General features: G+C 71.3%; 208 protein-coding genes, 3 tRNA genes and 3 pseudogenes (1 of these 214 only partly in view). 83 read left to right on the forward strand and 131 right to left on the reverse strand.

Translation table 11 applies throughout. The features are described 5' to 3' along the window. Positions 1–446: 446 nt before the first annotated feature. The 3 genes from FHS08_RS00005 to FHS08_RS00015 form a co-directional block, all read right to left on the reverse strand. Positions 447–521: transfer RNA gene (locus FHS08_RS00005), tRNA-Cys, on the reverse strand. Positions 522–577: 56 nt separating this feature from the next. Beyond that, complete coding sequence (locus tag FHS08_RS00010) at positions 578–1,471, reverse strand: RNA polymerase sigma-70 factor (RefSeq protein ID WP_341800268.1); 894 nt, start codon at positions 1,469–1,471, stop codon at positions 578–580. Between the two features lie 10 nt (positions 1,472–1,481). Beyond that, positions 1,482–2,072 (reverse strand): carboxymuconolactone decarboxylase family protein, encoded by a 591-nt coding sequence (locus FHS08_RS00015; protein WP_167034310.1) that lies wholly within the window; start codon positions 2,070–2,072, stop codon positions 1,482–1,484. A 231-nt stretch (positions 2,073–2,303) separates the two neighbouring features. Here FHS08_RS00015 and FHS08_RS00020 point away from each other — a divergent pair, with 231 nt between their 5' ends. After that, positions 2,304–3,332: an NADPH:quinone reductase gene (locus FHS08_RS00020; RefSeq protein WP_167034312.1), complete on the forward strand. Its 1,029-nt coding sequence runs from the start codon at positions 2,304–2,306 to the stop codon at positions 3,330–3,332. 51 nt (positions 3,333–3,383) lie between these two features. Here FHS08_RS00020 and FHS08_RS00025 read toward each other — a convergent pair whose 3' ends face one another. The 5 genes from FHS08_RS00025 to FHS08_RS00045 form a co-directional block, all read right to left on the reverse strand. Continuing rightward, a complete protein-coding gene (locus FHS08_RS00025; RefSeq protein WP_167034314.1) occupies positions 3,384–4,160 on the reverse strand; it encodes an alpha/beta fold hydrolase in 777 nt (258 codons plus the stop codon). Between the two features lie 94 nt (positions 4,161–4,254). Beyond that, positions 4,255–4,398: a hypothetical protein gene (locus tag FHS08_RS00030; RefSeq protein WP_167034316.1), complete on the reverse strand. Its 144-nt coding sequence runs from the start codon at positions 4,396–4,398 to the stop codon at positions 4,255–4,257. A 179-nt stretch (positions 4,399–4,577) separates the two neighbouring features. After that, entirely contained in the window at positions 4,578–5,111 is a 534-nt protein-coding gene (locus FHS08_RS00035; protein ID WP_167034318.1) for a GNAT family N-acetyltransferase, read from the reverse strand. A gap of 70 nt (positions 5,112–5,181) precedes the next feature. Further along, a complete protein-coding gene (locus FHS08_RS00040; protein WP_167034320.1) occupies positions 5,182–5,592 on the reverse strand; it encodes a PIN domain-containing protein in 411 nt (136 codons plus the stop codon). Continuing rightward, complete coding sequence (locus FHS08_RS00045) at positions 5,589–5,870, reverse strand: type II toxin-antitoxin system Phd/YefM family antitoxin (protein ID WP_167034322.1); 282 nt, start codon at positions 5,868–5,870, stop codon at positions 5,589–5,591. Before FHS08_RS00045 ends, FHS08_RS00040 begins: the two co-directional genes overlap by 4 nt. Before the next feature lie 154 nt (positions 5,871–6,024). On the opposite strand from FHS08_RS00045, the gene FHS08_RS00050 reads away from it, so the two are divergent. Continuing rightward, a complete protein-coding gene (locus FHS08_RS00050) occupies positions 6,025–6,414 on the forward strand; it encodes a VOC family protein (RefSeq protein ID WP_167034324.1) in 390 nt (129 codons plus the stop codon). 22 nt (positions 6,415–6,436) lie between these two features. Here FHS08_RS00050 and ychF read toward each other — a convergent pair whose 3' ends face one another. From ychF to FHS08_RS00065, 3 genes are all read right to left on the reverse strand, one after another. Further along, a complete protein-coding gene (gene ychF, locus FHS08_RS00055) occupies positions 6,437–7,510 on the reverse strand; it encodes a redox-regulated ATPase YchF (protein ID WP_167034326.1) in 1,074 nt (357 codons plus the stop codon). A gap of 64 nt (positions 7,511–7,574) precedes the next feature. Further along, a complete protein-coding gene (locus FHS08_RS00060; protein ID WP_167034328.1) occupies positions 7,575–8,198 on the reverse strand; it encodes a dihydrofolate reductase family protein in 624 nt (207 codons plus the stop codon). Further along, on the reverse strand, positions 8,198–8,950 hold the full coding sequence (locus FHS08_RS00065; protein WP_167034330.1) for a class I SAM-dependent methyltransferase: 753 nt from the start codon (positions 8,948–8,950) through the stop codon (positions 8,198–8,200). The genes FHS08_RS00060 and FHS08_RS00065 overlap by 1 nt, the downstream gene beginning before the upstream one ends. A 60-nt stretch (positions 8,951–9,010) precedes the next feature. Between FHS08_RS00065 and FHS08_RS00070 the strand changes: the two genes are divergently transcribed. Together FHS08_RS00070 and FHS08_RS00075 are read left to right on the forward strand one after the other, a co-directional pair. Further along, entirely contained in the window at positions 9,011–9,622 is a 612-nt protein-coding gene (locus tag FHS08_RS00070; RefSeq protein ID WP_167034332.1) for an exonuclease domain-containing protein, read from the forward strand. Positions 9,623–9,671: 49 nt separating this feature from the next. Next, positions 9,672–10,982: a DNA recombination protein RmuC gene (locus tag FHS08_RS00075; protein ID WP_167034334.1), complete on the forward strand. Its 1,311-nt coding sequence runs from the start codon at positions 9,672–9,674 to the stop codon at positions 10,980–10,982. Between the two features lie 86 nt (positions 10,983–11,068). On the opposite strand, the gene FHS08_RS00080 is transcribed toward FHS08_RS00075, so the two are convergent. After that, positions 11,069–11,275: a UDP-N-acetylmuramyl pentapeptide phosphotransferase gene (locus tag FHS08_RS00080; RefSeq protein ID WP_170283299.1), complete on the reverse strand. Its 207-nt coding sequence runs from the start codon at positions 11,273–11,275 to the stop codon at positions 11,069–11,071. A 137-nt stretch (positions 11,276–11,412) separates the two neighbouring features. Then, the gene (glpX, locus tag FHS08_RS00085) at positions 11,413–12,402 is read right to left on the reverse strand and encodes a class II fructose-bisphosphatase (protein WP_167034338.1); all 990 of its coding nucleotides are present in this window, start codon (positions 12,400–12,402) and stop codon (positions 11,413–11,415) included. A 184-nt stretch (positions 12,403–12,586) separates the two neighbouring features. On the opposite strand from glpX, the gene fbaA reads away from it, so the two are divergent. Then, complete coding sequence (gene fbaA, locus FHS08_RS00090) at positions 12,587–13,618, forward strand: class II fructose-bisphosphate aldolase (protein ID WP_167034340.1); 1,032 nt, start codon at positions 12,587–12,589, stop codon at positions 13,616–13,618. A 50-nt stretch (positions 13,619–13,668) separates the two neighbouring features. Here the strand turns inward: fbaA and FHS08_RS00095 are convergent, their stop codons facing one another. The 5 genes from FHS08_RS00095 to FHS08_RS00115 form a co-directional block, all read right to left on the reverse strand. After that, positions 13,669–14,220: an MOSC domain-containing protein gene (locus FHS08_RS00095; RefSeq protein WP_167034342.1), complete on the reverse strand. Its 552-nt coding sequence runs from the start codon at positions 14,218–14,220 to the stop codon at positions 13,669–13,671. A 34-nt stretch (positions 14,221–14,254) separates the two neighbouring features. After that, the gene (locus tag FHS08_RS00100; RefSeq protein WP_167034344.1) at positions 14,255–14,932 is read right to left on the reverse strand and encodes a zf-HC2 domain-containing protein; all 678 of its coding nucleotides are present in this window, start codon (positions 14,930–14,932) and stop codon (positions 14,255–14,257) included. Between the two features lie 11 nt (positions 14,933–14,943). Continuing rightward, positions 14,944–15,450 carry a sigma-70 family RNA polymerase sigma factor gene (locus tag FHS08_RS00105; RefSeq protein WP_167034346.1) on the reverse strand — a complete coding sequence of 169 codons (507 nt, stop codon included), beginning with the start codon at positions 15,448–15,450 and terminating at the stop codon, positions 14,944–14,946. A 130-nt stretch (positions 15,451–15,580) separates the two neighbouring features. Next, complete coding sequence (locus FHS08_RS00110) at positions 15,581–16,168, reverse strand: DUF6264 family protein (protein WP_167034348.1); 588 nt, start codon at positions 16,166–16,168, stop codon at positions 15,581–15,583. After that, positions 16,165–17,205, reverse strand: coding sequence for a 4-hydroxy-3-methylbut-2-enyl diphosphate reductase (locus FHS08_RS00115; RefSeq protein WP_167039437.1), 1,041 nt, complete (start codon positions 17,203–17,205; stop codon positions 16,165–16,167). Before FHS08_RS00115 ends, FHS08_RS00110 begins: the two co-directional genes overlap by 4 nt. 185 nt (positions 17,206–17,390) lie before the next feature. Here FHS08_RS00115 and xseA point away from each other — a divergent pair, with 185 nt between their 5' ends. From xseA to FHS08_RS00150, 7 genes are all read left to right on the forward strand, one after another. Beyond that, a complete protein-coding gene (gene xseA / locus FHS08_RS00120; protein ID WP_167034350.1) occupies positions 17,391–18,683 on the forward strand; it encodes an exodeoxyribonuclease VII large subunit in 1,293 nt (430 codons plus the stop codon). Between the two features lie 68 nt (positions 18,684–18,751). Then, positions 18,752–18,982: an exodeoxyribonuclease VII small subunit gene (locus FHS08_RS00125; protein ID WP_170283158.1), complete on the forward strand. Its 231-nt coding sequence runs from the start codon at positions 18,752–18,754 to the stop codon at positions 18,980–18,982. Next, the gene (locus FHS08_RS00130) at positions 18,979–19,626 is read left to right on the forward strand and encodes a DUF4245 family protein (protein WP_243847170.1); all 648 of its coding nucleotides are present in this window, start codon (positions 18,979–18,981) and stop codon (positions 19,624–19,626) included. Before FHS08_RS00125 ends, FHS08_RS00130 begins: the two co-directional genes overlap by 4 nt. A 38-nt stretch (positions 19,627–19,664) precedes the next feature. Then, positions 19,665–20,285, forward strand: a complete 621-nt coding sequence (locus FHS08_RS00135) for a carbonic anhydrase (RefSeq protein ID WP_167039443.1) — start codon at positions 19,665–19,667, stop codon at positions 20,283–20,285. Between the two features lie 49 nt (positions 20,286–20,334). After that, positions 20,335–21,729: an aspartate ammonia-lyase gene (locus FHS08_RS00140; RefSeq protein ID WP_167034352.1), complete on the forward strand. Its 1,395-nt coding sequence runs from the start codon at positions 20,335–20,337 to the stop codon at positions 21,727–21,729. Positions 21,730–21,777: 48 nt separating this feature from the next. Further along, on the forward strand, positions 21,778–23,292 hold the full coding sequence (locus tag FHS08_RS16570; RefSeq protein WP_170283157.1) for an ATP-binding protein: 1,515 nt from the start codon (positions 21,778–21,780) through the stop codon (positions 23,290–23,292). Beyond that, positions 23,289–23,945 (forward strand): response regulator, encoded by a 657-nt coding sequence (locus tag FHS08_RS00150; RefSeq protein WP_167034354.1) that lies wholly within the window; start codon positions 23,289–23,291, stop codon positions 23,943–23,945. Before FHS08_RS16570 ends, FHS08_RS00150 begins: the two co-directional genes overlap by 4 nt. 173 nt (positions 23,946–24,118) lie before the next feature. Here the strand turns inward: FHS08_RS00150 and FHS08_RS00155 are convergent, their stop codons facing one another. From FHS08_RS00155 to FHS08_RS00180, 4 genes are all read right to left on the reverse strand, one after another. Beyond that, positions 24,119–24,685 (reverse strand): hypothetical protein, encoded by a 567-nt coding sequence (locus FHS08_RS00155; protein ID WP_167034356.1) that lies wholly within the window; start codon positions 24,683–24,685, stop codon positions 24,119–24,121. Positions 24,686–24,856: 171 nt separating this feature from the next. Next, a complete protein-coding gene (locus FHS08_RS00160) occupies positions 24,857–26,212 on the reverse strand; it encodes an RNA 5'-3' helicase PhoH2 (RefSeq protein WP_167034358.1) in 1,356 nt (451 codons plus the stop codon). 184 nt (positions 26,213–26,396) lie between these two features. Further along, the gene (locus FHS08_RS00165) at positions 26,397–27,518 is read right to left on the reverse strand and encodes an aminotransferase class V-fold PLP-dependent enzyme (protein ID WP_167034360.1); all 1,122 of its coding nucleotides are present in this window, start codon (positions 27,516–27,518) and stop codon (positions 26,397–26,399) included. Positions 27,519–27,919: 401 nt separating this feature from the next. Continuing rightward, positions 27,920–28,699 (reverse strand): isoprenyl transferase, encoded by a 780-nt coding sequence (locus tag FHS08_RS00180; RefSeq protein WP_341800269.1) that lies wholly within the window; start codon positions 28,697–28,699, stop codon positions 27,920–27,922. 128 nt (positions 28,700–28,827) lie between these two features. Between FHS08_RS00180 and trhA the strand changes: the two genes are divergently transcribed. Next, entirely contained in the window at positions 28,828–29,532 is a 705-nt protein-coding gene (trhA, locus tag FHS08_RS00185) for a PAQR family membrane homeostasis protein TrhA (RefSeq protein WP_167039447.1), read from the forward strand. A 149-nt stretch (positions 29,533–29,681) separates the two neighbouring features. Here trhA and FHS08_RS00190 read toward each other — a convergent pair whose 3' ends face one another. Further along, positions 29,682–29,990 carry a hypothetical protein gene (locus FHS08_RS00190; RefSeq protein WP_167034364.1) on the reverse strand — a complete coding sequence of 103 codons (309 nt, stop codon included), beginning with the start codon at positions 29,988–29,990 and terminating at the stop codon, positions 29,682–29,684. A gap of 81 nt (positions 29,991–30,071) precedes the next feature. Here FHS08_RS00190 and FHS08_RS00195 point away from each other — a divergent pair, with 81 nt between their 5' ends. Together FHS08_RS00195 and greA are read left to right on the forward strand one after the other, a co-directional pair. Next, positions 30,072–30,467: a DUF4307 domain-containing protein gene (locus tag FHS08_RS00195; RefSeq protein ID WP_167034365.1), complete on the forward strand. Its 396-nt coding sequence runs from the start codon at positions 30,072–30,074 to the stop codon at positions 30,465–30,467. A 69-nt stretch (positions 30,468–30,536) separates the two neighbouring features. After that, positions 30,537–31,028 carry a transcription elongation factor GreA gene (greA, locus tag FHS08_RS00200; protein WP_167034367.1) on the forward strand — a complete coding sequence of 164 codons (492 nt, stop codon included), beginning with the start codon at positions 30,537–30,539 and terminating at the stop codon, positions 31,026–31,028. Positions 31,029–31,040: 12 nt separating this feature from the next. On the opposite strand, the gene ilvA is transcribed toward greA, so the two are convergent. Both ilvA and FHS08_RS00210 read right to left on the reverse strand, forming a co-directional pair. Beyond that, positions 31,041–32,267, reverse strand: a complete 1,227-nt coding sequence (gene ilvA / locus FHS08_RS00205) for a threonine ammonia-lyase (RefSeq protein ID WP_167034369.1) — start codon at positions 32,265–32,267, stop codon at positions 31,041–31,043. Continuing rightward, the gene (locus tag FHS08_RS00210) at positions 32,264–33,457 is read right to left on the reverse strand and encodes an AI-2E family transporter (protein WP_167034372.1); all 1,194 of its coding nucleotides are present in this window, start codon (positions 33,455–33,457) and stop codon (positions 32,264–32,266) included. Before FHS08_RS00210 ends, ilvA begins: the two co-directional genes overlap by 4 nt. Positions 33,458–33,538: 81 nt before the next feature. On the opposite strand from FHS08_RS00210, the gene FHS08_RS00215 reads away from it, so the two are divergent. The 3 genes from FHS08_RS00215 to FHS08_RS00225 all read left to right on the forward strand — a co-directional run bounded on the left by FHS08_RS00215 (position 33,539) and on the right by FHS08_RS00225 (position 36,293). Then, positions 33,539–34,870 (forward strand): winged helix-turn-helix domain-containing protein, encoded by a 1,332-nt coding sequence (locus tag FHS08_RS00215; RefSeq protein WP_341800270.1) that lies wholly within the window; start codon positions 33,539–33,541, stop codon positions 34,868–34,870. 346 nt (positions 34,871–35,216) lie between these two features. Beyond that, the gene (locus tag FHS08_RS00220) at positions 35,217–35,777 is read left to right on the forward strand and encodes a hypothetical protein (RefSeq protein ID WP_167034376.1); all 561 of its coding nucleotides are present in this window, start codon (positions 35,217–35,219) and stop codon (positions 35,775–35,777) included. Positions 35,778–35,810: 33 nt separating this feature from the next. Next, on the forward strand, positions 35,811–36,293 hold the full coding sequence (locus tag FHS08_RS00225) for a hypothetical protein (protein WP_167034378.1): 483 nt from the start codon (positions 35,811–35,813) through the stop codon (positions 36,291–36,293). A 12-nt stretch (positions 36,294–36,305) separates the two neighbouring features. Here FHS08_RS00225 and FHS08_RS00230 read toward each other — a convergent pair whose 3' ends face one another. The 12 genes and pseudogenes from FHS08_RS00230 to FHS08_RS00285 all read right to left on the reverse strand — a co-directional run bounded on the left by FHS08_RS00230 (position 36,306) and on the right by FHS08_RS00285 (position 48,022). Continuing rightward, positions 36,306–37,400, reverse strand: coding sequence for a DNA glycosylase AlkZ-like family protein (locus FHS08_RS00230; RefSeq protein WP_167034380.1), 1,095 nt, complete (start codon positions 37,398–37,400; stop codon positions 36,306–36,308). A gap of 4 nt (positions 37,401–37,404) precedes the next feature. Then, a complete protein-coding gene (locus FHS08_RS00235; protein ID WP_167034382.1) occupies positions 37,405–38,295 on the reverse strand; it encodes a M48 family metalloprotease in 891 nt (296 codons plus the stop codon). A 26-nt stretch (positions 38,296–38,321) separates the two neighbouring features. Continuing rightward, the gene (locus tag FHS08_RS00240) at positions 38,322–38,888 is read right to left on the reverse strand and encodes a LemA family protein (protein ID WP_167034384.1); all 567 of its coding nucleotides are present in this window, start codon (positions 38,886–38,888) and stop codon (positions 38,322–38,324) included. 60 nt (positions 38,889–38,948) lie between these two features. Then, positions 38,949–40,262 carry a D-arabinono-1,4-lactone oxidase gene (locus FHS08_RS00245; protein WP_167034386.1) on the reverse strand — a complete coding sequence of 438 codons (1,314 nt, stop codon included), beginning with the start codon at positions 40,260–40,262 and terminating at the stop codon, positions 38,949–38,951. Next, a complete protein-coding gene (locus FHS08_RS00250; protein ID WP_167034388.1) occupies positions 40,259–41,506 on the reverse strand; it encodes an alanine racemase in 1,248 nt (415 codons plus the stop codon). The genes FHS08_RS00245 and FHS08_RS00250 overlap by 4 nt, the downstream gene beginning before the upstream one ends. Positions 41,507–41,794: 288 nt before the next feature. Beyond that, positions 41,795–41,868 (reverse strand) — tRNA-Leu (locus FHS08_RS00255). Positions 41,869–41,892: 24 nt separating this feature from the next. Next, complete coding sequence (locus FHS08_RS00260) at positions 41,893–43,308, reverse strand: NAD(P)/FAD-dependent oxidoreductase (RefSeq protein WP_341800271.1); 1,416 nt, start codon at positions 43,306–43,308, stop codon at positions 41,893–41,895. 20 nt (positions 43,309–43,328) lie between these two features. Further along, entirely contained in the window at positions 43,329–44,663 is a 1,335-nt protein-coding gene (locus FHS08_RS00265; protein WP_167034390.1) for a S8 family serine peptidase, read from the reverse strand. A 128-nt stretch (positions 44,664–44,791) separates the two neighbouring features. Next, positions 44,792–45,304, reverse strand: a pseudogene (locus tag FHS08_RS00270) (DUF501 domain-containing protein); the annotation flags it as partial. Positions 45,305–45,353: 49 nt separating this feature from the next. Next, the gene (locus tag FHS08_RS00275; protein ID WP_341800272.1) at positions 45,354–45,896 is read right to left on the reverse strand and encodes an FtsB family cell division protein; all 543 of its coding nucleotides are present in this window, start codon (positions 45,894–45,896) and stop codon (positions 45,354–45,356) included. A 31-nt stretch (positions 45,897–45,927) separates the two neighbouring features. Beyond that, positions 45,928–47,208 carry a phosphopyruvate hydratase gene (eno, locus tag FHS08_RS00280; protein ID WP_167034396.1) on the reverse strand — a complete coding sequence of 427 codons (1,281 nt, stop codon included), beginning with the start codon at positions 47,206–47,208 and terminating at the stop codon, positions 45,928–45,930. A 94-nt stretch (positions 47,209–47,302) separates the two neighbouring features. Next, positions 47,303–48,022, reverse strand: a complete 720-nt coding sequence (locus FHS08_RS00285; RefSeq protein WP_208382172.1) for a TetR family transcriptional regulator — start codon at positions 48,020–48,022, stop codon at positions 47,303–47,305. Positions 48,023–48,101: 79 nt separating this feature from the next. Between FHS08_RS00285 and FHS08_RS00290 the strand changes: the two genes are divergently transcribed. After that, positions 48,102–49,046: an SDR family oxidoreductase gene (locus FHS08_RS00290; RefSeq protein ID WP_167034398.1), complete on the forward strand. Its 945-nt coding sequence runs from the start codon at positions 48,102–48,104 to the stop codon at positions 49,044–49,046. A gap of 33 nt (positions 49,047–49,079) precedes the next feature. Here FHS08_RS00290 and FHS08_RS00295 read toward each other — a convergent pair whose 3' ends face one another. Next, positions 49,080–49,772, reverse strand: a complete 693-nt coding sequence (locus FHS08_RS00295; protein ID WP_167034400.1) for an O-methyltransferase — start codon at positions 49,770–49,772, stop codon at positions 49,080–49,082. A 154-nt stretch (positions 49,773–49,926) separates the two neighbouring features. Between FHS08_RS00295 and FHS08_RS00300 the strand changes: the two genes are divergently transcribed. Then, positions 49,927–50,397, forward strand: a complete 471-nt coding sequence (locus tag FHS08_RS00300) for a DUF4442 domain-containing protein (protein WP_167034402.1) — start codon at positions 49,927–49,929, stop codon at positions 50,395–50,397. Between the two features lie 111 nt (positions 50,398–50,508). On the opposite strand, the gene FHS08_RS00305 is transcribed toward FHS08_RS00300, so the two are convergent. The 5 genes from FHS08_RS00305 to FHS08_RS17175 all read right to left on the reverse strand — a co-directional run bounded on the left by FHS08_RS00305 (position 50,509) and on the right by FHS08_RS17175 (position 56,991). Continuing rightward, a complete protein-coding gene (locus FHS08_RS00305; RefSeq protein ID WP_167034404.1) occupies positions 50,509–51,408 on the reverse strand; it encodes an SGNH/GDSL hydrolase family protein in 900 nt (299 codons plus the stop codon). Between the two features lie 58 nt (positions 51,409–51,466). Further along, positions 51,467–52,735 (reverse strand): histidine--tRNA ligase, encoded by a 1,269-nt coding sequence (hisS, locus tag FHS08_RS00310; protein ID WP_212754950.1) that lies wholly within the window; start codon positions 52,733–52,735, stop codon positions 51,467–51,469. Between the two features lie 91 nt (positions 52,736–52,826). Continuing rightward, a complete protein-coding gene (locus FHS08_RS00315; protein WP_167039453.1) occupies positions 52,827–53,507 on the reverse strand; it encodes a MazG nucleotide pyrophosphohydrolase domain-containing protein in 681 nt (226 codons plus the stop codon). A 29-nt stretch (positions 53,508–53,536) separates the two neighbouring features. Continuing rightward, the gene (locus FHS08_RS00320; RefSeq protein ID WP_167034408.1) at positions 53,537–54,691 is read right to left on the reverse strand and encodes a Na+/H+ antiporter NhaA; all 1,155 of its coding nucleotides are present in this window, start codon (positions 54,689–54,691) and stop codon (positions 53,537–53,539) included. After that, positions 54,688–56,991, reverse strand: coding sequence for a TIM-barrel domain-containing protein (locus tag FHS08_RS17175; protein WP_167034410.1), 2,304 nt, complete (start codon positions 56,989–56,991; stop codon positions 54,688–54,690). The genes FHS08_RS00320 and FHS08_RS17175 overlap by 4 nt, the downstream gene beginning before the upstream one ends. Before the next feature lie 61 nt (positions 56,992–57,052). On the opposite strand from FHS08_RS17175, the gene FHS08_RS00330 reads away from it, so the two are divergent. Together FHS08_RS00330 and FHS08_RS00335 are read left to right on the forward strand one after the other, a co-directional pair. After that, positions 57,053–59,728 (forward strand): phosphoenolpyruvate carboxylase, encoded by a 2,676-nt coding sequence (locus FHS08_RS00330; protein ID WP_167034412.1) that lies wholly within the window; start codon positions 57,053–57,055, stop codon positions 59,726–59,728. Between the two features lie 65 nt (positions 59,729–59,793). After that, on the forward strand, positions 59,794–59,982 hold the full coding sequence (locus FHS08_RS00335) for a hypothetical protein (protein WP_167034414.1): 189 nt from the start codon (positions 59,794–59,796) through the stop codon (positions 59,980–59,982). A 36-nt stretch (positions 59,983–60,018) separates the two neighbouring features. On the opposite strand, the gene FHS08_RS00340 is transcribed toward FHS08_RS00335, so the two are convergent. Genes FHS08_RS00340 through FHS08_RS00360 form a run of 5 tightly spaced genes read right to left on the reverse strand, consistent with a single transcriptional unit; the run spans position 60,019 to position 65,846 of the window. Continuing rightward, positions 60,019–60,618 carry a gamma carbonic anhydrase family protein gene (locus FHS08_RS00340; protein ID WP_167034416.1) on the reverse strand — a complete coding sequence of 200 codons (600 nt, stop codon included), beginning with the start codon at positions 60,616–60,618 and terminating at the stop codon, positions 60,019–60,021. A gap of 51 nt (positions 60,619–60,669) precedes the next feature. Next, positions 60,670–62,418 (reverse strand): ATP-binding cassette domain-containing protein, encoded by a 1,749-nt coding sequence (locus FHS08_RS00345; protein ID WP_208382173.1) that lies wholly within the window; start codon positions 62,416–62,418, stop codon positions 60,670–60,672. Next, a complete protein-coding gene (locus FHS08_RS00350) occupies positions 62,408–63,244 on the reverse strand; it encodes an ABC transporter permease subunit (RefSeq protein WP_167034420.1) in 837 nt (278 codons plus the stop codon). The genes FHS08_RS00345 and FHS08_RS00350 overlap by 11 nt, the downstream gene beginning before the upstream one ends. After that, positions 63,241–64,233 carry an ABC transporter permease gene (locus FHS08_RS00355; protein WP_167034422.1) on the reverse strand — a complete coding sequence of 331 codons (993 nt, stop codon included), beginning with the start codon at positions 64,231–64,233 and terminating at the stop codon, positions 63,241–63,243. Before FHS08_RS00355 ends, FHS08_RS00350 begins: the two co-directional genes overlap by 4 nt. Before the next feature lie 35 nt (positions 64,234–64,268). Further along, positions 64,269–65,846 (reverse strand): ABC transporter substrate-binding protein, encoded by a 1,578-nt coding sequence (locus FHS08_RS00360; RefSeq protein WP_167034424.1) that lies wholly within the window; start codon positions 65,844–65,846, stop codon positions 64,269–64,271. Between the two features lie 196 nt (positions 65,847–66,042). On the opposite strand from FHS08_RS00360, the gene FHS08_RS00365 reads away from it, so the two are divergent. From FHS08_RS00365 to FHS08_RS00380, 4 genes are read left to right on the forward strand one after another with little or no spacing between them, the layout of a single operon-like run. Next, on the forward strand, positions 66,043–67,692 hold the full coding sequence (locus FHS08_RS00365) for an amidohydrolase (protein ID WP_167034426.1): 1,650 nt from the start codon (positions 66,043–66,045) through the stop codon (positions 67,690–67,692). Position 67,693: 1 nt separating this feature from the next. After that, a complete protein-coding gene (locus FHS08_RS00370; protein WP_167034428.1) occupies positions 67,694–68,038 on the forward strand; it encodes a glutaredoxin domain-containing protein in 345 nt (114 codons plus the stop codon). Between the two features lie 60 nt (positions 68,039–68,098). Then, a complete protein-coding gene (locus FHS08_RS00375) occupies positions 68,099–68,329 on the forward strand; it encodes a hypothetical protein (RefSeq protein ID WP_167034430.1) in 231 nt (76 codons plus the stop codon). A 57-nt stretch (positions 68,330–68,386) separates the two neighbouring features. Continuing rightward, on the forward strand, positions 68,387–69,862 hold the full coding sequence (locus tag FHS08_RS00380; protein ID WP_424960780.1) for a basic amino acid/polyamine antiporter: 1,476 nt from the start codon (positions 68,387–68,389) through the stop codon (positions 69,860–69,862). On the opposite strand, the gene mfd is transcribed toward FHS08_RS00380, so the two are convergent. The 3 genes from mfd to FHS08_RS00395 form a co-directional block, all read right to left on the reverse strand. Next, positions 69,863–73,486 carry a transcription-repair coupling factor gene (mfd, locus tag FHS08_RS00385; RefSeq protein WP_167034432.1) on the reverse strand — a complete coding sequence of 1,208 codons (3,624 nt, stop codon included), beginning with the start codon at positions 73,484–73,486 and terminating at the stop codon, positions 69,863–69,865. Positions 73,487–73,598: 112 nt separating this feature from the next. After that, entirely contained in the window at positions 73,599–74,183 is a 585-nt protein-coding gene (pth, locus tag FHS08_RS00390; protein ID WP_167034434.1) for an aminoacyl-tRNA hydrolase, read from the reverse strand. A gap of 86 nt (positions 74,184–74,269) precedes the next feature. After that, a complete protein-coding gene (locus FHS08_RS00395; RefSeq protein WP_167034436.1) occupies positions 74,270–74,902 on the reverse strand; it encodes a 50S ribosomal protein L25/general stress protein Ctc in 633 nt (210 codons plus the stop codon). Between the two features lie 363 nt (positions 74,903–75,265). Here FHS08_RS00395 and FHS08_RS17030 point away from each other — a divergent pair, with 363 nt between their 5' ends. Both FHS08_RS17030 and gndA read left to right on the forward strand, forming a co-directional pair. Continuing rightward, a complete protein-coding gene (locus FHS08_RS17030) occupies positions 75,266–75,397 on the forward strand; it encodes a hypothetical protein (RefSeq protein WP_279587794.1) in 132 nt (43 codons plus the stop codon). 128 nt (positions 75,398–75,525) lie between these two features. Further along, positions 75,526–76,983: an NADP-dependent phosphogluconate dehydrogenase gene (gene gndA, locus FHS08_RS00400; protein WP_170283156.1), complete on the forward strand. Its 1,458-nt coding sequence runs from the start codon at positions 75,526–75,528 to the stop codon at positions 76,981–76,983. 27 nt (positions 76,984–77,010) lie between these two features. Here gndA and FHS08_RS00405 read toward each other — a convergent pair whose 3' ends face one another. Together FHS08_RS00405 and FHS08_RS00410 are read right to left on the reverse strand one after the other, a co-directional pair. Beyond that, complete coding sequence (locus tag FHS08_RS00405; protein ID WP_167034440.1) at positions 77,011–78,351, reverse strand: FAD-binding oxidoreductase; 1,341 nt, start codon at positions 78,349–78,351, stop codon at positions 77,011–77,013. A 34-nt stretch (positions 78,352–78,385) separates the two neighbouring features. Further along, positions 78,386–79,396 (reverse strand): magnesium and cobalt transport protein CorA, encoded by a 1,011-nt coding sequence (locus tag FHS08_RS00410; protein ID WP_167034442.1) that lies wholly within the window; start codon positions 79,394–79,396, stop codon positions 78,386–78,388. Here FHS08_RS00410 and FHS08_RS00415 point away from each other — a divergent pair. Then, positions 79,395–80,432 carry an SDR family oxidoreductase gene (locus FHS08_RS00415; protein ID WP_167034444.1) on the forward strand — a complete coding sequence of 346 codons (1,038 nt, stop codon included), beginning with the start codon at positions 79,395–79,397 and terminating at the stop codon, positions 80,430–80,432. The two genes, FHS08_RS00410 and FHS08_RS00415, sit on opposite strands and share 2 nt — an antisense overlap. A gap of 85 nt (positions 80,433–80,517) precedes the next feature. On the opposite strand, the gene FHS08_RS00420 is transcribed toward FHS08_RS00415, so the two are convergent. Both FHS08_RS00420 and FHS08_RS00425 read right to left on the reverse strand, forming a co-directional pair. After that, positions 80,518–81,249, reverse strand: a complete 732-nt coding sequence (locus FHS08_RS00420; RefSeq protein ID WP_170283168.1) for an ABC transporter ATP-binding protein — start codon at positions 81,247–81,249, stop codon at positions 80,518–80,520. Positions 81,250–81,301: 52 nt separating this feature from the next. After that, complete coding sequence (locus FHS08_RS00425) at positions 81,302–82,765, reverse strand: ABC transporter permease (RefSeq protein WP_167034446.1); 1,464 nt, start codon at positions 82,763–82,765, stop codon at positions 81,302–81,304. A gap of 181 nt (positions 82,766–82,946) precedes the next feature. On the opposite strand from FHS08_RS00425, the gene FHS08_RS00430 reads away from it, so the two are divergent. Continuing rightward, positions 82,947–83,681, forward strand: coding sequence for a response regulator transcription factor (locus tag FHS08_RS00430; protein WP_167034448.1), 735 nt, complete (start codon positions 82,947–82,949; stop codon positions 83,679–83,681). Further along, positions 83,678–85,210: a sensor histidine kinase gene (locus FHS08_RS00435; protein WP_341800273.1), complete on the forward strand. Its 1,533-nt coding sequence runs from the start codon at positions 83,678–83,680 to the stop codon at positions 85,208–85,210. The genes FHS08_RS00430 and FHS08_RS00435 overlap by 4 nt, the downstream gene beginning before the upstream one ends. Before the next feature lie 30 nt (positions 85,211–85,240). On the opposite strand, the gene FHS08_RS00440 is transcribed toward FHS08_RS00435, so the two are convergent. From FHS08_RS00440 to FHS08_RS00470, 7 genes are all read right to left on the reverse strand, one after another. Then, positions 85,241–86,812 carry a ferredoxin reductase domain-containing protein gene (locus FHS08_RS00440; protein ID WP_167034450.1) on the reverse strand — a complete coding sequence of 524 codons (1,572 nt, stop codon included), beginning with the start codon at positions 86,810–86,812 and terminating at the stop codon, positions 85,241–85,243. Positions 86,813–86,852: 40 nt separating this feature from the next. After that, entirely contained in the window at positions 86,853–87,758 is a 906-nt protein-coding gene (locus FHS08_RS00445) for an FAD:protein FMN transferase (protein ID WP_167034452.1), read from the reverse strand. Beyond that, complete coding sequence (locus FHS08_RS00450) at positions 87,755–88,171, reverse strand: FMN-binding protein (RefSeq protein WP_167034454.1); 417 nt, start codon at positions 88,169–88,171, stop codon at positions 87,755–87,757. The genes FHS08_RS00445 and FHS08_RS00450 overlap by 4 nt, the downstream gene beginning before the upstream one ends. Before the next feature lie 121 nt (positions 88,172–88,292). Then, the gene (locus tag FHS08_RS00455; RefSeq protein ID WP_167034456.1) at positions 88,293–90,971 is read right to left on the reverse strand and encodes an HAD-IC family P-type ATPase; all 2,679 of its coding nucleotides are present in this window, start codon (positions 90,969–90,971) and stop codon (positions 88,293–88,295) included. A 9-nt stretch (positions 90,972–90,980) separates the two neighbouring features. Then, the gene (locus FHS08_RS00460; RefSeq protein ID WP_167034458.1) at positions 90,981–92,015 is read right to left on the reverse strand and encodes a ribose-phosphate diphosphokinase; all 1,035 of its coding nucleotides are present in this window, start codon (positions 92,013–92,015) and stop codon (positions 90,981–90,983) included. Beyond that, entirely contained in the window at positions 91,990–93,453 is a 1,464-nt protein-coding gene (gene glmU / locus FHS08_RS00465; RefSeq protein WP_167034460.1) for a bifunctional UDP-N-acetylglucosamine diphosphorylase/glucosamine-1-phosphate N-acetyltransferase GlmU, read from the reverse strand. Before glmU ends, FHS08_RS00460 begins: the two co-directional genes overlap by 26 nt. A 1-nt stretch (position 93,454) precedes the next feature. After that, positions 93,455–93,526: transfer RNA gene (locus FHS08_RS00470), tRNA-Gln, on the reverse strand. A gap of 70 nt (positions 93,527–93,596) precedes the next feature. Here FHS08_RS00470 and FHS08_RS00475 point away from each other — a divergent pair. Then, positions 93,597–94,094 (forward strand): MarR family winged helix-turn-helix transcriptional regulator, encoded by a 498-nt coding sequence (locus FHS08_RS00475; RefSeq protein WP_167034462.1) that lies wholly within the window; start codon positions 93,597–93,599, stop codon positions 94,092–94,094. Between the two features lie 106 nt (positions 94,095–94,200). Here FHS08_RS00475 and FHS08_RS00480 read toward each other — a convergent pair whose 3' ends face one another. The 6 genes from FHS08_RS00480 to rsmA all read right to left on the reverse strand — a co-directional run bounded on the left by FHS08_RS00480 (position 94,201) and on the right by rsmA (position 100,832). Beyond that, a complete protein-coding gene (locus FHS08_RS00480) occupies positions 94,201–95,994 on the reverse strand; it encodes an ABC-F family ATP-binding cassette domain-containing protein (protein ID WP_167034464.1) in 1,794 nt (597 codons plus the stop codon). A gap of 151 nt (positions 95,995–96,145) precedes the next feature. Further along, positions 96,146–97,456 carry a GNAT family N-acetyltransferase gene (locus FHS08_RS00485; protein ID WP_167034466.1) on the reverse strand — a complete coding sequence of 437 codons (1,311 nt, stop codon included), beginning with the start codon at positions 97,454–97,456 and terminating at the stop codon, positions 96,146–96,148. Positions 97,457–97,558: 102 nt separating this feature from the next. Continuing rightward, positions 97,559–97,702 carry a hypothetical protein gene (locus FHS08_RS00490; RefSeq protein WP_167034468.1) on the reverse strand — a complete coding sequence of 48 codons (144 nt, stop codon included), beginning with the start codon at positions 97,700–97,702 and terminating at the stop codon, positions 97,559–97,561. A gap of 226 nt (positions 97,703–97,928) precedes the next feature. Then, on the reverse strand, positions 97,929–98,864 hold the full coding sequence (locus tag FHS08_RS00495) for a 4-(cytidine 5'-diphospho)-2-C-methyl-D-erythritol kinase (RefSeq protein WP_167034470.1): 936 nt from the start codon (positions 98,862–98,864) through the stop codon (positions 97,929–97,931). A gap of 13 nt (positions 98,865–98,877) precedes the next feature. After that, complete coding sequence (locus tag FHS08_RS00500) at positions 98,878–99,945, reverse strand: aldo/keto reductase (RefSeq protein ID WP_167034472.1); 1,068 nt, start codon at positions 99,943–99,945, stop codon at positions 98,878–98,880. Positions 99,946–99,977: 32 nt separating this feature from the next. Next, positions 99,978–100,832 (reverse strand): 16S rRNA (adenine(1518)-N(6)/adenine(1519)-N(6))-dimethyltransferase RsmA, encoded by an 855-nt coding sequence (rsmA, locus tag FHS08_RS00505; RefSeq protein WP_167034474.1) that lies wholly within the window; start codon positions 100,830–100,832, stop codon positions 99,978–99,980. A gap of 114 nt (positions 100,833–100,946) precedes the next feature. On the opposite strand from rsmA, the gene FHS08_RS00510 reads away from it, so the two are divergent. After that, positions 100,947–102,536 (forward strand): stealth family protein, encoded by a 1,590-nt coding sequence (locus tag FHS08_RS00510; RefSeq protein ID WP_167034476.1) that lies wholly within the window; start codon positions 100,947–100,949, stop codon positions 102,534–102,536. Here FHS08_RS00510 and FHS08_RS00515 read toward each other — a convergent pair. The 3 genes from FHS08_RS00515 to metG form a co-directional block, all read right to left on the reverse strand. Then, positions 102,481–103,416, reverse strand: a complete 936-nt coding sequence (locus FHS08_RS00515; protein WP_167034478.1) for a phosphodiesterase — start codon at positions 103,414–103,416, stop codon at positions 102,481–102,483. The two genes, FHS08_RS00510 and FHS08_RS00515, sit on opposite strands and share 56 nt — an antisense overlap. Positions 103,417–103,566: 150 nt before the next feature. Next, positions 103,567–104,448, reverse strand: coding sequence for a TatD family hydrolase (locus FHS08_RS00520; RefSeq protein WP_167034480.1), 882 nt, complete (start codon positions 104,446–104,448; stop codon positions 103,567–103,569). Between the two features lie 96 nt (positions 104,449–104,544). Further along, positions 104,545–106,122 (reverse strand): methionine--tRNA ligase, encoded by a 1,578-nt coding sequence (metG, locus tag FHS08_RS00525; protein WP_167034482.1) that lies wholly within the window; start codon positions 106,120–106,122, stop codon positions 104,545–104,547. 39 nt (positions 106,123–106,161) lie between these two features. Between metG and FHS08_RS00530 the strand changes: the two genes are divergently transcribed. Beyond that, positions 106,162–106,353: a hypothetical protein gene (locus FHS08_RS00530; RefSeq protein WP_167034484.1), complete on the forward strand. Its 192-nt coding sequence runs from the start codon at positions 106,162–106,164 to the stop codon at positions 106,351–106,353. Here the strand turns inward: FHS08_RS00530 and rsmI are convergent. After that, positions 106,326–107,144, reverse strand: coding sequence for a 16S rRNA (cytidine(1402)-2'-O)-methyltransferase (rsmI, locus tag FHS08_RS00535; RefSeq protein WP_167034486.1), 819 nt, complete (start codon positions 107,142–107,144; stop codon positions 106,326–106,328). The two genes, FHS08_RS00530 and rsmI, sit on opposite strands and share 28 nt — an antisense overlap. Before the next feature lie 174 nt (positions 107,145–107,318). Between rsmI and FHS08_RS00540 the strand changes: the two genes are divergently transcribed. Further along, positions 107,319–108,911 carry a dolichyl-phosphate-mannose--protein mannosyltransferase gene (locus FHS08_RS00540; RefSeq protein ID WP_341800274.1) on the forward strand — a complete coding sequence of 531 codons (1,593 nt, stop codon included), beginning with the start codon at positions 107,319–107,321 and terminating at the stop codon, positions 108,909–108,911. Here the strand turns inward: FHS08_RS00540 and FHS08_RS00545 are convergent. The 3 genes and pseudogenes from FHS08_RS00545 to FHS08_RS00555 form a co-directional block, all read right to left on the reverse strand. Continuing rightward, on the reverse strand, positions 108,908–110,737 hold the full coding sequence (locus tag FHS08_RS00545; protein ID WP_167034498.1) for a DUF255 domain-containing protein: 1,830 nt from the start codon (positions 110,735–110,737) through the stop codon (positions 108,908–108,910). The two genes, FHS08_RS00540 and FHS08_RS00545, sit on opposite strands and share 4 nt — an antisense overlap. A 70-nt stretch (positions 110,738–110,807) precedes the next feature. Then, a complete protein-coding gene (locus FHS08_RS00550) occupies positions 110,808–111,182 on the reverse strand; it encodes a VOC family protein (RefSeq protein WP_167034500.1) in 375 nt (124 codons plus the stop codon). Between the two features lie 18 nt (positions 111,183–111,200). Next, positions 111,201–112,036: pseudogene (locus FHS08_RS00555) on the reverse strand (aldo/keto reductase). A gap of 127 nt (positions 112,037–112,163) precedes the next feature. Between FHS08_RS00555 and hrpA the strand changes: the two are divergent. Beyond that, positions 112,164–116,060: an ATP-dependent RNA helicase HrpA gene (hrpA, locus tag FHS08_RS00560; protein ID WP_167034502.1), complete on the forward strand. Its 3,897-nt coding sequence runs from the start codon at positions 112,164–112,166 to the stop codon at positions 116,058–116,060. Positions 116,061–116,129: 69 nt separating this feature from the next. After that, on the forward strand, positions 116,130–117,071 hold the full coding sequence (locus tag FHS08_RS00565; protein ID WP_167034504.1) for a quinone oxidoreductase family protein: 942 nt from the start codon (positions 116,130–116,132) through the stop codon (positions 117,069–117,071). 36 nt (positions 117,072–117,107) lie between these two features. Here FHS08_RS00565 and FHS08_RS00570 read toward each other — a convergent pair whose 3' ends face one another. Continuing rightward, positions 117,108–117,962, reverse strand: coding sequence for a sulfurtransferase (locus FHS08_RS00570; RefSeq protein WP_167034506.1), 855 nt, complete (start codon positions 117,960–117,962; stop codon positions 117,108–117,110). 101 nt (positions 117,963–118,063) lie between these two features. Here FHS08_RS00570 and FHS08_RS00575 point away from each other — a divergent pair, with 101 nt between their 5' ends. Beyond that, entirely contained in the window at positions 118,064–119,428 is a 1,365-nt protein-coding gene (locus FHS08_RS00575) for an O-acetylhomoserine aminocarboxypropyltransferase/cysteine synthase family protein (RefSeq protein WP_167034508.1), read from the forward strand. Between the two features lie 83 nt (positions 119,429–119,511). Here FHS08_RS00575 and FHS08_RS00580 read toward each other — a convergent pair whose 3' ends face one another. The 10 genes from FHS08_RS00580 to FHS08_RS00625 form a co-directional block, all read right to left on the reverse strand. Further along, positions 119,512–120,498: an NAD-dependent epimerase/dehydratase family protein gene (locus tag FHS08_RS00580; protein WP_167034510.1), complete on the reverse strand. Its 987-nt coding sequence runs from the start codon at positions 120,496–120,498 to the stop codon at positions 119,512–119,514. Between the two features lie 268 nt (positions 120,499–120,766). After that, positions 120,767–121,834, reverse strand: a complete 1,068-nt coding sequence (locus tag FHS08_RS00585; RefSeq protein ID WP_167034512.1) for a Gfo/Idh/MocA family oxidoreductase — start codon at positions 121,832–121,834, stop codon at positions 120,767–120,769. A 40-nt stretch (positions 121,835–121,874) separates the two neighbouring features. Further along, positions 121,875–122,729 carry a carbohydrate ABC transporter permease gene (locus FHS08_RS00590; RefSeq protein WP_424960781.1) on the reverse strand — a complete coding sequence of 285 codons (855 nt, stop codon included), beginning with the start codon at positions 122,727–122,729 and terminating at the stop codon, positions 121,875–121,877. A 9-nt stretch (positions 122,730–122,738) separates the two neighbouring features. Beyond that, positions 122,739–123,620, reverse strand: a complete 882-nt coding sequence (locus tag FHS08_RS00595) for a carbohydrate ABC transporter permease (RefSeq protein WP_243847293.1) — start codon at positions 123,618–123,620, stop codon at positions 122,739–122,741. Between the two features lie 120 nt (positions 123,621–123,740). Further along, positions 123,741–124,958 carry a sugar ABC transporter substrate-binding protein gene (locus FHS08_RS00600; RefSeq protein WP_243847171.1) on the reverse strand — a complete coding sequence of 406 codons (1,218 nt, stop codon included), beginning with the start codon at positions 124,956–124,958 and terminating at the stop codon, positions 123,741–123,743. Between the two features lie 116 nt (positions 124,959–125,074). Beyond that, entirely contained in the window at positions 125,075–126,628 is a 1,554-nt protein-coding gene (locus tag FHS08_RS17180) for a GMC oxidoreductase (protein ID WP_167034516.1), read from the reverse strand. A 212-nt stretch (positions 126,629–126,840) separates the two neighbouring features. Continuing rightward, a complete protein-coding gene (locus FHS08_RS00610; RefSeq protein ID WP_167034518.1) occupies positions 126,841–127,677 on the reverse strand; it encodes a hydroxypyruvate isomerase family protein in 837 nt (278 codons plus the stop codon). Between the two features lie 44 nt (positions 127,678–127,721). Beyond that, positions 127,722–128,849, reverse strand: a complete 1,128-nt coding sequence (locus tag FHS08_RS00615; protein WP_167034519.1) for a lactonase family protein — start codon at positions 128,847–128,849, stop codon at positions 127,722–127,724. Further along, a complete protein-coding gene (locus FHS08_RS00620) occupies positions 128,846–129,787 on the reverse strand; it encodes a sugar phosphate isomerase/epimerase family protein (RefSeq protein WP_167034521.1) in 942 nt (313 codons plus the stop codon). The genes FHS08_RS00615 and FHS08_RS00620 overlap by 4 nt, the downstream gene beginning before the upstream one ends. Positions 129,788–129,973: 186 nt before the next feature. After that, on the reverse strand, positions 129,974–130,672 hold the full coding sequence (locus FHS08_RS00625; protein ID WP_341800275.1) for a FadR/GntR family transcriptional regulator: 699 nt from the start codon (positions 130,670–130,672) through the stop codon (positions 129,974–129,976). Between the two features lie 359 nt (positions 130,673–131,031). Between FHS08_RS00625 and FHS08_RS00630 the strand changes: the two genes are divergently transcribed. The 12 genes from FHS08_RS00630 to FHS08_RS00685 all read left to right on the forward strand — a co-directional run bounded on the left by FHS08_RS00630 (position 131,032) and on the right by FHS08_RS00685 (position 144,006). After that, entirely contained in the window at positions 131,032–131,997 is a 966-nt protein-coding gene (locus tag FHS08_RS00630; protein ID WP_167034525.1) for a sugar phosphate isomerase/epimerase family protein, read from the forward strand. A 13-nt stretch (positions 131,998–132,010) separates the two neighbouring features. Beyond that, positions 132,011–133,735, forward strand: a complete 1,725-nt coding sequence (locus FHS08_RS00635) for a dihydroxyacetone kinase family protein (protein WP_167034527.1) — start codon at positions 132,011–132,013, stop codon at positions 133,733–133,735. Beyond that, positions 133,732–134,202 (forward strand): ribose-5-phosphate isomerase, encoded by a 471-nt coding sequence (locus tag FHS08_RS00640; RefSeq protein WP_208382174.1) that lies wholly within the window; start codon positions 133,732–133,734, stop codon positions 134,200–134,202. Before FHS08_RS00635 ends, FHS08_RS00640 begins: the two co-directional genes overlap by 4 nt. 127 nt (positions 134,203–134,329) lie before the next feature. After that, on the forward strand, positions 134,330–135,313 hold the full coding sequence (locus FHS08_RS00645; protein WP_167034529.1) for a Gfo/Idh/MocA family protein: 984 nt from the start codon (positions 134,330–134,332) through the stop codon (positions 135,311–135,313). A gap of 1 nt (position 135,314) precedes the next feature. Then, entirely contained in the window at positions 135,315–136,187 is an 873-nt protein-coding gene (locus FHS08_RS00650) for an NYN domain-containing protein (RefSeq protein ID WP_167034531.1), read from the forward strand. A gap of 28 nt (positions 136,188–136,215) precedes the next feature. Beyond that, positions 136,216–137,403, forward strand: coding sequence for an ROK family protein (locus FHS08_RS00655; RefSeq protein ID WP_170283268.1), 1,188 nt, complete (start codon positions 136,216–136,218; stop codon positions 137,401–137,403). After that, positions 137,400–138,446: a substrate-binding domain-containing protein gene (locus tag FHS08_RS00660; protein ID WP_167034533.1), complete on the forward strand. Its 1,047-nt coding sequence runs from the start codon at positions 137,400–137,402 to the stop codon at positions 138,444–138,446. Before FHS08_RS00655 ends, FHS08_RS00660 begins: the two co-directional genes overlap by 4 nt. Positions 138,447–138,509: 63 nt before the next feature. Then, positions 138,510–139,343, forward strand: a complete 834-nt coding sequence (locus tag FHS08_RS00665) for an ATP-binding cassette domain-containing protein (protein ID WP_167039470.1) — start codon at positions 138,510–138,512, stop codon at positions 139,341–139,343. Then, positions 139,340–140,548: an ABC transporter permease subunit gene (locus tag FHS08_RS00670; RefSeq protein ID WP_167034535.1), complete on the forward strand. Its 1,209-nt coding sequence runs from the start codon at positions 139,340–139,342 to the stop codon at positions 140,546–140,548. Before FHS08_RS00665 ends, FHS08_RS00670 begins: the two co-directional genes overlap by 4 nt. Before the next feature lie 161 nt (positions 140,549–140,709). Continuing rightward, positions 140,710–141,783: a sugar ABC transporter substrate-binding protein gene (locus tag FHS08_RS00675; RefSeq protein ID WP_243847172.1), complete on the forward strand. Its 1,074-nt coding sequence runs from the start codon at positions 140,710–140,712 to the stop codon at positions 141,781–141,783. Between the two features lie 151 nt (positions 141,784–141,934). Continuing rightward, positions 141,935–142,741: an ATP-binding cassette domain-containing protein gene (locus FHS08_RS00680; protein WP_167034537.1), complete on the forward strand. Its 807-nt coding sequence runs from the start codon at positions 141,935–141,937 to the stop codon at positions 142,739–142,741. Further along, positions 142,738–144,006 (forward strand): sugar ABC transporter permease, encoded by a 1,269-nt coding sequence (locus tag FHS08_RS00685; protein ID WP_167034539.1) that lies wholly within the window; start codon positions 142,738–142,740, stop codon positions 144,004–144,006. The genes FHS08_RS00680 and FHS08_RS00685 overlap by 4 nt, the downstream gene beginning before the upstream one ends. A 33-nt stretch (positions 144,007–144,039) precedes the next feature. On the opposite strand, the gene FHS08_RS00690 is transcribed toward FHS08_RS00685, so the two are convergent. Next, entirely contained in the window at positions 144,040–144,753 is a 714-nt protein-coding gene (locus FHS08_RS00690) for an NAD-dependent deacylase (protein WP_167034548.1), read from the reverse strand. A 14-nt stretch (positions 144,754–144,767) separates the two neighbouring features. Here FHS08_RS00690 and FHS08_RS00695 point away from each other — a divergent pair, with 14 nt between their 5' ends. Beyond that, positions 144,768–146,060, forward strand: a complete 1,293-nt coding sequence (locus FHS08_RS00695) for a DUF4921 family protein (RefSeq protein ID WP_167034550.1) — start codon at positions 144,768–144,770, stop codon at positions 146,058–146,060. Here FHS08_RS00695 and FHS08_RS00700 read toward each other — a convergent pair. From FHS08_RS00700 to FHS08_RS00740, 9 genes are all read right to left on the reverse strand, one after another. Beyond that, positions 146,048–146,680, reverse strand: coding sequence for an alpha/beta fold hydrolase (locus FHS08_RS00700; RefSeq protein WP_167034552.1), 633 nt, complete (start codon positions 146,678–146,680; stop codon positions 146,048–146,050). The genes FHS08_RS00695 and FHS08_RS00700 overlap by 13 nt on opposite strands. Then, on the reverse strand, positions 146,677–148,203 hold the full coding sequence (locus tag FHS08_RS00705; RefSeq protein ID WP_167034553.1) for an ATP-dependent DNA ligase: 1,527 nt from the start codon (positions 148,201–148,203) through the stop codon (positions 146,677–146,679). Before FHS08_RS00705 ends, FHS08_RS00700 begins: the two co-directional genes overlap by 4 nt. 39 nt (positions 148,204–148,242) lie before the next feature. Further along, positions 148,243–149,220 carry an epimerase gene (locus tag FHS08_RS00710; protein WP_341800276.1) on the reverse strand — a complete coding sequence of 326 codons (978 nt, stop codon included), beginning with the start codon at positions 149,218–149,220 and terminating at the stop codon, positions 148,243–148,245. After that, positions 149,217–149,990 carry an LLM class flavin-dependent oxidoreductase gene (locus FHS08_RS00715; RefSeq protein WP_167034555.1) on the reverse strand — a complete coding sequence of 258 codons (774 nt, stop codon included), beginning with the start codon at positions 149,988–149,990 and terminating at the stop codon, positions 149,217–149,219. The genes FHS08_RS00710 and FHS08_RS00715 overlap by 4 nt, the downstream gene beginning before the upstream one ends. Before the next feature lie 263 nt (positions 149,991–150,253). Next, positions 150,254–151,135, reverse strand: a complete 882-nt coding sequence (locus FHS08_RS00720) for an LLM class flavin-dependent oxidoreductase (RefSeq protein ID WP_167034557.1) — start codon at positions 151,133–151,135, stop codon at positions 150,254–150,256. 76 nt (positions 151,136–151,211) lie between these two features. Next, complete coding sequence (locus tag FHS08_RS00725; RefSeq protein ID WP_167034559.1) at positions 151,212–153,767, reverse strand: ATP-dependent Clp protease ATP-binding subunit; 2,556 nt, start codon at positions 153,765–153,767, stop codon at positions 151,212–151,214. 136 nt (positions 153,768–153,903) lie between these two features. Continuing rightward, a complete protein-coding gene (locus FHS08_RS00730; RefSeq protein ID WP_167034561.1) occupies positions 153,904–154,776 on the reverse strand; it encodes a hypothetical protein in 873 nt (290 codons plus the stop codon). Further along, complete coding sequence (locus FHS08_RS00735) at positions 154,773–155,186, reverse strand: MarR family winged helix-turn-helix transcriptional regulator (RefSeq protein ID WP_167034563.1); 414 nt, start codon at positions 155,184–155,186, stop codon at positions 154,773–154,775. Before FHS08_RS00735 ends, FHS08_RS00730 begins: the two co-directional genes overlap by 4 nt. Before the next feature lie 64 nt (positions 155,187–155,250). After that, the gene (locus FHS08_RS00740) at positions 155,251–155,724 is read right to left on the reverse strand and encodes a MarR family winged helix-turn-helix transcriptional regulator (RefSeq protein ID WP_167034565.1); all 474 of its coding nucleotides are present in this window, start codon (positions 155,722–155,724) and stop codon (positions 155,251–155,253) included. Between the two features lie 83 nt (positions 155,725–155,807). Here FHS08_RS00740 and FHS08_RS00745 point away from each other — a divergent pair, with 83 nt between their 5' ends. Continuing rightward, positions 155,808–156,416 (forward strand): hypothetical protein, encoded by a 609-nt coding sequence (locus tag FHS08_RS00745; protein ID WP_167034567.1) that lies wholly within the window; start codon positions 155,808–155,810, stop codon positions 156,414–156,416. Here the strand turns inward: FHS08_RS00745 and FHS08_RS00750 are convergent. Together FHS08_RS00750 and FHS08_RS00755 are read right to left on the reverse strand one after the other, a co-directional pair. Further along, positions 156,406–158,475 (reverse strand): elongation factor G, encoded by a 2,070-nt coding sequence (locus FHS08_RS00750; RefSeq protein ID WP_167034569.1) that lies wholly within the window; start codon positions 158,473–158,475, stop codon positions 156,406–156,408. The genes FHS08_RS00745 and FHS08_RS00750 overlap by 11 nt on opposite strands. A gap of 110 nt (positions 158,476–158,585) precedes the next feature. Then, on the reverse strand, positions 158,586–158,723 hold the full coding sequence (locus FHS08_RS00755; RefSeq protein ID WP_167034571.1) for a hypothetical protein: 138 nt from the start codon (positions 158,721–158,723) through the stop codon (positions 158,586–158,588). 76 nt (positions 158,724–158,799) lie between these two features. Between FHS08_RS00755 and FHS08_RS00760 the strand changes: the two genes are divergently transcribed. Next, entirely contained in the window at positions 158,800–159,906 is a 1,107-nt protein-coding gene (locus FHS08_RS00760) for a class I SAM-dependent methyltransferase (RefSeq protein ID WP_424960782.1), read from the forward strand. Positions 159,907–159,933: 27 nt separating this feature from the next. Here the strand turns inward: FHS08_RS00760 and nrdF are convergent, their stop codons facing one another. From nrdF to nrdH, 4 genes are read right to left on the reverse strand one after another with little or no spacing between them, the layout of a single operon-like run. After that, a complete protein-coding gene (gene nrdF, locus FHS08_RS00765) occupies positions 159,934–160,908 on the reverse strand; it encodes a class 1b ribonucleoside-diphosphate reductase subunit beta (RefSeq protein ID WP_167034573.1) in 975 nt (324 codons plus the stop codon). 35 nt (positions 160,909–160,943) lie between these two features. Next, on the reverse strand, positions 160,944–163,043 hold the full coding sequence (gene nrdE / locus FHS08_RS00770; RefSeq protein WP_170283189.1) for a class 1b ribonucleoside-diphosphate reductase subunit alpha: 2,100 nt from the start codon (positions 163,041–163,043) through the stop codon (positions 160,944–160,946). 59 nt (positions 163,044–163,102) lie between these two features. Further along, positions 163,103–163,540 (reverse strand): class Ib ribonucleoside-diphosphate reductase assembly flavoprotein NrdI, encoded by a 438-nt coding sequence (gene nrdI / locus FHS08_RS00775; protein WP_167034577.1) that lies wholly within the window; start codon positions 163,538–163,540, stop codon positions 163,103–163,105. Positions 163,541–163,549: 9 nt separating this feature from the next. Further along, a complete protein-coding gene (nrdH, locus tag FHS08_RS00780; protein ID WP_167034579.1) occupies positions 163,550–163,783 on the reverse strand; it encodes a glutaredoxin-like protein NrdH in 234 nt (77 codons plus the stop codon). 369 nt (positions 163,784–164,152) lie between these two features. Here nrdH and FHS08_RS00785 point away from each other — a divergent pair, with 369 nt between their 5' ends. Beyond that, the gene (locus FHS08_RS00785; protein ID WP_167034581.1) at positions 164,153–165,358 is read left to right on the forward strand and encodes an MFS transporter; all 1,206 of its coding nucleotides are present in this window, start codon (positions 164,153–164,155) and stop codon (positions 165,356–165,358) included. Positions 165,359–165,463: 105 nt separating this feature from the next. Here the strand turns inward: FHS08_RS00785 and FHS08_RS00790 are convergent, their stop codons facing one another. Continuing rightward, on the reverse strand, positions 165,464–165,868 hold the full coding sequence (locus FHS08_RS00790) for a pilus assembly protein CpaE (RefSeq protein ID WP_167034583.1): 405 nt from the start codon (positions 165,866–165,868) through the stop codon (positions 165,464–165,466). Between the two features lie 11 nt (positions 165,869–165,879). Between FHS08_RS00790 and FHS08_RS00795 the strand changes: the two genes are divergently transcribed. The 7 genes from FHS08_RS00795 (at position 165,880) to FHS08_RS00825 (ending at position 171,393) form a co-directional block, all read left to right on the forward strand. Then, complete coding sequence (locus tag FHS08_RS00795; RefSeq protein ID WP_167034585.1) at positions 165,880–166,638, forward strand: alpha/beta fold hydrolase; 759 nt, start codon at positions 165,880–165,882, stop codon at positions 166,636–166,638. Further along, on the forward strand, positions 166,635–167,795 hold the full coding sequence (locus FHS08_RS00800) for an acyl-CoA dehydrogenase family protein (protein WP_167034587.1): 1,161 nt from the start codon (positions 166,635–166,637) through the stop codon (positions 167,793–167,795). The genes FHS08_RS00795 and FHS08_RS00800 overlap by 4 nt, the downstream gene beginning before the upstream one ends. Positions 167,796–167,855: 60 nt before the next feature. Further along, a complete protein-coding gene (locus FHS08_RS00805) occupies positions 167,856–168,293 on the forward strand; it encodes an iron chaperone (RefSeq protein WP_167034589.1) in 438 nt (145 codons plus the stop codon). A 104-nt stretch (positions 168,294–168,397) separates the two neighbouring features. Continuing rightward, complete coding sequence (locus tag FHS08_RS00810) at positions 168,398–169,669, forward strand: DUF445 domain-containing protein (protein ID WP_167034591.1); 1,272 nt, start codon at positions 168,398–168,400, stop codon at positions 169,667–169,669. 13 nt (positions 169,670–169,682) lie between these two features. Beyond that, positions 169,683–170,030 (forward strand): gamma-glutamylcyclotransferase family protein, encoded by a 348-nt coding sequence (locus tag FHS08_RS00815; RefSeq protein WP_167034593.1) that lies wholly within the window; start codon positions 169,683–169,685, stop codon positions 170,028–170,030. Next, the gene (locus FHS08_RS00820; protein ID WP_167034595.1) at positions 170,030–170,920 is read left to right on the forward strand and encodes an arginase family protein; all 891 of its coding nucleotides are present in this window, start codon (positions 170,030–170,032) and stop codon (positions 170,918–170,920) included. The genes FHS08_RS00815 and FHS08_RS00820 overlap by 1 nt, the downstream gene beginning before the upstream one ends. After that, positions 170,917–171,393 carry a SixA phosphatase family protein gene (locus tag FHS08_RS00825; protein WP_167034597.1) on the forward strand — a complete coding sequence of 159 codons (477 nt, stop codon included), beginning with the start codon at positions 170,917–170,919 and terminating at the stop codon, positions 171,391–171,393. Before FHS08_RS00820 ends, FHS08_RS00825 begins: the two co-directional genes overlap by 4 nt. A gap of 116 nt (positions 171,394–171,509) precedes the next feature. Here the strand turns inward: FHS08_RS00825 and hutI are convergent, their stop codons facing one another. Genes hutI through hutH form a run of 3 tightly spaced genes read right to left on the reverse strand, consistent with a single transcriptional unit; the run spans position 171,510 to position 176,034 of the window. Continuing rightward, positions 171,510–172,739, reverse strand: a complete 1,230-nt coding sequence (hutI, locus tag FHS08_RS00830; RefSeq protein ID WP_167034599.1) for an imidazolonepropionase — start codon at positions 172,737–172,739, stop codon at positions 171,510–171,512. Further along, positions 172,736–174,478: a urocanate hydratase gene (gene hutU, locus FHS08_RS00835; protein WP_167034601.1), complete on the reverse strand. Its 1,743-nt coding sequence runs from the start codon at positions 174,476–174,478 to the stop codon at positions 172,736–172,738. Before hutU ends, hutI begins: the two co-directional genes overlap by 4 nt. After that, positions 174,475–176,034 carry a histidine ammonia-lyase gene (gene hutH, locus FHS08_RS00840; protein WP_167034603.1) on the reverse strand — a complete coding sequence of 520 codons (1,560 nt, stop codon included), beginning with the start codon at positions 176,032–176,034 and terminating at the stop codon, positions 174,475–174,477. The genes hutU and hutH overlap by 4 nt, the downstream gene beginning before the upstream one ends. A gap of 52 nt (positions 176,035–176,086) precedes the next feature. Between hutH and FHS08_RS00845 the strand changes: the two genes are divergently transcribed. From FHS08_RS00845 to FHS08_RS00865, 5 genes are all read left to right on the forward strand, one after another. Then, positions 176,087–176,881, forward strand: coding sequence for an IclR family transcriptional regulator (locus FHS08_RS00845; RefSeq protein WP_341800277.1), 795 nt, complete (start codon positions 176,087–176,089; stop codon positions 176,879–176,881). A 144-nt stretch (positions 176,882–177,025) separates the two neighbouring features. Further along, the gene (locus FHS08_RS00850) at positions 177,026–178,282 is read left to right on the forward strand and encodes a sugar ABC transporter substrate-binding protein (protein ID WP_167034605.1); all 1,257 of its coding nucleotides are present in this window, start codon (positions 177,026–177,028) and stop codon (positions 178,280–178,282) included. A gap of 1 nt (position 178,283) precedes the next feature. Next, the gene (locus FHS08_RS00855) at positions 178,284–179,429 is read left to right on the forward strand and encodes a carbohydrate ABC transporter permease (protein ID WP_167034607.1); all 1,146 of its coding nucleotides are present in this window, start codon (positions 178,284–178,286) and stop codon (positions 179,427–179,429) included. Further along, entirely contained in the window at positions 179,426–180,328 is a 903-nt protein-coding gene (locus tag FHS08_RS00860; protein WP_167034609.1) for a carbohydrate ABC transporter permease, read from the forward strand. The genes FHS08_RS00855 and FHS08_RS00860 overlap by 4 nt, the downstream gene beginning before the upstream one ends. Next, entirely contained in the window at positions 180,325–182,232 is a 1,908-nt protein-coding gene (locus tag FHS08_RS00865) for a glycogen debranching N-terminal domain-containing protein (protein ID WP_167034611.1), read from the forward strand. The genes FHS08_RS00860 and FHS08_RS00865 overlap by 4 nt, the downstream gene beginning before the upstream one ends. Before the next feature lie 60 nt (positions 182,233–182,292). Here FHS08_RS00865 and FHS08_RS00870 read toward each other — a convergent pair whose 3' ends face one another. Continuing rightward, positions 182,293–182,769, reverse strand: coding sequence for a YbaK/EbsC family protein (locus tag FHS08_RS00870; RefSeq protein WP_167034613.1), 477 nt, complete (start codon positions 182,767–182,769; stop codon positions 182,293–182,295). A 34-nt stretch (positions 182,770–182,803) separates the two neighbouring features. Beyond that, a complete protein-coding gene (locus FHS08_RS00875; RefSeq protein ID WP_167034615.1) occupies positions 182,804–183,601 on the reverse strand; it encodes a methyltransferase domain-containing protein in 798 nt (265 codons plus the stop codon). A gap of 277 nt (positions 183,602–183,878) precedes the next feature. Here FHS08_RS00875 and FHS08_RS00880 point away from each other — a divergent pair, with 277 nt between their 5' ends. The 4 genes from FHS08_RS00880 to FHS08_RS00895 all read left to right on the forward strand — a co-directional run bounded on the left by FHS08_RS00880 (position 183,879) and on the right by FHS08_RS00895 (position 187,963). Further along, positions 183,879–184,952, forward strand: coding sequence for a Glu/Leu/Phe/Val dehydrogenase family protein (locus tag FHS08_RS00880; protein WP_167034617.1), 1,074 nt, complete (start codon positions 183,879–183,881; stop codon positions 184,950–184,952). Positions 184,953–185,093: 141 nt separating this feature from the next. Continuing rightward, positions 185,094–186,704: an AMP-binding protein gene (locus FHS08_RS00885; RefSeq protein ID WP_167034619.1), complete on the forward strand. Its 1,611-nt coding sequence runs from the start codon at positions 185,094–185,096 to the stop codon at positions 186,702–186,704. Between the two features lie 165 nt (positions 186,705–186,869). Next, the gene (locus FHS08_RS00890; protein WP_167034621.1) at positions 186,870–187,427 is read left to right on the forward strand and encodes a TetR family transcriptional regulator; all 558 of its coding nucleotides are present in this window, start codon (positions 186,870–186,872) and stop codon (positions 187,425–187,427) included. An 89-nt stretch (positions 187,428–187,516) separates the two neighbouring features. Continuing rightward, a complete protein-coding gene (locus FHS08_RS00895) occupies positions 187,517–187,963 on the forward strand; it encodes a hypothetical protein (protein WP_167034623.1) in 447 nt (148 codons plus the stop codon). A gap of 85 nt (positions 187,964–188,048) precedes the next feature. Here FHS08_RS00895 and FHS08_RS00900 read toward each other — a convergent pair whose 3' ends face one another. Then, positions 188,049–189,293 carry a glutamyl-tRNA reductase gene (locus tag FHS08_RS00900; RefSeq protein WP_167034625.1) on the reverse strand — a complete coding sequence of 415 codons (1,245 nt, stop codon included), beginning with the start codon at positions 189,291–189,293 and terminating at the stop codon, positions 188,049–188,051. Here FHS08_RS00900 and hemE point away from each other — a divergent pair. The 7 genes from hemE to hemL are packed head-to-tail and all read left to right on the forward strand — an operon-like array spanning position 189,267 to position 196,611. Then, positions 189,267–190,367, forward strand: a complete 1,101-nt coding sequence (gene hemE, locus FHS08_RS00905; RefSeq protein ID WP_170283187.1) for a uroporphyrinogen decarboxylase — start codon at positions 189,267–189,269, stop codon at positions 190,365–190,367. The two genes, FHS08_RS00900 and hemE, sit on opposite strands and share 27 nt — an antisense overlap. Further along, positions 190,360–191,592 (forward strand): protoporphyrinogen/coproporphyrinogen oxidase, encoded by a 1,233-nt coding sequence (locus FHS08_RS00910; protein ID WP_341800278.1) that lies wholly within the window; start codon positions 190,360–190,362, stop codon positions 191,590–191,592. Before hemE ends, FHS08_RS00910 begins: the two co-directional genes overlap by 8 nt. 40 nt (positions 191,593–191,632) lie before the next feature. Then, a complete protein-coding gene (gene hemQ, locus FHS08_RS00915) occupies positions 191,633–192,331 on the forward strand; it encodes a hydrogen peroxide-dependent heme synthase (RefSeq protein ID WP_167034629.1) in 699 nt (232 codons plus the stop codon). Next, complete coding sequence (locus FHS08_RS00920; RefSeq protein WP_167034631.1) at positions 192,328–193,416, forward strand: ferrochelatase; 1,089 nt, start codon at positions 192,328–192,330, stop codon at positions 193,414–193,416. Before hemQ ends, FHS08_RS00920 begins: the two co-directional genes overlap by 4 nt. Then, the gene (gene hemC / locus FHS08_RS00925) at positions 193,413–194,324 is read left to right on the forward strand and encodes a hydroxymethylbilane synthase (RefSeq protein ID WP_167034633.1); all 912 of its coding nucleotides are present in this window, start codon (positions 193,413–193,415) and stop codon (positions 194,322–194,324) included. Before FHS08_RS00920 ends, hemC begins: the two co-directional genes overlap by 4 nt. Beyond that, positions 194,321–195,286: a porphobilinogen synthase gene (gene hemB / locus FHS08_RS00930; RefSeq protein ID WP_167034635.1), complete on the forward strand. Its 966-nt coding sequence runs from the start codon at positions 194,321–194,323 to the stop codon at positions 195,284–195,286. Before hemC ends, hemB begins: the two co-directional genes overlap by 4 nt. Next, positions 195,283–196,611, forward strand: coding sequence for a glutamate-1-semialdehyde 2,1-aminomutase (hemL, locus tag FHS08_RS00935; protein ID WP_167034637.1), 1,329 nt, complete (start codon positions 195,283–195,285; stop codon positions 196,609–196,611). The genes hemB and hemL overlap by 4 nt, the downstream gene beginning before the upstream one ends. A 134-nt stretch (positions 196,612–196,745) precedes the next feature. Here the strand turns inward: hemL and FHS08_RS00940 are convergent, their stop codons facing one another. The 3 genes from FHS08_RS00940 to FHS08_RS00950 are packed head-to-tail and all read right to left on the reverse strand — an operon-like array spanning position 196,746 to position 200,142. Next, positions 196,746–197,660, reverse strand: coding sequence for a hypothetical protein (locus FHS08_RS00940; RefSeq protein ID WP_167034639.1), 915 nt, complete (start codon positions 197,658–197,660; stop codon positions 196,746–196,748). Then, positions 197,657–198,196 (reverse strand): YpmS family protein, encoded by a 540-nt coding sequence (locus tag FHS08_RS00945; RefSeq protein WP_167034641.1) that lies wholly within the window; start codon positions 198,194–198,196, stop codon positions 197,657–197,659. Before FHS08_RS00945 ends, FHS08_RS00940 begins: the two co-directional genes overlap by 4 nt. Continuing rightward, entirely contained in the window at positions 198,193–200,142 is a 1,950-nt protein-coding gene (locus tag FHS08_RS00950; protein ID WP_167034643.1) for a hypothetical protein, read from the reverse strand. Before FHS08_RS00950 ends, FHS08_RS00945 begins: the two co-directional genes overlap by 4 nt. Before the next feature lie 191 nt (positions 200,143–200,333). Between FHS08_RS00950 and FHS08_RS00955 the strand changes: the two genes are divergently transcribed. Continuing rightward, the gene (locus tag FHS08_RS00955; RefSeq protein ID WP_167034645.1) at positions 200,334–201,050 is read left to right on the forward strand and encodes a hypothetical protein; all 717 of its coding nucleotides are present in this window, start codon (positions 200,334–200,336) and stop codon (positions 201,048–201,050) included. Positions 201,051–201,958: 908 nt separating this feature from the next. On the opposite strand, the gene FHS08_RS00960 is transcribed toward FHS08_RS00955, so the two are convergent. From FHS08_RS00960 to solA, 12 genes are all read right to left on the reverse strand, one after another. After that, the gene (locus tag FHS08_RS00960) at positions 201,959–203,314 is read right to left on the reverse strand and encodes an L-serine ammonia-lyase (protein WP_341800279.1); all 1,356 of its coding nucleotides are present in this window, start codon (positions 203,312–203,314) and stop codon (positions 201,959–201,961) included. A 7-nt stretch (positions 203,315–203,321) separates the two neighbouring features. Next, a complete protein-coding gene (locus FHS08_RS00965; protein WP_167034647.1) occupies positions 203,322–203,612 on the reverse strand; it encodes a LysR family transcriptional regulator in 291 nt (96 codons plus the stop codon). A 31-nt stretch (positions 203,613–203,643) separates the two neighbouring features. After that, positions 203,644–204,078: a DUF4440 domain-containing protein gene (locus FHS08_RS00970; protein WP_167034649.1), complete on the reverse strand. Its 435-nt coding sequence runs from the start codon at positions 204,076–204,078 to the stop codon at positions 203,644–203,646. After that, complete coding sequence (locus tag FHS08_RS00975) at positions 204,075–205,115, reverse strand: LLM class flavin-dependent oxidoreductase (protein ID WP_167034651.1); 1,041 nt, start codon at positions 205,113–205,115, stop codon at positions 204,075–204,077. The genes FHS08_RS00970 and FHS08_RS00975 overlap by 4 nt, the downstream gene beginning before the upstream one ends. A 2-nt stretch (positions 205,116–205,117) precedes the next feature. Continuing rightward, on the reverse strand, positions 205,118–206,281 hold the full coding sequence (locus FHS08_RS00980; RefSeq protein ID WP_167034653.1) for a M24 family metallopeptidase: 1,164 nt from the start codon (positions 206,279–206,281) through the stop codon (positions 205,118–205,120). Positions 206,282–206,321: 40 nt separating this feature from the next. Further along, a complete protein-coding gene (locus FHS08_RS00985) occupies positions 206,322–207,320 on the reverse strand; it encodes an ABC transporter permease (protein ID WP_167034655.1) in 999 nt (332 codons plus the stop codon). An 11-nt stretch (positions 207,321–207,331) separates the two neighbouring features. Beyond that, the gene (locus tag FHS08_RS00990; protein WP_167034657.1) at positions 207,332–208,258 is read right to left on the reverse strand and encodes an ABC transporter permease; all 927 of its coding nucleotides are present in this window, start codon (positions 208,256–208,258) and stop codon (positions 207,332–207,334) included. Then, complete coding sequence (locus FHS08_RS00995; RefSeq protein ID WP_167034659.1) at positions 208,255–209,280, reverse strand: oligopeptide/dipeptide ABC transporter ATP-binding protein; 1,026 nt, start codon at positions 209,278–209,280, stop codon at positions 208,255–208,257. Before FHS08_RS00995 ends, FHS08_RS00990 begins: the two co-directional genes overlap by 4 nt. Continuing rightward, a complete protein-coding gene (locus FHS08_RS01000) occupies positions 209,277–210,272 on the reverse strand; it encodes an ABC transporter ATP-binding protein (protein ID WP_167034661.1) in 996 nt (331 codons plus the stop codon). The genes FHS08_RS00995 and FHS08_RS01000 overlap by 4 nt, the downstream gene beginning before the upstream one ends. A 62-nt stretch (positions 210,273–210,334) precedes the next feature. Next, the gene (locus tag FHS08_RS01005; protein ID WP_167034663.1) at positions 210,335–211,852 is read right to left on the reverse strand and encodes an ABC transporter substrate-binding protein; all 1,518 of its coding nucleotides are present in this window, start codon (positions 211,850–211,852) and stop codon (positions 210,335–210,337) included. A 124-nt stretch (positions 211,853–211,976) separates the two neighbouring features. Then, positions 211,977–212,681 (reverse strand): SDR family oxidoreductase, encoded by a 705-nt coding sequence (locus tag FHS08_RS01010; RefSeq protein ID WP_167034665.1) that lies wholly within the window; start codon positions 212,679–212,681, stop codon positions 211,977–211,979. Positions 212,682–212,699: 18 nt separating this feature from the next. Beyond that, positions 212,700–213,878: an N-methyl-L-tryptophan oxidase gene (gene solA / locus FHS08_RS01015; protein WP_243847176.1), complete on the reverse strand. Its 1,179-nt coding sequence runs from the start codon at positions 213,876–213,878 to the stop codon at positions 212,700–212,702. Positions 213,879–213,982: 104 nt separating this feature from the next. Here solA and FHS08_RS01020 point away from each other — a divergent pair, with 104 nt between their 5' ends. Beyond that, positions 213,983–214,975: a LysR substrate-binding domain-containing protein gene (locus FHS08_RS01020; protein ID WP_167034669.1), complete on the forward strand. Its 993-nt coding sequence runs from the start codon at positions 213,983–213,985 to the stop codon at positions 214,973–214,975. Here the strand turns inward: FHS08_RS01020 and FHS08_RS01025 are convergent. Beyond that, positions 214,972–215,508 (reverse strand): Lrp/AsnC family transcriptional regulator, encoded by a 537-nt coding sequence (locus FHS08_RS01025; RefSeq protein ID WP_167034671.1) that lies wholly within the window; start codon positions 215,506–215,508, stop codon positions 214,972–214,974. The two genes, FHS08_RS01020 and FHS08_RS01025, sit on opposite strands and share 4 nt — an antisense overlap. Before the next feature lie 60 nt (positions 215,509–215,568). Between FHS08_RS01025 and ald the strand changes: the two genes are divergently transcribed. Further along, the gene (gene ald, locus FHS08_RS01030) at positions 215,569–216,663 is read left to right on the forward strand and encodes an alanine dehydrogenase (protein WP_167034673.1); all 1,095 of its coding nucleotides are present in this window, start codon (positions 215,569–215,571) and stop codon (positions 216,661–216,663) included. A gap of 385 nt (positions 216,664–217,048) precedes the next feature. Continuing rightward, positions 217,049–217,396: a helix-turn-helix transcriptional regulator gene (locus tag FHS08_RS01035; protein WP_167034675.1), complete on the forward strand. Its 348-nt coding sequence runs from the start codon at positions 217,049–217,051 to the stop codon at positions 217,394–217,396. Here the strand turns inward: FHS08_RS01035 and FHS08_RS01040 are convergent. From FHS08_RS01040 to FHS08_RS01055, 4 genes and pseudogenes are all read right to left on the reverse strand, one after another. Beyond that, on the reverse strand, positions 217,320–218,654 hold the full coding sequence (locus FHS08_RS01040) for a DUF2399 domain-containing protein (RefSeq protein WP_167034677.1): 1,335 nt from the start codon (positions 218,652–218,654) through the stop codon (positions 217,320–217,322). The two genes, FHS08_RS01035 and FHS08_RS01040, sit on opposite strands and share 77 nt — an antisense overlap. Continuing rightward, positions 218,654–222,862, reverse strand: coding sequence for an SbcC/MukB-like Walker B domain-containing protein (locus FHS08_RS01045; RefSeq protein WP_243847300.1), 4,209 nt, complete (start codon positions 222,860–222,862; stop codon positions 218,654–218,656). Before FHS08_RS01045 ends, FHS08_RS01040 begins: the two co-directional genes overlap by 1 nt. Positions 222,863–222,867: 5 nt before the next feature. Continuing rightward, positions 222,868–224,105: pseudogene (locus tag FHS08_RS17355) on the reverse strand (DUF2398 family protein). A gap of 110 nt (positions 224,106–224,215) precedes the next feature. Then, on the reverse strand, positions 224,216–225,823 hold the full coding sequence (locus FHS08_RS01055) for a DUF2397 family protein (protein WP_208382179.1): 1,608 nt from the start codon (positions 225,821–225,823) through the stop codon (positions 224,216–224,218). Between the two features lie 386 nt (positions 225,824–226,209). Between FHS08_RS01055 and FHS08_RS01060 the strand changes: the two genes are divergently transcribed. Next, entirely contained in the window at positions 226,210–227,094 is an 885-nt protein-coding gene (locus tag FHS08_RS01060; RefSeq protein ID WP_167034683.1) for a DNA-processing protein DprA, read from the forward strand. Between the two features lie 77 nt (positions 227,095–227,171). On the opposite strand, the gene FHS08_RS01065 is transcribed toward FHS08_RS01060, so the two are convergent. Both FHS08_RS01065 and FHS08_RS01070 read right to left on the reverse strand, forming a co-directional pair. Then, positions 227,172–227,777, reverse strand: coding sequence for a Fic/DOC family protein (locus FHS08_RS01065; RefSeq protein ID WP_208382180.1), 606 nt, complete (start codon positions 227,775–227,777; stop codon positions 227,172–227,174). Beyond that, positions 227,770–227,964 (reverse strand): antitoxin VbhA family protein, encoded by a 195-nt coding sequence (locus FHS08_RS01070; protein ID WP_167034687.1) that lies wholly within the window; start codon positions 227,962–227,964, stop codon positions 227,770–227,772. Before FHS08_RS01070 ends, FHS08_RS01065 begins: the two co-directional genes overlap by 8 nt. Positions 227,965–228,054: 90 nt before the next feature. Here FHS08_RS01070 and FHS08_RS17185 point away from each other — a divergent pair, with 90 nt between their 5' ends. Further along, positions 228,055–228,933, forward strand: the 5' portion of a protein-coding gene (locus tag FHS08_RS17185; RefSeq protein WP_167034689.1) for an LA2681 family HEPN domain-containing protein. The gene runs 753 nt beyond the window's last position; only the first 879 of its 1,632 coding nucleotides appear in the window; the start codon lies at positions 228,055–228,057; its stop codon lies beyond the right edge, outside the window.

Consider the following 228,933-nt stretch of genomic DNA (forward strand, 5'->3'; position numbering starts at 1 on the left):
TCCAAAGGAATCTCACCCGATCCGAAGACCAGGACGAGGTAAAATTTGGCATTTGACAAGTGCACGCTGTTGAGTTCTCAAGGATCGGACACTCCCGCTGCTCGGCCTTCCGGCTCCGCCCACGGGGCGACTTCCTGATTCGTCCCTCTACACGGAGTACTCAGGCCGGCGCTTCGTTCGGCATGACGCCGATCAGTGGTCCCTAGCCTGTCCGTTGAGGGGACTACCCACCCTAGCACATCAGTGCCCCCACAGTGTGGGACGTTTGGGTTCTGTTCTCCGCTTGAGGGGGCGGGCCGTTCGGCCTCTCGCTCTTCCCTGTGGGGCGAACAAGTAATACTTTACGTGCCCCCACACCTCCCGTCGAATCCACCCCGCACCCCGGGCGTGTCGCACGACTTCGCGTGCGTCGCCGTCGTCGGGAAAGCCCAGTTCACGCCTGGATCTGGAGGTGCCTACGGGAGTCGAACCCGTCTCGACGGCTTTGCAGGCCGCTCCCTCGACCGCTCAGGCAAGGCACCAGGAGCCGCAACGGTATCGCGTCCTTCGACGTCCGGGGCGCGTTGTTACGACCTGGTCATCGCGCGAGCGCGACGCCGCGGTCGAACAGGGTCAGCTTCTCCGGATTCGCGATCGAGTAGATGTGGGTGATCAGCCCGTCTTCGACCGTGACGCTCACGATGCCCGCGAGCTGCCCGTCCAGCTCCATCCGGATGCCGGCCTGGCCGTTCACCGTCGTCTCGACCGCGACGAGCACTCCCTCCAGCTTCGCCATCCCCCCGGCGAGGTAGCGGGCCAGTCTCTTGGCGCCGACGATCGGCCGGCGCGCCGCGCCGCGCACCTGGCCGCCTCCGTCCGCGACCGAGACGACGTCGGGCGCGAGCACGTCCATGAGGGCCTGGAGATCGCCGCTGTTGAGCGCTGTCACGAGCCGGTCCACGACCTCCCGGTGCTCCGCACGAGCGACGCGAACCCTCGGATGCCGGGCAGCGACATGCTCCTTCGCTCGGTGCGATATCTGCCGCACGGCCGCGGGAGTCTTGCCGACGGCATCCGCTATCTCGTCGTACGACAGGTCGAACACCTCGTGCAGCACGAAGACGGCGCGCTCAGCGGGGCGGAGCGTCTCGAGAACGGTGAGCATCGCGATCGAGAGGCTCTCGGCGAGTTCGACGTCCTCCGCGACGTCGGGACTCGTCAGGAGCGGCTCGGGGAGCCACTCGCCGATGTAGTCTCCGCGACGCCGCGACACCGCGCGGAGGTGATTGAACGCCTGCCGCGTGACCGTGCGCATGAGGTACGCCCGCGGCTCGCGCACCGCCGATCGGTCGGCCGACGCCCATCGCAGCCACGACTCCTGGAGCACGTCTTCTGCGTCCGCGGCCGAGCCGAGGAGTTCATAGGCGACAGTGAAGAGCAGGTTGCGATGGACGAAGAACGGGTCGTCGTCCACGTGCGCGACGCTCTCCACCTCGGTGAGCCTACGCGCCATCCGCTACCGACTGCGCAGCGGCGAGCGGCGGGAGCCCGCACGCGTCGGCGAAGAGCTCGGACGTGATGCCGAGGGCGACGTTCATCCGCGCGCTCATGTTCATGAACGAGACGCGCGCCGCCAGCTCTACGAGGGCCGCGGGTCCAAGCTCTGCGAGGAGGGCGTCCGACAGCTCGTCGGTCACCGCCGGCGGCGTCTGACTCGCCGCCTCGGCGTACTCCATGACCGTGCGCTCGAGCGGTGTGAAGACGGATGCCTCGCGCCAGCGCGGCACTTCGCGAACCTTGGCCTCGTCGAGTCCGCGGGTGTGGGCCATGAAGTAGTTGAGGTCGAGGCAGAAGCCGCAGCCGACGGACGCTGCCGCGGCCATGGCCGCATAGGTGGCGAGCTCCCTGTCGAGCTCTCGCCATGCCTCGACTCTCCGGCCGATGCCCATGGCGTCCTTCATGACGGCCGGATGCTGCCACAGCACGCCGATCGAGTCCGGGACTCGACCCATCAGCTCGCGCGCGGCGAGCTTCACGATCGCTCCGTAGGCGCCTGAGACCTCGGTCGACGGGATGCGGGTGCTGGTGGTCATGTCTTCTCCTTGATCGGTGGGTCCCTTCGACATGAAGACACCGGCCGGCGCTCCACCGTGACATCCCGCCTCACGCGCATCCCGACAGAAGGCGGGGCAAGGATCGCGCGGCGAGCCAGAACACCGCGACCTCGAACTCGCCCGTCGCCGAGCTTGACGAGAGGACCCCTATGCGTCGCCGTCGCGACGAGGCCCGGAATGCCCTCCCGGCTCACTTCGTTCACGCCCACTATGAGATCGATCGTCTACACCCGCACCGGTGACTCCTCCGTCCTGACGCTCGTCGACCGCGAACCGGCATCGCCGGGGGTGGGCGAAGTCCGCGTCAAGGTCGCGGTCTCGGGCGTCAACCCGACCGACTGGAAGTCGCGGGCGGGCGGCGGCAGGGGCCCGGCGTTCGACGAGATCGTGCCGAATCAGGATGGCGCAGGAGTCGTCGACGCCGTCGGCGAAGGAGTGACCGACGTGAGCGTGGGCGACCGGGTGTGGCTGTATCTCGCGCAGCACGAGCGCCCCACCGGCACCGCTCAGGAGTTCACCGTCGTTCCGGCGTCACGCGCCGTCCGCCTCCCCGAAGGAGTGGGCTTCGACGTCGGCGCGAGCCTCGGCGTCCCCGCCCTGACGGCACATCGAGCGCTGACGGTGCACGAGTCCGGTCCGGCGCGGCTGTCGCCGGGGTCTCTCGCGGGTCGCGTCGTGCTCGTGGCGGGCGGAGCCGGGGCAGTCGGGCACGCCGCGATCCAGTTGGCGGTGTGGGCCGGCGCGACCGTGATCGCGACCGTCAGCAGTGAGGAGAAGGAGGCTCTCGCCCGGCGCGCGGGCGCCCACCACGTCGTCCGGTACACCGAGGCCGGCGTCGCAGATCGGATCGAGGCGCTGGCTCCACGGGGCGTCGACCACGTCGTCGAGGTGTCTCTCGCCGAGAACGCGCCGCTCGACGCGCGAGTGCTCGCGAACCACGGAAGCCTCGCGTATTACGCCGACAACGGTGGCGACCGGGCGACGATCCCGATGCGTCCCACGTTCGCGAAGAACCTCCGCCTCCAGGGCCTTCTCCTGTACACCGTCGGAGATGCGGTGCTCGCCGCGGCCACGGAGGACATCACAGCGGCGGTGCGCGACGGCGCGCTGCCCGTCGGCGAGCAGGCCGGGCTGCCCTTGACGTGGTTCCCGCTGGAGCAGACGGCCGCGGCGCACGATGCCGTGGAGCAGGGCGCCGTCGGCAAAGTGCTCATCGATGTCTCGGGCGAGAGCCGCTGACGGGGCCGACGCGGCCGAGCGAAGCTCGGGCGCATCCGTCCTGCTGAACCGCTACCGCGCGCGCTCGGCGACGACGCGTGCCGTCGCGACCGGATCGGGGCGGTGCATGATCGACTCGGGAACGACGACGAGCTCTGCGTGAGGAATCGAGGCCGCGAGGCGATCGGATGCCGCGATCAGCAGCGGGAAGGTCTGCTCGCCCCGCAGCACCGTCACCCGCTGCGATACCGCGAGCATGTCGGCTGTAGGTGTGGAGACGTGACGCGTGAGCGCCGTGTCGTAGACGGTCGACTGCGCGATCGGCACGAGCGCGGCGAACTGCTCGCTCGCGCGGAAGTTCTCGACCATCTCCCGCGGGAGTCCGACCGCCTCGAGCTGGAACGTGACGATCGCCTCCTCGGCGCGCCCGTCGTCGACCAGACGCTGCAGGCGCTCCCCGAGGTCGTCGGCGGGCTCGTCGACCCCGAACCGGAAGGGCGGCTCTGAGAGGAACAGCCCCTGCATCGGAACGCCGAGGGATGCCGCGAACAGGGCGAGGACGGCTCCGGAGGAGTGTCCGAGGACGACGGCGTCGCCTCCCGAGGCTCTGATGACGGCGTCGAGATCGTCGACCTCGTCCGTGGGCTCGGATCCGCGGCGGTCTCCGCTCGAGCCACGCGCGCGCCGATCCCACGTGACGGCCCGGAATCCGGCATCCGCAAGGGCCGCGGCGAGAGGACTCGCGTCGTCTGCCGTCGACAGGGCGCCGTTCACGATGACGACGACAGGCCCGTCACCGATGTGCCGGTAGGCGATCGAGGTTCCATCGTCCGAGGTCGCGAAGTCCATGATCCGACGATAACGAGCGGGTCGGACACTCCGCCGCCCGCGACTGCCGCCTCGCGGTCGCCTCGGGGACGGATGGGCGGCGACGATGCGCTTCTCAGGCCTTGGGCTCGTGCACGGCGGTCATCGCCTCGAGCAGCGTGTCGTGAATGTAGGCGAGCTCGGGCGAGACCACTCCCCATCCGCGGCCTTGCTCCTCGACGGTCCAGTCCTGGTCGCCGGACTCTTCTTCCCAGAGCATTCAACGAGTCGAGCCCCGCGATCCAGCTCTCCCGGATACATCGATGGAGATCGCCTCGGGCCACCCGCCGGCCGTCAACGCGGCTCAGTGATGGATGCTGCGCATCCGTGAGCCGCCAGAGAGGTCAGTTCGAGAACCGGAACTCCACCGGGTGACGTCACTGATGGGCATCTGCGCCCCTATCCGATCATCGGGACAGCGTCGAACGGGGGAGGCGGATCCGACCGCAACCGACCGTACGTATCGACATCGATCCTCTGCCCGCCGACAAGGAACTTCTCGCGCTCCGTCCCCTCCTTGACGAACCCGGCATGCATGGCGATCGCACCGGATGCGGGGTTGTTGACCCGATGCCCGAGTTCGAGGCGTTGCAGTCCGCGCACCGTCAGCGCCCACTCCGCAACGGTAGCCGCGGCGCGGGACATCCAGCCTCGACCTCGTGCAGCATCCGACATCCAGTACCAGAACCATCCGTTCCGGTTCGCTTCGTCGACGGTGACGCAGACGAGGCCGACCAGCATGTCGCCTTCAGCCACGGCCCACGCCTCGTGCGGCGAGTCGGCTGCAATCAGCCGGTCAACGTACCGCTCAGCTTCGGGCACATTTGATACGTCGCCTTGGCGCGCCATGTCCGGGTTCGACGCGAAGGCCGCGAGCACAGCGGAAGCATCAGTCCGTCGAAGTCGCCGGAGCACGGCTGACGGGTCGCTCACGCGACCCTCAGCGGCGTGATCACGGCGATGTGCTCAGCTGCTCGCGCGAGCAGCACATCGTCGGTCTTCCTCACGAGGTGCTCATCGCGCCGGGAGCGATCACGTCGAGTCCCGCAGACCTCGCCGCCTCACCGAGCCGATGGTCGTACGTGAGGACGGCTTCAACATCAAGGCGCATCGCCGCCTCCAGATGCAAGGCGTCGAGGGTACGCAGATACGGCATCGGCAAGAAGCCCGCGGACCGATATGTGGCCCTGTCAAGCGCCGCGAGCGACACGCCATCGAGGATTGCGGTGACCTTCGATTGGTCACGCCCCTCGCTCACTGCCATGCGACGCAGCTCCGTCTCGAGGAGATCACTCGAGACAAGCCTGGCAGGTGTGTGATCAAGCCAGTCCACCAGCGCCTGAGTTTCGTCCTGTGCGACCAGGAGCGCTCCGAGCGCAGAGGTGTCGACATAGACGAGCGGACCGTCCGTCACACCCGGTCCTCCCGCATCTCATCCAGGATCCGGGTCATCGGACGGTCGCCCTCGGACCGCTGGGGCTTCAGCGCCGCCCAGCCACCCACACGCTTCGCCGGGCGGGCGATGGGCAACGTGGGAGCCTGGGCATCGAGAGGGACGATGCGACCGACGGCGACTCCGCGGTTGGTCAGCACGAAGGAGCGCCCTTCGCCGACCGCGCGAAGCACGCGTCCGGACTCGTTGCGCAACTCGCGCTGCGAAAGGCTCTCGGGGTTCGGCTCACCCACACTCATGGCGCGATCGTAGCACCCGCGCTACACATTGGACCGGAACTCCACAGCATTGCGTCGCGGCTGGCGGTGTGCGCTCACATGTCACAGCGACCCCGGGCTCCGTACATGTGCACCGCACGTTGCGACGGCGGTCGGGCTATTTCAGACTCAACGGATGAACTTCTTCCGGACTCCTCAGGTCGTCCTATTCACACGCGACATCGATCGCGCAGCGACCTTCTATTGTGCTCTCGGCTTCGAAGAGGCGTTCCGCACGCCAACAGCGGGTACCCCTATCCACGTCGATCTCGTCCTCGACGAGTACCGATTCGGCCTCGCCACAGAGACGAGCACACGTGAAGACCATGGCCTCAGCCCGGTCGCCCACGGCCAACGCGCGGCGGTGATCCTCTGGACTGATGACGTTCGTACAGGCTATTCGCGACTTATCGAGCTCGGCGCGAAGCCGATCAAGACGCCAGAGCCATGGCTCGGTCACTTGCTCATCGCATGGGTCGAGGACCTCGACGGGCATCTGATCCAGGTGGTGCAGGCCGTCAACTGAGGACAGGCCGCGCCGGGACGCGCTACACGTTGAACCGGAACTCCACGACATCCCCGTCCTGCATGACGTAGTCCTTGCCCTCGAGCCGAGCCTTGCCTGCCGCCCGCGCCGAGGCGACCGATCCCGCGGCGACCAGGTCGGCGAACGAGATGACCTCGGCCTTGATGAAGCCCTTCTCGAAGTCCGTATGGATGACGCCCGCGGCCTGCGGGGCCTTCCAGCCCTTCCCGATCGTCCAGGCGCGCGTCTCCTTCGGCCCCGCCGTCAGGTAGGTCTGGAGTCCGAGCGTGTCGAAGCCGATGCGGGCGAGCTGGTCGAGCCCCGACTCCTCCTGACCGGTCGAGGCGAGCAGCTCCGCGGCATCCTCCGGTTCCAGGTCGATGAGCTCCGACTCGATCTTGGCGTCGAGGAACACCGCGTGAGCCGGCGCGACGAGAGATTCGAGAGCTGCCTTGCGCGCGGCATCCGTCAAGACGGCCTCGTCGACGTTGAAGACGAAGATGAACGGCTTCGCGGTCAGCAGGCCGAGCTCGCGGATCGGGGCGAGATCCAGCCCCGAGGCCGACAGCAGCTCACCGCGCTGCAGCGCCTCCTGCGCCTCGAGCGCGGTCGACAGCACGACGGGGTCGGTCTTCTTGCCCCGCACCTCCTTCTCGTAGCGCACGATCGCCTTCTCGAGGGTCTCGAGGTCGGCGAGCTGCAGCTCCGCGTTGATCGTCTCAAGATCCCTCAGCGGGTCGACCCCGCCCTCGACGTGCACGACGTCGTCGTCGGCGAAGCCGCGCACGACCTGCGCGATCGCGTCGGCCTCGCGGATGTTGGCGAGGAACTTGTTCCCCAGGCCCTCACCCTCCGAAGCGCCGCGGACGATGCCCGCGATGTCGACGAACGACACGGCGGCGGGCAGGATGCGCTCCGAGCCGAAGATCTCCGCGAGCGTGTTCAGCCGGGAGTCCGGGAGGTTCACGACCCCGATGTTGGGCTCGATCGTCGCGAACGGGTAGTTCGCGGCGAGCACCGAGTTCTTGGTCAGCGCGTTGAAGAGGGTCGACTTGCCGACATTGGGGAGACCGACGATTCCGATGGTAAGAGCCACGGGCATCCAGTCTACGTGGGACGGGATACCGCTTCCTGGGCGCCGGCGCCGCGGGCAACCGCCGTCAGCGGGGCGGCCCGTCGGGGTCGACGCGCCACCGCATGAGGACGTTGCCCGACTCCTCCCACACGTGCGTTCCGAGGAGCTTGAGCGCGACGGGCGGCCGCTCGTCGAAGAGCGGCACGCCCCCGCCCGCGATGAGCGGGAAGGTCACGAGGTGCAGCTCGTCGACGAGTCCTGCATGCATGAGGTCGTTCCACAGCACTCGCCCGAGGAGGATCAGGATGCCGCGCCCGTCCTGCGCCTTGAGCCGGGCGACCTCGGCACGGGAGTCTGCGATCCGCACGACGCGCGTGTTCGGGTGGGACGCGATGTCGTCGTCCGTGACGGTGTCGGAGACGACGATCTTCTCGACGTCCCGGATGAGCGCGGCGAGCTCCCTGCGGATCCGCGTCGCTCCCGCGTCGCGCTCGACGCCCGCCCAGTACTCCATGTTGCCGAGCGACGAACGCCTGCCCGACAGGATGAGCGTGCCGGCATCCCGCAGCAGGCCCGCCGTGTAGTGGTCGAAGCTGTCGGCGCCGCGATAGTCGGGGTGCCAGTGCTCGAAGAACGACGCGATGTCGTGGTCGTCGTCTTCGTAGCACCCGTCGACGGTCGTGAAGTTGCAGACTGTCAGCGGCCGCATCAGCCCTCTCGCAGGGCGCGAAACGCCGTCGTGCGGTACGGGAGCTCGACGACGGCGTCGCCGATCGCGCCGATCTCGTCGAAGAGCACACCGAGCTCGGCCTCGATGCGGGCGCGCACGTCCGGCTCGGCCGTGATGATGTAGCTGCGCGAGCGGGCCATGTCGTAGAGCGCCGCGCGGGTCATCGGCCTCGCCCACTCCCAGGAGCGCTGTTCGAGCGGGCCGAACGGCGACGCGACGCTCGGTCCGCCGTCCGCCAGCGACTGATCGGCGTGGCTGCCGTGCATGATCCGCGTGAGCCGCGCGACCCATGGGACGCTGTCGTCGCGGATGTTCCAGATGAGCCCGAGCACTCCGCCGTGGCGAAGCACGCGTCCGACTTCGGCCGACCCGGCGACGGGCTCGACCCAGTGCCACGCCTGCCCGAGCACGACGGCGTCGAGCGAGGCATCCGGAAGAGGTAGCCGCTCCGCCGTTCCCACGAAGGTCGGGATGCCGTGCACGGCGCTGCGCAGCACGGCCAGCATCTCGGGGTCGGGGTCGATCGCGACGGTCTCGGCCCCGAGCTCGACGAGCGCGCGAGTGAGCTTTCCCGTCCCCGCACCGACGTCGGCGACGCGCACGCTGCGGTCGTGGCTCGCGACGGGCTGAAGCATCCACGCGACGGCCTCGGCAGGATACTCGGGCCTGCCCGCCTCGTAGGTGCCGGCCTGCCGGCCGAAGGACGTCGACATCTCCGCGCGCTCTGCCATGTCGTCCAGCCTACGGCGCGCCTCCCCCGCCGCCGCGGGACCCACGGCGAGGGTGGAGGCGTGGCATTGGACTTCACCGCGATCGACTTCGAGACGGCGAACTCCAGCGGCGCCTCGGCGTGCGCCGTCGGCCTGGCCAGAGTCCGCGGCGGCGAGGTCGTCGCGAGGGCCGGCTGGCTCATCCAGCCTCCGCCGGGGCACGATCGCTTCTTCGAGCTGAACACGCGGATCCACGGCATCCGGGAGGAGGATGTCGCGGGCGCGAAGGGCTGGACGGCGCAGCTTCCCGACCTCGTGTCGTTCATCGGCGACGACGTCCTGGCGGCGCACAACGCGGGCTTCGACATGTCGGTGATCCGCCGTGCGTGCGAGTCGACGGGCGACGAGTGGCCCCGGAACAGCTATGTGTGCAGCCTCCAGATCGCCCGGAAGACGTACGAGCTCGACTCGTACCGCCTGCCGTCCGTCGCGGCGGCGGCGGGCTTCCTCGACTTCCCGCACCACGACGCGGCGGCGGATGCCCTCGCGTGCGCGCACATCCTGATCCACGCGGCGCGGCTCGTCGGCGCCCGAGACGTGGCCTCGCTCGCCGAGCTCGCGGGCGTGCGCGTGTCGCACATGCCCGCGCCGGCGCCGACCCCTGCCCCCGATCTCGCGGCGATCCGGGCCTGACGGGCGACGCCGTCCGGCGGATGTCGGAGGGTCACGGCATCCTCGAGCCATGGACACTCCCCTCGTCTCGGTCCTCGTGATCGGATGCCTCGCGGCGGGCCTGCTCGCCGGCTGGTTCGCGGGCTCGGCGCGTGCGGCCGCCCGCGCGCTGCGCGACCGCACCGAGCTGCAGGCGCGACTCGCAGCATCCGAGGCGTCGCGTCACGGCCTGCACGCCCAGCTCGAGCAGCAGCAGCTGCTGTATCGCGAGCTCACGACGCAGGCGCGCGCCGACCAGGCCGCGCGCGAGGAGCGGGAGCGCCGCGAGCAGTCGGTGCTGCGCGCGCTCGCACCCGTGAGCGAGACGCTGCAGTCGATGCAGCACAAGGTCGACGCGCTCGAGCGCGACCGCCAGTCCCAGTTCGGCGCTCTCACCGAGCAGCTCCGGCGCGCGCAGGAGTCCGACGAGGCGCTGCGCGCGACGACCGAGTCGCTCGCGGGGGCGCTGCGGTCGGGCAGCACGCGGGGGGTGTGGGGCGAGACGCAGCTGCGGCGCGTCGTCGAGGCCGCGGGTCTCACGCGCTACGTCGACTTCGACACCCAGTCGTCGATCTCGACGGATGCCGGAGCCGGCCGGCCCGACATGATCGTGCGCCTCCCGGGCGACAAGGCCCTCGCGATCGACGCGAAGGTCCCCCTCGACGCCTACCTCGAGGCGAGCACGATCCCGATCACGGCGCAGGGCGCCGAGGGCGCCCGTCGCACCGCCCTGCTCGAGAAGCACGTCAAGGCCGTCCGTGCGCACGTCGACGCGCTCGCGAAGAAGACGTACTGGGCGGGGCTCTCCTCGAGCCCCGAGTTCGTCGTGTGCTTCGTGCCCAGCGAGTCCCTTCTGGCCGCGGCGCTCGAGGAGGATCCATCCCTCCTCGACTACGCCTTCGGCCGCCGTGTCGCGCTCGCGTCGCCCGTCAACCTCTGGGCGGTGCTCAAGACCGTCGCCTACACGTGGACGCAGCAGGACGTGTCGAAGGAGGCGAGAACGCTGTTCGAGCTCGGCAACCAGCTCTACGAGCGGCTCGGCGGGCTCGCCTCGCATGCCGAGGAGCTGCGCCGAGCCATCGAGCGCACGGTCGAGGGATACAACCGGTTCGTCGGCTCACTCGAGTCGAGGGTCCTCGTGAGCGCCCGACGGTTCCCCGGCATAGACGAGACGAAGCTCGACGCGCTGGCCTCACCTGCGCCCATCGAGAAGGCACCCCGTGCGCTGACGGCGCCCGAGCTCATCGACGGTGCGACGCAGTCCGCCCTCGAGACCGAGGAGAGGCTGGTCACGGCCGACGTCGGCGACCTGCGCGCACGTCTCGCGACCGACGACCTCTGACCCCCGAACCGGGTGCGCGAGGGGCGCCGCCAGCAGGGCGCGATCGTACAGGCGGTCGATCCAGCCGTCGACTCGTCGAATCGGCCTCACGCACCGCCCGGGATGAGGCTCAGCAGGACGACGACCGTCGCCGACACGACGACGAACGCGCCGATGAACCACCACGGGGAGACCTGCTCGCCTTCGGGGCGGCGCTTGCGCAGCAGCACATCCGGGCGACGCGCGGGGTCGGTCGCATTCGCGATGACGGCGTGCGCTCCCGTCTGCGGGGTCGATCCGGTCGATGCGGCCATGTCGATCCTCCTTCGCCCGCCGAGCGAGCTCGGCATCCTTCGCTCCGATTGTGCCAGAGGGATGCCGCGGCAGAGTCATCGACGACGGCGAGGCACGGCACTCGTGGCAGCCGACGACCGCACGACGCAATCGGCGATCACAGCCACTTCGAGGCGAGGTGCTCCGAGGAGATGCGGCGGAGCGTCCCGGAGGTCCCGCGCAGGACGACGCTCTCGGTATACACGTATCCGTTCTCGCGGCCCACGCCCGCGACGAGCTCGCCGTTGGTCACGCCCGTCGCGACGAAGATCGTGTTGCGCCCCCGGACCAGCTCGTCGGCTTCGTAGATGTAGCCGTCGAGCTTGAGCCCGGCATCCTGACCCTTCTGCTTCTCGTCGTCGTCGCGCGGCCACAGGCGCCCTTGGATGTGTCCGCCGAGCGCCTTGATCGCGCACGCCGTCACGATGCCCTCGGGGCTGCCGCCGACGCCGATGCACATGTCGGTGCGCGCGTTGTGGCGCGCCGCGTTGATGCCGCCTGCGACGTCGCCGTCGGTCATGAGCCGCGTGCCGGCCCCGGCCTCGCGGATCTCGGCGATGAGCCGGTCGTGGCGCGGGCGGTTGAGCACCGAGACGACGATCTCGTCGACGGGCTTGCCGAGCGCCTTCGCGAGGAGGCGGATGTTCTCGGCGACGGGAAGCCGGATGTCGACGACGCCCACCCCTGCCGGTCCCGTCACGAGCTTGTCCATGTAGAACACGCTCGAGGCGTCGAGCATCGTGCCGCGATCGGACACCGCGAGCACGGACAGCGCATTGTTGCGGCCGGCCGCCGTGAGCGAGGTGCCGTCGATGGGATCGACCGCGACGTCGCACTGCGGCCCGCGGCCCGTGCCGACGTGCTCGCCGTTGAAGAGCATGGGGGCGTTGTCCTTCTCGCCCTCGCCGATCACGATGACTCCGTCGAAGTCGACGGTCGTGAGGAAGGCGCGCATCGCGTCGACGGCTGCCCCGTCTGCTGCCTCCTTCGCACCCCGGCCGATGAACGGCACGGAGCGGATCGCCGCCGCCTCGGTCGCGCGTACGAGCTCGAGCGCGAGATTGCGGTCGGGATGCAGGGGGCTCATGTCGGCCGTCAGACTCACCATGGCGTCAGCCTAGCCAGCGATCTTCGCGCCAACGCAGAGTTTCAGCCCCGGATGCAGGAAGGAATCGCGATTCTTTCACCCTAGGCAGGAGCCTCCGCGCGCGAGCGGGCCGCGGCATCCTGACTCGCACTCCCCTGCTTCGCTAGAGTGACGATGACAGCCCGCCACGACCGAGGAGCATCAGATGCCTGTCGCCACCCCAGAGCAGTATGCCGAGATGCTGGACCGTGCGAAGGCCGGAGGCTTCGCGTTCCCCGCCATCAACGCAGCGAGCTCTCAGTCGATCAACGCAGTGCTGCAAGGCCTCACGGAGGCAGGCTCCGACGGCATCATCCAGGTCACGACGGGCGGAGCGGACTACTTCGCCGGCCACACCGTCAAGGCTCGTGCGAACGGCGCGCTCGCGTTCGCGAAGTTCGCGACCGAGGTCGCCAAGAACTACCCCATCACGGTGGCCCTCCACACCGACCACTGCCCCAAGCCCGCGCTCGAGGACTTCGTCCTGCCGCTCATCGCCGCCTCCGAGGAGGAGGTCAAGGCGGGCCGCAACCCGATCTTCCAGTCGCACATGTGGGACGGCTCGGCCGTTCCGCTCGACGAGAACATCGAGATCGCGAAGGAGCTGCTGCCCCGCCTGAAGAACATCCACGCGATCCTCGAAGTGGAGATCGGCGTCGTCGGCGGCGAAGAGGACGGCGTCAAGCACGAGGGTTCGAACGACGCGCTCTACACGACGACAGCCGACGTCACGAAGGCCGTCGAGGCCCTCGGCCTCGGCGACCAGGGGCGCTGGATCGCCGCCCTCACGTTCGGCAACGTGCACGGCGTGTACAAGCCCGGCAACGTCAAGCTGCGCCCTGAGCTGCTCGGCGAGATCCAGGGGGGCATCGCCACGCGCTTCGGCACGGGGCCCAAGCCCCTCGACCTGGTCTTCCACGGCGGCAGCGGCTCGACCCCCGAGGAGATCGCGCTCGCGGTCGCCAACGGCGTCATCAAGATGAACATCGACACCGACACGCAGTACGCGTTCACGCGCTCTGTCGCGGGCTTCATGTTCCAGAACTACGACGGCGTCCTCAAGGTCGACGGCGAGGTCGGGAACAAGAAGGCGTACGACCCGCGCGCGTGGGGCAAGCTGGCCGAGTCCGCGATGGCCGCTCGCGTCGTCGAGGCGACGCAGCAGCTCGGCTCGGCGGGCAACTCGATCAGCGCCTGACCTCCGCGGTCGCAGGATGCCTCGGCCGATCGGGCCGAGGCATCCCGCTTCTATGCGGGGTCCCTGTACCGCTCGAGGATCGTGGGCGCACCGTCGGGTCGATGCACGACGACGATCTCGTCGCCCGCGCGCACGCGCCCGCCGGTCACGACGCGCAGGTACGGGCCGAGCCGGCGCTCGGCCGAGAACCGTGTGACCCAGCCGCGCTCGTCGGCTCCGCCGACCCAGCGCGCGAACGTCTGGCACGGCGTTCGCGGCATCGTGACCTCGACCTCGACGCGCTCGCCGATGCGCCAGCGCTCCCCCACGAGCGCGGAGTTGACGTCGATGCCCTCCGTGCGGAGGTTCTCGCCGAAGAAGCCCGGCGCGAGGTCGCGGCCGAGCTCCCCGGCCCAGAAGTCCGCGTCCTCCTGCGCATACGCGTACAGCGCCTTGTCGAGGCCGCCGTGGTGCTTCCGGTTGGCCTGCACATCGGCGTAGATCCCGTACCGGCCGACCTTCACCGGCCCGTCCACGGGGCGCTTGTCGATGGCCGTCACGCCGATGGTTCCCGCATCCGGGAGCAGCTGATGGACGACGCAGACGGCGAGGAGTCGGGCCATCGTGTCATCCTACGGCGGCGCGGCGTGCGGTGACTCAGCCGCCGCCCAGGTCGTACCGCATGAGGATCGTCCCCTTCGCGCTGCGCAGCTCGACCGACGCGATCTCGTCGACCGACAGCGCCGTCGCGCCGGACAGCCGTGCCGACGCACCGGGCCACGAGCGCCACGTCGACACGGTCGACTCGGCACCGTCCGCGCCGACGAGCGTCAGCGCGTACGTCCACCCTGCCTCGGGCACCGGCGGCGCTCCCGGGACGTAGACGTCGGGATACCGGCAGTCGAGGTCGACGCGGGTCCCCCACGCGACGGAGGTGAGGCGGACGGAGGCCTCGATCGGCACATCCGTCACGCTCTCGAGCGCGAACCCCGCCGTCGGACGGTTGAGCGCCGCGATCGAGACGGGCACCGCGATCGCGGCGACGATCAGCACGACGGCGGCGGCCGCCGCGGCCCACCGCACGCGCCTCGTGCGACGCGCACGCTCGCGTGCAAGCGAGACGAAGCCCGAGCGGGCCGCGGCATCCTCGCCCACCTCGTCGAGGCGTGCGACATCCTGGGCCGACAGGCGCGACAGCAGGGCCGCTGCGGGAGCGAGCTCCGCGATCGCCCGCGCGCACTCGGGGCACGTGTCGAGGTGCGCCTCGTACGCATGCCTGTCCTGCGCCGAGAGCGCCCCGAGCACGTACGCGGCATCCCACTCGGCGTATCTCATGTGTCCGGCTGTCATCGGGTCACGCCCCTCTCCTGGAGGGCGAGACGCAGCGCCCGCAGTCCGTAGTGCAGTCGCGACTTGACGGTTCCCTCCGGGATGTCGAGCTCGGCCGCCGCCTGCGCGACGCTGCGGCCGCCGTAGTAGGCCTTGACGATGACGGCGCGATGGTCGGCGCTGATCACGGCGAGCGCCTCCTCGATGAGGATGGCCTCGAACAGCGCGTCGGTGTCGTCGTCTGTCGCGCGCTCGGGGACCTCGCCGACCGGCTGCTCGTGGCGGTGTCGTGCGCTGCGGATGTCGTCGATCACGAGATGCCGGGCGACGGTGAACATCCACGCACGGGCGGACTCGGGATCCTGCTCGAGGATGCGCGGCGTGCGCCACGCGCGAAGGAGGGTCTCCTGCACGACGTCGTCGGCTCCCGCGCGGTCGCCCGTGAGGTGCACGACGTAGCGCCACACGGGTCGTGCGTGCAGGTCGTACAGCGCCGTGAGGCGCGCGTCGTCATCGGACGGCATCCGTGACCTCCTCGCTGGGGACACGAGATCCGTGCGCACGAGGTTCACGCCGCGGGACGGCATCCCGCCTCCGAGTATCGCCCCTCCCGACACCGCCCCGGCGGGTCGGTCGCGCACCGCGAGCGGCGGCTCAGCCCCCGATGGCGGACTGCAGCGCCTCCCAGACGGCGGCGTCCATGACGAGCGGCATGAGCAGGAGCAGCGCCGAGACCGTGTTGAACACGACGCCCGCCACGAGCGGGATCCACCACGTCAGGCGCCCGGCGCGCAGGCTCACGAACGACAGGGCGGCCGTCGCGAGCCAGCCCACGGCGAGAACGATCGCCGCAGCGACACCCCACGCGCGGGCCCCCGCGGGGTCGGACAGCTGGGCGTCGACGCCCAAGGCCGACAGCAGCGTGTGCGCGTAGCCCACGTACTCGACGAGCGCGGGGAAGGCCGTCACGACCGTGATGAGGCCGTAGACGAGGAGCGCGAGCGTCGCGAAGCGATCGGCCGTCCGCGGCCGGGCCCGCCGCGAGGCGGCCGGCGCGGCGGGCGCCGCGGTCCACGCGGGCGCAGGGCCGGCCCAGTGCTCGTTCGCCGCCGCAGCGGGGGCGGGTGCGGGCAGCGACTCGGGATGCGCGATCCGCGCGCGCTGCTCCTCGGGGGTCGCGTACTCGCCGTACTTGGGGCGATCCCGGCCGTCCGATCCCCTCTCGGGCGTGAAGTCGCTCACGCGCGCGCCCGCCCGCCGAGGGCGCGGTCGTCGCGCTTGCCCGCGGCGTCCTGGCGCAGCTCCTTGGGGAGCGAGAACATGAGATCCTCCTCGGCGGTGCGGACCTCTTCGACGTCGCGGTATCCCGCGCCGGCGAGCTCTTGGAGCACCTGCTGCACGAGCACGTCGGGCACCGACGCACCGCTGGTGACGCCGACGGTCTCGACGCCGTCGAGCCAGGACTGCTCGACCTCGTCGGCGTAGTCGACGCGGTATGCGGCCTTGGCACCGTGCTCGAGGGCCACCTCGACGAGCCGAACGCTGTTGGACGAGTTGGCCGAGCCGACGACGATGACCAGATCGGCGCCCGTCGCGACCTTCTTGATGGCGACCTGGCGGTTCTGCGTCGCGTAGCAGATGTCGTCCGACGGCGGATCGTGCAGCTCGGGGAAGCGCACGCGCAGCCTCCTCACGGTCTCCATCGTCTCGTCGACCGAGAGCGTCGTCTGCGAGAGCCACACGACCTTCGACGGGTCCTTGACCTCGACGCGGTCGGCTTCGTCGGGCGAGTTGACGATCGTGACGTGGTCGGGGGCCTCGCCCGCCGTGCCCTCGACCTCCTCGTGGCCCTCGTGGCCGATGAGCAGGATCTCGAAGTCGTCGCGCGCGAACCGCACGGCCTCGCGGTGGACCTTCGTCACGAGGGGGCACGTCGCGTCGATCGCGAGCAGTCCCCGATCGGATGCCGCGGTCACGACGGCGGGCGAGACGCCGTGGGCGCTGAAGACGACGTGCGCGCCCTCCGGCACTTCGTCGACCTCGTCGACGAACACGGCGCCCTTGCTCTCGAGCTCCGTCACGACGTGGATGTTGTGCACGATCTGCTTGCGCACGTAGACGGGAGCGCCGAAACGCTCGAGCGCCTTCTCGACGGCGATGACCGCCCGGTCGACGCCTGCGCAGTAGCCGCGGGGCGACGCCAGCAGGACGCGCTTGTGTCCCTGGACGGGGATATCCTTGAGGCGCTCGCGGCGCCGCGGCACGCGCGGAACCGGCATCCGGATCGCAGGGGCCGCCGGTGCGGCAGGCGATACGGCAGACGAAGGGGCGCTCACGCCTCGATTCTACGGCCGGGGCCTGGACGGGCGCCGCGCGCCGCCGACGAGAGGACGCCCATGACGACCCTGCTGCGGGGCTTCCCGCCCCTGCGAACCGCGAACGCCCCCCACCGGGCGCTGTCACGATGACGGGCTTCCGCCCCGAGCCGGTGCCTGGCCAGGCCCCGCCCCCCGACTCCGTGCACCCCCGCGACTCGAGCGCGCAGGCCCCGACGTCGGTTTCTCGCCTCAACGACACGATCCGCGGATTCGTCTCGAACTGGGGGTCTGTGTGGGTCGAGGGCGAGATCACGCTGTGGAACCGCCGCGGCGGCAACGTCTTCGGGCGCTTGAAAGACCTCGCGACCGACTCGATGATCTCGTTCCGCATCTGGTCGTCGACCCTGCAGCGCCTGCCCGACGACCTCGCGCTCGGCGACCACGTCATCGCGTCGGTGAAGGCCGACTACTTCGTCAAGACGGGCGACTTCGGGTTCGGCGTCGCCATGATGAAGCACGTCGGGCTCGGCGACCAGCTCGAAAAGCTCGAGCGCCTGCGCGCCCGGCTGCGCGCCGAGGGCCTGTTCGACGCGACGCGCAAGAAGCCCCTCCCGTTCCTCCCGCACGTCATCGGGCTCATCACGGGCGAGAACTCCGACGCGGAGAAGGACGTGCACCGCAACGCAGAGCTGCGGTGGCCGCAGGTGGTCTTCCGCACGAGGCATGCCGCCGTGCAGGGCGACCGATGCGTGCCGGAGACGATCGCGGCGCTCAAGGCCCTCGACGCCGACCCCGAGGTCGACGTCATCGTCATCGCACGCGGCGGCGGCGATCCGCAGCACCTCCTGGGGTTCAGCGACGAGCGGCTCCTGCGCGCCGTCGCCGCGGCATCCACTCCCGTCGTGAGCGCCATCGGGCACGAGAACGACCGCCCCCTTCTCGACGACGTGGCCGATCTGCGGGCATCCACGCCGACGGATGCCGCGAAGAAGGTCGTGCCGGACGTCGCCGAGCAGCGCGCCCTCGTCGCCCACTACCGCTCGCGGCTCACGTCGCGCCTGACCCAGCGCGTGACCCACGACATCGCACAGCTCGAACAGCTGCGCTCGCGCCCCGTGCTGCGCGCACCGCACACGATGCTGCAGGGCCGCTCGCACGAGCTGCACCTGCTCGCCACGCGCGGCCGCGACACGATCGACAGGCGTCTGGACGCGCAGGCCCGTCGCGCGGCCGAGCTGCGCGCCACCCTGCGCGCACTCTCGCCCGCGGCCACCCTCGCCCGCGGCTACGCCATCGCGCACCTGCAGGACGGCGTCATCGTCCGGGATGCCGCGCAGGCGCCCGCGGGAGCGGGAGTCGTCGTGACCGTCGGCCGCGGATCGTTCGCCGCGCGGTCGGAGGGCGAGGTCGCCGAAGGCGCCGACTCGTCGACGGCGTAGCCAGGGCGGCGGAGGGCGTCGTCCCGTCGGGCCGGAGGTTGCCTCCCGACCCAACTAAACTCGAGTGCATGAGCGTGTCGAGCGAGACTCCCGACGTCGCGGCGCTGTCGTTCGAGCAGGCGCGCGACGAGCTCGTCAAGGTCGTCGCAGAGCTCGAGCAGGGCGCGCCGACGCTCGAGCAGTCGCTCGCGCTCTGGGAACGCGGAGAGGCGCTCGCCGCCCGCTGCGAGGAGTGGCTCATCGGCGCGAAGCGGCGCCTCGACGCCGCACGATCGTCGGCCGAGGGCACGGAGGCATGATGGCGCAGGGTCCGAGGATCGTCGCGGAGCTCGGTCGCCCCGAGACCCCCGACGAGACGGCGGCGCGGAAGGCCGAGTCGTCGTATGTCTACCGGTCGAGCCAGACGGTCCGCAATCTCGTCGCCGCTCTGATCGCGACGCTCGCGATCGTCCTCGTCATCGTCTTCGCCGTGCCGCGTGGACAGTCCGCGCCGCGCGCGCCGATCGACGTCGCCGCGATCGCGTCCGGGCTGGCGGCGTCCGAGGGCCGCACCGTGATCGTGCCGCGCGTGCCGCAGGAGTGGACGGTGAACGTCGCCGAGGTGCGCGGCGAGGACGTCCGCGCCTGGACGATCGCCTACGTCCCCGCTGAGGACGCCGGGTTCGTCAACATCGCGCAGGGATTCGACGCCGACGAGGCGTGGCCTGCTCGGGTCCTCAAGGGGGCGGCCGCCGACGGGACGCTGACGGTCGACGGCATCGCCTGGGCTCGCTATGACATCTCCGACCCCGCGAGGGCCGGCAACGTGACGGCAGCGCTCAGCGCGCAGGCTGGGCGGGACACGATCCTCATCTACGGGGCGACCGACGACGCGAGTCTCGAGAAGGCCGCGGCATCCGTCGCCGACGACGTCCGCGACCTGAGGGAAGGGGCCGGCGAGTGAGCGCACCGTCGCGCACGCCCGCGTCGGTGTGGGCCGAGATGCGCGCAGGCAACGCGCGCTTCGTCGCGGGTGCTCCGCAGCATCCCCATCAGGACGTCGACTGGCGCAGCGAGCTCGCCACGGGCCAGAAGCCGCAGGCGGCGCTGTTCGGCTGCGCCGACTCGCGCCTCGCGGCCGAGATCATCTTCGACGAGGGCCTCGGCGACCTGTTCGTCGTGCGCAATGCGGGCCAGGTCATCTCCGACTCCGTCGTGGGCAGTCTCGAGTACGCCGTCGCGATGCTCGACGTCGCCCTCATCGTCGTGCTCGGGCATGACGCGTGCGGCGCGGTGGGTGCCGCGATCGAGAGCACGGCGCAGGACGCCCCCGCCCTCGCACCGCACATCTGGCGCCAGATCGCCCCCATCGTCCCCGCCGTGCGTCGCGTCATGCGCGAGCAGGCGACCTCGGCGCCGGGCACGCCGATCGACGTCGAGCACGTCGGACGGGAGCACCTGCGCGACACGGTCGCCGACCTGCTGCACTCGTCCGAGCTCATCAGCAACGCCATCGCGGACGGCCGCCTCGCGATCGTCGCCGCCAACTACCGGCTCTCCGAGGGCACTGTCGTGCCCGACATCATCGTCGGGGTCGTCGACGACGACACAGACCCCGCCTGACCGAATCGACACCGCGGGCGCGGCCCGCATCACGAGAAGGAACGACGACGTGACCGACATCGAATACCGCATCGAACACGACACGATGGGCGAAGTCCGCGTGCCCAAGAACGCGCTGTACGCCGCGCAGACGCAGCGCGCCGTCGAGAACTTCCCGATCTCCGGCAAGGGGCTCGAGTCGACGCAGATCGCGGCCCTCGCGCGCATCAAGAAGGCGGCCGCGCTCGCCAACAAGGCGCTCGGCACCCTCGACGGCTCGATCGCCGACGCGATCGCCGGCGCCGCGGACGACGTGATCTCGGGAGGGTACGACGCCGAGTTCCCGGTGGACACGTACCAGACCGGCAGCGGCACGTCCTCGAACATGAACATGAACGAGGTGCTCGCGACGCTCGCGACGCGCCGGCTCGGCGCACCGGTCCACCCCAACGACCACGTCAACGCCTCGCAGTCGTCCAACGACGTGTTCCCGACGTCGGTTCACATCGCCGTGACGCAGGCGCTCATCGACGACCTGATCCCCGCGCTCGACCACCTCGCCGTCGCGCTCGAGGCGAAGGCCGAGGCGTGGAAGGATGCCGTCAAGTCCGGCCGCACGCACCTGATGGACGCGACGCCCGTCACGCTCGGCCAGGAGTTCGGCGGCTATGCGCGTCAGATCCGCCTCGGCATCGAGCGCGTGCAGTCCGTGCTCCCCCGCGTCGGCGAGGTTCCGCTGGGCGGCACGGCCGTCGGGACGGGCATCAACACGCCCCTGGGCTTCCCGCAGAAGGTCATCGAGCTGCTCGCGTCCGAGACCGAGCTGCCCATCACGGAGGCGAAGGACCACTTCGAGGCGCAGGCGAACCGCGACGGCCTGGTCGAGGCATCCGGAGCCCTGCGCACGATCGCCGTCTCGCTCACGAAGATCAACAACGACATCCGCTGGATGGGGTCGGGCCCCAACACGGGGCTGGGCGAGCTGCACATCCCCGACCTGCAGCCCGGATCCTCGATCATGCCGGGCAAGGTCAATCCCGTCGTGCCGGAGGCGACGCTCATGGTGTGCGCGCGCGTCATCGGAAATGACGCGACCGTCGCGTGGGCCGGCGCGTCCGGCTCCTTCGAGCTCAACGTCGCGATCCCCGTCATGGGCACGGCGCTCCTCGAGTCGATCAGGCTCCTGTCGAACTCCATGCGCCTCCTCGCCGACAAGACGATCGACGGGCTCGAGGCCGACGTCGAGCGCGCGGCGGCCTTCGCGGGCATGTCGCCGTCGATCGTGACGCCCCTCAACAAGGTCATCGGCTACGAGGCGGCGGCGAAGATCGCGAAGCACTCCGTCGCGAAGGGCATCACCGTGCGTGAGGCCGTCATCGACCTCGGCTACGTCGAGCGCGGCGAGATCACGCTCGAGCAGCTCGACGAGAAGCTCGACCTGCTCTCGATGACACACCCGGGCTGATGAGGCCCGGCATGGTCGGCAGCCGTGCGCGGGGGCGATAATCGGGAGGTGACTCGCACCCCTCGGCCCATCTCGGCCCGCGTACGGATCTTGGGTGCCATCCTGGCCGTCGCGAGCGTCGGGCTTGCGATCGTGGGCAGCGTCACGTTCCTCATGCAGCGCGAGAGCGTGCTCACGGACGTCGATGCCCGCCTGAAGGCCCAGGTCGCGAGCCTGCAGACCGTCATCGGCGACAGCGGCGCGCAGCCCGGCGACACGTCGGGGACGCCGACCGCGACGGAGGATCTCCGCATCGAGGACTACCGCTCGGTGTCCGAGTTCCTGCACGCGGCGGTCGCGCGTCTCGTACCCGGCCGGAACGAGGCGTCCCTCGCCATCGTCGACGGCACGGCCCGTTACCGACCCGAGACGTTGTCGGGCTTCGACATCTCGGGCGACCAGCAGCTCATCGATCGTGCGATCGCCGAGACGGAGCGGCAGGGAACGACGGTCCTCGGCACGGCCGTGACGAGCGAGGGGACGTTCCGCTACATCGCGATCCCGGTCTCGATGGAGGGCGATCCGCAGACGGGGGTCTACCTGCGCGCCGTCGACCTCGAAGCAGAGCTCGCCGCCGTCACGGCCGCCATCACGACGTACTGGATCGCCGCCGTCGCGGTGCTCGCCGCGACCGGCGTCGTCGGCTGGTTCGTCATGGGGCGGCTCCTCTCCCCCATCCGCCAGATCCGCGAGACCGCCGACGCCATCACGATCTCCGACCTCTCCACGCGCCTCACGGCGCAGGGCAACGACGACATCTCCGACCTGACGCGCACGGTCAACTCGATGCTCGACCGTCTGGAGGGCTCCGTCGACGTGCAGCGTCAGCTGCTCGACGACGTGCGGCACGAGCTCAAGACGCCCATCACGATCGTGCGCGGGCACCTCGAGATGATGGATCCGAACGACGCGGAGGACGTCGAGAACACGCGTGACATCGGCATCGCGGAGCTCGACCGCATGACGCGGCTCGTCGAGGACATCGACCTCCTCGCAGCGGCGGAAGGCGACCAGTTCGACATGACGGATGTCGATCTCGCCGCTCTCACGGCCCGTGTCGGCGAGCTCGTGGCGGTCATCCCCGGGCACTCCTGGACGGTCGAGCGACAGGGAGAGGGCACGGTCCCCGCCGACCAGGACAGACTCCTGCAGGCGTGGCTCCAGCTGGCGGACAACGCCGCGAAATACACGCCTGAGGGCTCGCCCATCGAGATCGGCAGCGCCTTCGTCGACGACACGGCGCGCCTGTGGGTGCGCGACCACGGCGCCGGCATCCCTCCGGCGCTGCGGCACCGGATCTTCCGGCGCTTCGACCGCGCGCACGGGAAACGCTCGGTCGGCGGATCGGGACTCGGCCTGGCCATCGTCGACGCCATCACGAAGGCCCATGGCGGCCACTGCGCCGTGACCGACACACCGGGCGGCGGCGCGACGTTCACGATCCACCTGCCGCTTCCGACGTCCGAGCTTCCCGCGCCCGTCCGCGCCGGCGACGTCGTACTTCAGAGGGAGGCCGCAGGGTGAGTCGCATCCTGATCGTCGAGGACGAGCCCCGCATCGCGGCGTTCGTCAAACGCGGGCTCGAGGCCGCGGGGTACACGACGGCCATCGCAGAGGACGGCGTCGACGGCCTCGAACGGGCCGTCGCGGGCGACATCGACCTCGTGCTCCTCGATGTCGGGCTGCCGCTCATGGACGGTTTCGAGGTCCTGCGGTCGCTGCGAGGGCAGGGCTCGACCGTGCCCGTCATCATGCTGACGGCACGGTCGAGCACGCGCGACACCGTCGAGGGGCTGGATGCCGGGGCCAACGACTACGTCGCGAAGCCGTTCACGTTCGACGAATTGCTCGCACGCGTGCGGTCGCGCCTCCGCGAGGGCGCCGCCCCGCCCACCGTCACGGTCGTGCACGGCGACGTGGTGCTCGACATCCTCGCTCGCCGGGCGTCCGTCGGAGGGAACGAGGTCGAGCTGTCGGCGCGGGAGTTCGCCCTCGCCGAGCAGTTCCTGCGCAACCCCGGACAGGTCCTCAGCCGCGAGCAGCTGCTCAGCCGTGTCTGGAGCCTCGACTTCGACCCCGGATCGAACGTCGTCGACGTGTACGTGCGGTACCTGCGCGGCAAGCTGGGAGCCGAGCACATCGTGACGGTGCGCGGCGCGGGCTACCGCTGGGAGTAGTCCGGGCTCCGCGCGCGCCGCAGTGCCGCCGCGACACACCGCGATGTCCGGCGTCCGCGCGCCGACGATCGCCGTGCATGCGCCGACGGGGTCTCGCGAGGGCATGAAGAAGCCCCCGGCGCTGGGGGACGCCGGGGGCTAATGAGGCGCGGAGCTGGGGATCTCCGGCCGGGTCAATCGCGGTGATCTGGGGAATCGTGCGATCGATCTTTCTTCGATCCGGGCGAATGACCATCGCGGTCTCGCTCGGACGTCTCTGTGAACCGGTCTCTGCGGGCGCCGTCGTCCGACTGCGCCTCCGCCCGGTATTGTGCGAGCTTCTGCTCGAGGCGTGCGATCCACTCCTGCGCCTGTGCCCGCGTCCAGCCGTGCTCCTTGCACCACTCATAGGCCGCGGCCCATGATCCAGTGCCGGCGGCGCTGCTGACGATGGCGGCCTCCGTCGATGCCGACGGCGCGGTCGCGACCGTCGTGACGGTGACGTGATCGGGCGACGACACCTCCGGCACGACCTGCTCGACCGGAGCATCCAGGACGACAGGCGTCTCGACGGCGGTCTGAGCCGGTGCCGCCGTGGGCGAGGCCGTGGCGGCAGGGATCACGATCGCGGCAGCCTTGACGGGGACGCCCTTCGCATCGGCGAGGGCCGCCGAGTTGCTCATGATGACCGCGGCGACAGCAGCGATCGTCGCAGTGCCGGCGATGAAGCCGCCTGCCGCGAGACGCGTACGTCCTTCCACGATCTAACCCCCAGGTCATGGCGCAGTGGATCTGCGATGCATCAATCGTGGCATGCGCTCATGAGAAACAGAGGAGATCAGCATGAGACTCTTCTCATGCTTCATGCGGGCGAATAGGACGACAGAGGGGCCGGGATGCGACATCCCGACCCCCCTGGCACCGGTGTCCCGCTATGCGATCTCGCCGGCCTCGAGCAGATCCGTCACGAGCGCCGCGATGGCCGAGCGCTCCGACCGCATGAGCGTCACGTGTCCGAAAAGGTCGTGGCCCTTGAGCGTCTCGATGACGGAGGCGACGCCGTCGTGGCGGCCGACGCGCAGGTTGTCGCGCTGGCCGACATCGTGCGTCAGGACGACACGGGAGTTCTGGCCGATGCGGCTCAGCACCGTGAGCAGGACGTTGCGCTCGAGCGACTGCGCCTCGTCGACGATGACGAACGCGTCGTGCAGCGAACGTCCGCGGATGTGGGTCAGCGGCAGCACCTCGAGCAGGCCGCGCGCCACGACCTCTTCGACGACGTTCCCGGACACGACCGAGCCCAGCGTGTCGAAGACCGCCTGCCCCCACGGGTTCATCTTCTCCTGCTGGTCGCCCGGCAGGTAGCCGAGTTCCTGCCCGCCGACCGCGAACAGCGGGCGGAACACGAGGATGCGCTTCTGCTGCTGCCGCTCGAGCACGGCCTCGAGGCCCGCGCAGAGCGCGAGGGCCGACTTGCCCGTGCCTGCGCGCCCGCCGAGGGAGACGATCCCCACGTCGGGGTCGAGCAGGAGGTCGATCGCGATGCGCTGCTCGGCCGAGCGCCCGTGGAGCCCGAAGACCTCGCGGTCGCCGCGCACGAGCCGGTAGGCGCCGTCGCCCGTCACCCGCCCGAGGGCCGAGCCGCGCTCGGAGTGGATGATGAGTCCCGTGTTGACGGGGAGTCCCGCGGTCTGCTCGCTCGTGCCGACCTCGCTCTCGTACAGGTCGCTGATCTCGTCGCCCGACACGTCGATCGCCGCGATGCCGGTCCATCCGGAGTCGGCCGCCTGCTCGGCGAGGTACTCCTCCGCGACGATGCCCAGCGAGGCCGCCTTGACGCGCATGGGAAGGTCCTTCGACACGACGGTGACCTCCTGCCCGTCGCTCGCGAGGTTCATCGCGACGGCCAGGATCCGGCTGTCGTTGTCGCCCAGGCGCATGCCGGAGGGGAGCACCGACGAGTCGGTGTTGTTGAGCTCCACCCGCAGCGTTCCGCCGCGTCCGACCGGGACGGGGAAGTCGAGGCGTCCGTGCTCGATCCGCAGCTCGTCGAGATGCCGCAGCGCCTGGCGCGCGAAGTACCCGATCTCGGGATCGTGGCGCTTGCCCTCGAGCTCCGTGATCACGACGACCGGGATGACGACGCTGTGCTCGGCGAAGCGGAAGAACGCCCGCGGATCGCTCAGCAGGACCGACGTGTCGAGCACGTAGGTGCGGAGGTCTTCCTCCAGTTCCTCGGTGTCGTCGACGAGCTCGAGATCCTGCGTGTGTGGTGCTCGTGTGGTCACAACCCACTCCTGCCCCGGGTGGAGAACCCGGCAGTCACGAGTCGACCGGTGGGCCACGAGTCGCGATCCAGGAGGCCGACCCGACCGGGCGCCTTGCCCGATGAGATGAACGTACGTCGGGCCTGCGACACGCACTGCGACGACACGCTGGCAGGAGGTTACGGCCGGGTTAATTCCTCGTTGCTCACCAGACCCGCGTCGACGAGAACGCCGCAAGCGCGTCGCCGAACAGCCGCAGCGTGTCCGCGCCGGTCCCGACGTGCGGCGAGACGCGGACGAGCCCCGAGCGCACCGTCACAGTGAGCCCGTGATTCGCGAGCGAGGCGGCCAGCGGAGCGGCATCCTGCGGTGCGGGCGCGAGCGCGACGATGCCCGCGCGCTGGTGAGGCTCGCGCGGAGTCAGAACGGGGATGTCGTATCGGTCGGCGTAGAACATGACATCGGCCGCGCGCGCCGCGATCTCGCGCTCGATGGCGCCCACGCCCACGTCCCGGATGTCGGTGAGGGCCGTCGCGAGCCGTGCGACGGCCAGATGGTCGGGCGCGGTCACGGTGAACGCCTGCGCGGACGCGGCGGGCTGCGGCACGACGTCGAGGGGCAGATCGCCGTCGACCCCGGCGAAGCCCGAGAGCACCGGAGCGATGCGCTCGAGCGCGCGCTCGCCGAATCGGGCGAAGCCCGTGCCGCGACCCGCGCGGAGCCACTTGTAGCCGTTGCCGCACACGACGTCTGCAGCGGCCCAGTCGGCGTCGACCACCCCGAAGCCCTGGACCGCGTCCACGATGAGCAGCCGGTCGCCGATGACCTCGCGCAGCGCGGACAGGTCGACGCGATAGCCCGTGCGGAAGTCGACGAGGCTCACGGCGACGGCCCGCGTGTCGTCGGTGAGCGCCTCGCGCACCGCCTCGGGGGTCACGCGGCCGTCCGGCGGCTCGATCCACTGCAGCTGGATCGAGCCGAGCGCGTCGGCGGCGCGCGTCGCCGCTATCGTCAGCGCGGGGAACTCGGCCCGGGACAGGATGAGGCCGCCGGCCAGTCCGTAGAGCGCATGCATGAGCCCGTATGTCGTCGAGGGCTGGGCGACGACCTGTGCGGCATCCGCGTCGAGGAGCTCCGCGACCAGCTCGCGCGCCTCGCGCGCGTGGTCGGCGACGAGCTCGATGCCCGACCTTCGGCCCGCGCCGAGCAGTTCGGCATCCGCGTGGGCCTCCGTGCGCACCGTCGAGGAGAGCGGGCCGAAGGAAGCCCAGTCGAGATACCCCGGCTCGCCGTCGAAGGATGCCAGGAACGAATCCAGATCCGTCACCGTCACATTGTGGCAGACAGCCCCGCCCCGACCGCCCGCGCGAGGGTCCGGATATTCCGGGTCAGCCCCGGTGGGACACGACCCGAGCGCCGGTCACCCCCGAAGCGACGAGCGCCGGTCACCCCCCGAAGCGACGATCACGGGTCGCGAAGTCCCGGATCGCACGCAGGAAGTCCACTTCGCGCAGGTCGGGACCCAGAGCCTCCATGAAGGAGAACCTCGCCGTGAGACACGACCCGAGCGCCGGTCACCCCCCGAAGCGACGATCACGGGTCGCGAAGTCCCGGATCGCACGCAGGAAGTCCACTTCGCGCAGGTCAGGACCCAGAGCCTCCATGAAGGAGAACCTCGCCGTGAGACACGACCCGAGCGCCGGTCACCCCCGAAGCGACGAGCGCCGGTCACCCCCCGTAGCGGCGATCACGGGTTGCGAAGTCCCGGATCGCACGCAGGAAGTCCACTTCGCGCAGGTCAGGACCCAGAGCCTCCATGAAGTAGAACTCGCTGTGCGCGCTCTGCCAGACGAGGAAGTCGCTGAGGCGCTGCTCGCCCGACGTGCGGATGACCAGGTCGGGGTCGGGCTGCCCGCCCGTGTAGAGGTGCTCGCCGATCTGCTCGGGGGTGAGGCTCGCCGCCAGCTCCTCGAGCGACCCGCCCTCTTCGTCGTGCTTCGCGATGATGCTGCGCACGGCATCCACGATCTCGCTCCGGCCGCCGTAGCCCACCGCAAGGTTGACGTGGAGTCCTGTGTGGCCGCGCGTGCGCTCCGACACTTCGGAGAGCACACGCGCGAGGTCGGCCGGGAGGAGGTCCGCACGGCCGACATGCAGGACTCGCCAATCGCGCTCCCGCGAGAGGGCGTCGGCCAGCTCGGCGATGATCTCGATGAGATCAGACAGCTCCTGCGTGTCGCGCTTGCGGAGGTTGTCGTTGGAGAGGAGATACAGCGTGACGACCTGGACGCCGATGTCGTCGCACCACTCGAGGAAGTCGCGCATCTTCGCGGCGCCGGCCCTGTGGCCGTGGGCGGCGGACGCATAGCCGAGCTGACGCGCCCAGCGGCGATTGCCGTCGATCATCATCGCGACATGGCGAGGCACGACGTCGGGGGTGAGGTGACGCCGCAGCCGGTTGATGTAGAGCCGGTACAGGGGGCCGCGCCCGCGGCTCGAGGACGTCACACGCCTAAGGTACTCCTCGGTCCTGGGGCCTCCCGCAGCGGTGCGATGCCGTGCGCGTTCCTTCCGTGGCATACCGTGCGGCGTAGGCTCGACCCGTGACCCGCCGCGTCAAGCCGACCGCACCCGAAGTGCCCCAGCTGCCACTCCTCGAGGCCGCCGCCGCGGGCGCGCAGACCGAGCTCAAGCCGTCGTGGCGGGGCTGGATCCACGCCGCGACGTTCCCCGTCGCGATCGCTGCGGGCATCGTGCTCATCGTGCTCGCACAGGGGGCTCCCGCCAAGTGGGCGTCGGCCGTCTTCATGGCCACGTCGCTCCTGCTGTTCGGCAACTCTGCGCTCTATCACCGCTTCGACTGGGGGCCGACGACCAAGGCCGTCCTCAAGCGGATCGACCACGCCAACATCCTGCTGCTCATCGCGGGGACCTACACGCCGATCGCGACGCTCGCCCTCCCGCCGGATCAGGGCACGATCCTGCTGATCCTGGTCTGGTCCGGCGCGCTGCTGGGCATCCTGTTCCGCGTGTTCTGGATCGGCGCGCCGCGCTGGCTGTACGTCGCGCTGTACCTGCTTCTCGGATGGGCGGCCGTCATGTACATCGTGCCGCTGTTCCAGGCGAACGTCGCGATGATGATCCTCGTGATCGTCGGCGGTCTGCTCTACACGGCCGGCGCGATCGTCTACGCGGTCAAGAAGCCGAACCCCTGGCCGGGCCACTTCGGGTTCCACGAGATCTTCCACGTGTGCACGGTCCTCGCGTTCCTCTGCCACTGGACGGCGTGCCTGCTCATCGCGCTCCGGCCGCTGAGCCCTTCGCTCGGCCTCCCGGGCTAACCCTCGGCACAGCCGCTCGCGCCTCGACTCCCGTGCGACCGGCCGTCGAGCATCGACGCCCGCTCCACGCGGGAGGCGGGATGCCGCGTCAGCGGCGCGGATCGGCTTCAGGGTCGTGCCGCGTCGGGTCGGCTCCCGAGTCCTGCCCGTCAGCCGCGCGGGTCCGCTCCGGGGTCGATGTCCTGGTCGTCGATCTCGGTCGCGCGCTCGGCATCCTGACCCTGCCTCGCCGCGGCCTCCTCGGCGTCGAGCTGCTCGCGGACCTCTTCGCGGAACCGACCGCGGCGGATGCGGCGCAGCATGTCCCACACGAGGAGCACGACCGCCAGCGCGAGGAACGCGATGACCGTGAAGCCCCACGGACCGGGCGTCACGAGCGTCGGATCCGGCTCGTTCGGCGCGGGACTCGGCGTCACATCCGCGACGCGGACGAGTGCGGCGACGAAGGCGGCGTGCATGGTGTCCTCTGATCCGCGCGCGAGCGCATAGCCTGGAGTCTCCAGCCTAATTCCCCGCGCATCCCTCCCCGACAGGCCCCCATGACGACGACGCAGGACAAGCTCGACGAGCGGTACGGCCGCCGTCGGTCGCCGCGTGCGCGCTGGGTCGCCGGCATCCTGATCGCGGTCGCCGCGATCGCCGTCGGAGCCTACGCGTGGCTCACGGTCGCGAGCGCGCTCGACGACGTCGCGGCGGAGACGACGGGGTTCCGCGTCGAGGACTCCCGCACCGTGACGCTCGAGTTCCAGCTCACGGTCCCTGCCGGCCGGGACGTCGCGTGCGTGCTCGAGGCGCAGGACGAGCAGCACGGCGTCGTCGGGTGGCGGGTCGTGCAGTTCGCGGCATCCGACGACCACACGCGCGCGTTCAGCGAGGCCATCCCCACCGTCGCGACGGCGACGACGGGTTTGGTCAACTCCTGCTGGGTGACGTAGTCTGTCCGGACAGACGCCCTGGCCCGAGCCAGGGCGTTCGACGTACACCCCCGACTCAAGGAGATCGACGTGTCCAGCGATGCCCCGGTGACCTTCCTCACCCAGGATGCCTACGACCGTCTCGCCGCCGAGCTCGAGCACCTCTCGACGACGGGCCGCGAGGAGATCGCGAAGCGCATCGAAGCCGCCCGTGAAGAGGGCGACCTCAAGGAGAACGGCGGCTACCACGCCGCGAAGGACGAGCAGGGCAAGCAGGAGGCGCGCATCCGGACGCTCACGGCTCTGCTCAAGGACGCCAAGGTCGGCGTCGCGCCCGAGTCGACCGGCGTCGTCGAGCCGGGCACCGTCGTGACGGCGGTCGTCGCCGGCGGCGAGGAGAGGTTCCTGCTCGGCAGCCGCGAGATCGCGGCGAACTCCGAGCTCGACGTCTACAGCGAGGCCTCGCCCCTGGGAGCTGCGATCCTGGGCCTCAAGGAGGGCGAGACCACCTCGTACACGGCGCCGAACGGCCGCTCCATCTCGGTGGAGGTCGTGAAGGTCGAGACGTACGCGGGGCAGTGAGCCCCGCCCGTCTCAGTCGGCGACGAGGGTCGGGGCGTACCCGGCGCTCGTGAGGGTGTCGATGACATGCGCGCGGTGCTCCTCGCCGCGCGTCTCGACGCTGAGCTGCAGGATCACCTCGCTGATCTGAAGGCCTTGCCCGTGGCGCGTGTGCAGCACCTCCATGACGTTGGCTCCGGCCTGCGCGAGCAGCTCCGACACGCGAGCGAGCTGGCCTGGCCGATCGGGCAGCGGGATCCGCAGAGTCATGTAGCGGCCGGATGCCGCGAGCCCGTGGGCGACGACGCGCTGGAGCAGCATCGGGTCGATGTTCCCGCCGGACAGGATCGACACCGTCGTGCCCGTCGCCCGCACCTTCCCGGCGAGGATCGCCGCCACGCCGACGGCGCCCGCAGGCTCGACGACCTGCTTGGCGCGCTCGAGCAGGGCCAGCAGCGCCCGCGCGATGTCGTCCTCCGACACCGTCACGACGTCGTCGAGGAGCTCGCGGATGATCTCGAAGGGCAGGTTCCCCGGTCGTGCGACCGCGATGCCGTCGGCGATCGTGGGTCGTGTCTCGACCTCGAGCGGGTGCCCCGCAGCGAGAGACACGGGATAGGCGGCGGAGTTCTCGGCCTGCACGCCGATGACGCGGACCGTGCGGCCGACCGCGGCCGCGCGTGCCTTGACCGCCGCGGCGACCCCCGCGGCGAGCCCTCCCCCGCCGATTCCCACCAGGACGGTGTCGAGGTCGGGCAGGTCCTCCCAGAGCTCGAGCCCGAGGGTGCCCTGCCCGACGATGATGTCGCGGTGGTCGAACGGGTGGATCAGCACCGCCCCCGTGCGCTCGGCGAACTCGGCCGCGAGCCGCAGCGGCGTCTCGACGGTGGCGCCTTCCAGGACGACGTCGGCGCCATAGCCGCGCGTGGCGAGGAGCTTGGGCACGGGCACGCCGAGGGGCATGAAGATCGTCGCGGGGATGCCGAGGGCCTGCGCCGCGAGCGCGACGCCCTGCGCGTGGTTGCCCGCGGATGCCGCGACGACGCCGCGCGCACGCTCCTCGGCCGTGAGCCGCGACAGCCGGTACGCGGCGCCGCGGATCTTGAACGACCCCGTGCGCTGCAGGTTCTCGAGCTTGAGGTGCACCGGCACGCCGAGCAGCTCCGACAGGCTGAGCGACGCGTCCAGCGGCGTGTGGGAGATGACGCCGCGAAGCGTCGCGGCGGCGTCCTCGAACTCCGCCAGGGTGGGGATGGTCACTCGCCGGTCCTCCTAGAGCGCGGGACGGTGTTCCAGATGAGGTCTCCAGCGCTCGGATCTCGTCCTGTCTCCCAGGCCCGGTCGCCGAGGTAGACGGCGACCACGTTGACGAAGGCCGCGAGCGGCACGGCGAACAGGGCTCCGGGGATGCCCGCGATCATGGCGCCGCCCGCGACGACGAGCACGACGGCGAGAGGGTGCACCTTGACGGCGGAGCCCATGACGAGCGGCTGCAGGACGTGCCCCTCGAGCTGCTGCACGCCCAGGACCACGACGAGCATCCACAGGGCGATCCAGGGGCCGTTGTAGACGAGCGCGAGGAAGACGGCGAGCGCACCGGTCACGACGGCGCCGACGATGGGTACGAACGAGCCGAGGAAGACGAGCACCGCGACGGGGATCGCGAGCGGGACGCCGAGGATGAAGGCTCCGAGCCCGATGCCGATCGCGTCGATCGTCGCGACGAGCAGCTGCGTGCGCGCGTAGTTGACCACGGTCTTCCATCCGGCTCTGCCCGCGCCGTCGACGGCCGGGCGAGCGGCGATGGGGAAGATGCGCGTCGTCCAGCGCCAGATCCCCGCGCCGTCTGCGAGGAGGCACAGCAGGATGAACAGGGCCAGCACGGCGCCGGTCACGACATGGCCTACGGTCGAGCCGATCGCGAGCGCGCCCGACCACAGCAGCTCGGCCTGTTCCTGGAGGAACGTGCGCGCCTGCGTCAGGAACCCGTCGATCTGCTCGGGGGTGAGGTTGAGGGGCCCGTCGATGAGGTACTGCCGGAACTGCTCGACGGCGCTCACGGTGCGCGCCTGCACGGAGGGCCATTGCCGCGTGATCTGCCAGATGGCGAGCCACAGCAGCCCCGTGACGATCGCGAGGGTGCCGACCATCGCGATGACGATCGCGAACCATCGCGGGAGCCGGCGGCGCAGCATCCACGAGACGGCAGGCCACAGCAGCGCCGCCACGAGGATCGCGACCAGGAGCGGCACGACGAGGAGCTTGAGCTGGATGACGAGCCACACCGCGACGCCGATCGCCGCCGCGATGACGAGCAGCCGCCAGGAGTAGGCCGTCGCGATGCGCAGGCCGCGCGGGACCGAGCCGGCGAGCTCGCTCGTCACGACGCGACTGCGGTCGCGGAGCGCGTCGAACAGCGTGCCTCGGGGCTTGTCTTCGGGGCCGCTCATCCTGCCAGTGTATGGCGGTCCCATGCCCTGACCGCCATGCGTCGCGTGCCCGTGTCGGATGCCGCCGCTAACGTGGACCGCGTGACCAGCGTCAGTCGAGCAGGCGGTCGCCGCCCCAGGGAGTCGCTCAGCGCTGCCGAGGCCCGCCGCGTCGCGCTCGCGGCGCAGGGCTTCGCGCAGGCCCGCCCCGCGGCGCCGGGCACGCGCCAGCTCAATCTCGCGATGTCGCGCATGGGCGTGCTGCAGATCGACTCGGTCAACGTCTTCGCGCGGTCGCACTACATGCCCCTCTTCTCGCGCCTCGGGCCGTACGACACCGACCTGCTCGACAGGCTCCTGTTCGCGCGCCGCGCGCCGTACGTCGAGTCCTGGGCGCATGTCGCCTCGTTCATCCCCGCGGCGGACTGGGGGCTGTTCGCATTCCGCATGGACGAGATGCGCGCCAAGTACGGCGCCGATCCCGACACCTGGTTCCAGCGCAACGCCGACATCGTGGACTGGGTGCGCTCTGAGCTGGCGGCACGCGGGCCGCTGCGGCCCGCTCAGATCGAGCACGACGCGAAGGAGGCGCGCCGCGGGCCGTGGTGGGACTGGGACGTCGTCAAGCGCGCCCTCGAGTTCCTGTTCTTCTTCGGCGAGGTCGCGATCGCGGGGCGGCGCGGGTTCGAGCGCACCTACGCACTCGCAGAGCACGTCCTTCCCGTCGAGGCGCGTGCGCCAGTTCCTCGCGACGACGCGATCCGCGAGCTCGTCGCCCGCGCCGCGAGGGCGTACGGTGTCGCGACGGCCTCGGATCTCGCCGACTACTGGCGCATCAAAGACAGGGCCGCGGTCACGACGGCGATCCGCGAGCTCGAAGACGCGGGCGAGCTGAATCCCGTCGCGGTGCAGGGCTGGCGAAGCGCGGGCCGCCCCGCGAAGGCGTGGCTGCATCGCGACGCCGCCATCCCGCGCCGCGTCTCGGCGACGGCCCTGCTGACGCCGTTCGACCCCATCGTGTGGTTCCGCGATCGCGCCGAGCGCCTCTTCGACTTCGAGTACCGCATCGAGATCTACACCCCGGCGCCGCAGCGCCGCTTCGGCTACTACTCCCTGCCCGTGCTCGTCGGAGACGACATCGTCGGGCGGGTCGACCTCAAGGCCGATCGTGCCGTCTCGACCCTCCTCGTGCAGTCGGCGTGGTGGGAGCACGGCAGACCTGCCGATGCCGCGGCCCGCGTCGCGGACGAGCTGAGAGCCGCCGCGCGGTGGCAGCGCCTCGACGGGATCTCCGTCTCGCAGTGGGGCGACGCGACAGACGACCTCGCCGACGCGCTCCCCGAGGCGCGGCGGCATGAGGCGGGGCCTCGTGACGCCGTCGCCCTCGCGCCCGACGAGCCCGACCTGCTCGTGGGAACTACCGTGGACGTGTGAAGCGCGGAGCCATCGTCGCGGTGTCGGCCGGGGTCGCGGCTGCGCTCGTCGGCGGCGGCTTCGCCTGGTGGGCACTGTCGCGCCCGCCCGGACCGGATGCCGTGGCCCGAGACTTCCTGTCGGCTCTCGCGGACGGCGACGGCGCCCGCGCGCTCGCGCTCGTCGACGCGACACCGACGGCATCCGCCGCGGCCGACGCGCTTGCCGGCGCGACGGAGTTCATCGCCGATCCCGCCGTCGTCCGCGTCGGCGATGCGGACGGCGCGCAGCCACGGGCGGACGTCACCTTCGACCTCGCCGGCGAGGAGCACTCGGTCTCGTTCGGGCTCGTCGAGCGCGACGGCGCATGGCGCGTCGCGCCGGACGCGCTCGGCACGGTCACCCCCGCGACCACGATCGGCGACTCCGTCGAGATCGGAGGCGCGCTCGTGCCGCCGACGCGGCCGCCGCCCTCCTGCCGGGCGCGTACTCCGCCTCCGCGTCCCCGACCGGACTCCTCTCGGGCGCGACGACGGTCGTCGTCCTCCCCGGAGGCGACGACGATGTCGCGGTCGAGGCATCGCTGTCCGCCGACGCGACGGCGAAGGCGCAGGCGCAGCTCGACGCGTACGCCCGGGCGTGCGCGCAGCCCGCGGACGCGGTGCCCGCGAACTGCGGCATCCGCGTTCCGTGGGCGGCCGACCTCGCGGGCCTGGACCGCATCGCGTTCCGGATCGAACAGCTGCCCGCCGTCGTGCTCTCCCCCGATGCGCGCTCGTTCGCCGCGACGGGCGGGATCCTCGTCGCGACCGCTTCCGGCACGGCCCGCGACGGCACCGCGGGGAGCTTCACGTACCGTGCCGACGACTGGGCCCTGCGGGGAACAGTCGCCTTCGCGGGCGACGGGATGGTGCTCGGCGTCGGGTGACCCGCCACGAGCCGCCGCGCCAGGATGGATGCCGTGGGGCACGTCGGATTCTCCTGGGTCGGCCTGGCCTTCCTGCTCGCACTGTTCGTGCCGAACATCGTGTGGGCGACGGTCGCACGCCCGTCGGGCTACTCCGCCGGCGGCGAGAGCCGTCTGCTCGTGGCCCTGGAGCGAGTCGGACAGGTCGCGACGACGGCTTCGGCGCTCGTGTTCGACGACACGAACCTGTCGCCGTGGTCACCGTGGTCGCTGTGGCTCGCGGCGGCGACGGCGCTCATGATCGCGTACGAGGTCGGCTGGGCCCGGTACTTCCGCAGCGGCAGGACGGCGGGCGACTTCTACCGGCCGCTGTGGGGCGTCCCAGTCCCCCTGGCGACGCTGCCGTGCGCCGCGTTCGTCCTGCTGGGGGTCTACGGGATGCTGATCCCGCTCATCGTGTCGGCGCTCGTCCTGTCGGTCGGGCACATCGGCATCCATCTCGGGCACCGCGCGACCATGCGCCGCGGCGGCGTCTGACCGGACTCCCGCTCACGAGCCGGGCAGGCCCTGCACCTCGAGGCCGAGCCAGCGCGCGAGCTCCCGCACCTCGCCGTCGACCGCGTCGGAGATCGCGGCGCCGAAGGGCACGTCCTCGTGGATCGCGGTGACGCGGAGCACTCCCGCTCTGCGGTCGGCCGCGGCATCCAGCTTGCCGACGAAACGGTCGCCGTGCAGGATCGGCAGCGCGAAGTACCCCCACCGGCGCTTCGCCGCAGGCTTGTACATCTCGAGGAGGTACTCGAAGCCGAACAGCGCCTCGAGCCGCTCCCTGTCGAACACGAGTCGGTCGAAGGGCGACAGCAGAGCCGTGCGGCCCCCGAGGGCATCGAGTTCCTCGAGGGATGCCGCATCCGCCCGCCACACGCCCTCGACGCCGTCGACGACGGCCTCCTCCCCGACCGTTCCGACGTCGATCGGCTCGAACGGCTGCGCGACCGACTTCGCGCGTGCGAGGCCGAGCGATCCGAGCCGGCGTTCCGCGCGCTCGCGCGCGGCATCCTCCACCGCCACGTCAGGCAGGTCATCGGGATAGACGCGCTCCGCGAGATCGAAGAGCCGTCCCTTCGCGTCCCTGCTCGAGACGGCGGCCTGACCCGTCTGGACGAGGAGCTCGAGCATCTGCATCGAGTTGCGATTGTTGGTCCAGCCCGTCGACGACCAGGACTCCTGTGCCGTGTCGGGGATCTGCGCCGCCCGCAGCGGGCCCTCGTCGCGCAACCGCGCCAGCACGTCGCGGCGGAAGCGGTCGTTCGCCTCGAGCCAGCGCCGTGCGGCACCCGACACCGGCTGTGCGGCCATCTCGTGACGCAGGAGCGGAAGATCCGACATGAGCCGGTAGACGCCGCCCCACTCGAACACGTCACGGTCGACCTCGACGGCCCGCCGCAGGTCGGCAGGCTGATACGGCCAGCCGAGGCGGCTCCACAGGATGAGATCCGCGCTCGGCGCGATCGCGGCGGTGGGCTCGATCTGCACGGCGGACAGCCCGTAGATCGTCTCGACGATGCTCGCCGGCCGGTCGGCCGTCAGCAGCTGCGCGCGCACCGCGAGGCGGCGGGCGTCGTCGCGGCTCAGCCGGAGCACGCTGCTAGAACCGTCCGCCCATGTGCTGCAGGCGCTCGATGCGGTCGGGGATCGGCGGGTGCGTCGAGAACATGCGCTGGATCGCGCCGGGCCGCAGCGGATCGGCGATCCACAGGTGCGCCATGGACGTGTTCGCCTTCTGCAGCGGACGACCGTACTCGCCGAGCTTCTGCAGCGCGGACGCGAGCCCGTCGGGATCGCGGGTCGTCATGGCGCTCGTCGCGTCGGCGAGGTACTCGCGCTGCCGGGAGATCGCGGCCTGCACGGCTCCCGCGAGCAGCGGCGCGACGATCGCCGCGACGACGCCGAAGATGAGCAGGAACAACTGCGCCTGGCCGTTGCCGGAGCTGCGTCGCGCTCCTCCGAAGAACGCGATGCGCAGAAGGACGTCGGCGAGGATGCCGACCGCCACGACGAGCCCGAAGACGATGAGCGAGACCCGGATGTCGTAGTTGCGGATGTGCCCGAGCTCGTGCCCCAGCACCCCCTCGAGCTCGCGATCCGTCATGAGCTCGAACAGTCCGGTCGTGACGGTGATGGCCGCCTCTTCCGGCTTGCGCCCCGTCGCGAAGGCGTTCGGGGCGGGATCGTCGATGACGTAGAGCTTCGGCATCGGAGTGCCCGTCGTGATGCAGAGGTTCTCGACGAGACGGTAGTACCGCGGCGCGTCGGTTCTGCTCACCTCGACGGCCCCCGACAAGGCGAGCGCCTCGCGATCGGCGAAGAAGTACTGCACCGTCGCGTAGCCGGCGGCGAAGATGAGGATGAACGCCGTGATCCACCAGTTGTTGCCGGCGAGCCACCCGGCCAGGAGGCCGATCAGGCCCAGGACGAGGATGAACGCGCCGAGGATGAACCACGTGTTGCGCTTGTTGCGCGCGATCGCGGAGTACACGGGCTAAGCCCTCGCCAGGACGCGGGTCAGAACTGCACCCGGGGCGGCTCCGAGATCGCCGCGCCGTCGACCACCTCGAAGAACTCGCGCTCGTGGAACCCCAGGTTGCGCGCGAACAGGTTGTTCGGGAAGACCTTGATCTTCGTGTTGAGCTCGCGGACGCCCCCGTTGTAGAAGCGGCGGGAGGCCTGGATCTTGTCTTCCGTGTCGACGATCGACTGCTGGAGCTGGAGGAAGTTCTGGCTCGCCTGGAGCTGCGGATACGCCTCGGCGACGGCGAACAGCGACTTCAGCGCCTGCTGCATGTGCCCTTCGGCGACGCCTGCCTCGGCGGGGCCTCCGGCGGTCAGCGTCTCGGCGCGGGCACGCGTCACGTTCTCGAACACCGCCTTCTCGTGCGCCGCGTAGCCCTTGACCGCCTCGATGAGGTTGGGGAGGAGATCGGCTCGGCGCTTGAGCTGCACCGTGATGTCGCTCCACGCCTCGTCGACACGGACGTTGAGCGCGACGAGCGAGTTGTAGGTCGCCCACAGGTAGATGCCGACGATGACGACGAGCGCCACGACGATGAGCACCGGGATCAGCCACTCCATGCGACTCATCCTAGCCGCGAGCGCCCCGGCGCCACGGGGCTGACGGGGGACTCTCAGCCGCTACTCACCCAGGACGCGCTCCAGGTAGGCGTTCTGGAACATGCGGTCCGGGTCGAGGCGGTCGCGCAGCGCCGTGAAGTCGTCGAATCGCGGGTAGCGCGGGCGCAGGGCCGCGGCATCCTGCGTGTGCATCTTGCCCCAGTGGGGACGCCCTCCGAAGCCCAGCATGATCTCTTCGACCGCTTCGAAGTACTCGGCGGGGTCCTCGCGCCAGTAGCGATGCACCGCGACATACCCGGACGCCCGCCCGTGCGCCGTCGACATCCACAGGTCGTCTGCGGCGGCGAAGCGCACCTCGAGGGGGAACGAGATGCGCCAGCCGCGCTCGTCGATGAGCGCGCGCACCGCCTCGAACGCGGCCCGCACGCTCTCGGCCGGCACGGCGTACTCCATCTCGCGGAAGCGCACGTCGCGCTGCGACGCGAAGACGCGGTGCGAGGCGTCCGTGAACTCGCGATCGCCCCACACGCGCGCCGCGAGCGTGTTGATGCCCTTCACGGTCGCGGGTGCCGCCGTCGCGACGGAGCACGCCAGCCGGTGCACGGCCGTGCCGACGACGACGTCGTCGATCCATTTCCCCACGGGTGAGAGCGGATGCCGCGGCGCCCCGGCGGGCAGGCGCGTGTTGACCTTCGTCAGGCCGCGGTCCGTGTGCGGGAACCAGTAGAACTCGAAGTGGTCGGCTGCCGCTGCCCGCACGTCGAGGGTCTCCAGCACGTCGGCGAGAGGCTCGGGGCGATCGACGGCGTGCAGCACGAACGCAGGGACGCACTGCAGGGCCACCTCCACGAGGATGCCGAGAGCGCCGAGCCCCACCGCGACCGCGGGCAGGAGCTCCGGATGCCGTGTCTCGTCGACGACGAGCAGCTCACCGTCTGCCGTGACGAGCGTCGCGCCGACCACCTGCGTGCCGAGCCCGCCGAATCGCGTGCCCGTGCCGTGCGTGCCCGTCGAGATCGCGCCCGAGATCGACTGCCGGTCGATGTCGCCGAGGTTCTGCATGGCGAGCCCGTACGGCGCGAGCAGGCCGGGGATGTCGTGCAGGCGCGTGCCCGCCCGAAGCGTCGCACGCCCGCGCTCGCGGTCGACTCCGACCAGTCCCGTCAGGTCGCTCAGGTCGAGGAGCACGCCGGGCGCGACGGCGATCCCGGAGAAGCTGTGCCCTGCGCCGATCGCCTTGACTCTGAGCCCTCGCGCCCCTGCCGATCGCACGGAACGCCGCACGGCCTCCGTCGACTTCGGGAACTCGACGATCCGCGGACGCACCTTCTCGGATCGTCCCCAGTTGCGCCACACTCCGCCGGGCCGTGTCACAGGAACGACTTCCCTTCGCCGCGATACGTCGGAACCTCGCCGAGGAGGGCATCGCCGTCGGTGACGTGATACCGGGCGACCCGCTCCGCGAGCTCTCCGCTCTTGGCATGGCGGAACCACGCCCGATCGCCGACGGCGAGACCCCGCGCCGCGTCGCCCTGCAGCGGCGTCTGCACTTCGCCGGCGCCCTCGCGCGGCAGCATCTCGAGCCCCTCGGGCCAGACGGGCAGCGGCTGACGCGAGGCGACGGGCGGGCCGGACGCGATCCAGCCCCCGCCGAGCACCGTCGCGATGTCGGCCGCGGGCTTGCGGACGACCTCGAGCGCGAACGCGGCGGCCGGCGCCGGATCGAACGCGCGATACCCGTCGAACAGGTGCCCCGCGAGCAGCCCGCTGCCCGCGGTCACCTCGGTGACGGCCTGATCGGATGCCGTGAACTCGAGCGAGCCCGTTCCGCCGCCGTTGACGAACTCGAGCGGCGCGATGTCGCGCAGCGCCGCGACGATGGCGGCGCGGCGGTCGAGGAGCTCTGCGGACGACCGGCGCTGCATCCATCGGACGATGCCGTCGCCCGCGCCCGTCGCATCCCCCTGCCCCGCGATCTGGGCCTCGTACATCATGAGGCCGACGAGGCGGAAGCCGGGGCGGGCGGAGACGACCCGCGCGAGCGTCGCGACCTCCGCCGGCTCGTGCACGGGCGAGCGTCGCACGCCGATGTGGCCCAGCGGCGCCGGCGCACGCCACGACGCGTCGGCGTCGATCGCGACGCGGATCTCGGCCCGCGAGCTCGGCGCGGCGACGGCGTCGACGAGATCGAGCTGCGCGATGTCGTCCACCATGAGCGTCACGCGCGCAGCCGCGGCCTCGTCCGCGGCGAGGGCCGCGAGGGCTGCTCGGTCGGCCGTCGGGTAGCCGAGCACGATGTCGTCATGCGTCTCGGCGAGCCACAGCGCCTCGGGGAGCGTGAAGGCGAGGATGCCGCGGTAGCCGGGCAGCGCGAGGGCGGCGTCGAGGATCTCGCGCACCCGCACCGACTTGCTCGCCACCCGGATCGGCACGCCCCCCGCTCGCACGATGAGGTCGAGCGCGTTGTAGCGCAGCGCCGCCAGGTCGACGGTCGCGATCGGTCCGGACAGCGCCTGGACGGCGTGCGCGCGGGCACGCCAGTAGGCAGCGGCATCCTTCCACGGCTCCGCCGAGGCTCCCGGTCGGAGGGCAGGCGCAGCGAGCAGGTCGAGGCTCATGGGTTCGGGCTCCTTCGCGCGTCGACACGTGGCGCTCAGCCTACGGCCTCGCGCATCCCCGCTCAGAATCGAGCCCCCGCCGACGTCATGATCCACCCCGTGGACGGGCGCCTGGGAACCCGGGATGCCGAGACACCCGTGGTGTCCGCAGGCGCGAGCGAAGGCGAGCTCCAGCTCGCCCTCCGTCGAGGGGCGGCTGAGATCCCCGCACATCAGCCGGGTGGGCCCTGTGCTGCTCGCCCGTCGACGGATGCCGCGGCCGGCCGGGCAGCCGGCAGCGTGCGGGTGTACCCCCGGTGAGATTCGAACTCACACTTGAGCGAGTTTAAGTCGCCTGCCTCTGCCGATTGGGCTACGGGGGCCCGGGGCCCACGATAGCCGGAGCGTCAGCGGGTCGCGGCGGCCTTCTCCGGCGTCTTGGCGGCCGCGGGCTCGGCGGCAGGAGCCTCGACGGGCGCCGCGGGACGCGGACGCGCCGCGAACTCCTCGAAGACGTAGCGCGGGTTCTGCACCGTCGCGAGCGAGACGTTGTCACGGCCGAGCCAGAAGTCGTGCCACCAGTCGCCGAACACGCGCCACTTGCGCTCCCAGGAGGGCATCGCGAGGCCGTGGTAGCCGCGGTGGGCGAGCCACGCGATCCAGCCCTTGAGTGCGAACCGCCCGGACTGGAACACGCCGTTCCACAGGCCCAGACCCGCGACGGCGCCGAGGTTGTGGTGGAGGTACTCCTGAGGAAGCTCTCCGCGCAGGACGGCCGTGAGGTTCTTCGCGAGGAGCTTGGCCTGACGCACGGCGTGCTGCGCGTTGGGGACGCAGTAGCCCCCCACGCCTGCGCCGGTCAGGTCGGGAACGGCGGAGACGTCGCCGGCGGCCCACGCGCCCTCGACGACCTCGTCGGCCGTTCCGACGCGCAGGTCGGCGCGCGTGCGGATGCGACCGCGCTCCTCGACGGGCAGGTCTCCGCCGCGGACGACGGTCGGGTTGGCCATGACCCCGGCGGTCCAGATGATGAGGTCGCTCGGGAGCGTCTCTCCCGTCGAGAGCTCGATGTTGCCGTCGACGGCGCCGGTGACCTGCGTGTCGAGGTGCACGTAGGCGCCGCGCTTGGCGAGGCTCTTGAGCACCCACTCGCTCGTCTTGAGCGACACCTCGGGCATGATCCGCCCCATCGCCTCGATGAGGTGGAAGTGCGTGTCCTCGAAGCGCAGCTGCGGGTACTCCTTGAGAAGCGCCGACGCGAACGCGCGCAGCTCTGCGAAGACCTCGATGCCTGCGAAGCCGCCGCCGACGACCACGACCGTGAGCAGGCGGTCGCGCTCAGGGCCCGCGGGGAGGTTCGCGGCCTTGTCGAAGTTGCCGAGCAGACGGTCGCGGATCGCGACGGCCTCTTCGATCGTCTTGAGGCCGATCGCGTTGTCGGCGATGCCGGGGATCGGGAACGTGCGCGAGACGGCGCCGGCCGTCACGACGATCTGGTCGTACTGCTCTTCCCACGGCTCGCCCTCGACGGGCGTGATCGTCGCCGTCCTGTTGGCGTGGTCGATGTTCGTGACCTTCGCGGTCACGACGCGCGTGCGCGTGAAGTGGCGACGGTGGCCGACCACGATGTGGCGTGCCTCGATCTCGCCCGCCGCGACCTCGGGGAGGAACGGCTGGTACGTCATGTAAGGCAGCGGGTCGACGATCGTGACCTCGGCCTCGCCCTTGCGGAGGTGCTTCTCGAGCTTCCAAGCCGTGTAGAAGCCGGCGTAGCCGCCGCCGACGATGAGGATCTTGGGGACGGCTGTCACGGTGCTGGGCACGATGTTGAGAACTCCTCGGTTCAACGGCTCGGCATGCGGGGACTGCGCGCCGATCGGATGCGTCGGACAGCAGCGGTGACGCCGAGCGCCACCAGTATAGCCGCGAGGGTACCGCCGGCGAGCGGCATGGTCCCGTACAGCATGGTGCCTGCCGTCGGCAGCAGCGGCGAGGTGGGGCGGGATGCGGCATCCGGTTTCGGAAGCGGCGGGATCTCGACCGCCGTCGCGGTGGGCGCGGGGGCGGGCGAGGCCTCCGCGCGGCGGAAGAGGCGGATCCACTCCTGGAGGCTGCCCATCGGGTTCGCCGTGACGGACGGGACCGAGGCCGTCACGGCGGCCTCGGCATCCACGAGTCCGTATCCGTACAGCGGGTCGGGCACGGCCGTCGCGTCCGCCGCGGGACGGGCCGTGCGCACGATGCGATTGATGACGTTGTTCGCGTCGAGATCGGGATGCGCGGCCCGCACGAGCGCCGCGATCCCGGCGACGATGGGGGCTGCACCGCTCGTGCCGTTCCAGCGCACGAGCTGGCCGTCGGCCGAGACGCCGAGCAGCATCTCGCTCGGCGCGGACACCCCGATCGTGATGCCCTGCGTCGACGCCTCGAGGCTCGCATGCCCGGACGGGTCGACGCCGGCGACCGTCAGGACGCCGGGGATCGTCGCGGGGGCGCCGACGCGGGTCGTGCCGCTCCCGCGGTTTCCCGCGGCGACGACGATGACGACGTCGTGCTCGAAGGCGTAGAGGAACGCCGAGTCCCAGCTCTCGTCCCAGTCCGGCGTGTTCGTCGTCAGCGACAGGTTGATGACGTCCGCTCCATGATCGACGGCCCACCGGATGGCCTGCGCGATCTGCGTCGAGAACGGGATGGACGCCCCCGCCCCGAAGCCGACCGAGATCGCGAGGAGCTCGGCCTCGGGCGCGACGCCGATCATGCCCGTGTCGGGGCCCGTGCCGCGGGCGGCCGCGAGCGAGGCGACCCAGCTCCCGTGGTTCGCGTCGACTGCGCCGACCGGCGTGCGGCCGTCGGGCGAGCCCTGGCCGGAGACGTCCGTGCCGCCCACGACGGCGCCCGCGAACTCGACGGGGCCCTTGCCGACGCCCGTGTCGATGATCGCGATGCGGACCCCGGCACCCCGGGTCGTCGTCCACGCGTCCGCGATGCCGTACTCGTCGAGCCAGTACTGGGCTGCGCGCACGGGATCGACCGTCGTCGCGGTCGGGACGCCGGTCGCGACGCCTCCGGCGACGGGCTCCGCACCGGCGGGAGCAGACGGACGGGATGCCGCAGCTGCAGGCGCTGCGGTCAGGAGCACCGTCGCGAGCGCGACGGCGGCGGCCAGGCCGCGCCTCACCCCGCCCCCTCCGCGCCGGGCGACGGATCGGAGGCCGCCCGGGCGGCGGAGTCCGCGTCCGCGCTGCCCGCGGCGTCCGACGCTGCTCGGGCAGACGATCCGGATCCCGCTCGCGCGGCGGAATCCCCCGCGGCACCCGGCACGGCGCAGCTGCACCGCGACGGCGACCAGGCCGAGAGCTCGAGCGCGCGGTCGCCGATGGGGTTGACCCCGGGGCCTGCGGCCAGGGCGTGCGCGGCGAGCGCGTGCAGGCACTTGACGCGTGTCGGCATCCCGCCCGCAGAGATCCCCGCGATCTCCCCGACGTCGCCGAACTGCGCGCGATCGCTCAGGTACGCCTCGTGCGCGCGCGCATATGCCGCCCGCAGCCCGTCGTCCTCCGCGAGCGAGTCCTGGAGCTCCCGCATGACGTGATCCGCCTCGAGCACAGACATCGCGGCGGTCGCGGCGGGATGCGTCAGGTAGTAGAAGGTCGGGAACGGCGTGCCATCCGGCAGCCGTGGGGCCGTGGCCGCGACCGTGGGGTTGCCGCAGACGCACCGCGCGGCGATCCCGACGACGCCGCGAGCGGGACGTCCGAGCTGCTCGCGCATCACCGCGAGGTCGGCGTCGCTCACGGGCGGGAACGGCGGGGTGGTCACCGTGCCAGGGTACCGGGGAGGACGGCGTGACGAGCCATCGGAGGTCGCGTCATCCCTCCGGCGGGGGCGTCGCCGACTCGGTGGGCGCGGGGTCGGGCACTCCGATCGACGGAGCCTTGATCGTCTGCGCCAGCCCTGCCGCCGCGACGGATCGCACGAGCTGCGACATCCAGTCGGTGCGCGTCCGCTCGACCTCGTCGCTCACCGGCGCCTGCTCCTGCGGCACCTCAGAGGCGGGAAGATCGTCGACGACGAGGTAGGGGACCTCGCCCGGCCTGACGTAGTAGAGGCGCTCGCGCGCCTGCGTCGTGATGTAGGCCGGGTCCTGCCAGCGCTCGCGCTGGGCCTCGAGCGCCGCGACCTCGGCGCTGCTCACCTCGACGGCGTGCTCGAGCGCCGCGATCTCCTGCCGCTGCGAGACGTAGGTTCCGATCGTCGGAACGAGCACGAACGCCGCCAGCACGACGAGCCCCAGCATGATGACCATGAAGCCCGAGAGGCGGATGCCGCCGAGCCAGGCGCGCACGTCGACGCTGCGCCGCTCGCGCGGCGTCCGCCGTGCACGAGAAGAGGGAGCCGTCGTCTTGGCCACGGCTCCCCCTCTCGTCATGCGTCGGTGCGCGTCAGCCCTTGTAGCGCGGGAAGGCCGCACGGCCGATGAACTCCGCCGCGTCGCCCAGCTCGTCCTCGATGCGCAGAAGCTGATTGTATTTCGCGACGCGCTCGCTGCGGGCGGGCGCGCCGCTCTTGATCTGACCCGAGTTGACGGCGACCACGAGGTCGGCGATCGTCGTGTCCTCGGTCTCGCCCGAGCGGTGCGAGAACATCGTCGTGTAGCCCGAACGGTGCGCGAGCTCGACGGCGTCGAGCGTCTCGGAGAGCGTGCCGATCTGGTTGACCTTCACGAGCAGCGAGTTGGCGACGCCGCGCGCGATGCCGTCGGCGAGACGCTGCGGGTTCGTGACGAACAGGTCGTCGCCGACGAGCTGCGTCTTCGTGCCGAGGACGTCGGTGAGGTGCTTCCAGGCATCCCAGTCGTCCTCCGCGAGCGCGTCCTCGATCGTGACGATCGGGTACGAGTCGACGAGGTCGACGTAGTAGTCGGTGAGCGCCTCGGCCGTCCAGTCCTTGCCCTCGAAGTGGTAGGCGCCGTTCTTGAAGAACTCGGTGGCGGCGACGTCGAGGCCCAGCGCGATGTCGCTGCCGGCCGTGAAGCCCGCCTTCTCGATCGCCTGCACGAGGAAGTCGAGACCCTCTCGGTTGCTCGGCAGGTCGGGCGCGAAGCCGCCCTCGTCGCCGAGGCCCGTCGCGTAGCCGGCGGCCTTGAGCTCGCCGCGCAGAACGTGGTAGGTCTCGGCGCCCCAGCGCAGCGCCTCGGCGAAGCTCGACGCGCCGATGGGGGCGAGGAAGAACTCCTGGCAGTCGATCCCGTTGTCGGCGTGCTCGCCGCCGTTGATGACGTTGAACAGCGGGATCGGCAGGACGTGCGCGTTGGGTCCGCCGAGGTAGCGGAACAGGGGCAGGTCCGCGCTGTCGGCGGCGGCCTTCGCGACGGCGAGGCTCACGCCGAGGATCGCGTTCGCGCCCGTGCGCTGCTTGTTGTCGGTGCCGTCGGTCTCGATGAGGATCTCGTCGATGATGCGCTGCTCGCTCGCGTCGACGCCCTCGATCGCGGGGCCGAGCTCGTCGACGACCGCGGCGACGGCCTTGAGGACGCCCTTGCCGCCGTACCGGCTCTTGTCGCCGTCGCGCAGCTCGTACGCCTCGAAGGCGCCGGTGGATGCGCCCGAGGGGACGGCGGCGCGCTGGACGATCCCGTCGTCGAGCAGCACCTCCACCTCGACGGTCGGGTTGCCGCGCGAATCCAAGATCTCGCGCGCGTTGACTGCCTCGATAAGTGCCACGGAAGAACTCCTTGTTGTGGGGAGGTGGATCTCGGAGCGTCGTCGGTCCGCTTCCAGAGTCTAGTGAGGCGGATGCCGCGGCCACAGGTCCGCGTCACCGAGGGTCTTCGGCCACCAGTCGGGCGAGCACGCCCTCGTAGTCGTCGAGGCTGCCGGCCATCCGCGGAGTGCGGTGGCGCAGTCCCGTCAGGACGGTCGCGACGAACTCTCGCAGCGAGGGCTCGAACTGCGGGCGGAGGGCGTCGAGCTCGGGATGGCGTGCATACGCTTCGAGCATTCCCGGCGAGAGGCAGGTCACGGCCCAGAGGCCGCCGATTCCGAGGTTGACGGCCGCCACGAGTCCGAGCCGCGCGCCGGCGGGGAGGGCCCCGAGTCGATCCGCGACGAGGTCCCCCAGGCGGACGGCGTGCGCGGTCGCGGCCCTCTTGTAGGCGATCGCGACGTCCCCCGACAGGTTCTGCTCCAGCACGCCCGGCGCCGCCGCTGCCAGCTCGCACAGGATCGGCCTCGCCGCCGCCGTGCGGGCGATCGCCTCCGCGACGCCTTCGATGTCGCCGACCCGCGCGATCTCCCGCTCGAGCGCGTCGAGCCAGCGACCGTACTCCTCGTCGTAGATCTCCAGGAGGATCGCCTCGCGCGAGGCGAAGTAGCGCAGCACGTTGGACTTGGCCAGGCCTGCCCGCCTTGCCAGCTCGTTGAGGCTCACGTCGTTGACGCGCAGCTCGGCGAGCATCTCGCGCCCGGTCGCGAGGATCGCGGCGCGTCGGATCTCGCGCTGCTCGGCGCTGCGCGCGCGCTGGAACGTCGTGCTCACGGCATCCTCCCCTTGATTACGGACCACCGGTCTGTTACTTTAGAGACCATCGGTTCTTAATTCTAGACGGGAGCATCCCATGTATCGAGTCCCTCCCCAGACGGGGCGGCGCGTCGTCGTCACAGGAGCCAACAGCGGCACGGGCAAGGAGGCCGCTCGACGGCTCGCAGGCGCCGGTGCGTCCGTCGTCATGGCCGTCCGCTCGCTCGAGAAGGGCGAGCAGGCCCGCGCAGACCTCCTCAGCGCGAACCCCGCGGCGCGGCTCGAGGTCCGAAGGCTCGACCTCGCCGATCTGTCGAGCGTGCGCGCTTTCGCCGCCGAGATCGTCGACCGCGGCGAGCCCCTCGACACGCTCGTCAACAACGCGGGCGTCATGACGCCCCCGAAGCGCCTCGAGACCGCCGACGGGTTCGAGTTGCAGTTCGGCACGAACTTCCTCGGGCCGTTCCTGCTCACGAGCCTGCTCCTGCCTCGCCTCCTCGAGTCGGAGGCGCCGCGCGTCGCGACGATGTCGAGCGGCACGGCGAACAGCGGGCGCATCCGGTTCGACGACCTGCAGTGGCGGCAGAGCTACCGGCCCTACTTCGCCTACGCGCAGTCGAAGCTCGGCAACCTGCTCATGGGCATCCGCCTCGCCGCCCTCGCCGAGCGCAACGGCTGGCCGCTCCTGAGCACGATCGCGCACCCCGGCTACACGCGGACCAACCTGCAGACGGCAGGCGGAAACCTCGTGCGCTCGGCCGACGCGCAGCGTCCGCCGATCCGCCGCACCCTCCTCCCGTCCCAGACCGTCGAGCAGGGCGCAGAGCCCCTGCTGTTCGCGGCCGCCGACCCCGCAGCCCTGCAGGGCGCGTACTACGGCCCCCGCAACGCGCTCACGGGGCCGACCAAGCGCACCGGCATCCCGCGCAGCGCGCGCCGCGGTCCTGACACCGCCGAGGTGCTGTGGGCGGTGGCCCGCGAGCTGACCGACGCTCCCGACGTGACGCGACTGGCCGCGAGGGCCCGCTCGGTCACCGTGTGACGGGGCCCGCCGTTCGCGCGACCAGCAACGGTTTCACACGACGAGCGCGATCGCGACCCCGTCCCAGCCTTTCGCGTCGAGTGTCTGGAGCGCTGTCGCGTCGAAGCGCGGATCGGTTCCCAGCAGCTCGAGACCGCGCCGGGTTCCGATGACGTCCGACCTCGTCGCCGCCGGATCGGCGACCGCTCCCCCACGACCCACGTTGTCCACGACGACGACGGTGCCCGAACGCCCGAGCCGGGCCGCCCAATCGAGGTAGATCGTGTTCGATTCTTTGTCCGCGTCGATGAAGACGAGATCGAACCGCGCCGCGCTGCCGTCGAGGATCGCGGCTTCGAGGGTCGGCAGGACGTCGGCGGCACGGCCGAGCAGGATCTCGACCTTGTCGCCGACGCCCGAGCGGTCGAGATTCGCGCGCGCGATCTCGGCGTTGAGCGGCTCGGCCTCGATCGTCACGACGGAGCCGTCGTCAGGGATGCCGCGGGCGAGCCAGATCGTGGAGTACGCCCCCAGGGTGCCGATCTCGAGCACGCGTCGAGCCCCCGACACGCGCGCGAGCAGATGCAGGAGCTTGCCGCTGACGGGCGCGACCTCGATCGAAGGGAGCCCCGCGGCTCGCTGGTCGGCGACCGCGGACTCGAGCGCAGCGTCATGCCCGACGAGCGTCTCGGCGAAGTAGCGGTCGACGGCACGCCAGCGCTCGGGCGTGGGAACGGGCTCGGACATGGCCCCCAGCCAATCCCCGGCGGCACCCGGAGTCAACCCCCGCCGGGCGCGCCGCGCGCGATCGGCGCGGGCGCGCCGCGCGTGCGCGGGAGGACGGTTGTCGATCGGCTCCAAGCGATGTGCGCCGCGTCCCGTCACGCGGCACACTGGCGCGATGCGCATGACCCCTCGACGCCTCGCCCTCGGCATGAGCCTGTGGATCCCGAACCTGTTCAGCGGAATCCGGGTCCGCCGGTTCTCCGACGACTGGACCCACGCGACGGTCGAGCTGCACGTCAACGTCTTCACCCGCAACTACGTCAAGACGGCGTTCGGAGGCTCGATGTCGGCCATGACCGATCCGTACTTCTTCATGCTCGTCATGCACCAGCTCGGCCGCGACCACGTCGTGTGGGACACGCGCGGCGAGATCGAGTTCGTCAAGCCGGGCCGCGGCATCCTGACCGCCGAGTTCGAGGTGTCGCGCGAGAAGGCGGCCGAGCTGCGCGAGCGCGCCCGCGGCGGCGCGAAGGTGCTCGAGTGGTTCGAGACCGAGATCCGGGATGCCTCAGGCGACGTCGTCGCACGCGTGCGCCGCGAGGTCTACGTCCGCGAGAAGAAGCGGGTCACCGAGGCCGCTCGCTGAGCCGCGAGCCCGCAGCAGCGCACCGACTCCGGCGGATCGCGCCGAGCCCCGCAGCAGCGCGGACTCCGGCGGATCGCACCGGCTCCGCAGGATCGCAGCGGCTCCGCAGGATCAGCCGCGGATCGTGCGAGGTTCGTGCGATCCTCCGGGCGTCGCAGCGGGCACGGCTGCGGGCTCCGTCCGGGGCGCGCGCTTCGACGCGTGCGGAGGCTTCCCCGCTGTCGCCGGCCCGACGGGCGCGAGCGCGCCGAGGACGGCGGGCAGCAGCGCCTCGGCCGTGCGCCGGTAGCCGAGCGCGCTCGGATGGAAGCGGTCGAGGCTGAACATCTCGTCCGGCTGCGAGATGAAGAACGGGCCGACGGCCCGTGCGGTCGACACGACGGCCGCACCGGCGCGCTCCGCCGACTGGGCCTGCGCGGCCGCGAGCTGGCGCGACAGCCGCGACCCGAGCGCGCGCAGGGGCTGCGGCACGGGGCGCAGCGCGCCGAGGTCGGGGCACGTCCCCACCACGACGGCCGTGCCGTGCTCGCGCAGGCGTCGCACCGCGAGCTCGAGGTGACCGACCGAGGTGGCCACCGGCACGCGGTGCGTCACGTCGTTGCCCCCGACGACGATCACAGCGACGTCGGCGCGGTACTGGTCGGGCAGAGCGTCGAGCTGCGCCGCGAGCGCGGACGACTCGGATCCGACGATCGCGGCCGTGCGCAGGCGCACCGGCCGGTGCAGGTTCCGGCCGACGCCTTTCGCGAGACGCGCGCCGAGCGTCTCCTTGGGCCGCTGCGCCCCGAGCCCCGCCGCGATCGAGTCGCCGAGCAGCAGGAGCTCGACGGGCGGGCCCTCGTGGCGTGGGCGCCACACGCGGTCGGCGTCGAGCGCGGTCTCGCCGAGCGGCTTGCCGATCCGACGGCGGGCCTGGGCCGCCTGACGGCGCAGCACGACCCCGGCGCCGAGCACCGCCGACGCGACGGACGCGACCGACAGCGCCGCGATCGCCGCCCGGGTGCTCCTCATGCCCCCGATTCGAACGCGCCCGCGTGAACGCACCGTGAACACGCGGCGCGCGCAGGCCTCACGCGAGCGGCTTGACCTCGAGCGCCTCCCGAGACGCGCCCGCGGACACCGTGGCGAAGGCCGTGTACCCGTCGGCGGTCGCGCGCTCCAGGAGCGCCTTGAGGTTCTTCGTGCGCTGCTCGAGCCGCACGCGCGACCCTTCCGCGATGAGCGCGGACTTCAGCGCGATCAGCTCCGCGATCGCGACGTCGCGGTCGTGGACGAGGACGACGGCGGAGGCCGCCGCATCCTCCCCCGCCTCGACGAGGTCGACGAGGCGCTCGAAGCCGATGGAGAAGCCGACCGCCGGGACATCCTGGCCGAGGAACCGGCCGATCATGCCGTCGTACCGGCCGCCGCCGCCCAGCGAATAGTCCACCGAGGGGTGCGCGAGCTCGAAGATCGTGCCCGTGTAGTAGCCCATGCCGCGCACGAGGAACGGGTCGAACCGCAGCGGGATGCCGCCGACGGGGTCGCCCGACGGCTGCGCCGCGGCGACGGCCTCGCCCAGGCCCACCAGGTGCGCGACGATCTCGTCGGGCGCGCCCTCGGGCAGCGCCTTGCGGATCTGCCGCTCGCCGTACGGGTTGTGCTCCATGGTCTGCGGGCGGCGCAGGAATGCCTCGAACGCGTCGACGGCGGCTGCGGTGGCCCCGCGCTCGCGGAGCTCTGCGACGACGCCGTCGGGTCCGAGCTTGTCGAGCTTGTCGATCGTGATGAGCACGGCGGGACGCTCCTCGGGCGCGAACCCGAACGCGTCGAGCATCCAGTCCAGCGCACGGCGGTCGTTGATGCGGACGCTGCCGCCCTCGAGGCCCAGCGCGTCGAGCGTGTCGAGGGTCGCTGTGACGAGCTCGGCCTCGGCGCGGGACGAGGCATCTCCGATGATGTCGATGTCGCACTGCACGAACTGGCGATAGCGACCCTTCTGCGGCCGCTCCGCGCGCCAGACGGGGGCGATCTGGATCGATCGGAACACGGACGGGAGCTGGCCGCGGTTGCTCGCGTAGAAGCGCGCGAGCGGCACCGTCAGGTCGTACCTCAAGCCCAGATCGGTGAGGGCGGCGGGGTCATCGGCCGCAGCGGCGATCGCGGAGGCGTCGAGTCCGCGCTTGAGCACGTTGAAGGCGAGCTTCTCGTTGTCGCCGCCGATCCCCGCGTGCAGCCGCGCGTACTCCTCGACGACGGGGGTCTCGATCTCGTCGAAGCCGTGCGCACGGTAGCGCTCGCGGATGACGGCGAGCACGCGCTCGCGCCGGGCCTTGTCTGCGGGGAGGAAGTCGCGCATGCCGCGCGGCGGGTTCACGGATGCCACGCACCCATCTTTCCAGGTCGTGTGCGTCGACTCGCGCCAGCCGGGGCGCGGAGGTCGACTCGCGCTAGCGTCCTCGCGCCTCCGCCGCGCGGATGTCGGCCTGAAGCGCCCGCAGCCGCTCCCGGAGCGCGCGCTCGGCATCCCACCCGTTGTCGCGCGCCGACCCGACGAGAGCCAGCAGCGCCTCCCCGAGCTCCTCCTCCGACCCCACCGACCGCACCGTCGTCGCCCACGCCGGTCGAGCGTCCAGGTCACCCGGATCCGCACTCTCGTGCGCCGGGGTGTCCTGGGCACGGGGCGGGGTGGGGGGTGCGATGCCGACGGCGTCCGCCTTGCCCAGGAGCTTCTGGGCGAGCGCCAGGCTCGGCATCCGCTCGCTCACACCGTCCAGGACGCTGCGCCGCTCGTGCTTCTCCAGGGCCTTCGCGGCGTTCCACAGCACGAGCACCTGTTCAGGGGTCTCGGCGACCTCGCCCGCGAACACGTGCGGATGCCGGCGCACCATCTTCTCCGTGAGCCCGCGCGCGACGTCGTCGATGTCGAACGGGTCGTCGGGGTCGCGCGACGCGATCTCGGCGTGGAACAGCACCTGCCACAGCAGATCGCCGAGCTCCTCGCGCAGGTCGGCGCGCGATCCCTCCTCGACGGCGTCGATGAGCTCCGCGCTCTCCTCGACGAGGTACGGCACGAGGTCGCCGTGCGTGATCCGCTGCGTCCACACGCAGCGGTCGCGCACGGTCGTCATCGTCTGGGCGGCTTCCCGCAGGGGGTCGGTCACGACGTCTCCATCCTCCGATGATGCCTCGCTCGCCACGACACGAGGGCGCCCGCCAGCACGAGGGCGGCGCTGGACCCCGTCAGCACGGCGAGGATCGCCTCGTCGTGCACGACGGCGTCGTCCGCGAAGGCCAGGTCGGCGAGGAGGAGCGACACCGTGAACCCGATGCCGCCGAGCGCGCCCGCGGCGAGCAGATCGCCCAGGGCGAGCCGCGGCTGGTCGGGCGGCGCCGCGAAGCGCTGCGCGATCCATCCCGCCCCTGCGATCCCCACGAGCTTCCCGAGCGGGAGCGCGATCGCGATGCCCCAGAACGCCGGCGACAGCCCGGACCCCACCGCAGGGATCGGCACGAGCGCGGCCGTGAACGCGAACAGGGGCAGGATGAGCCCGTTGACCCACGGCTCGAGCGCGTGCCGCACCCCGAGCGCACGCCCCTGCGCCATCGCGAGGCCGAGGAGCACACCCGCGATCGTCGCGTGCACGCCCGACAGCAGCACGAGCACCCACGTCGCGATCGCGAGCACGACGAGGGATGCCGCGACCCACCCGCGTGCGCGCGGACCGTCGATGCGGCTCACGACGGCGAACAGAACGACCGCGATCACGGCGAACGCGAGCATCGCGAGGTCGAGCCCGCTCGCGTAGAGCACGGCGATGAACACGATGCCCACGATGTCGTCGAGGATCGCGAGCGCGAGCAGGAACACGCGCAGCGACGACGGCAGTCCGCGCCCGAACACCGCGAGGACGCCGAGCGCGAAGGCGATGTCGGTCGCGGTCGGCACGGGCCACCCCGCCGTCGGGCCGGCACCGGCGACGGCGATCGCGAGGTACACGAGGATCGGCACGACGACGCCGCCGGCCGCCGCGATCGCCGGCTGCACGGCCCGTCGCGCCGAGCGCAGCTCGCCGCGCGTGAGCTCGAACTGCAGCTCGACGGACACGACGAAGAAGAAGACCGCGAGCAGCCCCTCCGACACCCAGTGCGACAGCGAGAGATCGACGGGACCCGCCCCGAGATGCACCCGCGAGAACGCCAGCACACGGTCGGCCGCGGGCGAGTTCGCGACGACGAGCCCCGCGAACGCCGCCGCGAGAAGCAGGATCGCGGGAAGACGCGCCGAGCGCAGGTGCGAGCCCGCCGCCGTCATCCTCCCGCCTCCAGCGCCTTCTCGGCCGCGACGTACGCCGAGAGCTCGTCGGCGACCGGCGATCCGTCGCGCACGAACAGCGCGGGCTCGCCGGGCTCCGCGCCGACGAGCGCCTGCGACACCCCCGCCTCGCTGCCGTACATGGCGCCCGACCAGACGTGCTTCCAGCGCCCGGGCGGGAGCGTCGCGGCGACGGCCTCCGCGCCCCTCTCGACGACGGGCGCGAGCACGATGTCGGCGCCCAGCTGCAGCTCGTCGTCGGCGCTGCCCGTCGACAGGAGCCGCTCGGCGGGATTCAGGATCCACGGATGCTGGGGCGCCGTCCGCAGCGGCCCCTGCGCCGCAAGGCGCGCGCGCTCGGGCCCGAGGGCCGCGAACAGGCGCGCGAGCTTCGCGATCTGACGTGCGAGCCGCGAGTCCTCGGCCGGCTGGGCCGCGGCATCCGGCCGAGTCCCCTCGGTCGTGCGGAACACCGGCTGGAGAAGGGATGCCTCGGCCCACCGCACGACGAGCTCGTCGTCGCGCGCGACGTCGCCCACGATCGGCAGGTCGATGCTCGTCGAGCCGCCGATGTCGCCGTGCACCTGCGCGACGCCGCTCGCAGACAGCGACTGCGTGAGCGACAGGGCCGAGCGCAGTCCGTCCTCCGCGGACCAGTCCTGCGTCTGATCGCCCAGCCAGACGGCATCCGCGGCGCCCGCAGAGTCCGTGCCCCCGCTGCGATGCCACACGAACCCCTCGGCGCCGAGGCCCGAGATCTCGAGGGCGCGCGCGTTGACCTGCTGCCACAGGACGGGCCAGCGCACGCGCCAGTCGATGCCGACGCCGCCCTGGAGCCGCGCCTCCGGCGGCGGACCCTCGCCGGCGTCGGCCATCCAGCCGGAGGCGCCGACACCCGCGACCTGCGCGGCGATCACCTGGGCGAGCCACTCCCGCGCCTCGGGGTTGGACAGATCGACGGACGCGACCGTCACGCCGCCCTGATCGGTCGCGAGCACGGCGCCGTCGTCATCGCGCGCGAGGTATCCGGCGTCCGCGGCCTCCGCGTAGAGATCGCGGTCGCCGCGCCCGGCGGCAGCTGCGCCTGCGTCGGCCGACAGCCACGGCGCGACGTACGTCAGGACGCGGATCCCCTGGCCCGCGAGCTCCGCGACGAGCTCGTCCCAGCCTGCGTAGCGCTGGGCGTCGAGGGTCCAGTTCGCCCGCGGGCGCACACCGGTGCCCGCGTCCTGCACACCCGTCCAGTCCTGGACCCACACGGCGGAGAGCGGCGCGGCCGCCGCCTGCAGGGTCGCGATCTTCTCGCGCAGCGCCGACGTACCCCCCTGCAGCCCCGCGATGAGGCCCGACGACGCCCAGGCGGGCGGAGGCGCGGCGACGCCGGCCCACTCGGCCTGGATCGAGAGCGCGCCCAACGGCGTCGCCGCGGCGGCGATCGAGAAGTCCGCGGCATCCGCCCAGACCTCCCAGATCATGCGGTCGTCGGGTCGCAGATCGACCGACGAGATCGCGTCGCCGCGGTAGGCGAGGCTGCGCGCGCGATCCGTGACGTTGACGCCGCTCACGAACCAGGAGGTGTCCTGGTCGCCTGCCGCGTCGGCCGTGACATCCATGTAGAACGAGAGCGGCTGCTCGCCGCGGCCGACGCCCTGTTCGCGCGGGAGGAGAGGGATGCGGCGTCCGCGCAGGTTCCATGCGGCCGACTGCGCGCCGAACCCGTGCACGCCTTCTGCGGCGTCGAGACGGGCGGCGAGGTACAGGCGATCCGCTCGGCCCGTGAGGGTCGCGGAGACGTCGAGTCGTCCTGCGGCGCCCTCGGCGAGACGCAGCTGCCAGCCGACGGTCGTGTCGTCGTCGCCCGAGAGGGTTCCGCTGAGCACGAGCGCGCCGTCCGCCTCGACGGCGGCGCTCTCGACCCGCTGGTCGCCCCACGCCTGGGAGAGCCTGTCGTTCAGACGCACGATGCCGGCGTCGTCGACGATCCAGGGGTCGCCCAGGCCCGCCGTCAGAAAGGCCTCGCCCTGCGGGGTCTCCCACGCGGGAGCGGCCGCATCGGGATGGACGACGCGCAGGCGCGGGCCGAGGGTGACGGTGAATCCGCCCACCGCCCACTCGCCGCGCGCCGCCGACGAGACGGCGAGCGCGCCGCGAGGAGGATCTGCGAGATCCGTCGATGCGCGCGGCAAGCGGACGGCGACAACGATCGCGACCACGACCACGACGGCGACGACCAGCGCGAGCAGGCTCAGCCCGACGCGGCGGCCGAAGTGCGGGCGGCGCGGGCCGTCGTCGTCGATCACGGCACCCAGCCTATGGACCCTGCGTGATCTGGACGTAACACGCGCGGGATACCGTGGACAGATGCGCGAGCTCACCCAGACCGAAGCGATCGACCTCGTCGGCAGGTTCGAGGCCGGCCAGGAGATCCCCGAGCGGATGCGCTCCGATGTGCGGATGCTGGGGGCCCTCCTCGGGCGCGTCCTTCGGGAGAGCGGCACCCCCGGCCTCTACGAGGACGTCGAGCGGCTGCGCGTGGCAACGATCCACGCCTACACCGACGAGAGCCCCGAGGCGTTCGCGCGCGCGGCCGAGATCGCGGAGTCGTTCGGGCTCGAGCGCGCTCACGAGGTCGCGAGGGCCTTCACGTGCTACTTCCATCTCGTCAACCTCGCGGAGGAGCACCAGCGTGTCCGCGTCCTCCGGGAGCGCGACGGCCGCCCCGACAAGGAGGACGCGACCGACTCGATCGCGGCCGCCTACATGCACCTCGCGCAGGAGGTCGGCGACGACACGGCGCTCGCGCGCCTGCAGGCGCTGCGGTTCCATCCCGTCTTCACGGCCCACCCGACCGAGGCGCGCCGGCGGGCCGTCTCGTCGAGCATCCGCCGCGTCGCGTCGCTCCTCGACGAGCACGAGGCGTCCCTTCGCAACGGCGCCGACCAGCGCCGCGCCGAGCGACGCATGCTCGAGGAGATCGACACGCTGTGGCGGACGGCTCCGCTGCGCCCCGAGAAGCCGTCGCCCACCGACGAGGTGCGCGCCGTCATGTCGGTCTTCGACGAGACCCTGTACACCGCGGTGCCGCACGTCTACCGGCGCGTCGACGACGCACTCCAGGGTCCCGCGGCGGGCGGTCGCGCGCCCATCGTGAAGCCCTTCGTGCGGATCGGCTCGTGGGTCGGCGGCGACCGGGACGGCAACCCGTTCGTGACGGCATCCGTCACCCGCAAGGCGTCGGCGATCGCGAGCGAGCACATCCTGCTGGGCCTGGAGGCGACGACGCAGCGGATCGGCCGCACGCTGACGATCGACGCAGGGACGACCCCGCCCAGCGACGCGCTCGTGACGCTGTGGCAGCGCCTGCGCGGCGCCGACGAGGACGCGGCGGACGAGATCGCGAAGCGCTCCCCCGACGAGCCGCATCGCCGCGTGCTCCTGCTCATCGCGCGCAAGATCGCGGCGACCCGCACGCGCGACGCCGACCTCGCGTACCGCGAGCCGGAGGAGCTGATGGCCGACCTGCGGGTCGTGCAGGACTCCCTCGTGCGCGCCCACGCGCCGCGCCAGGCGTACGGGCACCTCCAGCAGCTGCTGTGGCAGGTCGAGACCTACGGCTTCCATCTCACCGAGCTCGAGGTGCGCCAGCACTCCGCCGTGCACGCCAAGGTGCTCGCCGAGCTCGACGGAGGCGGTCCGCGCAGCGCTCAGACCGAGGAGGTGCTCGACGTCTTCCGGACGATCGCGCAGCTTCAGGATCGCTACGGCCAGCGTGCCGCCGGGCGGTACATCGTGTCGTTCACGCAGTCCGCGAACGACCTCGCCGCCGTCCACCGCCTCGCGGAGTACGCCGCAGGCCCCGGCGGCAGAACGCCCGTGCTGGACGTCATCCCGCTGTTCGAGACCTTCGCCGACCTGCAGGCAGCGCCCGGCATCCTCGCCGAGATCGTCGAGCACCCCGAGTTCGCGGCGCGCCTGGAGGCCACCGACCGGCGGTTCGAGGTCATGCTCGGCTACTCGGACTCGTCGAAGGACGTCGGCCCCGTGGCGGCGAACCTCGCCCTCTACGAGGCGCAGGCGCGCATCGCCGCATGGGCGCAGGATGCCGGCATCGAGCTCACCCTCTTCCACGGTCGCGGCGGGGCCCTCGGCCGCGGCGGCGGCCCCGCGAACTCGGCCGTGCTCGCGCAGCCGCCGCACTCGGTCGACGGCCGGTTCAAGCTGACGGAGCAGGGCGAGGTGATCTTCGCCCGGTACGGCGACCCCGCCATCGCGATGCGGCACATCGACCAGGTCGCGGCGGCCGTCCTGCTGGCCTCGTCGCCGTCGATCGAGCAGCGCAACCGCGATGCGGCCGAGCGCTACGCCGACGTCGCCGCGACGATGGACCAGGCCTCGCGGGACCGCTTCTTCTCGCTCGTGAAGGCGCCGGGCTTCGCGCCGTGGTTCGCGCGCGTCACGCCGATGGAGGAGATCGGGCTGCTCGCGCTCGGTTCGCGCCCGGCCAGGCGCGGTCTGTCGGTCGAGTCGCTGGAAGACCTCCGCGCGATCCCGTGGGTGTTCGCGTGGACTCAGGCGCGCATCAACCTCGCGGGCTGGTTCGGGCTCGGGACGGCGCTCGAAGCCGTCGGCGACGAGCCGCTGCTGCGGCACGCCTACACCGACTGGCCGCTGTTTCGCACTCTGATCGACAACGTCGCGATGAGTCTCGCGAAGGCCGACACGCGCATCGCGCGGCTCTACCTCGAGCTCGGCGACCGCGACGACCTCGCGGCGCTCGTGATGGACGAGATGCTCCTCACCCGATCGTGGGTCGTGCGGGTCACGGGCGGGGCCGAGATGCTCGACAACAGGCCCGTCCTGCAACGCGCCGTCAAGATGCGCAGCCCGTACGTCGACGCCCTGTCGCTCCTGCAGCTGCGGGCGCTTCGGGCCCTGCGCGACGGGGCCGCCGAGGGACTCGCCGCCGATCCCGATCAGCAGCGCCTGCTGCTGCTGTCGGTCAACGGCGTCGCCGCCGGCCTGCAGAACACCGGGTGACGCGGATCCTGCCTCAGCGCGCGTCGCTGCCGGCATCCTGCAGCGTCCGGCCTACCGTGGGGTGCATGACCAGGACCTGGGATGACGTGGCCCCGCACGCGGCCGCCGAGGTCTGCCCCGTGTGCGCGTCCCTCGACGTGCGTGCGACGGAGCCCGGGTGGTTCGTGCTCGAGCTCGACCGCGGCGACGAGCTGCGACGCGACGAGGTCGCCGTCGAGTTCGTGTGCCGCGACTGCCGCGCGACCTGGCGCTGACCGAGTCGCGGTGAGCGGGACGCCGCGGCATCCCGCTCAGTCGACGCGCGTGTCGTCCGCGTGTCGCGCGAGCCCGCGTCCGTAGCGCTCCGTGAGCTGGATCATGAGGTCGGGCGTCTCTCGGTCGAGGCCGAAGACGTAGCCGGGGAAGTCGAGCTCCTTCTGCAGCGCCCAGATCTCGTCGTGGCGCTCGGGCGGGAGGATCTGGACGGGATCGCCGACGGCGACCCAGCCGATGGGCACGACGGTGTCTTCCGGCAGATGCGTGCGCAGGTGCACGACGGAGTTGATCCGCAGCTCGCTGCGCGCGCCGATGCGGGCCCCGTTGAAGACGCGGGTGCCCGTGGAGAGGAACACCTCGTCGCCGATCGTCGCTCCCGACACGCTCGCCATGGGGCCGACGAGCGTGTGCGCTCCGATGTGCACGGGGTTCGCGGCGCTCGCCCTGATGAGCGCGTTCTCCATCACGATGACGCAGGCGCCGAGGGTGATCGGCCCGCCCTCGGCCGTGATGACGGCGCCGTGAAGGATCTGGCACTCGGCACCGATCTCGACGTCGCCGCTGATGACGGCCGTCGGCGACACGATGGCTTCTGGGTGGATGCGGGGCCGCGCCCCGAGGTGCTCGAACTGCACTGTCCCTCCCTGGGTCTTGGGTCAGCGTAGCGCTCGGCGATCGCTCCCGGTCTAGATCGCGGTGCTGACGGCGAGCAGCCGCCTCGTGTAGGGATCGGCCGGCTCGGTCAGCACCCGGGACGTGGGTCCGCTCTCCACGACGACGCCCTCGTTGAGGACGACGACGTGGTCGCACAGTTGGGCCACGACGGCGAGATCGTGCGAGATGAACAGCAGGGTGTGGCCCGCGTCGTCTCGCAGGCGCGCGAGCAGGGCGAGGATCTGCGCCTGCACCGACAGGTCGAGCGCGGAGACGGGCTCGTCGCACACGAGCAGGTCGGGTGCCGTCGCGATCGCCCGGGCGATCGCGACACGCTGGCGCTGACCGCCGGAGAGCGCGGCCGGGCGCCGCGAGAGCAGCGCGGCGGGCAGGCCCACCGTCTCCAGGAGGACCTCCGGAGTCACCGACGCGGCTCCGCGGGCGGCGCGGATCGCCTCGGACAGCGTGCGCCGGATGCTCAACGCGGGGTTCAGGGTCCCGGCCGGATCCTGGAACACCATCTGCACGCGACCGCGCCGTCCGTCCGGCGTCGCCTGCCACGTGATCGAGCCCGCGCTCGCCTCTTCGAGCCCGACGATCGCGCGCGCGAGCGAGGTCTTCCCCGATCCGGACTGGCCCACGAGTCCCACGATCGCCCCGCGCGGGACGTCGAGGTCGACGCCGTGCAGGACCTCGCGCCCGCCACGGTGCACGACGAGCCCCTCGACGCGCAGGAGGGCCTGTCCGCCTTCCTGCCCGGCGACGGGCGCGGCAGGAGCCGCGTGCGACGCGCGAGTCGGCACACCGGTCTGCGCGTCCACGACGACCGCGGCCCCGGCGCCGTGGATGCCGACCTCATGCCCGGGCCGGCCGCCCACGGGGACGAGCACGGGGGCGGGTCGCGAGCGCAGGGTCTCGGCATCCGCATAGGAGCCGAAGTCCGCGCCGGCAGGAAGCACGATCCCGGGATCGAGGAGCCACGGCGGGCCCTCGTACGGCCGCGACCCAGGGTGCGGGGCGGCGGCGAGAAGTCCTCGCGTGTAGGGATGAACGGGATGCGCGAGCACGTCGGCCACGGCGCCCCGCTCCACGATCGAGCCCGCGCTCATGACGAGGACGCGGGCGGCGTGGTCGGCGACGACGCCGAGATCGTGGCTGATCAGGAGCACGCCCATGCGACGGGACGCGCGCAGCCGGTCGATGAGGGCGAGGATCTCGGACTGCGTGATCGAGTCCAGCGCCGTCGTCGGCTCGTCGGCGACGAGGACGGCCGGGTCCGACGCGAGGGCGAGCACGATCGCGACACGCTGGCGCATGCCGCCGGACAGTTCGTGAGGATACTGCCGGAGCACCCGCTCGCCGAGGCCGACCTCGGCGAGGCGCGTCGCGACATCCTCGGCCGAGACCCTCGCGCGCGTGAGGGACAGGGCGCCGTGGATCTGCCGACCGATCGTGTGGACGGGGCTCAGGCTCGTGAAGGGGTCCTGCAGCAGGAGCGAGATCGCCTCGCCTCGCAGCCTGCGCCAGTGCCGGCCCGTGCCAGGGCCGTCCGCGGCGAGGTCGTGCGCCGCGCCGTCGAGCGCGAGGCTCCCCCGCACGCGCACGCCGGCGGGGACCAGCCCGACGAGCGCGCGAGCCGTCAGCGACTTCCCCGAGCCCGACTCCCCGACGATCGCCGTGGTCTGCCCCGGCTCGACCGCGATGTCGACGCCGCGGACGAGCACGCCCGCAGCGGAGACGATCGTGAGCCCGGTCGCTCGCAGACCTCGGTCAGCGGACACCCGCATCGCCCCCCGCCTTCTCCGACAGCCAGTCGCCGAGGATGTTCACGGCGCTCGCGACGAGCACGATGAGCACGGCCGGCACGATCATCGCGGCGGGGTTCTCTCCGAGCACGAGCTTCGCGTCGGTGAGCTGACGGCCCCAGTCCGCCGTCCCGTCGGGCACGCCCAGCCCCAGGAACGACAGCGACGACAGCGACACGATCGCGAACGCGATGTTGAGCAGGAGGTTCGCGACGACGAGCCGCAGCACGTTGGGCAGCACGTGCACGGCGAGCGTGCGAGCCGCGGACGTGCCGCTCAGACGTGTCGCCTCGATGTACGGACGCGGCCGCTGCTCGATGACCGCGGAGCGCACGATGCGATAGTCCGTCGGGCTGAAGAGCACGATCAGCAGCGCGACCGTCAGCCAGTACCCGGACCCGAGGATGCCTGCCACGACGATCGCGACGAGCACGACGGGCAGCGCCAGCAGGAGATCGGTGGCGCGGGAGAAGACGGCGTCGACGGGACCTCGCCAGTAGCCCGCGACCGAGCCGAAGACGACGCCGATGACCGCGGCGCCCACGGCGATCGTGATGGGCCCGCCGAGCGACGAGGCCGCGCCCGCCACCGACAGCGCCAGGACGTCCCTGCCCAGCTGGTCGGTGCCGAGGAGATGTCCGTCCTGGAGGGGCGGAAGGAGCGCGGAGAGGATGTCGGTGCGCGTGGCGTCGGGGAACAGCGCCGCGCCGAAAGCGACCGCCAGCAGCGCCGCCGCGACGACGAGGATCGACGCGCCGACGAGGAACGGGATGCCGCGCGCCCGCGCGAGCGCGCCGCTCACCGCGCGACCTCCTGCCGGCGCACCCGAGGGTCGAGCACGACGTAGAGCACGTCCACGAGGATCGACACCACCACGATCGCGGCTGCGACCAGGAGCGTCGTGGCCTGCACGGTCGGGATGTCCTTGTACACCACGGAGTCGAACAGCAGCCGGCCGAGTCCGGGGATCGCGAAGACGTTCTCGACGAGGATCGTGCCTGCGACGAGGTACGTGACCACGAGTCCCGCGCTCGTCGCGATGGGGATCGATGCGCCGCGCAGCGCGAGCCGCAGGACGGCGCCGTCGGACTCGCCGCGGGCGCGGGCGGCCGTGATGTGCTCCTGTGCGAGCTCGCGGATGAGCACCGACCGGGTGATCTTCACGAGCAGCGCCCCGAGGCCGATCGCGAGCGCGACGGCGGGGAGCACGAGGTGCCGGAGCGTGTCCAGGCCCCCGTCGCCGTAGCCGTACAGGGGGAACCAGCCCAGCACCGAGGCGAACACGTACATCAGCACGAACGCCACGACGAACGAGGGCGCGGAGACCCCCACGATCGTGACGAGCCCGATCACCCGATCCCGCGATCGTCCCGCCCGCAGGGCGGACGCGATCCCCAGCGGGATCGCCGTCACGAGGGCGATCACGAACGCGAGCGAGACGAGAGCGACGGTCGTCGCGGCACGCGCCGCCACGATCGCGGCGACGGGTGCCTGCTGACGGAAAGAGGTGCCCCAGTCGCCGGTCACGGCATTGCCCAGCCACGCGGCGTACTGGGCGAGCAGCGGGTCGTCGAGCCGATACTTCGCCGTGACCGCGGCGACCGCTTCGGGCGAGGTGTTCTTCGGCCCGAGGATGTTGGTGACGAGGTCGCCGGGCGCGAGGTGGATGAGCAGGAAGACGAGGAAGGACAGCGCCACCAGGAGCGCGACTCCCCCGCCCAGGCGCAGCAGGACTGCGCCCAGGAAGCGGGGGAGGAACGCTCGCGTGGGGTGCGGCGCGACCGCCGTCATCGGTTATCGGTGCTCGTCATGATGCGGCGCGGACGTCACTTCCTGTGCAGCTGCGTCGGCCAGGTGCCGTACAGGACGAACGACGTGAAGGTGTCGAACCCGACCGTGCCGTCGGTGGCGATGGCCTGCTCGCCCCACCACAGCGGCGCGTACGCGTTCGCCTCGTTCTGCAGACGGTTGGCCTCGATGAGGTGCGTGACCTGCTCCTCCTGCGACGTGGAGGCCCGCGCCGCGGACATGGCCGCGTCGATGTCGGCGGAGGCGAGGCTCGCCGGGTTCTCGGCGCCGAGGAACCACGAGCTGAGCTCGCCGGGGTCGGCCGTCGTCGAGCTGTAGGACATGAACCCGATGCCGTGCTCGCGGTCTCCCATCGTCGAGAACCACTCGCTCATGGTCACCGACCGCGTCTCGAGCGTGATGCCGATCTCCGCCAGGTTCTGCTTGAGCAGCTCCGCCGACAGGCCCAGCTCGGAGATCGAGTCGGGGTAGACCAGCTCCGCCGTGAACCCGTCGGGGGAGTCGCTCGCCGCGAGCGCGGCCGCCGCCTTCTTGAGGTCGAATCCGTACGTCGGCAGCTCGGCCAGCCTCGCGCGAGCCTCATCCTTCGAGTAGACGGACTCCAACTGCTCCGGCGTCAGGAGCGAGGTCGCGACCTCGGCGTGACCGCCGAGCACCTTCTCGACGACCGACTCGCGATCGAACGAGTAGGCGATCGCATCGCGGACGTCCTTGTCGTCGAACGGCGCCACCGAGAGGTCGAAGTCGATGCCGGTGTACGAACGGTTCGGCACGACCGTGACCTCGACGCCGTCCGCGCCCTCCCAGTCGCCGAGCTGCTGGATCGGCACGGCGAGGGACAGGTCGACCTCGCCGGAGGCGACGGCGAGGCGCCGGGTGTCGGCATCCGGGATGATCTCGACCGTCAGCGTGTCGAAGTCGACCGCATCGCCGTCCCACTGATCGGATCGCGTGAACTCGATCGACGAGTCGGGCGTGAACGCCGTGATCCGGTACGGCCCCGTCCCCACCGGCAGCGCGTCGGCGGTCCCCACGGACCCCTGCCAGTACTCGGCGGGGAAGACGAACAGCCCGGCCGACGAGCTGGGCCCGTAGGCGAAGCCCGCGTCCGGCTGGGTCAGGCGGATCGTGATCTCCCAGTCGCCGGTCTGCTCGACCGTGTCGACGCTGCCCCACGTGATGAAGCTCGGCGAGATCTCGGGGTCGCGGGCCGCCTCGATGCTCGCGAGGATGTCGGCGACCTCGACCGGCTGGCCGTCCTGGAAGTGCGCGTCGGGATCGATCTCGTAGACGTACGTCGTCGGGTCGGCCTGCTCCCAGCTGGTGGCGAGCGCGGGCGCGAGAGCGCCGGTCTCGTCGACCGTGACCAGGCCCTCGGCGGCGGCCGCCGCGATCCAGTAGTTCACGACGCCCGCCTCGACGCCCGGGTAGAGGTTGGTGATCGAGTCGGCCACCGCGACGACGAGGTCGTCGGACGCCGCGGCGCCCGCGGCTCCTGCGTCGCCGGAGGCCGCGCAGCCGGACAGGGCGATGGCCATCGCCGAGGCGGCAAGGACGGCGGCGGAGCGCGCGAGGGCGCGACGAGACAGAGTCATTCTGAAGCTCCAGGGGAGGTGGGAGTGCGCGCGTTCGGGCGATCGCGTGGGCTCGAGTGGGGTGCATCAGAACGTAACATTTCTGTCGGGAGCCGCTCGCCGCGCGTTTCCGATTGTTGCGACGTCGAGGCCCGACTCGGACGTCACCCGCGGGAGGATGTCGAGCATCCCCTGCCCGATCCCTGGAGGCGCCCGCATGCCCGTCACCCGCATCTTCGTGGGCGGAGCGATCTTCCGCGAGGGCGCGGGCAGCATCCCGGGCTGGGGCGTGCGCATCCGCGGTGACCGGATCGACGCGGTCCTGCCGGAAGGCGTGCTTCGCGCCGAGGCGGATGCCGAGACGATCGTCACCGAGCTCGGCGGCGGGCTCGTCTCCCCCGGCTTCGTCGACGCGCACTTCCACCCGACGATCGGCGGCGTCGAGGCCGGACTGTGCGACCTCTCCGCCGCGACGACCGTCGACGAGGTGATCGCGGCGATCCGCGCCTACGCGGCCGCCCACCCTCAGCTCGACTGGATCGTCGGCGGCGGGTGGGCGATGGACCTCTTTCCCGGAGGCACGCCCCGCGCCGGGCTCCTGGACTCGATCGAACCCGACCGGCCCGTGAGCCTCGCGAACCGGGATCATCACGGCTACTGGGTCAACTCGGCCGCCCTGCGCGCGGCGGGGATCACCGCCGAGACGCCCGATCCGGTGGGCGGGCGGATCGAGCGCGATCTCGACGGCTCGCCGAGCGGGACCCTGCACGAGGCGGCGGCGGACCTCGTGAACGCCCTGGCACCCGCCACGACGCGGGACGGACTGCGCGATGGGCTGCTCCGCGGGCAGGCGCTGGCGTTCTCGCTCGGCATCACGGGCTGGCAGGACGCGCGCGTCGACGTCGACGCGAACGGCGTGGACGTGCTGGAGGCCTACCTCGACGCGGACGCGGCCGGCGAGCTGCGCGCGCACGCGTCGCTGTCGCTGTGGTGGGACCGCGATCGCGGGCTCGAGCAGCTGGACGAGCTCATCGCCCGTCGCGAGCGCGTCCACGCCCGCGGCGGGCGGGTGCGCGCGAGCACCGTCAAGCTCATGGTCGACGGTGTCGCCGAGAACTTCACGGCAGCCGTCAGTCGCCCCTACCTCGACGCGCACGGCTGTGCGACGGGCAACACCGGCCATTCGTTCATCCCCGCGGACCGGCTGCGGGAGATCGTGCGCCTCCTGGACGAGAACGACTTCCAGGCCCATTTCCACGCGCTCGGCGACCGCGCCGTGACCGAGGCGCTGGATGCCGTCGCCCACGCGCGAGCGACGAACGGCGACCGCGGGAACAGGCATCACCTCGCGCACCTGCAGATGGTCCGCGTCCAGGACGCACCCCGGTTCGCGCAGCTCGATGCCACCGCGAACCTGCAGCCGCTGTGGGCCAACGCGGAGGCGCAGCTCACCGAGCTCACGCTCCCGTTCCTGCACGAATCGCTCCGCGACCGCCAGTATCCGTTCCACGACCTCGTGGCGGCCGGCGCACGGCTCGCGGGAGGGTCGGACTGGCCCGTGTCGTCGGCGAACCCGCTCGAGGGGATGCAGGTCGCGGTGACCCGGCAGTACATCGTGGATCCCGCGGAGCCGCTGACCCCGGAGCAGGCGGTCACGCTCGAGCGGATCTGGACCGCCTACACGGCCGGATCCGCACACGTGCACGGCGACGCCGACGCGGGCACGCTCGCGGCGGGCCTGCGCGCCGACCTCGTCGTGCTGGATCGGGACCCGTTCGCACGGCCCGCGAACGAGATCTCCCGCTCGCGCGTCGTGGAGACGATCGTGGCCGGCACGACCGTCCACTCCGCCCTCGAAAGGATCTGACATGGCAGACGACATCACCCCGTACCTCCCCGCCGCCGGCGAGGTGACCGTCTTCTCCGCCGAGTGGTGCGGCCACTGCACGAGGCTGAAGGGCCAGCTCGCGCGCGCGGGCGTCGGATACCGCGAGGTCCAGATCGAGCAGGATCCCGCCGCGGAACGCATCGCCGCACACGTCAACGGCGGCGACTGGCTGATCCCGACCGTCGTCTTCCCGGACGGGCAGGCGCTGGTCAATCCCTCGCTCGCCGTCGTGCAGGCGACGCTCGCGTCCGTTCCTCCGGCCTCGGCGTCACGTTCGGGTGCGACGCTCGCATGCCAGGCATCCACCACATCGAGGTCTGGGTAGCCGACCTCCCGATGGCGCGTCGCGAGTGGGGCTGGAGCGGCGCTGCAGGCGCGCGAAGCGGTGCTGCTCGCGGATGCCGTCGACCTCGTGACGGATCGCATCGCGCAGCGGCGGCAGTCCGGCCGGAGGGTCCGGGACGCCGACCTGCCCCTGCGCGAAGTCAGCGCCGAGCTCGGCGCGGCGATGCGGGTCAGCGATCGCACGGTTCAGCGGCGCATGGGCGATGCCGTCGCGGTCGTGACGCGGTTTCCCGCGACGATGCGGGCGTGGGTGCGGCGCACGCGAAGCTGACCCCGGGCGAGGGCGGCCACCCTTGCCCCGGCCCGGAGGCGCCCCTAGATTCGGCGTGTGACGTCCAGCGACGAATCCGGGCGGCAGGTCGCCTCGACAGGGACGCCGACAACCCCTCTCCGCGCCGCGACGGTGTCACGGCTCACGCTCTCGGGCATGGTCGTCGGATCGATGGTGGGCGCGGGCGTCTTCTCGCTCCCGGCCCAGTTCGCCGCCAGCACGGGCGTCGCAGGAACGCTGATCGCGTGGGCGATCGCGGGCGGCGGGATGCTCATGCTCGCGTTCGTGTTCCAGTTCCTCGCGGCGCGCAAGCCCGACCTCGACGCCGGTGTGTACGCGTATGCGAAGGCCGGGTTCGGCGACTACCCCGGGTTCCTCGCCGCCTTCGGGTACTGGGCGAGCGCGTGCGCCGGCAACGTCTTCTACTGGGTCTTCATCATGACGACGCTCGGCGCGATCTTCCCCGGCCTCGGCAAGGGCGACACCGTGCTCGCGGTCGCTCTGTCATCGGTCGGCCTGTGGATCTTCTTCTTCCTCATCCGTCGGGGCGCACGCGAGGCAGCCGCGCTGAACCGAGTCGTCACGATCGCGAAGGTCGTGCCGATCCTCGTCTTCATCCTCCTGTGCATCTTCGCCTTCAAGCCCGACGTGTTCGCAGCCAACTGGGGCGGCGCCGACTATGCCGGGTCTCTGTTCGACCAGGTGCGCACGACGATGCTCGTCACAGTGTTCGCCTTCATCGGCGTCGAGGGCGCGAGCGTCTACTCGCGACACGCGCGCTCGCGCAGAGACGTGGGCCGCGCGACGGTGCTGGGCTTCCTCGCCGTGCTCTCGATCTTCGCGTCGGTCACGATCGTCTCGTACGGCATCCTCCCCATGGATCAGATCGCCGAGCTGCGCCAGCCCTCGATGGGCGGTGTGCTCGAAGCCGCGGTCGGCACATGGGGGGCCGTCCTGATCGGGGTCGGCCTGATCGTCTCGATCCTCGGTGCATACCTGGCGTGGACGATGATGGCCGCCGAGGTGCTCCTCGCGGCCGCGCGTCAGGGAGACCTGCCGCTGTTCCTCCGCCGCACGAACGCGCACGACGTGCCGATCGCGTCGCTCGCGATGTCGACACTGCTCGTGCAGGTCATGCTCGTCGTGACGATCTTCTCGTACGACGCGTTCAACACGTCGCTGTCGCTGACGAGCTCGCTCATCCTCGTGCCCTTCTTCCTCACGGCCGCCTACGCGCTCAAGCTCACGCTGTCGCGCTCGGAGGCTTCCGTCTCGACGGGGCGTCGCACGGCCGAGATCGCGACGGCGATCTCGGCGACCGCATACACGGCGTTCCTGTTGATCGGCGCCGATGTCACCTATCTGCTGCTGGCCTGCATCGTGCTCGCCCCTGCGACGATCCTGTATGTGATGGGCCGGCGCGAGCAGCGAGCCCGCACCTTCACCCCGATCGAATGGATCGTCTTCGCGGTCGTGCTCGCCGGCGCCGTCACGGGCATCGTGGGGCTGTCGGCGGGCTGGCTGACCGCCTGATCAGGCGGACGAGGCGGATGCCGCGGCATCCGCCTTCGGCGCCGGCCACAGCTGGTCGAGGAGCTGCGCGACCCACGCGATCAGGCCCGCGTCCCCGATGGGTTCGCCGCCCGCGGTCGGCAGCGGGACGACGAGCGCGTCGCCCCCAGCGAGAAGCTTCGCCTTGGGGTAGAGCCGCTGCACGCGCACCCGCATCGAGTCGGCCAGGTGCGCGGGGGCGATCCGCAGGTTCGGTCCCATCGCGACGACATCGGCGAGGCCGGCCTGCGCGGCACGCCGGCGCAGGCGGGCCACGGTGAGGAGTCCCTCGACGTCGGCCGGCGGCTCGCCGTACCGGTCGCGGAGCTCTTCGATCACGAGATCGAGCGCATCGTCCTTCGCCACGACGGATGCCGCCGCCGACAGCTTCTGGTACGCCTCGAGACGCAGCCGCTCGCTGTCGATGTAGCTCTCGGGGATGCGCGCCTGCACGGGCAGCTCGAGCCGGAGCTCCGTCGGACCCTCGACATCCTCTCCGCGGAACGTCGCGACGGCCTCGCCGATCATCCGCAGGTAGAGGTCGAAGCCGACGCCCGCGATGTGCCCGGCCTGCTCGGCACCCAGGAGGTTGCCCGCACCGCGGATCTCGAGGTCTTTCAGCGCGACCTGCATGCCGCTGCCGAGGTCGTTGTTCACCGCGATCGTCTCGAGCCGGTCTGCCGCCGTCTCGGACAGGGGCTTCTGCTCGTCGTAGAGGAAGTACGCGTACGCGCGCTCGCGCGCACGGCCGACGCGTCCGCGGAGCTGGTGCAGCTGCGAGAGTCCGTACTTGTCGGCGCGGTCGATGATGATCGTGTTGGCGTTGGAGATGTCCAGGCCCGTCTCGACGATCGTCGTGCAGACGAGGACGTCGGCTCTGCGCTCCCAGAAGTCGTCGACGACGTGCTCGAGCGCGTTCTCGCCCATCTGCCCGTGCGCGACGGCGACCCGCGCCTCGGGGATCAGCTCCGCCAGCTCCGCCGCGACGCGCTGGATCGACTGCACCCGGTTGTGCACGTAGAAGACCTGGCCCTCGCGGAGGAGCTCCCGCCGGATCGCGGCCGCGATCTGCTTGTCGTTGCGCGGGCCCACGTAGGAGAGGATCGGATGCCTGTCCTCCGGAGGAGTCGCGAGCGTCGACATCTCGCGGATGCCGGTGACGGCCATCTCGAGCGTGCGCGGGATGGGGGTCGCGCTCATCGCGAGGATGTCGACGTTCGTCTTGAGCTTCTTGAGCTGGTCTTTGTGCTCCACGCCGAATCGCTGCTCCTCGTCGATGATGAGCAGGCCGAGGTCTTTGAAGAGCACCTTCTCGGTGAGGATGCGGTGCGTCCCGATGACCATGTCGACGGTGCCGTCGGTCAGTCCGGCGAGGGTGTCTCTGGCCTCCTTGTCGGTCTGGAAGCGCGAGAGCGCCTTGACCTTGACGGGGAAGCCCGCGAAGCGCTCGGTGAACGTCTCCAGATGCTGCTTGACCAGAAGGGTCGTCGGCACGAGCATCGCGACCTGCTTGCCGTCCTGGATCGCCTTGAACGCGGCGCGCACGGCGACCTCCGTCTTGCCGAAGCCGACGTCGCCCGACAGCAGCCGGTCCATCGGGATGGGCTTCTCCATGTCGGCCTTGATCTCTTCGATCGTCTGCAGCTGATCGGGCGTCTCGGCGAACGGGAACGCCTCCTCGAGCTCGCGCTGCCACGGCGTGTCGGGTCCGAACGCATGCCCCTTCGCGGCCATGCGCGCCGAATAGAGCTTGACGAGCTCGACGGCGATGTCGCGGACGGCCTTGCGCGCCTTGCCCTTCGCGGCCGCCCAGTCGCTGCCGCCCATCTTCGAGAGCGCCGGAGACTCTCCCCCGACGTACTTCGACAGGAGGTCGAGCTGGTCGGTGGGGACGAAGAGCTTGTCGCCCGGGTACCCGCGCTTGGACGGGGCGTACTCCAGCACGAGGTACTCGCGCACGCTCTTGACGGCGTTGCGGCCGCCGCTGGAGACTTCGCGCTGCGTCAGCTCGACGAACCTGCCGATGCCGTGCGTCGCATGCACGACGTAGTCGCCCGCCTTGAGCTGCAGCGGGTCGACGACGTTGCGCCTGCGCGAGGCGAGCTTCTTGACGACGCGGGAGTCGCTGCCGATCGTGCGGCCGTAGAACTCGGCCTCGGTGAGGACCGCGAGCCTGGCGTCTGTCGACTGGAAGCCGCGTTCGAGGGTCGCCGCGACGACGTGCGCGACGCCGGGCTCGGGCGCGTCGAGGACCGCGTCGACCTTGCGCGCCGCGATCCCGCGCTCGGCGAGCACGTCGCGCGCGCGGTCGACGAGGCCCGCGCCCGACGCCGCGACGACCACCCGCCAGCCGTCTGTGAGGAGCGTCGCGACGTGCTCGGTCGCGCCGTCGACGTTGCCATGGAACGACGGGACGGGGGATGCCGCGATCCGCACGGCCGCCGCGGCCTGCAGCGCCACGTCGACGTCGTCCGAGAGCAGGCCCGCGGCCGCGGCATCCGCATGGCCCGAGTCGAAGCTCGACAGCGTCCACCACACGCCGCCGCGCGCGTGGGCGGCCTCGCGCAGCGCGGGGAGCGTCACGAAGTCTCCCGCGCCGAGGTCGATCGGAGCCTGCGCGCCCGACGTCGCGGCGCTCCACGCGGCCTCGAGGAACTCGCGATTGGTCTCGCCGAGCGTGAGCGCACGCGCGACCGCTCGCTCGGGGTCGACGAGCGCGACGGCCGCGCTCTCGGGGAGGTAGTCGACGATCGTCACGAGCCGCTCCACGAGAGCGGGCGTGAGCGACTCCATCCCCTCGACGGGGATGCCCTCCGCCATCTTCTCGAGCATGCCCCGCAGCCCGGGGAACTCGTCCTTCAGCTGCCGCGCGCGCTCGCGCACGCCGCTCGTGAGCAGCAGCTCGCGGCTCGGCACGAGCTCGACTTCGTGCACCTCGCCGGGAAGGGAGCGCTGATCCGCGACCGAGAACGCGCGGATCTGGTCGACCTCGTCGCCGAAGAACTCCACACGGTACGGGTGGTCGGCGATCGGCGGGAACACGTCGAGGATGCCGCCGCGCACCGCGAACTCGCCGCGGCGCGACACCATGTCGACGCGCGAATACGCGAGCTCGACGAGCCGCTCCGCCACGGGCCCCAGGTCGTGCCCTCGCCCGCCGACGACGAGGTGCACGGGCTCCGCCGCCGCCAGGCCCGCGGTCAGCGGCTGCAGCGCCGCCCTGACCGACGCGAGCACGACGAGCGGCGTGTCCCCGTTCCACGTCGCGATGCGCCGCAGCGTGTCGAGCCGCCGGCCCACGATCTCGGGACTCGGGCTGAGCCGCTCGTGCGGCAGCGTCTCCCACGCGGGGAAGTGCAGCACCTGGGCGCCGGGAAGAAGGGCGGCGATCGCGGGAGCGAGCGACTCGGTGCGGCGTCCGGTCGGAGCCACGACCAGGAGCGCGGCGGGGCGTCCTGCGGCGCGCCGACGCTCCACGAGCGCCGCGAGAGCGGGGGCGTCGAGCCCTTCGACGAGCGAGAAGTCCGCATCGACGGATGCCGCGGCGACGGCGTCCCGAAACGACTCAGCCTGCTCGAGGGCGCGCACGATCCCGGGAACTGTCACCGAACGAGTCTACGGCGGTCGCACGACACTCGCCGGGCCGCGCACCCCGGAGCACCCTCCGGGACAGCGCCGACGACGGCGGAGGCAGCGCGGAGCGCGTCGCGGCGCCTCGTCAGATCCGCGGCGCGTGATGCCTCTGCTGCGCCGCGAGCAGGCCCTCTGCGACGAGCTGCTCGACGGCATCCGCCGCATCGCCGACGAGGATGCCGAGGTTCTGGCGCTCGGCCGCGCCGAACGGATCGAGCACCCAGTCGGCGGGGTCCTGCCTGCCCGGAGGGCGTCCGATGCCGACGCGCACTCGAGGGAACTCCGCCGTGCCGAGCGCCTTCGCGACGTCGCGCACTCCGTTGTGGCCGCCGTGCCCCCCGCCGACCTTGAGCTTGATCGTGTCGAACGGGATGTCGAGCTCGTCGTGAACGACGACGACATGGTCGGGCTCGACGCCGTAGAACTTCGCGAGGCCGGAGACGGGTCCGCCCGAGATGTTCATGAACGAGTTCGGCTTGGCGAGGACGAGCTTCGCGCCGCCCGGCCGCAGCCACGTCTCCACGACCCGCGCGTTCGCCTTGTGCGCCTTGAACGACTCTCCGCGCCGGGCGGCGAGCTCGTCCAGGACGAGCTGGCCCACGTTGTGGCGCGTCAGCTCGTAGCGCGGCCCGGGGTTTCCCAGTCCGACGACCAGCCAGGTCTCAGCCATGTCTCACATCCTGCTCTCTGCGCGTGAGGGGGTGCGGCATGCCGCACCCCCTCACGCGCAGTCGAGTCGTGTTCGACGACCGCCGACTACTCGGCGGCCTCCTCCGAGGCCTCCGCCTGGACAGCGGCGACGGCGGCGTCGGCATCGGCGATCTCGTCTTCGGCCGCGAGGGCCGAGGAGGGCACGGCGATCGCGACGATGAGCGTCTCGGGGTCGGCGATGAGGACCGCGCCCTTGGGAAGCGGGAGGTCGGCGGCCGTGATGTGCGTGCCGTCCTCGAGTCCCTCGACGGAGACCTCGATGTTCTCGGGGATGTGCGTCGCCTCGACCTCGAGCGCGATGCTCACGGCGTCGAGGTTCGCGATGGTGCCCGCCGCGGACTCGCCCGTGAGGACGACGGGGACGTCGACCTGGACCTTCTCGCCCTTCTTGACGACGAGGAGGTCGATGTGCTCGATGATCTGGCGCACGGGGTCCTTCTGGACGTCCTTGACGAGCGTCAGCTGCTGCTTGCCGTTGATGTCGAGCTCGAGCACGACGTTGGCGCGGCGGATGAGCAGCGCGATCTGGTGCCCGGGCAGCGCGACGTGCTGGGGAGCTGCGCCGTGGCCGTAGATGACGGCGGGGATCTGGCCGGCGGCGCGCAGGCGGCGCGCGTAGCCCTTGCCGAAGTTCTCGCGGGGCTCGGCGTGGACCTTGGTGTCGGTTTCCGTGGACATGGTGGTTCTCCTTGCGGGCGCTGGACCCTGAAGGAGCAGGGCCCGGATGTGTGTGGTCTGGATTCGACTCGAACGCGAGCGCGTGAGGAAAGCCGTGGAGCCTGCTTCACCGCGTCGATCACGGATGTCTCGCTGCACGCGCGGCATCCCTCGCCGAAGTTCAGTCCTCAAGTCTACCAGGGGGCGGCGCTGCCGCCGACGAGCATGAGACAGCCCTCGCGGAGACTTCTCCACGACGGAAGAGGCAGCGGCCCCGCTACGATGAGGACGCGGACATCTCGCGTGAGGCGCGCCAGGCCACCGCCCGCACGAGCGGACGCGAGACACGACGGACGCCGCCCCATTTCCCGCCCGGAGGACCACATGTTCGGACTCGACGCCCAGCTCACCTCGGACCTGATCCTCGGGCTCATCGGGCTCATCGCGGCGGCGGGGGTCGTCGGCACGGTCGTCGCCTTCTGGTCGATGGGCCGCCAGGCGTACCGCAAGGACTGACGAGCGCACGCAAGTCGCACGAAACGCACGAAGTTCTCGCACCGTCTTGTGACGGCCCGCACATCGCATCGCCGCGCGAAACCGTAGGCTGGTCGGGACCCCCTTTTCCAGCGTCTTGAGGAGTGCGCGTGACCGAGCAGGCTGCAAACATCGGCGTCGTCGGCTTGGCGGTGATGGGTTCGAATCTGGCCCGCAACCTCGCCAGCCGCGAGGGCAACACGGTCGCCGTGTTCAACCGGACGTACGCCAAGACGGACGAGCTCGTCACCGAGCACCCCGAGGCCGGATTCGTCCCGACGTCCTCGTACGAGGAGTTCGCCGCCGCGCTGCAGAAGCCGCGCACCGCGATCATCATGGTCAAGGCCGGCGCGGGGACGGATGCGGTCATCGACGAGCTCCTGCGCGTCTTCGAGCCGGGCGACATCATCGTCGACGGCGGCAACGCCCTGTTCACCGACACGATCCGCCGCGAGAAGGCCGTCCGCGAGACGGGCGTCAACTTCGTCGGCATGGGCGTCTCGGGCGGCGAGGAGGGCGCCCTCCTCGGGCCCTCGCTCATGCCCGGCGGCCCCGACGAGTCGTGGGCGACGCTCGGGCCGATCCTCAAGAGCATCGCCGCGGTCGCCGAGGGCGAGCCGTGCGTCACGCACGTCGGCCACGACGGCGCGGGCCACTTCGTCAAGATGGTGCACAACGGCATCGAGTACGCCGACATGCAGCTCATCGCCGAGGCGTACGACCTGATCCGCCGCGGCACGGGCAAGTCCCCCGCCGAGATCGCCGACGTCTTCGCCGAGTGGAACCGCGGCGAGCTCGAGTCCTACCTCATCGAGATCACGGCCGAAGTGCTCCGGCAGGTGGATGCCGCCACCGGCGAGCCGCTCGTCGACGTCATCGTCGACCAGGCAGGCGCCAAGGGAACGGGCGGCTGGACGGTGCAGACCGCGATCGACCTGGGCGTTCCCGTGTCGGGCATCGCCGAGGCGGTGTTCGCCCGGTCGCTGTCGAGCCACCCGGAGCAGCGCGAGGTGTCGGGCGAGCTGCCCGGCTGGCACGACGCCGACGCCGTGCCCCCCGTCCGCGACGCCGACGCGTTCATCGAGAACGTGCGCCTGGCGCTGTTCGCGTCGAAGATCGTCGCCTACTCGCAGGGCTTCGACGAGATCCGAGCCGGTGCTGCGCACTACGGCTGGGACATCGACCTGGGCGCGGTGTCGAAGATCTGGCGCGGCGGCTGCATCATCCGCGCGCAGTTCCTCAACCGCATCGCCGACGCCTACGACGCCGAGCCGGGCCTGCCGGTGCTCCTCACCGCCCCGTACTTCGTCGAGGCCCTCGGCCGCGCGCAGGCGGCGTGGCGCCGCACGGTCGTGTACGCGGCGACCGCCGGCATCCCCGCCCCCGCGTTCTCGTCGTCGCTCGCGTACTACGACGGCCTGCGCGCCGAGCGCCTGCCGGCCGCCCTCATCCAGGGCCAGCGCGACTTCTTCGGGGCCCACACGTACAAGCGCATCGACAAGCCCGGCACGTTCCACACGCTGTGGTCGGGCGACCGCACCGAGGTCGAGGCGGAAGACACCCACTGACCTCTGCGTGTCGCGGACGCGCCCTCGTCAGACGGGTGCCACGTTGTGGTTTCGCGAGAACAGGTTGCGCGGATCCCACCGCCGCTTCACGGCTGCCAGCCGTGCCATCGTCTCGGGCGGGTACATCCGCGCGGCGAAGGCGGGATCGACGGTCGTCGAGAAGTTGCCGTACACGCCCGCACCGCGCGCCTCGATGGCGTCCCACGCACTCTCGAGCCGTGCGCGCTCCGCATCGTCGACCGCTCCCGGGATGTCGAATCCCCCCGCCATCGCGAACCACGTCGCACCCCGTGCCGGGAACGGCGTCTCGTCTTGCGCGAGATCTCCGTACGCCCCGCCCAGAGAACGCAGGAAGAGGACCGTCGCGGGACTCGCCTCGCGGAACGCGACAAGGCCGTCTATGAGCGACTCGTCGAGGTCGACCACGAGCGTGTTGCCGCCGATGAAGCCGGGCAGCGGAGCCGCCGGGTCGGGCAGCGGAGGCTCGAGCAGGATGCCGGGGTACTCGCGGATGCGCAGCTCGTGCTCCGTCACCCCGTCGAGGGCCAGGATCGGTGAGAGCGCCGCGCGGAGCGCGCCGGGGTCGTCGCCGATCCAGACGGCCGAGATCGACGCGCCGGCCGGCGCGCTCGGGTCCATCGCGGGGACGTGCATGTAGGTCACGGTCAGTGCGCGCGGGGCGTCGGCCATCAGGTCGCGCAGAGCCGCGAGGACAGGTCTCGCGTCGCCGTCGACGCCCAGCCGGGCCCAGACGATGCCCGGAATCGCATGCGCGTGGAAGTCGAACCGCGTGACGACGCCGAAGTTCCCCCCTCCTCCGCGCAGCGCCCAGAACAGCTCGGGGTGCTCGTGCGCCGACGCCTCGACGACGTCTCCTTCGGCCGTGACCAGCTGCGCCCCGATCAACTGGTCGGCGGCGAGCCCCCACGCTCGCACCATCCAGCCGATCCCGCCGCCGAGCGTCAGCCCGCCGACGCCGACCGACGCCGTGTCGCCGGAGCTGATCGCGAGACCGCGTGGCGCGAGCGCTCGCGCGACCGCCCCCCAGTGCGCTCCCCCGCCCACGCTCACGACGGCTCCCCCCGCGGGGTCGTCGAGGATCGTGATGGCGTCGAGCCCAGAGAGGTCGATCAGGATGCCGTCGTCGAGCGTGCACCACGCGCTGTGTCCGCCGCTGCGCAGCACGGCGGGTCGACGGGAGGCCGCGGCGAACCTGACGGCCGCACATACGTCGTCGACGGAGGACACGTGCACGATGACGTCGGGGGCGCCCAGCCCCGCGCGCGAGAGGCGCGCAGCATCCCATCCTGCGTCCTCCGCGGAGAGGACGGGACCTGTGACGGCGGAACGGAGCGAGGTGATGTCCATGACGGCACGGTACTGCGGGGCACCGACACGCGGGCTACAGCCAGTCGTTCCTCTTGAACACGACGTAGAGCGTCACGGACACCGCGGCCATGAGACCGAGGGCGAAGGCATAGCCCCACGGCCACTCGAGCTCGGGCATGTAGCGGAAGTTCATGCCGTACACGCCCGTGATGACGGTGGGCGCAAGCCCGATCGCGGCCCAGGACGAGATCTTCTTCACCTGGTCGTTCTGCTGCAGGCCCTGCTCCGTCATCCGCCTCATCTCCTCGTTGTTGCGCTGCTCGACCATCGTGGAGTGGACGGCGAGCGCCGATGCGAGGGTCGTCCTGAACGCGTCGACGCGGTCCGTGACCTGGCGCGACAGCTCGCTCAGCTCGCGGAACGCCGGCACGTCCTGGCCGATGCGCGACTGCACGTGAGCCTGGAGCCTGTCGGCCATGTCGGCGAGCGAGATGGTCGCGTGGTGCAGGTCGATGACGTCGCGCTGCAGGGAGAACACCCGCTGCGAGACCTCGGGCGCCTCCGTGAACAGCTGCTCCTCGATCTCGTCGATATCGTTCTCGACGCCGGACAGCACGGGCGCGTATCCCGTGACGACGGCCTCGAAGACGGCCCACACGACCGCAGCGGTGCCGCGAGCGAGCAGCTCGGGATGCCGCTCCAGCTCGTCGCGGACGGCGCCGGCGTCGACGAACCCGTCGTCGATCACCGACACGATGAAGTCCTTGCCCGCGAAGATGTCGACCTCGGAGCACTCGACCGTCTCGGCGGCGTCGTCGTACGTCGCCGGCTGGAGGACGAGATAGACCGAGTCGCCGAACAGCTCGAGCTTGCCGCGCTGATGCCCCCGCACGCTCTCGCGGACCGCGATGGGGTGGAGTCCGAGCGGGTCCGAGAGGGCCGCGAGATCGTCGACGGCGGGACGCGTGAGGCTGATCCACGCGAATCCGCCCTGCCGTCTCGCCTCCGCGATCGCCTCGAGGGGCGGCATCCCGCCCTCGACGCGTCGTCCGCCGACGTAGACCTGCGAGCCGATGACAGCCATGCGAGCAACCCTAGGACGCGGCGGCGACGCTAGTCTCAGTCACGTGGCACGCATCCTCTACATCGGCGGCACCGGCGTCATCAGCGCGGCCTGCGTCGCACGCTCGGTCGCCATCGGGCACGACGTGACGGTCCTCAATCGCGGCTCGGCGTCGCGCGAGCTGCCGGACGGCGTCCGCGAGATCGTCGCGGACGTCCGGGATCCGGCGTCGGTGCGGGCGGCGCTGGGCGGCGACGAGTTCGACGTCGTCGCCGACTTCGTCGCGTTCGTCCCCGCACACGTGCAGAGCGACCTCGACCTGTTCGACGGGCGCGTCGGGCAGTACGTGTACATCAGCTCGGCATCCGCGTACGAGAAGCCGCCCAAGCTCCTGCCCATCACGGAGTCGACCCCGCTGCGCAATCCGTTCTGGCAGTACTCTCGCGACAAGATCGCGTGCGAGGACCTGCTCGTGGGCGCGTTCCGCGACCGCGGGTTCCCCGTGACGATCGTGCGCCCGTCGCACACGTACGACGACACGAAGATCCCGACGCTCGGCCGTTGGACCGATATCGCGCGCATGCGCGCTGGGAGGCCCGTCGTCGTGCACGGCGACGGCACGACCCAATGGACCATCACGCACGCGGACGACTTCGCCGTCGGCTTCGCGGGGCTGCTCGCCAACCCCGCCGCGATCGGCGAGGCCTTCACGATCACGGGGACGCACGCTCCCACGTGGGACCAGATCTACCGCTGGCTCGCGGATGCCGCGGGCGTGCCGGACCCCGTGCTCGTGCATGTCTCGTCCGAGGCGATCGCGGCGTTCGACCCCGAGCTCGGTCCCGGTCTCATCGGCGACAAGGCGAACTCGGTCGTCTTCGACACGTCCAAGCTCACGCGGCTCGTGCCCGAGTTCCGCACGACGATCACATTCGACGAGGGCGCGCGGCGCATCCTCTCCTGGTACGACGCGCACCCCGAGGCCCAGAAGCAGGGCGACCGCGACGACGCCCTGTTCGACCGGATCGTCGCCTACGCGCAGGCGGCCGGGGCCTGACGCGAGCCGAGGAGGCCCCGCGCCGAGGCATCCGGCCGGCTCCGCGCAGCTCGTGCGGGTCCGCGGCCAGGCTCAGCACGCGGGCTCAGCGCGCGAGGTCGCGCACGGTTCCCTTGTCGAGCCGGAGGCGCCGCCGTGCGCGCTTCGCGACCGCCGAGTCGTGCGTGACGACGACGAGCGTGAGCCCCTCGGCGTTGAGCCTCTCCAGGAGGGCGAGGATCTCGTCGCGCATGCTCTCGTCGAGGTTGCCCGTGGGCTCGTCGGCGAGGAGCACGCGCGGGCGCTTGACGATCGCACGCGCGATCGCGACCCGCTGCTGCTGACCTCCTGACAGCTCGCCGGGACGATGGTCGGCGCGATCCTCGAGGCCCACGTGCGCGAGGGCCTCGAGGACGCGCGCGGAGCGCTCGCCCTTCGCGAGGCCGAGGGGCTCGAGGGCCATGTCGACGTTCTCGTGCGCCGTGAGCGTCGGGATGAGGTTGAAACCCTGGAAGACGAACCCGATCTGTTTCGCACGGAGGCGTCCGAGCTCGGCGCCCGACGCCTTCGCGATGTCGGCGCCGTCGAACAGCACGGCACCCGTCGAAGGGCGATCGAGCGCCCCGAGCAGTTGCAGGAAGGTCGACTTCCCACCGCCCGTGGGTCCCTGGATCGCGACGAAGTCCCCCGTCGCGATCTCGACGTCCACGCCGGCGAGGGCTCTGACGATGCGCCCCTTCTGCCGGTAGGTGCGGGTCACGCCGCTGAGCCGGAAGATCGGCTCGGCGGACGCATCGGACGGCGCCTGCGCCGTCGCTTCGGGATCGATGAGGGTCATGTTCTCGTCTCCTGTCGTGGGTGTGTCGGTGAGCGGCGGCCGGTCCATGCGATCAGCCGACCGAGCGGAGGGCTTCGGCGGGGCTGAGCCGCGCTGCGCGCCAGCCGCCGAATGCGCCGGCGACGAGCCCGCCCGCGATCGAGAGGCCGACCGCCGCGACGACGACCCAGATCGTGAGGGGCGCGTGGAGGACGACATCCTCAGCCGCCTGCGGGAACGGGCTCGCGAGGCCCCGGCCCGCGAAGCCCCCGCTCCCGGTGGCACCGGGGCCGCCCAGCGTCGTCGCAGCCGTCGAGATGGTCGGCGAGACGAGGTTGACGACCCAGATGCCCGCGAGGCCGATCACGAGGCCGACGGCTCCGCCGATGAGGCCCTGGACGACGGACTCGCCCGCGACCTGTCCGACGACGCGGCCGTTCGACCAGCCGATCGCCTTGAGCGTGCCGAACTCCCGCGTGCGCCGGGAGACACCCGAGATCGTGAACAGCACGGCGAGGGCGAGCGCGACCGCGAGCACGATGATCGACAGCCACGTGCCGAGGCTCGAGATGAGCGACGAGGCGCTCGAGAGGGATCCCGACACGGTCGAGGCGAGCTGGGACTGCGAGCTGACGGTCGCGTCGGGGAGCGCCTCCTGCAGGGCGGACTCCACGTCTGAGATGCCGCTCGCGGACTCTGCCTGCACGTACACCGTCGAGATGACCTCGCCCGCGCCGGAGATCGCCTGAGCGACGTCGAGGGGGAGATAGACGTCGGCCGCCGTGTCCGCGTCGCTGGAGGCCGAGGCCACGATGCCGACGATCTCGACCGATGTGCCGCCGACGTCGATCGTGCCGCCGACCGCGAGGCCCGAGCTGGACGCGTAGGCCGCGTCCAGGACGGCGACGTCCTTGCCCGTGTCATCGGCGTCGAGACCGCGGCCGTCGCTGAGGGCGACCGCGGAGAGCGGTCCTACGGCGGTCGCGGCGGGGTCGATGCCCAGCACCGTGAACGAGTCGAGGTCGAACGAGCCCCCTCCGAAGCCGCCGCCCTGGCCGTCGGGCGGGGCTGCGCGACCCGCGTCGCCCTCGGCGCCCTCCGCCGGACGCTCTGGGAGCTCGCCGGAGAACGTCATGTTCGTCAGGCTCAGCGCGCCGGATGCCGCGGCGACGCCGTCGAGGCCCGTGACGGTGTCGACCGTCGAGGCGTCGAGGGTGCCGCGCAGGAAGTCCGTGACGAGGCGGGACTGGCTGAGGTTCGTGGTTCCGTCGTCGGCCGTCGCGCCGTCGTCCTGCCCGAAGTCGAAGCGGCGGCCGCCCTGGCCGGCGGCGCCGGGCTCTGCCGGGGCGCCCGTCACGGTCAGATCCGTTCCGACGCCGTACACCGACGCGAGTGCCTGGGCCTGCGCGTCGCGCACGCCCGTCGCGAGCGAGCTCACGACGATGACGAGGGCGATCGCGACCGCCAGGCCCGAGGCGACGATGATCGTCTGCTTCTTGCGGCCCGACAGCTCGCGCCGAAGATACGTCCAGAACATGGGTCTCCTTTCGGCCGGCTGCCGCGCCGACCAGTCGACACGACGGTAGGCGGCGTAGCGATGCGCACGATCTGCCTCCTCTATGCGAGAGCTATGACGCACGGCATCCGTCGCCCGTGCTCACAGAAGACGCATAGCGTCCTCCATAGGAACCGCATAGGAACCGGCGCACAATGGTGCCATGACCGCCACGGCTCCCTCCCCCGCCCTTCAGCGCCCCGACGGCTCGGCCGTGCGCGTCCTCGTCGTCGACGACGAGCAGATGCTGACGGACCTGCTGTCGATGGCGCTGCGCATGGAGGGCTGGGACGTGCGCACGGCGGGATCGGGCTTCGAGGCGCTGCAGGCGGCCCGCGACTTCGACCCCGACGCGATGGTGCTCGACATCATGATGCCCGACCTCGACGGCATGGCCGTCCTGCAGCGTCTGCGCCACTCCGGGAGCGACGTGCCCGTGCTGTTCCTGACCGCGAAGGACTCCGTCGCCGACCGGGTCGCGGGTCTCACGGCGGGCGGCGACGACTACGTCACCAAGCCGTTCAGCCTCGAAGAGGTCGTCGCGCGGCTGCGCGGGCTCATGCGCCGTGCGGGGACGGCGCTCGCGCACGACCCCGAGCCGATCCTGCGCGTCGGCGATCTCTCCCTCAACGAGGACAGTCACGAGGTCGTCCGCGCGGGCGACGAGATCGACCTGACGGCGACCGAGTTCGAGCTCCTGCGCTACCTCATGCGCAACCAGCGCCGCGTCGTCTCGAAGGCGCAGATCCTCGACCGCGTCTGGAACTACGACTTCGGCGGGCGCTCCTCCGTCGTCGAGCTCTACATCTCGTACCTGCGCAAGAAGATCGACCAGGGCCGCGAGCCGCTCATCCACACGGTGCGGGGCGTCGGCTACATGATCAAAGCACCCCAGTGACGTCCGCGACGACGACGGATGCCGCGGCATCCGCCCCCCCTCGCCGCAGGCCCTGGAGCCTGCAGGCGCGGCTCATGGTCACCATCACGGGCATCGTCGCGCTGATCCTGGTCGGCGTCGCGCTCGCGACGAGCGCGATCATCAGCCAGGTGCTGCAGTTCAACCTGGACGCTCGCCTCTCGCAGACCGCGCAGTACACGGGAAGGACGCTCCTTCAGCTGCAGTTCGCCGGCGCCGGCGAGGTGACGGCCTACGACGTGCTCTCGACGGGGCGCCAGCCCGCCGGCGTGCTGCTGGTGACGCAGTCGTCGACCGGCACGCGGTCGGGCGCCGTCGTGGCGTCGAACGGCGCCGTGGAGGCCCTCACTCCGAGCCAGGTGAGGGAGGTCATCGGCGCGGTGCAGCCGACGGGCTCGGCATCCGTCGACGTCGACGGGCTCGGACAGTACCGCGTCGTCTCGTACGCGGCGCAGAACTACGCCGCCGTCATCGGCCTTCCGCTCTCCGAGGTGCAGTCGACGATCGCGCAGATGATCACGACGGTGCTCCTCGTCACGTCGGGTGGACTGCTGCTGCTGGGGGCGGCGATCGCGCTCGTGATCCGCGCAGGGCTCAGACCCCTCCGAGCCGTCGCCGACACCGCGACGCGCGTCGCCGCGCTCCCGATGGCCGAGGGCGCGGTGTCGATCGACGAGCGGGTGCCCGGCGAAGAGGCCGACGACCGCACCGAGATCGGCCGCGTGGGACACGCGCTGAACACGCTGCTCGACCACATCGACGCGTCGCTGGACGCGCGCCAGCGCAACGAGGAGCGGATGCGGCGGTTCGTCGCCGACGCGAGTCATGAGCTGCGCACCCCGCTCGCCTCGATCCGCGGGTATTCCGAGCTGTCGCTGCGGGCGCTGCGGCAGGCGTCGGACGCCTCGTCGCCCGCGCGCGGCCCCGAGCACACGACGGAGCAGTCGCTCGAGCGCATCCAGGCGCAGTCCCTGCGCATGACCAAGCTCGTCGAGGACCTGCTGCTGCTCGCGCGCCTCGACGAGGGCCAGGAGCTCGTGTACGGCACGGTCGACCTCACGCGACTCGCCGTCGAGGCCGTCGGCGATGCGCGGCCCGCCGGCCCAGACCACGAGTGGCTGCTCGACGTCGGCGAGGCTCCCGTCCTCCTGGCGGGCGATGCGACGCGCCTGCATCAGGTGGCCGCGAACCTCCTCGCGAACGCGCGCACGCACACGCCCGCGGGATCGACCGTCACGGTCGCAGTCGCCCTCGAGGGGAGGGATGCCGTGCTGCGCGTCCATGACGACGGCCCCGGCATCGACCCCGCCGTCGCGGACGAGCTCTTCGAGCGCTTCTCGCGAGCCGACCGCTCGCGCGCGCGGCAGACGGGAGGCACGGGCCTCGGGCTGTCCATCGTCCGGGCGATCGTCGACGCGCACGGCGGCACGATCACGGTCGACAGCGCGCCGGGCGACACGACGTTCGAGGTGCGGCTGCCTGCGCGCCCCGCAGACCCGGCGGCGTCCTGACCTCGGTCTCAGTACCCCGAGAAGGCGGTCTCAGTACCCCGAGAAGGCGTCGGTCGTGATCGAGCGGGCGCGCTCGAGGGCGGGAGCGAGGTCGGCGATGAGGCCCGAGGGCCCTGAGATGTAGGCGTGGCGAGCCGCGATGTCGGGCACCATCCGCAGGAGCCCGTCGGCGTCCAGGCGAACGCCCTGCGCCCACACCCAGTGCCGCGGCAGCGCGTCGGGCCGGTCGCGCGTGAAGACCACGACGGGGATGCCGGACGCCTCGAGGTCGGGGCGGAAGGCGAGCTCCGACGCGTCGGAGGCGACGTACACCAGGACGACGTCGCGATCCTGTTCTGCGAGGGTCAGGTGCCGCAGCTGCGAGACGAACGGCGTGATGCCGATGCCGGCGGCGACCATGAGCAGCGGGATCCCGGACCTGTTCGGCAGGACGAAGTCGCCCCACACGCCCGTGACCGCGAGGTCGCTGCCCGCCGAGACGGCCGCGAGGGCCTTCTTGTACGAGCTCTGCGGCTTGGCGCCCGGCCCCTGCGCCTCGCGGAAGGCGATCCGCAGGAGCGGCAGGTCCTCCGGGGCCGAGGCGATGCTGAACTCCCGCCGCGTGCCGCGCGCATCGGGCCGGTGGTGCGGGACGTCGAGCTCGAGGTACTGGCCCGGCGCGAAGGCGAGCGTGCGGCGCGTGCGGAACGTGAGCTGTCGCACCGTCGGGGTGAGGTCCTCCCGCGACTCCAGCGTGAGCTTGACGGCCGCCCGCAGCGAGAACGCGAACGCGACGAGGTTGCCGACCAGCAGCGCCCGCTCCTGCCCGAGGCTCAGCACGCCGAGGTCGAGCGGCGCGCCCGCGAGCACGCCGACGACGATCGCGACCGTGAACTGCTGCCAGCGGCGCGGCGGGAGCGTCAGCGGCTCGGACAGCATGAAGGCCCCGAGGAACAGGAACGGCGACGACCACAGGACCTGCCAGAAGATCTCCCCCGTTCCGATCTCGACGCCCGCCGACGCGTACTGCGCCGCCGTGCGCAGCACCGCTGCCGCGACCGCCACGACGAGGAACACCGCGACGACCCGCACCTTCTCGGTGCGCCACAGCAGGGCAAGGCCTGCCAGCACGACGGGCGCGGCGAGCGCGGGGGTGCCGACCCACCACGACGACGACCCGAGGCCGGGCAGCCACAGGCCCAGCAGCGTCAGGACGGTCGCGCCGACGGCGGCGGGATTGAAGACGTGGCGACCCCGCCATGCGAGGACGTACTTGGAGAGGGATGCCGCGACCCCGGCGATCGCGATCCCTGCGAGGCCCGCGAGATCGAGCGTGGGCCGCAGCACGAACAGGAGGATGTGCGCCGTGATGAGCGACGACTCGATGCGCCACGGAAGCCGCAGGAGGCGCTGAGCCGCCGCGTCGACGGCGCTGCACGCTGCGGCGAGCACGAGGAGCGTCACGACGAGCTCGCCGGGGCCGGGACCGACGAGCGCGAAGAACGACAGGACGAACGCGATGAAGGCGAGGCCGCCGAGCGAGAGCAGCGCGAGTCGGTACATCGAGACGCGGCCGAGCACCGCGAAGACGCGGTTCCATACCGCCGTGAGAGATCCGGTCACACGATCAACTCTGCCGTACCCGCCGCCGGCCGGGCGCCGCTCACGCGTCGCGTCGCGCGCCGGCCGTGAACAGCTCGGCGCGCGATCCCGGCGAGGACTCGACGCGGCCGTCGGTCGTCATCCGCACCCACTCCACGCCCCACTCGCTCGCAAGGTCGGCGCCGCCGTCGAAGAACAGCGCCGTCGCGATCGCGTCGGCGCGCATGGCGTCGGCCGCGACCGCCCACGTCGCGGCGATCGTACGGACCGGCAGACCCGTCCGTGCGTCGAGGACGTGGTGCAGCCGCCCGCGGGTCGCCGAGGGCCACGTGCGCCGGTTCGCCGCCGATGCGCAGAGCGCGGCATCCGCCACCTCCATGACGCCGATCGCTAGGCGATCGTCGTACGGATGCTCCAGCCCGATGCGCTGGGGGCGCCCTCGCATCGCGAGATCGCCGCTCGCGTCGACGACCACGTCGTCCTCCGTCCACTGCGAGACGACGTCGAGGACGAGATCGACCAGGCGCCCCTTGCCGACGGCGCCGACGTCGACGACCGCGGGCTCGCTCACGAGGAGCCGGTCCTGCGTCCAGGCGACGCGTTCGCGCCAGTCGGCCGGCGCGGGCCGGGGGCCGCGATCGGCGAACGAGTAGGACGCGTCGTATCCGAGGCTCTCGAGCGAGGCTCCCACGAGCGGGTTGACGGCGCCGGCCGTCGCGGTCGACAGCGCGACGTACACGTCGAGCATGTCGGCGGCGTCGGGAGGGGCGGGCACCATCCCCGCTCCGCGCGCGAGCGACGACACGAGCGAGTCCGGGCGGAATCGGGACCAGTCCCGATCGAACTCGGCGATGAGGTGCTCGACGGCGCTCCGTGCGGGCTCGGGCAGCGGCGCGCTCGTCTCGATCTCCCAGCGCGTGCCGATCGCCTCGAACCGCCACACCGCGGGCGCGACGACGCTGCTCACTCCGCCGCCTCTTCCCGGATCCTCTCGATCGCCTGGTTGAAGCCGGCGCTGGTGAGCGAGGATCCCGCGACGCGGCTGACCGAGATCTCGTCGATGTCGCGCCCTACGACGACGTCGGCGATCCCGCCGATGAACTGGCCCTGGTACTGCGCGGTCTCGGGGCGCTGAGGGTCGCCGACGACCACGACGTCGGTCACGACGTCGTCGACCAGCGTCACGGTGACCTCGATGGTCTCGACCGTCTCGGGCGTGCTGTAGGTGCCGCTCGCGGTGTAGGTGCCGTCGGCGTGCGCCGGCGGATCGGCGGAAGCGTCGTCGGCCGCCGCGCCGCACCCGGCGAGGGCGAGGGTTCCGACGGCGCCCGCGAGGGCGACGCCGGTGCGGATCGGGCGGGGTACAGCGGTGCGGATCATGATCGGTCCTCCTTCTGCGATGCCTCGCTTCGAGGTGCGTCCATCCTGCGCAGACGCCTTCGGCATCCTCTCGGTCCAGGCTATGAACCGCCTTTGAGAGGGCGGGATGCCGCGGCCGGCGTCAGCGGCGGCGCAGCGCCTTGAGCGCCTCGACCGCGAGGAAGATCACGATCGACAGCAGGATCGGCAGGATCCACGATCCGATCGACAGCGGGCGGGAGTCGAACAGGTCGTGCATGAAGGGGACGTACGTGTAGATGAGCTGGAGCACGATGAGGGCGAGCGCCGACCACCACACGACGCGGTTGCCGCGGAGCACGTCCGGCGTGATGCTCGAGCGCGACATGAAGCGGCAGTTGAAGAGGTAGGCGAGCTGGCCGAGCGCGAGCATGAGCACGGCCTCCGTGCGCGCGTACGCGATCTCGGTGCCGTTCGCGACGACGCTGTAGAAGACGCCGAGCGTCGCCCCTCCGATGAGGACCGAGACGATCAGGACGAAGCCGAGCTCCCGCCCGTTGATGATCGATCCGCCCGTCGCGCGCGGCGGACGCGTCATGATGCCGCGTTCGGCGGGCTCGTAGGCGAGCGCGAGCGAGAGCGTCACGGCCGTGATCATGTTGACCCACAGCACCTGCACGGGAGTCAGGGGAAGCGCGAGGCCGAAGACGATCGCGACGAGGATCACGAGCGACTGCGCGCCGTTGGTCGGCAGCAGGAACACGATCGACTTGCGCAGGTTGTCGTAGATGCGCCTGCCCTCGCGGATCGCCGAGCGGATCGTCGCGAAGTTGTCGTCGGCGAGCACGATCTCGGCGGCCTCCTTCGTCGCCTCCGTGCCCTTGATGCCCATCGCGATGCCCACGTTCGCGCGCGTGAGCGCGGGGGCGTCGTTGACGCCGTCGCCCGTCATCGCGACCACCTCGCCGTGCGCCTGCAGGGCGCGCACGATCCGGATCTTGTGCTCGGGGCTCGTCCGCGCGTACACGTCGACGTCGCGCACGACGGCCTTGAGCTGCTCCTGGCTGAGGGCCTCGAGCTCTGCGCCGGTCAGGACGGGGACGTCGCCGCTGCGCGGGACGAGCCCCATCTCGCGGCTGATCGCGAGCGCCGTGCCCTTGTGGTCGCCCGTGATCATCTTGACCCGGATGCCGGCCGTGTGACAGTCCGCGATGGCCTCGATCGCCTCGGGACGCGGCGGGTCGACGATGCCCCACAGGCCGAGGAACTCGAGGTCTTCCAGGTCGTCGATCACGACGGCGCCGGTGTCGGCCCTGACGGCCTTGCGCGCCGCGGCGAGCACCCGAAGGCCCTGCGAGCTGAGGTCGTCGATCGCCGCCTCCCACGAGGGGATGTCGAGCGGCACGGCCCCGTCGGCGCCGCGCTGCGTCAGCGATCGCTCGAGCAGCCGGTCGGGCGCGCCCTTGACGAGGATCGCACGCGACCCGTCTGCGCCCTCGTTGAGGGTCGCCATGAACTTGTTCGCGGAGTCGAACGGCACGACCCCGATGCGGGCCCCGGATGCCTCGACCCCGCCCTTCATCGCGACGACCTTGAGCGCGCCCTCCGTGGGCTCGCCGACGAGCGCCCAGCGTTCGCCGTCCGGGACGATGTGCGCGTCGTTGCACAGCGTCGCGACGGCCAGGATCGCGGCGAGGTCTCCGCCCGCCTTCGCCCCGCCGAGCGGCTCGACGCTGCCCGCAGGGTCGTATCCGAGCCCCGTGACCTCGTACGACGCGACGGGTGTGACGATGCTGCGCACCGTCATCTCGTTCTTCGTGAGCGTGCCGGTCTTGTCGGAGCACACCGTCGTCACCGAGCCGAGCGCCTCCACGGCGGGAAGCTTGCGCGTGATCGCGTTGCGCTTGGCCATCTGCTGCACGCCGATCGCGAGCGTGATGGTGACCAGCGCGGGCAGGCCCTCGGGGATCGCGGCGACCGCGAACCCGATCGTCGCCGAGATGAGGTCGCCGAACGGCATGTCGTGCAGGAAGTGGCCGATCGCCAGCATGACGACGGCCATGCCGAGGATCACGATCGTCAGCACCTTGCCGAAGCCGGCGAGCTGCTTCGTGAGCGGCGTCGCAAGGCTTCCCGCCTCGCCCACGAGGCTCTGGATCTTGCCGATCTCGGTGCCGACGCCCGTTCCCGTCACGATGCCGCGGCCCTGTCCTGCCGACACGATCGTGCCGGAGAACGCCATCGAGGAGCGGTCGCCGACGCCTGCGTCGGCCGCGACGGCCGCGACGTCCTTCGACGACGGGACCGACTCCCCCGTGAGGGCGGACTCGTCGATGCGCAGCTGGAAGGCCTCGATGAGCCGCACGTCGGCGGGGACCTTGTCGCCGGGCATGAGTCGGACGACGTCGCCGGGGACGAGCTCGGCGGCGGGCACGGTCGCCCACGCGCCGTCGCGCCGGGCGGATGCGTCCACCGACAGCATCCCGCGGATGCCCGCGAGCGCCTTCTCCGCCCGCCCCTCCTGCAGGTAGCCGATGACGGCGTTGATGATGGCGACCGCCATGATGACCCAGAAGTCGAGCCAGTCCTCCATGATCGCCTTGATCGCGGCAGCGCCGAGGAGGATGTAGATCAGGGTGTCGTTGAAGTGCGCCAGGAAGCGCAGGACGGCGGGCTTGCGCTTGGCCTCGGGCAGCACGTTGCGCCCCGCGACGGCGAGCCGGGCGGAGGCCTCGGCGCTCGTGAGTCCCGTGGGCTCGGCCCGCAGCGCCTCGCTGATCTCGTCCACGCCGAGGGCGTGGGGTCGGGAGACGGTCAGGTCTGCTTCTGCGACGCCGGTCATGGCCGGATCCTATGCCGCGCCGTCGAACATGCTCGTGACCGAGCCGTCCTCGAACACTTCGTGGATCGCACGGGCCAGCAGAGGCGCGATCGGAAGGATCGTGAGCGTCGGGAACCGCTTCTCGGCGGGGATCGGCACCGTGTCGGTCACGACGACGGCATCGATCGCACGGCTCTGCAGGCGCTCCGTGGCCGGGTCGCTGAAGATCGCGTGGGTGGCGGCCACGATGACCCGCTCGGCGCCGTTCGCCTTGAGCGCCTCGGCGGCCTTGACGATCGTGCCGCCCGTGTCGATCATGTCGTCGACGAGGAGGCACACCCGCCCCTCGACCTGCCCGACGATCTCGTTGACGGTGACCTGGTTGGCGACGTTCGGATCGCGCCGCTTGTGGATGATCGCGAGGGGCGCGTCGAGGCTGTCGGACCACTGGTCCGCGACGCGCACGCGGCCCGTGTCGGGCGAGACGACCGTGAGCCTGTCCCGGTCGGCGTCGCTCAACGTCTCCTGGAAGTACTCGAGCAGGACCGGCTTGGCGAAGAGGTGGTCGACGGGGCCGTCGAAGAAGCCCTGGATCTGCGCCGCGTGCAGGTCGACGCTCATGACGCGGTCGGCGCCGGCCGTCTTGAGCAGGTCTGCGACGAGTCGCGCGCTGATGGGCTCGCGACCGCGGCCCTTCTTGTCCTGGCGGGAGTACGGGTAGTACGGGGCGACGACCGAGATGCGCTTCGCGGACGCGCGCTTGGCCCCGTCGAGCATGATGAGCAGCTCCATGAGCCACTCGTTGACGGGAGGGCCGAACGACTGGATGAGGAAGACGTCGCATCCGCGGATCGACTCCTCGAACCGGGTCAGGATCTCGCCGGACGCGAACGTGCGGTACTCCGTCGGGACGAGCTCGGTGCCGAGCGACTGCGCGACCGCGTTGGCCAGCTCGGTGTGGGAGCGACCCGCGGCCACGACGAGCCGCTTCTTCGTCTTGACGACGAGTCCTGGGGCGATGCCGTTCGAGTGGTCGAAGTCAGCCTTCTTGTTCTTGCGCGCCATCGTCCGCCTTCTGTGCGGACCGAGCCTTGGCCGCGACGTCCGCAGCACCGGTCCCCGGTCTGTTCTTCTCGACCCACCCCTCGACATTGCGCTGAGGGGCGACGCTCAGTGCCAGGGCTCCAGCGGGGACATCCTTGCGGATGACCGCCCCAGCCCCGGTCTTCGCTCCGTCACCGATCCTAACGGGCGCGACGAACACGTTGTGTGACCCGGAGTGCACCTCGTCGCCGATCTCCGTGCGGTGCTTCGCGAGGTCGTCGTAGTTGGCCGTGATGGTCCCCGCGCCGAGGTTGACATGGCGTCCGATCGTCGTGTCGCCGATGTACGACAGGTGCGGCACCTTGCTGCCTTCGCCGATCGTCGAGTTCTTCGTCTCGACGAACGTGCCGATCTTTCCCCCCTCGGCGAGCACCGTGTTGGGCCGCAGATACGAGAACGGGCCCACGCTCGCCCGCGCACCGATGACGGCGAGGGTCGCGTCCGTGCGCTTGACGACGGCATCCTCCCCCACTTCGCAGTCGACGAGCGTCGTGTCGGGGCCGATCACGGCACCGGCCGCGACGGTCGTCGCGCCGAGCACGTACGTGTTCGGCAGCACCGTGACGTCGGGCGCGAGGTTCGCGGTGACGTCGATCCACGTCGTCTCGGGATCGAGGATCGAGACCCCGTCGAGCTGCCAGCGCCGCACGGTGCGGGCGTTGAGGGTGCGGGCGGCCTCGGAGAGCTGCACGCGGTCGTTGACGCCGAGCGCGTCCTGCGCGTCGGGGGCCGACGCCGCCGCGACGGCGAGGCTCGATGCCCGCATGAGCTCGACGACGTCCGTGAGGTATCGCTCGCCCTGCGCGTTCGCGCTCCCGATCCGCGCCAGGTGGTCGCGAAGGGGGTCGGACTGGAACACGTACACGCCCGCATTGATCTCGGTGACGGCCGCCTCCTCGGGCGTCGCGTCCTTCTCCTCGACGATGTGCTGCACGCCGCCGAACTCGTCGCGGATGATGCGCCCGTACCCCGTCGCGTCGTCGACCACGGCGCTCAGGATCGTCGCTGCCGCACCGCGCGCGCGGTGAGCCGCGACGAGCCCTCCGAGGGTCTCGACCTCGAGCAGCGGCACATCCCCCGACAGCACGAGCACGTCGCCCGAGAAGCCGGGGAGCGCCGCGAGCGCGACCTGCACTGCGCGGCCGGTGCCGGGGATCTCGTCCTGGTCGACCAGGAGGATGTCGGGAGACGTGTCGACGACGGCCTTCGCGACGAGGTCGCGCTCGTGCCGCACGACGACCAGCACGTGCTCGGGGCCGAGCGCGCTCGCGTGGTCGAGCACGTGGCCCAGCAGCGGACGCCCCCCGATCCGATGCAGCACCTTGGGGAGGCGCGACTTCATGCGTGTGCCCTGGCCCGCGGCGAGGACGACGACGGCGAGGCTCGTGTGTGCTGACATGCTCCGCCGCCAGGATTCGAACCTGGGCCTCACAGCTCCAAAGGCTGTCGTGCTGCCGTTACACCACGGCGGATCGGCCCGGACGAATGCCGGGCCGCCCCTCCAGTCTGCCAGGCCGCACCCGCACCGGCAGAATGGGAGGCATGGCACAGGAGTCGGACGAGGTCGACCGCATCGTGGGCGCATGGAAGACGCAGCGCCCCGACCTGGACTTCTCGCCGCTCGAGGTGCTCTCGCGCGTCGACCGCCTCTCCCGCCATCTCGACCGAGCACGTCGCGACGCGTTCCGTCGCAGCGATCTCGAGCCGTGGGAGTGGGACGTCCTGTCGGCCCTGCGCCGCGCAGGAGAGCCGTTCCAGCTGAGCCCCAAGCAGCTCCTGCAGCAGACGCTCGTCTCGAGCGGGACCATGACGAACCGCATCGACCGGCTCGTCGGGCGCCGGCTCGTGCGGCGCGAAGCCGACCCCGACGACGGGCGCAGCATCCTCGTGACCATGACGGAGGAGGGACGAACGAGGGTGGATGCCGCCATCACGCGCCTCGTGGACGCCGAGTCCGTGCTGCTGCGCACGCTCTCGGGCGGCGAGCGCGAGCGTCTCGCCGCGCTGCTGCGCAAGCTGAGCCTGAGCTTCGACTCCTGACGCTGTCGTCCTCCGAGGGTCCCGGCGTCGCGGCTCGCGACCGGTCGCTGCGATGATGCGCGTACGGCGCTGCCGCGATGCGGGGGCGGCCGCGAGTCCCCGCGCGTCAGTCCAGCTGCTCCGTGAGCTCGAACCAGCGCTGCTCGACGGCGTCGCGCTCGGCCTCGAGCCCGCTGATCCGCGCCATCTCGGCGCCGAGGCCGACGTAGTCGCTCTGATCGTGGTCGGCGAGCGCCGTCCGGGTCGTCGCGATCTGCGCCTCGAGCTTCTCGAGCCGCCGCTCGAGGGCCGCGACCTCCTTCTCGGCACTGCGCCGCTCGGCCCCCGTGAGGCCCGCGGGCGCGCTCGGGGCGGCGGATGCCGCGGCGGCCACCGGCTCGAGCTGCTGCGCGCGCCGCAGCCGCAGGTACTCGTCCACCCCTCCCGGCAGGTGCCGGAGGCGCCCGCCGAGGATCGCGTACTGCTGATCGGTCACGCGCTCGAGGAAGTAGCGGTCGTGGCTCACGACGAGGAGCGTCCCGGGCCACGAGTCGAGCAGGTCCTCCATCGCGGCGAGCATGTCGGTGTCGAGGTCGTTGGTCGGCTCGTCCAGGATCAGGACGTTCGGCTGCTCCAGGAGGATCAGCAGCAGCTGCAGCCGCCGCTTCTGCCCGCCCGAGAGGTCCTTGACGGGGGTCGAGAGCTGGGCGCTGGAGAAGCCCATGCGCTCGAGCAGCTGCCCGGGGGTGAGCTCCTGCGCCTTCGAGCCCGTCCCGAACGTGTAGGTCGCGCGCAGTCGCTCGATGACGACGCGCACTGGGTCGTCGAGGTGCTCCTCGAGCTCGTCGAGGCGCTGAGTGAGAGTCGCGACCTTGACGGTCTTGCCGCGCGTGACCCGACCCGCTGTCGGCGTCACGGTTCCCGCGACGAGTCCGAGCAGCGTCGACTTGCCGGCTCCGTTGACACCCAGGATGCCCGTGCGCTCGCCGGGGGCGATGCGCCACTCGACGGCGTGCAGGACGTCCCGGCCGTCGTACGAGACCGACGCGTCGAGGAGGTCGACGACGTCCTTGCCGAGCCGCTGCACGGCGAGGGACTGCAGGGCGATCGGATCGCGGATCTCGGGGACGTCGGCGATGAGCACGTTGGCCGCGTCGATGCGGAACTTCGGCTTCGCCGTGCGCGCGGGCGCGCCGCGGCGCAGCCACGCGAGCTCTTTGCGGGCGAGGTTCTGCCTGCGCTGCTCGATGACGGCGGACTGCCGGTCGCGCTCGACGCGCTGCAGGATGTAGGCCGCGTACCCGCCGTCGAACGGCTCGACGATGCGGTCGTGGACCTCCCACGTCATCGTGCAGACCTCGTCGAGGAACCAGCGGTCGTGCGTCACGACGAGCAGCCCGCCCGCGTTGGCGGCCCAGCGCGTCTTCAGATGGGCCGCGAGCCAGGCGATCGCCTCGACGTCGAGGTGGTTGGTCGGCTCGTCAAGGAACAGCACATCCCCGTCGCCGACGAGCAGGCGCGCGAGCGCGACCCTGCGGCGCTGGCCGCCCGAGAGCGCCGTGAGCGCGGCATCCCACGGCACGTCCGTCAGGAGTCCCGCGATGACGTCGCGCACCCGCGGCGATCCCGCCCACTCGTGCTCGGGCGTGTCGCCCACGACGGCGCCGGCGACCGTGAGGGCGTCGTCGAGCGTGTCGGCCTGGTCGAGCACCCCGACCGTGACGCCGCCGCGGACCGTGACGCGGCCGCCGTCGGGCTCTAGGCGCCCCGCGAGCATCGCGAGCAGGCTCGACTTGCCGTCGCCGTTGCGGCCGACGATGCCGATGCGGTCGCCTTCGTCGATGCCGAGCGAGACGGAGTCGAAGACGACCTTGGTCGGGAATTCGAGGTGCAGGGCCTCGGCCCCGAGAAGATGCGCCATGTCGCTACCAGGCTACGCGAGCCGCGCGGACGCATCCGCTGCCCGCCTCGCGGTGCGCCTCCGCGGGCACGGTCCCCGACGCATCGACGACCCGCACGGATGCTCGATGCGTCGCCCGCGATCGGGGTCGGCGCGGACGGGCGCCGTCCCGTCAGTACCAGAAGCTCAGCCGCGGCGGGACGTGCCACGAGAAGACGCGCGCGGCGGTCGCGGCATCCCTCGTCTCGACCCGCCCCGCGGCCGCGAGGGTCGCAAGCGACACGCCGCCGAGGTATGCGGCCGACAGCTCCGCGATGCCGAGCCGCACGACGACGGCATCATCCGGCGCGTCACCCTGCCACGGCTCGACGCGTCCGCGGCCGTCGGCGTCAGCGCGGAGGATCCAGCGCCCGCCGGAGAGGCCGATCGGGTCCGTCACGTCGAGGGCGAGCACGCCGGATGCCCCGTACCGCCGCGCGTCGAGGGCTGCCGGCACGTCGACGATCCGCAGGTACTGGTGGTCTCGCACCGTGACCGTCGCGGCGCGCCGATCCGAGATCATCCACAGAAGCGGTTCGTCGACGGACTGCTGGTGCGCCTCGACCGTGCCGACGAGATCGAGCTCGACGAAGAAGCGCCACAGCGCCGCATACGCGCCGGGCGTCTCGGCGAGGAGGTACTCGACCGACACATACGACTTCGTGAAGTCGTCCTGGTTCTCGCGGACGGTGTACACCGCGAGTCCCCGGACCTCGCCCGAGGCATCCGCGTACTGGATCGCCCGGTGCTTGCCCGGCTCTTTCGCATCGGGGCGCGTACCGGCGAAGCCGTCCCAGTGCCCCGTCGGCATCTCGATCTCCCCCGGGCTCGCCAGGCGCGCGCGCTCGTGCAGGCCGGGGATCAGCTCGCGCAGACGCTCGCGCGCGATGAAGTCGACTCGACCGTCGGGCACGGGCCCGATCCACGACGCGCGCTTGACGTCGAGCGTGAGGGAGACGCCCCAGGCCGCAGGCGCGAACCCGTAACGCCCGTACAGCGTGGACTCGCTCACCGTCAGCATGGCCATCGGCACGCCGAGCGTCTGCGCGAGGCGCAGCTCGCACTCGAGCATGGCGCGCGCGACGCCCCGCCGGCGGTGAGTCGGAGCGACCGTGACCGAGCTCACGGCCCACGACGGGATGCCGCGCCCGCCCGGCACCGAGAGCTCGGCGATCCACGAGGCGACCGTCCCGACGGGTGCATCGGGCACGGGAGCGGAGGGGTCGTACACTCCCGTCCTCCGCGCGCCGACGCCGCGCGCTCGCGCCGCCTCGACTTCGTCGTCCGTCGCCTCGCCCCCGAGGAAGCCGCGCCGGACGACCTGCAGCCACGCGGCGTACGCGTCGACGTCGTCCGTCGATACGACGCGGGGTTCGAGCCCGCGGGCGGCGAGCGCGGCGACGAAGGCGGAATCCGGCTCGGCGATGAGGTACGGCTCGGTCATGCCCCCACGATAGAGTCCCGACTCCAGCCGGGAACACCTCGACTCACGCCGATCGACGTCCCGGCGGCCCCGCGGCGGCGGGCGACGCACCCTGCGGCGGGGCTACTCCTCCCTGCGCCGGGATGCCTCGGCGGTGCCGCGACGCGCCCCCAGACGAGCGATCCAGTACACGCCCCACACCGCGAGTGCCAGCAGCGCGAGCACGCTCAGCAGGATCAGGAGGTGCCAGCCGACGAGTCCGCCCATGCGCGTACTCCACCACACTCGCGCGCGGCGCGGCGGCACCGGGCGCGCACCGTCATGACGGACACGCTCTCGATCGCGTCGCCGACCGTCGGCGAGGCTCATGGAACGCGTGATCCTCGTGCCGTGTCTGCGCCGTCCGATCCGTCGGCGCGATGCGCACCCGCTGATCCGTCGACGCGCTGCACACCTGCCGGTCCCGGCTGCGCGGCGCTGACGCCCGCTCTCGTCAGATCCCGACGATCCGCGCGCCCGGCACGGGGCCGTGCACGTGCAGCGCGCGCAGCCCGGCCGCCGTCAGCGTGACCTGGAGCTCGAGCGCGGCCTCGGGCCCTGCCGTGAGGAAGGCGAGAGTCGGGCCCGATCCCGACACGATGCCCGCGAGCGCCCCGGACTCCTCCCCGACCTCGAGCGCATCCCTCAGATCGGGACGCAGCGACAGGGCCGCGACCTGGAGGTCGTTGCGCACGCACTCGGCGAGCGCGACGGCATCGCCCGCCCGCAGAGCCTGCAGCACGACGGGATCCACGGCGGGCGGCCGGGACGCCGGGACGATGTCGATGCGAGAGCGCAGCTCGTCGAGGTGCGCGTACACCTCCGGGGTCGACAGGCCTCGTGCGTCGGAGGTCACGACGACCCAGTCGAAGCGGCCCTGCGAGAGGGCGGGGCTGAGCTGGTCGCCCCGCCCCGTGCCGATGGCCGTGCCCCCGAGGAGCGAGAAGGGGACGTCCGCGCCGAGCCGCGCCGCGAGGCGCTGCAGCATCGCCGTGCCCAGGTCGGCGCCCCACAGCGCGTCGCACGCGACGAGAGCGGCCGCGGCATCCGCCGAGCCCCCGCCCATCCCGCCGGCGACGGGAACGTGCTTGACGATCTCGAGATGCACGCCACCCGTGTGGCCGATCTCCTTCGCGACCAGACGCGCGGCGCGCAGCGCCAGGTTGCGGTCGTCGGCGGGAACGCCCGAGACCTCGACGGTGCCGGCGATCGAGATCGTGAAGTCGTCGGAGGGCTCGGCCCAGACGTCCTCGTACAGCGACACCGCCTGGTACGCGGAGGCGACGTCGTGATAGCCGTCCGGCTGGACGTCGCCGACCTGGAAGAACAGGTTGATCTTGCCCGGAGCGCGCACATGCACGCGGGGCAGGGCAGAGGCGAAGCCCGTCATCGTCGGTGACCGCTCATGCGTTCGCGGATTCCGCCCACAGGTCGACGTCGATGCCGTCCGCGAGCCCGTCGATCTCCTCGAGCTCCTCCGCCGAGAACGCGGGACCCGTGAGCGCCGCGATGTTCTCGTCGAGCTGCGCCGTGCTCGAGGCGCCGATGAGCGCGGATGCGACGACCGGGTCGCGCAGCACCCACTGGATCGCGAGCTGCGCGAGGGTCTGCCCACGCTCCTTCGCGACGAGGTCGAGGCCCCGCAGCACAGCGAGGCCGTGCTCGGAGAGCGTCTTCTGCGGCAGCGACGACCGCTCCAGCGAGCGCTTCGCCGTCCCGTCGCCGAGATACTTCGCCGTGAGGAGCCCCTGTGCGAGCGGTGTGAAGGCGATGGCGCCCATCCCCTCCTTCCGCAGGATGCCCGTCAGCCCGTCCTCGACCCATCTGTTGAGGATCGAGTACGACGGCTGGTGGATCACCAGCGGCGTGCCGAGGCTGCGTGCGACGGCAGCCGCGACCGCCGTGCGCTCCGCGCTGTACGACGAGATGCCGACGTAGAGCGCCTTGCCCTGCCGCACGAGCGTGTCGAGCGCGCCGATGGTCTCCTCGATCGGGGTGACGGAGTCGAAGCGGTGCGAGTAGAAGATGTCGACGTAGTCGACGCCCAGGCGCGTGAGGGACTGCTCGGCGCTCGCGAGGACGTATTTGCGCGACCCCCACTCGCCGTACGGGCCGGGCCACATGTCGTAGCCGGCCTTGGACGAGATGATGAGCTCGTCGCGGTAGCGTCCGAAGTCCTCGCGCATCATGCGGCCGAAGTTCGTCTCGGCCGAGCCGTACGGCGGACCGTAGTTGTTCGCGAGGTCGAAGTGCGTTATGCCCTTGTCGAACGCGTGCCGCAGCACCTCGCGCTGGCGGTCGAACGGGACGTTGTCGCCGAAGTTCCACCACAGCCCCAGCGAGATCGGGGGGAGGAAGAGCCCCGACGAGCCGACCCGGCGATAGTCCGTGGCCTCGTACCGGTCGGGCGCGGCCGAGTAGGGACGGTGCAGCTCGGTCACGTTCGGACGGAAGCGAGGAGCGTCGGTCATCCTTCGAGGCTAGCGCCACCCCGGGCGGTGCGTCAGGCGACGCCGCCCTGGGCCCGCGCGATGCGGAGGAAGTCGCCGATCTCGAGCTCTTCGCCGCGCGCGGTCGGCGCGACGCCTGCGGCTTCGAGGAGAGCGGATGCCTCGGCCGCCGTGCCGCCGAGCACGGCGGCCAGGGCCTGCCTGAGCATCTTGCGGCGCTGCTGGAACGCGGCATCCACGATCCGGAAGGTGCGGAGCCGCTCCTGCTCCGTGCCCCGCGCGTCGGCGGCGCGCCGGAAGGCGACCAGGACGCTGTCGACGTTCGGGACGGGCCAGAACACCTGACGGGAGACGTTTCCCGCGAGCCGCCACGGCCCGTACCATGCGGCCTTCGCGCTCGGGGCGCCGTAGGTCTTCGATCCGGGCGGGGCGGCGAGCCGCTCCCCCACTTCGGCCTGCACCATGACGACCCCGCGCTCGAGCGCGGGGAACGTCTCGAGGAAGTGCAGCAGCACCGGCACGCTCACGTTGTACGGCAGGTTCGCGACGAGCACCGTCGGGTCGCCGGCGAGCTCCGTGACGCGCAGGGCGTCCGCGTCCACGACGTCGAGCGCGTCCGCGGAGACGCCGTGCGCAGCCGCCGTCGCGGGAAGGCGCTCGGCGAGCCGATGGTCGATCTCGACGGCGGTGACCGACGCCCCCGTCTCGAGGATCGCGAGGGTCAGCGAGCCGAGTCCCGGTCCGACCTCGACGACGCGCTCGCCGGCCTGCACTCCTGCGACCTGCACGATCCTGCGCACTGTGTTGGCGTCGACGACGAAGTTCTGCCCGAGCTTCTTCGTGGGGGTGACGTCGAGCTCGGCGGCGAGGGCCCGGATCTCCGCGGCCCCGAGAAGCGTGACGGGCATGCGTCAACAGTACCGAGCCGCGGCCACGCGCCAGGGAGGCGTCCCGGGGCACGAAACGTCCGCGAAACGGCCCGCGGCCTAGACTGACGACACTTCACCGGAGGGAGGACGCGCATGACCGCACTGACCGCACTGCCCACGGAGCCTGATCCGTGGGCGTTCCTGCTCCACCGAGAGGACGTCGTGCTCGAGCGCGGCATCCTGCACCTGCTCGACCCGCAGGCGACTCCGGATGCCGCACGCACCGCGGATCTCCTCCTGCTGGCCGACACGCTCGAGAAGGCGGGCGTCCCCGCGCTGCTCTTCCGGCACGGCGTGCGCGTACCCGCTCTCGCCGTCGACGCCGAGTCGCGCCCCGCCGCCATCGCGGCCCTCGCAGAGCTGGGCTCGCGCGAGCCCCTCTACGCGAAGCTCAAGGGCTCCGCACCCGTGCCCACGCGCGAGGTGGCGGCGGCGGCCGGGCAGGCCGACGCGCTTCGCGTGTTCCGCCCGCGACTCGTCCGCCCCGGCGGCCTCGCGTTCGGCCTCGAGGTCGCCGTGCGGATCGAGTTCTGGCGCAGCCTCGACGGCGAGATCCACGCACCGCACGAGAACGCCCTCATGCGACAGGTCACGCCAGAAGACGACCTCCGCGTCGTCGAGGTCGAGCGGCACGGACGGACGTGGCACACGATCGAGGGCATGTTCGACCGGCATCCGGACGAGTTCACGGAGGACATCGACCTGGTCTTCTCGTGGGTCGACGGCTCGTCGACGGAGTTCCAGCGTCAGCGGGCCGCGCAGCTGGCCGAGTACGTCGTGGGCGAGGGCGACGACGGACCGGCGCGGTACCGCCACATCGAGGAGCTGCGCTACGCCCTGCGCAGCGTCCACATGTACGCGCCGTGGGTGCGCCGCATCTTCATCGCGACCGACTCCCCCGCTCCCGCCTGGCTGCTCGAGCATCCCAAGGTCACGATCGTGCGCAGCGAGGAGTTCTTCGCCGACCCCTCGGTGCTCCCGACGCACAACTCGCATGCCGTCGAGGCGCAGCTGCACCACATCGAAGGACTCGCCGAGCACTTCCTGTACTCCAACGACGACATGTTCTTCGGTCGCCCGGTCTGGCCCGAGATGTTCTTCACGCCCGGCGGCGTGTCGAAGTTCGTCGAATGCGGAGTGCGCATCGGCGCCGGACCCACACGTCTCGAGCGCAGCGGCCACGACAACGCGCTGCGGGTCAATCGCGCGCTCATCCAGAAGCGGTTCGGGCGCGTCATCACGCGCGACCTCGAGCACTGTGCGACGCCGCTCCGGCGCAGCGTCATGGCCGAGCTCGAGCGCGAGTTCGCGGACGAGTTCGCTCGCACGGCGGCATCCCGCTTCCGCAGCGCGAGCGACATCTCGGTCACGAACTGCCTGTATCACTATCACGCCCTGCTCACGGGTCGCGCCGTCGTCACGACCCAGCCGCGCGTGCGCTACGTGCAGACGACGATGGCGGCCTCGCTCCCCACCATCCAGAGGCTGACGTCGGATCGGCGACTCGACATGTTCTGCCTCAACGACGGTGGCACGGCGGAGGTGCCGGAGTCCGTCCGCACGCGCGCGCTCCGAGACGCACTCGAGCGCATGTTCCCCGTGGCCGCGCCGTGGGAGCGGCCGGAGGTCAGCGCAGGACGGGCAGAGGCTCCGTCGGAGGCGCGATCCTCCGGGCAGCGCTGAGCGACTGCGGATCGATCCCCGCGTCGGCGAGCCGCCGCCGCGCTTCGACGGCGTCGACGTACTCGAGAGGGTGCGACCCCTCGACGACCGGGACGACCGAATGGACGACCGTGTCGTCGTAGACGTGGACGAGGTTGTACCCCTGTGCGCCGTCCTGCGGCCGCGTGCCCCCGACGGGCACCGTGAGGTCCTGCGTGTAGCACGTCGCGGACGCGACCGAGACCGGGATTCCCGCGAAGGTCGCGAACGTCGAGTAGTGCAGGTGGCCCGCGATGATCGCGCGCACGTCGCTGCCGCGAAGCACATCGCGCAGGCGCGCCTGGTCGCGCAGCTCGACCGTCGCCGCGAGCGGGAGCACGCTCGGCACGGGAGGGTGATGCATCGCGAGGATCGTGCCGAGCGGCGCGGGCGTCGCCAGGACGTCCCGGAGCCAGGCGAGCTGCTCGTCTCGCAGCTCGCCGTGATGGTGGCCGGGCACCGTCGTGTCGAGCGTCACGAGGCGCAGCCCGTCCAGCTCGTCGACCCGGTCGAGGGGGGCCAGCGGCACCCCCTCCTCGTCGTCGAGCAGCGCCGCCCGGAAGGAGGCGCGGTCGTCGTGGTTGCCCATGACCCAGAACACGCGCGTGCCGAGGCGAGCCGAGAAGGGCTCGACGATCTGGCGGAGCTGCGCGTACGCGGCGGGCTCGCCGAAGTCGGCGAGATCGCCGGTGACCACGACCGCGTCGGGACGGATGCCGCTGGCCTCGATCGCCGCGAGCGCCCGCGCGAGCCGCTCGGCGGAGTCGATCTCGTCGAACAGCCGCGACCCGTGTGCCCGCAGATGCGTGTCGCTGAGGTGCACGAGCACACGATCGGGCGCGGCGTACTCGGCGGCGCGCATGTCTCCCCCTGTTCTGCGGCGCCGCGCTGTCCGTGGCACGGTGCCGGGCTAAATGTTACCGGCATGTTTCGGCTCAGTCTGGGAAGCGCGCGTGAACGGCGGGTGACGCGACGGCGGCCATCGTGCGACGGGTCCGGCCGCCCGGCCCCGTCAGCCCTCGAACCGGCCGTACACGGCGAGCGTGTTGGCGGCGAGCCGAGCGCACAGGTCGTCGAGGTCGACGCCGAGCTGCGCCGCCATGAACCGCACCGTCACGGGGACGAGATAGGGGGCGTTCGGACGGCCCCTGTGCGGGCTCGGCGTGAGGAACGGGGCATCCGTCTCGACGAGGATCCGCTCGACGGGAGTGACGGCGAGCGCGTCGCGGAGGGTCTGCGCGTTCTTGAACGTCACATTGCCGGCGAAGCTCAGGTAGTAACCCCGGTCGGCGGCGATCCGCGCCATCTCGGCACCGCCCGAGAAGCAGTGGAACACCGTGCGCTCGGGTGCACCGACCCGCGCGAGCGTCTCGAGCACGGCATCATGGGCGTCGCGGTCGTGGATCTGCATCGCGATGCCGTGCTTCTTCGCGAGGTCGATATGCGCTTCGAAGCTGCGGAACTGCGCGGCGAGGCCGTCGTCGCCCGTGCGGAAGAAGTCGAGTCCCGTCTCGCCGATCGCGCGCACGCGGGGTTGCGCCGCGAGCCCGTCGATGACGGCGATCGCCTCATCGAGCCGCCCGGCCGCTTCGTAGGCCGGAGCCTCGTTGGGGTGGATCGCGACGGCCGCGAGGACGCGGGCGTGCGATGCCGCGGCCCACGCCGACCAGCGGCTCGACTCGATGTCGCCGCCCGCCTGCACGACCCCCGCCACCCCGACCTCGGCGGCGCGGTCGAGCTGCTCGTCGAGGCTCATCGGCTCGTCGCCGTCCTCGATCTCGAGATGCGCGTGATTGTCGTAGACGGGCACCGCGAGCGGCTCGGGGGCCGCGGGCCAGCGCACGTCGCGCCCCTCCTTGTGCCGCTCCCGCACGTACTGGCTGGGGTCGGTCATCTGCAGAACTCCACAGATCCGAGCGGCATCGGGCCGGCAATGCGGCATCCGGACCCGGAGCGCACCCGCTCCGTGGAGTTCTGCAGCACCACAGCGCTAGACCGACTGCTCGACGCGGGGAAAGAGCGGTGCGAGGCCGTTGACGCTCGAGCCCGGCTTCAGGGCGCCCCAGCGGCCCGCCTCGCGGATCGGCTGGTCCTGCAGGCGCCCGAGCGTCTCGGCGGCGCCGAGCGCGATCCAGAGCTTCTCGGTCGCGACGGGCATGACAGGCGACAGCAGCACGGCGAGGGCGCGCAGGCCCTCCGCTGCCGTGTACAGCACGGTGCCGAGACGTGCGCGCTGCGCGTCGTCCTTCGCGAGCGCCCACGGCTCGTTCTCCGTGATGTACAGGTTGAGAGCGTCGACGATCGTCCAGATCTCGGCGATCGCCTCGTCGATGCGGAACCGCTCGATCGCCGCATCGGCGGCGGCGGCGGCATCCGCCACGGTCCTCTGGACTGCGAGATCGGCCTCGGCGTACGCGGCGGCGGGCGGCACGACGCCCTCGAAGTAGCGCTCGACCATGGCGGTCGTGCGCGAAGCGAGGTTGCCGAAGCCGTTGGCGAGCTCTGCCTGATAGCGGGCGGAGAGGTCTTCCCACGAGAACGAGCCGTCCTGGCCGAACGCGATCGCCGAGAGGAAGTAGAAGCGGTAGGCGTCGGAGCCGAACACGTCGGTGATCTCGGTCGGCGCGATGCCCGTGAGCTTGGACTTCGACATCTTCTCGCCGCCGACCAGCAGCCATCCGTGCGCGAAGACGCCGCGGGGGACCTCGAGCCCGGCGGCCAGGAGCATCGCGGGCCAGATGACGGCGTGGAAGCGCAGGATGTCCTTGCCGACGACGTGGAACGCAGGCCAGCGGCGCGCGAACTCGCCGGGGTCTTCGCCGTACCCGACGGCGGTCGCGTAGTTCAGGAGCGCGTCGACCCACACGTAGATGACGTGGTTCTCGTCCCACGGCACCTGGATGCCCCAGTCGAACGCCGAGCGCGAGATCGACAGGTCCTTCAGGCCCTGCTTGACGAACGACACGACCTCGTTGCGCGCGGACTCCGGCCGGATGAAGTCGGGGACCGTCTTGTACAGGTCGAGCAGCTGGTCCTGGAAGTCGCTGAGCTTGAAGAAGTAGTTCTTCTCCTGCAGCAGCTCCAGCGGCTTCGAGTGGATGGCGCATACCTTGAGCCCCTCGAAGGGGCCCGTGCCGTCGACGATCTCGGACTCGGGCTTGAACTCCTCGCAGCCCACGCAGTAGAGCGCCTCGTACTCCCCCGCGTAGATGTAGCCGCGGTCGTAGATCGCCTGCACGAACTGCTTGACGCGCTCCTCGTGTCTGGGCTGCGTCGTGCGGATGAAGTCGTCGTTCGCGACGTCGAGCGTCGTCAGCAGCGGGAACCAGGACTCGCCGACGAGCTTGTCAACCCACTCCTGGGGTGTGACGCCGTTCGCCGCGGCCGCGCGCAGCATCTTCTGGCCGTGCTCGTCGGTTCCGGTCAGCATCCAGGTGTCGTCGCCGGCCTGGCGGTGCCAGCGCGCGAGCGTGTCGACCGCGACGGTCGTGTACCCGTGCCCGATGTGGGGCAGATCGCTCGGGTAGTAGATCGGGGTCGTGATGTAGAAGCTGCGGCCGGAAGTCACCACTAGATTCTAGATTCCCCGGATGCCGCGATCCTGCGTGTGACGGTAGAGGTGACGGTCGAGGGTGCCGACACCGAGGCCGACGTCGAGGCCGACGTCGATCGCCGGTCCACCAACCGCCGACGGCGCTCCCGCTCGGCACCCGCCTCGACGGCCCCCGAGCTCGTGCTGGACTGCGTCCGCGAGGCCTGCAGGCGCGACGCTCAGCGCCTCACGGCGAGCGCGGCCTGATACAGCTCGCGCGAGGAGTGCCCCGTCTCGCCGGAGACCTCGGATGCGGCATCCTTCAGCCGCTCGCCCGCGCGCACGAGCTCGAGCACGTGGGTCACGGCATCCGGGAAGGCGACTTCGCGCGGTTGCGCGCCCGCGACGACGATGACGACCTCGCCGCGCACGCCCTCGCCCGCCCACGACACGAGCTCCGCGAGCGTGCCCCTGGCGACCTCCTCGTGGAGCTTCGTGAGCTCGCGGCATACCGCCGCCCGCCGCGCCTGACCGAACGCCGCCGCCATCGACACGAGCGTCGCGGCGACCCGTGACGGAGCCTCGAAGAAGACCATCGTTCGCGGCTCGGCGGCGAGCGCGGCCAGCGCGGAGCCGCGCTCGCCGGGCTTGCGCGCCACGAACCCCTCGAACGTGAACCGGTCGGTCGGCAGGCCCGACACGGCGAGGGCCGTCACGACGGCGCTCGGCCCGGGGATCGCCGTCACGCCGACGCCCGCCTCGACGGCCGCCGCGACGAGCCCGTAGCCGGGATCGGAGACGGTCGGCATCCCGGCATCCGACAGGACGAGCAGGTCCTGATCGCGGGCGAGCTCGACGAGCTCGCCCGCGCGCTCCTTCTCGTTGTGATCGTGGAGCGCGATCAGGCGAGGCCGGTTGGCGACGCCGAGCGCCGCGAGGAGCCGCTGCGTGGTCCGCGTATCCTCCGCGGCGACGACCGTCGCCGACTGCAGCGCCTCGACGAGACGACGGGACGCGTCGCCGAGGTTGCCGATCGGGGTCGCCGCGAGGATGATCACGGGGGCAAGCCTAGGGCGCCGCCGACGAGCGCAGCGCGTCCTCGCGCGCACTCCCCCGGCGACCCCCGCAATCCCCCGCCGCCACGAGCGTCACGCACACGGTGCCGGTCGCCGATGGGCGCAGCGAGTCGTCGCGGGGAGTCCCCCGGGAGCACAAAGCCTAGGCTGGACGCCGTGACGACGACCGCCGAGCCGCTGCTGCCCGCTGTCCTCCCGTCGCTGTACGACCGCTGGCTCGCACGCGTCGCGCGCGACCCGGCTCTCGCACGCCGTTGGCGGTGGCTCGCGCCGGCGCTCGTGACGCTCGTCGCCGGCATCCTGCGCGTGTGGAACCTGGGTCATCCGCACGCCCTCGTCTTCGACGAGACGTACTACGTGAAGGATGCGTGGAGCCAATGGAACCTCGGCTATCCGTCGACGTGGCCCGAAGGCGCCAATGACGGGTTCGTCGCGGGCGACACCGACATCTTCACGTCGATGGGCAGCTTCGTCGTGCACCCGCCGCTCGGGAAGTGGCTCATCGGCGTCGGGATGTGGCTGTTCGGCGCGGACTCGTCCTTCGGGTGGCGCATCGCGACGGCGGTCTTCGGCACCGCGACGGTGCTCGTGCTGTACTTCGTCGCACAGGTCCTGACGGGATCGATCGCGTTCGCGACCGTCGCGTCGGGGCTCATGGCGATCGACGGCCTCGCGATCGTCATGAGCCGTATCGGGCTGCTGGACATCTTCCTCACCTTCTTCGTGCTCGTCGCGTTCTGGTTCGTGCTGCTCGACCGGCGTGCCCATCTGCCTCGGCTGGCCGCCGGCGTCATGGCGCGGACGGCCGGCGACGTCGGACCCGTGTGGGGCCCCGTGCTGTGGCGGCGCCCGTGGCTCGTCGCGGCGGGGGTCGCTGCGGGCGCGGCGACGGCGGTCAAGTGGTCGGGCCTCTATGTCATCGCGGGCCTCGCGATCTACCTCGTCGTCACGGACGCCCTCGCGCGCCGCCGGGCGGGCGTGGGGCTGTGGACGACGGATGCGCTCCGCCAAGGGCTCGCTGCCGCCGCGCTGGCGCTGCCAGCGGGACTGGTGGTCTATCTCGCATCGTGGACGGGCTGGCTCGTGACGGACGGCGGCTACGGCCGGCATGCGATCGAGTCCTCAGCCGAGACCGGGGTCTGGTCGTGGCTCCCGCTGCCCCTGCAGAACCTGTGGAAGTACCACGAGGCGATGTACGGGTTCCACGTCGGCCTCACGAGCGGCCACACGTACGCGAGCCCCGCATGGCAGTGGCCGCTCCTGCTGCGCCCCACGTCGATGTACTTCCACCGCGACGCGCCGGAAGAGGCGGGATGCGCCGCTGCGAACGGGTGCGTGCAGAACATCTACTCGATGCCCAATCCGCTCATCTGGTATGCGGGCGTCGCCGCCGTCGTCTATCTCGCGTGGCGCTTCGCGGTCTCGCGGGACTGGCGATACGCCGTCGTCCTGACCGGCGTCGCGGTCACCTACGTCCCCTGGCTTCTCTACCCGCAGCGCACGATCTTCCAGTTCTACACGATCGCGATCCTGCCCTTCATGCTGCTCGCGCTCGCCTTCGCACTGCGGGACATGGCATCGGGCCCACCCGGCTCCGACGTGGTCCGGCGGATCTCAGGCCAGCGCGTCGTGCTCGTCTTCCTCGCGTTCGTCGTCGTCGTGTCGGCGTTCTGGTATCCGATCGTCACGGCGATGCCCGTGCCGTACGACTTCTGGCGCCTGCACAACTGGATGCAGAGCTGGGTCTAGCGCGCAAGCGCCCCCGGGTCGGTGACGGGCAGGCGGCACGCGAAGGACCGGCAGTCGTAGGCCGTCGCACGCCCGTCGCGCCGGGTCTTGTCCGCGAAGAGCGCGAATCCCGCGCCCGCGAGCGCGAGCGCCTGCGCGGGCGTCACGATTGCGAGGACATCGGCCGGGATGCCGCGGGCCGCCGCCGCGAGCGGATCGGCGCTGTCGTCGGCGACGACGACGAGCTGCCGCGGAGGTGCGGCGAGCGACGCCGCGACGCGAAGGAGCGAACCGTGTGCGAGCGGCTGCGCGAGCGCCGCGGCCGCATGCGCTGCGACGATCCGCTCGGCGAGCGCGCGCAGGTCGTCGCCGGCGCCGAGCAGCCAGAGCCCGAGGGCGGCGTCGGCGAGGGAGGCGAGCCCGGACGGCTCGTCGGCGTCGGACGCGGCATCCGGTGCGCCGACGCCCTGCGCCGCGAGGAGGGCGTCTCCCCCGCCCGGCGCGGCCGGCGTTCCGTCGGGGCCGAGGCAGGCGGCGACGAGAGAGCGGGCGCGGACGGCGTACGCGGCCTCTCCCGTCGCGACGGCGAGCGCCGTGAGACCTGACGCGAGCTGTCCGTGGTCGGCGAGGGTCGCGCGGGCGCGGGACGCGATCTCGTCGAGCGAGGCGCGGGCGAGCGCGCCGTCCGGCAGGACGTTCGCCTCGAGCACGGCGTCGGCCGCCCACCGCGCCGCCTCCGTCCATCGGGGCTCGCCGAGACGGACGCCGGCGCGCGCGAGGGCGCCGATCGCGAGGCCGTTCCAGCCCGTCACGATCTTCCCGTCGACGGCGGGCGGCTCGAGCGCGGCGCGGGCCGCGGCATCCCGTGCGTAGTAGCCGCCCTCGCTCCGCGCGCCGTCGATCCACGACTCGGAGTCCTGCGCGGCGCCGAACCCTCCGGACGGCTGCTGCAGGACGTCGAGGAGGAACCCCGCGACGCCGCGGGCCGTCCCGGCGTCGTCTGCCGCGACGGCGACATCGAGCAGCTGCGCGTTGTCGGTGAGCATGCGCTCGAAGTGCGGGACGGTCCAGTCGGGCCGCGTCGCATACCGGAAGAAGCCGCCCTCGACACGATCGCGCAGCTGCGACCGTGCCATCGCGGCGAGCGCGCGCTCTGCGACGGCCGAGGCGTCCGGAGCGAGCTCGCGCACCGACTGCAGGAACCGCAGCGCCGTCGCGACGGGGAACTTCGGCCCGTCCGTTCCGAGTCCGCCGTGCTCGCGGTCCTCATGGGAGGCGAGGGATGCCGCAGCCTGCGCGAGATCGGCGGCGGAGGGCAGGCCCGATCCCGCGCCGGACGATGACTCGCGTGCCTGCGTCAGCGCCGCACGGATCGCGTCCGCCGTGCCGTCGATCTGGTCGCGGCGCTGCGTCCACGCCTCGCGCACGGCGGCGAGCACCTGCCGGAGCGCGGGCACACCGGCGCGGGGCTCGGGCGGGAAGTACGTCCCCGCGTAGAAGGGCCCGCCGTCGGGGGTCGTGAAGACCGTGAGGGGCCAGCCGAGGTGCGGCGTGAACGCGGCGGCGGCCGCGAGGTAGGCCGCATCGACCTCGGGATGCTCCTCCCTGTCGACCTTGATGGCGACGAAGCCGTCGTTGACGATCGCGGCGGTCCCGGCATCCTGGAACGACTCCCTGGCCATGACGTGGCACCAGTGGCACGTCGAGTAGCCGATCGACACGAGGACGGGGACGTCCCGGCGCCGCGCCTCGGCGAACGCCTCGTCGCCCCACGGGAACCAGGCGACCGGATTGTCCGCGTGGGCCCGCAGGTAGGGGCTCGCGGAGGCGGCGAGGCGCTCGTTCACGGCGCCAGGCTACGCGCGCGATCGTCGATCGCCGAGGATCGTCGGCGGATCCGGCCGAGCGCCGAGCCGGTCATCCGCGGTCCGTCAGCCGCCAGTAGTAGCCGGAGGGATCGACGACCCGGAAGTCGGTGAGCCCCCACGGCCGCCGAACGAGGTCGTCGTCGAGCGGCCAGCCCGCCGCGAGCACGCGTGCCCGCTCCGCGACGAGATCGTCGACCTCGAGCACGAGCTCGACGCCCGCGGGAGGCCTCCGCACCGAGGAATTCTCGACGGGAGGCCGCCGCGCGAGCCCGAGACGCACGTCGCCCCGCCGGAGAGTCGCGTACGGGGCGTCCGCGTCGCGCTCGTCGCGTTCGAGCTCGAAGCCCAGGACGTCGCGGTAGAAGGCCACGCTCACGCCGATGTCGTCCGGGAACAGCTCGCATCGCAGCGTCGTCGCGGTCATGGCCGGCTCCTCAGCGGGTCAGTTCACCTCATCGGGGTGCGCGCTGACGCGACCAGAGCCGTCGGACGGGTCGAGCGCGTCGATGCCCGTGAGCTCGGCGTCCGTCAGCTCGAACCCGAAGACGTCGAGGTTCTCCTCGAGCCGTGCGCGATGCACCGACTTGGGGAAGACGATGTTGCCCTTCTGCAGGTGCCAGCGCAGGACGACCTGCGCGGGGGTCTTGCCGTGGGCGGATGCCGCCGTCGCGACGGGCTCGGCGCCGAAGAGGTCGTACTTGCCCTGTCCGAGCGGCCCCCACGCCTCGATCCGGATGCCGTGCGCGCCTGCCCACTCAGTGACGTCTCGCTGCTGGTGCGCGGGATGCAGCTCGATCTGGTCCACGGCGGGGACGACGCTCGTCTCGGCGACGAGGCGCTCGAGGTGCGGCACGAGGAAGTTCGAGACGCCGATGCTGCGCGTGAGCCCGGCATCCCGCAGCTCGAGAGCTTCTCCCATGCGTGCACATAGTTGTCGCGTGCGGGCGTGGGCCAGTGCACGAGGTACAGGTCGACCTGCGCGAGGCCGAGCTTTTCGAGGCTCTCGGCGATCGCGGCTGCGGGCTCGTCGCCGTCGTGGCGGTCGTTCCAGAGCTTCGTCGTGATGAACAGCTCGTCCCGCGGGATGCCGCTACCGGCGATCGCAGCGCCGACGCCCTCCTCGTTGCCGTAGATCGCGGCCGTGTCGATGTGGCGGTAGCCGACCTCGAGGGCTTCGCTGACGGCGCGCTCGGTCTGTGCCGGCGGGACCTTGAAGACGCCGTAGCCGAGCTGGGGGATCGAGTGGCCGTCGTTGAGTTCGATGTTCGGAATCGTCATCCCTCCAGCGTATGCGGAGGTGGAACCGTGCGGACGGGACGAGCCCGCGCTCGGGATCGACCGCGAGCGACGCGAGCCCGACCGCGACGCGAGCACGGCGGTCGGACCGTCGATAGGATCGAAGGCTATGCCCACGCCCGCGCCCGTGATCTCGTACCCGCCGGAGCTGCCCGTCAGCGCCGCGCGGGACGAGATCGCGCGCGCGATCCGCGACCACCAGGTCGTCGTGGTCGCCGGCGCGACGGGATCGGGCAAGACGACGCAGCTGCCGAAGATCTGCCTCGAGCTCGGCCGCACGCGCATCGCGCACACGCAGCCTCGGCGGATCGCCGCCCGCACGATCGCCGAGCGCGTCGCGGAAGAGCTGCGAGTGCCCCTCGGCGGAGCCGTCGGCTACAAGGTGCGCTTCACCGACAAGGTCTCGGAAGACACGCGCATCGCGCTCGTGACCGACGGGATCCTCCTCAACGAGATCCACCGCGACCGGCTCCTGCGCCGCTACGACACGATCATCATCGACGAGGCGCACGAGCGGTCGCTCAACGTCGACTTCCTCATCGGGTATCTGCGCCGCATCCTGCCGAAGCGCCCCGACCTCAAGGTCATCGTGACGAGCGCGACGATCGACCCCGAGAGCTTCGCGAAGCACTTCGCGTCGCCCGACGGCACGCCCGCGCCGATCATCGAGGTCTCGGGCCGCACGTACCCCGTCGAGATCCGCTACCGCCCTCGCGACGAACGGGCGGACGACGACGTCGACGGCATCACGGCCGCGCTGCGCGAGCTCGACCGCGAGCCCGCGGGCGACGTGCTGGTGTTCCTGCCGGGCGAGGCGGAGATCCGCGACGCGACGGATGCCGTGCGCGGAATGTACGCGAAGGATGCCGCTCCCACCGAGGTCCTCCCCCTCTACGGGCGACTCTCCGCCGCCGAGCAGCACCGCGTCTTCGAGCGGTCGGCCGTCGCAGGCGTCCGCCGTCGCGTCGTCCTGGCGACGAACGTCGCCGAGACGAGCCTCACGGTGCCCGGCATCCGGTACATCGTCGACACGGGCACGGCGCGCATCTCGCGCTACAGCAATCGCTCGAAGATCCAGCGGCTGCCGATCGAGGCGATCTCTCAGGCCTCGGCGCAGCAGCGGTCGGGCCGCGCGGGGCGCACGGCGCCCGGCATCGCGATCAGGCTCTTCGCGGAGGACGACTTCGCCGCACGAGACGAGTACACCGAGCCCGAGATCCTGCGCACGAGCCTTGCCTCCGTCATCCTGCAGATGCTCTCGCTCGGCTTCGGAGACGTCGCGTCGTTCCCGTTCCTCACTCCTCCCGACTCACGGGGCGTCAAGGCCGCGCTCGACCTGCTCGTCGAGCTCGGCGCCGTCGTGCAGGAGCGCGACCGCACGACGCTGACCGACCTCGGCCGCGAGATCGCGCGCCTGCCGATCGACCCCCGATTCGCGCGCATGCTGCTCGAGGCGCGCAAGACCGGAGTGCTGCGCGACGTGCTCGCGATCGTCGCGGGGATGTCGATCCAGGACGTCCGCGAGCGGCCCGAGGAGAGGCGAGAGGAGGCCGACCGTCTGCACGCGCGCTTCGCCGATCCGACGAGCGACTTCCTGACTCTCCTGAACCTGTGGAACCACCTGCAGGACACGCAGGCCGAGCTCGGCTCGAGCGCGTTCCGGCGGCTGTGCCGATCGGAGCACCTCAACTACGTACGCGTGCGGGAATGGGCCGACGTGCACAGGCAGCTGTCATCGCTCGTTGGACGGTCGAAGGGGACGGATGCCGAAGCCGACCCCGACGACATCCACAAGGCGATCCTGTCGGGCCTCCTGTCGCACCTCGGGATCCTCGACGAGCGGACGACGCGCGCGGCCGCGACGGGCAGGGCGCCGGGCGACCGGGGCGAGACCAGGCGAGCGCCCCTCGCGACCTACCTCGGCGCGCGGGGAGCGCGCTTCTCGATCTTCCCGGGATCGGGCCTGAAGAAGGCGCGTCCACAGGCGGTCATGGCGGCCGAGCTCGTCGAGACGAGCCGCCTGTTCGCGCGCACGGTCGCCGCCGTCGATCCCGCATGGGCCGAGGAGCTCGCGGGCGACCTCGCGAAGCGCCGGCTGAGCGAGCCGCACTGGTCGAAGGATGCGGGCGCGGCATCCGCCTATGAGAAGGTCACGCTGTTCGGCGTCGAGATCATCGCCCGCCGCCGTGTGCAGCTCGCACGCTTCGACCGCCCTCTCGCACGCGAGCTGTTCGTGCGACACGCGCTCGTCGAGGGCGAGTGGAGCAGCCCGCACCTCGACAAGCGCCTCACGGCGTTCGAGCGCCGCAACCTCGAGCTGCGCCGCCGCCTCGAGAAGATCGAGGAGCGCGAGCGCCGCCGCGACATCCTCGTCGGCGACGAGGCCGTCTACGCGTTCTACGACGCGCGTCTGCCGCGCGACGTCGTCGACGTCCGGTCGTTCGAGACGTGGTGGAAGGATGCCTCGACTCGCACGCCGCGTCTGCTCGACATGACCGAGGCCGATCTCGTCGACGAGGTCTCGCGCGGCGACGAGCGCGACTTCCCCGCCCGCTGGAGGCAGGGCGACCAGGTGCTCTCGCTCGCCTACCGCTTCGAGCCGGGCGCGCCCGACGACGGCGTGACCGCCATCGTGCCGCTCGCCCTGCTCGCACAGCTGCGCCCCGACGGCTTCGACTGGCAGGTGCCCGGGATGCGCGACGAGCTCGTCGCCGCTCTCCTCCGGTCGCTGCCGAAGGCGATCCGACGCCATGTCGTCCCAGCCTCCGACTGGGCGGCCACGCTCGCCGAGGAGCTCGCGGGTCAGGGACCCGAGTCCCGTGACGGGCTCCCCTCGACGGGCCTGCGCGAGGCCCTCGCCGCGCGCATCCAGCGCGTCGCGAACCAGCCGGTCACGGCGGACGACTTCGACCTCGACCGCGTTCCCGTGCACCTGCGCATCTCGTTCCGCGCCGTCGACGAGCGCGGGAGGACCGTCGGCTCGGATCGGGATCTCGCCCGACTCCAGGCGACGCTCGCGGAGCGGGCCCGCTCCGCGGTGAGCCGATCCCTGAGCGAGCGAGGCGACGCGCGGCGGCCGCCGACCGCGAGGGTCGCGGCGCAGGCCCCGTCCGCGGGCTCCGCAGTGCAGAGCGCTTTCACCGAACGCGCAGGTCTCACGGAGTGGGCCTTCGGTACGCTCCCCGAGGTCGTCGACACGAAGGTGGCCGGCGGCGTCGTTCGCGGCTATCCCGCGATCGCCGACGACGGCGCGAGCGTGTCCGTGCGCATCGAGGCGACCCCCGAGGTCGCCGCCGCCTCGACCCGCGCGGGCGTTCGCAAGCTCGTCCTGCTCTCGACGCCGTCGCCGTCCGCGTACGTGCTGGAGCATCTGACCTCGGCCGAGAAGCTCGCTCTGGCGGCATCCCCCTATCCCTCCGCGAAGGCGCTCGTCGAAGACGCGCGCGCGGCGGTGGCGGATGCCGTCATCGCACGCCTGGAGCCGACGGGCGTCGTGCGCACACGGGAGGGCTTCGAGCGCATCCGCGACGCCTTCTCCGTGGCCGTCGTCGACGATCTCTTCCACGCGGTGTCGCTCACCGCCCGCATCCTGACGCTCGCGCGCGAGGTCGAGCGTGCTCTGAGAGGTCAGAACTCGCTGACGCTGCTCGGCGCCCTCAACGACGTCAAGGGCCAGCTCGCGGGACTCGTGTTCGCCGGGTTCGTGGCCCGCACGGGCGCAGCGCGGCTCGCGCACCTTCCGCGGTACCTGCAGGGAGCGCTCGATCGCGTGCAGGCGCTCGCCGACAACCCGGGCCGCGATCGGCAGCGCCTGACCGAGTTCGAGCGGGCGTGGGCCCTCTACGCGGACGCGGGAGGCGTGCTGCCTCTGCCGGCGGATGCGCCCGCGCGGATCGCGCACGCGCGGTGGCTGCTCGAGGAGTACCGCGTGAGCCTGTTCGCGCAGCGTCTCGGCACGGCAGAGCCCGTGTCGCCCCAGCGCATCCAGAAGGCGCTCACGTCCTGACCCGCGCAGCACGGGGTCATCTGGCCGCCGAGGGGAATAGCCGCCCTTCGCCCACGGGTTTGCTCCGATATGACACACGCGATCGTCTACACGGAGTTCGGCGCCCCCGACGTGCTGCACGTCCTCGAGGTGCCCGCCCGCGAGCCCGGCGACGGCGAGGTCGCCGTCCGCATCGAGGCCGTCGGCGTCAATCCCATCGACGCCAAGCTCCGCTCGGGCCTGCGCGCGAGTCCGCCGCTCGAGGGGCCCCGGCGGGTGGGAGGCGACGGCGCAGGCGTCGTGACGGCGGTCGGCCCTGATGTCGACGGCTTCCGCCCCGGCGACGCCGTCGTCGTGTTCGGGACGAGCGGGGCGTACGCGAGCGATCTCGTCGTGCCGCTGCGCAGCGTCCAGCCGCGGCCGCTGAACGTCTCGGCCGCCGAGGCGGCCGCACTCGGCGTCCCCGTGGGCACGGCTTACCAGACGCTGCGATCGCTCGGCGTCGGCGCGGGCGACGCGCTCCTCGTGCACGGCGGATCGGGTGCGGTCGGGCAGGCGATCATCCAGTTCGCGACGCTGTGGGGCGCCACCGTGGTCGCGACGTCGTCACCGCGCCGCTTCGAACGCGTCCGCTCGCTCGGCGCGACCCCCGTGGCGTACGGCGCCGGGCTCGTCGACCGCGTGCGAGAGGCCGCGCCGCAGGGCGTCACGGTCGCGATCGACGTCGCGGGCACCGACGAGGCCCTCGATGCGTCGACGGAGCTCGTCGCCGATCGCACGCGCATCGCGACCCTCGTGCGGGGGAAGGATGCCGCGGGCCGCGGCATCCGGGCCTTCGCCGGCGGCGCGCCCTTCCCGCTCACGCCTCAGCAGCAGGCGTGGCGCGCCGAGGCGATCCCCGTGACGCTCGCGCTGCTCGCCGCTGACAGGTTCTCGGTCGAGCTCGGCCCGTCCTTCCCGCTCGCGAACGCCGCCGAGGCCCACCGCGTCGTCGAGGCGGGCGTCGACGGCAAGGTGACGCTCGTCCCCTGACGCGCCGGGCGGGCGCCGTGCCGGCCGACGAGCCGTTCAGCGCGGGGCGGCGTCGCCGTCAGGAAGCGGACCCGTCGCGACGTCGCGCCCCGGCGAGTTCGACCACGCGCTCCACGAGCCGGGGAACACCGTCACCTCGACGCCCGCGAGGGCCCCCGCGAGCGCCGTGTGCGCCGCCGTGATCCCTGAGCCGCAGTAGGCGGCGACGGGGACGCCCGGCACGGCGCCGGCCGCCGCGAACGACGCCGCGAGCGCGTCGGGGTGCAGGAACCGCCCCGCCGCGACGTGCGACGTCGTCGGGAGATTGACGGCGCCGGGGATGTGTCCCGCGCGAGGGTCGAGGGGCTCGGTCTCGCCGCGGTACCGCTCAGGTGCGCGGACGTCCAGGAGCACGCCGCGGGCCGGCCACGCGGCCGCGTCGTCGATCGAGGCGACGGGACCCTCGAGCCCGGTCAGGACGACGGACCCTCGGGGCGGCCGCACGTCGCCCGTCTCGACGGGAAGACCCGCGGCGACCCAGCCGCGCAGGCCGCCGTCGAGCACGCGGACGTCGGCGACGCCGGACGTGGACAGGAGCCACCAGGCACGGGCCGCGGCGAACGACTGGAAGTCGTCGTAGATGACGACGACGTCTCCCTCGTCGAGTCCCCAGCGGCGCGCGGCATCCTGCAGCGCGTCACGCGTCGGCAGCGGATGCCGCCCCTCGTGCGGCTCGCCGTGCCGAGCGAGCTCGTGATCGAGGTCGACGTAGACCGCGCCGGGCAGATGGCCCTCGAGATACTGCGGATGCCCGTCTGGGCGGTCCAGGCGCCACCGGACGTCGAGGAGCCGGACGCGAGCGTCCGTGGCGAGCAGATCCGACAGGTCCGTCGGCGTGATCAGCAGCGGCATCCCCCCATCGTGCCCGCGCGCGAGAGCCGCCGCACCCGCCCACCCGCAACAGTTCGACACACGGCCTGGGCGCGCCCACGGCCAGGCCGCACAATGGATGGATGCCCGACCCCCGCTCCCCGCACGCGTTCGCGACGGACCAGGTCCAGGCGGGCTACGCGGCCACCGCGGCCCACAGCCCCGCCGTACCCGCCATCCACCAGTCCAACGCCTTCGAGTTCCCGTCGCTGTCCGAGGCACGGGCGCGCTTCGCGCTGCGCAGCGAGGGCGACATCTACAGCCGCGCCGCGAACCCCACCGTCGCCGTCTTCGAAGAGCGCATCGCGGCGCTCGAGGGCGGGATCGCGGCCGCCGGCGTCGCGTCGGGCCAGGCGGCCGTCGCGCTCGCACTGCTCGCGCTCGCGCGCGCGGGCGACCACATCGTCGCCGCGAACCAGCTCTACGGCGGCACCGTCGACCTCCTGGGCGACACGTTCGCGGGCTGGGGCATCGACGTCACGTTCGTCGACCAGGACGACGCGGATGCCTGGACGGCGGGTGTGCGCCCTGAGACCAAGGCGTTCTTCGCCGAGTCGGTCACCAACCCCCTGGCCCAGGTCCTCGACACGCGGCTCGTCGCCGACCTCGCACACGCCGCCGGCGTGCCCCTCGTCATCGACAACACGGTCGCGACGCCCTACCTGCAGCGCGTCAAGGACCTCGGAGCCGACATCTCCGTGCACTCCGCGACGAAGTTCCTCGGCGGCCACGGATCGGCCCTCGGCGGCGCCGTCGTCGACCTCGGCACGTTCGACTTCGGCGCCGACCCCGATCGCTTCCCGCAGCTGTCCGAACCATACAGCCGTGTCCGCGGCGGCAGCCTCGTCGACCGATTCGGCGCGAAGGCGTACATCACGCTCGTCAAGACGAAGTACTCGCACGACCTCGGTCCCTCGCTGTCGGCGTTCAACGCGTTCCAGCTCCTGCAAGGGCTCGAGACCCTCGACCTGCGGATGGCCCGGCACTCCGCCTCGGCCCTCGCCGTCGCCCGCTTCCTCGCTGCGCACCCCGCCGTCGCCCGCGTGCACCACCCCGGCCTGGAGCCGAGCCCGTGGCACACGCTCGCGCTGCGGCACCTGCCGAGGGGCGCGGCATCCGTCTTCTCGTTCGAACTGCACTCGACGGGGGACGCCGAGTCCGACTTCGCACAGGTCGAGCGGTTCATCTCGCAGCTGCGGGTCGTCAAGCTCGTCGCGAACATCGGCGACGCCCGCAGCCTCGTCGCGCATCCGGCGTCGATGACGCACAGCCACATGACCCCCTCGCAGCTCGCCGACTCGGGCATCGCGTGGACGACCGTGCGCCTCTCGATCGGGCTCGAGGACCCGGCCGACATCGTCGACGACCTCGACACGGCGCTCGCCGTCGTCGCGCCGGCTCCCGCGTCGGCGCCGTCGGTCATCCCGACCGCGTCCGCGTCGAGATGACCGCCGGGCATCCGCCGCGCCGCACGATGTGAGCAGCGGACGGATGCCGCCCCGCGACGGCGACATCCTCCGCGCTGCACTCCTCAGAGAGGGCTGTCGACGTACTCGCGGACGATCTCCCCGAACGATGCCGCGGGCCGCAGGCCGAGCCCCTCTGCGCGCTCCGTGACGAGACGGGCAGGCCACGTCGACACGATCGACATGATCGAGGGATCGACGTCCCAGTCGATCAGCGCGCTCGCGCCGGGCGCGACCGAGTCGAGGGCCCGCACCATGTCGCGAGGCGTCGTCGTCAGCGCGGGCAGGTTCACGGCCGTCGCGCTCCCCCACTCCTCGCCGCTCGCCGACGCCGCGCGAAGGATGCCGTCGAGCGTGCGCGAGGGCGACGAGAGCGCCACCGGCAGATCGGGAGGCACGGGGCAGGTGCTCCGCAGGCCCGCAAGCGGCTCGCGGATGATCCCCGACAGGAAGCTCGACGCCGCGGCGTTCGGGACGCCCGGCCGGACCGACACGGTCATGAGACGCACGCTTCTTCCACGCAGATATCCACGCCGCGTGTAGTCGGCCACGAACTGCTCGCCGACGAACTTCTGCACGCCGTAGCTCGACTGGGGACGCGGGAGGCTGTCGTCGTGGATCTCGCCCACGGGCGGTCCCGCCGGGTCCTGGCCGAAGACGGCCAGCGAGCTCGTGAAGACGACGACCGGACTCGACGCGAGACCGCGCGCGTGGTCGAGCAGCGAGATCAGCGCGTGCACGTTGGTCGACATGCCGAGGTCGAAGTCGGCCTCAGCCGCAGAGCTGACGACGCCGGCCAGATGGAACACGGCGTCGACGTCGCCCAGAGCCGGAAGGGTTTCGTCGAGTCCGCCCACCAGGGTACGCACGAGCGGGTCGGCCGCGAGATCCGACGCCGGCGACCGCACGTCGAGCAGCACGATCTCGCCGATGGGCGCCGGGTCCCCTCCATCGAGCACGACCACACCCGCCGTGATCAGCCGACGGGCGAGCCCCTCGCCGAGGAACCCCGCACCCCCCGTTATCGCGACCTTGACACCCTGAACATTCATCCGATTCCTCCTCTTTGACGGTCGAGCGCGGAGAGCACATCGACGAGTGTCGACGCATCGCCGACGTTCCCGGGCACGACGATCTGCACACGCGGGCTGTCCCCGACGACCAGATCCCACACGGATATCCCGGAGGCAAGCCGCCCCGCACCGCCGTTCGGCAGGCGCCGAAGGCGGTCGACGCCGCTTCGGCCCCCACCTCGCGCCGGCCGTCCTCCGTCATCGGTCGCCGCACGACCCTCGAGCGGTCGGCGCCCGGTGTCGCTCCTCACCGCGGCGGCCAGCTGATGACGGCGCCCCGGGATGCGATCTGCTCGCGCGCGGAGTCGATGACGCGCAGCGCTGCGATCGCGGTGGCCGAGGAGTACACCGGGGAGTCCGTCCTGCCCTCGGACACGTAGGTCGACATCGCCTCGGCCTGATAGGCCAGCGCTCCCCTTCCGATGCGGGGGGACGTGTCGTGCCACGACTCGACGACCTCGCGTTCGGCGTCGAGGATGTCGAGGCTGGTCGGCTCGAAGAACCGCCCGTGCAGTTCGATGCTGCCCTTCTCGCCCGCGAGGACGAGACGCGTGCGCGTCGGCGCGATGAGGCTGAACACCATCGAGGCGACCCCCGGCGCCGAGGTGAGCGTGCTGACCGACGCATGCAGGTCGACGCCGTCCTCCGTCCGGATGCCTGTCGCCATGACCTCGAAGGGGTCTCCGAGCGTGAGCAGCGCCCAGGACACCCCGTAGACCCCGACATCGAGAAGAGTGCCGCCGCCCAGCTCCGGCGCCAGGAGCCGATGGAGGGGATCCATCATGGGACCGCTGCTCAAGTCGACGATGACCGATCGCACCGCGCCGATCGTTCCTGCCGCGAGGTGCCGTCGGACGAACGCCGCCTGGGGCAGGTACTGCGACCACATCGCCTCCATGACGAGAACGCCGGCGCGCCGTCCGGCAGCGACGATCCGCTCCGCCTCTTCGGCGGAGCCGGCGAGGGGCTTCTCCACGAGGGTGTGCTTGCCCGCCTCCACGGCGCGGATCGCGAGGTCGGCGTGCAGCGCGTGGGGAACGGCGATGTAGACCGCCTCGACGTCGGGATCGCCGAACAGCGCATCGTAGGAGCCGTACGCGCGATCCACGCCGAAGAGGCTCGCGAACCGCTCCGATCGCTCCTTGTCGCGCGACGCCACCGTCACGACCCGCTCGTCGGAGTGGTCGTGCAGCGAGCGCACGAACGCGGTCGCGATGACCCCGAGACCCACGACGCCCCACCTCAGCCTGCGGCGCGGAGCCGCCGCGGTGTCGCGCCTGCCGTTGGGCGTCACGCCGCACTCCGTTGTCTCCACGGACGTCGCACTCGTCTCCGAGGACGTCGTGCCGGCCGGTTCACTTGACGGCTCCGCTCGTCGCGCCGGCGGCGATGTACTTCTGTGCGAGCACGAGGAGGAGGATGGCCGGCAGCGTCGCGAGCGCCGCCGTCGCCATGACGACGTTCCAGAAGCCCACCTCTATGCCGAGGTACTGGTAGATGCCGAGCGTGACCGGGCGCACTGCCTCGGTCGTGGTCAGGGTGAGCGCGAAGACGAAGTCGCTCCACGCGAAGAGGAAGCAGAACAGCCCCGCCGTGATGATCGAGTTGCGCGAGACCGGGATGACGATCGACACGAACGTGCGCATCTGCGACGCGCCGTCGACGAGTGCGGCCTCCAGGATCGAGACGGGGATCGACATCATGGATGCCCGCATGATGAGGATCGCGAACGGGATCCCGTGGCTGGAGTCGGCCAGGATGAGCCCCAGCAGCGAGTTGATCAGCCCGAGATCGTTGTACGCCGTGTAGAGGGCGTTCGCGATCACGATGCTGGGGATCATCTGCGTGATGATGATCGCCATGAGCCCGATCGAGATCCACCGGAACCGGAAGCGCGCGAGGGCGTAGGCGGCGGGCGTCGCGATGAGCAGGCACAGGGCGACGCTGCCGAGCGAGACGATGACGCTCGTGAGCAGGTTGGCGCCCTGCGTGCGCAGCGCCTCCGTGTAGCCGGCGAGGCTTGGGTTCCACGGGAAGAAGTCGGCGGTGAGCGTGTTGCCCGACGGCTGGAACGAGGAGTTGACCATCCAGTAGACGGGAAACAGCATGATCGCGATGAGCACGATGCCGAAGGCGGTGTGCAGGCCCGACGAGCTCTTGCGCAGGGTGCGGCGCGAGACGAGGCGGGGCCGAGCGGCGGCGACGGTCACGGCGTGCTCCTACTCGTCCAGTGCGCGTCGGTTGGAGCGCAGGTAGATGATGGCGAACACGAGAGAGATGAGGATGAGGATGTTGCTGTACGCGGCTCCCCCGCCGAAGTCGAACTGCACGAACGACGTCTCGTACGATCGGATCGCGATCGTCTGCGTCGCGTTGGCCGGCCCGCCGCCAGTGAGACCGAAGATCACGTCGAGCGATTTCAGCGTGTACACGACGCCGAGCACGAGCACCACCCCGACCACGGGACGCAGGTTCGGCCAGGTGATGTACCAGAACGCGCGCGCCCCGGTTGCGCCGTCGAGCGCCGCCGCTTCGTAGAGCTCCTCCGGGATCTCCTGCAGCCCGCCGTAAAGGATCGTCGCGTTGAACGGGATGCCGATCCAGATGTTGACGAGGATGACCGCGATGAGCGCGACCTGCGGACTGGACAGCCAGGGTATCGGGTCCTCGATGACCCCGAGCCGACGCAGCGTGTTGTTGAGCACGCCGCTGTCACGGTCCAGGATCGAGCGCCACGTCGCGCTGGAGACGATGATCGGCAGCAGCCACGGCAGCAGCAGCAGCGAGCGCAGCATTCCGCTCAGCGGGAACCGCCGGTGGAAGTACAGCGCCAGCAGCATCCCGATCAGGAACTGCCCGAGGATCGAGCCGACCGTGAACAGGAACGTGTTGACGAGGGCCGGGACGAACAGGCGGCTCGTGACGGCGTGGATGTAGTTCTCCAGCCCGACCCACGGCGCCTCCCCCGTGAAGAACGTGCGCGTCGTGTAGTCCTGGAAGCTCATGGTGAGGTTCTTGACCACGGGGTAGCCGAAGAACGCCACGATGTAGATGCCTGCGGGCAGCACGAACGCGTACTTGGAGAACCGGGCGAGCCGCATGCGCCGTCCGGACGAGGACGAAGCACCGGGCCGCGAGGAGCGGGCGTCGGGCGGCGACGTGACAGGACGCTCCGCAGACGTCTTACCGGTCATCGGTGCTTCGTCCTCGTTGACGTCCACTCAGTGGGTCGAGGCCACGACGAAGGCGTTCGGAGCGGTTTCCTGGCCCGTGATCGCGAGCTGGAGCGCCTCGTAGATGGTCGTCGCCGCGACGGGCCAGCCCTCGCCGAGCTTGGCGGTGCGAGCTCGCGCCGTGACGATCGTCTCGGCGAAGGGCTCCATGAGCGGGTACTCGGCCAGGTAGTCGTCGAAGAGATCGTCACGCGTCGGGACCGTGTACCGCTTCGAGGCGAGCTCCATCTGCGACTCCGGCGTGTTGATGCACTCGAGCAGCTCGGTGGCCTTGGCCATGCGCTCGGGGCTGTCGCTGAGCGGCACGCTCCAGACCTCGCCGCCGAACGATGCGACGACGGGATCGCCGGCCTCCGGCACGGGGATCTTCACGACGCCCCAGTCGAAGTCCACGGCGTCGAGCAACGGCACCTGCCAGGGACCGCTCACGGCCATGGCCGCCTTGCCGGCGATGAACTGGTCCGTGACGTCGGCCTGGGTCCACGTCACGACGCTCTCGGACGCCCCGCCCGAGTTCACGAGGTCGACCCACAGCTGGGCTGCCTCGGCCACCTCGGGGCTGGTCAGGTCGGTCTCGTCACCGCCGTTGGACCACATGAAGGGCAGGAACTGCCACGTGCCCTGGTAGGACGCGGCCGCCGAGAACGCGACGCCGTAGACGTCGCCCTGCCGCAGCGCTGCGGCCGTGGCCTTGAGCTCGTCCCATGTCGTGGGGGGCTCGAGGCCTGCGGCGGCGAGCATCTCGGCGTTGTAGAAGAGGCCGAGAGTGTTTACCTGGGGACCGAGGCCGTAGACCTCGCCCTCCCACGTCGCCGACTCGATGAACGCCTCATTGAAGCCGGCCGTGTCGATGCCGAGGTCGCTGAGCGGGGCGAGCGCGCCCGTCGCGGCGATGCCCTTCAGCTCGGGATTGTCGATCTCGAGCAGGTCGGGGAGCGTGTGCGACGAGGCCTGCTGCAGGATGCGCTGGATGATCTCGGCGCCGGGGACCTGCTGCTGATTGAGCGTGACGCCGATCTGCTCGGCGCAGCCGTCGAGCAGATCGATGAAGATCGTCTTGTCAGGCTCGTTGACGTTCTTGTTGAGCACGGTCAGCACGATCTTCTCCTCCGGGCTGGCGGTCGCGCTGCAACCGGCCAGGAGTGTCAGCGTCGCGGCCGAGGCCAGAATCGTCGTGGTTCTCCGTCGTGAGGTGAGGTTCATCATTGATCTCCCTAGTCTTCGTTGATCGTGCTCCAGCGAGCGAGACCCGTTCGTCCGGGTCCTCTCCCGCTCGGCGTGAGGGTGCGTTGCTCGTGCAACGCTGATTCGATGTCCACCTTTCAGTCAGACGGCTGCTCTTCGAGCCTGCGGGCGATCGCCTCGGCGCCGAGGATGGCGATGGCGACGATCGTCAAAGTGGGGTTGCAGGCGGTCGAGGTCGGGATGACGCCGCTGCCTGCGACATAGACGTTGCTGGTGTCCCAGACGCGGCTCGTCGGGTCGCACACCGATGTGCCGTCGTTCGCCGCCCCCATCCGGGTCGCCCCGAGATAGTGGATGGACGTCCCCGCGGGGAGTGCTCGCGGCGACTCCCCCAGCAGCGGCTCGCCCAGCGCGTTCGCGAGGCCGACGAGCTCTCGCTTTCCTCGCTCGACGCGCGCGACGTCCGCCTCGGACAGCCGATACTCGAACGTGATGGCCGGCATCCCCAGCCAGTCCTTCTCGGTCTCGCTGAAGCTGAGCCGATTGTCGGGGTCGAGGTCTTGGCGCAAGAACAGGTTCATCGTGATGGCGGCGCCGATGCCGTCGAGTTCGGCGTCCGTCAGCCCGAGCGACGTCGTGTCGACTTGGTACAGCTGCGCGTGGTACGGGAACCTCTCCTCGTCGAACGGGATCCAGACCACCCCGCTGGCCCCCACGGTCCGCGCGGAGGCATCCGACATCGCCACGGTGTCGCCGCGTTCGGCCGACGTGTCGCCCTCCGGGCCGAAGTCCATGGCCGCGGTCAACGAGATCTGGGGATGCTCGTTGAAATACCGCCCGAGGGCCGCCGGTCTGATTCCGGAGGCGAACAGCAGCTGGGGCGTGCGGATGCCGTCGCAGGCGACCACGACGTACGACGCGCCGACCTGGTAGACCTCTCCGGTCGGGCGATCGCGCGCCTCGACGCCGACTGCCGTGTCGCCGTCCATGATGATGCGCTGCACGAGGGTCTCGGGGCGCAGCTCGAACGTGCTGCTCCCGCCGTCGAGCAGGTCGCCGAAGATGACGTCGGTTCCCGTCCGGCTCACGCCGTCCGCCGTTCGAACGAGCGCCATGGGCATTTGCTGCACGCGCCGTGCGGGCGCCCGTCCCTCGTCCACGACGGCTCCGACCGCGGAGCGCACACTCTCGGCCATGGCGTGATCGGTCAGCTGCGTGCTCGACACTCTCAGCAGCCTCTCCGCTCGACCGTACGCATCGTCGAGCGCCTCCGAGTCGATCAGGTCGATGCGCTCGGTTCCCGCGGGCCGCGGGCACGCCCCGAACCAGTGCGCACCCATCCCGCCGACGCCGCTCGTCGCCTGCGCGACAGGGAAGGGACCGGGATCTTCTCCCGCAGGGCTGATGGCGAACACGCCCGGTCGCATCAGCACCGAGTCGAACCCGACGTGCTCGGGATCGCGCTCGGCCTCGGCGTGGGTGTAGCGCGGATACGGGAAGTCCTTCGGCCCTTGCGCGGCGACCTGAGCCTTCGTGCGTGCGGCGACGTCGACGATGTTCGCAACGTGGCTGCCCGACGGCTCGGTCACGACGGGGCCCGCCTCGAGCACGAGGACCGTGGCGCTCGGCGCCTGCTGAGCGATCGTGCGTGCGTAAGTCGCTCCCGTCGGACCGCTTCCGATGATGATCACGTCGACACGCTCGCCGAGCCGTCGCCCCCCAGCCCCTGATCCGACCATCACGTCCACGTCATCCTCACTCCTTCGTAAGTCACGCTTTGAACCGCTCGTCAGAAACCATATCAGACCTCTGATGACCCTTGTCAACCAGTCAAGATATCGATTGGGACACGACCCCGGGCATTCCGTCCCGCCGTCGCCGGGGCACAAGCCGCACGAGGGATCTACTCGGGATCGAGAGCACCTGCGACGGGCACTCCCTTCCTCGCGAGCTCGTCGATCCACGCCAGCCCCGGGATCGTCCCGGCTGCGGGACGATACTCGCAGCCGATCCATCCTCGATAGTCGGAGTCCACGAAGAAGCCGAAGATCGCCGCCCAGTCGATCTCGCCGCTGCCCGGCTCCGTGCGTCGCGGCGGGTCGGCGATCTGGACGTGGGAGATGTGCGGCCGAACGGCCGCGGCGGTGCGAAGGACGTCGCCGCCTTGCATCCGGACGTGATAGACGTCGAGAAGCACCCCGACGTTATCGGCCCCGATCTGTTCGATCACTGCCACCGCGTCCTGCGGCGCGTCCAGGATGAATCCGGGCACGTCCGTCTTGTTCTGCATCTCGAGCACGAGTCGCACGCGGGTCGCGCGCGCCTTCTCCGCAGACCACGCGACGTTCGCGGCATACTGCGCCAAGGCCTCGTCGCGAGACGTCCCGGACGGAACCGCTCCTCCGACGATGTGCAGGAAATCGCTGTCGAGGGCGTCGGCGTACTCGAGCCCCTTCTCGAGTCCGTCTCGGAACTCGCCGACCCGGTCCCGGAGGCATGCGAGGCCCGCCCCCGTCTCCGTGCCGGGCTCCCCCGTCGGCGTGTTGATCAGCACCTGATGCAACCCGGACTCGGCGAGGAGCCTGCGGAGCAGGCTCGCGTCATGCTCATACGGAGAGGGATACTCGACCGCCCGAAAGCCCGCGACGGCGGCCGCCTCGAAGCGCTCCTCGAAAGGCAGCTCCGTGAACAGCCAGCCGAGATTCGCGTCGAGTGCGACGGCCGCGCTCGTCGCAACCATCCTTCATCCTTTGCAGCGGCCCCAGCGGGGCTGGCGAGCGGGTGTCAGCCGACCAGGACCAGAGCCGCCGGGTTGGGCAGCGAGGAGACCGAGATCGCCGACAGCGACGGACCCTCCGGGTCGAATCTGTAGACCGCGAGCTCGTCGACGTCCTGATGCACGACGATGAGATTGCGCTGATCCGGCGAGATGATGAAGTCACGGGGCTCCAGGCCGGTCGGCTCGACGCGCCGCAGGCTCACCGTCTCCGAGGCCGGGTCGAACTCGAAGATCGAGATCGCGTCGACATCGCCCCGCGGGCCGGGGTGCTCGGCCGAGGCCGATGAGTTTCCTCCCCGGTTTCCCGTGAAGACCCACCGTCCATCCGCGCTGACACGGACTCCGCTGGCCTGCGCGTGCCCTGCATAGCCGTCGGGGAGAGTCGTCTTGATGTCGGTCGCCACCACCCCGTCGCCTTCGCGCCTGAGCACCGTCAGGGTGTTGTCCAGCTCGTTGAGCAGAAGCAGATGCGTGCCGTCCGGGTGGAAGTCGACGTGTCGCGGCCCGGCGCCGGCGGCCCCCGTGTAGCGGACCGACCGATCCTCCGTCAGCCCGCCGTCCGGCGAGAGGTCGAAGAAGAGCAGCGAGTCGAGCCCGAGGTCCGGCACGAGCACCCGACCCGTCACGGGATCGATCGCGATCTGGTGAGCGTGCGGCCCCGTCTGCCTGACGGGATGAATGCTCGACCCCTCGTCCTGCACGAACCCGACCATCGTGCCGAGGCTCCCGTCGGGGTCGATCGCGAAGGCGGCCACCGATCCCGATCGGTAGTTGGAGAGAAGCAGGAACCGGCCACTCGGATCGAGATCGCCATGAGTGGGCTCGATGCCCCCCGAGTACACCGTGTTGAGCAGGGTGAGCTCACCCGTGACGGTGTCCCTCGCGAGCGCGGTCGCGCTGCCTCCAGGCCTGCCCTCGTAGAACTTCGTCTCCGAGATGGCATAGATGAAGCGCCCGTCCCTCGACGCGACGAGCCACGACGCGTTCGGCACGCCCTCGGCAAGCAGTTCGGCCTCTCCGAGCGTTCCGTCCTCGTCGTACCGCAGGCCCATGAGGCCCTTGGCATGCCCTTCGAGGTGGTTCAGGTTCTCGGTGTAGGTCCCGACGACCAGGTTGAAAGGCCTCGCCGTCATTCGACCGTCATCCCGACCTTGTGAGCGAGCTCGGTCAGATAGGCGAGGCCGATCCGATGCTCCTCGACGAACTCCTCGGTCGCCTCGACATATCCGCGGTAGACGCCTGGCACCTTGGCGATGCCGCGCGCGACCCCCGGGATGTCCTCCAGCTCGAGCGAGATCACGCCGTCGAAGCCGGTCTCCTTGAGCGCGATGAGCGCCTTCTCCCAGTCGATCTTGCCCTTGCCCGGGCGCCAGTGCACGTTGGTCAATCCGTCGTTGTCGGAGAAGTGGCAGTGCACGACGCGGCCTTCGAGACGGTGGATGGCCACGTGGATGATGTCGCCGGCGGGGAAGAGGTGGCTCGGATCGAGGTTCACCCGCAGGGCCGGCGAGTCGACCGCGTCGATGATGCGCAGCAGCGCCTCGGTGGTCGCGCCGTACCGGAACGGGTGCGGCTCGAGGCTGAACGTCTTGCCCTTGGAGTCCGCATAGTCGACGATCTCCCGGAGCGAGGCGATGTACTCGTTCCAGTTCTGACGCCAGTCCAGGCCCGACGGCACGTCGACGGTGAAGACCTGCACGTGAGGGCGATCGGTGATGCGCGGCATCGTGATGTCGAAGGGGTAGTGCGTCACCGTGTTGATGTTGGGCGCGCCGAGGTCGACCGCGACGTCGACTCCCCTCTTGTACTGCGCGATCGCCGCCTTCCGAATCTCTGCGTCTCCGCTGCTCAGCTGCGGCACGAGCAGCATGAACTGCGACAGCGTGAGATCGCGCTCAGCGAGGATCCCCCGCAGTTTGTCGATGGTCTCCGGCGTGTAGTAGTCGACGAGGATGTCGTTGTTCCACGCCATGAGCTCGGTTGCACGGAACCCCGTGTCGGCGATTCGCTGAATCGCGGTGTCGTAGGGCGCGTCCCACTTCCATGGCCACACCGAAGATCCGAAACGCATAACTGCCTTTCTGTCATTGGCTTGCACTACCGAGTCGCGCTGCTCATTCAGCCGACTCTGCAATCTCTCTTACGAGGCGGGGCCAGGCTATCAGACCTCTGATGATTATGACCAGCATGTTTCTCGCGGGTCACGTGACGCCTCAGGCGCGGCCCGCACAGTGCGTCGACGAGCGCGCTCCCGGACCTAGACGACGCGGTCGAACGCCTTTGAGAAGTACGTCTCGTAGTCCTCGACGGTCTGGACCATGTGGTCGTTCATCGCCTTGTGGGCTCGCGCGGGCACTCCCGCCCGGATGGCCTCGAGCACGAGCTCGTGCTGGCGGATCGCGTGGGTCTGCACCTCGGCACTGTCGGACGTCACGCGCCGGACCGTTCGCAGCAGCACCGTGAGCTGGGCCAGCAGTGCGGGGATGAACGGGTTCCCCGTCGCTCGGAGTATCGCGTCGTGAAAGGCGATGTCGGCCTGAGAGAAGGCGTCGATGTCGCCGCTCTCGTGCGCCGCCTGCATCGTGGCGATGCACTCCTGCATCGCGATGAGGTCGTCCGGTCGATGGTTGACGGCAGCGAGCTCGGCCGCCCCGACCTCCACGATCTGTCGCACCTCGATGAGATGGAGGGGCACCTTCTCCCGCGTGACATTGCGCAGAGCGACTCGGGCGATGGCCTCCAGATCGGTCCACCGCTCGACGGGATTGACGAACGTCCCCAGGCCCTGACGCTTGTACACGACGTTGTTGGCCTCCAGCGTCTTCATCGCCTCACGCGCAGTGAGGCGGCTGACGTCGGATTCGCTCGCGATCTCGGTCTCGGAAGGCAGCGCCTCGTGTGGCCCCACCTCGCCAGAGACGATCTTGTCGAGCACCTTGTCGACAACGATCTCCACGAGGGACTGCCGCCTGTCCATTTTTCCTTCCCGAACGCTCCGTCTCTGCCGGACGAGAGAGCGGTCGACCGGCCGACGAGTCGACCTCGACCCGATCTCGTCCTTCACCAGGTGGAACACGCGCCGCTGCTCTGTCGTGTCCCGGTTGACGACCTCATCGGATCTCCGCCGGGGATCGCGCGGTTGCCCGATCATACGCACACGAAACTGATCGGACGCAACCCTACATCCCGACGGTTCGCCTGAGTTCGCACGTGACGCAGCGGTGGACATCGCGGTCGACTCGCTCCGTAGGGTACGCTGATGTCTGATGACCTGACGACCGGGTCCTCACAGAATCCGCGCGACAGGGAGCTTCAATGACGCAGCACACGTTCACGGCAGAGAACTGGCCGATCGCGGCCACGACGCTGTCGTTCTCCGGCGTGACCACCTCGGGTGTGTCGGTGCAGGACGCCGGCGAAGACGTGTGGGGTGCGGCGATGGCTGAGATCGCGCACGAAGGCTTCACCGAGGTCGACATCACCGACTCCTGGATCAAGCCTGGCGATCTGACCGCGAGCAGGCTCGAGGCGCTGAAGTCCGTCGCCCACGACGAAGGCCTCACCATCGAGGCGATCTCCGCGATCCGCCGAAGCGTGATCGACCCGCTGGCGTGGGAGGACAACCTCGCCTACAGCCACCGCACGATCGATGCCGCCGTCGCACTCGGATGCTCGGTCGTGAGCGTCGGCCTGCACAGGCCCCTGCTCGAGGCGCAGCAGCGGGCCCTGTGGTTCTGGACGGCCGACGGGCCGAGCGATCCGACCGACCAGGAGACGTGGCAGCTCGCGGTGACGCGCCTGCGAGACCTGGGAGACCACGCCTCGTCGGTGGGGATCGGCCTCTCGCTCGAGATGTACGAGGACACTCTCATCGGCACGGCGGACTCCGCGGTCAGGCTGGTGGAGGACATCGGGCACTCGTCGGTCGGACTCAACCCCGACCTCGGAAACCTCCACAGACTGCACCGCCCGGTCGAGCCCTTCCTCGACTCTGTCGCGAAGTGCGTCCCCTACGCGAACTACTGGCACGTGAAGGGATACAGCCGCATCGAGGACTCGACGAACGGCACGATCATGACGGCCCCCGTTCCGATGGAGGCCAGCACGATGAACTATCGGGCGGCGATCAAGATGGCTCTCCAGGCCGGCTTCTCGGGCGCCTTCTGCACGGAGCACTACGGCGGCGACGGCCTCGCCGTCTCGGCGCGCAACCGCGACTACATCCGCAGGCTCCTCGCGTTCGATCTGAGCGACGCGTTCTCGCCGGAAGTCGTGCGCTGAGGAGGCTGTTCGGATGACCGTGCTCTACAACGACCCGGCAGAGTTCGCCGAGGACCAGCTCGCGGGGTTCGCCGATCTGTATGCCGACCGGCTCCGCGTGGTGCCCGGCGGAGTCGTCGGGCATCGCGGACCCACGCCTATCGTCGCGGTCGTCGTCGGCGGCGGCTCAGGTCACTACCCCGCCTTCGCGGGACTGGTCGGACCGGGGCTCGCCTCCGGCGCCGTCGTCGGGAACATCTTCACCTCGCCCTCCGCCGCACAGGTCTACTCTGTCGCGAAGGCCGCCGATCAGGGGCTCGGCGTCGTGCTCTCCTTCGGCAACTACGCCGGCGACATCATGAACTTCGGCATAGCCGCCGAACGGCTTCGCCGCGAAGGCATCGACGCGCGCATCGTCGTCGTGACCGACGACATCGCGTCGTCGCCCGTCGAGCAGGAGCGTCGCGGCATCGCGGGAGACTTCGTCATCTTCAAGGCGCTCGGCGCGGCCGCCGCGGAGGGCGCAGACATCGCCGGCGTCGAGCGGGCGGGCCGCGCCGCGAACGCCGCCACCCGCACGCTCGGCGTGGCGTTCTCGGGATGCTTCATGCCGGGCGCCCGGGAACCGCTCTTCACCCTCCCCGTCGAGCACATGGGCGTGGGACTGGGCATCCACGGTGAACCCGGCATTCGCGACGCGCCGCTCCTGCCGGCGCGCGAGCTGGCGAGACTGCTCGTCGACGGCATCCTCGCCGAGCGGCCCGAGACCCCCGCCACTCGAGTCGCGGCGATCCTCAACGGGCTCGGATCGACCAAGCACGAGGAGCTCTTCCTTCTCTGGAACGAGATCCGTCCGCTCCTGGACGAAGCCGGGCTCACCCCCGTCGAGCCGGAGGTCGGCGAGCTGGTCACGAGTCTCGACATGGGCGGATGCTCCCTGACGCTCTCCTGGCTCGACGAAGAGCTCGAGGGCCTGTGGCACGCCGACGCGTACGCGCCCGGCTACCGCAAGAGCGCGGCCCCCACGGCGAACCTGAGCCCTGCCGTCTTCGGGGTCTCCGCGGCCGAGCACGAGTCCGCGCCCACACCGTCGCCTGCAGGCGCCGCTCTTGCGGCGCTCCTGCGCAGAGGAGCAGCGGAGCTGCAGCGCGTGCTGCACGAGAACGAGGCCCACCTCGGGCGCATCGATGCCGTCGCCGGCGATGGCGACCACGGTCGCGGCATGGCGAAAGGCATCGATGCTGCCGCCGCGGCGATCGAGCCGCTCGACGGAGCGGGCCCGGGATGGACCCTGCGGACGGCGGGTCGCGCCTGGGCGGCCGAGGCCGGCGGGACCTCGGGCGTTCTGTGGGGCGCCGGCCTCGAGGCCGCGGGCGAGGCTCTCGGAGACGTGCGCCCGGTCTACGACGCGAGCGCCGCGCTGGATGCCGTGATCGCCTTCGCCGACGCGATCCGCGATCTCGGCCGCGCCGAGGCGGGCGACAAGACGATGGTCGACGCGCTGCTTCCGTTCCGGCAGAGCCTGAGCGCGCAGGTCGCCGCCGGTCGCTCCGCCGCGGAGTCGTGGCGCGACGCGGCGGTCCTCGCGAGCGAGGCCGCCCGAGCCACCGCCGCCCTGCGCCCCCGGAAGGGCCGTGCCCGCCCTCTCGCCGAGAAGAGCGTCGGGACGCCGGATCCAGGCGCGACCTCGTTCGCCGTGATCGTGGACACGATCGGCGCACTCATGTCCTCGTCCACTCGAGAGCGGAGCATCCGATGACCGACATCAGCCTTCGAATCGTGGTCGGCGCCGACGACGCAGGATTCGAGTACAAGGAGATCCTCAAGCGCGATCTCGAGAACGACCCGCGAGTGGCCTCTGTGATCGACGTCGGAGTCGATGCCGACGGGCACACGGCATACCCGCACATCGCCGTGAAGGCCGCTCGCCTCGTGGCAGCACAAGAGGCCGATCGCGCGCTCCTCGTGTGCGGCACGGGACTCGGCGTCGCGATCGCGGCGAACCGTGTGCCCGGCATCCGCGCCGTCACGGCCCACGATTCGTTCTCCGTCGAGCGCAGCGTGCTCTCCAACGACGCCCAGGTGCTGTGCTTCGGGCAGCGCGTCGTGGGCGTCGAGCTCGCTCGTCGCCTCGCGAGGGAGTGGATCGGCTACACGTTCGACCCGGCCAGCCCTTCCGGCGAGAAGGTGCAGGCCCTGGAGGAATACGGGAGATCGCAGCGCTGAGCGCGCAGGCGGCGTTCGTTCCTCCGCGGCGATCCACGGGCATGCCGGCGTACCGCCCCATGCGCGTCGTCGCCGCCGACCCCGGGCTCACGGACGGGATGCTCCCGCCGCCCGCTACGCTCGGAGGATGGTCGGACTTCGTTGGGGAATCCTTGGTCCCGGAAGCATCGCTCGGGGCTTCGCGAGCGATCTGCGCGTGGCACAGCGCAGCATCGTCGCGGTCGGGTCGCGCAGCCGTGACTCCGCCAAGGCGTTCGCCGCCGACTTCGGCGTTCCGCGCGCGCACGGCTCGTACGAGGCGCTCGTCGCCGACCCCGACGTCGACATCGTCTACATCGCGACGCCGCACGCATTCCACGCCGAGCAGGCCGTCCTCGCGCTCGAGGCAGGCAAGCACGTCCTCGTCGAGAAGCCCTTCACGCTGACGTCGGCCGAGGCCGCTCGTGTGCGCGATGTGGCCGCCGAGCGGGGACTGCTCGCGATGGAGGCGATGTGGACGCGATACCTCCCGCACATGACACGCATCCGCGAGATCGTCGCGGCAGGCACGCTGGGCGACATCCGCCTGGTCACGGCCGATCACACCCAGAGGATCTCGAGCGATCCCGCGCACCGGCTCAACGCGCTCGAGCTCGGGGGCGGCGCGCTCCTCGATCTCGGCATCTATCCGATCTCGTTCGCGTGGGACGTGCTGGGGGCTCCCGTCGCGATCGCCGCAGCCGCGCGCCTCGGCGAGACCGGCGCCGACACCGAGGTCGCGACGATCCTCACGCACGCATCGGGCGCGCTCTCGACCTCCGTCTCGGGCTCGCGCTCGGCGGGTCCCAACACGGCCCACGTCCTCGGGACGCAGGCGAGGATCGACATCGACCGGACGTGGTACGCCACGACCTCCTTCCGAGTAGTCGCGCCAGACGGAACGGTGCTCGAGGAGTACGCCTCCGACGTCGAGGGCGGCGGGATGCAGTATCAGGCGCTCGCGGCGGAGCGCTACGTGGCCGCTGGCGCGACGGACAGCGACATCCTGCCCATCGACGAGACCGTCGCCATCATGGGCACGCTCGACGCCGTCCGCGGCATGATCGGCGTGCACTACCCCGGAGAGGCGTGACATGCCGGATCCCCAGACTCCCCGCGTCGCCGTCTACCTCGACTTCGACAACATCGTCATGTCCTGGTACGACCGCGTGCACGGCCGGAACTCCTACGCGCGCGACCGGCAGAAGATCGCGGAGGCGCCGAGCGAGGCCGAGACGGCCGCGCGCCTGAGCGCCGCGACGATCGACGTCGGCGCGATCATCGACTACGCGGCGTCGTTCGGAACGCTCGTGCTGACCCGCGCGTACGCGGACTGGTCGTCGCCGGTCAACGCGATCTACCGGTCGCAGCTCGTCGCGCGCGCCGTCGACCTCGTGCAGCTGTTCCCTGCGGCCGCCTACGCCAAGAACGGCGCCGACATCCGCCTCGCCGTCGACACCGTCGAGGACATGTTCCGCCTGCCCGACCTCACGCACGTCGTGATCGTCGCGGGCGACTCCGACTACGTGCCGCTCGCGCAGCGCTGCAAGCGCCTGGGCCGCTTCGTCGTCGGCGTCGGCGTCGCCGGTTCCACCGCGAAGTCGCTCGCGGCCGCGTGCGACCAGTTCGACTCGTACGACTCCCTCCCCGGCGTCACGGCGCCGGAGCCCGCGAAGAAGGCGGATGCCGCGGCATCCGGCCCCGCTCGCACGCGCAGGCGCAAGCCCGCCGACCCCACGGAGGAGCTCCTGGAGCGCGCGCTGCGGCTCGAGCAGGAGCGCACGGACGAGGAGTGGGTGCACCTCTCGGCCGTCAAGAACCTCCTCAAGCGGATGGACCCGTCCTTCAGCGAGAAGGGCCTCGGGCACCGCTCGTTCTCGGACTTCGTGAAGGCGCACAGCGGCGTCGCAGAGCTCGACGAGACGACCAACATCGTGCGCGTGCGCCTCTCGCTCGACCGGCGCTGACTTCGGCCCGTCGGGTACAGTGTCGATCGTGGTCAGCCGGAACACACCGCCCGGCTCGCAGTCGTCGCTGCGCGAGGCGAACAGAGCACGCTTGGTCGAGTCGCTCAAGCGCCATGGGCGCCTGACGCAGATCGAGCTGGCCGGGAGCACGGGTCTCTCGCCCGCGACGGTGTCGAACATCGTCAAGGAGCTCACGGCCTCCGGCATCCTGCACACGTCGTTCACGTCCCGCAGCGGCCGCCGCGCGACCCTCGTGTCGCTCGCCCGCCAGGTGGGCCTCGTCGCGGGCGTCCACTTCTCGACGCGACAGCTGCGGATCGCGATCGCGGACGCGACGCGCACGATCGTCTCCGAGACCTCGATCCCCCTCGCGCCGGGGCATCGGCACGACGCCGAGCTCGACCGGCTGAGCATCCTGCTGGGCGACATGATGGAGTCGCTGGGCGGCTCGCTCGGCGATCTGCTCGCGGTCGGGATCGGCCTGCCGGCGCCGATCGACCCCCGCACGGGCAAGATCTCCACGCCCGGACTCCTTCCCGGCTGGGAGGGCGTCGACGTCGCGGAGAGCCTCGGCGCCCGCATCGAGCGGCCCGCGTTCGTCGACAGCGAGGCGAACCTCGGCGGCCTCGCCGAGGCGCGTGAGGGCAGCGGGCGGACGGCGTCGTCGTCGGTGTTCATCCGCGTCGGCCACACGATCAGCGCGGGCCTCATCGTCGGCGGAGACCTGTTCCGCAGCGTGAGCGGCAAGACGGGCCAGATCGGCCACATGACGATCGACGAGAACGGGCCCATCTGCCGCTGCGGCAATCGCGGCTGCCTCGAGACGTACGCGTCCGGCCCCGCGCTGCTGGCGCTGTTCCCCGAGAGCGAGGGGATGCAGCGGCTCGGCGACCTGCTCACGGCGGCCGACGACGGCGTCGGGTCGGCGTTGCGCGTCATCGCCGATGCAGGACGGCACATCGGCATCGCGGCGGCGAGCCTGTGCAACCTCTTCGATCCCGAGCTGATCGTCGTGGGCGGCGAGATCGCGCAGGCGGGCGAGATCCTCATGGCCCCCATGCGGCACGCCCTCGAGAGGTCGGCGCTCGCGGCGACGGGAGGCCTCCCCGAGATCGTCGGCGCCTCCTTCGGGGAGTGGGCCGAGACGCGCGGAGCGATAGCCATGGCCCTCGACCACGTGACCGTCGACGCCGACGTCATCGCGTTCACGGCATGAGGCGGCTGATCGCACTCGCCGTCACCGTCTGCCTCGCCGCCGGTGCGCTCGCGGGCTGCGCGCAGCGCGGGAGCAGCGGGTTCGCCCCGATCGCGCTCCTGCTGCCCGACAAGAAGACGGCGCGGTACGAGACGTTCGACAGACCCGTCTTCGAGGCGCGCGTGAAGGAGCTCGGCGACTACGACGTGCTGTACGCGAACGCGGATCAGGATGCCGCGAAGCAGCAGCAGCAGGCGGAGTCCGCGCTCGCGGCCGGCGCCGGCGTGCTCGTCCTCGACCCCGTCGACGCGAAGGCCGCGGTCACGATCGTCAACTCCGCCAACGCGCAGGGCGTTCCGGTCATCGCCTACGACCGGCTCGTCGCGGGTGGCGAGCTGGCGTTCTACGTCTCGTTCGACAACGTGCACGTGGGAGAGCTGCAGGCGCAGGCCCTCGTCGACGCGCTCGAGTCGCGCGGACGGCCGGCGGGCGGCATCCTCATGGTCAACGGCTCCCCCACCGACAGCAATGCGGCGCTCTTCCGCGAGGGCGCCGAGAGGGTCATCGACGGGAGCGGACTGCGCGTCCTCGCGTCGTACGACACGCCGGACTGGAGCCCCGACAAGGCCCAGGAGTGGGTCGCAGGGCAGATCGCGCAGTTCGGCGACGCGATCGAGGGCGTCTACGCGGCCAACGACGGCACGGCCAGCGGCGCCGTCGCGGCGCTGAGGGCGGCGGATGCCTCGCCCTTCCCGATCGTGACGGGACAGGATGCCGAGCTCACGGCGATCCAGCGCATCGTCGCGGGCGACCAGTACATGACGGTGTACAAGGCCCTCAAGCCGCAGGCCCGCCTCGCCGCGGAGATCGCCGTCGACCTCCTGCACGGTCGCGGCGTGACGGGCGACCTCGAGGTCGACGGCACACCCGCCGTCCTCCTCACGCCCGTCGCCGTCACGATCGACCGCATCATGGATACCGTCGTCGCAGACGGATTCTGGACCGTCGCCGACATCTGCACCCCCGACTACGCGGCCGCATGCGACGCCGCGGGCATCCTGTAAGGACGACACGTGACGATCGTGCCCCCCTCCCGCGTCGGACGCGTCAGAGACCGCGTCCTCACGATGCGCGGCATCGAGAAGCACTTCGGCGCCGTCAAGGCCCTGACCGACGTCGACTTCTGGGTGAGCGAGGGCGAGGTGGTCGCCCTCGTCGGCGACAACGGCGCCGGCAAGTCCACGCTCGTCAAGGTGCTCGCGGGAGTCCACCCGCCCGACGCGGGGACGATCGAGTTCGACGGCGAGACCGTGCAGATCGGGAGCCCCGCCGATGCGCAGGATCTCGGGATCGCGACGGTGTTCCAGGACCTCGCGCTGTGCGACAACCTCGACGTCGTCGCGAACCTGTGGCTCGGCCGCGAGCTCACGCAGGAGGGACAGCTCGACGAGGTCGGGATGGAACGGCGCACGTGGGCGCTGCTGCGCGAGCTCGCGGCGAAGGTGCCCTCCGTGCGCATCCCCGTCGCGTCGCTGTCGGGCGGGCAGCGGCAGACCGTCGCGATCGCCCGGTCGCTCATCGGCGAGCCCCGCATCGTGATCCTCGACGAGCCGACCGCCGCTCTCGGCGTCGCGCAGACGGCCGAGGTGCTCAACCTCATCGAGCGGCTGCGCGAGCGCGGCCACGGCGTCGTCCTCATCAGTCACAACATGGCCGACGTCATGGCGGTCGCCGATCGCGTCGTCGTGCTGCGGCTGGGTCGCAACAACGGCGAGTACAACGCCGCCGACGTCACGAGCGAGACGCTCATCGCGGCCATCACGGGCGCCATCGACAACTCCGTCAGCCGGCGCGCGAGCGAGCAGCGTCGCGCCGACGAGGCCCAGCCCGCAGCGACGGAGGGCACCGTCATCCCGCTTCCCGCGCGTGGCCGCCGCCCCGGGGACGGCGGCGGCTCGTGAGCGTCGAACCCGCGGAGGGCGAAGGCCTGCGCGGCACCGCACAGCGCGTGTGGGCCCGCATCAAGGGCGGCGACCTGGGTCCGCTCCCCGTCGTCCTGGGGCTCGCGGTCATCTGGACGGTGTTCCAGATCCTCAACCCCGTGTTCCTGTCGAGCCGCAACCTCGTCGATCTCACGATGCAGTGCGCCGCGATCGGGACGATCGCGCTCGGCATCGTCCTCGTGCTGCTGCTGGGCGAGATCGACCTCTCGGTCGGCTCGGTGTCGGGGCTTGCCGCCGCCGTCCTCGCCGTGACGTTCGTGCAGCTGCGCTGGCCGTCGGTCCTCGCGGTCGTCGCGGCGGTCGGCGCCGGATGCCTCGTCGGGCTGCTCTACGGGTTCCTGTACACGCGGTTCGGGCTCCCCAGCTTCGTCATCACGCTCGCGGGACTCCTCGGCTTCCTCGGGCTCCAGCTCTGGGTCCTCGGCGACGCGGGCTCGATCAACCTCCCGTTCGACTCGGCGCTCGTGGAGTTCGCGCAGCACTGGTTCCTTCCGCCGTGGGCCGCCTACACGCTCGTCGCGCTCGCGGTCGCCGCGTTCACCTGGACGATCGTGCGGCGTGCGCGGCGGCGCGCGGCGGCCGACCTGGAGAGCCAGGGGTATCGCGAGATCGCGGTGCGCAGCGGGCTCCTACTGGCGTTCCTGCTCGTCGCGACGTGGTACCTCAACCAGTCGCGCGGTGTCGGCGTCATGTTCCTGTTCTTCCTCGTGCTCGTCGTTGTGCTGCACATCCTGCTGACGCGCACCCGATGGGGACGGGCCGTGTACGCGGTCGGAGGCTCCGTGGAGGCCGCCCGCCGCGCCGGCATCCGCGTCGACCGCATCTACCTGTCGGTGTTCGCGCTCTGCTCGAGCCTCGCCGCCGTCGGCGGTGTGCTCGCGGCCGCGCGCCTGGCCGCCGCGAACCAGAGCTCGGGCGCGGGCGACACGAACCTCAACGCGATCGCCGCCGCCGTCATCGGCGGTGCCTCGCTGTTCGGCGGGCGCGGCTCGGCGTTCGCCGCGCTGCTCGGCGTCATCGTCATCCAGTCGATCTCGTCGGGCCTGACCCTCCTGAACCTCAACTCGTCGGTGCAGTTCATGGTGACGGGCGTCGTGCTCGTGCTCGCCGTGACGATCGACTCGATCTCGCGCCGGACGCGCGCCGCGACGGGACGCGCCTGAATCGAATCCATTCGACGCGTGAGTTCAGGTGTCGAACACCGAACAGCAGTAGTCAAAGCGTTATGTTCAAGTCTTGACGACATGATTCGAACTCGAAAGGATCGTCGTCAGCGCGATGTGCACCAGCATCCTGTATCGCGGATTTCAATGATGAAAGGCGAATGATGAAGAAGTCATCTCTGCTTGCCGCAGCCGCAGTCGGCGGCGCGGCAGCACTCCTGCTGTCCGGCTGTGCCGGCGGCGGCACGGCGACCCCCGACGACGGCGGAGACGCCAGCAACCGTGCGTGCGTCATCCTCCCCGACGCGGCGTCGTCTCCCCGCTGGGAGAACCTCGACCGCCCGTTCCTGCAGGACGGTCTGGAGGCCGCCGGCTTCGAGGTCGACATCCAGAACTCGCAGGCCGACGTCAACAAGTTCACGACGATCGCCGACCAGCAGCTCACGCAGGGCTGCAACATCATGCTCCTCGTCGACTACCAGGGCGCGGCCGAGGCCGTGGCCGCCAAGGCCAAGGCAGAGGGGATCCCGGTCATCGCCTACGACCGGCCGTTCTCAGGCGCCGACGCCTACGTGTCCTTCGACAACGTCGAGGTCGGCCGCCTGCAGGGCCAGATCGTCCTCGACGGGCTCGAGGCGAAGGGCGTCGCGCCCGCCGACGCGGTCGTCGTCTACATCGGCGGCGACCCGACCGACGGCAACGCGGGCATGTTCCACGAAGGCGCCGACGAGGTGCTGTCGGCTGCCGGCATCAGCCCGGCCGCCGAGCCCGACGGGGCGTGGGACCAGACGAAGTCGCAGACGAACTTCGAGCAGGCCCTCACGGCTCTCAACGGACACGTCGACGGCGTGTGGGCCGCGAACGACACGAATGCGGCAGGCGTCATCAAGGTGCTGCAGGACAACGACCTGAAGGGCGTCGCCGTCTCGGGTCAGGACGCGAACGTCGCCGGCCTGCAGAACATCCTGCTCGGCTGGCAGACGGGCACGGTGTGGAAGCCGGTCAAGGATCTCGCCGAGAAGGCCGTCGAGGTCGCCACGACCCTCGTGAACGGCGACGAGGTGCAGGCCGACGCCCAGCTCGATGACGGCACGCCGTACATCCAGGCCACGCCGATCTCGGTCGGACCGGACCAGGTCAAGGACGTCATCGCGGCCGGCGGGTACGCGACCTTCGACGAGGTCTGCACGGCAGACGTCGCCGCCGCCTGCGCGGAGTTCGGCGTCACGAAGTAGCCCGACCCGAGGGGGCGCCGCGTCCGACCAGGAGGCGGCGCCCCCTCCTCATCCCGACCTCGGCCACGATGCGCGGCGATCCGCCGCGCGGCACATGGGATCTCCGGGGATACGATTCCCCGAGATCGGTCCTCATCGCAAGGAAGCGAACATGCCAGATACGATCACCGACGCCGAGCCGATCATCGAGCTCGTCGGCGTGAAGAAGTCATTCGGCCCCGTCAGCGTGCTCAAGGGGGTCGATCTCAAGGTCTACCCGGGCAAGGTCACGGCCCTCGTGGGCGACAACGGCGCCGGCAAGTCCACCCTCATCAAAGGTCTCGCGGGAGTCCAGCCCTACGACGAGGGCGAAGTCCGCGTCGACGGCGAGCACCGCGACCTGCACGCTCCGCGGGATGCCTCGTCCCTCGGGATCGAGGTCGTGTACCAGGACCTCGCCCTGTGCGACAACCTCGACATCGTGCAGAACATGTTCCTCGGCCGCGAGGAGCTGACCTTCGGAACGTTCGACGAGGGCCGCATGGAGAAGGACGCGTCCGACACCCTCCGCTCCCTCTCCGTGCGCACCGTCAAGTCGGTGCGCCAGAAGGTCTCGTCGCTGTCGGGCGGTCAGCGCCAGACGGTCGCGATCGCCCGCGCCGTCCTGAAGAAGGCGCGGGTCGTGATCCTCGACGAGCCCACGGCCGCGCTCGGCGTCGCGCAGACGGAGCAGGTCCTGCATCTCGTCGAGCGTCTGGCTGCGCAGGGCGTCGCCGTCATCCTCATCAGCCACAACCTCGCCGACGTCTTCGCCGTCGCCGACGACATCGCGGTCCTCTACCTCGGGCAGATGGTCGCGCAGATCGCGACGAAGGAGACGACCCGCGACGACGTCGTCGGCTACATCACGGGCACCAAGACCCTCGGCGGCGTCGAGCACATCGGCACGTCCACGATCGTGACAGGAGGCGCGGCATGAGCGTCGAGACCACCCGGACCGCCGCTGCGCCCGATCCCGCCGTCAGCGACCTCATCGGAAGCGGCGTCGAAGGCGGACTCGCCGACCAGATCCAGGCCTGGTGGCAGCGCGTGCGCGGCGGCGACATGGGAGCCCTCCCCGCGATCGGCGGACTGGTCGTGCTCGCGATCCTGTTCTCGGCGCTGAGCCCGTTCTTCCTCACGGAGCGCAACTTCGCCAACCTCCTCAACCAGGCGGCGACGCTCGTCGTGCTCGGCATGGCGCTCGTGTTCGTCCTGCTGCTCGGCGAGATCGACCTGTCCGCGGGCGTGACGGGCGGCGTCGCGATGGCGATCTTCGTCTCGCTCATCGCCCAGTTCGGGCTGCCGTGGCCGCTCGCGCTCGTCATCGCGTTCACGTTCGGCATCGGCACGGGCGCCCTCATCGGATTCTTCGTCGCGAGAGTCGGCATCCCGTCGTTCGTCGTGACGCTGGGCCTGTTTCTCGGGTTCCAGGGCCTCGCGCTCATCATCATCGGCCCCGGCGGCCTCTACCGCCTGCAGGTCCCCGAGCTCATCGCGCTGCAGAACGGCAACCTGCCCGTGTGGGGAGGATGGGTGATGCTGCTCGTCATGCTCCTCATCTCCGGCGGCATGTCCTTCTGGGACCGCGCGCGCCGCGCGCGTGCGGGCGTGCCCAACCGGGCGATCTCGCTCGTGTGGATCAAGCTCGCCGCCATCGCGCTCGTCGGAGGCGCGTTCGTGTACGTGCTGAACCAGGACCGCGGGCAGGTCAATCCCGTCGAGGGCGTTCCGGTCATCGTGCCCGTCGTGCTCGTCATCCTGTGGATCGGCACATTCGTGCTCGACCGGACGAAGTTCGGCAGGTACGTCTACGCGATCGGCGGGAACGCCGAGGCCGCGCGCCGCTCGGGCGTCAAGGTGCGCTGGGTCAAGTGGTGGGCCTTCGTCATCTGCTCGGCGCTCGCCGTCGTGTCGTCGCTGTTCGCGGTGTCGCGCGTGGGCTCGGTCGACGCGACCGTCGGGCGCGACATCGTGCTGAGCGGCGTCGCAGCCGCGGTCGTGGGCGGCGTGAGCCTCTTCGGCGGCAGGGGCCGGCTCGTCCATGCCGCGATCGGCGCTCTCGTGATCGCCGTCATCACCAACGGCCTGGGCCTGCTCAAGCTGCCCTCGGGCTTCAACCTGCTGGTCACGGGCGGCGTCCTGATCCTCGCCGCGACCGTCGACGCCCTGTCGCGGCTGCGAGGAGGCCAGACCCGCACCTGATCCGTCTCGGATCGCCGGAGCCGCCTCGTCCCCTCAGGGCCGGGGCGGCTCCGCGCTGCGGGCGGCGAGCACGTCGTCGACCCACCCGGGAACGACGGTCGTCGCGGGACCCGCGCGCACCTCGTCGAACGGGACGACGGCGTCGCTCGGCACGAGGGTGAGCTCGACGGTGCGCGCCCCGAACGCGGCCGCGAGCGCGACGTACCCCGCCGCGGGATACACTGCGCCCGACGTCCCGATCGAGACGAACACGTCGCATGCCACGATCGCCTGCTCGATGCGGTCGAGCCCGTACGGCAGCTCGCCGAACCAGACGACGTCGGGGCGCAGCATCCGCTCTCCGCACTCGGGGCACGCCGGGCGGTCGGCGAGGTCGCCCGACCACCCGGGTCGCGCGCCGCACGCGCCGCACAGGGCACGGAGCAGCTCGCCGTGCATGTGCACGAGGTTGCGGCTGCCGGCCCTCTCGTGCAGGTCGTCGACGTTCTGGGTCACGACCAGCAGGCCGTCGCCGAGGGCCCCCTCGAGGCGTGCGAGAGCGCGGTGCGCCGCATTCGGCGCGACGGATGCCGCGACCCGCCGCCTCTCGTCGTAGAAGCGCAGCACCAGGTCGGGGTCCGTCTCGAAGCCGTCCGGCGTCGCGACGGCCTCGACGCGGTGCCCCTCCCACAGCCCGTCCGCGGCGCGGAAGGTGGGGATGCCGCTCTCGGCCGAGATGCCGGCTCCCGTCAGCACGACGATCCGCATGGCACCATTGTCGCGTGAGCGACGGCGCAGCCACCACGTCCCCCCTGACCCGCCTTCCCGACGGGACGGTGAAGCAGCTGAGCCCCCTCACCGGCACGCGCGTGTGGACCGTCCCCGGCCGCGCGAGCCGTCCTATCGCGATGGATCGCGCGGCGCCGCGCAGACTCGAACCGGGCGAGGCGACCCGGCTGTGCGCGTTCTGCCAGGACCGCTACCTCGAGACGACTCCCGAGAAGTCACGGCTCGTCGGCCCGGACCACGAAGAGCTGCGGCACGTGCCTGCGTCCGCGCTGTACGACACCGTCGCGCGGTTCCGCCGGTTCGGCAATCTGTTCGAGATCGTGTCGGCGGAGTACTGGCGCGAGAACCATGGGTTCCGCCAGCCGTCGTGGGTCGTCGACTGGGCGCGCGACTATCTGCAGGATCCCGCGGGCCGCGCCCACATCGAGCGGCTCGCCGCCGTGCGCGCCGCCGCGGGAGGCGAGGCGCAGAGCCTGGAGGAGTCCGCACTCGATCTCGTGGGCGGGTCGCACGACGTCGTGGTCGCACGCCGTCACGTCGTCGACGACGCCGAGACCGATCATCAGCTCGTCTCGTCGGGGGTGCTCACGCCCGACGAGCACGGCGCGTACGTCGCCTTCGCGGTGCGCTCGCTCGCCGAGATCGCGGCGGCGCAGCCCCACGCCGCCTACGTCGCCGTGTTCCAGAACTGGCTGCGCCCCGCCGGCGCGTCGTTCGAGCACCTGCACAAGCAACTCGTCGCGATCGACGAGCACGGACCGCAGACCGATCACGAGCTGCGGCTGCTCGCGGGAGACCGCGCGCTCTATCAGCATGCGATCGCCGACCTGGCGATGCGCGAGCGCCTGATCGTCGCGGCCAACGACGGCGCCGTCGCGATCGCCGGGGTCGGGCACCGATTCCCCGCGTTCGAGGTCTACTCGACATCGACCGCGAATCTCCCGCAGGAGCACACGCCTGCGCAGATCCGCGCCGTCAGCGATCTGCTGCACGCGCTCCACGCCGCGACCGGGGTGCATGTGCCGACGAACGAGGAATGGCACTATCGGCCGCCGGGAGCCGCATGGCCCATGCCGTGGCGGGTCGTGCTGAAGTGGCGCATCTCGACGCCCGCCGGCTTCGAGGGCGGCACGAAGATCTACGTCAACACGATCGACCCCTGGGAGCTGCGCAGGCGCGCCGTCGCAGCCCTCGCCGAGCTGCGAGCGGAGGGTCGGCTCGGCGACGGCATCCGCGTGGGCGACGAGTGCACCTCCGACGACGCACGGCTGCGCTACATGGAGTGACCTCGGCCCGGCCGAGCCTGCGTGCCCGGCGCCGTGTGCGCGAGGACCCGCTCCCACACGACGCCGAGCGCGAGGCGCGCGTCGGCGCCCTCGGAGGGAGGGGGGACGATCTCGACCCGGGCGGAAGGAAGGCGGGCGCGATGCCACTCGGCCGCGGCGGCCGCGGCGTCGGGGTCGTGCTCGCCGACGAGGATGAGGGTCTGCGCCGAGACGCCCGCAAGCGTGCGCTGCTCCTCCTCACGGTCGAGGGGACCCTCGGGCTCGGGGACGGCGACGAGCGCGAGGCGGTCGACGCGGTCGGCGAGGACGGCGGCCAGATGCACCGCGACCTCGCCCGCGCCCCCGACGCCGACGAGTCCGAAGCGGCCCTCCGCCGCGACGTCGTCCATGAGCTCGACGAGGGCCTTCACCGTCACGGCGGCCGGCGTCTCGCCCCCGTACGCGCCGGGCTCGGCGACCTCGGCGTCGTCGACGCGGACCGCGACGAGCCGGACGTCCCGCGTGCGCGTCACCGTGACGTCGGGGTCTGTCGTCGCGAGGGCGCCTTCGCGGAGCACGACGACCGTGCCGTCGGCATCGGGCGAGCCGAGGCTCGCGTACTCGATGCGGGTCATCGTCACGACGCACCTCCGGGAAGCAGCGCACGCAGGGCCTGGATCGTGTCGGCCTCGTCCGGCCGCTTGTCTGGACGATACGCCTTCACGCGGGCGAAGCGCAGGGCGACGCCGCCCGGATACCGCGACGAGCGCTGCACGCCGTCGATCGCGATCTCGACGAGCGTCACCGGCTCGACGTGGACCGCGCTCGAGGTCCGCCGCGTCTGTATCGTCGGGAAGTACGCGGTCTGCCACCGCAGGAGCTCGTCCGTCAGTCCCTTGAAGGTCTTGCCGACCATGACGAAGCCTCCGCCGAACTCGCCCGTCTCGTCTCGCGCGCCGAGATGCAGGTTCGAGAGCCACCCCTGGCGCCGCCCCGATCCCGGCTCGACGGCCAGCACGACGAGGTCGTAGGTGTGCACGGGCTTGACCTTGATCCACGTCGCGCCGCGGCGGCCCGCCGCGTACGGCGCGTCGAGCGCCTTCACGACGACGCCTTCGTGCCCCTCGGCGAGGGCCTGCGCCGAGAGCTCCTCTCCGGCGGCGGGATCGGCGGTCTGGACTCCCGGCATGAGCCACTCGCCCGCCACCGCCGTGAGCTCGGCCCGGCGAACGCGCAGCGGCTCGTCGAGCAGGTCGCGGCCGTCGCGATGGAGCAGGTCGAAGAACCACGGACGCAGGAGCAGGTCGGATGCGGCATCCGCCCCGAAGCGCGCCATCGTGTCCTGGAACGGCCGGGGCTTTCCGTCCTCGTCGAGCGACAGCGTCTCGCCGTCGAGGATGAGCGCCTTCGCCGGCAGGGCGCGCACGATTCCGACGAGCTCCGGCACGCGATGCGTCACGTCGGCGAGGCTGCGCGTGAAGACCCGCACGTCGTCGCCCGCGCGGTGTACCTGGATGCGCGCACCGTCGAGCTTGTACTCGACGGACGCCTCCCCGACGGCCTCGACCGCCGCCGCGGCCGTCGTTCCCGTCGACGCGAGCATCGGCAGGACCGGCCGCCCGACGACGAGGCCGACCGCGGCGAGGTCGTCGGCCGAGCCCGTCAGCGCGAGCAGCGCCGTCGCGCCGAGGTCGCCCGACAGCATCGCCGCGCGCCGCACCGTCTCGGCCCGGCGGCCGGACGCCTTCGCGATCGCGTCGAGGAGCACGCCCTCGAGCGCGCCCGTGCGCAGCTCGCCGAGGAGCACGCGCGCGATGAAGTCCCACTCGACCGTCGTCGCGCGGGCCGCGAGGTCGCGCAGCGCCTGCGCGCGCTCGGCTTGCGATCCTGTACCGGATGCGGCCGCCAGCCGGTCGAGAACCGCATCGACGTCACCGAGGCGGAGCGAGGGAACGGACGCGTGCTCCACGTCGAGCGCGGCGATCCCGCGCCACCCGACCCCGAGCCGGCCCTGCCGAGGGCTCGCGGTGAGGAACCCGATGGCGGCGGGGAGCTCGTCAGGATCGATCTGGGCGAGAAGCGACGCGAGGGCGTCGATCTTCGCGAGGCGCGACGGCGTCGCGCCGACCGAGTGGACCGTGTCGACCAGCCGTGCGAGCAGCATCCTCGGATTCTCGCACCGACCGCCGACACGCGGTACGGGTCAGCGACGGCTCCAGACGTCCCGCAGGGCCGGTTCGAGATCCGGCCATGCGAACCCGTACCCCGCCTGCGTGAGGATGCCGGGAAGGACCCATCGGCTCTTGAGGACGAGCTCGGGCTCCGTGCGCAGCACCCACATCGCGGGCTCGAGCATGAATCGCGGCGCCGGCAGGCCCACCGGCATCCCGACGACGCGTCGCAGCGTCGCCATGAGCTCCGTGTTGTCGCTCGGGTGGGGCGCGGCGAGGTTCACGGGACCCTCGATCGACGCCCTGTCGCGGATGAACCGCACGGCCCCGACGACGTCGTCGACGTGGATCCAGCTGAACCGCTGCCGCCCGCGCGAGCGGTGCCATGGGGCACGGCCGTCGCCCGAGGGGTGGCGTCCGATTCCGCGGTACCGGCGATGCGGGATCCATCTCCCGTCGAGCTGCGGACCGCCGAGGCCGAACCGTGCGAGCCGGAAGAGCGTGTTCGTCGCGGGGCCGTCGCCGAGGACGATCGCCATGCGCAGCGCGACGCGCCGGGTCGCCGGGAGGTCGCCCGCGAACAGCTCGGCCTCCCAGTCCCGCGCGACGTCGACGGAGAACCCGGCGCCGAGCTCGCCGCCGGCCTCGGTCTGCGGTCGGTCCAGGGCGTACCGGTAGATCGTCGCCGTGCTCGCGTTGAGCCACAGTGAAGGCGGGGCCGCGGCATCCGTCATCGCTTCGCGCAGGGCGCGCGTCGTCGCGGTGCGCGAGCGGTGGATCTCGTCGCGATGGGCGTCCGTGTAGCGGCAGTCGACGCTCTTGCCCGCGAGGTTGACGAGGAGGTCGGCGCCGTCGACGGCGCGGCGGAGGGCGACGGGGTCGTCCCACCGGGCGTCGGGACCTGTGCGTCCGATGATCCGGAGCTCGTACCCGTCGTCGACGAGCGCGCGCCGCAGCGCGCCGCCGACGAAGCCCGAGGCGCCGGCGAGCACCGCGATCGGCCGCGTCACGCGGCGACCCGGTCTGCCGCCTGCTCGACGAAGCGCAGATAGTCTCCGATGCCGTCGCCGACGGGGATCGCCCGGAGCACGACCTCGTCCACCGCCGCGCGGTGGCGATCGAGAAGCGCGGCGGGGCTCGCCGGAGCGATGACGGTGTCGCTCGCGGCGATGCCGAGGCGCTCGAGGTTGGCGCGGTAGGCGGGGACGCGCGCGTACCGCGCGCACTCGAGGTCGAGGCGCTGCCTCGCCGCCGGGTCGAACGCCGTGCGCACGTACAGTGCGACGTGCGCGCCCGACGAGACGGCACGCGCGGCGGACGCCTGAGCGGATGCCGCCTCCGGCGTCAGCCAGCTCAGCAGGGGGCCGCCGGACGCCTCGGCGGCGAGCCGGCGCATCCTCGGCCCGAGAGCCCCGACCATGATGCCGGCTCCCGTCTCCCGCAGTGCCGCGACGCCGTCGCGGACGAGCGCGAGGGCGCCGGCCCGCGCGCCGCCCGACCCGACGCCGAGCACGAGCCGGCCGACGGGGAGCCGAAGCTGCCGGACGGTGCGCGCGATCTCGACGGGCGATCGACGATCGAGGGGAAGGACCCCGGACGCGAGCACGAGAGAATCGGTCGCCTCCGCCGCGGCGGCGAGCCCCGCGAGCGCGTCGCCGCCGGGTGTGTCGTTGACCCACAGCGCGTGGAAGCCCGAGGCCTCCGTCGCCGCGGCGATGCGCGAGATCGCCTCGGCTCCGAGCGTGCCGGCGACGCCGAGGGAGACGGATGCCTGGGCCATCCTCCGAGTCTGCCCCATGCCGTGGCGCACGTCCGCCAGGCGCAGCCCGGACCCGGCCCACGGGCGGCGTGACGGCCGCGCGGGGTACGGCGGCCGGTGTGCGGCCGCGTCTCGATCGGCGCCCGCGCGGGCACGGCCGCGTCTCGATCGGCGCCCGCGCGGGCACGGCCGTGTCTCGATCGGCGACCGGACGCGCGCGCGGTGTCTCGATCGGCGACGGGACGACCTCGGCCGGTCCTCGATCCGCGACGCACGCGCCCCGGTCACGCGACGGCGCGCGCGACCTCCCCCGCCGCCGCGTAGAACTCGCGCAGGTCGGCCTCGGCCGTGGGCAGCAGGACGACGGAGTCGACGCCCGCGCCAGCGAACCGGCGCACGACGGCGGCGACATCGCCCACGTCTCCCGCCGCGACCCGCTCGCCGGCGTCGGACGGCGCCGTCTGGCCGAACCCGGCTCCGAACTCGGCGACGGCGCGGGCCTCGGCATCCGCACCGAACGCCGTGACGAGGTACGCGACGACGTCGTGGGCGCCGCTGCGCCCGGCCGTCGCACGCGCCGTGCGGATCGCCGAGACCGCGACCGCGATCTCCTCGGCGGTGTGGCGGCTGTCGAGCACCGTGCCGTCGGCGACTTCGCCCGTGAGGACGAGCGTCTTGGGCCCCTCGGCGGCCGCGTATACGAGCGGGGACGCCGCAGGCGGCCAGTCGAGCCGGACGCCGTCGAGCGTCACGTAGGCGCCCCGCGCCCTCACCTCGCCGCCCGCGAGCAGCGTGCGCAGGGCCGGGACGTACTCGCGCATGAGCGTCAGCGGCGACGGGACTCGCGCGCCGACCTGCGCCATCCATGGCAGGACGCCGTGCCCGACGCCCGGAAGCAGCCTGCCGGGGAAGATCCGCTCGATCGTCGCGATCTCCATCGCGGTGGCCGCGACGTTGCGCAGGGGCATCGGCGCGATGCCGATCCCCACGCGCAGCCGCTCCGTCCACGCGAGGGCCGCGGATGCCGCGGCGAAGGCGGACTGGCGGAAGCAGTCCTCCCACAGCCACAGCTCGGCCACGCCGCCCTCGTCGGCGGCCCGGGCGGCGGCTCGCAGCGCCTCGGGCGGGTGCGGGTAGGGACTGAAGATCGCGCCGACGCGGGTCATGCGTCTCACCCTGCCACGCGCCCCCGACACGACGAGGCCGCCCCGCAGTGCAGGACGGCCCCGTCGGACGGGCGGGTCAGGCCGCGCGGGCGAACTCCTGCGGCACCGAGACGACGAGCGCGCCGGCCACGGCATCCACCCTCACGGCTCCGCCGTCGCCCAGCGCGCCCGTCACGAACAGGTCGGCGATGCGATCGTCGACCTCGCGCTGGATGAGCCGGCGCAGAGGACGCGCCCCGTACTCGGGCTCGTACCCGTGCTCGGCGAGCCACGCGATCGCGGCATCCGTCGTCTGGATCCTGACGTCGCGCTTCGCGAGACGGGTCTCGGTCGCGCCGAGCAGCAACCGGACGATGTCGCGCAGCTGCTCCCTGTCGAGCTTGCGGAACATCACGATCTCGTCGACGCGGTTGAGGAACTCGGGCCTCATCGCCTCGCGGAGCCTGCCCATGACGCGATCGCGCAGATCCTTCTCGCTGCCGAAGCCGGTCGCGCCTCCGCCGTCCGCGATGAACCCGATCGCCCCCGCGCGGGACGCGAGGAACTCGGACCCGAGGTTCGACGTCATGACGACGACGGTGTTGCGGAAGTCGACCGTGCGCCCCTGGCCGTCGGTGAGCCGTCCGTCGTCGAGCACCTGCAGGAGCAGGTTGAAGACGTCGGGGTGGGCCTTCTCGATCTCGTCGAACAGCACGATCGAGTACGGATTGCGCCGCACGCGCTCGGTCAGCTGCCCCGCCTCGTCGTATCCGACGTATCCGGGAGGCGCCCCGACGAGCCGCGAGACGGTGTGCCGCTCGCCGAACTCGCTCATGTCGAAGCGGATGACGGCGCCGTCGTCGTCGAACAGCGACGCCGCGAGGGCCTTCGCGAGCTCCGTCTTTCCGACGCCCGTGGGGCCGAGGAACAGGAACGACCCGACCGGCCGGTGCGCGTCGCCCATTCCCGTGCGATTGCGCCGCACGGCCCTCGCGACGGCGGCGACGGCGTCGTCCTGTCCGACGACGCGCGCGTGCAGCTCGTCCTCGAGCGAGGCCAGGCGCTCGCGCTCGGTCTCGGTGAGGCGGTTGACGGGGATGCCGGTGGCCCGGCTGATGACGGCGGCGATCTCGGGCTCGTCCACGACGGCGTCGACGCGCGCCGCGGCGCCCGTCGCCGTCGCCTCGTCGAGCCTGGACTGGACGTCGGCGATCGCGTCTCGGATGCGTGAGGCGTCCTCGTACTTCTCCGCCGACACCGCCGCGTTCTTGTCGGCCTCGAGGTCCGCGAGCCGCTGCAGGAGGGCGCTCACGTCGACCTTGGCGCCCAGGCGCAGCCGCAGCCGTGCTCCCGCCTGGTCGATCAGGTCGATCGCCTTGTCGGGGAGCACGCGCTCCGTGAGGTAGCGGTCGCCCAGCTCGACGGCGGCGCGCAGCGCGGCATCCGTGTAGACGACCGCGTGGTGCTCTTCGTAGGCCGGCGCGAGGCCGCGCAGGATCAGGACGGCGTCCTCGATCGACGGCTCCCCCACCCGGACGGGCTGGAAGCGGCGCTCGAGCGCGGGGTCCTTCTCGACGACGCGATACTCCTTGAGAGTCGTCGCGCCCACGAGGTGCAGCTCGCCGCGGGCGAGACGCGGCTTGAGGATGTTGCCTGCGTCCATCGCGCCGTCTCCCCCGCCGCCTGCGCCGACGACGGTGTGCACTTCGTCGATGAAGACGATGAGCTCGCCGCGGCGCTGCGCGATCTCGTCGAGCGTCTTCGTCAGGCGCTCCTCGAAGTCGCCGCGGTAGCGGGTGCCCGCCAGCATCGCGGGCAGGTCGAGCGAGACGACGCGCTTGCCGTGCAGCTGCTCGGGCACGGCGCCGGCGACGATCGCCCGGGCGAGGCCCTCGACGATGGCGGTCTTGCCGACGCCGGCCTCGCCGACCAGCGCGGGGTTGTTCTTGGTGCGGCGGCTGAGGATCTCGATCGTCTGCTCGATCTCGTCCTCGCGGCCGATGACGGGGTCGAGGTCGCCGGCTCCGGCGAGCGCCGTCAGATCCGTGCCGTACGCGTCGAGCATGGGGGTCTGCGACGCGGGGCCTGTCTCGGCGGCCGCTTCCCCGGTCGGCGTCACGGTCTCGCGGACGCCCTGAGTGAGCGCCTCGGCGGTGACTCCCGCCTCCGCGAGGATGCGTCCCGCGGGGGCGTCCTGACCCAGCACGAGGGCGAAGAAGAGGTGCTCGGGATCGATGTAGGTCGAGCCCGAGGAGCGGGCGACCTGGAACGCGTGGAACAGAGCGCGGTGCACGGAGGGCGTCACGACGGCGCCGTCCACGTCGGCGGGGGCGGATGCCGCGGGAAGGCGCCCCTCCGCGGCTCGTGCGATCGCCGCGGGGTCGACGCCGATGCGCCGCACGGCCTCCTTCGCGGGGTCCTCGTCGACGAGCACCCGCAGCACGTGCAGGGCGTCGAGCTCGCGCTGGCCGCGTTCGAGCGCGAACCGGCCGGCGCGCTGCAGCACGTCCTGCGTGCGGGCGCCGAGGAACCGGCTGAGGTCGATCGACCGCTCTCCGCGGGCGCGCTCGCCCGCGAGGTATCGCGCGAGGAACTCGTCGAACGCGCTGCCGCCGTCGGCGCCGTCGGTCGACGGCGTGAAGTCTTCGGGCATTCCGATGCTCTCCTGAAGGTGAAGTGGTGCGCTCAAGCCGTCTGAACTTGAGCGCTGACGTATCAACTTCAACGCGGGAGGCCCGTTGCTATTCCGAGATGACGGGGGAGATCCTCCGCACGGGTCGCGGCCGCCGTCAGGAGGGAGCGCGCAGCGCTGGATCCGGGCTGTCCCACGTCTCGATCGTCTGCACGATCCAGAACGCCGCGAACAGCGCGAGGGCCACCGCCTCGCCGAGGAAGACCGGGGAGACGCCCCACGGCTCGGGGACGGCGAACCCGACGCCCGAGGCGATCACGACGCCGAGCAGCACCAGGAGGTCGGCGAGGATGCCGAACGCGATGATCGTGTAGACCAGGCGGTACCCCGGCTCGCCCGCGCGTGCCGCGTCGAGCGCGGAGGCGAGCGCCGCGACGGCGATGAAGGCGAAGAAGGATGCCGCAGCCACGACGTGGCCCGCGCGCAGGAACGAGTCGGGCGCCAGGAGCCACCACGCCGTCGCACCCGCGATGATCGCGCCTGCGACCACGAGCGCCCAGATCGTGCGACCCGTCAGGGTGCGCTGCACGGCGGCGACGACGAGCGCCGCGACCCACCCGACGGCGCCCGTGACGACGAGGGCCGTCATGCCGTTGTGCACGGCGCCGACGAACGCGGCAGGCACGCAGGGGGCGGGCGCGCCGGCGCAGTCGACGACGAGGCCGCGCACGTCGCCGCCGAAGACGGGCGCGGGCACGATCGCGACGACGGGCGCCGCGATCGCCGCGAGATCGAGCGAGACCTGTCCGAGGCTGTGCCCCGACAGGGCGAGGAGCGCGAGGCCCACCGCGAAGACGCCCCCGACGAAGATCGGCCCCGCCGACGTATAGTACGCGGCGCTGATCGAGCCGAGGGGGCCGTTGCCCCCGATCCAGGCGGCGATCGAGACGGAGATCATGGCGACGACCCCGACGAGCGAGAGCCGCAGGTACCGATACGTGCGCTCGAGGGAGGTGCTCGCGGTCGTCACGCGCCGAACGGCTCCTCGTGCAGCCCCTGCAGGGCCCGCGACAGATCGGGGACGCCCGCCGAGAACGTCACGTCCAGCTCGTCGAGCCGCCGCTGCGCCTCGCCGAGCGCCTTCTCGCCCTTCGCCGTGACGCGCAGGTCGGAGGCGGCCCCCGCATGCGCCGTCGAGTCGGCGACGAGCCCGTCGTCGACGAGGGCGCGGACGGCCGCGTGCGCCGTCTGGACCGTGATCTGCGAGCGACGCGCGAGCTCCGAGAACGAGATGCCCGGCGTCGAGTGGACATGCGCGAGCAGCCCGTACTTGCGGGTCGTGAGACCGAGGTCCTTCAAGGCGGCGCTGAGCCGCGCGTCCCACACCGACGACACCGTCAGCAGCGAGACGACGGGGCTGAACGGCGGGCGCTCGGGCATGCGTCTCATGCTAGCCCGGGGGTCCGCATCCGCTCCGGGACGCGCGCCGCGCGCCGCCGCGGGGTCAGAACCGCGCCTCGACGATCCGCCGCAGCAGCGTGCGGAGCGTCTCGAGGTCGTCGGCGCCGAGGACCTCCGCGTAGCGCTCCTCGAGGGCTGCGATGACGCGGTCGCCCTCCGCCATGCCCGCCTCTCCGCGCGCCGTCAGCACGATCCGCTTCGCGCGGCCGTCGTCCGGATCGGGGACGCGCTCGACGTAGCCGTCGCGGATCATCGCGTTGACGACGTCCGACATCGACTGCGGCGTGACGCCCGTGCGCGCGGCGAGCTCGGTGAGGCGGCTGCCGCGCTCGCGGTCGATGTGGGCGAAGACGAGCGAGTAGGAGCGGGGCTGCGGGAAGCCCGCCTGCGCGACGGTCATCGCGATGTGCGCGCCCTGCCGCAGGAACGCCTCGCCGAGGAGGGCCGTCGTATTGGGGCGGCCCGCTCGGTCGCCGACGCTGGGAAATCGCAGTTGCGCGCTGTCGTCGCCCGTCATATATTCAGGTCTACCTGAATAAATCGGCAGGATGCCGGAACCGCACCGGTGTGTCGCCGACGAGCAGACCGGAGGTGGTCTCCATGATGCACAAGCCGACACTCCTCGCGTGCGCGGGCGTGCTGCTCCTCGCGGGGGGACTCATCCAGGCGGTGGGCGACACGGTCTACGCGCTGGATCGCGTCTACCCGGGAGATCCGGGCTTCGCCTTCGCGAACCTCGTCGCCGCGACCTGGCACGTCTTCCTCCTCGTCGGCGTCGTCGCCGCGGTGAGGGCCCTGACTCCGCCGCTGCGGCGGCTCGGGCTGATCGGCGGCGCGGTGATGGCCCTCGGACTCGTGCTGCTCATCGCTGCCGAGGTCGTGACGCAGGTCGCCTCGGCGATCCCCGTCCCGCTCATCGCCGCATCCGCGCCCGTCACGGGCGTCGGCGCCGTGCTCCTCGGGGTCGCCCTGCTCCGTGACGGCGGACGCCGCCGTCTCGTCGGGCTCGCATCGCTGCTCGTCGGCGCCTACGCGCTCGCGGTCCTCATCCCGACTTCCCTCGGGCCCGCCGGCGCCGACTACGTCGTGGTCGCGGGCTGGGGGCTGTGCTGGGCCGTGCTCGGCGGCTCCACGCTCGCCGCAGCGTTCGCGGGGGCCGGAGCCGACCGCGCCGAGACCCGCGCCGCGCCCGCCGCCGTCACGCCCTGACGGCGTGCGGCGCCCGCTCGTACGTGTCGGGGGTGATCGTCAGCTCCGCCTGCCCGCCCGTGAGCGACCGCAGGTCGAGCACGTAGTGACCGAGCTCGGCATCCGGGACCGTCGCGACGATCCGAGCGCGGCCGTCGTCTGCCGCCTCGGTCGCGCCGACCCGTCCGCGGCGGCCGGACAGATCCGTCAGCACGGGCCCCTGCAGGTCGCTCGGGACGGTGACCGTGACGGACGACACGGGCTCGAGCAGGACCGTCCCGGCCCCGGCGAGCGCGGCCTTGACGCCGAGCGAAGCCGCCGTGCGGAACGCCATCTCGGACGAGTCGACGGAGTGCGCCTTGCCGTCGCGCAGCTCGACGCGCACGTCGACGACCGGGTGCCCCTGGGGGCCGCCCGATGCGAGCGCGTCGCGCGCGCCCCTCTCGACGGCGGGGATGTAGGAGCGCGGCACGGCGCCTCCCACGACCGAGTCCACGAACTCGAAACCGCCTCCGGGCGGGAGCGGCGACACGCGCAGCTGCACGACGGCGAACTGGCCATGCCCGCCGGACTGCTTCTTGAGCTTGCCCTCGGCCTCCGCGGCGCCGGCGATCGTCTCGCGGTACGCGACGGGCGCGGCCGAGGTCGACACGTGGACGCCGAACACCCGCGCGAGCCGCTCGACGGCGACCGCGACGTGCGTGTCGCCCAGGCCCCGCAGGATCGTGTCGCTGCCGGCGCGATCCACGACGAGCGTCGGGTCGTCCGCGACGAGCCGCTGCAGCGCGGTCGACAGCTTCGCGTCGTCCGACTGCGACACGGGGGTGAGGCTCACGGCGAAGACGGGATGCCGCTCGGGACGCCGCACGGGACGCGCACCCGTCTGCGCGCGCGTCCACAGCAGCGAGCCCGCGGGCGTCCCCGCGAGCTTCGCGACGGCTCCGATGTCGCCGGCCCGCAGAGCGTCTGCGGGCACGTGCTCGGACCCGCGCAGCCGGAACAGCGCGGGCATCCGCTCGTCGACGCCCGTCGTCGCGTTGCGCAGCCGGTCGCCGGGCCGCACGACGCCCGAGAGCACCTTGAGCAGGGCGATCTGCCCGACGAACGGATCAGCGACCGTGCGGAAGACGTGCACGAGCGCGTCGCCGGACGCGTCGACGGCGACGGCGTGGGCCGAGCCCCCCTCGCCCTCGTCGTCGACGCCGAGGAGGATGCGGCCGTCGCGCTCGTGCGGGGCGGGCGCGAGCTCGAGCACGAGGTCTGCGACGCGGTCGACGCCCGTTCCCGTGAGGGCGGAGCACAGGATGACGGGCACGGCCTCCCCCGCCGCGACCTCCTTCGCGAGCGTGCGCTCGAGCTCGCGCGCGGATGGCTCGGTGCCGTCGAGGTACGCCTCGAGCTGCGCATCGTCGTGCGAGACGATCTCCTCCGTCGCGTCCTGGTGGAGCCGGTGCTCCTCCGCCTCGAGGTCGGCCGGGATGGGCCGTTCGCTGTGGCGCCCCGCCGCGTCGTAGACGAGCGAGTGCTCGCCGAGCACGTCCGCGACCGCGTGGAAGTCCGCCTCCTCGCCCACGGGCAGCTCGATCGGCAGCACGTGCGGCCCGAACACGTCGCGCAGCTGCGCGAGCACGCGGCGGAAGTCCGCCCGCGCCCGGTCCTCCTGCGTCACGACGACGATGCGCGGCACCCCCGCGGCATCCGCGGCCGCCCACGCGGCCTTCGTGCCTGCCGTCACGCCGTCGACGGCGCTCACCGTCACGAGCGCGAGGTCCGCGACCGACAGCGCCGTGTCGACGGCGCCGACGAAGTCGGGGTGCCCGGGAGTGTCGGCGAGAGTCAGCGTCCCGTCGGTGCCGTCGTCGGCCGTCCAGGCGAAGTGCGCAAGCGAGAGCCCGAGGGTCGCGCCTCTCGCGATCTCCTCGGGCTCGTAGTCGCACACCGTCGTGCCCTGCTCGACGCTGCCCGCCCTCGGGATGGCCCCCGCACGCACCAGCAGCGCCTCGGCGAGCGTCGTCTTTCCCGAGCCACCCCCTCCGATGAGCGCGACAGTGCGATGTGTGACAGGAGATGCGGCATCCATCGAGACCTCCCCGCGGCGTTGCGGATCCGTATCGACCATCGTGTACCGGATGCCGCGAACGCGCCAGTGCTCCGCACGCCCCGGGTCGCGCGGTGGGGACGAGCCGCCGGTCAGGTCTTGGGCCGGGTGTTGCCGGTGAAGGGCGTCGTGCCCGGCGGGTCCGTCGCGCGCAGCGGCGTGCACACGTGCGCGCTGAGCGCGACCTGGTCGGGGAACGTCTTGTGACACTTGCTGCAGGTGACCGCCATGGAGAGAGTCTGCTCCTCCGGCGCGCTCGAGGGAACGGGCACGCCCGCCCGGATGCCGCGGCGCTAGCGTGGATGCGTGCTGTCGCTCGAGTCGCTGCGGCGGCGCCCCGACGTGGAAGGCCCCGGCCTGTCGGCGTCGGATGCCGCCGACCGCCTGATCCTCGACGAGTCGGCCGCGGCGCGCTCGGCCGCGCGCGAGGGCGGGCTGGTCGTCGTCGGTGACACGCACGGCGCGCTGACGCTCGCGGCGGCGGATGCCGGAGCCCGCGGCATCCGCGTGCACCAGGACGCGCTGACGGGCGAGCGGGCGCTCGCCGCGAACGCCGGGATGCTGGGGCTCGAGGGGTCCTTCTCCTCGCTGCCGCTGCACCGCGCCCTCGTCGAGCGCGCGCAGGTCGTGCTCCTGCGGCTCCCCCGCTCGCTCGAGGCCCTCGACGACATCGCGGCGCTCGTCGCGGCCCACGCCTCGCCCGACGTCGTCGTGTTCGCCGGCGGGCGCCTCAAGCACATGACGCACGCGATGAACGACGTGCTGCGCGCACACTTCGGCGGCCTCGACGTCACGCACGCACGGCAGAAGTCGCGCGTGCTCGTCGCCCGCGAGCCGCGTGCGGGGCATGATCCCGCGCCGCGCCGCGTGTCGCACGACGGGCTCGTCGTGTGCGCGTACGGCGGCGCGTTCGCGGGCGCCGCGATCGACATCGGCACGCGCTTCCTGCTCGAGCATCTGCCCGCGCGGGTGCCCGACGGCGATCCGCTCGTCGACTTCGCGTGCGGCACGGGCGTCGTGGCCGCGACGCTCGCGCGACGGCATCCGGGGCACCGCGTCTACGCGACGGACCAGTCGGCGTCTGCCGTCGCGTCGGCTCTCGCGACGGCCGACGCCAACGGCGTCGCAGACCGCGTCACGATCGAGCGCGCCGACCTGCTCGAGCGGCTCGGCGACGCGAGCGTCTCGTTCGTCGCGCTGAACCCGCCGTTCCACTCCGGCGCGACGCTGACCGACGCGATCGCGACGCGCATGTTCGCGGACGCCGGCCGCGTGCTGCGCTCCGGCGGCGAGCTGTGGACCGTGTGGAACTCGGCGCTGCTCTACCGGCCGGCGCTCGAGCGCCTCGTCGGCCCGACGCGCCAGATCGCCCGCAATCCAAAGTTCACGGTGACGGCGTCGGTGCGCCGCTGAGGGGGGACGACGAGGAGGCGACCGCCGTCAGAAGTCCCAGTCGTCGTCCTCCGTCGCGACGGCCTTGCCGATGACGTACGACGATCCAGACCCCGAGAAGAAGTCGTGGTTCTCGTCGGCGTTCGGCGAGAGCGCGGAGAGGATCGCAGGCGAGACGTTCGTGACGGATGCCGGGAACATCGCCTCGTAGCCGAGGTTCATGAGGGCCTTGTTGGCGTTGTAGTGGAGGAACTTCTTGACCTCCTCCGTGAGGCCCACGCCGTCGTAGAGGTCCTGCGTGTACTGCACCTCGTTGTCGTAGAGCTCGTACAGGAGCGAGAACGTGTAGTCCTTGATGTCCTGCCTCTCCGCGTCGGAGAGCTTCTCGAGCCCCTTCTGGAACTTGTAGCCGATGTAGTACCCGTGCACGGCCTCGTCGCGGATGATGAGGCGGATGATGTCGGCCGTGTTCGTGAGCTTGGCCTTCGACGCCCAGTACAGCGGGAGGTAGAAGCCCGAGTAGAACAGGAACGACTCCAGCAGCGTCGAGGCGACCTTGCGCTTGAGGGGCTCGTCGCCGCGGTAGTACTCCATGACGATCTGCGCCTTGCGCTGCAGGTTCTCGTTCTCGACCGACCAGCGGAACGCCTCGTCGATCTCCTTCGTCGAGCACAGCGTCGAGAAGATCGACGAGTAGCTCTTGGCGTGCACCGACTCCATGAACGCGATGTTCGTGTAGACGGCCTCCTCATGCGGCGTGATCGCATCGGGGATGAGCGACACGGCGCCCACCGTCCCCTGGATCGTGTCGAGGAGCGTCAGCCCCGTGAACACGCGCATCGTGAGCGTCTGCTCCTCGGGGGTGAGCGTGTTCCACGACTGCACGTCGTTCGACAGCGGCACCTTCTCGGGCAGCCAGAAGTTGTTGACGAGACGGTTCCAGACCTCGAGGTCCTTGTCGTCCTGGATGCGGTTCCAGTTGATCGCCTGGACGTGGTCGATGAGCTTCAGCTTCTCGGTCATAATCGTGTCCTTCTCAAGAGTCCCAGGTCAGGCCGTCACAGTGTGCACGAGACGCAGCCCTCGACCTCGGTCCCCTCGAGGGCCATCTGCCGCAGGCGGATGTAGTAGATCGTCTTGATCCCCTTGCGCCACGCGTAGATCTGCGCCTTGTTGATGTCGCGGGTCGTCGCGGTGTCCTTGAAGAACAGCGTCAGCGACAGTCCCTGGTCGACGTGCTGAGTCGCGGCGGCGTACGTGTCGATGACCTTCTCGTAGCCGATCTCGTACGCGTCCTCGTAGAACTCGAGGTTGTCGTTCGTCATGAACGGCGCCGGGTAGTAGACGCGGCCGAGCTTGCCTTCCTTGCGGATCTCGATCTTCGACGCGATCGGGTGGATCGAGCTCGTCGAGTTGTTGATGTACGAGATCGACCCCGTCGGCGGAACGGCCTGCAGGTTCTGGTTGTAGATGCCGTGCTCCTGGACCGATGCCTTGAGAGCGCGCCAGTCGTCCTGCGTCGGGATATGGTGCGCCGCGAAGAGCTCGCGCACGCGCTCGGTCTTGGGCGCCCACTCCTGCTCGGTGTACTTGTCGAAGAACTCCCCCGACGCGTAGGTCGAGTCGGCGAAGCCGTCGAACGCCTGTCCGCGCTCGATCGCGAGGCGGTTCGAGGCCCGCAGCGCGTGGAACAGCACCGTGTAGAAGTAGATGTTCGTGAAGTCGACGCCCTCCTCCGAGCCGTAGTGCACGCGCTCGCGCGCGAGGTAGCCGTGGAGGTTCATCTGGCCGAGGCCGATCGCGTGCGAGCGGTCGTTGCCATCCTCGATCGAGCGGACCGAGCGGATGTGGCTCTGGTCGCTGACGGCGGTGAGAGCCCTGATGCTGGTCTCGACCGTGCGGCCGAAGTCGGGCGAGTCCATCGCGAGCGCGATGTTGAGCGAGCCCAGGTTGCAGGAGATGTCCTTGCCGATCTGGTTGTACGAGAGGTCCTCGTTGTACGTCGTCGGCGTGTTGACCTGCAGGATCTCCGAGCACAGGTTCGACATGTTGATCCGGCCCTTGATGGGGTTGGCCCGGTTCACGGTGTCTTCGAACATGATGTACGGATAGCCCGACTCGAACTGGATCTCGGCGAGGGTCTGGAAGAACTCGCGCGCGTTGATCTTCGTCTTCTTGATGCGGGCGTCGTCGACCATCTCGCGGTACTTCTCGCTGACCGAGATGTCGCCGAACGGCACGCCGTAGACCCGCTCGACGTCGTACGGCGAGAACAGGTACATGTCCTCGTCGTTCTTGGCGAGCTCGAACGTGATGTCGGGGATCACGACGCCGAGCGAGAGCGTCTTGATGCGGATCTTCTCGTCCGCGTTCTCGCGCTTCGTGTCGAGGAACCTCATGATGTCGGGGTGGTGCGCCGACAGGTACACGGCGCCCGCTCCCTGGCGTGCGCCGAGCTGGTTGGCGTAGCTGAAGCTGTCTTCGAGGAGCTTCATGACGGGGATGATGCCGCTGGACTGGTTCTCGATCTGCTTGATCGGAGCGCCCGACTCGCGGATGTTCGAGAGGAGCAGCGCCACCCCGCCGCCGCGCTTGGACAGCTGCAGCGCCGAGTTGATGCCGCGCGCGATCGACTCCATGTTGTCTTCGATCCGCAGCAGGAAGCACGAGACGAGCTCGCCGCGCTGGGCCTTCCCCGTGTTGAGGAACGTCGGGGTCGCCGGCTGGAAGCGACCGGAGATGACCTCGTCGACGAGCGCGGTGGCGAGCTCCTGGTCGCCGTCGGCGAGGCCGAGGGCCGTCATGACGACGCGGTCCTCGAAGCGCTCGAGGTACCGCTTGCCGTCGAAGGTCTTCAGCGTGTAGCTCGTGTAGTACTTGAACGCGCCGAGGAAGGTGTCGAAGCGGAACTTCTTGCCGTACGCGCGGTCGGTGAGCTCCTGGATGAAGGAGAACGGGTACTTCTCGAGCACCTCGGGCTCGTAGTACTGCTTCTCGACGAGGTAGTCGAGCCGCTCCTTGAGGGAGTGGAAGAACACCGTGTTCTGGTTGACGTGCTGCAGGAAGTACTCGCGCGCAGCGCGCCGGTCGGCGTCGAACTGGATCTTCCCGTCGGCGTCGTACAGGTTCAGCATCGCGTTGAGGGAGTGGTAGTCCATTCCCTCGAACGCGGGGTTGTGCTTGAAATCCGTCTGCACTCTGTTGTCTGAAGAAGTAGTCACTGCAGCTTCCACCATCGTTCCAATCCGTCGCTCACGCGATCGACGTCTTCCGGCGTGCCGAAAAGTTCCAGCCTGTACAAGTGCGGCACACGACACTTGCGGCTCACGATGTCGCCCGCGAGGCAGAAGGCCTCGCCGAAGTTCGTGTTGCCCGCGGAGATGACTCCGCGGATGAGGCTCCGGTTGGCCTCGTCGTTGAGGAACCGGATCACCTGCTTGGGCACCGAGCCCTTCTCCTCGCCGCGTCCCTGCCCGCCCCCGTACGTGGGGGTGACCAGGACGAACGGCTCTTCGACGACGAGCCGCGGCTCGTGCGAATGGAGTGGGATGCGCAGTGCCGGCATCCCGAGCTTCTCGATGAAACGCGCCGTGTTGCCCGACACGCTCGAGAAGTACACGAGCAGTGGCGCTCGCGTCGCGATCGCCGTGCTCATGGGGAGTTCCTAGGCGAGACGGGCTGCGAGCTCGTCGATCTTGTCGGGACGGAAGCCCGACCAGTGGTCCTGGTCGGTGATGACGACGGGCGCCTGAAGATAGCCGAGCGCCTTGACCTGCTCGAGCGCGTCGGCGTCCTGCGAGAGGTCGTGCACCTCGTATTCGATGCCCTTCGAATCGAGCGCGCGGTAGGTCGCCGTGCACTGGACGCAGGAAGGCTTCGTGTAGACCGTGATCGCCATATGGATCGTCTCTCCCCTCAAGAACCAAACTCTGACCGGCAGTCCCCCCGCCGGGAGACCAATACTACATATGGGTACCGACATCCGGAAGCACCACAAGGGCTAGTAGTTACATCCGTGTAGTTTTCCACCGCTCTCCCCAGATACAACACAGCTTGTCCACCGTTTCATCCACAGGAGGCGCCTTTCTCGGACGCCTCGAAAACGCCTGGATCACGCGGGTTTCGGATGCCGCGGCCGCAGCTGTCCACAGATCCGACGCTAGGCGGGTCCTCCGACATCCGATCGGCCTGTGGAGGCGGTCCCGGCGTCTACTCGGCGTGTTGCGGTGTATCCCGCCGGAGAGCATGCGGGCGATAGCGTGGAGCAATGGCGGGGTACCGTGATCTGCTGCGCACGCCGGGCGTCGCGCGGATCATCGTCGCCCAGCTGACGGCGCGCTTCCCGAACGGGATGACGAGCCTCGCGATCCTGCTGCACATCCAGTCCGTGACGGGCTCGTACGGCTCGGCCGGCCTCGTGCTGGCCGCGACATCCGTCGGACAGGCCATCGCAGGACCCGTCACGAGCCGCTGGATGGGCATGTGGGGCATGCGTCGCGTCCTGACCCTCACGACGGCCGTCTGCGCCGTCGCGATCGCGACGCTCGCGCTCGCGCGGATGCCTCTGCCCGGCTACATGGCGCTCGGCATGCTCGCGGGGCTGTCGACGCCGCCCGTGCAGTCGGCTGTGCGCACGATCTATCCCAAGATGGTCAACTCGCGACAGCTCACGCCGCTGTTCTCGCTCGATGCGAGCCTTCAAGAGATCATCTGGATCATCGCGCCCGTGCTCATCACGTTCGTCGCGACGCAGGTCGGCACCGTCGAGGGCCTGCTCCTCGTGGTCGTGATCCTCGTCGGCGGCTGCGCGTGGTTCATCCTCTCCCCCGAGGTGGGGCGCGTGCGCATCCCGCGCAGCCGACGCAGCATCGGCAAGGTGCTGACCAAGCCCGCCGTGCTCCTGGCCACGGTCGTCGGATTCCTCCTCATCGGCGCGTGCGCCGCGGTCGAGGCGGGCGTCGTCGCGACGTTCGGCCACGGCGGGCTCGAGGCCGGCATCGTCCTCGCGCTCTTCTCGGTCGGCAGCCTCGCGGGCGGACTCACGTTCGGACACATCCCGATCGGCTCGTGGGCGATGGCCCGGCGTCTGTTCATCGTGACGGTGGGCCTCGCCCTCACGATGATCTCCCTCGACGTGTGGTGGCTCGGCGGCACGCTCGTGCTCGCCGGCATCGGCATCGCCCCTGCCCTGGCCGTGCTGTTCGCGATGACGTCGGCGAGCGTCAAGTTCAGCGACACGGCCGAGGCCTTCGGCTGGGTCGGCACGGGGCAGCTCATCGGGGCGGCGGCCGGCTCCGCCATCGCGGGCTTCCTGATCGACGGCATCGGCCCCGAGGGCGCCTACATCGCGGCGACGGTGTTCTCGGCCGCTGGTCTGCTCGTCGCGATCGTGTTCGTCCGCGCCTTCCCCGACCTCCGGCATCGCGACGCCAGCCCCATCCCCGACACGGAGCCCGTCGAGACCGTCACGTGACGCGGCATCCCTTCTCAGAGTTCGCAGATCGATGCCAAACTCGCACGATTGCTCGGAGTCGCTGCGAGCTTCGTGCGATCCTGCGGACCGTGCGCCGTCGCGACGTCACGCGATGCGGCGCAAGAGCTCCAGGACGCCGAGGGCGTAGGCGTCCGCCGGCTCAGGATGCTGGAACACGAAACGCTCGCCGCGAACCTCGATCTCGACCTGGTACGTGTCGGAGAGGCGCCGCAGCGACCGGAACGCACCGCGCAGCATCTCGCGCAGCTGCTCCTCGGACGGCAGCCACAGGGCGTCCTCCTGCGCGACCGAGTCGAGCGCCCACTCCGTCGTGCCGTTGAACGCGAGGATTCGGCCCGTCGGGTACTCGCGCGGCTCGATCGTCATCTCGCTCACCGTGAACACGTCCGCCTCGAACTCGGGCTCGCTCAGCTGGAACCGGTCGCCTGAACGCGGGCGCCACACGAGCCCGGCGGCGCGCAGCGCGAGCGCCAGATCGGTCGAGATCATAGGCTCAGAGTATGCCGTCCCCGCTCCTTCTCCCCCGCCTCGCCTGGGGCGCCGCGGCCGCGCCGCGCCGCGCTCTCCTCGTCCACGGCCTCGGCTCGAACGGTGCGCTCATGTGGCGCTACGGCGTGACGCTCGCCGACGCGGGCTGGCACGCGACGGCCGTCGACCTCCGCGGGCACGGCACGGCGCCCCGTGCGCTGGACTACACGCTCGCGGCCTACGCGGCCGACGTCGCCGCGACCACGCCCGACGGCGGCGGCCCGTGGGACCTCGTCGTCGGCCATTCGCTCGGCGGCGCCGCCACGACGGTGGCGGCGGCCCGGCACGTCGGATGGACCCGCCGGCTCGTGCTCGTCGACCCCGCGATCCACCTCGTCCCTCATGACCGCGACGTCGTCCGCGAGAGCCAGGAGCGCTCGTTCGCCGACCCCGGCGTCGCCGCCGTGCGCGCCGAGCATCCGACGTGGCACGAGCACGACATCGAGCTCAAGGCGCTGTCGGCGCAGCAGGCGAGCCGCTGGGCCGTCGAGCAGACGAGCGAGCAGAACGACCCGTGGGATGTGCGCAGGGATGCCGTGCGCCTCGCGATCCCGACGCACGTGATCGCTGCGGACCCGACGGTCTACTCGATCTTCAAGGGCGAGCTCGTCCACGAGGTCCTCGCCAATCCCCTCGTCTCGGTGTCGGTCGTCGCCGGCGCCGGGCACTCCCCTCACCGCGACAAGCCGGAGGCCACGATGGCCGAGTTCCTGAGCAGGATCCACGTATGAGCGCCTTCGACCCGTCGGCGTTCCTCCCCGACGACCTGCTCGACCGCTTCCGCGAGCGCGCGGCCGTGCACGACCGCGACAACACGTTCCCCGGCGACGACCTCGCCGACCTGAAGGCCGCGGGATACCTCGCGCTCCTCGTGCCGGCGGAGCTCGGCGGAGCGGGGCTCGGCCTGGCCGAGGCATCCGTCCTCCAGCAGCGCCTCGCCGGCGCGGCCCCGGCGACGGCCCTCTCGATCAACATGCACCTCGTGTGGACGGGCGTCGCGAAGGTGCTCGCCGACCGCGGCGTCGACGCCCTGCGCTTCGTGCAGGAGGGCGCAGCGGCGGGCGAGGTCTTCGCGTTCGGCATCAGCGAGGCCGGAAACGACCTCGTGCTCTTCGGGAGCGACACGGATGCCGCGCCGCAGCCCGACGGCTCGTACGCGTTCACGGGCACCAAGATCTTCACGTCGCTGGCCCCCGTCTGGACGCAGCTGGGACTGCACGGCCTCGACACGACATCGCCCGACGGTCCCAAGCTCGTCTACGCGTTCGTCCCGAGAACGGATGCCGTGGTCACCCGCGACGACTGGGACACGCTGGGCATGCGCGCGACGCAGAGCCGCACGACCGAGCTGCACGGCGCGGTCGCTCCGGCCGACCGCGTCGTGCGCCGCGTCGACCCTGGTCCGAACCCCGACCCCATCGTCTTCGGCATCTTCAGCGTCTTCGAGCTCCTGCTCGCGTCGGTCTACACGGGCATCGCGCGCAGGGCGCTCGATCTCGCGGTCGAGACGGCGAAGAAGCGCACGTCCAAGCGCACGGGGGCCGCATACAGTCAGGACCCCGACATCCGCTGGCGCATCGCGGACATGGCGCTCGCGTACGACGCGCTTCCGCCGCAGATCGCGGCGCTCACGCGAGCGGTCGACGACGTCGTACCGCCGGACGGCCGGTGGTTCTCCTACATGAGCGGCGTCAAGCACCGCGCCGCGACGACGGCGAAGCACATCGTCGACGAGGCGATCCTCGTGTCGGGCGGCTCGTCGTACTTCACGCGCTCCGAGCTCAGCCGCCTGTACCGCGATGTGCTCGCCGGCCTCTTCCACCCGTCCGACCCGGAGTCGGCGCACTCCACCGTCGCGACGGCATGGCTGGGGCCCGTCGAGGGCTGACGCCCGAACCGAGCAGGATTCGAGAAGCACGGATGCCGCGGCATCCGTACCGTGAAGGTCATGACCGATACACGAGACACGAAGACCGGCTTCACCGCCGAGGAGCGCGCCGCCATGAAGCAGCGTGCCGCGGAGCTGAAGGCGCAGAAGGGCGGAGCCTCGAAGGCGAAGGATCTGCAGGCCGTCGTCGACGCGATCGCGGCGATGCCCGACGCCGACCGCGTCATCGCGGAACGCCTGCACGCGATCGTGACCTCCGTCGCGCCGCACCTCGATCCGAAGACCTGGTACGGGTTCCCCGCGTATGCGCGCGACGGGAAGATCGTCGTCTTCTTCAAGGCCGCGTCCAAGTACAACAGCCGCTACGCGACGCTCGGCTTCGAGGAGGCGGCGCAGCTCGACGACGGCGAGATGTGGCCGACGTCGTACGCCATCGCGACCCTCACGGATGCCGACGCGGACCGCATCGCCGAGCTCGTGAAGCGCGCCGCGGGCTGAGGCGAGCCTCGACGCCAGGCTTGCGCTCTCGCTCGACCCGCGCGATCGCGCCGCCGCGCACCTCGTCCCGCTCCGACATCGAATGCCGTGCGAGGATGAGGCGCATGGCGCGCACTCCCACGGCTCTCCTGAGCCCCGCCGATCAGGAGCGGCGCCGCGCCCTGCGCATCATGAAGGGCGTCGCGCTCGGGGCGCTCCTGTTCACGGCCGTGCTCTTCGTCGTCGCGTTCGCGCTGCAGACGCGCTATCCGTGGCTCGCGTATGTGCGCGCCGCGGCCGAGGGCGGCATGGTGGGCGCGCTGGCCGACTGGTTCGCCGTGACGGCGCTGTTCCGGCATCCGCTCGGCATCCCGATCCCGCACACGGCGATCATCCCCAACCGCAAGGACGAGATCGGCCGCAACCTCGGCGAGTTCGTCGAGACGGAGTTCCTCCGCGGCGACGTCGTGCGCGCGAAGCTCGCGACGACGGCGATCGCGGCACGGCTCGGCGAGTGGCTCCGGATGCCGGCCCACGCCGAGCGCGTGACCACCGAGGCGGCGGCGATGGTGTCGGGCGTCCTCGACGCGCTGAGCGACGACGACGTGCAGGACGTCATCGCCGAGCTCGCGCGCGAGCACCTCATCGTGCCGGAGTGGGGCCCGCCGCTCGGCGGATGGCTCGGGCGGATCGTCGACGCCGGCGCTCATCACGGCGCCGTCGACCTCGCCGCCGACTCGATCGCGGCGTGGCTCGCGGCCAACCACGCGGCCTTCTCCGGTCTGGTCTCCCGCCGCCTGCCGTCGTGGGTGCCCTCCATCGCGCACCGGTTCGTCGACGACACCGTCTACAACGAGGCGGTCAAGTTCGTGGCGGCCGTGCAGGCCGACGCACAGCATCCCGCCCGTCGCGCGATCGACGGCTATCTCGCGCGGCTCGCCGACAACCTCCAGCACGACCCCGCGACGATCGGCCGCCTCGAGGACGCCAAGATCGCCGTGTTCGACAGCCCGCGCGTGCGAGAGCTCGCCGCGGAGGTCTGGAACACGGCGAAGGCCGGGCTGCTCGCATCGCTCGCAGATCCCGAGAGCGGGCTGCGCCGCCGGGCTGCGGCTGCCCTGTCCGACCTGGGCGGGCGACTCGCGACGGAGGATGCGCTGCAGCGGCGCGTCGACGCGTGGGTGACGGATGCCGCTGTCTTCCTCGTCGACCGCTACCGCCACGACATCGCGTCGATCATCACCGACACGGTCGAGCGCTGGGACCCCGACGAGACGACCGAGAAGATCGAGCTCATGGTGGGTCGCGATCTGCAGTACATCCGGCTCAACGGCACGGTCGTGGGCGCTCTCGCGGGGCTCGTCATCTTCACCGTCGCGCAGGCGCTCCTCGGCTAGGTACCCTGAGGCCATGGCCGAGCCCCCCGACCAGCTCCTGTTCAGCTACGGCGCCCTGCAGAACCCTCACCTGCAGCTGGCGACGTTCGGACGCGTGGTCGAGAGCGAGCCCGACATCCTGCCCGGCTACACCGCCGACTACGTCGAGGTGCCCGACGGGCGCTTCACCGACCTGACGGGCCTGACGGTGCACCCGCAGCTGCGCGCGACGGGCAATGCGCGGGACAAGGTCATCGGACGCGTGCTCCAGCTCACGGAGGCCGAGCTCGACGCCGCCGACCAGTTCGAGGTGTCGATGTATCGCCGCACGCCCGTGACCCTCGCGAGCGGTCGTGGGGCGTGGGTGTACGTGTCGGCGTGATGAGCCTCCCCCACGATCCGCTGTGGCCGCGCGCGGGCGACTGGCCACCGTTCGACGAGATCGAAGGGCGGGGGGATGCCGCGATCCTCGGCGTCCCCGCGTTCCGCACGTCGCTGTCGCCGACGGGCGCGCACGCGACTCCGGCCGCCGTGCGCGAGGCGCTGCGCCGCTTCAGCCCGGCGCTCCTGGGACCGCCGGCGATCGATCTCGCCGTCGCGCTCCGCATCGCCGACGCGGGTGACGTCGCCGATCCCGACGGGCCCGACGGGGAGGCCGTGGTGCGGTCGCGCGTCGCGGCCATCGCTGCGCGCACGGGGCTCGTGATCGCGCTGGGCGGAGACAACTCCGTCACGTACGCTGTCGCTCAGGGCGCGGGAGCGGCGGGTCTCATCACGCTCGACGCGCATTTCGATCTGCGCGACGGCGTCTCCAACGGCTCGCCCGTGCGCCGGCTCGTCGATGGCGGCCTCGATCCGCGCCGCATCGTGCAGGTCGGCATCGCGGACTTCGCGAACTCCGCCGCGTACGCGCGGCGCGCCGCCGACCTCGGCATCGCCGTCGTCACCGTCGACGACGTCCGCAGGCGAGGCGTCGCCGACGTCATGAGCGACGCCCTCGAGATCGCGGGAGCCGGCGGCGGGCCCGTGCACCTCGACGTCGACGTCGACGTGTGCGACCGATCCGTCGCGCCCGGGTGCCCCGCGTCGGTCCCGGGCGGGCTCGCGGCGTGGGAGTTGCGCGCGCTCGTGCGGGCCGCGGCATCCTCACCTCTCGTGACGTCGGCCGACATCGTGGAGGTCGACGCGACCGCCGACGCCCCCGACGGCCGCACCGTGCGCCTCGCCGCGCTGTGCGTCCTCGAACTCCTGGCAGGAAAGGCACTCCGATGACCCTCACGCTCGTGCTCGTGCGCCACGCGAAGTCGGACTGGGGCGACCCGTTCCTCACCGATCACGACCGGCCGCTCAGCGACCGCGGCCTCCGGGACGCACCCGTCATGGCCCGCAGGCTCGCCGAGACGGGCCTGCGGCCGGAGGTGATCCTCGCGAGCACCGCCGTGCGCGCGAGGACGACGGCCGAGGCGTTCGCCGCCGAGCTCGGCATCGCCGTGTCGCTCGACTCCGAGCTGTACGGTGCGCCGGCGGCGGCGCTGCTGAGCGCGGTCGCCGCGACGCAGGCGTCTGCGGTCGTCGTCGTGGCGCACGATCCGGGCATGACGGTGCTCGCGGAACGTCTGTCGGACGGCGGCATCGGCCACATGCCGACATGCGCCGTCGCGACCTTCACGTGGCACGAGGACGACTGGGATGTCGCGACGGCCGTCGAGCCGGCCTCCTGGGACTTCGACGCACCCGGGCGGTGAACGCCCGGCGTGAGCCCGGATTGCCGGCACCCGACGGCGAGCGTCGGGACAGTGAGCACCCGAGCGGTCAACGCCCTGCGTGACGCAGCCGGACTGCCGGGAGCCGGCCGTGGGCATCAGAGCCTGGCGCCGTCCTTCCAGACCGTCCGCACGAGCGGCACGCCCGGCCGGTAGGCCAGGTGCACGCGCGTCGGCGCGTCCAGCAGCACGAGATCTGCGCGCTTCCCCGGCGCGATGACGCCGACGTCGTCGCGGCGCAGCGCCGTCGCGCCGCCCGCCGTCGCGGCCCACACGGCCTCGGCAGGGGTCATGCGCATCTCGCGCACGGCGAGCGCGATCATGAGCGGCATCGAGCTCGTGAAGCTCGAGCCCGGATTGCAGTCGCTCGCGAGCGCGACCGTGACGCCCGCGTCGAGCAGCCGCCGGGCATCGGGGTACGGCTGCCGCGTCGAGAACTCGACGCCCGGCAGCAGCGTCGCGACGGTGCCGCCGCCCGCGAGGGCTGCGACATCCTCGTCCGACAGATACGTGCAGTGGTCGACGGATGCCGCGCCCAGCGCGACGGCGATCCGCACGCCCTCGCCCGGGCCGAGCTGGCTGGCGTGCACGCGCGGGGCGAGGCCGTGCGCGATGCCGGCGGCGAGAATGCGCGCGGACTCGTCGGGCGTGAAGGCGCCGCGCTCGCAGAACACGTCGACCCAGCGGCTGTGCGGCGCGCAGGCCCGCAGCATCTCTCCTGCGACGAGCTCGACGTAGTCCTCGCGCCGGTCGGCGTACTCGGCGGGGACGACATGCGCCCCGAGGAACGTGACCTCCGGCGTGACCTCCGCGGCGAGGCGTGCGAGCCGCTCCTCGTCCTGCACGGTCAGCCCGTATCCCGTCTTGACCTCGAACGTCGTCGTGCCCTGCGCGTGCAGCTCGGCGACGAGCCCGCGCAGGCGGCGACGCAGCTCGTCGTCGCTCGCCGCACGCGTCGCGGCGACCGTGCGCCGTATTCCCCCCGCGGCATACGGTGTTCCCGACATGCGCGCCTCGAACTCGTCCGCGCGGTCTCCGCCGAAGACGAGGTGGGTGTGCGAGTCGACGAAGCCCGGGATCACGGCACGACCGCCGGCATCCACCACCTCGTCCACCCGGGCCGGGAGACCACCCCGCGCGCGAGGCATCCCGCCGTGCAGCGGGTCTCGCGGGCGACGTGGCCTCTCGGCGTCGCGGGCCGCGCCGACCCACGCGATCCGGCCGCCCTCGATGAGCACCGCGGCATCCGTCGTCGTCCCGCACGGATCTGCGGGAGCCGCGACGTTCGTCGTCAGCTCGCCGATGTTCGTGATGAGAGTCGCTCTCACGCCGTCGGCTCCGCCGGCATGGGCACCGTCAGGCCGCGCTCGCGGGCGACCTCCCGCGCGCGTGCGTAGCCCGCGTCGACGTGCCGCATGACCCCCGTGCCGGGGTCGTTCACGAGCACCCGCTCGAGCTTCTCGGCGGCGAGCGCCGTTCCGTCGGCCACGGTGACCTGCCCCGCGTGGATCGAACGGCCGATTCCGACGCCCCCGCCGTGGTGGATCGACACCCACGACGCGCCCGAGGCCGTGTTGAGCAGGGCGTTGAGCAGGGGCCAGTCGGCGATCGCGTCGGAGCCGTCGGCCATCGCCTCCGTCTCCCGGTAGGGCGAGGCGACGGAGCCGGCGTCGAGGTGGTCGCGGCCGATCACGATCGGACCGGCGAGCTCGCCTGAGGCCACCATCTCGTTGAACCTGAGCCCCGCGAGGTGCCGCTCCTGATAGCCGAGCCAGCAGATGCGGGCGGGAAGCCCCTCGAAGCGCACCTTCTCGGCGGCCTTCCCGAGCCAGCGGTGCAGGGCCTTGTCCTCGGGGAAGAGCTCCATGACGGCACGGTCGGTCTTCGCGATGTCCGCTGGGTCGCCCGACAGTGCGACCCAGCGGAACGGTCCCTTCCCCTCGGCGAAGAGCGGCCGGATGTAGGCAGGCACGAAGCCGGGGAACGCGAACGCGCGCTCGAATCCGCCGAGCTGCGCCTCACGCCGGATGGAGTTCCCGTAGTCGAAGACGGCGGCTCCGGCATCCTGGAATCCCACCATCGCGGCGACCTGCTTCGCCATGCTCCCGCGGGCGCGCGCTGCGAAGGCCTCAGGATCGCGTGCGGACTCGGCTCTCCAGCTCTCGAACGGGATGCCGACCGGCAGGTATGCGAGCGGGTCGTGCGCGCTCGTCTGGTCTGTGACGACGTCGATCGGGACGCCGCGCAGGAGGAGGTCGGGGAACACTTCGGCGGCGTTGCCGACGATCCCCACGGAGAGTGCCTCGCCGGCGTCCTTGGCGGCGAGGACGCGTGACACGGCCGCGTCGAGGTCGGTCGTGTACTCGTCGAGGTAGCCGTGCTCGGCGCGGCGCGCGAGCCGGGACTCGTCGACGTCGACGACGAGCACCGCCCCGCCGTTCATCGTCACGGCGAGGGGCTGCGCGCCGCCCATGCCGCCGCATCCGCCCGTCAGCGTCAGGGTGCCCGCGAGCGAGTCGCGGGCGAGGGATGCCGCGACCGCCGCGAACGTCTCGTACGTGCCCTGGAGGATCCCCTGCGTGCCGATGTAGATCCACGAGCCCGCCGTCATCTGCCCGTACATCGTGAGGCCGAGCGCCTCGAGCCGGCGGAACTCGGGCCACGTCGCCCAGTCGCCGACGAGGTTCGAGTTCGCGATGAGGACCCGCGGAGCCCACTCATGCGTGCGGAACACGCCGACGGGCTTGCCGGACTGAATGAGCAGCGTCTCGTCGGGCTCGAGCTCGTCGAGCGCGCGCACGATCGCGTCGAAGGCCTCCCACGACCGCGCGGCCCGGCCCGTGCCCCCGTACACGACGAGGTCCTCCGGATGCTCCGCGACCTCGGGGTCGAGGTTGTTCATGAGCATGCGCTTGGCGGCTTCGGCGCCCCAGCTCTTGGCCGTCCTGTGGCCGCCGCGCGGTGCGCGGACCGGTCCTCGGAGGATGGACGCGCGGGTCGCGTCCCTCGGATCCGGGACGCCCGCGCCCTCGGCCGCCCGGCCCCCGCCGCCTCGCCCGTCGGTCATCGCGCGTGCCCCTTCGCGAGGGCAGGGGCCGCGGCATCCGCGATCGCACCCGACCTGACGAGCTCTGCGACGGCCTCGATCTCGGGCGAGACGAACCTGTCGGGGCCGGGGCCGCCCGCGACGGAGCGCACGAGATCGCGCACGGCGCCTGTCGCCCTGCCCGGCAGCAGGGGCGCACGCAGATCCAGCGCGCGGGACGCCGTCAGCACCTCGATCGCGAGCACGCGCGCGAGCCCGTCGATCGCGCGGCGCAGCTTGCGCCCCGCCGCCCAGCCCATCGACACGTGGTCCTCCTGCATCGCCGACGACGGGATCGAGTCGACGGATGCCGGCACGGCGAGGCGCTTGAGCTCGGAGACGATGCCGGCGGCTGCGTACTGCGCGATCATGAGCCCCGAGTCGACACCCGGCTCGTGCGCGAGGAACGGCGCCAGCCCGTGGCTGCGAGCGGGGTCGAGCGCGCGATCGGTGCGCCGCTCCGAGATCGACGCGACATCGGCGACCGCGATCGCGAGGAAGTCGAGCACGTACCCGACGGGCGCGCCGTGGAAGTTGCCGTTGGACTGCACGCGCCCGTCGACCGTGACGACGGGGTTGTCGATCGCGGCCGCGAGCTCGCGCTCGGCGATGAGGCCCGCGTGAGCGGCCGTGTCGCGCGCTGCGCCGTGCACCTGCGGCGCGCACCGCAGCGAGTACGCATCCTGCACGCGGCCGTCCTCCGGACCCTTGTGCGACGCGACGATGGGCGAGTCCCCGAGCAGCGCCCGCAGGTTCGCGGCCGAGGCCGCCTGCCCGAGGTGCGGCCGGAGCGCCATGAGGTCGGCCGCGAACACCGCATCCGTGCCGAGCTGGCTCTCGATCGACATCGCGGCCGCGACATCGGCCGTGTCCAGGAGCACCGAGAGGTCGTCGAGGGCGAGCAGCAGCATCCCGAGCATGCCGTCGGTGCCGTTGACGAGGGCGAGTCCCTCCTTCTCCTCGAGCACGAGGGGGGCGATGGATGCCGCGGCGAGCGCGTCGGAGGCCGCCATCTCCACGCCGCCGACGCGCACCGGGCCTTCGCCCATCGCAGCGAGTGCGACGTGCGACAGCGGCGCGAGGTCGCCCGAGCAGCCGAGCGACCCGTACTCGCGCACGATCGGCGTGATGCCGGCGTCGAGCATCGCGGCATAGGTCTCCACGACGACGGGCCGCACGCCCGTGCGCCCCGTCGCGAGCGTCTGCAGCCGCAGCAGGGCGAGCGCCCGGACGACCTCGCGCTCGACCTCGGCTCCCGTCCCCGCCGCATGCGAACGGATGAGGCTCGCCTGCAGCTGACGCCGCCGATCGGGCGCGATGAACGTCGTCGCGAGCGCGCCGAAGCCCGTCGAGACGCCGTAGTGCGGATGCGGATCGTCTGCGAGCGCCTCGATGAGCGCGCGGGATGCCGCGACCCGCTCGAGCGCGTCGGGGTCGAGAGCCACCCGGGCATCGCGGCGCGCGACGGCGACGACGTCGTGTGGGAGCAGCGGCGCCGCGCCGACGGTGACGGCGGTGGCGGAGGTCGCGGCGGGCATGGTCCGATTCCACTCCCCCTGCGGCCCGCGAGACAGGGGGTCGTGGCATCCTGTGTCTGTGATCCCAGACGACTCGCGACGACCGCAGGTGCCCGCGGCCGATCAGACCCTGCGGATCCTCGCGCACCTCGCCCGACAGCGCGGACCCGTCGCGGCCCGCATGATCGCCGACGCGCTCGGCATCCCGCGCTCGACCGTCTACCACCTGCTCGCGACGCTCGAGCAGCACGGGTTCGTCGTGCACCTCGACGCCGAGCGGCGCTGGGGACTGGGGGTCGCCGCGTTCGAGCTCGGCGGCGGATACGCGCGCCAGGCTCCGCTCGCCCGCATCGGCCGGGCCCTCGTCGCCCACCTCGCCGACCGCGCGGGCGAGAGCGCGCATCTCGCCGTCATGAGCGGCTCAGACGTCCTCTACATCGTGGAGGAGCGCGCGGCGCGTCGCCCCGCGCTCGTGACCGACGTCGGGGTGCGCCTTCCCGCCCACCTCACCGCGACGGGGCGCGCGATGCTCGCAGCGCTCCCCCGCGAGCAGGTGCGGGCCCTGTATCCGGATGCCGCGGCCTTCGCCGACCGCACGGGCCGCGGTCCGCGCCGCCCGGGCGAGCTGCGGGAGCTCCTGCGGGCCGTGCGGGCACTGGGCCACGCGACCGAGGACGGCGAGGTCACTCTCGGCATGCGCTCCGTGGGGGTCGCGGTGCGCGACCCGGCGGGCTGGCCCGCGGCCGGGATCGCGGTCACCTGGCCGGCGGAGGCCGGGCGCGATCCCGGAGAGCTCGCCGCGTTCGCGGCCGACGCCGCCGCCGAGCTCGGGCGCCGGCTCTACGGCGTGCGCGACGCACGTCGCTGAGACCCGATACCGGCTCTGACCGGCCGTTCGCAAGTCCCGTTGACACGTCCTCGGGGCAGACATATGTTGCAGGCACGGACGTGAGAGATCGAATTCGTGCATCGGCGGACCCTCGCCGGCAAGCGCACACCGAAGGAGATTGACATGAATCGGAGCACAGCAGCGCGGCTGGCCGGACTCGGTGCCGTCACCGCGAGCGCAGCACTCGTCCTGTCCGGATGCGGGTCCGGATTCGACGACGGCGGCGGCGGGGGCGACGGCGGGCTGACGAGCTCGGACGACGCCCTCACGGTCATGATCGGGTCGAGCGGCGAGGCCGAGACGGCCGCGGTCGAGGATGCCGTCGCGGCGTGGGCGGCCGACTCGGGAACCGACGCGAGCGTCGTCGCGGCCACCAACCTGAACCAGCAGCTCGCGCAGGGCTTCGCGGGCGGATCGCCGCCGGACGTCTTCTACCTGAGCCCCGACTTCATGGCGGGGTTCATCGCGAGCGGGGCGATCCAGCCGTACGGCGACCTGCTGGAGAACAAGGACGACTTCTATCCGTCGCTCGTGGCGAACTTCACGGTGGACGGCACGTTCTACTGTGCGCCGAAGGACTTCTCGACCCTCGCCCTCATCATCAACACGTCGCTGTGGGAGGCCGCGGGACTGACGGACGACGACATCCCGACGACCTGGGACGAGCTCGACGCCGTCGCGGCCACGCTGACGACGGGGGGCGCCGTCGGGCTCGGCTTCGGCCCCGAGTACCAGCGCGTCGGCACGTTCATGGCGCAGAACGGCGGCCGGCTGGTCTCGGAGGACGGCACGGAGGCCGTCGCCGACTCGACCGAGAACGCCGAAGCGCTCGACCACGTCAAGCAGCATCTGACCGACGGCACCTTCGCCTTCGCGACCGACCTCGGCGCGGGCTGGGGCGGCGAGGCGTTCGGAAAGCAGTTGGCCGCGATGGTCATCGAGGGCAACTGGATCACCGGCGCGATGTCGGCGGACTACCCCGACGTGGGCTACACCGTCGCCGAGCTGCCTGCGGGCCCCGCGGGACAGGGCACGCTGCAGTTCACGAACTGCTGGGGCATGGCCGCCGACAGCCCCAACCAGACCGCCGCGCTCGATCTCATCGAGTTCCTGACGAGCACGGAGCAGCAGCTCGCCTTCTCCGAGGCGTTCGGACCCATGCCGTCGATCCAGTCCGCGGCGGACGAGTGGGAGTCCGACAACCCCGACCTCGTCGCGTTCCTGCGCGGCGCCGACTACGCGATCGGCATCCCGACCAACGAAGGCGTCAACGACGTCATCGCCGACTTCAACTCGCAGCTGCAGGGTCTGAAGACGGCCGATCCGTCGGCGATCCTGAGCTCGGTCCAGACCAACCTCGAAGCCGTGGTCGGCGGCTGAGATGACCACGACCGCCGAGGCGCCCGCGAGAGGTCGCGGGCAGCCCGGATCCCCACGCCCCCGCGGCACGGGGATCCGGGGCCGGGAGGGTCTCGCCGGTTGGGTCTTCGTGACGCCGGTCATCGTCATCCTCGGCGTCTTCCTGCTCTTGCCCGTGGTCATGGCGCTGTGGGTGAGCTTCTCCGACTGGCGCGGCCGCGGCAGCCCCCTGTCGGGCGACGTGAGCTTCGTCGGGCTCGACAACTACCGCGCGGTGACGGTCGACGGCGGCCTGCCGACGCGCGACTTCGGGCTCTCGCTGCGCAACAACGGGTGGTACGTGGTGCTCGTCGTGCCCCTCCAGACGATCCTGGCCCTGTCCCTCGCGCTGCTCGTGAGCCGTGCCGCGACACGGGCCGTCGGCTTCTTCCGCACCGCCTTCTACTTCCCATCCATCACGAGCAGCGTCGCCATCACGGTGCTGTGGATGTTCCTGTTCAACGTCAACGGGGTCGTCAACGCCGTGCTCTCGTGGTTCAGCGTCAACGGCCCGAACTGGTTCCGCGATCCGCGCGGGCTCGTCCACATCGCCCTCGGCGCGACGGGTGCGAACGCCGGGCCCGACTGGATGACCCAGAACCGCTTCCTCGGCGTGACGTGGTGGGAATGGTCCGCAGGCCCGTCGGTCGCGATGTTCGCCTTCATCCTCATGGCGGTCTTCACGACGAGCGGCACGTTCATGCTGCTGTTCCTCGCAGCGCTGCAGAACATCGGCGTCGAGCTCGGCGAGGCGGGCATGGTGGACGGGGCGAACGCGTGGCAGCGGTTCTGGCACATCACGCTTCCGCAGCTGCGGCCGACGCTGTTCACGGTCCTGACGCTGGGGCTGATCTCCACGTGGCAGGTGTTCGACATGATCTTCGTGGGCAGCCAGGGGGACCCCGTCAAGACGACGCTCACGCCCGCGTTCCTGTCGTATCAGGCGGCGTTCGAGAATCAGCGGTGGGGCATCGGCGCCGCCATCTCGTTCATCCTGTTCCTCATCATCATCGCCTTCACGGCCTTCCAGCGCTGGGTGCTGCGCGAGCGCCCCGTCTCGAAGCGACGCGCCCGGCTCTACCAGGTGTCTCCGAAGACCGCCGTGCCGCCCGTGGGAGACGCGAGATGACCGCGCCGGCGACGCTCGACGAGGCCGCCGTCCTGGTCGAGCCTCCCCTGCGGGCGAAGCGTCGGATGCCGCCGGCGCGCGTCCTCTCCCAGGCGCTCTTCTACGTGGTGCTCGTGGTCCTCGCGGCCATCTACATCTATCCGTTCCTCGTGCAGGTCTCGACGTCGTTCAAGACGGATGCCGAGGCGACCCAGAGTCCCCTCAACCTCATCCCGAACTACTTCACGACGGCGGCCTACGAGCGCCTGTTCACGCGCAGCGACTACCCCGTCTGGTTCATGAACTCGACGATCGTCACGATCTGCGTGACGATCGGCCGCGTGTTCTTCGTCTCGCTCGCCGGCTACGCCCTCGCACGCCTGCACTTCCGGGGCCGCGCCGTCATCTTCGCGCTCGTCGTCGCGGTGATGTCGGTGCCGGGCGTCATCCTGCTCATCCCGCGCTTCCTCGTGCTCAACCAGATCGGGATCTTCGACACGTACGCGGGCATGATCCTCCCGCTCCTCGTCGACGCGGCGGGCGTGTTCATCATGAAGAACTTCTTCGAGTCGATCCCCGTCGAGGTCGAGGAGGCGGCCCGCATCGACGGCGCCGGCACGTTCCGCACGTTCTGGTCGGTCGTGCTCCCCATGGCCCGACCGGCGCTCGTGACGATCCTGATCCTGTCGTTCCAGGGATCGTGGAACGAGCTGAACCACTTCATCGTGTCGACGCAGTCGCCGGGGCTCACGACCCTCACGAAGGGCGTCGCGGGCCTCGCAGCGGGCGGACTCGGCCAGGGCAACCAGTTCCCGCTGCAGATGGCCGCCGCCGCGATCATGACGGTCCCCGTCGCCGTGCTGTTCTTCATCTTCCAGAGGCGCATCATGAACACGAGCGAAGGGGCGGTCAAGGGATGACGGAGGGCCTGCAGCCTTTCCTCTCCGACGCCGTCATCGTGCTGCGGGCGCCGACGCAGGTCTGGTCGGGCCGCGACGGCGACTTCGGCGACGGGGCCATCGACGGGATCTACCACGGCGACACGAGGTTCGTGCACGAGTCCCGGCTCGTGTACGCGGCGGCCGGCTCGGGGGCCTGGCTGCGTCCGGAGACGATCTCCGTCGCGACGCACAGCGCGTCGCGCGTCGTCTTCACGAGCCTCCTGCGGGGGGTCGACGACGCATCGACCGATCCGAAGGTGCGCCTCGAACGAGATCGCACGGTCGAGGACGGGCTCGTCCGGGAGCGGCTCACGGTGCGCTCGCACGCCGACGCCGATCTCGAGGGCACGATCAGGTTCACGTTCGTCCCCGAGTTCGCGCCGCTGCAGGAGGTGAAGGCGGGAACTGTGGCGCCGCGCATGCCCGTCGTCGAGGTCGAGCACGACGTCGTGCGCGTCGCATGCCCCGCGGCCGCGTTCACACTGTCGGCGCCGCACGCGACGATCGACGTCGACGACGGGACCGACTGCGTCACGGTCGCGTGGGAGCTCGACTGCGCGCCCGACGAGGAGCAGACGCTGGAGTGGTGGCTGCGCCTCGACGATCCGGGGCTGGTCGTGGCAGGCACGACGAGCACGGCGCGATGGCCGGCCGGCACGACGGGGGGACAGCCTGCTCTCGACCCCCGGCTCCGTCGGTGGATCGCGCGCGCGCTGTCCGACCTCGATGCCCTGCGGCTCACGCTTCCCGGCAGCCCGGACGAGTTCCTCGCGGCGGGCACGCCGTGGTTCCTGACCCTGTTCGGACGGGACTCGCTGTGGGCGGCGCGGCTCCTCCTGCCCGTCGACGTCGGGATCTCGGCATCCACGCTGCGCGTCCTCGCGAGCCTGCAGGGCACGCGGAAGGACGTCGCGGCGGCGGCCGACCCGGGCAAGATCCTTCACGAGCTGCGCTCGGGCGAACTGGAGATCCCCGGCGAGGGCGTCTCGCTCCCGCCCGTCTACTACGGGAGCGTCGACGCGACGCCGCTGTGGGTGTGCACCCTGGCGGATGCCGCCGCCGCAGGCATGCCCGACGACGAGGTGCGCGCACTCCTGCCGAACCTGCGCGCCGCGCTGGACTGGATCCTCGCCTGCGGCGGCCCCGACGGCTTCCTCGACTACCACGACGAGTCCGGTCACGGGCTGTCGAACCAGGGGTGGAAGGACTCGGGCGACTCGATCCAGTGGCGCGACGGGTCGCTCGCGCAGGGGCCGATCGCGCTGTGCGAAGTGCAGGGCTATGCGTACGAGGCGGCCCTGAGCGGCGCGGCGCTGCTGGATCGCTTCGGCGAAGGAGGAGGCGACGAGGTCCGGGCGTGGGCCGCGGGTCTGCGCGAGCGCTTCGCGGAGCGCTTCTGGATCACGACGGACGAGGGGCGCTACCCCGCCGTCGCCCTCGACCGCGACGGCCGGCCCGTCGACACGCTCACGAGCAACCCGGGCCACCTGCTGGGCACCGGCCTGCTCGATCCCGCCGGCGAGGCCGCCGTCGCGGAGCTGCTCGTGGGTCCGTCCATGTCGTCGGGATTCGGCCTGCGGACGATGTCGACCGCGGCGGCCGGATACTGGCCGCTCAGCTATCACGGCGGGAGCGTGTGGGCGCACGACACGGCGATCGTGGCGCGCGGCATGGCGCGTGCGGGATGCCGCGATCAGGCGCTCACGCTCGTCGAGGGACTGCTCACCGCCGCGGAGGCGTTCGACTTCCGCGTTCCCGAGCTGCACTCCGGCGATGGCATCGACGTCACGCCCGTCCCCGTGCCGTATCCCGCCGCGTGCCGCCCGCAGGCGTGGTCGGCTGCCGCCGCGATCGCGTGCCTGGACATCGTGCGAGACCGCTGAGCGACAGCGACCCGCGCTCCGGCGCCCACCAGCGTGCCCGTCGGCCCGCGCGTCGTCGCCTCAGTCGACCTTGACGACGGCTCCGTCCGTGAGCCGCACGAGCTCGTCGAACGTGAGCGGGAAGACCGTGTGCGGCGTGCCGCCCGCAGCCCAGATCCGGGGGTAGGCGGCCAGAGCCTCGTCGACGAGCGTCGTGAGCGGCGCAGGATGCCCCGTCGGCGCGACGCCGCCGATCGCCTGACCCGTCGCCTCGCGCACCTGGTCGGGTGTCGCACGCGCGATCCGCTCGCGGCCGACGCGCTGCGCGAGCGCCGCCGTGTCGACGCGGTGCGCGCCGCTCGTCATGACCAGGAGCGGCTCGCCGTCGGACCAGAACACGAGGCTGTTCGCGATCGCCCCGACGTCGACTCCGAGAGCGGCAGCCGCGAGGGGCGCCGTGGAGGCGGCATCCGGGAGCACGACGATCTCGCCGGCGATCCCCGCGGCGCGGAGAGCGTCGTGGACGACTCGGCTGCGGGCCGGAAGGTGCGCGGTCATCCCCTCAGCCTACGGTCGCGCCCGGCGCACCCGCTCAGCCGTGCGCGAGGACTTCGCCGTGCGGCACGAGGATCCAGCCGTCTTCCGCGGCCGTCCATTCGCGCCAGCCGTCGGCGATGCGCTGCAGCGCCGCGTCATCGGCGCCGAGGGCGCGCGCGTGCCTCGCGAACGCCGAGTGCAGGACCCGGTCGGCCCACATCCCGCCCCACCACGCGCGGTCGCCGGGAGACTCGAACAGCCACACGGATGCCGACGGCTCGACCTCGGCGAATCCTGCCGCGCGCGCCCACGCCTTGAGCACGCGGCCGGCGGCAGGCTCGCCCGTGACGCTGCGGTGCACGCGCAGGTACAGGCCGAGCCATTCGTCGAGCGCGGGTACTCGCGGATGCCAGATGACGCCTTCGTAGTCGACGTCGCGCACAGCCACGACCCCGCCGGGGGCGAGCACGCGCCGGAACTCGCGCAGCGCGTCGACGGGTCGCGCGAGGTGCTGCAGCACCTGGTGGGCGTGCACGACGTCGAACGCGCCGTCGGGCGCGTCGAGCGCGTAGGCGTCGTCGACGGCGAACGTCAGGTTCGGGATGCCGCGCTCGGCCGCGAGCGCCGCGGCCTTCGCGACGACGTCGTGGGCGGCGTCGACTCCCCGCACCTCGCCCGGCGCGACGAGCCGCGCGAGGTCGATCGTGATCGTCCCGGGGCCGGCGCCGACGTCGAGAACCCGCAGGCCGGGCCGCAGGCGCGGGAGGAGGTAGGCCGCCGAGTTCTCCGCCGTGCGCCACTCATGCGAGCGCAGGACCGAGTCGTGGTGACCGTGCGTGTACGCCTCTGCCATCCGCCCAGCCTAGGGGCGCACGGCACCCGGGCCGCGCCGACGCCTCGTCGGCGACCGCACCTGGCATGCCCGACACCGGCAGGCCCGAGCACCGTCGACGCGAGACGTGCATTGTGCTGAGCGGACGGCATCGCCGAACCCCCAGCTCGCGCGAAGTGCTCAGTCTCGCGTCGACGCGTTGATCGGCTCGCCGTGCGGTGATCTCATGGGAAGGGATGCCGCAACGCCGCGGCATCCGAAGCGCACAGCCCACAAGGCCAGCCGGAAGAGGATCGCGATGTCGCACCACCTGTCCCTGCCCGATTTCGTCCATGAGCGCGTGGAGGCCGTGACGGGCCGGCGCAGCGGCCTGTTCATCGCCGTCGCGCTGCACTCATCGGTGCTCGGCCCCGCCCTCGGCGGCGCGCGCCTGTGGACCTATCCGCACTGGAGCGACGCCCTCGGCGACGCCCTGCGCCTGTCGGCGGCGATGACGCTGAAGAACGCGGCGGCGGGTCTCGACGCCGGCGGCGGCAAGGCCGTCATCGGGCTCGAGCAAGGGGCGACGCTCGACGCGGAGCGCCGTCGCGCCGCGTTCCTCGACCTCGGCGACGCCGTCGAGTCGCTGCAGGGCCGCTACCTGACGGCGGAGGACGTCGGGTCGACCACGGACGACATGCTCGTCGTGAGCGAGCGCACCGACCACGTCGTCGGCCTCCCCGACGCCGTCGGCGGCTCGGGCGAGCCGGCGGGCCCCACGAGCCTCGGCGTCTACGCGGCGCTGCGCGCGACCCTCGAGCGCGTCACGGGCTCGGCGGATGTCGCAGGCAGACGGATCACGGTGTCGGGTCTCGGCCAGGTCGGCAGCCGCCTCGCGGTGCGGCTCGCGGCGGAGGGCGCGATCCTCACGGTGACCGACGTGAACCCTGCCAAGCGCGACCTCGCGCGCGAGCTCGGGGCGACGTGGAGCGAGCCCGGAGCCGAGCACCTCGCGCCCGCCGACGTGTTCGTCCCCGCGGGCATCGGAGGCCTCCTGACGGACGACGTCATCGACGCGCTCGACGCGAGGGCCGTGTGCGGCCCTGCGAACAACCCGCTTGCCGACCGCTCGGGGGCCGTCCGGCTCGCCGAGCGCGGCATCCTGTACGCCCCCGACTTCGTCGTCAACGCGGGGGGCGTCATCCACCTGGATCTCGAGGCCAGGCGCCTGGGCACGCGTGCCGAGATCATGGAGCGCATCCTCGGGATCGGCGACACGCTGCGCCGCGTCTTCGACGACGCGCACGCCCGCGGCGTGACTCCCCTGTCGGCGGCCGAGGACCTCGCCGCCGCTCGGCTCGCGGCGGGAGCGCGGGAGAGCGTCGGCGCCTGACCGCCCGGATGCGACCCGGTGCCTCCTCACGCGGCACTCGGTCGCATCGGGGCGGTGTGCGTGTGACATGATGATCGCACTCGGCAGTGTCGCCGAGTCGCCGCTCACGCGTGCGACACGTTGAATCAAGGGAGAGACTTCGTGTTCACCAGCCCGTTCCCGGATGTCGAGATCCCAGAGCTCAGCGTCTACGACTACCTGTTCGGCTCCCTCACGGCGCAGGACGACGCCCGCATCGCCCTCATCGACCCCGCGACGGGCGCCGAGACGACCTACGCAGCGCTGCGCATGCAGGTCGACGCGTTCGCAGGCGCCCTCGCGGCGCGCGGCGTCGGCACGCAGACCGTCCTGGGGCTCCTGTGCCCCAACGTCCCCGCGTTCGCGACGGTCTTCCACGGCATCCTGCGGGCCGGCGCCACCGTCACGACGATCAACTCGCTGTACACGCCGGGCGAGATCGAGAAGCAGCTGAAGGATGCCGGTGCCACGTGGCTCATCACGGTGGGGCCGCTGCTGCCGCAGGCCGAGGCCGCGGCGGCGGCCGTCGGCATCCCGGACGAGCGCCTCATCGTGCTCGACGGCGCGGGCTCCTCAGCCGCACCCGGGCACCCGAGCCTGCGCGAGCTCATCGTCGAGATGCAGCCCGCGCCGCACGTCGAGTTCGATCCCGCGACGCATGTCGCCGTGCTGCCGTACTCCTCCGGCACGACGGGAATCCCCAAGGGGGTCATGCTCACGCACCGAAACCTCGTCGCGAACGTCGAGCAGAGCCGCGTCAACATCGACCTGCGCGACTCCGACCGGGTCCTCGCGGTGCTGCCGTTCTTCCACATCTACGGCATGACGGTGCTGCTGGACCTGGCCCTGCGCCAGCGGGCGAGCCTCGTCACGATGCCGAAGTTCGACCTCGTCGAATTCCTCACCAACATCCAGAGCTTCGGCTGCACGTACCTCTACATCGCTCCCCCGATCGCGGTGGCGCTCGCGAAGCACCCGATCGTCGACCAGTTCGACATCTCGACGGTGCACACGGTGTTCTCGGGCGCCGCTCCTCTCGACGGCGAGACGGCCGAGCTCGCCGGCCGCCGCATCCACGCCCGCATGATGCAGGGCTACGGCATGAGCGAGCTCAGCCCCGTCTCCCACGCCATGCCGTTCCAGCGCGACGACATCCCGGTCAGCTCGGTCGGCGTGCCGCTGCCGAACATCGTGTGCAAGCTCGTCGACACGGAGACGGGCGAGGAGATCACGGAGTTCGGCGAGAACGGCCAGACCCGCCCGGGCGAGCTGTGGGTCAAGGGCCCCAACGTCATGCTCGGCTATCTCAATCAGCCCGCAGCGACGGCCGAGACGCTCGACGCCGACGGGTTCCTGCACACGGGCGACGTCGCGATCGTCGACGAGGGCGGGTGGTTCTCGATCGTCGACCGCGTCAAGGAGCTCATCAAGTACAAGGGCTACCAGATCGCGCCCGCCGAGCTCGAGGCGCTGCTGCTCGCGCACCCGAAGATCCTCGATGCCGCCGTCATCGGAGTGCTCGACGACGACAGGCAGGAGATCCCCAAGGCGTACGTCGTCGCACGTCCCGACTCCGGCCTCACGGAGGACGAGGTCATGACGTTCGTCGCAGGACAGGTCGCACCGCACAAGAAGGTGCGGCGCGTCGAGTTCATCGACGCGATCCCCAAGTCCAGCGCCGGCAAGATCCTGCGCAAGGATCTGCGGGCGCGCGAGGCCGTGCCCGTGGCGTAGTCTCGACCTCAGCCGCCGGATGCCGCGCCCCCGACCGAAGCCGGGGGGCGCGGCATCCGCGTCTGTCGGAGCGCGGGGCACTCACGACCCGCCCCGGCCTTGACGGATTTACTCAACTGAGTAATACTCTTACTCATGCAAGTAACTCCGTCCGTGGCTCCGCGCGTGGACCGTCGGGCTCAGATCATCGCGGCGACCATCGAGGTGATCGCGCGCGAAGGCGTCGCCGGCGCGACGTTCGCGCGCATCCGCGAGCACGCCCGGCTCTCCAGCACCCGGCTCATCTCCTACCACTTCGACTCCAAGGAAGCGCTCCTGCAGGCCGTCCTGCAGCACGTCATCGGGCAGGCCGGGGAGGTCATGTCGCCCGTGATCGCGGCTGCCCGCTCGCCGCGCGAGAAGCTCGCGGCGTACATCCGCTCGAACCTCGCGTTCCTCGCCGAACGCCCGGACTACGCACGGACGGCGGTCGCCGTGCTCGCCGCCGGCACGGCCGCTGCCGACAGCACGACCGACCAAGCCGAGGACCTGCTCGTGAGCCTCTTCCTCGACGCGCAGCGCGACGGCGTCATGCGCTCGTTCGACGCGCCGACCTTCGCAGCCACTGTGCGGGCGGCCATCGACAGCACCGTCACACGCTTCGCCCACTCCCCGCAGCTCGATCTCGTCGCGTGCGGAGAACAGCTCGTCGACCTCTTCGATCGGGCGGTCCGCCCGGACTGACCTCGACCCGCTCCGCCCGCCGCCGCGCATCCGCGCGGTGCCGTCCGGCGCGCCCGCCGGCGCGTCCACCCCACCCCGAGAGGAATCCCATGACCGTCGTCACATCCGAGCAGCCAGGTCTCGCTCACCCCCGCATCCGCCGGTCCTTCGCCGCGGTGCGCGCGCTTCTCGCCGTCCTTCTCATCGTGAGCATCGCCGCTGTCGCCTTCGCCTTCGTCGAGCAGTCGCACGCCGAGCTCGTGAACACCGTGGTCTGGATCCGCAGCGTCGCGGTGGTCGCCGCCGCGATCATCCTCTACCTCCTCGCCGTCTTCGCGTCGCGAGGTCGTGCGGGTGCCTATCGCCGGCTCCGGCTGCTGTCGTTCCTGATCCCCGCCGGCGTCGTGCTGCTCATCGTCGCCCCGGGCGAGTTCCCGCTGTGGATCAAGATCGAGCAGGCGGTGTGCGGAGCGCTCATCCTCGCCGTCGGGATCATCCTCAGCCGGCGCCGCCTGCGCGAGCTCTTCCCGACGGCGAAGAAGGCGCGTCGCCGCTGACGAGTGGCCGGTCGTCGCACGTGATCGTGCGGGCCGGCCGCGACGATCCCGCACTGTTCCTGTCGCGACGGCGTCTGGCCGGAAGCTACGCGATGGCGGCCCCGTCGCCCTCGTCGGCGACGGGCGCCTCGACGCGGATGCCGTGCAGCGTCTCGAGGGCCGCGTGCACGTCGTCGAGCCGTCCCTCCGCCGCGGCCTCGCGGATGCGGACGGACGGACCATGCAGGATGACCCCTGCGAGGTGCCGCAGCGCGGCCTCCGTCTCGTCGCCCGCGCCGCGCGCACGCGCGCGGGCGATCTCGGCCTCGAGCACGGCGTGGGCCTCGGCGCGCAGCGCCGTGATGGCGGGCGCCGCGGCGAGGTCGGCCGCGAACTCCGCCGCCGCGTCGCCGACGAGGGCCCTGGCGTGGTCGTGAGCGTCGAACTGCTCGAGCGGCGCATGGAGCTTGATGGTCTCGAGATCGAGGAGCTCGACGCCCTCGACGCGCGCGACGTCGGGATCGACGTTGCGCGGCAGACCCAGGTCGATCACGAGGAGGCGCCGGCCGGGCGTGAGCGCGTCGGCGTGCACGACGGCCTCGGTCGTGCACGTGATGACGACGTCGGCGCGGGACGCGGCATCCGGGAACGATGACTCGACGGCGAGTCCATGGGTCGCGGCGAACGCGGCGGCGCGGCCGGACGGCGAGTACACGCGCAGATCGGTCGCGCCGAGTCCCCTGAGCGCTCCGACGGTCTTGGCGGCATAGCGGCCCGTGCCGACGACGAGCACGCGCGTGGAAGCCCAGTCGGCGATGCGAGAGTCGGCGAGCTGCAGCGCCAGGCGGACGAGCGAGCGGTGGGCGCCGCGCAGCGACGTGCGCCCGCGGATGCCGCGGCTCGTGTGCGTCGCCTTCTGGAAGAGCCGCTCGAGGGCACGACTGGTGGTGCCGTCGACGCGCGCCGAGTCGAGCGCCCGGCTCACCTGGCCCGAGATCTCCTCCTCGCCGACGACGATCGACTCGAGGCCGCTCGTGACGGCGAACAGATGGCTCGCGACGGCGCTGCCGCGGTGCACCGCGACCGACGAGCGCAGCACGTCGGCATCCAGTCCGCTCGCGTCGGCCATCGCCTCCACGACCGATTCGACCGCGACGGCATCGCCGCCCGTGAGCGGCTCGTCGATGTCGAGGTACGCCTCGAAGCGGTTGCACGTCGCGAGCACGACGGCTCCCGAGACGAAGAGCTCATCGTCGACGAGGGCGCGTGTCGCGGCGGGTGCGCCGACGGAGAGCCGTTCGAGGACGTCGAACGATGCGTTCCGATGGTTCGCACTGAGGCACAAGAGCACGAGCCTAATCTTAACAACGTGTCAGTGAACCCCGCGCCCCAGCCCGCCGTCGATCGCCACGCGGGCTCGCGGCTCGTCCGCGCCTACCGGGGCGACCGACCCGAGACGACGCCCGTGTGGTTCATGCGGCAGGCGGGGCGGTCGCTCCCCGAGTACCGCGCGCTGCGGGTCGGCACCGACATGCTCGACGCCTGCCTCGACCCCGAGCTCGCGAGCGAGATCACGCTGCAGCCCGTCCGACGCCATGGCGTGGACGCCGCGATCTTCTTCAGCGACATCGTGATCCCCGTACGCCTCGCAGGCGTCGACGTGCGGATCGTCGCGGGCCGGGGCCCCGTCCTCGATCGTCCCGTCCGCTCCGCAGCGGATGTCGCGGCTCTTCCCGCGCTCGACCCCGGCGCCCTCCAGCCGATCCGGGATGCCGTCGCCCTGACGGTCGCGGGTCTCGGCGACACCCCGCTCATCGGCTTCGCCGGTGCGCCGTACACGCTCGCGTCGTACCTCGTCGAAGGCGGGCCGTCGCGCGAGCAGCTGCGCACGCGGGCGCTCCTGCACTCCGAGCCCGACACGTGGGACGCCCTGCTGGCGTGGTGCGCCGAGATCACGGGCGCGTTCCTCGCGGCGCAGGTCGAGGCGGGCGCATCGGCGGCGCAGCTGTTCGACTCGTGGGCCGGCTCGCTGTCGGTGCGCGACTACACCGAGCACGTCTCGGCGCACTCGGCGGCGGCGATCGCCCCCGCGAAGGCGCTCGGCGTGCCGATCGTGCACTTCGGCGTCGGCACAGGCGAGCTGCTCACGTCGATGCGCTCCATCGGCGCGGACGTCATGGGCGTCGACTGGCGCCTCCCGCTCGACGAGGCCTCGCGCCGGCTCGGCGGTTCGACACCGCTGCAGGGCAACGTCGACCCCGCGCTCCTCGCCGCGCCGTGGCCCGTGCTCGAAGCGCACGTGCGGGACGTGCTCGACCGCGGTCGCGCGGCTCCCGCGCACGTGCTCAACCTCGGGCACGGCGTGCCGCCCGAGACCGACCCCGGCGTGCTGACCCGCATCGTGGAGCTCGTCCGCGGTGTCTGATCGTCCGGGCCGAGCTGCCATCGAGGTCGTCGGAGGCGGCGTCGCCGGACTCGTCGTCGCGCGGCGCCTCGCGCTCGCCGGCGCGGACGTCGTGCTGCACGAGGCCTCCGACCGCCTGGGCGGGACCGTCGCCCGCCACGTCGTGGGGGGCATCCCGCTCGACGCGGGCGCCGAGAGCTTCGCGGTGCGCGGCGGATCCGTCGCGGCCCTGCTCGCCGAGCTGGGCCTCGCCGGCGACATCGTCGACCCGAGGCCAGGGCCCGCATGGCTGCAGCCGGCGGAGGGCTCCCCCGTGCCGCTGCCTGCGACGGCGCTGCTCGGCATCCCCGCCGATCCCGTCGCGGCGGACGTCGTCGCCGTCGTGGGCGAGGCCGCCGCGATGAGGGCGGCTGAGCTCGACGCGATGCCCCTCGGCGATGTTCCGGCGACCCTGGGCGCACTCGTGCGGGAGCGACACGGTGCCGACGTGCTCGACCGGCTCGTGACCCCCGTCGTGCGGGGCGTGCACTCGATCCACCCCGACGACGTGCCGATCGAGCGCGCGCACCCGGCCCTGCGCGCGGCTCTCGTCGAGCACGGATCGCTCTCGGCCGCCGTGCGCAGCCTCCGCGCGGCCGCTCCCCCCGGTTCCGCCGTCGCCGGCCTCCGCGGCGGCATGCACCGCCTCCCCGCGGCTCTCGCGGAGGATGCGGCGCGGGCCGGCGTCGACATCCGTCTCGGCTCCCGCGTCGACGCGTTCGACGCGGCGATGGTGGTCGCTGCCCGCAGCGTCACCGCACCCGCGGGCGAGGGCCGCCGCATCCATCTCGTGACGCTCGTCGTCGACCAGGACGAGCTCGATGCCGCGCCCCGCGGCTCCGGGCTGCTCGTCGCGGAGGGCGCGCCCGGCATCCGGGCCCGCGCCCTGACCCATGCGACGGCGAAATGGGAATGGCTGCGCGAGTCCGCGGCGGGCCGGCACGTCCTCAGGCTCTCGTACGACGACGTGCCCGCGGATCCCGTCGAGACCGCGAGGACGGATGCCGCGGCCCTCCTGGGCGTCGCCCTCCCGCGCGAGCGCGTGCTCGACGCGGCACGCGTCTCGTGGACGCGGCCCGCGCCGGCGAGCCCGGCGCCCTGGGCGGTCGTCGTCGGAGAGACCGTGGCCGGATCCGGCCTCGCGGGAATCGTCGCCCACGCCGAGCGCACGGCTCAGGGTCTGCTCGCGCGAGTTATCCCCGGCTGATCGATTCGCGCCCGCGGCGAGGACGGGCGAGGATAGTGTTATGAGCTTTCCCTCGGACGAACAACCCCCCGCCGCCGAGGACCTCGGATACACCCTGTGGGCCGTGTTCCGCCGCGAGCCCGGCAGGCCCGTCGCCCCCGGAGACCTGTCCGCGGCCGTCGCCGAGGTCGAGGCATCCGGCGTCACGATCCGCGGCTGGTACGACGTCTCGGGACTGCGCGCCGACGCCGACCTCATGGTGTGGCTGCACTCCGACATCGAGCGCGGCGCGGCGCCCGAGGCGCTTCAGGCGGCCCTGCGCACGCTCCGCCGCGCAGAGCCCCTCGCGAGCCTCGTTCCCGTGTGGAACGCGATGGGCGTTCACCGCGAGGCCGAGTTCAGCCGCAGCCACTCCCCCGCGTTCCTGCGGGGCGTCGAGCCGTCGGCATGGCTCACGGTCTACCCGTTCGTGCGCTCGTACGACTGGTACCTCCTCCCCGACGACGAACGCAAGCAGATGCTCGCCGACCACGGCCGAAAGGGCTCGCAGCACCGCCGAGTGCTGAGCAACACGGTCGCGTCGTTCGCGCTGGGCGACTACGAGTGGATCCTCGCCCTCGAGGCGCCCGAGCTCGTCGATCTCGTCGACCTCATGCGGCACCTGCGCCAGACCGAGGCGCGCCGCCACGTTCGCGAGGAGATCCCCTTCTTCACCGGCCGGCGCATCGGCCTCGACGACATCCAGGAGGTCCTCGCGTGACTGCCCACCCCTACGACCTGGCTCCCGAACCTCTCGGGTACGACGCGGTCCTGCTCGCGAGCTTCGGCGGGCCCGAGGGCCAGGACGACGTCATCCCGTTCCTGCGGAACGTGACGCGCGGCCGGGGCGTGCCCGAGGAGCGCCTCGAAGAGGTCGCCCACCACTACCGCGCGCATGGCGGCGTGAGCCCCATCAATGCGCAGAACCGTGCGCTCAAGGCGGCGCTCGAGGCCGAGCTCGCGCGGCGGGGTCTCGACCTGCCGGTCATCTGGGGCAACCGCAACTGGGACCCGTACTTCCCCGACGCGCTGCGCGCGGCACGGGATGCCGGTCACCGCCGTCTCCTCGCCCTCGTGACCGCCGCCTACACGTCGTACTCGGGCGTCGGCCAGTACCTCGAGGACTTCGACACGGCGCTCGACGAGACGGGCCTGCGCGATGAGCTCGAGATCGCGAAGATCCGCGAGTACTTCGACCACCCCGGCTTCATCGCTCCCTTCGCCGAGGGCGTGCGCGACGCGCTCGACCGGATCGCCGCCGAGAAGCCGGGCGCCAGCACCCACGTGCTGTTCGTGACGCATTCGATCCCGACCGCCGCGGCGGCGGCATCCGGACCCGAGTTCGGCGAGGGCGGAGCGTATGTCGCACAGCACCTCGCGGCTGCGGAAGCCGTCCTGCGCGAGGCGGGGACGACGGATGCCGCATGGAGCCTCGTCTACCAGTCCCGCAGCGGCGCGCCCCAGATCCCGTGGCTCGAGCCCGATGTCAACGACGCGATCGACGGGCTCGCGGCATCCGGCGTCGACGCCCTCGTCATCGTCCCCCTCGGCTTCGTGAGCGACCACATGGAGGTCGTGTGGGACCTCGACACGGAGGCGATCGAGACCGCGGAGGGCCACGGCATCCTCGCGATCCGCGTTCCGACCCCCGGCACGCACCCCGCCTTCATCGCGGGTCTCGTCGACCTCATCGTCGAGCGACTCGAAGACGTTCCCGTCGAAGAGCGCCCCCACCTGACCGACCTCGGTCCCTGGCCCGACCTCCCCTCGCAGGGCGCCGGCGCTCCCGCAGTGCTCGCCCGATGACGACGCTGCGGATCGGCACGCGCGGCAGCGCCCTCGCGCTGACGCAGACGGGCACGGTGGCCGACTCCCTCCGCACGAGGACCGGCGTCGACACCGAGCTCGTCACGATCACGACCGACGGCGACCGCTCCAACGAGCCGCTCTCGCGCGCGGGCGGTGCGGGTCTGTTCACGGGCGCGCTCCGAGACGCGCTCCTCGACGGGCGCTGCGACGTCGTCGTGCACTCGCTCAAGGACCTGCCGACGGCGCCGCATCCCGACCTCGTCGTCGCCGCGATCCCGAAGCGCGCCGACGCACGCGACGCGCTCTGCGCCCGCGACGGACTGACCGTCGACACCCTCCCCGCCGGCGCCCGCGTCGGCACGGGGTCGCCGCGCCGTGTCGCGCAGCTGCGCGCCCGCCGTCCCGACCTCGAGGTCGTCGACATCCGCGGCAACGTCGACACGCGTCTCGGCCTCGTCGCCGACGGTGCGCTGGATGCCGTCATCCTCGCGGCGGCGGGGCTCTCGCGCCTGTCGCGCACCGACGTCGTGACCGAGTTCCTCGACCTCGACGAGTGGCCGACCGCGCCCGGGCAGGGAGCGCTCGCGGTCGAGGTGCGTCGCGGCGAGGAGCAGCTCGTCAAGGCGCTCGACCACTCCTCGACGCGCGCCGTCGTCGACGCGGAGCGCGCGGTGCTCGCCCTCCTCGAGGCGGGATGCTCCGCGCCCGTCGGGGCCCACGCGCTGATCGACTCCGACCTCCTGTTCCTGTCCGCCCGTGTCTACAGCGCCGACGGGGCCACGGTGCTCACGGCATCCCACGCCGCGTACTGGCCCGATCGCGACGCGCCGGTCGAGATCGCCGAGCGCGCCGCGCGAGAGCTGCTGGATGCAGGGGCCGCCGACCTGATGGGACCTTCCGCATGATCGACCGTCCGCGGCGCCTGCGCGCCACCCCCGCCATGCGTCGTCTCGTCTCCGAGACCCGCGTGCACCCCGCCGAGCTCGTGCTCCCCGTCTTCGTGCGGGAGGGCGCGACCGAGCCCGTGCCGATCTCATCGATGCCGGGCGTCGTGCAGCACTCGCTCGACTCGCTGCGGGCCGCCCTCGTCGCGGCGGCAGAGGCGGGCATCGGCGGCGTCATGCTGTTCGGCGTTCCCGAGCACAAGGACGCGATCGGCTCCGGTGCGACCGACCCTTCCAGCATCCTGAACGTCGCGACCCGCGTCGCGGCGGAGGAGGTCGGAGGCGCGCTCGTGGTGCAGACCGACCTGTGCCTCGACGAGTTCACCGATCACGGCCACTGCGGCGTGCTCGACCCGCTCGGCCGCGTCGACAACGACGCGACGCTCGACCGCTATCGCGAGATGGCCGTCGTCCAGGCGGCGTCGGGCTCGCAGCTGCTGGGCCTGTCGGGCATGATGGACGGCCAGGTGGCGGCGGTGCGAGAGGCCCTCGACGACGCCGGATTCACCGACACGCCGATCCTCGGCTACGCCGCCAAGTACGCGTCGGCGTTCTACGGCCCGTTCCGCGAGGCCGTGCAGTCGTCGCTCGTGGGCGACCGCCGCACGTACCAGCTCGACCCCGCGAACCGCCGCGAGGGCGCCCGAGAGATCGACCTCGACGTCGCGGAAGGCGCCGACATCGTCATGGTCAAGCCCGCGATGAGCTACCTCGACGTGCTCGCGGATGCCGCGGCATCCTCCCCCGTCCCCGTATGGGCGTACCAGGTCTCGGGCGAGTACGCCATGATCGAGGCGGCGGCGGCGCACGGCTGGATCGATCGCCGCCGCGCCGTCCTGGAGTCGGTGCTCGGCATCCGCCGTGCGGGCGCCGACGCCGTGCTCACGTACTGGGCGACCGAGCTCGCGGAGTGGCTGCGATGACCGGCGCGGACACCTCGACGAACGCCGAGGAGTTCGCCCGCGCCCGCGCCGCGATGCCCGGCGGCGTCAACTCCCCCGTCCGTGCCTTCGGCTCGGTCGCGACGACGCCCCGCTTCTTCGTCTCGGCCTCCGGCCCCTACGTGACCGACGTCGAGGGTCGAGAGTACGTCGACCTCGTCGGATCGTGGGGTCCTGCGATCCTGGGTCACGCGCATCCCGCGGTCGTCCACGCGGTGCAGGATGCCGCGTCCCGCGGACTCGGCTTCGGCGCGTCGACGCCGGGCGAGACGTCGCTCGCGGAGATCGTGCGCGCGCGGGTCGGGAGGGGCGATTCGTGGCCCCTCGACAAGATCCGCCTCGTCTCGACGGGCACCGAGGCCACGATGACCGCGATCCGGCTCGCGCGAGGCGCGACGGGCCGCGATCTCGTCGTGAAGTTCGCCGGTCACTACCACGGCCACTCCGACGGACTGCTCGCCGAGGCAGGATCGGGCGTCGCGACGCTCGCCCTGCCGGGATCGGCCGGCGTCCCCGCCGCCATCGCGGCGCAGACCCTCGTCCTGCCCTACAACGACCTCGACGCCGTGCGCGAGGTCTTCTCGGCGCGCGGCTCCGAGATCGCCGCCGTCATCGTCGAGGCGGCCGCGGCGAACATGGGCATCGTCCCGCCTTCGCACGGATTCAACGCAGCCCTCGCCGATGTCGTGCACGCACACGGAGCGCTGCTCATCCTCGACGAAGTGCTGACGGGCTTCCGCGTCGGCTCCGCCGGCTGGTGGGGCATCGACCCCGTGCCGTTCGCGCCCGACCTCTTCACCTTCGGCAAGGTCGTCGGCGGCGGGCTCCCGCTCGCGGCCCTGGGCGGGCGCGCCGAGCTGCTCGACCTGCTGGCGCCGCTCGGTCCCGTCTACCAGGCGGGCACCCTCAGCGGCAATCCGCTCGCGGTGGCGGCGGGTCTCGCGACGCTCGAGCACCTGGATTCCGCGGCCTACACGCGCATCGACGAGGCGTCCGCCGCGATCTCGACCGCCGCGTCCGAGGCGCTGTCGGCAGAGGGCGTCGCGCATGTCGTGCAGCGTGCGGGCAGCCTCTTCTCGATCGCGTTCGCCGAGACCGCACCGCACGACTACGACACCGTGCGCGCGCAGGACGCATTCCGGTATCCGCCGTTCTTCCGCGCGATGCTCGACGAGGGAGTCTCGCTCCCCCCGTCGGTGTTCGAGGCCTGGTTCGTCTCGGCGGCCCACGACGAGCGGGCGATCGACAGGATCGTCGCGGCGCTCCCCGGCGCGGCTAAGGCCGCGGCATCCGCCGTCGCGTCCTGACGTCCGCCTCGGACGCCCGAGGGGCTCGTGAAGCATCTCCTCCCGCGGCCTCTCTGTTCTTCAAGCCGGACGGTGCGCACCAGGTCGTGCCGGCCCGCACGCGGACCACGGCATCCTGGGCTCGCGGCGAAGGATCAGCCCATCGCCGCCTTGCGCTGGGACTCGAACCGCTCGCCCGTGAGCGGGCCCGTGTAGAGGTCCTCGCTCAGCAGGTGCAGGAAGCCGAAGCGCTGGTCGGGGTCGAATCGGAGCGCGCCGTCGCGCACGACGTCGGAGGGCTCGAGCCCGACAGAACCCGCGTACTTCTCCACCTGCCCGAGATCCACGTTCGCGAGGTGTCCACGCCGCTGGATGTCACGCAGCCTCCGCCACGTACGGGAGTCGCGCAGCGCGGTCTCACGCAGACGCTGCTCGCTGTCCGCATCCATCCGGAGGTGCGCCATGATGCCCGAGATCCATGTCGAGACATGACGCTCGACGATCCCCGTCTCGCGGGCGAGCCGCTCGAACGCCGTCTGGCTGAACACCACGGCCCAGCCGCGCGCGATGACGAGATCGAACTCCTCCGAGAAGGCGAACAGCGGCTCCGAGATGCTCTCGAGGCGATCACGGCCGATCGCGAGAAGACGACCCGGCTTGGCGGCGAGCCGCGGATCCGTCCGGCGCACGAAGGCGATGCGGCCCTCGCCGTCGCCGAGCCCGACGGCGTAGAAGCCGATGCTGCCGTCGAGCTCGCTCGGGCTGACGGGCGCGACATCGCCGATGTCGTCGACGACCGCTCGAAGCTCCGCCAGCTCCGCGAGCGACTGGGCGTCCTCCAGCAGGAAGTACTCGTCGCGTTCGAGTTCGGCGAGGGCCGAGTACTCGGTCGCCGTCCCGTCGGCGATCCGCGCGCGTGCCGCGGTCGCCTGATCGCGCAGGGCATCGGCGGCGCTCGAGCCGAGGCGCAGGCGACGGATGCCGCTCTCGGCGGACCGCCTGCCGACGACGAGCGAGAGCGACGCGCTCAGCTGCGCATCGAGGTCGGCGAGAACTCGCTGGACGTTCATCTCCTGGCACTCCATCTCTCCACGAGGACGCTCGACGCGAGGTCGACGAGCGGATGCTCGTCCGTCCAGTCGGCGACGTCGGTCCGTGCGACGAGGAAGAAGGACGTCCCCTCCTTCGTCTTGGCCGTGTACACGCGGTAGCCCAGGAGGTACAGCAGCGGATTGATGTGCACCCGCCCCGTCGCGACATGGATGAGGAAGACGACGAACAGGGCGACGGTCGCGATGACCGCGTTGAGAGTCGACGTGGACGTGTCGATCACGACGGGCACGATGTATGCGGCGATGTATCCGACGACCTGGTCGGAGGCGTCCTGGATCTCGTCGAGCGCGATCGGATCGGGGTTTCCTCGCGCGACGTAGAGCGCGCCGACGACGAGCACGAGGATCCCGACGGCCGCGAGTGCGAAGAACGCCCAGCTCCACCATTGGCCCCACGACCGCAGGCCGATGAGCGCGAACGCGGGAGCGAACGCCGCGAGCCCCAGCTCGATCCTGACCAGGAGGGGCCCACGACGGGGCGGCCGCGCACTCATCGCTCGTGCTCCGCACGTTCGCCGAGCGGGACAACGACGGAGTCGGACGACGGGATCACGGTCCCAGCATCGTCGATGGCGGCGACATTCCATCGTCTTTCCCGCGAGCCGGCGGTGCCCGTGCCCGCGCGCAGCGCGATGCGCCGGGCGTCGTCCCACACGATCGACACGACGGGGTCGGCCTCGCCGACGGAGGCGGCATCCGTGGAGAAGAGCCTCACGGCGATCTCGAGGCGCTCGCGCGAGCTCGCGACGAGGTCGACGATCTCCGGGCCGCCGTCCTTCGCGTCGCAGCGCAGCGACGAATGCGCGCTCGAGGGGTGTCCCCACGCCGTCTCCTCACGGCCCGTGCCGGCCACGTGGAGGTCGAGGTCCCGCACCGTCGGCGCCCAGCTCAGCTCGATGCGGGCCGGTCGCGTTGGTGGCGGCGATGGCGGCGCGGGCGGCGTGGGCGGAAACAGAGCCAGGATGTCGGCGCGGAACGCGGCAGACTCGCGCGGACGCCCCACCCGCACGTCGCGATGCACGAGCGCGCGATGACGATCCTCCACGGGGACGCTGTCGAGGACCCGCGCCCCGAGCTTGCCGTGGGCGACGAGCAGCACGGTGGCCTCGGGAAGCCCCAGGACGTAGTCGTGCAGCGCCGCGCCGGGATTCTTCGTCGCCGCCTGGAGGTACTGCTTGACCTCGACGGCCGCGACGGTCGTCTCGCCGGCCGCATCCCGACGCACGAAGCGGTAGTCGGGCTGGATCCCTTCCTTGCGTCCGATCGGCTCGACGGCGCTCGAGCGCACTTCGCACCACAGCTCGACCCTGCCTCCGGGCGGATCGAGTCGCGCGAGCAGCGTCGCGTGGAACGGGAACCGCACGGCCCCGTCGCGCACGACGAACTCGAGTCGGGCGGAGGCGAGGGCGCGATCGAGCTGCGTCGCGATCCACGCGGAGTACAGCTCGTGCCGGCGACCCCACGTGGGCAGCTTCAGCACGTCGGCGAGCTCGTTCACCGTCTGCTCGACGACCGACTCGATCTCGTCGGCGGATCGGAATGCGCCGAGCCACTCGTCCAGTCGCGCGAGCAGCGCCCCGTCCGGCGAGAGCTCGCCCTTCGCGACGCCGGCGGCGAACATGTGGACAGCGGATGCCGCGGTGAGGGGCCAGAAGTCGCGAGCTGCGTTCGCGATCGCCTCCGTCGTCGACTCCTCGCTGCGATGCCGTTCCTGCAGCCACACGTCGACCGCCGCCGTGTCCTGGCCGATCTGGGAGAGGACCGCGAGAACGTCGTCGATGAGAGCCGTGATGCGATCCAGGCGCTCGTCGACGAGCGGATCCCCCGTCGCCGGTGCCGGAGGAAGACCCGCGGCGAAAGGCCACGCGGAGCGGTCGGCGACGCCGCTCGCACGGACGGTGCCCTCGACCCACTCCTGCGACCAGAGCTCGCGGATGGGGCTCGCGAAGGCGTGGGACGCGTCGAAGACGAGGGGGCGGACTCGCACGGCGACGGACTCGACTCGGCGGACGGTCTCGCGGAACGCCGAGAGCGACTGGTCGACGGCGTCGCCCTCGTCGAACTCGTAGACGACGTGCAGGTCGTCGCCCGTGCCGGAGGTCGCGCCGACGCGCGTGAGGAGCCGGAGCAGGTCGCGCAGCATCCCGGCGAAGGAGGCCACGAGCGGCGCCAATGCGTGCACGAGGTCGCGCACGGTCCACCCGGCCCGATCGAGGACGTCCGCGATCGGCTCACCCACACTGCCGCCCCCCGCGGCGTCGCGCACGTGCCGTGCGACGTCGGAGTCGTAGTCACCCGGGCGCAGAACGCCCGCGCGCTCCCACTCGCGCCACAGATCAGCCGCCGTCCCGAGCATTCCGCCCCATCGTCGCTCCGATGCGCCCCAGTCTTCGTCATGATGGCAGAACGGTCCCGCTCGCGCGAGGAGGTCGCCCGTCACACCGCCCTCGTCGTCCATCGGGGCTGCCGGATTCGTCCGGAATCGGCGAAACCGACACGATCCGGCAAGGATCGGCGCTGTTCCCGTCATCTCGGGCGTTGCTCTCCTGCTAGTTCTAGTACCGCTGGCGTCGAACATCGGCGACGTCGGGACCCGGTCTGGGGCCGGGGCTGTCTGGGGAGGCGGAAACGGTGTCGACTCGCGCACGTGCTCATGGGCTCTTCGTCGGAGCAGCGTCCCGTGAAAGGCTGCTCCGCAGCGTCGTGTGGATCATCCCCGTCGCCGCATACGCCGCGATCCTCGTCCTGCTCGGGATCGAGCCGGACGCGTCGTTCTGGACGTCGATCCTCTTCCTCGCCGTCGGCTGCGTCACATTCGCCGTGAGCGTCGTCGCCGTCCCGCGCACCCGGGTCGCGTCCGCCGCGGGAGCGCCGCCCGTCCTCGTCGCAGGGATCTGGTTCGCCGTCGAGCTGATCCTCGCGAACATATTCGTCTTCGCCCCTGTGCCCTTTCCCGTCGTGCTCATCTGTCAGCTGGTCGTCGCCGTCGTCTTCCTGATCGTGCTGTTCGCGACGATGGCGTCGAACGAGGCGATCACAGCCGCGCAGGACCAGCGCTCGGCGGCGGACGTCATCGGGAGCGGAGTGGCGCGAGCCACGATCCTCGCGCGCACCACGGGCGACCCCGGTCTCACGCGCCGGCTGCAGAGCCTCGCCGAGGAGTTCCGGCACAGTCCGAGACGGCCCGTCTCCGGCGCAGGCGAAGCGGATGCCGAGATCGCGGAGGCGCTCGATCGTCTCGAGTCGCTCGTGCACTCGCATGCAGGACACCGCATCGTCCTCGAGAGGATCGCGGCGATCTCAGGCGCTCTCAAGGCCCGCAACGCGGACCTCTCCCCCGAACCGTAGCCGGTCCTCGCGCGCGTCTGCGATCGCGGCGCACCCGCACGTCCGGGCCGAGCGCGGCACCTCCGTGCGACGCGACCCGCCGGTCACACGACCGCGGCACCTCCGTGCGACGCGAACCCGCCGGCCACACGACCGCGCCACCTGCGTGCGACGCGACCCGCCGGCCACACGACCGCGCTAATTCCGTGCATCCGCGGCGCATCCATCCGCAGCAGATGCACCGAACAGCCGCACACGCGGGAATCATGCCGCACGCCGCAGCGGCCGGGACGTCGCCACAGCGCCCACTCCACGTTCGCCCGGCGGCTCCGTGCCGACTGCGACCACACGACCGCGGCACCTCCGTGCAACGCGACCCGCCCGTCGCACGACCGCGGCACCTCCGTGCAACGCGACCCGCCGGCCACACGACCGCGCCACCTGCGTGCGAGGGCGGCGCATCCATCCGCAGCAGATGCACCGAACAGCCGCACACGCGGGAATCAGGATGCCGCACACCGCACCGGGCCACGACGTCGCCGCGGCGCCCGCTCCACGATCGCCCTGCGGCCCGGAACCCGCGGCGACCACACGACCGCAGCACCTCCGTGCAACGCGACCCGCCCGTCGCACGACCGCGCCACTTCCGTGCAACCGCGGCGCATCCATCCGCAGCAGATGCACCGAACAGCCGCACACGCGGGAATCAGGATGCCGCGGCACTTCCGCACGCCGCGAACCCGCCGGTCACACGACCGCGGCACCTCCGTGCAACCGCGGCGCATCCATCCGCAGCAGATGCACCGAACAGCCGCACACGCGGGAATCAGGATGCCGCACGCCGCACCGGGCCACGACGTCGACGCAGCACCCGCTCCACGATCGCCCGCCCGGGAGAGGCCGCGACGCGTCGTCGCCTTGCCGACGGCTCAGCACTCGATGACGTTGACGGCGAGCCCGCCCTCGCTCGTCTCCTTGTAGCGGTGTGACATGTCCTGTCCCGTCTGACGCATCGTCTCGACCGCGACATCCAGCCCGACCACATGCGTGCCGTCGCCGAGGAGCGCCAGGCGGCTGGCGGTGAGGGCGGTCGCGGCGGCGACGGCGTTGCGCTCGATGCAGGGGATCTGCACGAGACCTCCGACGGGGTCGCATGTGAGGCCCAAGTGGTGCTCGATCGCGATCTCGGCCGCGTTCTCCACCTGCGCGGGCGTGCCGCCGCGGATCGCGGTGAGGCCCGCGGCCGCCATGGCGCATGCGCTGCCGACCTCGGCCTGACAGCCGCCCTCCGCGCCGGAGATCGACGCGTTCGCCTTGATGATCGATCCTACCGCGGCCGCCGTGAGGAGGAACTCGTGCACGTCCTCCCTGCGCGCGGCGGATCCGCCCAGAGCGTGATACATGACCGCGGGGATGACGCCGGCGGCCCCGTTCGTCGGCGCCGTGACGACGCGCCCGCCGGCCGCGTTCTCCTCGTTCACCGCCATCGCATACACCGACAGGCTCTCGGTCGCCCTCGACGGATCGCCGCGCTCCGCCAGCGCCGCCCACGCCTGCGCGGCGCGGCGCGGAACGGCCAGACGTCCTGGGAGGACGCCGCGCGCGCTCAGGCCGCGTTCCACGCAGTCCACCATGGCCGCCCACACGGCGTCGAGGCCCCGCTCCAGCGCGGGCCCGCCGTGCTCGGCCATGTCGTTCTCGCGCGCCACGCCGGCGATCGTCCGACCCGCGCACAGGGCCAGCAGCTCCCCCATCGTGCGGAAGGGGACGGCGGGCGCTCGCTCGTCGGCATCCGACGGATGAACGCCGGCCTCCGTGATGAAGCCGCCGCCGAGCGACAGATACGTGCGCTCGAGAACGACCGCGTCGCTCGCGCAGGCCACGAGCGTCAGGGCGTTGGGATGCCCGTGCTGGCGCGCGTGCGGCTCGAAGGCGACGTCCGAGCGCCGCAGCGCGACACCGTCGATGCGCACGGTCTCGCCTGCCTCGAGCCGCGCCCACTGCCCGTGCACGACGGCGGGGTCGGCCGTCTCGGGCGCGAGTCCGCGCAGGCCGGCGATGACGGCATCCGGCGTGCCATGCCCCACTCCCGTCGCGGCGAGCGAGCCGTGCAGCCGGATCCGGAACCCGTCGACGCGCTCGCGCTGCCCTTCGGCCTCGAGCGCCGCACGGAACACCGCGCCCGCGCGCATCGGGCCCACGGTGTGCGAGCTGGAGGGACCGATGCCGATCGAGAACAGCTCGAGCGCGGACACGTACGCACCGCTGCTGACGCGCACCGTCACGGCATCCTCACCTCCCCTCGTCGTCGAGCCGGCCGGGAAGCGCGCGGGCGTATGCGTCGAAGCTCTCGGCCTCCTGCAGCAGAACCCGAGCGCGAGCCGCGAGCAGCAGCGCCTTCTCGCTGGGGCGGATCGACCGTCCCTGCGGCACGAAGAGGGTCACGCCGAGCGAGAGCGAGAGCGAGCTCATCTGCCGCGACACGGCGGCGGGGCTGTACCCGCAGGCTCGCGACGCGCCGATGACCGATCCGTGCTCGACGACGGCCACGAAGGTCTGCAGGGTGCTCAGGGTGATCGGCACCGCCCTCTCCTCTCTCGTGCGTTCCGGCCCGCTAGGCGCTCGCCGCGACGTGCCGACGGTGGATCGTCGCCGCGGCTTCTGTCGGAGCGTTCAGGCGAGTGCGGGCGTGATGGCGCAGCATCCAGGTCCTCCCCTGGAGCACCCACGTCGACGTGTACAGCACGCGCTCGCGGATGCGGCGTCCGTCCGGCGTCGACGGCCGGTCGATCTCGACCTCCCACACGGTCGATGCGCGGTCCGTCGCGGCCACGACGTCGATGCCGAGCCACCTCGTCACCCAGTCCGCGACGAGGAGCTCGCGCTCGATGAGCTCGGCACGCCCCAGCAGCGCCCCCGTGTCGAGGTTGACCATGAGGAAGTCCTTCGTGAACAGGCCCTCGAGCCACGGTCGGTCCGACGCGGCGACGGCGACGTCCCAGTCGCGGCAGCGCTCGCGGATCGCGGCGACCGCCCGCTCGTCGCTCACTGCGCACCCGCCGTCGCCTCGGCGAGCAGCTCGACGAACTCGGTGATCGTCTGGCCCTCGCCGAGCGAGGGGAAGACTGCGATGTGCTCGATGCCCGCCTCCCGCAGCGCCCGGAACCCCTCGGCGACCTGCGCGGGCGTGCCCGAGGTCGAGAACGACGCCAGCAGCTCGTCGGAGAAGCGCCCGCCGACCTCGCGCAGCCGCGGATTGTCGAGCGAGTACTCGATCGCGAGAAGCTCCTGGAGGAGCGCGCGATCCATCTCGATGCCGAGCGTCTGGAGGATGTCGGGGCTCAGGTAGATCACGGTCGCGACGATGGGCCGCACCGCGTCGCGCGCGCGGCGCTCGTCGCGGTCGAGCCCGACGTGCAGCCAGATCGCCCGCGTCGGCCCCTGGCCTCGTCCCGCGGATGCCGCGCCGGCGAGGATCCGCTCCTCGGCGAACGCGAGGCCCGCCGGCGCCACGAGACCGCCGACGAGGGCGCCGTCGGCCACAGCGCCCGCGAGCTCCAGGATGCGGGGGCCTCGTCCTGCGACCCAGATGGGGATCGCCTCGCGCGGCGCCGCGAAGTCGAGCTCGCCATGGAAGCTCGTCGTCGCGCCGTCGAAGTCGACCCGTCCGCCCTTCCACATGGCCCTCATGAGGTGGATGGCCTCGCGGATCGCGGTCTGCGGACGCGGGCGGGCGATCCCCATCGCCGGGAGCCCCGCCACGCCCGCCCCGATGCCGATGACCATGCGACCGCCGGCGTACTCGTCGAGGCTCGCGAAGAGCGTCGCAGTCAGCGCGGGATGCCGCACGAACGCGTCGGTGACGGCGCTGCCGAGTCGGACCCGCTCGGAGTTGGCGGCGGCGATCGTGAGCGAGACGCCGAGGTCGCGGAAGAACCGCTCGTCGGGCACCCAGATCGTGCTGAACAGCGGATCGGAGTCGATCCGGCGGACCGTGTCCTCGAAGACCGCGAGGTCGTATCGCGGCAGGAGGCCGACGCCGACGGTGAGGTCGGCGCCGGCGCCGCGCGCGGCATCCCGTGCCATGCCTACAGGACCCGCAGAGAGCGCTCGCCGTTGGAGAGGTACTCGGCGCCGGACTCCGTCACGACGATGATGTCCTCCATGCGGAACGCTCCGACCTCGAAGTCGTAGAGCGCCGGCTCGATCGCGAGCACCATGCCCTCCTCGATGACGGTCGTGTCGGTGATGCCGAGCGAGGGCAGCTCGTGCATCTCGAGCCCGATCGCGTGGCCCGTCCTGTGCAGCAGCAGATGCCCGAGCCCCGCGTCGCGGATGAAGGCCTCGCCGAACGCGTCGACCTCGGAGCACGTCACGCCGGGCTTGACGAAGTCGAACACGGCGGCGGTGGCGGCGACGCTGAACTCGTAGAGCTCCTTCTGCCGCTCCCCCACGGAGCCCGCGAAGAACGCGCGCGTGAGGTCGCACCAGTACCCCTTGTAGACCGCGCCGTAGTCGATGATGCACATGTCGCCGCCCTGCAGGGCGTAGTCGGACGCGAAGGGGTTGGCCATCTTGTACCGGCCGACGCCGGCGTTGACCACGATGAACCCGTCGGGGTCGCCGCCCTCCGCCATGAACGTCTCGCCGAGGATGCGGTGGATCTCGCGCTCGGTCGTGCCCACGGTCGCCTGGTCGAGGACCGCGTGCCAGGCGGCGTCGCTGATCTCGGCGGCCTTCCGCAGCCGAGCCACCTCCGCGGGCGACTTGACCGAGCGCGCCTTCCAGAGCAGCGCCGAGCTGTCCACCCATGTGACGCCCGGCAGGCCCGCCTGCAGGGTCGCGTACTGGCCGTGCGTGAGGCCGAATCGCTGCAGGTCCAGCTCGATGCCGATGCGGGCGGAGCCGTACCCTTCGGACGCGACGATCGAGATGATCGCGGCGAGCGGGTCGGCCGTCAGGTCGCCGGGCTGCGTGCCCCACGTGCGGAGGTCGTCGATCCACGAGTAGCCTTCGCCGACGCCCTTCTCGAGACTCGGCAGGATGAGCACGGGGTCGCCCACGAGCGGCACGAGAGCGACGAAGGGACGGAACTGGCTCTCGAACAGAGCGCTGCGGTAGCCCGACAGATACGTCAGGTTGTTCGCGGCGGTCACGAGCAGGGCGTCCACCCCCGCATCCGCCATTAACCGCCGGGTGCGGGCGATCCGGCTGTGGAACTCCTCGACGGGGAACTCGAGGTATTCGTGCATGGGACTTTCCTTTCGTTGTGGATCACGACGTGGCAGAGGATCAGCGCGGGCTGCGCTTCTTGTTGAGAGTGAGTTCGAGCGAGTCGCCCAGGAGGTTGAGCGAGACGACGAGGAGGATGATGGCCAGGCCCGGGAAGATCGTCAGGTAGGGCAGGTCGGCGAGATAGTCGCGTCCCTCGCGCACCATGACCCCCCACTCGGGCGTGGGCGGCTGCGCGCCGAGTCCGAGGAACGACAGCCCTGCGACGGTCAGCACCGCCGTGCCGAGGCTGAGGGTCGTGAGCACGACGATCGGCGCGACGACGTTGGGGAGCACGTAGCGGAAGATGACCCGCAGCCGTCCCGCCCCCATGCCGACGGCGGCGAACACGTAGTCGTGCGTACGCACTGTCAGCACCGACCCGCGCACGACCCTGATATACGCGGGGATGCCGGCGATTCCGACCGCGATCGCGGCGTTCTGCAGCGAGGGACCCGTCACGGCCACGACGAGGATCGCGAGCAGGAACCCGGGGAACGCCTGAAGGACCTCGGTCACGGCCATGAGCGCCGACTCGACGCGCCGCCCGAAGTAGCCGGCCACGAGCCCGAGCGCGACCCCGACGACGGCGCTGATCGCGACCGCCGTGACGCTGCCCACGAGCGTCGCGCGCGTTCCGACGATGAGGCGGCTGAGCAGGTCGCGGCCGAGGGCGTCCGTGCCGAGCCAGTGCTCCGGAGACGGACCCGTCCGGCGCTGGTCGAGCGCCTGCAGCGTGGGGTCGAAGGGGGCCAGGACGTCGGCGAAGATCGCGATCAGCACGATCGCGATCAGCACGACCGCCGCGGCCGCGGTCGTTGCCCGCTCAGCGCGACTTCCCGCCGTGAACAGACGCGGCAGACGGGGCAGACGCGGCAGACGGAGAACGGGGCGCTTCCTCGCGTCCGCCCCGCTGTCGGCGCCGGCCTCCGCGACGGCGGAGGCCCCGGCGCCGCTCGATGCGAGGGCGCGTCCGTCGTCGACGGCGGATCGCTCGACTCTCGCAGCATCGGTGCTCATGGCCACTCCCCTCAGGCCGTCCCGTGCTGGATGCGCGGATCGGCGGCGCGATACAGCACGTCCGTGACGATGTTGACCATGATGAAGACGAGCGCCGCCGTGAGCACGACCCCCTGGATCATGGGGTAGTCCCGCTCGAAGACGGAGTTGATCATGAGCCGGCCGACGCCGGGCCAGTTGAAGACCATCTCCGTGAGCACCGCGCCGGTCAGGAGGGTGCCGAACTGGAGCCCGAGGATCGTGATCACGGGGTTGAGCGCGGGACGCAGGATGTGGCGCGTGTACAGCCGCGTCGATCCGATCCCCCGGCCGCGCGCGACCCGGATGTAGTCCTCCGTCTCGACCTCGAGCACCGACGAGCGCGTCATCCGCAGGATCGCCGCGAGGGGCCACACGCACAGCGCGAGCGCGGGCAGCACGAGGTGGGCGGGCGAGGCGAAGCCCGACGTCGGCAGGATGCGCAACCCGAGCGCGAAGACCATGACGAGGATGAGGCCCAGCCAGTAGATCGGCATGGAGAAGCCCACGAGGACGATCGTCTGCACGGCACGGTCGAACCAGCTGCCCTTGAAGATCGCGGCCGTGACGCCCAGGCTGACGCCCAGCGCCGTCGCGATCGCGAGCGCGGTGACGGCGAGCACGAAGGTCGCCGGCCATGTCCGCGCGAGCTCGTCGGACACGTGCAGGCCCGTCGAGAAGGACCGCCCGAGGTCGCCCTGGAGTGCGTGCACGACGAAGTCGACGAATCGCACGAACAGAGGCCTGTCGAGTCCGAGCTCGTGCCTGAGCGCCGCGATGGCCTCGGGCGTGGCCTCCTGGCCGAGAATGAGCTCGGCAGGGTCGCCGGGGACGACGTCGAGCACGACGAACGTCACGAAGGCGACGGCGAGCATGACGGGGATCGCGAGCAGCAGCCGCTTGGCGAGGTACGGGATCATCTCGCACCCGCCTGCATGCGCTGAGCGTCCACGACCTCGGCGAAGTGGCATGCGCTCTCGCCCGAGTCGACGGGCACGAGCTCAGGCCGATCGGTCCGGCACACGTCGGGCGAGTCCAGCTGCGCGTACAGCCAGCACCGCGACCGGAAGGCGCATCCGCCGTCCGGCTCGCCCTGCGGCGCGTCGCCGATGACGAGCGTCCGCACGGCGGTGTCGTGGTCGGTCGACGCGTTCGACACGGATGCCAGCAGCGCGGCGGTGTAGGGATGCCGGGGTGCGAAGTACACCTCGTCGGCGTCGCCCTGCTCCACGACCCTGCCGAGGTACATGACCGCGATCCGGTCGCTCATGTGCCGGACGACGCCGATGTCGTGCGAGATGAACACGATCGTCAGTCCGAGGCGCTCCTGCACGTCGATCAGGAGGTTGAGGACCTGGCCCTGGATGGACACGTCGAGCGCGGCCACCGGCTCGTCGCACACGAGCAGTCGCGGCTCGGCGGCGAGCGCGCGCGCGATCGCGATGCGCTGCCGCTGCCCGCCGGAGAACTCGTGCGGGTACTTGTCGCGCGAGCGCGGGTCGAGCCCGACGAGCCGGAGCAGCTCGTCGGTGCGTTCCGCGCGGGATCGGCGATCCCTCTTCGTCGCGACCCTCAGGACGTCGTCGAGGATCGTCCCCGCCGTCATCCGCGGGTTCAGCGATCCGTTCGGGTCCTGGAAGACCATCTGGCTGCGCCGCCGGAGCCGGCGCAACCGGCGGCCGCGGAGCCGGTACACGTCTTCGCCGTCGATCTCGGCGGAGCCGCCGACGGATGCCGTCGCGGCGAGTCCGCGCACCGCGACGCGCGCGATCGTCGACTTGCCAGACCCCGACTCGCCGACGATCCCGAGCGTCTCGCCCTCGTGGACCTGCAGCGACACGCCGTGCACGACCTGCGTCCGCACCCCTCGCCAGGTTCCCTGGCGGCGGAAGGCGACGGTGACGTCCTGCAGACGCAGGACGAGCGTGCGGGAGGCGCTCATCGCATCCACCCGCCCTCGTCCGTCGCCCAGCAGCGGGCCTGGTGCGTGGCGGCGCGGATGCTCAGCACGGGCTCCTGCTCGCGACAGACGTCTCTCGCGTCGGCGCACCGCGGGGAGAACCGGCATCCTCTTGTCAGTGTGCCCGGCCGCGGCGCGGTGCCCTCGATCGTGAGCAGGCGCGACTTGCGCCGCTGGCTCGCGTCGGGCGCCGCGCTCAGGAGGCGCGCGCTGTACCTCGAGCTCGGAGTCCGGAACACGTCGCGGACGGTTCCGGACTCGACGATCCGCCCCGCGTACATCACGTTGACCGTCTGGCACAGGTCGCCCACGACGCCCAGGTCGTGCGTGATGAACAGCAGGGCCGTACCCGTCGTGCGGCACAGCTCGCGCAGGAACAGCACGATCTGGGCCTGTGTCGTGGCGTCCAGGGCGCTCGTCGCCTCGTCCGCGATGATGAGCCGGGGGTTCCCGCTGAGAGCGAGCGCGATCATGACGCGCTGGCGCATTCCCCCCGAGAACTCGTGGGCGTACGAGTCGAGCCGGTCGGCGGCGCGGGTGATCTGGACGAGCTCGAGAAGCTCGACGGCCCGCCGGCGCGCCTCGCGCTCGTTGAGCGCAGAGTGGATCCGGATCGTCTCGACGAGCTGCTGACCGATCGTGAAGGTGGGGTTGAGCGCGGTCATGGGGTCCTGCGGGACGAGTGCGACCACCCGTCCTCGCTGTGCCCGCATCCCGCGTTCGTCGAGCGCGAGCAGGTCGACGCCCGCCAGGACGACACGCCCCGTGACGTCGAGACGGCGACGGTCGAGCAGCCCCATGACCGCCATCGCCGTGAGCGTCTTGCCCGATCCGGACTCCCCGACGATCGCACGCGCCTCGCCGGATCCCATCGAGAAGCTCACGCCGTCGACCAGCGGGACCGGCCCGTCGGCCCCCGGGATCGCGATGCTCAGGTCCTCGACCGACAGCAGCGTGTTCTCGTGGATGCTCATCGAAGTCCTCCCTCCTGAGGTGGACGGGCGGCGCGGCCGGGTGGGCCGCGCCGCCCGGGGTGTCAGCGGCGCGTGGCCTCGAGCAGCTGCAGGTAGCCGAGCGGGTCGACGCTGAAGCCCTCGATGGAGGACGAGGCGGCGAACAGCGACTGCGACCAGTAGAGCGGCACGCCCGCGACGTCGTCGACGAGGAGGCCGTCGGCCTTCGCCCACAGCGGCTGCGCGTCTTCGACGGTCGCCTGCACCTCGGCCTCGCCCAGAAGCTCGTCGAGCTCCGGGTTGGAGTAGGCCGACCAGTTGTACCCGCCGGTCGAGCGGAGGGTCGCGTTGAGCATGGCGTCCGGCGTCGCGCGCTGCGACCACCCGATGACGGCGAGCCCCGTCGTGTCGGTCTGCTTGAAGGCCTCGAGCAGGCCCGCGTACTCGTACACGGTCGCCTCGACGGTGATGCCGGCCTCGGCGAGCTGGGCCTGGACGATCTGCGCGATGTCCTGGTCGCCGATGTAGCGTCCGACGGTGTTGTAGAGAGGCAGCGTGATGCCGTCGGGGTACCCCGCCTCGGCCAGCAGCTCCTTCGCCCGCTCGAGGTCGCGCGTGCGCGGCTCCGCATCGGAGGGGCCGAGCTCGGGCGGGATGAAACCCGTCGCGGGGCGCATGAGCCCCTCCGTCGCGCTGTCGACGATGGCGTCGACGTCGAGGGCGTAGGCGACCGCCTCCCGGATGCGGTGGTCGGCGAGGAGCGGATGCTTGTGGTTGACCATGAGCCACACGGTCTGCGCGTAGGGCTTGGCGAGCCCGACGAGCTCCGGGTTGCCGTCCAGCTGCGTGAAGTCGTACGGCGCGACGTTCTGGATGATGTCGTACTCGCCCGCCTGGAGCGCGTTGAAGCGCGTCGTGGTGTCGGACACCGTCGTGATGACGATCTCGCTCTGCGTGGGAGCCGCGCCCCAGTAGTCGTCGTTGCGGACGAGCGTGATGACGTCCCCCTGCCAGCTCTCCAGCTTGTACGGTCCCGTCCCCGTCGGAGTCGTCGCGAGGTCGGCGGGATCCATGTCGAGCGAGCTCGGACTCTGGATGGCGAACGGACCGTTGGCGAGGTTGGACAGGAAGCTCGGGGTCGTGTACTTGAGCGTGAAGGTCACGACGTCGCCGTCGGCGGTGACCGAGTCGATGGGCGCGGTCCACGACGTGAGCGGCTCGAGCGTCATGGCGTGCTCGAACTGCGCGACGACTCCTTCGGCGGTCAGCGGCTCCCCGTCGTGGAAGACGACGTCGTCTCGGAGCGTGAACTCGAACACGGTCGGCTCGGGCTGCTCCCAGCTCTCCGCGAGCTCCGGGACGATCTCGAGGTCGGGGCCGTAGCCGACGAGCGTGTCGAAGATGAGGGCTCCGACGACGAGATCCGGCTGCCCCTGGTAGCGGGGCAGGTCGAGGGTCTGGATGGGGGTCGCGAACGCGATCCGCAGCGGCTCGCCGGAGGATCCCTCCGGTTCGGCCGTGCCCGCACCGCACGCGGTGAGCGCGAGTGCCAGTGCGCCGGCGATGAGCGCGACGACGGGGCGATGAGTGTGCCTCTTCACGATGTGCCTTTCTGAGAGAACTGCAGGATGGGTGGAGCACGAGTGGTGCGGTGCGCCGCGCGGGGAGGTGGTGCTGCTCCGGGCGCGACTGGATGCAGGCGCGGGATGCCGTCGGGTGCCGGTCTCAGGTCCCCGCTCTCACCTGCGGTCGGATCGAGAGGGTCTCGATCTGACTGTCCGGGGGAGCGCCGACCACGAAGTGGACGGCGCTCGCGACCGCCTGCGGCGTCACGAAGTAGCTGGGGTCGTAGGCGACGCCCGAGAGGGCGTGCAGGGCGCGCCCCATCTCCGTGTCGACGAACCCCGGGTGGATCGACGACACTCTCACGCCGTGGGGGCGCTCCTCCTCCCGGAGGGCGTCCGCGAGGGCGCGCAGCGCGTACTTCGTGCCCGAGTACAGCGTCCCGCCGGGGTAGGTGAACATGCCCGAGCCCGAGTTGATGAACACGACGATCCCCCGTGCCTCCCGCAGCGCGGGAAGCGCGAAGCGCGTGAGCTCGGCGGGGGCGAAGAGGTTGGTCTCGAACGACGCACGCCAGGTGTCGCGGTCCAACGTCTCCAACGGCGCCTCGACTCCGATCCCCGCCGAGTGCACGAGCACGTCTAGGCGGTCGACGGACGAGAAGAGCGTGCGCATGGCCGCGCTGTCGTTGATGTCGCCTGGCCAGGCCGTCGCGGAGGGCAGTTCGTCGACGAGGGCGCCCAGGGCCTCGGCATCCCGTCCCATCGCGTACACGTGGTGCGTCGGGCCCAGGGCGCGCGCGATGGCGGCGCCGATGCCCCTCGACGCTCCCGTGACGATCGCGGCCGGTCGTGACGTCGTGCTCATGTCTGGTCTCCCATCGGGTCAGGCGTGGACGGCTTCGGGGCTCGCGACGAAGCGCGCGGGATCGAGGAAGCCGGCGTCGCAGTACAGCTGCTCGGCGAGCACGATCTGCGCGACGAGCTCGCCGAGGCCTCCGGAGTGCTTGAACCCGTGTGCGCTGTCGCCCCCCGCCAGCACGATCGCCGAGTCGTCCGGCGACGGGCCGATGACGAACTGCCCGTCCGGCGAGTCCGTCACCATGCAGGGGACCACGCGCTCGGGCGTGGGATCGATCCACGGGAAGGCTCGCGCGACCTCCTCGGAGAGCTCCCGCGTGTCGGTCTCGGGGTGGATGGAGCGGTCGAGGCTGTCGGCCCGCGTGTACTCGAAGCTCTCGCTCGCCCAGAGGCCGATCTTCACGCCGAACTGGTCGCCGGAGCCGTGGCCCCACAGCTCGGATCCCGAGGGCATCTTCCTGATGAAGACGGGGAACCGGTCGAGTCGACAGTCGTCCTCGTGCCCGGGACGTGCCCGGAACCAGTACAGCGGCGTCCTCCTGACCCGCAGCTGCACGGCGCCGGAGAAGTCGGGAAGCCACGCGCCCATCGCGAGCACGAGCCTCGAGCACCGGAACTCCACGGTCGAGGTCGACAGCACGAGGTCGTCGCCGTCGCGCCGGATGCCGAGGATCTTCGTGCCCGGATACGCAGACCCGCCTGCAGCCTCGCCGGCCGCGACCTGCGCGCGGATGATCCGCTCGGGGTAGCAGATTCCCGCCGCCTCGTCCCACAGCGCGACGTCGTCGGCCCCCCATCCCCCGTAGTTGGGGAAGCGGCGCACCAGCTCGTCGTGCGACAGCCGCTCGACGGGACGACCCGCCGTCTCGGACGCGAGAGCCGTGCCCATCACGGGGTCGTCGTCGGGCGGGCCGGCGTTGAGGCATCCCGTCTGCTCGATGAGGACCTGACCCGCCGTGCCCGACAGCTCGGTCCACAGCCGCAGAGAGGTCTCCGCGATGGGGGTCAGCCCGGGGTGCTCCTTGCAGACGACCCGGAACAGTCGCGTCGTCCCGTGGGACGACCCGAAGCCGTGCGCGAGCGCGAACTGCTCGACGCCCCCGACGTCGACTCCGCGCGCCGCGAGACGCCAGAACGCCGCAGAGCCGAACGCGCCGAGCCCGACGACGATGACGTCGTGTCGAATTGATTGTGTGGTGGCCAACTCATCCTCCTCGACGTCCACACTGCGCTGATCGACTCTGATACGACAAATATCTATTAGCTTCATGGCTGAGACGTTTCGCAGATGTAAAAATGGAGGCCCCGGTGGAGATCAGAGAGCTCGCCTACTTCGTCGCGGTCGCAGAGGAAGGAAGCTTCTCCGCCGCGGCCGACCGGTTGCACATGACGCAGCCGCCGCTCAGCCAGTCGGTGGCGAAGCTCGAGAAGAAGCTCGGATGCCGGTTGTTCGAGCGAGGGCAGCGCGTCGCCCCGCGGCTCACGCCGCAGGGGCGCCTCCTCCTGAAGGAGGCCAAGCGGCTGCTGCGGCAGGCCGCCGAGCTCGAGTCGATGATGCGCACGGAGGGCAAGGAATGGCCGCTGCGGATCGGCGTGATCCCCTCCGTCATCGCGGGGCTCGTGACGCCCGTCGTGGTCGAGTTCCAGCGTCGCCACGACGCCGCCCGGATCGTGCTGGAGGAGGCCGAGGAGCGCGATCTGCTGGCCGGGGTCCGCTCCGCGAGCTACGACCTCGGCTTCACGCGGGCGGTGCGTCTGCCGCCGGGCATGCAGCTGCGCCCGCTCATGCTCGAGCCCCTCTACGCCGTCGTCGCCGAGTCGCACCCGCTCGCGCACCGCGGGCAGATCAGCGTCAGCGAGCTGTGGGACGAGGAGTTCGTGCTGTTCCTCCGCGAGGACGCCCCACGGGCGTACGACCACATCGTCAGGACCTGCATCCGCAGCGGCTTCGTCCCTCGCATCGCGATGCACGCCTCGAACGATCTGGCCCTCCTGAGCTTCGTGGCGTGCGGCCTGGGTGTCACGATCGTGCCCTTCCTCAGCACGATGGTGCCGCCGCCGGGCGTCGCCTTCCTGCGGGTCGAGCGCTGGGCGGTCTCGCCGCTGTCGCTCGTGCGACGCATCGACTCGGAGAACCCGTTCACCGCCCTGTTCGAGGATGCCGTCGCCGGCCACATCGCGAGCCTCGCCGCGTCACACGGAATCGAGGGCAACCTCGTCCTCCCCGACGAGTCCCTCGCCCACCGGCTGGACTCGGACTTCTCGACGGACGACGAGGCGGTGGAGGAGCGAGGAGCCTAGGCGAGCGCGGCGGCCGTTCGCGAGTGGTCCAGCACGAGGCTCGTCCGGGTGCCTGCGACGGCGGGGTGGCTCGAGAGATGCTCCAGGACGAAGTCGCGCACGGCATCGGAGTCGCGCACAGCGACATGGACGAGGAAGTCCTCGTCTCCGCCGAGGAAGAAGGTCTGCACCACCCCGGGGAGCGTCGCGAGGGCCGTCATGAAGGCGGACATCTCGTGGCGCGCGCCGGCTCTGATCCGCACGCCGATGAGCGCCTGCAGCCCGAGGCCCAGCACTCTGCGGTCGACGTCCACGGTGAACCGGGTGATGACACCCGTCTCGCGCAGGCGGCGTATCCGCTGGAGGCACGTCGAGGGCGCTATTCCCACGGCATCCGCGAGCGCGTTGTTCGCCGCTCGGGAGTTCGCCTGCAGCAGCTCGACGAGTCGCAGATCGATCTCATCGAGCGCAGCGCCCGGCGTCGCCGAACGATGTTCGGGGCGCGCACGGTGGATCGTCCGTGCTTCGGCCGATGATTCGCCCTGGACGGTCATCCTGCAAACATAGTTCGCAACCGTCGCGAGATCGATACGCTTTCTTCGACAATCGTGCTCATGCGCATCGGTGTTCCCACAGAGACCAAGAACAGCGAGCTCCGCGTCGCTCTCACGCCTGCCGGAGCGCACGAACTCGTGCACGGCGGTCACATCGTCCTCGTCCAGTCCGGCGCGGGCGCCGGGAGCGGCTTCTCGGACGACGAGTACGCGAGCGCCGGGGCCGACCTCGTCGCCCGCGCCGACGACGCGTGGAGCGCCGAGCTGGTCGTCAAGGTCAAGGAGCCGACCCCCGCGGAGTTCCGCTTCCTGCGACCCGACCTCGTCTTGTTCACGTATCTCCACCTCGCTGCGGACCTGGCGCTCACGCGTGCGCTCCTGGATGGCGGAACCACCGCCATCGCCTACGAGACGGTCCAGCTCGCCGACCGGTCGCTGCCGCTGCTGGCCCCCATGAGCGAAGTCGCGGGGCGGCTGTCCGTCCAGGTGGGCAGCCAGGAGCTCACGAGCGCGCGAGGCGGGAGCGGCATCCTGCTGGGAGGAGTGCCCGGCACCCCGAAGGCGAACGTCGTCGTGCTCGGTGGGGGGACTGCCGGAGAATCCGCTGCGCGGATCGCGCTCGGGCTCGGCGCGCACGTGACAGTGCTCGACATCTCTCTGCCGCGGCTGCGCCAGCTCGACGGCCTCTTCGAGGGCCGGATCACGACGCTGCGCTCCTCGGCGTACGAGGTGGCCGCGCAGCTGGAGAACGCGGACCTCGTGATCGGCTCCGTCCTCGTGCCGGGAGCCGTCGCGCCCAAGATCGTCACCGACGAGATGGTGGCCACCGCCCGACAGGGAACGGTCTTCGTGGATGTCGCGATCGACCAGGGCGGATGCTTCGAGGGCTCGCACGCCACGACGCACGACGCGCCGACCTTCCGGGTGCACGACGCCACGTTCTACTGCGTCGCCAACATGCCGGGCGCTGTGCCCCGGACCGCGACACAGGCCCTCACGAATGCCACGCTGCCCTGGGTCGCGCTCATCGCGCGGCACGGAGTCGGAGACGCGGTCGAGCTCGACCCGGCGATCCGGGCGGGCCTCACGACTCGTCGCGGCGCCGTGACCAACGCCGCCGTCGCCGCCGCCCACGACCTTCGCTGCGCCGCGTGAGCCCGAGTCCGTCGTGGTCGTACGGGCTCGACACTGCCGCTCGCCCTGTCTCGATCCGTCGGTCAGAGACTCTCACACGCCGTGCGCCCGAGGAGCCCCCGCCCTCGCACGACGCGGGCGCGTCCAGGCGCCATGGCGCCGGAGACATCGCGCGGAGCGTCGTCGTCGCGTCGCCGATCAGCTCTCGGAACGCAGCGGATCTGGTGGCGCCTCAACGACGAAACGCCCCGCAAAGGGGGCGTCTCGTCGATCGGTGGACGCAAGTACAAGGTTTGAGAACCCTCGCCGCGCCCTGAGAACCCTGATTTCTCGGGCCACTTCGGGCCTCTACCATAGTGCAAAGAGAGCGCCCGAACCACGGATCACCGATGTGAGGGCGTCAGTGGTGCTCGAATCGGAAAGTGTTGCAACTCTGCTCACCGTCGAGCAGTCCGCGGCACTCGCCGACGAGTACCGGGCCGGCGCGAAGGTCACGATGCTGGCTGTGAAGTATGGCGTCCACCGACAGACGATGCATGTCCATCTCAAACGGCACGGTGTCGCCCGACCGCTGAACATTCTTGACGAGGCGAAGGCGGACCGGGCAGCGCGGCTCTACGCCGACGGAATGACGCTTGCAGAGGTCGCGGCGGAAGTCGGATCGAACACCCGGTCGATCACGCTGGCACTCGAGGCGAGGAGCATCCCTCGGCGCCCGCGGGGTCTCCGGGCGAAGTATCGGCCGGACGAGTGACAGATGGAAAGCCAGTCAACACATCGAGGACAAGGACCTCCAGCAGGTCCTCCTCGTACGCTGCAACACCCCGTCGGCCGATCTCCGCACCCAGCTCCGGGTCCCACGGGGTCTCCAAGACGACCCCGACGGCAGCTGCGGCCGAGCGCACGGATGCGCGGTAGTCGGTCGCGTTCATATGCCACGGCTTGGCCGCAGGAGCGGCAGCTAGGAGCGTGCGGACATGCTGGAGCCCCCGGGTGTCGAAGTCGGCACGCACAGCTACCTGCCATCCCGCATCGGCGAGGGCAGCGATCGCGTCACAGTCCACCCGCGACGGGGTACCAGAGGTGCACACCACCCGCGGCGACGTGGCCTCTGGCCGCGGCTGTTGGAGGAACCGCTGGACCGCGGCGGAGATCACCGACGGGTTCTCGGTCACGAACACCCACGAATCAAGAGCCGGAGGGCTCGCCCACGTGATGCCGGCCAGCTCCTTCGGCGGCAGCGTCAGCGTTGCCCCGTCGGGAACCACCCATCGCTCCGGGTGCACTCCCGTCACGATGAGTCCACCGACCAAGTCGTCGATGTCGACCCCGACCTCCGACCACGCCTCCCGCGGACGAAGCCCCGACACACCCATCACCGCCAGCACCAGACTGGGGAGCAGCCCTTCGTCGAGGGCATGTGGACGGCCTGGAACCAGCGTGCGCCGGTCCACGCGCTCGCCCGCGGCGGGGAGCAGCGACAGCACGGCGAGCACCTGGTCGACCAGCCCGTCCGGGTCCTCGCCTGTCAGGACGCGAGCAACAGCACCGGTGCGCAGCAGCCTCTCGAGCACCGCATCCGCATCGAGCCCCAAGTATGAAGGCAGCTGTTCGATTCCCGTGCGCAGCCGATCGACAAGCTGTTGCCGCACAGCCGCGGCCTGCTGCTTTGCACGAGCCCGCACGGCCAGCCGCCGACCTAGCGCATGAGCGGCAACCACACCTGGTGTCAGCTGGGGTGACCGCTGCCTCAGCATCCCGGTGAGCTCCGCGAGGTCGAGTCTCCGCGTCTGCCCTGGCGCCAGGGGTCGGCCACCCACCAGTCCCGCGGCGGCGGCGCGTTCGGCGGCATCCTGCGGTGCTGTCAGGGTGACGTTTCCGGAGGTCATTTCGTCGTCGCCCCGGCGGTCTGCCGCCAAAGCCACCGCATGCCACAGCCAGGACAGCCGTGGGGACAGCAGCGGAGTGAGGTCGGCATCCGCGCACGTTCCAGAGCACAGAGAGCAATCCATCACGACTCCTGTGTCACGGTCGCGTACTCGTCGTCACCGGGGAGCTCGAGCAGGCCGCGGACCAGCATCGGGAACGCCACTACCAGGCCGTCCGACCCAGCCTCGAGGTCGTGAGCGTCGATTCCATCCCACGCGCCCGGAGATCCGTCCCAAAGGTAGGAGGTGGCGATCAGGTCCAGGTCGAGCTGGGCGATGTAGCGCGCCAGTCCCTCTCGACCCTGCTCGTCGACTTCGGCGGGAACCTCGTCCAGCGGCAGCAACCGCAGCGCTTGCTCGCCGAGCCGGTCGCTCCCGGCCGCGATCGCGGCGAGCATCGGCGCGAGTACGACCAGGCGCCGCTCGCCACCGGACAGTCCGATGCGGCTGCCCCACTTCCGTTCCTTCTCCGGGTCGTCGGCCCGGGTAACCATGTAGTCGACGTCCAACCACGAGGTGATGTCGACCGCTTGGGCGAGGCGCTCAGCCATCGTGTCTCCGTCCGCCGCGGCGAGACGCTGCTCGATCGCTTTCCCCACCTGCTGTCGTTGTTCGTCGGTGCGGGCTGCGTCGCTGAGCTTGCAGGCCAGCTCGAACACGGTCTGAGCTGCGGGGTCAAGGTCGTCACGCGGTGTGATGCGGACCCGAACACCGACTCCGGAGGATGCCTTGGCGGATCGCATCTTCGCGTTCACTTCGTGCACCCAGTCCTGTAGCTGATGCCAGGCATGGCCGATCGCAGCGGGAAGCTGGCCGACCACGAACCGCTGGAGCGCGTCGGCTTCCGCATCATCGAGCGCCTCCTTCGCGCGGCGGGCAAGGTCACCTGCCTTCGCCGCGGCAGCCGCGGGGTCGTAGCCGTGCTCGTCGTGGGTGAGGTCGAACATCTCCACACCGATGTCTGCCGGCGCGTCACCGAACTGCAGCATCCAGGTCTGAGCGAGCTCGGCCTTCGCGGAGTCGTACCTCTCGTTCAGCGTCTTGCGTGTGAACGTCTGCCTGCGGTCCAGCAGCGCGTGCGCGTTGCTGAGCAGCTCCGCCCGTTCGCCCATCCCCTGAGTGGGCTCCAGACCTGCGGCCGTGAGGAATGCCGGGACATCCAGCGCTGCCATCGCTGGGGGCCAGGCCAGCAAGGTGCGCAAGGCGGACATGGTCGTTGTCTGCGCAGGGATCGCATCGGTGACCGCCTGACGTGCCGGCTCGATCGCAGCCTCGGCACGCGTCGCGGCGTCGTGCTCCTTCTGTGCCTGCTCGCGAGCAGCCGGAAGCCTGTCAGCGAGCTGCCGAGCCTCTGTCTGCGCTGCCGCGTGGCGGGCCACCGCGTCGTCCGCTCCGCTGTCTCGGCGCACTTCGTCCAGCAGCGCCTGAGTGCGCTCCGCGGCCTCGTGCGCTCGCCGGGCTTCGCCCTCCAGCCGGGCGAGCTCCGCGGTGAGAGCCTCTTCGTCGGGGAGCTGGGCCAGCGTACGCGGCAGAGTCGTGGAGGAGAGCCGGTCGAGTGCTTCTCGGGCTGCGGTGATCTCACGTGCTGTCGTGCGCAGGTGCTCGACGATGCCGGCCAGCTGGCCCACATCCGCGGGCAGGCCTACGGCCGCTGCGCTGCGCGACCACTCGTCCTTCAGCGTCTGGTGCTCGGCGCGCGCTGCGTCCGCCTGAGCTGTCGCCATGTCACGGGCCTCCTCGGCAAGGTGGCACCGGCGTGCGGCACCGGCGCGTGAGGCCTCCGCGTCGCGAAGCGGGGTCGATGAGGGGAACGACTGTCCCTCGTTCCTCACTCTCCCGGCCGCTGTGCGTGCCTGTGCCGCCGCCGTGCGCTCGGAATCGGCTTGCTGCTCCAGCTCATCAGCCTGCTGCTCGATCAGTGCGGCCTGTGCGAGCGCGCGCTCCCTGCGGGTGCGGGCGCCGACGAACCCGGCCTCGGGGAGCTCCCGGCCTTCAGTGTTCGCCGCGACGACCGGGTTCGCAGCAAGGACGCCGGCGGCGAAGGTGCCGTCGCGCCCGATCACGAGCCCGGATGATGTCTTGGCTTCGGCGGTGTCAGTGAGCTCGATGCGCTCCAGCACCGCACGCGCCGCCTCGGCAGAGGGGTGAGCCTCGTCGACCGTGAGCACGACTGTGAGGCTGTCGGCCACCACCTTGCTGCGAGCGCTGACACTCCAGACCGCGGTGCTCGCCCCAGCGCCGTCCAGATCGGTGGCCAGGTGGGCGGTGAGCAGCCCGCTCGCGGCGAGCGCCGCCTCCAGCCGGTTCCGGGTGTCGGCGTCGACGCCGTCCACCCACTCGAGCACCGAGCCGAGCGCAGCCTCGTCATCGGAGGCACCGGCCCATGCGGGGCGCGGAAACTCGAGGAGCTTCCCAGCCCGCAGCTCGGCAGCCCGGTTGCGCAGCTGCGTCGCCTGCTCGCGTAGGCGGGTCTCGTTCTCGGCGTGCCGGATCTCCTGGGCCTCGCGGCTTGCTGCGATCCGTTCGGCGGCGGACATCACCAGCTGCGCCCACGCATCGATCGTGCCGAGCACGACGGCAGGTTCACTGGCGGTCAGACCAGTGACGTCTTCGGCCAGCCAATGCTGAGCCGACGCCGGGTCGAGTGGGTCGACCGCGCACAGCGCGGGGTGCTGTGATGTCCACCTCGCAGCCGCGCTGGCCAGTGCGCCGGCCGCATCGGCGGCGTCTCGGGCCGCCTGGGTGAGGAGCTGCTGCTCGCGGTCATGAGCGGTCTCAGCCTTCTCCAGCTCCTCGTCCGCACGACGCAGACGTTGCTCGGCGTCAGCGACCCGGGCGTGGTCGGTGATGAGCAGCTGCGCGGTGCTTGCCTGCGTCGTCTGAGCGTTCGCGGCGTTCGTCCACTGCGTGCTCAGAGCGTTCCAGGCATCTGCGTCTCGGACGACGTTCATCCCTGCACCGGGAGAGGCAATGGTGTCGCCGACGCTGCGCACCTGCCGCGGACGAGTATGGTGCGCGAGCAGCGTGTGCGTATCGGGCACGGTCTGTCCCGCGTCCCGGGCTTGGCCGAGGACCGTGGTGAGCTGCTCGATCAGTCCGTCGAGAGCGGTGGTCAGATTCTGGGTTTCGCGCGCCGCAGCCGAGGTGGTGGCGGTGAGGGCAGTGGCACTGCTGCGGGCGTTCGCTCGCTCCGCATCGAGCCGGGCGGTCAGGTCACGGATGGTGCCGGCGGCCCTGTACGCCTCGGACTGTTCGATCGCGCGAACCGTGTTCAGAGCGCCGGTGTGCTGCTGGTCCAGCTCCTCAGCAGCGCGTCGTGAGGTCTCGGCGGCCTCGGCTGTGTGCTCCGCTTCCCGCTCTGCCTTCTGCTGGCTGCGACGAAGCTTGTCGACCTGTTCGACCGCTTCCTTGGCCGCTGTGAGCTTCTCCTTCGCGACGTCGGTGACGTGCCCCGCCCAGACGCGAGCGAAATCGGTGAGCACCTCCGAAGCGCGTCGGTCGCGCTCGAACGCCTCCCGGGTTGTCTCCGAGGCGGCGAGCGCATCGGCGGTCATCTCGATCACGGCGGGGTCGACGTTCGGGAGCGCCTCACGTAGCGCGTCCGATGCCTTCTCGGGCGAGAGTTCGGCGAGCAGTGCCGGGTTGCGTACCTGCCGGAGTCGGCGGGCGAGGTCGCGCAGCTCCTTCGCCGTGGTGGCGAACACCCGCCGGCTCAGGTCATCGACGTAGCTGTCGGCGTCGGCGAACACCTGCCCGCCCTGAGTCTCGACCAGTTGGGTGAAGTCGTCGTGCTCGAGCGCGGAACCGGTCTCGGTCTCGAGCGCGAAGTCCCGCACCGGTCGGGCGGGAACGGTGAACGGGACTACGGTGACCGCCGGTGAGGCGCTGGGTGAGTACTGCAGACGGACGCCGTATGTGACGCGCTCCGCCTCGTCCACACCCGCGGGGGGTGCGACGGTGAGCCACACGTACCCATACCGTCGGCCTTTCTCCTTCGCCCCTTCGGCCATCAGCTGCTTCAGGCTGGTAGTACGCGCTTTGCCGGCCGAGAGCTTTCCCTGTCCGTGGTCCAGGTCGAGGAGGAACGGCCAGAGCACCTCCAGGGCGGTCGTCTTCCCGGTGCCGTTCGGGCCGCGTAGCAGGAGTCGGCCGGATGCTGCCGGCAGCTCGAGGGTTCCGTACCGCCACACGTTCGAGAGTCCGGCGCCGACCAGGTGCCAGCGGCTGGTGAACCGGTCGGGGTTCCCTGATGGGGGCGCTGGAGGTGTCTCGTCGAATTCCAGCTCGACCATCTCGGTCACAGGAGCCCCAGCAGCAGCAAGATGTCGGTGTTCCCCATAAGGTCGGCGGTTCGGCTTCTCCGGCGCCGACTGGTATCGCCTATGGCAATTCCGGGCTGGTTGTCCGCCCACCGGCCCGTCACCGGGGCGAACCACCAGACGGCCTGTCGGCCGGTCTCGGACGCTGCTGGCCCGAATGCGGTGGAGGCGGGGGCGTCGATGACGCGGAGAGCGTTGATCCCTGTCAGCAGCTCGGCGACATCGGCGGCGAGGTGTGTGATGTCCCCGGAGTACTCCGAACTCCAGCCACCGCGGCCTGTGGCATACTCGGCTGCGAACGACGCCAGCGCGCCGGTCACGTCGGTGTCGGTGAGCCCGCGCCATCCCGGCCCCGGCGCATCGGTCTGGGTGCCGACGGTGGCGGCGTGGTCCGAGAGGAGCAGTGCGGCGTGCCCACGGGTGCCGGTCCAGGGGAACGGAAGTGGTCCGAGTTCGTTCGCATGCCGGAACGCGTCGTCGGGGACGACGAACGCGGCGCCCTCGACACGTCGCTCCAGCGTCAGCCCGAAAGCGTCGGCGAGGGGCTGTCCGTCATCGCCACGGACACGCTGCGACAGCCACGCGCCTCCTCCTCGTCCAGGTCGGAGGCGTGCACGCAGGTATCGTCGACGAGGGCGCGGCGCATGCGACGGGCGGCGTCGGGCTCGCGGCTCACCTGTGCCAGCCAGGCGTCCGGGTCTGCGGCAGCGTCCAACGATCCAGGGTTCGCGATCACGTGCAGCAGCCTGGTGTGGTGGATGTGCAGCAGCACACTCTGCTCCTGTCCGGACGCGATGTAGATGTCCAGGGCACCGTCGATGCGTTCGATGACGCCGCGCTCGTCCAACAGCTTCAGCGCGGAGACGATCGCGCGGCGTTCGGTGATGTCATTCGTCACATCGATCCCGGCTTCCGCGGCGGCAGAGCGGGCAGCGTTCACCAGCGCGCCGATCGCCACATCAGGCTCGAGGGAGTCCGCGGCGGCGACGAGCAGGAAGAACCAGCAGCGCGTATGTGCAGAGGGTGCGGCTTCGGCGTACGCCGATGCCCGTTCTGGTGGACTCTTGCGCAGACGGACGAAGTCACGGTTGATGAGCACGCTCCAGCCCAGACGTCCGTATACGCGACGCAACTCTGCTTCGTTGCGGCGTGCGGCCGCGATTTTCTCATCATCACGCCCGGCGACCAACCAGCAGTGCCGGTTCAGGTGGCGCATCAGCGCAGCGGCCTCCTCCCCGGCATCCACCCTCCACCGGCGGATCCGCCGCGGCTCCACTCCGGCGGCTCCCTCCGGAGCGTTCTCGGCGGCCTCGAGGGGTCTGTCGATCACGCGACACCCTCCTCCATGTGGGTGGGCGCGGGACCGAGAGCGATGGCGCGTATCTCTGCGACCGTGTCGGTGTCGGGGATCGGCGACACCACGGCCAGCTGGGCTGAGTTGGGCCGCTGCCCGTGGCGATGGAACAGCGGTACGCGGCCTGGAACCAGGACCAGCCAGGTGGGTGCGCGTAGCACGCCGACGCCGGCCGCGACGCGGACCAGAGTGCAACTGAGTCCGCCAGTAGTGGCGGTGCGCCGACCCTTCTTCGCGCTGCTGCGTGCGGACGCCATGAGCGACTCCATTGCCACCCGCGCGGCGGACTCGGAGAGATCGGCGCCGGGCTTCCAGGCGAGCACCTCACGTACGGCGGCGTCGTGCCGGGCTTGACGTTCCTTGCGACGCGCCTCGACCTCAGCTCTCGCGGCGCGATCGTTGCGCGGAGCGGTGCCCCGTCCACGTGGACCGGAGCGGCCACGGGACCGCAGCATCTCAGGAACGTCGACGACCGGTCCGCCGCGCCAGGACGGGTTGCGTCCGACGTCATCTTCGTCAGCAGTGCCATACAGCTTGCGCCAGGAGTGATCGCCGAGCGCGGCCTGGAACACCTGCGCGCCTACAGTGGGGTCGAGGACAGCACGGGCCAGGGAGAGGGCGCGGCTGCGGTTGGTCGCGACGCCCGACGAGGTGTGGAGGCGCTGCAGGTTGGCGTGCATCGTCGGCAGAGCCCGGATCAGACCGCGGGTGAACCGTTCGGCGCGGCCGGTGGCCGGGTCACACCACTCGCGCAGCTTGAGCCAGTCCTCGACCCTGCCGCCGCGTGAGGCGCGTAGCGCACCCGCGGCAATCAACTCGCGTGCTTCGGGAGTCGAAACCGATGCGGTGACGAGGGTGTCGTAGTGATCGCGGATCGTGTCCAGCGCTGCTGCTGCGCGGGCGGAGCCAGTGGTCAGCTCGCTCGCTATCCTGGTCGCGTACCCGACCAGGATTCCCTTCAACTCCGACGCGCTGTCGCTATCGAGGTCGAACCGATTCGCGAGTGCCTTCAGCTCGTCCTCGGCTCCGACGAGGGCGGAGTCCAGACTGTCGTGGCTGGTGAAGATCGTGGTGACCGCCGCAGCGTGGTGCTCGGCGACAGCGAAGCGCGCGGCTTCCGCGGCGAGGTTCTCCAGGTTCGTGACGAGCAGGTTCAGCGCGCTGATCGGGATCTCGCGGACGGTGGGGGTGCCGGTGAGGAACTCACGATAGAACCGCTGCACCTGCCGCCCGATCAGAGTGGGTGTGTAGCGCCAGTTGCGTGCGTAGAGGTCGGAGACGCGGCGCACTTGGGAGGTGTTCGTCTGGTAGGAGACCGCGCCCATCTCGATGAGCGCATCAAGGCGGGCGACGACGGCGTCATCGGCCAGGCGACGCCCAGCACGAGCGAGCTCTGTGCGGACCTCGGCGGCACTCATATCGGTGACCGACGCTTCGAGCGCGGTCATGATCGCGATGTACTCGTCGGCTTCAGGACGGATCAGATAGCCGACGGCAGCCCGCGAGTCGATGCCGGGCTCCGAAGTCTCCTCCGCCAGGGCAGGGTCGGAGGCAGCCGAAGCCTCCTCGTCACCACTCACTCTCGCCCCCTGCAAACGCCGCTGCCAAGTACCAACAGTGCCAGCAGCTGCCGACATTTTCGTTCGTCGATCCGGGTGTGTATGGCACTCCAATCTAGTCGGAGCAACCCTGGGGCATCGCGTCCTTGTTGCTGCGATCGACTCCAACACCCGCAGGACAACTCGGGTGATCTGTCCCGTGGCGTGTTGTAGTTCTCGGCGCTGAGTGTCACGTCGTTGACGCGGTGAGCCATCGTGTGATGACACAGCTACTCACAGAAGGACACTACGCGCGCAGGGAGGGATGCTGGGCGGCAGGATGCTCCCGCGCTCTGCACGGGGTTCCGCAGCACGGCTCACCCGGATGTCTGCGGGGCTGACTACCATGAGAAATGGAGGAAGAGGCGATGAATCGCACGGAGAAGGCCGCTCTGCTGGCCCTGCTGTATCACCAGTCGCGTCGCGCCTCACAGCCCGAACTGCGTCAGGCCATCCTTGACGGCGAGCGTCTCGCCGATCGCCTGGAGGGCGCGGACGGGCTGTTCGCGGCATCGCCCGCCGAGGACGCGCTGACACGGGCGAAGGCGGACCTCGCGGGCTGGGAGGCGGCCGGGCTGCATGTGCTGACCCCGCTGGACGAGGAGTACCCGGCGCAGCTGTTCACCGTGCACGACTTCCCCCTGGTGCTGTTCGGCCGCGGCCAGGTAGAAAGCGACTTCCGCTCGGCGGCGATCGTCGGCAGCAGGAACTATTCCCAGGGCGGGCAGCAGTACGCGGACGAGCTGGCCGCGCGGCTGGTCGCCGCGCAGGTCACGGTCGTCTCCGGGTTGGCGAAAGGCATCGACATCACCGCGCACCGCTCCGTGCTGCAAGCGGGCGGGCGCACGGTCGCGGTGCTCGGCAACGGGCTGGACCACGCCTACCCGGCCGAGCATCCGGGCACGCAGGAGGAGATCGGGCGCACCGGGCTGCTGCTGTCGCAGTTCCGCCCGGCCACGCGCCCGAGCAAGCAGTCCTTCCCGCAGCGGAACGTCACAATGAGCGCCTACAGCTCGGTCACCGTGATCGTCGAGGCTCAGGAGGCCTCGGGCACGCGCATCCAGGCGCGCGCGGCGATCGGACACGCCCGCCCGCTGGTGCTCAGCGAGCAGGTGGTGCAGGCGACGAGCTGGGGCAAGGAGTTCGCCGCCGGCTCCTACGACGTGACGGTCGCGCCGAGCCCGGCGGACGCGGCGGCGGCGGTCGGGGACATCCTCGCGCGCGCCACGCGGCCCCTCTCGCTCGTTCCGTGACCGAGCCCCGGCACGCGCCCGTGCCGGACGCGCGCGAGGAGCTGGCATCGCTCGGCGGCGGCGAGGCAAGCGGGCTATCAGGCGGGTCCGAGCGGCGTGACGATCCGGTCGAACATCTCGATGAGCGGAATGAGGTCCCGCCGCTCGGCGGCCGCGCGAGAGGCGGCATCGTTGGCCTGGCCAGTCACGCCGACCCAGTTGAGCCTCCACCCGGCATCGTCGGCGACCCGATCCCAGAACACGCGCTGCGCTCGGCCGTTGCCCTCACGGAACGGGTGGATGTAGTTGAGCTGGTCATAGTGATGAGCGAGTCGCTGAATGAACACTGCACGGTCCATACCGCGCAGATAGTCGTCCTGACCGAGCTCCTCGGTAGCGAACCTGGCGGATCGCTCGATCATCGAGACAGGAACGAAGTACCCGCCTCCGTCGACGTTCTTTCGGATGTCGACGGTGCGCAGCTGACCGGCCCAGCCATAGACGTCCTGGAAGAGGTAGCGGTGGATGCCCCGCAACTCGGTCAGATCACCGGTCGGCGGGATCTTCGCGGCGGGGAGATCAAGGAGCCGCGCCCCGACGAGGTCGGCCTCCGCCTGGTCGAGCACAGCCCGCGTACGAGCACCGACGAGATTACGAAGGAACCCCGTGGCAGGGTCGAGGTAGGGGTCGACGAAGTCAGTCAAGCCCATACCGGGCACGGGCCCGTGCGACGAGCTCGGCGGAGTCGATGCGGCCGGCGACGTAGTCAGCGGAGTCGACGCGAGCCTCGGCCGAGACGGTCAGGCCCTCCATCTCACCGCTGTGGATCGCCTCCGCGACCCTACGCTCCCGCTCGGCACGCTCGCCTGCGGTGATGGACGTGATCGACATCGCGAGCCTCCTTCCGATTCATTCCATTTTACTGGCGAATCACCGTGACGACCCGCCCGATCCACCGGACGACCAACCTAGTCTTGTGCCGTGGAACCCCCGGCAGAGTATCAGCGTTGGTATCTCCAAATCCTCGATGCGCAAGCCACCGCATCAGACGCACGATCCGGCGCGCAGGCGGTTCTGACGCTCGTAGACGAGATCGCAGCCGCAACACTGACCTCGCAGATCAGAGCTGCACTGTTGTTCGTCTGCTCATCTCTCGTCACCAACGCAGGAGATGATCTTCACGACGCCCAACTTCTCAAAATGGGCGCGGAACTCGCTCGATCCTCGCTCGATCTCACTGACCCCAGCGCGCCTCTCCATTTTCAGTGTTTGTACAACCTCGCGAACGCAGTCGCGATCGAATGCGATCTCGGTCTCCCAGCGGGGGAATCCCGTGAGGAATGGGAGCCGAAACTCATCGAGAACCGCATCGCCTGCAGGGAGCAGCTGCGCTGGGCACGGCGCACCTTCTTCCAAGTCGGCACGTCGGAGATCGCGGACCCGCACACGCGATCTGCGGCGCTCTGCAACTTGGCGAACAGCCTGGACCATTCCGGCCGGTGGGCTGAGGCGTATGACTTCTATCTCGGCGCCTTGGATGCTGATCCGAACAACGGCAACGCTGCCGGCAACCTCGCACAATTGCTAATGCACCGCCTTCAACTGGGTATCGGCCAGACCGGCCACATCGCTGCGGTCTACGACAAGTACGTCAAGCTCGCGCAGTCCCTCCGCGATGGCACTGTCGACTTCGCTGGGCAGGACATCGCTGACCGCTGGGATGGACTCGAACTGACCGAGAGCGAAGGACACCTCTCACATGGCGTAGAAGGCCAGGACGATGACTATCAGCAGTGGGTTGCCGCGTACCGGTTAGCACTATCACCGGCCGTCGAGGGTCTTGGAACGGAGTCCCCACAC

Origin of the sequence: Microbacterium ulmi (assembly GCF_011759705.1) — a bacterium.
Classification (GTDB): domain Bacteria; phylum Actinomycetota; class Actinomycetes; order Actinomycetales; family Microbacteriaceae; genus Microbacterium; species Microbacterium ulmi.

Bases quoted from the DNA above. Each gene is read 5' to 3' on its own strand.
- FHS08_RS00550 (WP_167034500.1), bottom strand. From the start codon at position 111,182: ATGACCGCGACGACGCTGCGATGCGAGCTGTTCCCGGACGACATCGGC.
- FHS08_RS00460 (WP_167034458.1), bottom strand. From the start codon at position 92,015: ATGGCGCGCAAGAACAAGAAGGCTGACTTCGACCACTCGAACGGCATC.
- FHS08_RS00580 (WP_167034510.1), bottom strand. From the start codon at position 120,498: ATGAATGTTCAGGGTGTCAAGGTCGCGATAACGGGGGGTGCGGGGTTC.
- FHS08_RS00740 (WP_167034565.1), bottom strand. From the start codon at position 155,724: ATGACGGGCGACGACAGCGCGCAACTGCGATTTCCCAGCGTCGGCGAC.
- FHS08_RS00100 (WP_167034344.1), bottom strand. From the start codon at position 14,932: ATGAGATACGCCGAGTGGGATGCCGCGTACGTGCTCGGGGCGCTCTCG.
- FHS08_RS00520 (WP_167034480.1), bottom strand. From the start codon at position 104,448: ATGACCGACCCCAGCCAGTACGTGCGGGAGCGGCACAAGGAGGGGCGC.
- FHS08_RS00240 (WP_167034384.1), bottom strand. From the start codon at position 38,888: ATGGAGTGGCTGATCCCGGTGCTCATCGTCGTGGCGCTCGTCGTCATC.
- FHS08_RS00665 (WP_167039470.1), top strand. From the start codon at position 138,510: ATGCGCGGCATCGAGAAGCACTTCGGCGCCGTCAAGGCCCTGACCGAC.
- FHS08_RS00395 (WP_167034436.1), bottom strand. From the start codon at position 74,902: ATGTCCACGGAAACCGACACCAAGGTCCACGCCGAGCCCCGCGAGAAC.
- FHS08_RS00075 (WP_167034334.1), top strand. From the start codon at position 9,672: ATGGACACTCCCCTCGTCTCGGTCCTCGTGATCGGATGCCTCGCGGCG.
- FHS08_RS00990 (WP_167034657.1), bottom strand. From the start codon at position 208,258: ATGATCCCGTACCTCGCCAAGCGGCTGCTGCTCGCGATCCCCGTCATG.
- hemC (WP_167034633.1), top strand. From the start codon at position 193,413: ATGACGACGCTGCGGATCGGCACGCGCGGCAGCGCCCTCGCGCTGACG.
- FHS08_RS00895 (WP_167034623.1), top strand. From the start codon at position 187,517: ATGACCGTCGTCACATCCGAGCAGCCAGGTCTCGCTCACCCCCGCATC.
- nrdE (WP_170283189.1), bottom strand. From the start codon at position 163,043: ATGGACTACCACTCCCTCAACGCGATGCTGAACCTGTACGACGCCGAC.
- FHS08_RS00250 (WP_167034388.1), bottom strand. From the start codon at position 41,506: ATGAGCCTCGACCTGCTCGCTGCGCCTGCCCTCCGACCGGGAGCCTCG.
- FHS08_RS00860 (WP_167034609.1), top strand. From the start codon at position 179,426: ATGACCGCGCCGGCGACGCTCGACGAGGCCGCCGTCCTGGTCGAGCCT.
- FHS08_RS00095 (WP_167034342.1), bottom strand. From the start codon at position 14,220: ATGGCCCGACTCCTCGCCGTCTGCGTCGTCCATCAGCTGCTCCCGGAT.
- FHS08_RS00480 (WP_167034464.1), bottom strand. From the start codon at position 95,994: ATGGCGCATCTTCTCGGGGCCGAGGCCCTGCACCTCGAATTCCCGACC.
- FHS08_RS00850 (WP_167034605.1), top strand. From the start codon at position 177,026: ATGAATCGGAGCACAGCAGCGCGGCTGGCCGGACTCGGTGCCGTCACC.
- FHS08_RS00875 (WP_167034615.1), bottom strand. From the start codon at position 183,601: ATGGCAGAGGCGTACACGCACGGTCACCACGACTCGGTCCTGCGCTCG.
- FHS08_RS00430 (WP_167034448.1), top strand. From the start codon at position 82,947: ATGACCGCCACGGCTCCCTCCCCCGCCCTTCAGCGCCCCGACGGCTCG.
- FHS08_RS00025 (WP_167034314.1), bottom strand. From the start codon at position 4,160: ATGGACTTCGCGACCTCGGACGATGGAACCTCGATCGCCTACCGGCAC.
- FHS08_RS00615 (WP_167034519.1), bottom strand. From the start codon at position 128,849: ATGACGGCGAGGCCTTTCAACCTGGTCGTCGGGACCTACACCGAGAAC.
- FHS08_RS00355 (WP_167034422.1), bottom strand. From the start codon at position 64,233: ATGACGGCGGTCGCGCCGCACCCCACGCGAGCGTTCCTCCCCCGCTTC.
- FHS08_RS00675 (WP_243847172.1), top strand. From the start codon at position 140,710: ATGATGAAGAAGTCATCTCTGCTTGCCGCAGCCGCAGTCGGCGGCGCG.
- FHS08_RS00815 (WP_167034593.1), top strand. From the start codon at position 169,683: ATGGCCGAGCCCCCCGACCAGCTCCTGTTCAGCTACGGCGCCCTGCAG.
- FHS08_RS17030 (WP_279587794.1), top strand. From the start codon at position 75,266: ATGTTCGGACTCGACGCCCAGCTCACCTCGGACCTGATCCTCGGGCTC.
- FHS08_RS00450 (WP_167034454.1), bottom strand. From the start codon at position 88,171: ATGATCCGCACCGCTGTACCCCGCCCGATCCGCACCGGCGTCGCCCTC.
- FHS08_RS01060 (WP_167034683.1), top strand. From the start codon at position 226,210: ATGAATCGCACGGAGAAGGCCGCTCTGCTGGCCCTGCTGTATCACCAG.
- FHS08_RS00015 (WP_167034310.1), bottom strand. From the start codon at position 2,072: ATGACCACCAGCACCCGCATCCCGTCGACCGAGGTCTCAGGCGCCTAC.
- FHS08_RS00515 (WP_167034478.1), bottom strand. From the start codon at position 103,416: ATGCGCGCCGCCGAGTACGCCGCGCCCGATCGTGTGCTCGTGCACCTC.
- FHS08_RS00800 (WP_167034587.1), top strand. From the start codon at position 166,635: ATGAGCGCCTTCGACCCGTCGGCGTTCCTCCCCGACGACCTGCTCGAC.
- FHS08_RS00425 (WP_167034446.1), bottom strand. From the start codon at position 82,765: ATGTTCTGGACGTATCTTCGGCGCGAGCTGTCGGGCCGCAAGAAGCAG.
- hutH (WP_167034603.1), bottom strand. From the start codon at position 176,034: ATGCCCGCCGCGACCTCCGCCACCGCCGTCACCGTCGGCGCGGCGCCG.
- FHS08_RS01070 (WP_167034687.1), bottom strand. From the start codon at position 227,964: ATGTCGATCACGTCCATCACCGCAGGCGAGCGTGCCGAGCGGGAGCGT.
- FHS08_RS00820 (WP_167034595.1), top strand. From the start codon at position 170,030: ATGAGCCTCCCCCACGATCCGCTGTGGCCGCGCGCGGGCGACTGGCCA.
- FHS08_RS00305 (WP_167034404.1), bottom strand. From the start codon at position 51,408: ATGAGGAGCACCCGGGCGGCGATCGCGGCGCTGTCGGTCGCGTCCGTC.
- FHS08_RS00805 (WP_167034589.1), top strand. From the start codon at position 167,856: ATGACCGATACACGAGACACGAAGACCGGCTTCACCGCCGAGGAGCGC.
- FHS08_RS00685 (WP_167034539.1), top strand. From the start codon at position 142,738: ATGAGCGTCGAGACCACCCGGACCGCCGCTGCGCCCGATCCCGCCGTC.
- FHS08_RS00575 (WP_167034508.1), top strand. From the start codon at position 118,064: ATGCCCGACCCCCGCTCCCCGCACGCGTTCGCGACGGACCAGGTCCAG.
- FHS08_RS00335 (WP_167034414.1), top strand. From the start codon at position 59,794: ATGACCAGGACCTGGGATGACGTGGCCCCGCACGCGGCCGCCGAGGTC.
- FHS08_RS00755 (WP_167034571.1), bottom strand. From the start codon at position 158,723: ATGGCGGTCACCTGCAGCAAGTGTCACAAGACGTTCCCCGACCAGGTC.
- FHS08_RS00690 (WP_167034548.1), bottom strand. From the start codon at position 144,753: ATGCGGATCGTCGTGCTGACGGGAGCCGGCATCTCGGCCGAGAGCGGC.
- FHS08_RS00980 (WP_167034653.1), bottom strand. From the start codon at position 206,281: ATGCACGAATACCTCGAGTTCCCCGTCGAGGAGTTCCACAGCCGGATC.
- FHS08_RS00870 (WP_167034613.1), bottom strand. From the start codon at position 182,769: ATGACCGCGCACCTTCCGGCCCGCAGCCGAGTCGTCCACGACGCTCTC.
- FHS08_RS00365 (WP_167034426.1), top strand. From the start codon at position 66,043: ATGCCCGTCACCCGCATCTTCGTGGGCGGAGCGATCTTCCGCGAGGGC.
- FHS08_RS00330 (WP_167034412.1), top strand. From the start codon at position 57,053: ATGCGCGAGCTCACCCAGACCGAAGCGATCGACCTCGTCGGCAGGTTC.
- FHS08_RS00620 (WP_167034521.1), bottom strand. From the start codon at position 129,787: ATGCGTTTCGGATCTTCGGTGTGGCCATGGAAGTGGGACGCGCCCTAC.
- FHS08_RS00975 (WP_167034651.1), bottom strand. From the start codon at position 205,115: ATGGCACGGGATGCCGCGCGCGGCGCCGGCGCCGACCTCACCGTCGGC.
- FHS08_RS01000 (WP_167034661.1), bottom strand. From the start codon at position 210,272: ATGAGCATCCACGAGAACACGCTGCTGTCGGTCGAGGACCTGAGCATC.
- FHS08_RS00680 (WP_167034537.1), top strand. From the start codon at position 141,935: ATGCCAGATACGATCACCGACGCCGAGCCGATCATCGAGCTCGTCGGC.
- FHS08_RS01040 (WP_167034677.1), bottom strand. From the start codon at position 218,654: ATGGATTGCTCTCTGTGCTCTGGAACGTGCGCGGATGCCGACCTCACT.
- FHS08_RS00650 (WP_167034531.1), top strand. From the start codon at position 135,315: ATGCCGGATCCCCAGACTCCCCGCGTCGCCGTCTACCTCGACTTCGAC.
- FHS08_RS00410 (WP_167034442.1), bottom strand. From the start codon at position 79,396: ATGGCTGTCATCGGCTCGCAGGTCTACGTCGGCGGACGACGCGTCGAG.
- FHS08_RS00725 (WP_167034559.1), bottom strand. From the start codon at position 153,767: ATGCCCGAAGACTTCACGCCGTCGACCGACGGCGCCGACGGCGGCAGC.
- FHS08_RS00080 (WP_170283299.1), bottom strand. From the start codon at position 11,275: ATGGCCGCATCGACCGGATCGACCCCGCAGACGGGAGCGCACGCCGTC.
- FHS08_RS00315 (WP_167039453.1), bottom strand. From the start codon at position 53,507: ATGACGACCGTGCGCGACCGCTGCGTGTGGACGCAGCGGATCACGCAC.
- nrdF (WP_167034573.1), bottom strand. From the start codon at position 160,908: ATGACCGAGAAGCTGAAGCTCATCGACCACGTCCAGGCGATCAACTGG.
- FHS08_RS00115 (WP_167039437.1), bottom strand. From the start codon at position 17,205: ATGCCGGTTCCGCGCGTGCCGCGGCGCCGCGAGCGCCTCAAGGATATC.
- FHS08_RS00210 (WP_167034372.1), bottom strand. From the start codon at position 33,457: ATGAGCGGCCCCGAAGACAAGCCCCGAGGCACGCTGTTCGACGCGCTC.
- FHS08_RS00825 (WP_167034597.1), top strand. From the start codon at position 170,917: ATGACCCTCACGCTCGTGCTCGTGCGCCACGCGAAGTCGGACTGGGGC.
- FHS08_RS00020 (WP_167034312.1), top strand. From the start codon at position 2,304: ATGAGATCGATCGTCTACACCCGCACCGGTGACTCCTCCGTCCTGACG.
- FHS08_RS00880 (WP_167034617.1), top strand. From the start codon at position 183,879: ATGTCGCACCACCTGTCCCTGCCCGATTTCGTCCATGAGCGCGTGGAG.
- FHS08_RS00405 (WP_167034440.1), bottom strand. From the start codon at position 78,351: ATGGACATCACCTCGCTCCGTTCCGCCGTCACAGGTCCCGTCCTCTCC.
- FHS08_RS00415 (WP_167034444.1), top strand. From the start codon at position 79,395: ATGCGAGCAACCCTAGGACGCGGCGGCGACGCTAGTCTCAGTCACGTG.
- FHS08_RS00320 (WP_167034408.1), bottom strand. From the start codon at position 54,691: ATGACGGCGGCGGGCTCGCACCTGCGCTCGGCGCGTCTTCCCGCGATC.
- nrdH (WP_167034579.1), bottom strand. From the start codon at position 163,783: ATGGCGATCACGGTCTACACGAAGCCTTCCTGCGTCCAGTGCACGGCG.
- FHS08_RS00985 (WP_167034655.1), bottom strand. From the start codon at position 207,320: ATGAGCACCGATGCTGCGAGAGTCGAGCGATCCGCCGTCGACGACGGA.
- FHS08_RS00855 (WP_167034607.1), top strand. From the start codon at position 178,284: ATGACCACGACCGCCGAGGCGCCCGCGAGAGGTCGCGGGCAGCCCGGA.
- FHS08_RS00865 (WP_167034611.1), top strand. From the start codon at position 180,325: ATGACGGAGGGCCTGCAGCCTTTCCTCTCCGACGCCGTCATCGTGCTG.
- FHS08_RS00045 (WP_167034322.1), bottom strand. From the start codon at position 5,870: ATGAGTGTGGGTGAGCCGAACCCCGAGAGCCTTTCGCAGCGCGAGTTG.
- hemB (WP_167034635.1), top strand. From the start codon at position 194,321: ATGATCGACCGTCCGCGGCGCCTGCGCGCCACCCCCGCCATGCGTCGT.
- FHS08_RS00300 (WP_167034402.1), top strand. From the start codon at position 49,927: ATGCGCATGACCCCTCGACGCCTCGCCCTCGGCATGAGCCTGTGGATC.
- FHS08_RS00735 (WP_167034563.1), bottom strand. From the start codon at position 155,186: ATGCCCGAGCGCCCGCCGTTCAGCCCCGTCGTCTCGCTGCTGACGGTG.
- FHS08_RS00475 (WP_167034462.1), top strand. From the start codon at position 93,597: ATGGCACAGGAGTCGGACGAGGTCGACCGCATCGTGGGCGCATGGAAG.
- FHS08_RS00295 (WP_167034400.1), bottom strand. From the start codon at position 49,772: ATGTCCGAGCCCGTTCCCACGCCCGAGCGCTGGCGTGCCGTCGACCGC.
- FHS08_RS00635 (WP_167034527.1), top strand. From the start codon at position 132,011: ATGACCGTGCTCTACAACGACCCGGCAGAGTTCGCCGAGGACCAGCTC.
- hemQ (WP_167034629.1), top strand. From the start codon at position 191,633: ATGAGCTTTCCCTCGGACGAACAACCCCCCGCCGCCGAGGACCTCGGA.
- FHS08_RS00290 (WP_167034398.1), top strand. From the start codon at position 48,102: ATGTATCGAGTCCCTCCCCAGACGGGGCGGCGCGTCGTCGTCACAGGA.
- hisS (WP_212754950.1), bottom strand. From the start codon at position 52,735: ATGCGCGACTTCCTCCCCGCAGACAAGGCCCGGCGCGAGCGCGTGCTC.
- FHS08_RS00565 (WP_167034504.1), top strand. From the start codon at position 116,130: ATGACACACGCGATCGTCTACACGGAGTTCGGCGCCCCCGACGTGCTG.
- FHS08_RS00795 (WP_167034585.1), top strand. From the start codon at position 165,880: ATGCCGTCCCCGCTCCTTCTCCCCCGCCTCGCCTGGGGCGCCGCGGCC.
- fbaA (WP_167034340.1), top strand. From the start codon at position 12,587: ATGCCTGTCGCCACCCCAGAGCAGTATGCCGAGATGCTGGACCGTGCG.
- FHS08_RS01025 (WP_167034671.1), bottom strand. From the start codon at position 215,508: ATGACCGTCCAGGGCGAATCATCGGCCGAAGCACGGACGATCCACCGT.
- glpX (WP_167034338.1), bottom strand. From the start codon at position 12,402: ATGGTGAGTCTGACGGCCGACATGAGCCCCCTGCATCCCGACCGCAAT.
- FHS08_RS00125 (WP_170283158.1), top strand. From the start codon at position 18,752: ATGAGCGTGTCGAGCGAGACTCCCGACGTCGCGGCGCTGTCGTTCGAG.
- FHS08_RS00050 (WP_167034324.1), top strand. From the start codon at position 6,025: ATGAACTTCTTCCGGACTCCTCAGGTCGTCCTATTCACACGCGACATC.
- FHS08_RS00745 (WP_167034567.1), top strand. From the start codon at position 155,808: ATGATGCACAAGCCGACACTCCTCGCGTGCGCGGGCGTGCTGCTCCTC.
- FHS08_RS00940 (WP_167034639.1), bottom strand. From the start codon at position 197,660: ATGAACGTCCAGCGAGTTCTCGCCGACCTCGATGCGCAGCTGAGCGCG.
- FHS08_RS00510 (WP_167034476.1), top strand. From the start codon at position 100,947: ATGACCGCACTGACCGCACTGCCCACGGAGCCTGATCCGTGGGCGTTC.
- hemL (WP_167034637.1), top strand. From the start codon at position 195,283: ATGACCGGCGCGGACACCTCGACGAACGCCGAGGAGTTCGCCCGCGCC.
- FHS08_RS00030 (WP_167034316.1), bottom strand. From the start codon at position 4,398: ATGCTCTGGGAAGAAGAGTCCGGCGACCAGGACTGGACCGTCGAGGAG.
- glmU (WP_167034460.1), bottom strand. From the start codon at position 93,453: ATGTCAGCACACACGAGCCTCGCCGTCGTCGTCCTCGCCGCGGGCCAG.
- FHS08_RS00190 (WP_167034364.1), bottom strand. From the start codon at position 29,990: ATGCACGCCGCCTTCGTCGCCGCACTCGTCCGCGTCGCGGATGTGACG.
- FHS08_RS00485 (WP_167034466.1), bottom strand. From the start codon at position 97,456: ATGACCGAGCCGTACCTCATCGCCGAGCCGGATTCCGCCTTCGTCGCC.
- FHS08_RS00995 (WP_167034659.1), bottom strand. From the start codon at position 209,280: ATGAGCGCCTCCCGCACGCTCGTCCTGCGTCTGCAGGACGTCACCGTC.
- FHS08_RS00715 (WP_167034555.1), bottom strand. From the start codon at position 149,990: ATGGCCCAGGCATCCGTCTCCCTCGGCGTCGCCGGCACGCTCGGAGCC.
- FHS08_RS00720 (WP_167034557.1), bottom strand. From the start codon at position 151,135: ATGACCCGCGTCGGCGCGATCTTCAGTCCCTACCCGCACCCGCCCGAG.
- hemE (WP_170283187.1), top strand. From the start codon at position 189,267: ATGGTTCGCACTGAGGCACAAGAGCACGAGCCTAATCTTAACAACGTG.
- nrdI (WP_167034577.1), bottom strand. From the start codon at position 163,540: ATGAGCACGGCGATCGCGACGCGAGCGCCACTGCTCGTGTACTTCTCG.
- rsmA (WP_167034474.1), bottom strand. From the start codon at position 100,832: ATGCCCGTCACGCTTCTCGGGGCCGCGGAGATCCGGGCCCTCGCCGCC.
- FHS08_RS00360 (WP_167034424.1), bottom strand. From the start codon at position 65,846: ATGACTCTGTCTCGTCGCGCCCTCGCGCGCTCCGCCGCCGTCCTTGCC.
- FHS08_RS00750 (WP_167034569.1), bottom strand. From the start codon at position 158,475: ATGGATGCCGCATCTCCTGTCACACATCGCACTGTCGCGCTCATCGGA.
- FHS08_RS00600 (WP_243847171.1), bottom strand. From the start codon at position 124,958: ATGATGAACCTCACCTCACGACGGAGAACCACGACGATTCTGGCCTCG.
- FHS08_RS00420 (WP_170283168.1), bottom strand. From the start codon at position 81,249: ATGACCCTCATCGATCCCGAAGCGACGGCGCAGGCGCCGTCCGATGCG.
- FHS08_RS00105 (WP_167034346.1), bottom strand. From the start codon at position 15,450: ATGCCGTCCGATGACGACGCGCGCCTCACGGCGCTGTACGACCTGCAC.
- FHS08_RS00595 (WP_243847293.1), bottom strand. From the start codon at position 123,620: ATGCGGCTCGCCCGGTTCTCCAAGTACGCGTTCGTGCTGCCCGCAGGC.
- FHS08_RS00220 (WP_167034376.1), top strand. From the start codon at position 35,217: ATGGCGCGTCGCGCCGGACGCGCTCGGCACGGTCACCCCCGCGACCAC.
- FHS08_RS00810 (WP_167034591.1), top strand. From the start codon at position 168,398: ATGGCGCGCACTCCCACGGCTCTCCTGAGCCCCGCCGATCAGGAGCGG.
- FHS08_RS00065 (WP_167034330.1), bottom strand. From the start codon at position 8,950: ATGGCAGAGCGCGCGGAGATGTCGACGTCCTTCGGCCGGCAGGCCGGC.
- FHS08_RS00610 (WP_167034518.1), bottom strand. From the start codon at position 127,677: ATGGTTGCGACGAGCGCGGCCGTCGCACTCGACGCGAATCTCGGCTGG.
- FHS08_RS00645 (WP_167034529.1), top strand. From the start codon at position 134,330: ATGGTCGGACTTCGTTGGGGAATCCTTGGTCCCGGAAGCATCGCTCGG.
- FHS08_RS00785 (WP_167034581.1), top strand. From the start codon at position 164,153: ATGGCGGGGTACCGTGATCTGCTGCGCACGCCGGGCGTCGCGCGGATC.
- FHS08_RS00495 (WP_167034470.1), bottom strand. From the start codon at position 98,864: ATGACGGGCTTCGCCTCTGCCCTGCCCCGCGTGCATGTGCGCGCTCCG.
- FHS08_RS00630 (WP_167034525.1), top strand. From the start codon at position 131,032: ATGACGCAGCACACGTTCACGGCAGAGAACTGGCCGATCGCGGCCACG.
- FHS08_RS00640 (WP_208382174.1), top strand. From the start codon at position 133,732: ATGACCGACATCAGCCTTCGAATCGTGGTCGGCGCCGACGACGCAGGA.
- FHS08_RS00130 (WP_243847170.1), top strand. From the start codon at position 18,979: ATGATGGCGCAGGGTCCGAGGATCGTCGCGGAGCTCGGTCGCCCCGAG.
- FHS08_RS00500 (WP_167034472.1), bottom strand. From the start codon at position 99,945: ATGACCGACGCTCCTCGCTTCCGTCCGAACGTGACCGAGCTGCACCGT.
- FHS08_RS00195 (WP_167034365.1), top strand. From the start codon at position 30,072: ATGACGACGACGCAGGACAAGCTCGACGAGCGGTACGGCCGCCGTCGG.
- FHS08_RS00705 (WP_167034553.1), bottom strand. From the start codon at position 148,203: ATGCTGCTCGCACGGCTGGTCGACACGGTCCACTCGGTCGGCGCGACG.
- hrpA (WP_167034502.1), top strand. From the start codon at position 112,164: ATGCCCACGCCCGCGCCCGTGATCTCGTACCCGCCGGAGCTGCCCGTC.
- FHS08_RS00660 (WP_167034533.1), top strand. From the start codon at position 137,400: ATGAGGCGGCTGATCGCACTCGCCGTCACCGTCTGCCTCGCCGCCGGT.
- hutU (WP_167034601.1), bottom strand. From the start codon at position 174,478: ATGACCGACGGGCGAGGCGGCGGGGGCCGGGCGGCCGAGGGCGCGGGC.
- FHS08_RS01010 (WP_167034665.1), bottom strand. From the start codon at position 212,681: ATGAGCACGACGTCACGACCGGCCGCGATCGTCACGGGAGCGTCGAGG.
- FHS08_RS00135 (WP_167039443.1), top strand. From the start codon at position 19,665: ATGCGCGCAGGCAACGCGCGCTTCGTCGCGGGTGCTCCGCAGCATCCC.
- FHS08_RS00570 (WP_167034506.1), bottom strand. From the start codon at position 117,962: ATGCCGCTGCTGATCACGCCGACGGACCTGTCGGATCTGCTCGCCACG.
- xseA (WP_167034350.1), top strand. From the start codon at position 17,391: ATGACGGGCTTCCGCCCCGAGCCGGTGCCTGGCCAGGCCCCGCCCCCC.
- ald (WP_167034673.1), top strand. From the start codon at position 215,569: ATGCGCATCGGTGTTCCCACAGAGACCAAGAACAGCGAGCTCCGCGTC.
- FHS08_RS00790 (WP_167034583.1), bottom strand. From the start codon at position 165,868: ATGATCTCGACCGATCTGGCGCTCGCGCTGCGCGCCGCCGGGCTCGTG.
- FHS08_RS00370 (WP_167034428.1), top strand. From the start codon at position 67,694: ATGGCAGACGACATCACCCCGTACCTCCCCGCCGCCGGCGAGGTGACC.
- pth (WP_167034434.1), bottom strand. From the start codon at position 74,183: ATGGCTGAGACCTGGCTGGTCGTCGGACTGGGAAACCCCGGGCCGCGC.
- FHS08_RS00945 (WP_167034641.1), bottom strand. From the start codon at position 198,196: ATGAGTGCGCGGCCGCCCCGTCGTGGGCCCCTCCTGGTCAGGATCGAG.
- FHS08_RS00455 (WP_167034456.1), bottom strand. From the start codon at position 90,971: ATGACCGGCGTCGCAGAAGCAGACCTGACCGTCTCCCGACCCCACGCC.
- FHS08_RS01045 (WP_243847300.1), bottom strand. From the start codon at position 222,862: ATGGTCGAGCTGGAATTCGACGAGACACCTCCAGCGCCCCCATCAGGG.
- FHS08_RS00490 (WP_167034468.1), bottom strand. From the start codon at position 97,702: ATGGGCGGACTCGTCGGCTGGCACCTCCTGATCCTGCTGAGCGTGCTC.
- FHS08_RS00060 (WP_167034328.1), bottom strand. From the start codon at position 8,198: ATGCGGCCGCTGACAGTCTGCAACTTCACGACCGTCGACGGGTGCTAC.